This is a genomic window from Idiomarina sp. X4 (assembly GCF_002808045.1).
In the GTDB taxonomy this organism is placed as follows: Bacteria; Pseudomonadota; Gammaproteobacteria; order Enterobacterales; family Alteromonadaceae; genus Idiomarina.
Window position 1 is genome coordinate 400,872 of sequence record NZ_CP025000.1, and the last position, 230,686, is coordinate 631,557.

192 protein-coding genes, 4 tRNA genes and 3 rRNA genes (2 of these 199 only partly in view) are annotated in these 230,686 nt (G+C 47.2%); 45 read left to right on the forward strand and 154 right to left on the reverse strand.

Annotated features, from left to right (window positions below; genetic code table 11):
* From flgA to CWC33_RS02065, 6 genes are all read left to right on the forward strand, one after another.
* On the forward strand, positions 1-594 hold the 3' portion of the coding sequence (gene flgA, locus CWC33_RS02040) for a flagellar basal body P-ring formation chaperone FlgA (protein ID WP_100690586.1). 132 nt of this gene lie to the left of the window's left edge; the window shows 594 of its 726 coding nt (coding positions 133-726); its start codon lies beyond the left edge, outside the window; the stop codon is at positions 592-594.
* Positions 595-684: 90 nt separating this feature from the next.
* Positions 685-1,008, forward strand: coding sequence for a flagellar biosynthesis anti-sigma factor FlgM (gene flgM, locus CWC33_RS02045; RefSeq protein WP_100690587.1), 324 nt, complete (start codon positions 685-687; stop codon positions 1,006-1,008).
* Complete coding sequence (locus CWC33_RS02050; RefSeq protein ID WP_100690588.1) at positions 1,008-1,409, forward strand: flagellar protein FlgN; 402 nt, start codon at positions 1,008-1,010, stop codon at positions 1,407-1,409. The genes flgM and CWC33_RS02050 overlap by 1 nt, the downstream gene beginning before the upstream one ends.
* A 58-nt stretch (positions 1,410-1,467) precedes the next feature.
* On the forward strand, positions 1,468-1,947 hold the full coding sequence (locus CWC33_RS02055) for an LPP20 family lipoprotein (RefSeq protein WP_058579535.1): 480 nt from the start codon (positions 1,468-1,470) through the stop codon (positions 1,945-1,947).
* Positions 1,948-2,060: 113 nt separating this feature from the next.
* Positions 2,061-3,224, forward strand: a complete 1,164-nt coding sequence (locus CWC33_RS02060; RefSeq protein ID WP_100690589.1) for a flagellar assembly protein FlgT — start codon at positions 2,061-2,063, stop codon at positions 3,222-3,224.
* Between the two features lie 41 nt (positions 3,225-3,265).
* Positions 3,266-3,339 (forward strand) — tRNA-Arg (locus CWC33_RS02065).
* A 10-nt stretch (positions 3,340-3,349) separates the two neighbouring features.
* On the opposite strand, the gene CWC33_RS02070 is transcribed toward CWC33_RS02065, so the two are convergent.
* From CWC33_RS02070 to CWC33_RS02100, 7 genes are all read right to left on the reverse strand, one after another.
* Positions 3,350-4,150 carry a sterol desaturase family protein gene (locus CWC33_RS02070; protein WP_442906205.1) on the reverse strand — a complete coding sequence of 267 codons (801 nt, stop codon included), beginning with the start codon at positions 4,148-4,150 and terminating at the stop codon, positions 3,350-3,352.
* On the reverse strand, positions 4,140-4,766 hold the full coding sequence (locus CWC33_RS02075) for a CDP-alcohol phosphatidyltransferase family protein (protein ID WP_100690591.1): 627 nt from the start codon (positions 4,764-4,766) through the stop codon (positions 4,140-4,142). The genes CWC33_RS02070 and CWC33_RS02075 overlap by 11 nt, the downstream gene beginning before the upstream one ends.
* Positions 4,759-5,421: an ATP-binding cassette domain-containing protein gene (locus tag CWC33_RS02080; RefSeq protein ID WP_100690592.1), complete on the reverse strand. Its 663-nt coding sequence runs from the start codon at positions 5,419-5,421 to the stop codon at positions 4,759-4,761. The genes CWC33_RS02075 and CWC33_RS02080 overlap by 8 nt, the downstream gene beginning before the upstream one ends.
* Entirely contained in the window at positions 5,405-7,075 is a 1,671-nt protein-coding gene (locus CWC33_RS02085) for an ABC transporter permease subunit (protein WP_100690593.1), read from the reverse strand. The genes CWC33_RS02080 and CWC33_RS02085 overlap by 17 nt, the downstream gene beginning before the upstream one ends.
* Entirely contained in the window at positions 7,054-8,073 is a 1,020-nt protein-coding gene (locus tag CWC33_RS02090) for an ABC transporter substrate-binding protein (RefSeq protein ID WP_232709818.1), read from the reverse strand. Before CWC33_RS02090 ends, CWC33_RS02085 begins: the two co-directional genes overlap by 22 nt.
* Positions 8,074-8,146: 73 nt before the next feature.
* On the reverse strand, positions 8,147-10,288 hold the full coding sequence (locus CWC33_RS02095) for an FAD-dependent oxidoreductase (RefSeq protein WP_100690595.1): 2,142 nt from the start codon (positions 10,286-10,288) through the stop codon (positions 8,147-8,149).
* A gap of 9 nt (positions 10,289-10,297) precedes the next feature.
* Positions 10,298-12,613: a TonB-dependent receptor gene (locus CWC33_RS02100; protein ID WP_100690596.1), complete on the reverse strand. Its 2,316-nt coding sequence runs from the start codon at positions 12,611-12,613 to the stop codon at positions 10,298-10,300.
* Between the two features lie 152 nt (positions 12,614-12,765).
* Here CWC33_RS02100 and CWC33_RS02105 point away from each other — a divergent pair, with 152 nt between their 5' ends.
* Positions 12,766-13,488, forward strand: a complete 723-nt coding sequence (locus tag CWC33_RS02105; RefSeq protein WP_100690597.1) for a DUF1499 domain-containing protein — start codon at positions 12,766-12,768, stop codon at positions 13,486-13,488.
* A gap of 11 nt (positions 13,489-13,499) precedes the next feature.
* Here the strand turns inward: CWC33_RS02105 and CWC33_RS02110 are convergent, their stop codons facing one another.
* From CWC33_RS02110 to rluD, 19 genes are all read right to left on the reverse strand, one after another.
* On the reverse strand, positions 13,500-14,084 hold the full coding sequence (locus CWC33_RS02110) for a FlgO family outer membrane protein (protein ID WP_100690598.1): 585 nt from the start codon (positions 14,082-14,084) through the stop codon (positions 13,500-13,502).
* Between the two features lie 23 nt (positions 14,085-14,107).
* Positions 14,108-14,668 carry a FlgO family outer membrane protein gene (locus tag CWC33_RS02115; RefSeq protein ID WP_100690599.1) on the reverse strand — a complete coding sequence of 187 codons (561 nt, stop codon included), beginning with the start codon at positions 14,666-14,668 and terminating at the stop codon, positions 14,108-14,110.
* A 161-nt stretch (positions 14,669-14,829) separates the two neighbouring features.
* Complete coding sequence (locus CWC33_RS02120) at positions 14,830-17,439, reverse strand: TonB-dependent receptor (protein WP_100690600.1); 2,610 nt, start codon at positions 17,437-17,439, stop codon at positions 14,830-14,832.
* Between the two features lie 170 nt (positions 17,440-17,609).
* Complete coding sequence (locus CWC33_RS02125) at positions 17,610-18,431, reverse strand: SAM-dependent methyltransferase (protein ID WP_232709819.1); 822 nt, start codon at positions 18,429-18,431, stop codon at positions 17,610-17,612.
* 197 nt (positions 18,432-18,628) lie between these two features.
* Positions 18,629-21,253 carry a TonB-dependent receptor gene (locus tag CWC33_RS02130; RefSeq protein ID WP_100690602.1) on the reverse strand — a complete coding sequence of 875 codons (2,625 nt, stop codon included), beginning with the start codon at positions 21,251-21,253 and terminating at the stop codon, positions 18,629-18,631.
* A 279-nt stretch (positions 21,254-21,532) separates the two neighbouring features.
* A complete protein-coding gene (locus CWC33_RS02135; protein WP_100690603.1) occupies positions 21,533-24,436 on the reverse strand; it encodes a TonB-dependent receptor domain-containing protein in 2,904 nt (967 codons plus the stop codon).
* A 148-nt stretch (positions 24,437-24,584) separates the two neighbouring features.
* Positions 24,585-25,226, reverse strand: a complete 642-nt coding sequence (locus tag CWC33_RS02140; protein WP_100690604.1) for a 3'-5' exonuclease — start codon at positions 25,224-25,226, stop codon at positions 24,585-24,587.
* Positions 25,226-27,058 carry a DUF294 nucleotidyltransferase-like domain-containing protein gene (locus CWC33_RS02145; RefSeq protein ID WP_100690605.1) on the reverse strand — a complete coding sequence of 611 codons (1,833 nt, stop codon included), beginning with the start codon at positions 27,056-27,058 and terminating at the stop codon, positions 25,226-25,228. The genes CWC33_RS02140 and CWC33_RS02145 overlap by 1 nt, the downstream gene beginning before the upstream one ends.
* Positions 27,059-27,126: 68 nt before the next feature.
* A complete protein-coding gene (locus CWC33_RS02150; protein ID WP_100690606.1) occupies positions 27,127-28,842 on the reverse strand; it encodes a sodium:solute symporter family protein in 1,716 nt (571 codons plus the stop codon).
* A 6-nt stretch (positions 28,843-28,848) separates the two neighbouring features.
* Positions 28,849-29,115, reverse strand: a complete 267-nt coding sequence (locus tag CWC33_RS02155; RefSeq protein ID WP_088768705.1) for a DUF4212 domain-containing protein — start codon at positions 29,113-29,115, stop codon at positions 28,849-28,851.
* Between the two features lie 153 nt (positions 29,116-29,268).
* A 5S ribosomal RNA gene (gene rrf, locus CWC33_RS02160) occupies positions 29,269-29,384 on the reverse strand.
* 148 nt (positions 29,385-29,532) lie between these two features.
* A 23S ribosomal RNA gene (locus CWC33_RS02165) occupies positions 29,533-32,416 on the reverse strand.
* 221 nt (positions 32,417-32,637) lie between these two features.
* Positions 32,638-32,713 (reverse strand) — tRNA-Ala (locus CWC33_RS02170).
* A gap of 116 nt (positions 32,714-32,829) precedes the next feature.
* Positions 32,830-32,906, reverse strand: a tRNA-Ile gene (locus CWC33_RS02175).
* A gap of 65 nt (positions 32,907-32,971) precedes the next feature.
* A 16S ribosomal RNA gene (locus CWC33_RS02180) occupies positions 32,972-34,513 on the reverse strand.
* Together the 16S, 23S and 5S rRNA genes with 2 tRNA genes alongside form the textbook arrangement of a ribosomal RNA operon.
* Before the next feature lie 370 nt (positions 34,514-34,883).
* Positions 34,884-35,714: a CDP-diacylglycerol--serine O-phosphatidyltransferase gene (gene pssA, locus CWC33_RS02185; RefSeq protein WP_100690607.1), complete on the reverse strand. Its 831-nt coding sequence runs from the start codon at positions 35,712-35,714 to the stop codon at positions 34,884-34,886.
* 88 nt (positions 35,715-35,802) lie between these two features.
* Positions 35,803-38,376, reverse strand: coding sequence for an ATP-dependent chaperone ClpB (gene clpB / locus CWC33_RS02190; RefSeq protein ID WP_088768707.1), 2,574 nt, complete (start codon positions 38,374-38,376; stop codon positions 35,803-35,805).
* Between the two features lie 72 nt (positions 38,377-38,448).
* Positions 38,449-39,147 carry a peptidoglycan editing factor PgeF gene (gene pgeF, locus CWC33_RS02195; protein ID WP_232709820.1) on the reverse strand — a complete coding sequence of 233 codons (699 nt, stop codon included), beginning with the start codon at positions 39,145-39,147 and terminating at the stop codon, positions 38,449-38,451.
* Complete coding sequence (gene rluD / locus CWC33_RS02200; protein ID WP_100690609.1) at positions 39,122-40,087, reverse strand: 23S rRNA pseudouridine(1911/1915/1917) synthase RluD; 966 nt, start codon at positions 40,085-40,087, stop codon at positions 39,122-39,124. Before rluD ends, pgeF begins: the two co-directional genes overlap by 26 nt.
* Before the next feature lie 111 nt (positions 40,088-40,198).
* Here rluD and CWC33_RS02205 point away from each other — a divergent pair, with 111 nt between their 5' ends.
* The gene (locus CWC33_RS02205) at positions 40,199-40,969 is read left to right on the forward strand and encodes an outer membrane protein assembly factor BamD (RefSeq protein WP_088768709.1); all 771 of its coding nucleotides are present in this window, start codon (positions 40,199-40,201) and stop codon (positions 40,967-40,969) included.
* Between the two features lie 19 nt (positions 40,970-40,988).
* Here CWC33_RS02205 and glnB read toward each other — a convergent pair whose 3' ends face one another.
* The 22 genes from glnB to CWC33_RS02315 form a co-directional block, all read right to left on the reverse strand.
* The gene (gene glnB / locus CWC33_RS02210) at positions 40,989-41,327 is read right to left on the reverse strand and encodes a nitrogen regulatory protein P-II (protein WP_053954019.1); all 339 of its coding nucleotides are present in this window, start codon (positions 41,325-41,327) and stop codon (positions 40,989-40,991) included.
* A gap of 9 nt (positions 41,328-41,336) precedes the next feature.
* Positions 41,337-42,968, reverse strand: a complete 1,632-nt coding sequence (locus tag CWC33_RS02215; RefSeq protein WP_100692252.1) for an NAD+ synthase — start codon at positions 42,966-42,968, stop codon at positions 41,337-41,339.
* Positions 42,969-43,033: 65 nt separating this feature from the next.
* Positions 43,034-44,161: a flagellar biosynthesis protein FlhB gene (flhB, locus tag CWC33_RS02220; RefSeq protein ID WP_100690610.1), complete on the reverse strand. Its 1,128-nt coding sequence runs from the start codon at positions 44,159-44,161 to the stop codon at positions 43,034-43,036.
* Between the two features lie 24 nt (positions 44,162-44,185).
* Entirely contained in the window at positions 44,186-44,971 is a 786-nt protein-coding gene (gene fliR, locus CWC33_RS02225) for a flagellar biosynthetic protein FliR (protein ID WP_100690611.1), read from the reverse strand.
* The gene (fliQ, locus tag CWC33_RS02230; protein ID WP_088768712.1) at positions 44,971-45,240 is read right to left on the reverse strand and encodes a flagellar biosynthesis protein FliQ; all 270 of its coding nucleotides are present in this window, start codon (positions 45,238-45,240) and stop codon (positions 44,971-44,973) included. The genes fliR and fliQ overlap by 1 nt, the downstream gene beginning before the upstream one ends.
* 8 nt (positions 45,241-45,248) lie before the next feature.
* Entirely contained in the window at positions 45,249-45,995 is a 747-nt protein-coding gene (fliP, locus tag CWC33_RS02235; protein ID WP_088768713.1) for a flagellar type III secretion system pore protein FliP, read from the reverse strand.
* Positions 45,992-46,360 (reverse strand): flagellar biosynthetic protein FliO, encoded by a 369-nt coding sequence (gene fliO, locus CWC33_RS02240; RefSeq protein WP_232709821.1) that lies wholly within the window; start codon positions 46,358-46,360, stop codon positions 45,992-45,994. The genes fliP and fliO overlap by 4 nt, the downstream gene beginning before the upstream one ends.
* Complete coding sequence (gene fliN, locus CWC33_RS02245; RefSeq protein WP_088768715.1) at positions 46,320-46,778, reverse strand: flagellar motor switch protein FliN; 459 nt, start codon at positions 46,776-46,778, stop codon at positions 46,320-46,322. The genes fliO and fliN overlap by 41 nt, the downstream gene beginning before the upstream one ends.
* Positions 46,779-46,808: 30 nt before the next feature.
* Positions 46,809-47,873: a flagellar motor switch protein FliM gene (gene fliM, locus CWC33_RS02250; RefSeq protein ID WP_088769398.1), complete on the reverse strand. Its 1,065-nt coding sequence runs from the start codon at positions 47,871-47,873 to the stop codon at positions 46,809-46,811.
* A 16-nt stretch (positions 47,874-47,889) separates the two neighbouring features.
* Positions 47,890-48,441: a flagellar basal body-associated protein FliL gene (gene fliL / locus CWC33_RS02255; protein ID WP_100690613.1), complete on the reverse strand. Its 552-nt coding sequence runs from the start codon at positions 48,439-48,441 to the stop codon at positions 47,890-47,892.
* 75 nt (positions 48,442-48,516) lie between these two features.
* On the reverse strand, positions 48,517-50,313 hold the full coding sequence (locus CWC33_RS02260) for a flagellar hook-length control protein FliK (RefSeq protein ID WP_100690614.1): 1,797 nt from the start codon (positions 50,311-50,313) through the stop codon (positions 48,517-48,519).
* A gap of 63 nt (positions 50,314-50,376) precedes the next feature.
* Positions 50,377-50,823 (reverse strand): flagellar export protein FliJ, encoded by a 447-nt coding sequence (gene fliJ / locus CWC33_RS02265; protein WP_088768718.1) that lies wholly within the window; start codon positions 50,821-50,823, stop codon positions 50,377-50,379.
* Positions 50,824-50,827: 4 nt separating this feature from the next.
* Positions 50,828-52,177, reverse strand: a complete 1,350-nt coding sequence (fliI, locus tag CWC33_RS02270) for a flagellar protein export ATPase FliI (RefSeq protein ID WP_088768719.1) — start codon at positions 52,175-52,177, stop codon at positions 50,828-50,830.
* Positions 52,178-52,180: 3 nt separating this feature from the next.
* Positions 52,181-52,939, reverse strand: a complete 759-nt coding sequence (fliH, locus tag CWC33_RS02275; protein ID WP_088768720.1) for a flagellar assembly protein FliH — start codon at positions 52,937-52,939, stop codon at positions 52,181-52,183.
* 13 nt (positions 52,940-52,952) lie between these two features.
* A complete protein-coding gene (fliG, locus tag CWC33_RS02280) occupies positions 52,953-53,999 on the reverse strand; it encodes a flagellar motor switch protein FliG (protein ID WP_088768721.1) in 1,047 nt (348 codons plus the stop codon).
* Positions 53,992-55,689 carry a flagellar basal-body MS-ring/collar protein FliF gene (gene fliF / locus CWC33_RS02285; protein WP_198511839.1) on the reverse strand — a complete coding sequence of 566 codons (1,698 nt, stop codon included), beginning with the start codon at positions 55,687-55,689 and terminating at the stop codon, positions 53,992-53,994. Before fliF ends, fliG begins: the two co-directional genes overlap by 8 nt.
* Before the next feature lie 48 nt (positions 55,690-55,737).
* On the reverse strand, positions 55,738-56,070 hold the full coding sequence (fliE, locus tag CWC33_RS02290) for a flagellar hook-basal body complex protein FliE (protein WP_053954033.1): 333 nt from the start codon (positions 56,068-56,070) through the stop codon (positions 55,738-55,740).
* A 67-nt stretch (positions 56,071-56,137) separates the two neighbouring features.
* Positions 56,138-57,538, reverse strand: a complete 1,401-nt coding sequence (locus CWC33_RS02295; protein ID WP_100692253.1) for a sigma-54-dependent transcriptional regulator — start codon at positions 57,536-57,538, stop codon at positions 56,138-56,140.
* A gap of 10 nt (positions 57,539-57,548) precedes the next feature.
* A complete protein-coding gene (locus CWC33_RS02300) occupies positions 57,549-58,556 on the reverse strand; it encodes a sensor histidine kinase (protein ID WP_100690616.1) in 1,008 nt (335 codons plus the stop codon).
* A 116-nt stretch (positions 58,557-58,672) separates the two neighbouring features.
* Entirely contained in the window at positions 58,673-60,118 is a 1,446-nt protein-coding gene (locus CWC33_RS02305; RefSeq protein WP_100690617.1) for a sigma-54 dependent transcriptional regulator, read from the reverse strand.
* A gap of 20 nt (positions 60,119-60,138) precedes the next feature.
* A complete protein-coding gene (locus CWC33_RS02310; protein ID WP_100690618.1) occupies positions 60,139-60,666 on the reverse strand; it encodes a DUF1285 domain-containing protein in 528 nt (175 codons plus the stop codon).
* 9 nt (positions 60,667-60,675) lie between these two features.
* Positions 60,676-61,299 carry a LuxR C-terminal-related transcriptional regulator gene (locus CWC33_RS02315; RefSeq protein WP_088768726.1) on the reverse strand — a complete coding sequence of 208 codons (624 nt, stop codon included), beginning with the start codon at positions 61,297-61,299 and terminating at the stop codon, positions 60,676-60,678.
* 204 nt (positions 61,300-61,503) lie between these two features.
* Here CWC33_RS02315 and CWC33_RS02320 point away from each other — a divergent pair, with 204 nt between their 5' ends.
* From CWC33_RS02320 to pdxH, 3 genes are read left to right on the forward strand one after another with little or no spacing between them, the layout of a single operon-like run.
* Entirely contained in the window at positions 61,504-63,204 is a 1,701-nt protein-coding gene (locus tag CWC33_RS02320; RefSeq protein WP_100690619.1) for an amidohydrolase, read from the forward strand.
* Entirely contained in the window at positions 63,201-64,748 is a 1,548-nt protein-coding gene (locus CWC33_RS02325; RefSeq protein WP_100690620.1) for a response regulator, read from the forward strand. The genes CWC33_RS02320 and CWC33_RS02325 overlap by 4 nt, the downstream gene beginning before the upstream one ends.
* Before the next feature lie 31 nt (positions 64,749-64,779).
* Positions 64,780-65,418: a pyridoxamine 5'-phosphate oxidase gene (gene pdxH, locus CWC33_RS02330; protein WP_088768729.1), complete on the forward strand. Its 639-nt coding sequence runs from the start codon at positions 64,780-64,782 to the stop codon at positions 65,416-65,418.
* Here pdxH and CWC33_RS02335 read toward each other — a convergent pair.
* A complete protein-coding gene (locus CWC33_RS02335; protein ID WP_100690621.1) occupies positions 65,399-66,469 on the reverse strand; it encodes an Ldh family oxidoreductase in 1,071 nt (356 codons plus the stop codon). The genes pdxH and CWC33_RS02335 overlap by 20 nt on opposite strands.
* A 71-nt stretch (positions 66,470-66,540) precedes the next feature.
* Here CWC33_RS02335 and CWC33_RS02340 point away from each other — a divergent pair, with 71 nt between their 5' ends.
* From CWC33_RS02340 to CWC33_RS02355, 4 genes are all read left to right on the forward strand, one after another.
* Positions 66,541-67,584, forward strand: coding sequence for an ATP-dependent 6-phosphofructokinase (locus tag CWC33_RS02340; RefSeq protein ID WP_100690622.1), 1,044 nt, complete (start codon positions 66,541-66,543; stop codon positions 67,582-67,584).
* Positions 67,585-67,614: 30 nt separating this feature from the next.
* Positions 67,615-68,520, forward strand: a complete 906-nt coding sequence (speB, locus tag CWC33_RS02345; RefSeq protein WP_232709822.1) for an agmatinase — start codon at positions 67,615-67,617, stop codon at positions 68,518-68,520.
* 3 nt (positions 68,521-68,523) lie between these two features.
* A complete protein-coding gene (speA, locus tag CWC33_RS02350) occupies positions 68,524-70,434 on the forward strand; it encodes a biosynthetic arginine decarboxylase (protein ID WP_100690624.1) in 1,911 nt (636 codons plus the stop codon).
* A gap of 103 nt (positions 70,435-70,537) precedes the next feature.
* Positions 70,538-70,613: transfer RNA gene (locus CWC33_RS02355), tRNA-Phe, on the forward strand.
* Between the two features lie 191 nt (positions 70,614-70,804).
* On the opposite strand, the gene CWC33_RS02360 is transcribed toward CWC33_RS02355, so the two are convergent.
* The 6 genes from CWC33_RS02360 to CWC33_RS02385 all read right to left on the reverse strand — a co-directional run bounded on the left by CWC33_RS02360 (position 70,805) and on the right by CWC33_RS02385 (position 77,912).
* On the reverse strand, positions 70,805-73,924 hold the full coding sequence (locus tag CWC33_RS02360; protein ID WP_100690625.1) for an efflux RND transporter permease subunit: 3,120 nt from the start codon (positions 73,922-73,924) through the stop codon (positions 70,805-70,807).
* 12 nt (positions 73,925-73,936) lie between these two features.
* Positions 73,937-74,839: an efflux RND transporter periplasmic adaptor subunit gene (locus CWC33_RS02365; RefSeq protein ID WP_100690626.1), complete on the reverse strand. Its 903-nt coding sequence runs from the start codon at positions 74,837-74,839 to the stop codon at positions 73,937-73,939.
* Entirely contained in the window at positions 74,836-76,083 is a 1,248-nt protein-coding gene (locus tag CWC33_RS02370) for a TolC family protein (RefSeq protein ID WP_011234871.1), read from the reverse strand. Before CWC33_RS02370 ends, CWC33_RS02365 begins: the two co-directional genes overlap by 4 nt.
* A 47-nt stretch (positions 76,084-76,130) precedes the next feature.
* Positions 76,131-76,454, reverse strand: coding sequence for a hypothetical protein (locus CWC33_RS02375; RefSeq protein WP_034818148.1), 324 nt, complete (start codon positions 76,452-76,454; stop codon positions 76,131-76,133).
* Positions 76,455-76,529: 75 nt separating this feature from the next.
* A complete protein-coding gene (gene lspA / locus CWC33_RS02380; RefSeq protein WP_034818150.1) occupies positions 76,530-77,033 on the reverse strand; it encodes a signal peptidase II in 504 nt (167 codons plus the stop codon).
* Positions 77,034-77,912 carry a cation transporter gene (locus CWC33_RS02385; protein ID WP_034818152.1) on the reverse strand — a complete coding sequence of 293 codons (879 nt, stop codon included), beginning with the start codon at positions 77,910-77,912 and terminating at the stop codon, positions 77,034-77,036.
* Positions 77,913-78,006: 94 nt separating this feature from the next.
* On the opposite strand from CWC33_RS02385, the gene cadR reads away from it, so the two are divergent.
* Positions 78,007-78,426 carry a Cd(II)/Pb(II)-responsive transcriptional regulator gene (gene cadR / locus CWC33_RS02390; protein ID WP_074668950.1) on the forward strand — a complete coding sequence of 140 codons (420 nt, stop codon included), beginning with the start codon at positions 78,007-78,009 and terminating at the stop codon, positions 78,424-78,426.
* A gap of 186 nt (positions 78,427-78,612) precedes the next feature.
* Here cadR and CWC33_RS02395 read toward each other — a convergent pair whose 3' ends face one another.
* Positions 78,613-78,798 carry a hypothetical protein gene (locus CWC33_RS02395; RefSeq protein WP_006956204.1) on the reverse strand — a complete coding sequence of 62 codons (186 nt, stop codon included), beginning with the start codon at positions 78,796-78,798 and terminating at the stop codon, positions 78,613-78,615.
* Positions 78,799-79,009: 211 nt separating this feature from the next.
* On the opposite strand from CWC33_RS02395, the gene CWC33_RS02400 reads away from it, so the two are divergent.
* The 5 genes from CWC33_RS02400 to CWC33_RS02420 all read left to right on the forward strand — a co-directional run bounded on the left by CWC33_RS02400 (position 79,010) and on the right by CWC33_RS02420 (position 85,873).
* Positions 79,010-80,260 (forward strand): TolC family protein, encoded by a 1,251-nt coding sequence (locus CWC33_RS02400; protein WP_006956205.1) that lies wholly within the window; start codon positions 79,010-79,012, stop codon positions 80,258-80,260.
* A 3-nt stretch (positions 80,261-80,263) separates the two neighbouring features.
* Complete coding sequence (locus tag CWC33_RS02405; protein ID WP_100690627.1) at positions 80,264-81,376, forward strand: efflux RND transporter periplasmic adaptor subunit; 1,113 nt, start codon at positions 80,264-80,266, stop codon at positions 81,374-81,376.
* 11 nt (positions 81,377-81,387) lie between these two features.
* The gene (locus CWC33_RS02410; RefSeq protein ID WP_100690628.1) at positions 81,388-84,585 is read left to right on the forward strand and encodes an efflux RND transporter permease subunit; all 3,198 of its coding nucleotides are present in this window, start codon (positions 81,388-81,390) and stop codon (positions 84,583-84,585) included.
* A gap of 62 nt (positions 84,586-84,647) precedes the next feature.
* A complete protein-coding gene (locus CWC33_RS02415; protein ID WP_100690629.1) occupies positions 84,648-85,535 on the forward strand; it encodes a cation diffusion facilitator family transporter in 888 nt (295 codons plus the stop codon).
* Positions 85,536-85,537: 2 nt separating this feature from the next.
* Entirely contained in the window at positions 85,538-85,873 is a 336-nt protein-coding gene (locus CWC33_RS02420) for a YnfA family protein (RefSeq protein ID WP_100690630.1), read from the forward strand.
* A gap of 51 nt (positions 85,874-85,924) precedes the next feature.
* On the opposite strand, the gene merR is transcribed toward CWC33_RS02420, so the two are convergent.
* Positions 85,925-86,368, reverse strand: a complete 444-nt coding sequence (gene merR / locus CWC33_RS02425) for an Hg(II)-responsive transcriptional regulator (RefSeq protein WP_100690631.1) — start codon at positions 86,366-86,368, stop codon at positions 85,925-85,927.
* A gap of 74 nt (positions 86,369-86,442) precedes the next feature.
* Here merR and merT point away from each other — a divergent pair, with 74 nt between their 5' ends.
* The 3 genes from merT to merA are packed head-to-tail and all read left to right on the forward strand — an operon-like array spanning position 86,443 to position 88,565.
* Positions 86,443-86,793 carry a mercuric ion transporter MerT gene (gene merT / locus CWC33_RS02430; RefSeq protein ID WP_100690632.1) on the forward strand — a complete coding sequence of 117 codons (351 nt, stop codon included), beginning with the start codon at positions 86,443-86,445 and terminating at the stop codon, positions 86,791-86,793.
* A gap of 13 nt (positions 86,794-86,806) precedes the next feature.
* The gene (gene merP, locus CWC33_RS02435; RefSeq protein ID WP_034818174.1) at positions 86,807-87,106 is read left to right on the forward strand and encodes a mercury resistance system periplasmic binding protein MerP; all 300 of its coding nucleotides are present in this window, start codon (positions 86,807-86,809) and stop codon (positions 87,104-87,106) included.
* Between the two features lie 55 nt (positions 87,107-87,161).
* Positions 87,162-88,565: a mercury(II) reductase gene (gene merA / locus CWC33_RS02440; RefSeq protein WP_100690633.1), complete on the forward strand. Its 1,404-nt coding sequence runs from the start codon at positions 87,162-87,164 to the stop codon at positions 88,563-88,565.
* A gap of 142 nt (positions 88,566-88,707) precedes the next feature.
* On the opposite strand, the gene CWC33_RS12790 is transcribed toward merA, so the two are convergent.
* The 15 genes from CWC33_RS12790 to CWC33_RS02520 form a co-directional block, all read right to left on the reverse strand.
* Positions 88,708-88,848, reverse strand: coding sequence for a cupredoxin domain-containing protein (locus CWC33_RS12790; RefSeq protein WP_153849795.1), 141 nt, complete (start codon positions 88,846-88,848; stop codon positions 88,708-88,710).
* Between the two features lie 45 nt (positions 88,849-88,893).
* Positions 88,894-89,160, reverse strand: coding sequence for a DUF5676 family membrane protein (locus CWC33_RS02450; protein ID WP_034818180.1), 267 nt, complete (start codon positions 89,158-89,160; stop codon positions 88,894-88,896).
* A 103-nt stretch (positions 89,161-89,263) separates the two neighbouring features.
* Positions 89,264-89,704, reverse strand: a complete 441-nt coding sequence (locus CWC33_RS02455) for a hypothetical protein (protein ID WP_232709823.1) — start codon at positions 89,702-89,704, stop codon at positions 89,264-89,266.
* A 214-nt stretch (positions 89,705-89,918) separates the two neighbouring features.
* Entirely contained in the window at positions 89,919-90,272 is a 354-nt protein-coding gene (locus CWC33_RS02460; RefSeq protein ID WP_100690635.1) for a cupredoxin domain-containing protein, read from the reverse strand.
* Positions 90,273-90,309: 37 nt separating this feature from the next.
* Positions 90,310-92,571, reverse strand: coding sequence for a heavy metal translocating P-type ATPase (locus CWC33_RS02465; protein ID WP_100690636.1), 2,262 nt, complete (start codon positions 92,569-92,571; stop codon positions 90,310-90,312).
* 79 nt (positions 92,572-92,650) lie between these two features.
* On the reverse strand, positions 92,651-93,109 hold the full coding sequence (locus tag CWC33_RS02470) for an ATPase (RefSeq protein ID WP_100690637.1): 459 nt from the start codon (positions 93,107-93,109) through the stop codon (positions 92,651-92,653).
* Between the two features lie 27 nt (positions 93,110-93,136).
* Positions 93,137-93,508: a hypothetical protein gene (locus CWC33_RS02475; RefSeq protein ID WP_034818188.1), complete on the reverse strand. Its 372-nt coding sequence runs from the start codon at positions 93,506-93,508 to the stop codon at positions 93,137-93,139.
* Positions 93,509-93,565: 57 nt separating this feature from the next.
* On the reverse strand, positions 93,566-93,904 hold the full coding sequence (locus tag CWC33_RS02480) for a P-II family nitrogen regulator (RefSeq protein ID WP_034818190.1): 339 nt from the start codon (positions 93,902-93,904) through the stop codon (positions 93,566-93,568).
* 93 nt (positions 93,905-93,997) lie between these two features.
* Positions 93,998-94,375, reverse strand: a complete 378-nt coding sequence (locus tag CWC33_RS02485) for a hypothetical protein (RefSeq protein ID WP_129496592.1) — start codon at positions 94,373-94,375, stop codon at positions 93,998-94,000.
* A gap of 99 nt (positions 94,376-94,474) precedes the next feature.
* A complete protein-coding gene (locus tag CWC33_RS02490) occupies positions 94,475-97,600 on the reverse strand; it encodes an efflux RND transporter permease subunit (protein ID WP_100690639.1) in 3,126 nt (1,041 codons plus the stop codon).
* Complete coding sequence (locus tag CWC33_RS02495) at positions 97,593-99,119, reverse strand: efflux RND transporter periplasmic adaptor subunit (RefSeq protein WP_100690640.1); 1,527 nt, start codon at positions 99,117-99,119, stop codon at positions 97,593-97,595. The genes CWC33_RS02490 and CWC33_RS02495 overlap by 8 nt, the downstream gene beginning before the upstream one ends.
* Position 99,120: 1 nt before the next feature.
* Entirely contained in the window at positions 99,121-100,410 is a 1,290-nt protein-coding gene (locus CWC33_RS02500; protein WP_232709824.1) for a TolC family protein, read from the reverse strand.
* Between the two features lie 659 nt (positions 100,411-101,069).
* Complete coding sequence (locus CWC33_RS02510; protein ID WP_100690642.1) at positions 101,070-102,716, reverse strand: PepSY domain-containing protein; 1,647 nt, start codon at positions 102,714-102,716, stop codon at positions 101,070-101,072.
* Positions 102,713-103,444: a membrane protein gene (locus tag CWC33_RS02515; RefSeq protein ID WP_006956236.1), complete on the reverse strand. Its 732-nt coding sequence runs from the start codon at positions 103,442-103,444 to the stop codon at positions 102,713-102,715. The genes CWC33_RS02510 and CWC33_RS02515 overlap by 4 nt, the downstream gene beginning before the upstream one ends.
* Positions 103,445-103,510: 66 nt before the next feature.
* Positions 103,511-106,216 carry a TonB-dependent receptor gene (locus CWC33_RS02520; RefSeq protein ID WP_100690643.1) on the reverse strand — a complete coding sequence of 902 codons (2,706 nt, stop codon included), beginning with the start codon at positions 106,214-106,216 and terminating at the stop codon, positions 103,511-103,513.
* Positions 106,217-106,603: 387 nt separating this feature from the next.
* On the opposite strand from CWC33_RS02520, the gene CWC33_RS02525 reads away from it, so the two are divergent.
* Complete coding sequence (locus tag CWC33_RS02525) at positions 106,604-107,350, forward strand: MauE/DoxX family redox-associated membrane protein (protein WP_100690644.1); 747 nt, start codon at positions 106,604-106,606, stop codon at positions 107,348-107,350.
* Between the two features lie 26 nt (positions 107,351-107,376).
* Here the strand turns inward: CWC33_RS02525 and CWC33_RS02530 are convergent, their stop codons facing one another.
* The 9 genes from CWC33_RS02530 to CWC33_RS02570 form a co-directional block, all read right to left on the reverse strand.
* The gene (locus CWC33_RS02530; RefSeq protein WP_100690645.1) at positions 107,377-108,687 is read right to left on the reverse strand and encodes an APC family permease; all 1,311 of its coding nucleotides are present in this window, start codon (positions 108,685-108,687) and stop codon (positions 107,377-107,379) included.
* A gap of 21 nt (positions 108,688-108,708) precedes the next feature.
* Entirely contained in the window at positions 108,709-109,143 is a 435-nt protein-coding gene (locus CWC33_RS02535; RefSeq protein ID WP_008489764.1) for a YybH family protein, read from the reverse strand.
* 17 nt (positions 109,144-109,160) lie between these two features.
* Positions 109,161-110,009: a copper resistance D family protein gene (locus tag CWC33_RS02540; RefSeq protein ID WP_232709825.1), complete on the reverse strand. Its 849-nt coding sequence runs from the start codon at positions 110,007-110,009 to the stop codon at positions 109,161-109,163.
* Positions 110,006-110,356: a copper resistance CopC family protein gene (locus CWC33_RS02545; RefSeq protein WP_006956248.1), complete on the reverse strand. Its 351-nt coding sequence runs from the start codon at positions 110,354-110,356 to the stop codon at positions 110,006-110,008. Before CWC33_RS02545 ends, CWC33_RS02540 begins: the two co-directional genes overlap by 4 nt.
* Positions 110,357-110,383: 27 nt before the next feature.
* On the reverse strand, positions 110,384-111,127 hold the full coding sequence (locus CWC33_RS02550; RefSeq protein WP_053954067.1) for a copper resistance protein B: 744 nt from the start codon (positions 111,125-111,127) through the stop codon (positions 110,384-110,386).
* Between the two features lie 11 nt (positions 111,128-111,138).
* Positions 111,139-112,902: a copper resistance system multicopper oxidase gene (locus CWC33_RS02555; RefSeq protein WP_100690647.1), complete on the reverse strand. Its 1,764-nt coding sequence runs from the start codon at positions 112,900-112,902 to the stop codon at positions 111,139-111,141.
* Positions 112,892-113,110 carry a twin-arginine translocase TatA/TatE family subunit gene (gene tatA, locus CWC33_RS02560; RefSeq protein ID WP_053954069.1) on the reverse strand — a complete coding sequence of 73 codons (219 nt, stop codon included), beginning with the start codon at positions 113,108-113,110 and terminating at the stop codon, positions 112,892-112,894. Before tatA ends, CWC33_RS02555 begins: the two co-directional genes overlap by 11 nt.
* A gap of 2 nt (positions 113,111-113,112) precedes the next feature.
* Complete coding sequence (locus CWC33_RS02565) at positions 113,113-113,604, reverse strand: DUF411 domain-containing protein (RefSeq protein ID WP_100690648.1); 492 nt, start codon at positions 113,602-113,604, stop codon at positions 113,113-113,115.
* A 66-nt stretch (positions 113,605-113,670) separates the two neighbouring features.
* Complete coding sequence (locus CWC33_RS02570; protein WP_011234488.1) at positions 113,671-114,015, reverse strand: hypothetical protein; 345 nt, start codon at positions 114,013-114,015, stop codon at positions 113,671-113,673.
* Between the two features lie 75 nt (positions 114,016-114,090).
* On the opposite strand from CWC33_RS02570, the gene CWC33_RS02575 reads away from it, so the two are divergent.
* Positions 114,091-114,291 (forward strand): hypothetical protein, encoded by a 201-nt coding sequence (locus CWC33_RS02575; protein ID WP_006956255.1) that lies wholly within the window; start codon positions 114,091-114,093, stop codon positions 114,289-114,291.
* Between the two features lie 499 nt (positions 114,292-114,790).
* On the opposite strand, the gene CWC33_RS02580 is transcribed toward CWC33_RS02575, so the two are convergent.
* Together CWC33_RS02580 and CWC33_RS02585 are read right to left on the reverse strand one after the other, a co-directional pair.
* A complete protein-coding gene (locus CWC33_RS02580) occupies positions 114,791-115,165 on the reverse strand; it encodes a GreA/GreB family elongation factor (RefSeq protein ID WP_100690649.1) in 375 nt (124 codons plus the stop codon).
* A gap of 227 nt (positions 115,166-115,392) precedes the next feature.
* The gene (locus CWC33_RS02585; protein ID WP_232709826.1) at positions 115,393-115,716 is read right to left on the reverse strand and encodes a GreA/GreB family elongation factor; all 324 of its coding nucleotides are present in this window, start codon (positions 115,714-115,716) and stop codon (positions 115,393-115,395) included.
* A 387-nt stretch (positions 115,717-116,103) separates the two neighbouring features.
* Between CWC33_RS02585 and CWC33_RS02590 the strand changes: the two genes are divergently transcribed.
* Positions 116,104-116,982 (forward strand): ATP-grasp domain-containing protein, encoded by an 879-nt coding sequence (locus CWC33_RS02590; protein ID WP_100690651.1) that lies wholly within the window; start codon positions 116,104-116,106, stop codon positions 116,980-116,982.
* Between the two features lie 144 nt (positions 116,983-117,126).
* On the opposite strand, the gene CWC33_RS02595 is transcribed toward CWC33_RS02590, so the two are convergent.
* Positions 117,127-118,338 (reverse strand): M24 family metallopeptidase, encoded by a 1,212-nt coding sequence (locus tag CWC33_RS02595; protein ID WP_100690652.1) that lies wholly within the window; start codon positions 118,336-118,338, stop codon positions 117,127-117,129.
* Between the two features lie 194 nt (positions 118,339-118,532).
* Between CWC33_RS02595 and CWC33_RS02600 the strand changes: the two genes are divergently transcribed.
* On the forward strand, positions 118,533-119,192 hold the full coding sequence (locus CWC33_RS02600; RefSeq protein WP_100690653.1) for a DUF1707 SHOCT-like domain-containing protein: 660 nt from the start codon (positions 118,533-118,535) through the stop codon (positions 119,190-119,192).
* Here CWC33_RS02600 and CWC33_RS02605 read toward each other — a convergent pair.
* Entirely contained in the window at positions 119,189-120,781 is a 1,593-nt protein-coding gene (locus tag CWC33_RS02605; protein WP_100690654.1) for an ABC-F family ATPase, read from the reverse strand. The genes CWC33_RS02600 and CWC33_RS02605 overlap by 4 nt on opposite strands.
* 103 nt (positions 120,782-120,884) lie before the next feature.
* Between CWC33_RS02605 and CWC33_RS02610 the strand changes: the two genes are divergently transcribed.
* Positions 120,885-121,778: a mechanosensitive ion channel family protein gene (locus CWC33_RS02610; RefSeq protein WP_232709827.1), complete on the forward strand. Its 894-nt coding sequence runs from the start codon at positions 120,885-120,887 to the stop codon at positions 121,776-121,778.
* Positions 121,779-121,895: 117 nt separating this feature from the next.
* Here CWC33_RS02610 and CWC33_RS02615 read toward each other — a convergent pair whose 3' ends face one another.
* Both CWC33_RS02615 and CWC33_RS02620 read right to left on the reverse strand, forming a co-directional pair.
* Complete coding sequence (locus CWC33_RS02615) at positions 121,896-124,601, reverse strand: TonB-dependent receptor domain-containing protein (protein ID WP_100690656.1); 2,706 nt, start codon at positions 124,599-124,601, stop codon at positions 121,896-121,898.
* 72 nt (positions 124,602-124,673) lie between these two features.
* Complete coding sequence (locus CWC33_RS02620; RefSeq protein WP_100690657.1) at positions 124,674-126,254, reverse strand: hypothetical protein; 1,581 nt, start codon at positions 126,252-126,254, stop codon at positions 124,674-124,676.
* 196 nt (positions 126,255-126,450) lie between these two features.
* On the opposite strand from CWC33_RS02620, the gene CWC33_RS02625 reads away from it, so the two are divergent.
* Complete coding sequence (locus CWC33_RS02625; protein WP_100690658.1) at positions 126,451-127,293, forward strand: MBL fold metallo-hydrolase; 843 nt, start codon at positions 126,451-126,453, stop codon at positions 127,291-127,293.
* A 22-nt stretch (positions 127,294-127,315) separates the two neighbouring features.
* Here CWC33_RS02625 and argH read toward each other — a convergent pair whose 3' ends face one another.
* From argH to argC, 5 genes are read right to left on the reverse strand one after another with little or no spacing between them, the layout of a single operon-like run.
* Entirely contained in the window at positions 127,316-129,178 is a 1,863-nt protein-coding gene (gene argH, locus CWC33_RS02630) for an argininosuccinate lyase (RefSeq protein WP_100690659.1), read from the reverse strand.
* A 3-nt stretch (positions 129,179-129,181) separates the two neighbouring features.
* A complete protein-coding gene (locus CWC33_RS02635) occupies positions 129,182-130,393 on the reverse strand; it encodes an argininosuccinate synthase (protein ID WP_100690660.1) in 1,212 nt (403 codons plus the stop codon).
* Entirely contained in the window at positions 130,390-131,340 is a 951-nt protein-coding gene (locus tag CWC33_RS02640) for an ornithine carbamoyltransferase (RefSeq protein ID WP_100690661.1), read from the reverse strand. The genes CWC33_RS02635 and CWC33_RS02640 overlap by 4 nt, the downstream gene beginning before the upstream one ends.
* Positions 131,341-131,342: 2 nt before the next feature.
* Positions 131,343-132,086: an acetylglutamate kinase gene (argB, locus tag CWC33_RS02645; protein WP_100690662.1), complete on the reverse strand. Its 744-nt coding sequence runs from the start codon at positions 132,084-132,086 to the stop codon at positions 131,343-131,345.
* Positions 132,083-133,108: an N-acetyl-gamma-glutamyl-phosphate reductase gene (gene argC, locus CWC33_RS02650; protein WP_100690663.1), complete on the reverse strand. Its 1,026-nt coding sequence runs from the start codon at positions 133,106-133,108 to the stop codon at positions 132,083-132,085. Before argC ends, argB begins: the two co-directional genes overlap by 4 nt.
* Before the next feature lie 95 nt (positions 133,109-133,203).
* Between argC and argE the strand changes: the two genes are divergently transcribed.
* Positions 133,204-134,364 carry an acetylornithine deacetylase gene (argE, locus tag CWC33_RS02655; RefSeq protein ID WP_100690664.1) on the forward strand — a complete coding sequence of 387 codons (1,161 nt, stop codon included), beginning with the start codon at positions 133,204-133,206 and terminating at the stop codon, positions 134,362-134,364.
* Positions 134,365-134,440: 76 nt separating this feature from the next.
* Positions 134,441-136,066 (forward strand): methyl-accepting chemotaxis protein, encoded by a 1,626-nt coding sequence (locus CWC33_RS02660; RefSeq protein WP_100690665.1) that lies wholly within the window; start codon positions 134,441-134,443, stop codon positions 136,064-136,066.
* 38 nt (positions 136,067-136,104) lie between these two features.
* On the opposite strand, the gene CWC33_RS02665 is transcribed toward CWC33_RS02660, so the two are convergent.
* The gene (locus tag CWC33_RS02665; protein WP_100690666.1) at positions 136,105-137,499 is read right to left on the reverse strand and encodes a HipA domain-containing protein; all 1,395 of its coding nucleotides are present in this window, start codon (positions 137,497-137,499) and stop codon (positions 136,105-136,107) included.
* A complete protein-coding gene (locus CWC33_RS02670) occupies positions 137,486-137,758 on the reverse strand; it encodes a helix-turn-helix domain-containing protein (protein WP_100692254.1) in 273 nt (90 codons plus the stop codon). Before CWC33_RS02670 ends, CWC33_RS02665 begins: the two co-directional genes overlap by 14 nt.
* Before the next feature lie 324 nt (positions 137,759-138,082).
* On the opposite strand from CWC33_RS02670, the gene aceB reads away from it, so the two are divergent.
* Complete coding sequence (gene aceB / locus CWC33_RS02675; protein WP_100690667.1) at positions 138,083-139,666, forward strand: malate synthase A; 1,584 nt, start codon at positions 138,083-138,085, stop codon at positions 139,664-139,666.
* A gap of 43 nt (positions 139,667-139,709) precedes the next feature.
* Positions 139,710-141,047, forward strand: coding sequence for an isocitrate lyase (gene aceA / locus CWC33_RS02680; RefSeq protein ID WP_100690668.1), 1,338 nt, complete (start codon positions 139,710-139,712; stop codon positions 141,045-141,047).
* On the opposite strand, the gene aceK is transcribed toward aceA, so the two are convergent.
* Positions 141,031-142,725, reverse strand: coding sequence for a bifunctional isocitrate dehydrogenase kinase/phosphatase (gene aceK / locus CWC33_RS02685; protein WP_100690669.1), 1,695 nt, complete (start codon positions 142,723-142,725; stop codon positions 141,031-141,033). The two genes, aceA and aceK, sit on opposite strands and share 17 nt — an antisense overlap.
* A gap of 116 nt (positions 142,726-142,841) precedes the next feature.
* Here aceK and CWC33_RS02690 point away from each other — a divergent pair, with 116 nt between their 5' ends.
* Positions 142,842-143,777: a LysR family transcriptional regulator gene (locus CWC33_RS02690; protein WP_100690670.1), complete on the forward strand. Its 936-nt coding sequence runs from the start codon at positions 142,842-142,844 to the stop codon at positions 143,775-143,777.
* Positions 143,778-143,790: 13 nt separating this feature from the next.
* On the opposite strand, the gene CWC33_RS02695 is transcribed toward CWC33_RS02690, so the two are convergent.
* Positions 143,791-146,967, reverse strand: coding sequence for an amidohydrolase family protein (locus tag CWC33_RS02695; protein ID WP_100690671.1), 3,177 nt, complete (start codon positions 146,965-146,967; stop codon positions 143,791-143,793).
* A gap of 149 nt (positions 146,968-147,116) precedes the next feature.
* On the opposite strand from CWC33_RS02695, the gene CWC33_RS02700 reads away from it, so the two are divergent.
* The 3 genes from CWC33_RS02700 to CWC33_RS02710 are packed head-to-tail and all read left to right on the forward strand — an operon-like array spanning position 147,117 to position 149,677.
* Entirely contained in the window at positions 147,117-148,484 is a 1,368-nt protein-coding gene (locus CWC33_RS02700) for a sensor histidine kinase (RefSeq protein WP_100690672.1), read from the forward strand.
* Between the two features lie 8 nt (positions 148,485-148,492).
* The gene (locus tag CWC33_RS02705) at positions 148,493-148,948 is read left to right on the forward strand and encodes a tellurite resistance TerB family protein (protein ID WP_100690673.1); all 456 of its coding nucleotides are present in this window, start codon (positions 148,493-148,495) and stop codon (positions 148,946-148,948) included.
* Entirely contained in the window at positions 148,949-149,677 is a 729-nt protein-coding gene (locus CWC33_RS02710; RefSeq protein WP_100690674.1) for a transporter substrate-binding domain-containing protein, read from the forward strand. It begins immediately after the preceding gene.
* A 107-nt stretch (positions 149,678-149,784) separates the two neighbouring features.
* Here the strand turns inward: CWC33_RS02710 and CWC33_RS02715 are convergent, their stop codons facing one another.
* The 3 genes from CWC33_RS02715 to azu all read right to left on the reverse strand — a co-directional run bounded on the left by CWC33_RS02715 (position 149,785) and on the right by azu (position 154,469).
* Positions 149,785-152,880: an efflux RND transporter permease subunit gene (locus CWC33_RS02715; protein ID WP_100690675.1), complete on the reverse strand. Its 3,096-nt coding sequence runs from the start codon at positions 152,878-152,880 to the stop codon at positions 149,785-149,787.
* Positions 152,880-153,938, reverse strand: coding sequence for an efflux RND transporter periplasmic adaptor subunit (locus CWC33_RS02720; RefSeq protein ID WP_100690676.1), 1,059 nt, complete (start codon positions 153,936-153,938; stop codon positions 152,880-152,882). The genes CWC33_RS02715 and CWC33_RS02720 overlap by 1 nt, the downstream gene beginning before the upstream one ends.
* A gap of 84 nt (positions 153,939-154,022) precedes the next feature.
* Positions 154,023-154,469 carry an azurin gene (gene azu, locus CWC33_RS02725; protein WP_100690677.1) on the reverse strand — a complete coding sequence of 149 codons (447 nt, stop codon included), beginning with the start codon at positions 154,467-154,469 and terminating at the stop codon, positions 154,023-154,025.
* 123 nt (positions 154,470-154,592) lie between these two features.
* Between azu and CWC33_RS02730 the strand changes: the two genes are divergently transcribed.
* Positions 154,593-155,744, forward strand: coding sequence for a trans-sulfuration enzyme family protein (locus CWC33_RS02730; protein WP_100690678.1), 1,152 nt, complete (start codon positions 154,593-154,595; stop codon positions 155,742-155,744).
* On the opposite strand, the gene CWC33_RS02735 is transcribed toward CWC33_RS02730, so the two are convergent.
* From CWC33_RS02735 to CWC33_RS02750, 4 genes are all read right to left on the reverse strand, one after another.
* On the reverse strand, positions 155,741-157,429 hold the full coding sequence (locus tag CWC33_RS02735) for an NAD-dependent malic enzyme (RefSeq protein ID WP_100690679.1): 1,689 nt from the start codon (positions 157,427-157,429) through the stop codon (positions 155,741-155,743). The genes CWC33_RS02730 and CWC33_RS02735 overlap by 4 nt on opposite strands.
* A gap of 412 nt (positions 157,430-157,841) precedes the next feature.
* On the reverse strand, positions 157,842-158,588 hold the full coding sequence (gene murI / locus CWC33_RS02740; protein WP_100690680.1) for a glutamate racemase: 747 nt from the start codon (positions 158,586-158,588) through the stop codon (positions 157,842-157,844).
* Between the two features lie 5 nt (positions 158,589-158,593).
* Positions 158,594-160,843, reverse strand: a complete 2,250-nt coding sequence (locus CWC33_RS02745) for a heavy metal translocating P-type ATPase (protein ID WP_100690681.1) — start codon at positions 160,841-160,843, stop codon at positions 158,594-158,596.
* Positions 160,836-161,495, reverse strand: coding sequence for a DUF998 domain-containing protein (locus CWC33_RS02750; protein ID WP_100690682.1), 660 nt, complete (start codon positions 161,493-161,495; stop codon positions 160,836-160,838). Before CWC33_RS02750 ends, CWC33_RS02745 begins: the two co-directional genes overlap by 8 nt.
* Before the next feature lie 69 nt (positions 161,496-161,564).
* Here CWC33_RS02750 and CWC33_RS02755 point away from each other — a divergent pair, with 69 nt between their 5' ends.
* On the forward strand, positions 161,565-162,314 hold the full coding sequence (locus CWC33_RS02755; protein ID WP_100690683.1) for a 3',5'-cyclic-nucleotide phosphodiesterase: 750 nt from the start codon (positions 161,565-161,567) through the stop codon (positions 162,312-162,314).
* Between the two features lie 155 nt (positions 162,315-162,469).
* Here the strand turns inward: CWC33_RS02755 and CWC33_RS02760 are convergent, their stop codons facing one another.
* From CWC33_RS02760 to CWC33_RS02790, 7 genes are all read right to left on the reverse strand, one after another.
* Positions 162,470-162,994 carry a hypothetical protein gene (locus CWC33_RS02760; protein WP_100690684.1) on the reverse strand — a complete coding sequence of 175 codons (525 nt, stop codon included), beginning with the start codon at positions 162,992-162,994 and terminating at the stop codon, positions 162,470-162,472.
* Positions 162,995-163,161: 167 nt separating this feature from the next.
* Positions 163,162-164,739 carry a glutamine-hydrolyzing GMP synthase gene (guaA, locus tag CWC33_RS02765; protein ID WP_100690685.1) on the reverse strand — a complete coding sequence of 526 codons (1,578 nt, stop codon included), beginning with the start codon at positions 164,737-164,739 and terminating at the stop codon, positions 163,162-163,164.
* A gap of 11 nt (positions 164,740-164,750) precedes the next feature.
* Positions 164,751-166,220: an IMP dehydrogenase gene (gene guaB / locus CWC33_RS02770; RefSeq protein WP_100690686.1), complete on the reverse strand. Its 1,470-nt coding sequence runs from the start codon at positions 166,218-166,220 to the stop codon at positions 164,751-164,753.
* A 230-nt stretch (positions 166,221-166,450) separates the two neighbouring features.
* Positions 166,451-166,816 (reverse strand): hypothetical protein, encoded by a 366-nt coding sequence (locus CWC33_RS02775; RefSeq protein WP_100690687.1) that lies wholly within the window; start codon positions 166,814-166,816, stop codon positions 166,451-166,453.
* Positions 166,817-166,836: 20 nt separating this feature from the next.
* The gene (gene brnA / locus CWC33_RS02780) at positions 166,837-167,085 is read right to left on the reverse strand and encodes a type II toxin-antitoxin system BrnA family antitoxin (protein ID WP_100690688.1); all 249 of its coding nucleotides are present in this window, start codon (positions 167,083-167,085) and stop codon (positions 166,837-166,839) included.
* Positions 167,072-167,338 (reverse strand): BrnT family toxin, encoded by a 267-nt coding sequence (locus tag CWC33_RS02785; RefSeq protein ID WP_100690689.1) that lies wholly within the window; start codon positions 167,336-167,338, stop codon positions 167,072-167,074. Before CWC33_RS02785 ends, brnA begins: the two co-directional genes overlap by 14 nt.
* Before the next feature lie 148 nt (positions 167,339-167,486).
* Positions 167,487-168,704, reverse strand: coding sequence for a hypothetical protein (locus CWC33_RS02790; protein WP_100690690.1), 1,218 nt, complete (start codon positions 168,702-168,704; stop codon positions 167,487-167,489).
* A gap of 189 nt (positions 168,705-168,893) precedes the next feature.
* On the opposite strand from CWC33_RS02790, the gene CWC33_RS02795 reads away from it, so the two are divergent.
* The gene (locus CWC33_RS02795; protein ID WP_100690691.1) at positions 168,894-170,648 is read left to right on the forward strand and encodes a DUF5666 domain-containing protein; all 1,755 of its coding nucleotides are present in this window, start codon (positions 168,894-168,896) and stop codon (positions 170,646-170,648) included.
* 139 nt (positions 170,649-170,787) lie between these two features.
* Here the strand turns inward: CWC33_RS02795 and CWC33_RS02800 are convergent, their stop codons facing one another.
* The 38 genes from CWC33_RS02800 to CWC33_RS02985 form a co-directional block, all read right to left on the reverse strand.
* Positions 170,788-171,969: a BCCT family transporter gene (locus CWC33_RS02800; RefSeq protein WP_100690692.1), complete on the reverse strand. Its 1,182-nt coding sequence runs from the start codon at positions 171,967-171,969 to the stop codon at positions 170,788-170,790.
* Positions 171,970-173,661: a choline dehydrogenase gene (betA, locus tag CWC33_RS02805; protein WP_100690693.1), complete on the reverse strand. Its 1,692-nt coding sequence runs from the start codon at positions 173,659-173,661 to the stop codon at positions 171,970-171,972.
* Positions 173,661-175,097 carry a betaine-aldehyde dehydrogenase gene (betB, locus tag CWC33_RS02810; RefSeq protein ID WP_442906206.1) on the reverse strand — a complete coding sequence of 479 codons (1,437 nt, stop codon included), beginning with the start codon at positions 175,095-175,097 and terminating at the stop codon, positions 173,661-173,663. Before betB ends, betA begins: the two co-directional genes overlap by 1 nt.
* 47 nt (positions 175,098-175,144) lie before the next feature.
* Positions 175,145-175,747, reverse strand: a complete 603-nt coding sequence (betI, locus tag CWC33_RS02815) for a transcriptional regulator BetI (protein ID WP_088768781.1) — start codon at positions 175,745-175,747, stop codon at positions 175,145-175,147.
* A 7-nt stretch (positions 175,748-175,754) separates the two neighbouring features.
* On the reverse strand, positions 175,755-176,816 hold the full coding sequence (locus tag CWC33_RS02820; protein ID WP_100690695.1) for an alkaline phosphatase D family protein: 1,062 nt from the start codon (positions 176,814-176,816) through the stop codon (positions 175,755-175,757).
* Between the two features lie 58 nt (positions 176,817-176,874).
* Complete coding sequence (locus CWC33_RS02825; RefSeq protein WP_100690696.1) at positions 176,875-179,235, reverse strand: TonB-dependent receptor domain-containing protein; 2,361 nt, start codon at positions 179,233-179,235, stop codon at positions 176,875-176,877.
* 268 nt (positions 179,236-179,503) lie between these two features.
* Positions 179,504-181,912, reverse strand: a complete 2,409-nt coding sequence (locus tag CWC33_RS02830; RefSeq protein ID WP_100690697.1) for an Ig-like domain-containing protein — start codon at positions 181,910-181,912, stop codon at positions 179,504-179,506.
* Positions 181,913-182,112: 200 nt separating this feature from the next.
* Positions 182,113-182,862 (reverse strand): 3'(2'),5'-bisphosphate nucleotidase CysQ, encoded by a 750-nt coding sequence (cysQ, locus tag CWC33_RS02835; RefSeq protein ID WP_100690698.1) that lies wholly within the window; start codon positions 182,860-182,862, stop codon positions 182,113-182,115.
* Positions 182,863-182,918: 56 nt separating this feature from the next.
* Positions 182,919-183,356, reverse strand: coding sequence for a hypothetical protein (locus CWC33_RS02840; protein WP_100690699.1), 438 nt, complete (start codon positions 183,354-183,356; stop codon positions 182,919-182,921).
* A 12-nt stretch (positions 183,357-183,368) separates the two neighbouring features.
* Entirely contained in the window at positions 183,369-183,965 is a 597-nt protein-coding gene (locus CWC33_RS02845) for a rhomboid family intramembrane serine protease (RefSeq protein WP_100690700.1), read from the reverse strand.
* A gap of 65 nt (positions 183,966-184,030) precedes the next feature.
* A complete protein-coding gene (locus CWC33_RS02850; protein WP_157803470.1) occupies positions 184,031-188,041 on the reverse strand; it encodes a S8 family serine peptidase in 4,011 nt (1,336 codons plus the stop codon).
* Between the two features lie 243 nt (positions 188,042-188,284).
* On the reverse strand, positions 188,285-189,757 hold the full coding sequence (gene pgi, locus CWC33_RS02855) for a glucose-6-phosphate isomerase (RefSeq protein ID WP_100690702.1): 1,473 nt from the start codon (positions 189,755-189,757) through the stop codon (positions 188,285-188,287).
* A gap of 19 nt (positions 189,758-189,776) precedes the next feature.
* Positions 189,777-191,687 carry a nucleoside-diphosphate sugar epimerase/dehydratase gene (locus CWC33_RS02860; protein ID WP_100690703.1) on the reverse strand — a complete coding sequence of 637 codons (1,911 nt, stop codon included), beginning with the start codon at positions 191,685-191,687 and terminating at the stop codon, positions 189,777-189,779.
* 49 nt (positions 191,688-191,736) lie between these two features.
* Positions 191,737-194,604, reverse strand: coding sequence for a YjbH domain-containing protein (locus tag CWC33_RS02865; RefSeq protein WP_232709828.1), 2,868 nt, complete (start codon positions 194,602-194,604; stop codon positions 191,737-191,739).
* A gap of 8 nt (positions 194,605-194,612) precedes the next feature.
* Complete coding sequence (locus CWC33_RS02870; protein WP_100690704.1) at positions 194,613-195,296, reverse strand: YjbF family lipoprotein; 684 nt, start codon at positions 195,294-195,296, stop codon at positions 194,613-194,615.
* A gap of 118 nt (positions 195,297-195,414) precedes the next feature.
* A complete protein-coding gene (locus CWC33_RS02875; protein ID WP_100690705.1) occupies positions 195,415-195,705 on the reverse strand; it encodes a hypothetical protein in 291 nt (96 codons plus the stop codon).
* Between the two features lie 135 nt (positions 195,706-195,840).
* Positions 195,841-198,579: an SLBB domain-containing protein gene (locus tag CWC33_RS02880; RefSeq protein WP_232709829.1), complete on the reverse strand. Its 2,739-nt coding sequence runs from the start codon at positions 198,577-198,579 to the stop codon at positions 195,841-195,843.
* Between the two features lie 93 nt (positions 198,580-198,672).
* On the reverse strand, positions 198,673-200,064 hold the full coding sequence (locus CWC33_RS02885) for a hypothetical protein (protein WP_100690706.1): 1,392 nt from the start codon (positions 200,062-200,064) through the stop codon (positions 198,673-198,675).
* A gap of 51 nt (positions 200,065-200,115) precedes the next feature.
* Positions 200,116-201,282: a nucleotide sugar dehydrogenase gene (locus CWC33_RS02890; RefSeq protein WP_100690707.1), complete on the reverse strand. Its 1,167-nt coding sequence runs from the start codon at positions 201,280-201,282 to the stop codon at positions 200,116-200,118.
* Positions 201,283-201,409: 127 nt separating this feature from the next.
* Complete coding sequence (locus CWC33_RS02895) at positions 201,410-201,958, reverse strand: sugar transferase (RefSeq protein WP_058576259.1); 549 nt, start codon at positions 201,956-201,958, stop codon at positions 201,410-201,412.
* The gene (locus tag CWC33_RS02900) at positions 201,955-202,911 is read right to left on the reverse strand and encodes an NAD-dependent epimerase/dehydratase family protein (RefSeq protein WP_100690708.1); all 957 of its coding nucleotides are present in this window, start codon (positions 202,909-202,911) and stop codon (positions 201,955-201,957) included. The genes CWC33_RS02895 and CWC33_RS02900 overlap by 4 nt, the downstream gene beginning before the upstream one ends.
* Positions 202,911-203,657, reverse strand: a complete 747-nt coding sequence (locus CWC33_RS02905) for a glycosyltransferase family 2 protein (protein WP_100690709.1) — start codon at positions 203,655-203,657, stop codon at positions 202,911-202,913. The genes CWC33_RS02900 and CWC33_RS02905 overlap by 1 nt, the downstream gene beginning before the upstream one ends.
* A gap of 78 nt (positions 203,658-203,735) precedes the next feature.
* A complete protein-coding gene (locus tag CWC33_RS02910) occupies positions 203,736-204,830 on the reverse strand; it encodes a glycosyltransferase (protein ID WP_100690710.1) in 1,095 nt (364 codons plus the stop codon).
* Positions 204,827-205,888 (reverse strand): EpsG family protein, encoded by a 1,062-nt coding sequence (locus tag CWC33_RS02915; protein WP_100690711.1) that lies wholly within the window; start codon positions 205,886-205,888, stop codon positions 204,827-204,829. The genes CWC33_RS02910 and CWC33_RS02915 overlap by 4 nt, the downstream gene beginning before the upstream one ends.
* A gap of 48 nt (positions 205,889-205,936) precedes the next feature.
* Complete coding sequence (gene wecB / locus CWC33_RS02920) at positions 205,937-207,061, reverse strand: non-hydrolyzing UDP-N-acetylglucosamine 2-epimerase (RefSeq protein ID WP_100690712.1); 1,125 nt, start codon at positions 207,059-207,061, stop codon at positions 205,937-205,939.
* Positions 207,062-207,074: 13 nt separating this feature from the next.
* On the reverse strand, positions 207,075-208,187 hold the full coding sequence (locus CWC33_RS02925) for a glycosyltransferase family 4 protein (protein ID WP_100690713.1): 1,113 nt from the start codon (positions 208,185-208,187) through the stop codon (positions 207,075-207,077).
* Between the two features lie 46 nt (positions 208,188-208,233).
* Positions 208,234-208,830, reverse strand: a complete 597-nt coding sequence (locus CWC33_RS12750; RefSeq protein ID WP_269799260.1) for an acyltransferase — start codon at positions 208,828-208,830, stop codon at positions 208,234-208,236.
* An 11-nt stretch (positions 208,831-208,841) separates the two neighbouring features.
* Positions 208,842-209,927, reverse strand: coding sequence for a DegT/DnrJ/EryC1/StrS family aminotransferase (locus CWC33_RS02935; protein WP_100690715.1), 1,086 nt, complete (start codon positions 209,925-209,927; stop codon positions 208,842-208,844).
* A gap of 5 nt (positions 209,928-209,932) precedes the next feature.
* Positions 209,933-210,511, reverse strand: coding sequence for a UDP-2-acetamido-3-amino-2,3-dideoxy-D-glucuronate N-acetyltransferase (gene wbpD / locus CWC33_RS02940; RefSeq protein WP_058576250.1), 579 nt, complete (start codon positions 210,509-210,511; stop codon positions 209,933-209,935).
* A gap of 32 nt (positions 210,512-210,543) precedes the next feature.
* The gene (locus tag CWC33_RS02945; RefSeq protein WP_100690716.1) at positions 210,544-211,515 is read right to left on the reverse strand and encodes a Gfo/Idh/MocA family oxidoreductase; all 972 of its coding nucleotides are present in this window, start codon (positions 211,513-211,515) and stop codon (positions 210,544-210,546) included.
* On the reverse strand, positions 211,515-212,819 hold the full coding sequence (locus CWC33_RS02950; RefSeq protein WP_100692257.1) for a nucleotide sugar dehydrogenase: 1,305 nt from the start codon (positions 212,817-212,819) through the stop codon (positions 211,515-211,517). Before CWC33_RS02950 ends, CWC33_RS02945 begins: the two co-directional genes overlap by 1 nt.
* A 94-nt stretch (positions 212,820-212,913) precedes the next feature.
* Complete coding sequence (locus CWC33_RS02955; protein WP_100690717.1) at positions 212,914-214,335, reverse strand: lipopolysaccharide biosynthesis protein; 1,422 nt, start codon at positions 214,333-214,335, stop codon at positions 212,914-212,916.
* Complete coding sequence (gene rffA / locus CWC33_RS02960) at positions 214,332-215,465, reverse strand: dTDP-4-amino-4,6-dideoxygalactose transaminase (protein ID WP_100690718.1); 1,134 nt, start codon at positions 215,463-215,465, stop codon at positions 214,332-214,334. Before rffA ends, CWC33_RS02955 begins: the two co-directional genes overlap by 4 nt.
* Positions 215,466-215,467: 2 nt before the next feature.
* Positions 215,468-216,352 carry a methionyl-tRNA formyltransferase gene (locus CWC33_RS02965; protein ID WP_100690719.1) on the reverse strand — a complete coding sequence of 295 codons (885 nt, stop codon included), beginning with the start codon at positions 216,350-216,352 and terminating at the stop codon, positions 215,468-215,470.
* Positions 216,349-217,407, reverse strand: coding sequence for a TDP-N-acetylfucosamine:lipid II N-acetylfucosaminyltransferase (locus CWC33_RS02970; RefSeq protein ID WP_100690720.1), 1,059 nt, complete (start codon positions 217,405-217,407; stop codon positions 216,349-216,351). The genes CWC33_RS02965 and CWC33_RS02970 overlap by 4 nt, the downstream gene beginning before the upstream one ends.
* 14 nt (positions 217,408-217,421) lie before the next feature.
* Complete coding sequence (gene rfbA, locus CWC33_RS02975; RefSeq protein WP_100690721.1) at positions 217,422-218,303, reverse strand: glucose-1-phosphate thymidylyltransferase RfbA; 882 nt, start codon at positions 218,301-218,303, stop codon at positions 217,422-217,424.
* Complete coding sequence (rfbB, locus tag CWC33_RS02980) at positions 218,300-219,385, reverse strand: dTDP-glucose 4,6-dehydratase (RefSeq protein ID WP_442906207.1); 1,086 nt, start codon at positions 219,383-219,385, stop codon at positions 218,300-218,302. Before rfbB ends, rfbA begins: the two co-directional genes overlap by 4 nt.
* A 75-nt stretch (positions 219,386-219,460) precedes the next feature.
* Positions 219,461-220,420, reverse strand: a complete 960-nt coding sequence (locus tag CWC33_RS02985) for a Wzz/FepE/Etk N-terminal domain-containing protein (RefSeq protein ID WP_100692259.1) — start codon at positions 220,418-220,420, stop codon at positions 219,461-219,463.
* A 319-nt stretch (positions 220,421-220,739) separates the two neighbouring features.
* Here CWC33_RS02985 and CWC33_RS02990 point away from each other — a divergent pair, with 319 nt between their 5' ends.
* A complete protein-coding gene (locus CWC33_RS02990; RefSeq protein ID WP_100690722.1) occupies positions 220,740-222,131 on the forward strand; it encodes an MBL fold metallo-hydrolase RNA specificity domain-containing protein in 1,392 nt (463 codons plus the stop codon).
* Between the two features lie 117 nt (positions 222,132-222,248).
* Here the strand turns inward: CWC33_RS02990 and CWC33_RS02995 are convergent, their stop codons facing one another.
* The 5 genes from CWC33_RS02995 to CWC33_RS03015 all read right to left on the reverse strand — a co-directional run bounded on the left by CWC33_RS02995 (position 222,249) and on the right by CWC33_RS03015 (position 227,856).
* A complete protein-coding gene (locus tag CWC33_RS02995; protein WP_100690723.1) occupies positions 222,249-223,529 on the reverse strand; it encodes a HipA domain-containing protein in 1,281 nt (426 codons plus the stop codon).
* Positions 223,522-223,791 (reverse strand): Cro/Cl family transcriptional regulator, encoded by a 270-nt coding sequence (locus tag CWC33_RS03000; RefSeq protein ID WP_100690724.1) that lies wholly within the window; start codon positions 223,789-223,791, stop codon positions 223,522-223,524. Before CWC33_RS03000 ends, CWC33_RS02995 begins: the two co-directional genes overlap by 8 nt.
* Positions 223,792-224,066: 275 nt before the next feature.
* Positions 224,067-224,288 (reverse strand): hypothetical protein, encoded by a 222-nt coding sequence (locus tag CWC33_RS03005; RefSeq protein WP_100690725.1) that lies wholly within the window; start codon positions 224,286-224,288, stop codon positions 224,067-224,069.
* The gene (locus CWC33_RS03010) at positions 224,270-226,525 is read right to left on the reverse strand and encodes a putative inorganic carbon transporter subunit DabA (protein WP_100690726.1); all 2,256 of its coding nucleotides are present in this window, start codon (positions 226,523-226,525) and stop codon (positions 224,270-224,272) included. Before CWC33_RS03010 ends, CWC33_RS03005 begins: the two co-directional genes overlap by 19 nt.
* A complete protein-coding gene (locus tag CWC33_RS03015) occupies positions 226,522-227,856 on the reverse strand; it encodes an NADH-quinone oxidoreductase subunit L (RefSeq protein WP_100692260.1) in 1,335 nt (444 codons plus the stop codon). Before CWC33_RS03015 ends, CWC33_RS03010 begins: the two co-directional genes overlap by 4 nt.
* A 267-nt stretch (positions 227,857-228,123) precedes the next feature.
* On the opposite strand from CWC33_RS03015, the gene CWC33_RS03020 reads away from it, so the two are divergent.
* The 3 genes from CWC33_RS03020 (at position 228,124) to CWC33_RS03030 (ending at position 229,757) form a co-directional block, all read left to right on the forward strand.
* The gene (locus tag CWC33_RS03020) at positions 228,124-228,990 is read left to right on the forward strand and encodes a LysR family transcriptional regulator (RefSeq protein ID WP_100690727.1); all 867 of its coding nucleotides are present in this window, start codon (positions 228,124-228,126) and stop codon (positions 228,988-228,990) included.
* A 184-nt stretch (positions 228,991-229,174) separates the two neighbouring features.
* Positions 229,175-229,501 (forward strand): type II toxin-antitoxin system RelE/ParE family toxin, encoded by a 327-nt coding sequence (locus CWC33_RS03025; protein ID WP_100690728.1) that lies wholly within the window; start codon positions 229,175-229,177, stop codon positions 229,499-229,501.
* On the forward strand, positions 229,476-229,757 hold the full coding sequence (locus tag CWC33_RS03030; RefSeq protein ID WP_100690729.1) for an addiction module antidote protein: 282 nt from the start codon (positions 229,476-229,478) through the stop codon (positions 229,755-229,757). The genes CWC33_RS03025 and CWC33_RS03030 overlap by 26 nt, the downstream gene beginning before the upstream one ends.
* A 138-nt stretch (positions 229,758-229,895) precedes the next feature.
* Here the strand turns inward: CWC33_RS03030 and purL are convergent, their stop codons facing one another.
* Positions 229,896-230,686: the end of a phosphoribosylformylglycinamidine synthase gene (gene purL, locus CWC33_RS03035; RefSeq protein ID WP_100690730.1), read on the reverse strand. 3,097 nt of this gene lie beyond the right edge of the window; the window shows 791 of its 3,888 coding nt (coding positions 3,098-3,888); the start codon falls outside the window, past its right edge; it ends in the stop codon at positions 229,896-229,898.

Sequence of the window (230,686 nt, forward strand, 5' to 3'; positions counted from 1 at the left end):
GCGCATGATTTTGTTCGCTCTCGGGTCAGTGCACCGGAAAGTGGGCGCATTGACGTTGTTGCGAATAACCTGGATCCCCGAATGACAGCAAAGCGATGTTCAGCGGCACCAGAGGTTGGCTTAGCGAGCAACGCAAGATTAGATGGCTACACAACCGTAGAAATTAAGTGTGCTTCCGCAAACGGTTGGCGAACCTATGTGCCGGTCAGAATTTACCGCTATAAAAATGTGGTCACCGCATCAGGTCCTATGTCTCCGGGCCAAATGATTAGCGAAAGTGATTTGACCTTTGCCGAAGTCGACCTAAACCAAATACGTTCAAACGTTTATACAACGAAGGAACTATTGGTTGGCGCTCGCGTCAAAAAGCGCATTGGCGCCGGTCAGGCAATTCGACCAAGCGATACCTGCCTTGTTTGTGAGGACCAAACGGTTACAATAGTGGCTAAGAATAAGGCATTAAGAATTACCGCTGACGGAAAAGCGTTAGCTGACGGCTTAAAAGGCGAATCGGTTGTTGTGAAAAACGCCCGCTCAGGCAAGTCGATAGAAGCGGTTGTAACAGGGCTGAACGAAGTCACCGTCAACCTTTAAAATACTTTACAAAAAAGTGGATTTTTTAGTTAAGTTTTTTCGGATATGGTCGATAAATAACCGAGACTTACTATCTAGCGAGGCAACACAATGGCTATTAACATTAATAATGCTGGACTGAAAAACACCAGTATCGATAACAAATCAAGTAATCGCCAGGTTCAAAACGGCCAGGCGGGTAATTCTGCATCAGTTTCTCAGAAAGGCGGTGACGCGGTTTCCTTGACCAACGAAGCGCAACAACTGGGCGGATTGCAGGAAAAGGCCATGAATAGCAGTGGTATCGACCAAGCTAAAGTGGACAGAATTAAAGCAGAAATTGAAAGCGGCTCATACAAAATTAATGTTGAGCAGTTAGCGTCAAAACTTGCGCAGTTTGAATCTGACCTTTTCGCTGGCGGTAACGACGAATAATGACGGAAGTCGCGTCGGTTAACCAATTGCTGGATGACATGGCGGAGTCGCTAGATAGGCTGGCTTTGCTGCAACAGCGTGAGCTAAATGCCATTGTCGATCGCGAGCATGTTAACGTTCCTGCTATTACTTCCGAAAAAGAAAAAGCTCTGGCCGAAGTGACACGCCTCGACACTTTGTTGTCAGAGCACCCCGATAAAGACACGCTGAAAGAAGACCCTCAGTTAGCCACTGCGGTTGAGTCTATTAAGCAAACCCTTGCCAATATCCAACACCAAAACCAAGTCAATGAGCGTGTTGTTCAATCCACTCTGAACAGCATTGATCAGCTCAAGCAAAGTATTTTACAGTCAGCCCGCAAAGACTCTCTTACCTACAACAGTAAAGGCAAAATTCGTTAAAGAATTCTGCGTTTCAGCCGTTATAACGATTAGTACGTTTTAGTCCGTAGGGGTCGTTATGACAAAGCAAATTTTGACATTGGGTATTGTCCTTTCATCAATGGTTTTAAGTGGCTGTGCGGCTTATAACAACCTTGTGTACGATCAAAAGCACGTCGAATGGGAAACTCAAACGCCTGACACCTTTCCGGTATTAAACGCGGTTGGCTATGCGCCTATTGAAAAGCAATCAGGTGACTCGGCTCAAGTGAAAGACCTAAACGCGATGCGTGCCTCTAAGCTGGCTGCGTATCGCGAACTTGCGGAACAAGTTTATGGACAACGCATTGCCGGCAGCAGCTCAGTGGAAGACTGGGCGTTGAATAACGATAGCTTCCAAGCATCGGTTGACGGCGTTATTCGTGGCGCCGAAGTCGTAAAGACATATACTGTTGGCGAGTATTACGCAACAGAACTGCGCTTAGACTTCGAAAAAGTTCACCGCTTGTATCAAAGTACTAACCGACAGCAAAAAGTAAAACGCGTTGTATATTATTAAGAACGCATTTAGCCTATAGTTTGGCAAGGTTCTTGCAGTTAATTTCAGAGAAAGCCACATAAGACAAAGACCGACAATAAATCGACACTTTGGATGAATCTGGGATACGACACATGAACTGGAAGACCTTGCTTTTACTCGCGTCACTTATTTTCCTTGCGTTTCCAAGCAGCGCCCGCTGGATTGAAGCACAAGGTACCGCACGCATTGTTAATGGCGACGTCGAGAAAGCGCGCCAGCAAGCCATTGAAAACGCTCTTCAACAAGCTTTGCTCTCTTCTGGTGGCAGTATCAGCAGCATTCAGCAGGTTGTTGATGGAGTTCTGAGTAACACAGAAACCCAGTGGACCAGTCGTGGCAATGTCGATCAAGTTTCTATCGTTCGAGAGGAAGTTCGAGACGATCGTGTCGTGGTTTTACTACGCGCAGACATTTGGAACCGCGAGGGCGAATGCGCCCGCAGTAGCTATAAAAACTCAGTCACTATTGTGCCGTTTGAGCTGCGTGATCGAGCCCATGGCACCTGGGGCCAAATCTGGGATATCGGCGAAGTGTCTGCTGAGCGCTTTTCGCGCACATTAGGTGGCGTCGGCAGTCAAATTCATATTGCCCACACCTTACAACGTCACGCGGGTCTAAACGATGCATTAAGTGGCTTGAACCTGGAAGAACTGGGCCGTATGGCTCGTAGCCTCGGACTGGCTAATGACAGCCAGTTTGTGGTGTTTGGCTTGTTTGACGACTTAGCAATGATGAATACCGACTCCGGCTGGTTATGGTCTTCAACGCCCGATCGCCACTATGCATTGACCCTATATTTAATGGATGCCAGTACTGGGCAACTTGTAACTCGCGCTCGAGTCGAAGACACTCAACCCTGGACATTTGATCGTTCCGCCACCGTCGACGTGGCAACCGCAAACTTCTGGGATGAACCTTTTGGCGCTGCTCTTGCCAGTAGCCTAGAGGATTTAGCCGGTGGCGTCAAAGAAAAGCTGCTCTGTAAACCGGTGCGAGGCCGGGTCATTGCGGTCGATGACAAAACCGTCCAGTTTAATTTGGGCGAACAACATGGTGTAAACGTCGGCGATAAGTTAAAAGTTCTCCACCCAAGCCACTTTACCGACGACCAGGGCCGCTTCCGCCAAAAATGGGAAGTCAGCCAGTTTGAGGTGGAAGTTCAGCAAGTTCAACAAAGCACAGCTGTGGCTCGGCTGACTGGCGGCAATATGTTGCATAACGTGCAGGTGAGAGACTGGGTTGTCCCCATTGACTAGGGGATGAAACCGTCTGCCGGTTCTGGCATAATTCGCGGCACGTCCCCGTAGCTCAGCTGGATAGAGCAATTGCCTCCTAAGCAATAGGTCGCAGGTTCGACTCCTGCCGGGGACGCAAAACTGAATCATTTGCGCGTGAAAGGTATTTTCAGCACGCCAAGAATTTTTGTTGTTGCGGTCTGGTCACGATATTCCTTAAGACCAATGTCAATATTGTCGGACCCTGCTTTCGGCTCAGCGGTGAAGCTGTTGAACAGGTGATCCCACCAGCTGACACTGAACCCGTAATTACTGTTCGTTTCTTCTTTTTCGACGCTATGGTGAATACGGTGCAGTTCTTGTGTGATTAAAATTTTTCGTACCACTTTTTCAAGGGGCTTTGGCAGCGCCACGTTACCGTGATTAAACAACGAGCAGGCGTTCAGAACAATTTCGAAAATAATAACGGCTAGTGCAGGCGCACCCAAGGCAATTACCGTGGCTGCTTTAATAAAGAAGCTCACAACAATTTCTGCGGGGTGAAAGCGCAGGCCAGTGGTTACATCAAAGTCCGGGTCAGCATGATGCACTCGGTGCAAACGCCATAGCAATGGCACCCGATGAAATAGGCGATGCTGCCAGTAAATCGCGATATCAAGTGCGGTAATACTCATAAGCACAGTTACCCAAAACGGCAGGCTATTAGCCATGGTGCTGTTAAACAGTCCCCAGCCGTTGTTCGCCGCCCACAGCCCAATGCCGGTTAAGCCGACCGGTGCAATAATTCTCAGCACTACGGTATCGATAACCACAATACCTAAGTTTGCAGGCCAACGCTGCTTGCGGCTGTATCGCGACTGGCGCTTAGGTGAGGCATATTCCCACAACACCATGAGAACAAGCACGCCTAAAAATACGCTGAGTCGCCAGGCAGTTTCAGACACTATTCGCCGCTCCCTTTTTCAAGGTTCGGTAACCAGCAACAATGCGAGTTATCGCGGTAATCCAGCAGAGTGTAGCAAACACATAAGCCAGAAAGGCAAATTGCTGTGGCCATAAACAGAAAGCAACAAAGGCCAATATGGTTTCAAAACCTTCCGTCAGCCCACCCATGTAATGTAGCGACTTATTCGGGTAAGACGGGTTTTCAATCCCCTGCTTGCCCGCAACACTGGCAAACGCCAGAAAGGTAGCGCCCGTCCCCATAAAAGTGACTAATAACACACCGGCCGCCACCGCGTTTTTCTCTGGCGACGCCAGTAAAAAGCCAAAAACCACGGCGCTATAAAAAATAAAGTCGAGCACAATATCGATGTAACCGCCGGCATCCGTCAGCTGAGTCCGCCTGGCTACGGCTCCGTCCAGACCGTCAGCCAGCCTATTTAGGAGTATTAGGATAAGCGCAAATGTGTAATATTCAAACGCCAGCAACGGCACCGCCAGTAACCCAACAACAAAGCCTGTAACCGTTACCTGGTCCGCAGTAACACCCAGCTTGATCAGCAGCCGCGCCGGAATGTCCAGCAACGCTCGGGTTATCGGTAATAGTTTGGGATCAAGCATCGACTATCTCTTTGTTCTCGTTGACCATTATTATACGCCCGCTGGCATCGGCTCGATCATGTGTCACCATCAGTGCAGGAATAGTGGCTGCTGCCAGCTGTTTGAGAGTCCAGTCACGAACTTCTTCCCTTAATCTCGTATCAAGCGCTGAAAAAGGCTCATCCAACAACATCGCTTTAGGCTCCGCCAGCAACGCACAAAGCAACGCAATGCGCGAATACTGACCACCACTAAGGCTATGTGGGTAGTCATCCCATTTTTCGTTGAGTGCCAAGTCATTCAACATTGCACGCGCTTTTTCTGCTTGCTCGTTACGTTTGAGCATTGAGCGCGGCTTTTGCGCGAATAAGCAATTCTCGGCGACCGTCATATGTGGAAATAAGCCGCCTTTTTGAAACATCATACCTATTTGCCGCTGCGCTATCGGCTGCTCACTAATGTCTCTGTCATCCAGCATCAGTTCACCCTGGGTTGTGAAGTCAGGCAGTAATTCACCGAGCACCCAACGCAATAACGTCGACTTCCCGACACCGCTGGGGCCCATTAGCGTCACTACCTCACCCGGTTGGATGCTGAGGTTATTCAGTCGAAGCAGCAGCGTGTTTTGACCGTTTTCTATTTGAGAAGATATAACCAGATTACGAATGTTCAGCATAACGTTTCGCTTTTGAGTGTGTACGTCTTAATCCTGTGTTCAATAAAGTTACGCCAATAAACACAATAAGTGGCAGCAGCGTTTGCAGCAACGCATAAAGGCTGCCTATACGCCAATCACCGCCACTGGCGACGCTTACCGCTTCAGTGGTCAGTGTCGGTGTTAGCCCTTGCCCAAGCCATTGGGTTGGTAAATACTGTGCAATGCTGACCGCAAAAGCGATGGCGAAAGCCGTTGTTAGCGGCGCTTTCAACATAGGCAACATGACTTTCCACCAGGCTTGTCGTGCAGAGTAGCCCAAACTTTGGGCTTTTATCAGCCACTTGTCGTCAAATTGAGTATAGGCACCATGTAAGACTAAGTACGCATAGGGCACAGTGTAAACAGTGTGTGACCATAATACCCACGAGCCGCTTTTGTCTTCGTCCAAATACTCCCCCAGTACCAACTGCCAGCCGAGAACTAACGGCACTTGAGGAACCAGTAAGGCAATCAAAAGCCAGCCGTTTAACGATTTTTTATGATGTTGCCGCTGAGCCTCAAGCAGTACCACAGCACATATCACTCCCAGTATGCTGCTAGCTAACGCTAACCAAAAACTGTTAAGTGAAGGCGCGGTTAAATAAGCCAATTCTGCCAGCCAACGGTTTACACTAATTGACTCAGGCATAACGGCCGGGTAAAACCAGCTTGAAGCTAAACTTTGTAGTATTAGTACAGCGATAATCGCAAATGACAAAAGACCCAGTAATAACCATGCACCCCTCGCCAATCTGTCGGAAGAAGAGGCATTAGTCAGCCTTCGTTTCGTCAGCAATCGTTTTCGCAACGGCTTAATAAGCATCCACTGACGGTACAGCCAGGCATGTTGACTGTTAATAAGGAGTAGCAAGGCGCCCGCCGCCATTAGAATCCAGGCGCCAGCGAGCGCCTTGCTTTGGCTCTCGTTTGAAAACTGAAAAGTCCATTTGTAAACGCGTTGCGCCAGTAGCGCCTCTGTATTACTCCCAACTAATAAAGGAATATCAACCACCGATAGAGAGTAAATAATCACGGCAGCCATTGGTAACGTTAAACGTTTTACGAGTTTCGGTGTTACCACTCGCCACCAGGCCTGTTTTTCGCTGTACCCATAGCTTTGTGCCTGAGTCAGCCATGAATTGACCGACAATTGTTTTAGCTGTGCCGATATCATTAATAGTAAAAATGGCAGCTCTTTCACTATTAAAACCACGATTACGGTAATAACGGACTTTTCCGATAACGGCCAGCCTTGAGGAGGGTACGGTAAAAGCCCTGTAATACTTTCCACCAATCGAACTAGCCAGCCCGAGGGACTAAAAAGCAGCATCAGCCCCGCCGCAAATGCGACGTGTGGCACTGACAGCAATGGTGATAGCAGCTGTTGTAATGCGGGACGCTTGAGTAGCGCTGGAGCCAGCCATAAGGCTAAATAGCAGGCGACCAAGGGCGCCAAAACAGCAGCCAGCAGCGTCGACAGCAAAGTAGCGTGCTCACGTAAAATGAAATGAGCGGCATTGCTGGTTATCCCTGACTCGGCGCTAAAAGAAGACAGCAACAATAGCAATAATCCACTGCCAACCGGTAACACGATCAGAGCTAACATAACGATTATTGATAGCGCGCGGACCATTCCTGCTCCAAATACGATTGCCAGCTAACATGAAAGTCATCGGTTGCTGGTAACAGTTCTGTCTGCCGACTGCTTTCTTTGGTATGAAGTAGCTCGGGCTTTAAAACAGACGGATCACCCCAGCGATTCGTGTCTGCCTTGCGCAACTGGGCTTCAGAAGACAGCATGAACTCAATAATTTGCTTCGCTTTTTCCACGCTTTTTGCGGTTTTAGGAATCGCCAAATAATGTGTATTGGTAATAGCGTGGTCAGATAATGTGTGTCTTTTAACCCCAGCCGGCAACCGCCCCTGATTCACTAAGGTTTGGTCGTCATTAGGATTGAAGCTTACCGCTATCATCAACTGTCCATTGGCTAAATAAGACACTTGTTCGCCAGCGGATGACGGAAAATTGTCACCCTGTTGCCATAATAGCGGATGCAGTTTGTCGAGGTAGTCCCAGAGCGGTTGAGTGACTTCTTGCGCGTTAATTGACTGAACCGGTTGCTGGAAAACCGAACGACGCTCCGGATACAACGACAACAGTAATGACTTTAAAAACGTCGTACCGTGAAACTCCGGCGGCTTTGGGTAACTTATTCGGCCTCTATACTCTTGAGCAGCGCGCATGAGTTCTTCAGCACTCACCGCTTCCGTTCCAAACACACCAGGACGAGCGATGAGGTTAAACTGACCAACGCCCCAAGGGACTTCCAAACCGTTCACCGGTTCACCAAAATCGGTTTGCCAGTTGAGCTCTGGGTTAATGTGTTGCGTGGCGTTAATGTCATCAACAATGGGTAGCAGTGCATTCGCGTCTTTTAAAGCGTGAAAGTTTTCACCGTTTATCCAGATAATATCCGCGTTGGAATGTCCACTGATAAGTTGTTTCACTACCTCGGACACATCGGCCACTTTATTGTGTCGAAACTCAATGCCTTCAGCTTCTAATTCTTGTTGCGCCCAACGTAAGTAACTGTTTACTTGCGGTGAGCCACCCCACGCATAAAAGTTCACAACCTCGCCTCTTACCGGAGTTGTCCCCAACAAAGTCAGAAGAAAAAGAGTAGTGAAAGCGAGTATCCGCATATTATCTCCGGCGCCAGCGATGGAACTTCTCTACCCATGCTAGCAGCTTCTCAGGCGCATTGGCGCGTTTCCATTCACCCGCCACATACTTATTAGCTTCCGCCAGTGTCGGGTAACTGTGAATGGTACCGAGTATTTTATTCAGCCCAATGCCATGTTTCATAGCCAGTACGTACTCCGCTAAAAGCTCACCTGCCTGAGGGCCAATAATGTTTACACCTAATATTTCATCTTTGCCCGGTTTGGTTAACACTTTCACGCGACCATAAGCATTGTCATCGGCAATGGCGCGATCGAGCTCACCAATATCGTATTGGGTCACTTCATACTCTTTATTCGTTTTTTGAGCCTGCTGCTCGGTTAACCCAACGTTAGCAATTTGCGGCGACGTATAAGTTACCCAGGGAATGACGGAGTAGTCAGCGCGAAACGTTTTGAACGGATCAAATAACGCGTTTACAGAAGCATACCAAGCTTGATGCGACGCAACATGAGTAAACTGGTACGGCCCGGCGACATCGCCACAAGCGTAGATATTCGGGAAGTTCGTTTGCAATAGCTGATTGGTACTGACCGTTTTATTGGTTCGCACACCCAGTTCTTCAAGCCCAAAGCCGGAAATGTTGGGTTGGCGGCCTAATGCTATTAGCACCTTATCGAACGGCAACACCACTTCTTCATCATTGTGTTGGGCAATGAGAACTGAGTCGTCACCTTGTGTCTCAAAACGTACGGCCTTATGGTTTAACTTGATATCAATGCCTTCATGAACCATACGCTTCGTTAATAACTCAGCCGTGTCCTGGTCTTCCTGACCCATTAAGCGCTCAGCCATTTCCACCTGCGTTACCTGACTACCTAACCGCTGAAACGCTTGTGAAAGCTCACAACCAATAGGGCCACCGCCTAATACCAGCAATCGCTTGGGCAGTTCTTCTAAGTCCCACAAGGTATCAGAGGTTAAATAACTGACTTTATCCAAGCCTTCAAAGTCAGGTACTAACGGCTTTGCCCCAGTGGCAATGATAATGCTGCGGCTGGTTACGCGCTTGGTTTCACCGTCAGCCTCTATTTCAACTTCCCATGGCGAAAGAATTTTTGCACTGCCTTGCTCGACATTCACCCCTAGCTTGGTATAGCGCTCGACTGAATCATGAGGCTCTATGTCTTTAATGACTGACTGAACCTGATGCATCACCTGCTTAAAGTCGACGCTCACCTCACCCACACTGACACCGCTTTTGCCTGCATTTCGGGCGTTATGGGCCAGCTCTGCAACGTGCAAGAACGCTTTAGATGGCACACACCCTGTATTTAAGCAATCGCCGCCCATTTTATGCTTTTCAATTAGGGTTACTTTGGCTTTTACCGCGGCCGCTATGTAAGCACTGACTAACCCAGCCGAGCCCGCACCAATAACCACAAGGTTATTGTCGAATGACTTCGGCTTTTTGTAGCCTTTAAATGCTTTACGACGCTTCAGCAAACTAAGAATAAGCTTAGCAATAATAGGCATTATGCCGAGAAGTACAAAGGCACCAATTAAATCAGCCGACACCACGTCGCCCAAACTATTAATTTGCGCTAGCTGTGTGCCGGCATTAATGTATACAGCCGCCCCCAAAAGCATGCCGACCTGACTGACCCAATAATAGGTCCAGGCTTTTATTGGGGTAAGCCCCATAACCAGGTTAATGACAAAAAACGGGAAAATAGGCACTAACCGCAGGCTCAAGAGATAAAATGCCCCGTCTCTTTCAATACCCCGATTTATGGCGTCAAGACGCTCCCCAAACTTGTCCTGCACCCAGTCCCGGAGGATAAAGCGAGCGCTCAAGAACGACAAAAACGCACCAAGCGAAGCCGCAAAGCTTGCCAGCAGCAAGCCCCAGCCAAAACCGAAAATAGCCCCGGCGCCGAGTGTTAATACGGTCGCTCCCGGCAGAGAAAGCGCCGTAGAAATAACGTAAATGGCAAAGTAAATAGCAAAAGTTTGCAGCGGATAGTCCATGAAAAGCTGGTTAAGCTGCTGCTGCTTTTCTTTTAACACATCCAATGACAGGTATTGAGTCAGGTCGAACGCAAACGCACTTACAAACAAAGCAGCGATAACCAACAGCAACAACAGCTTTTTCAATGACATTTGTCTTCCTTAAAACTCGTAATTAATACTCAGACGGGCATGTACCGGCTGTGATGGAAAGGCCAAGGTTGCACCAAAATAGCCACCTTCGAATACCGGTGACCAATTATCCTGATCGGTGGCATTGAACACATCCAGACGCACGTTCAGTTGTTCGCTAAAACGATAACGTGAATTCAGGTTAAGCGTATGTTGATCACGTATAAATACGGTCTGAAGATAATCCAATGGATAATGTTTGGTATAGCTTACGTCGCCGCCAACCGACCACTTTTCCGTGATATTCCAACCCGCAACAACGGACGCTTGTACTTCCGGTATTCCCTGCAGTTGCTGATTCGACGCCGGAAATAATGTGAAGTTTGGCGAGCCTAAGCCTGTGCCTTCAATAATATCGGGACGTGAGTTATCAAACGCATCCGCCACCTGGCGGGTTCCTTGCGACGCTGCGGAATCATCCCAACGAGCATCGATATAACTTGCCGCTAAAGTTACCCAATAGCCAATCTCACTCGCGTAATGCCACTGAGTTTCCAGCCCCTCAGTACGAATACCACTGTTCGACCCATCGCGGTTTCGCAAGCTGCGTTTTTGGTCGAATAATACCGCATCTGCATACCAGCGGGCGCCTGATGGTGCGTACTTTATTCCTAACTCGTATAATGTATTTTCAGTCGCAAAGTTTTGTTCATCAATGACTCCCGAACCATTTAACACTGTGCCACCCGCCATGGAATTCGATGTTGAATCACTCTCATAAGCCGTAGCATATAGCGTCAGGTTCGGTGTCCAATCGTATTGCGTCGACAAACTTATCGCGCTTAGCCAGTCACTGTAGGTATCACTCTTAACTTCTGTCCCTTGCGGCGCAATAGGATCCTTAGCCTTCACATCATAATAGTCAGCTCTTACACCGCCGGTGACGCGCCATTTGTCAGTGAGCTCGAGTTCATGTTGTGCGAAAATGCCCCACTGATAGCTGGTCGAGTCGGTGGTATCAGATAGGTTGAAATCCCCCGCCCCGTCACCGTCTAAATCATACTGTGCACCAGGCGATACAAACAAACCGGGACGCAACTCTATCAGTCGCGCTTGCTGACTTGGGGTTAATGGAATTCGGCGATTATCCAGTGGGCCGGTTAAATCAATCGGGTTATCGGCTTCGGTGGTGAACTGGCTGTATCCCAACACGTCATTTATACGCAGATTAACACCAACCACTGTCTTCTTATTAATATGAAGCTCAGTGCGATTTTCAAAGGTGTGCGCATCATCAATAATTTCCACAAAGCTGTTTTGGTTAACACCTTCACGGGTTAAGTACTGATAGTATGTGCGGTTCACCAGTACCATATCATCACTCAACCAATGCTGAAATTTAGCATGCAGTAACGCCGTCTCCGCAGTGTTTGTATCTAGCGGATCGGTTAAGGTCGTACTGCGATCAATACGCACTTCACCGGTTGGACTAATAACCGCACCAGCCCCAGCAACGCGTGAACCATTCGGCTGTACGCCCTGTCCGGTAATGTATAAGTTATTATCTATCAGATTTTGAGTCGGACGGTTGATACCGGCGTTATCCGTCCACTCTACCTCATAATACTCAAGCGAGACATCCAGCTGTGTATCATCGTTCGGGGCAAACTTGTACGCTAACAGGACATCATCACTACGGTGATGGTGATAATCGTAAAAGCTGTCTTCGTCGACGTACTCCGCACTTATTCTCAGCCCCTGTTCGTCTTCTTTTAGAATCCAGTTGTGATCAACTTGAAAACGATACTGACTCCACTGACCTAGCTGCGCTTTTACCCGAGTATCTATGTCGTTCAGGCGAGCGGTTTTCGGCTGCAAGTTGACGAAGCCCCCCACACGCTGTGACGTACCCAACATAACCGGCGGCGCACCTTTAACAACCGCCATGCCCTCTATGGCATTAAACGACATAGGAATACCCAAACCGTTATTGCCCGCCTGACGACGCATACCGGCCTCATACAGCTCGCCCAGCTGACCGCGCAAAGTTGGTAGCGACGGGTTTCCAAAACCGGCCGCTGCAAAACTATTTGGGGCGAATCGCGCAATGTCGTGTAAGTCATTAATAGCCGCTTCCTCTATTAACGACTCATTAATAATCGTCGCGGCACGGGGAATATCCTGCAGACTTTCAGACAAGCCAAACAGCCCATCGGTGCCCTCCTCAGATGGCAGCACTACCGATGAGGTATCGCGCCCTATCACCTCTATAATTTCTATCGGCTTTTCTTGTGCTACAGCATGGAAAGCAACTAGGGGTAATGCGGCGAGGAACCACGTTTTCATCGGCTTTGTCCTTGTTTTTAATTATTAGCCAGATATTGCTTATTCACTACTACGAAGTTTACTACTTTTTCGTTTAACCAATATTAGTATTTATTGACCCAAACTGCAGTTAGTGACGTAATAGCAGGCAACATTATTAAGAGGGTCTCGTTATGAAAGCGTTACATGGTTTGTTTATTTTTCTCGGCTTTTTGTCGGTGATACTGTTGGCAGTATCTGGGCCCTTGTATAAAAGTGGCACTGCCGACTTAGGCACCGCATTCTTAATTCTGCGTTGGGCACTTTATATCGGTGCCGCTGCATTCATTCTGAATATTATTTGGTATTTCATTCGCCGCCCCCAAGGTCTGGTGGCGGGATTGAGCGGGTTAGCCATTATTGCCGGCGCTGTTTCCGTTTACATGCCGTTTAGCCAATACTTGAAGGCTCAAAACGTGCCAGCGATTCACGACATTACTACTGACACACAGAACCCGCCGGAGTTTGTTGCTATTGCTCCATTACGTGAGGATGCGCCTAACCCGGTAGAGTACGCTGGCGAAGAGACGGCAAAACAGCAACTGAAAGCTTATCCTGAACTAACGACTTATGAAGCCTTGGTGTCACCTGCAGAGTTGTTCGAAGCCGCCGTACAAGCTTCTAAAAACATGGGTTGGGAGATAGTTGAAAGCTCAGAGGCTGCCGGTCGAATAGAAGCTACCGCTACAACCACTTGGTTTGGCTTTAAAGACGATGTAGTGATACGCATACGCTCCACTGCAGACGGCAGTGAACTGGATATTCGCAGTAAGTCTCGCGTTGGTCGTAGTGACGTCGGTAAAAACGCCGAACGTATCCGGGAGTTTATGGGTGAGTTAGAAGCTCAATTGAAATAGCGCCTTAAGCGTTAAGGCGCCTTTCTAATCACCGGCTTGCCATGGTCTTCACTTAATTGCTGAACCACGTGAGCCGGTATAAATACCTGAGCCACGCTAGCGACATCTTTGGTGTTGATATCGACCAGACGAGCGTTTGCCATGATACCATCACGATAATGCGAAAGAGTTCCTACCATAACGTGGGTTATTGGCATTATTTCATCAAGCTCCATGTAGTCGCGCGTTAACGCAAAATCACCGTTTGGTGTGACACGAATAAAGTCCGTTGTTTTAAAGTCTAATACACTCAGCTCTCGGCGGTGTAACTCCTGCACTAACTGCTCAGACAGCACCTGGCTGAGAGCAGAGCTCTCATTGTACTGACCCGTTACACCGACAAGATTGGTAATACCCACTTTAACACCACTCAGGCGAACACTCGCATTATCAACCAACTGTTCTGCCAGCTGAGCGCTGTATTTTGCACTGTAAGGCTGTGAATAGACTTCCAGCGGTTGCTCTTTTGCTACCTGCTGCTTTGCAGGTAATACGGTACAGGCTGACATTAGACTTAACACAGCAGCCGATACAACTATTCTAGTTAGTGCATTCATAATAACTCCCCTACCCCTGCGTTTTAATGGCGCTGTAGTCGACCATCAACCATTTCTGTTTGCTTATTCGGCCAATACAAGTGTTTCGGCACGTATCGATTGGCCGCGGCCAGTACTTCCTGACTACGACGATCAATAATACGCAAATTCACAACCGCACCATCATCCTTCCGTGACAGAGTGCCAACTAATACCCAGTCAAGCTTTGGCTGAGCCTCCAGCTCGTCGACATTGCGCGTCATGTTAGTTGAACCCTCAGCTGTCAGTGTCACATAGTCCTGTGCTCTAAACTCGACCACGTCTAGGTTACGTTCTTTGAGATGTGCATAGAGGCTTTCACTGAGTTGATGACTAAGCTTATGCATGGAGTCGCCTTGTGATGGAAGCTCTAATGTTTCAGCCAGTACCCAACGCGTCACCCCTATATTTGAATAACCGTAATGCTGATTAGCCTGTTGTAACTGATTGGCGAGCTGAGCAGCCAAGTCATCGCTAATTTTCTCGTGAGGATTACTAACGTGTGCTATTACTGAGCTACTGAAAAGCACGGTCATTACTGCCAAAAGAATAGAGCGAAGAAACATAAACGCACCTGGATTTAAAACGTCGATGCTTTTGTATCGGCAGGTATGAGCGGAGGTTTAGGGGAAATAGCGAGCTATTATAGTGTCTCTGTCTATAAGGGCTCCCAAAAAGAAAAGGCTGACTCAAAAAGAGTCAGCCTTTGATTCCTAAAAATTAGGATTTAGAAAGATTGTTCAATCTTGAAGAAGATAGAACGACCTAATACATCATAAAGAGTCCAAGTTACGTCACGATAGTCACGGAAACCGTCGTACCAGCCAGTTGGCTCTTTATCAAATACGTTGTTCACACCTAGAGTGATGCGACCGTTGTACGCATGGTTGTACGAGAACTGTACATTATGCTTAACGTAGCTAGGAATAGCTTGTAAGTAAGTCACACCGTACTCTTCGTTACCAGAGTCTTGAGGACCGATGTAGTATGTGGTCCAAGCAGCTCCCCATTCGTTGTGCTTCCAGTCAACAGACATGTTCGCACGCAGTTCTGGGTAATCCTGGATACCAGCATAGTCAAATGGTGCCGCATCTGGTGCAGTTTGTTCTACGTATTCACGAACATAACTTGCTTCAGCTTTAACACCGATATCACCGAAGTCAGTACTAACGTTGTAGTTAGTTTTGAAATCGAAACCAGAAGTTTCCAAGCTTGCCATGTTTTGGTCAAAGCTATACATAGTGTCGATTTGACCAGTGTTCGGGTCACGCACTACTGCAGGGTTAGAGCCCATGCCATTCTCACGTTCTTCCGCTAACAAGCGAGCTACACTGATAGCTGCGATTTTGTTATCCAGAGTAACGTCGTAGTATGAAAGCTCTGCAGACCAGTCGTCAGTAATGTTATACACAAGACCAGCTGTTAAAGATTCGCCTTCTTCTGGCTGTAGATCTGGGTTTCCACCGAACCAAGTTTTATGCTGAGTACCTGACTGATCACAGTATACTGGATCCGAGTTGCCAGGTTGATCACACCATAAAGTATCTACTGCTGTTTCAAAGCTTAGCGCTTGAGAAGAGAACATTTCGCCCATGTTTGGTGCACGGAAAGACTCACCCCAGCTTGCACGTAATAGCAAAGAATCAGTTGCACGCCATGCGATACCTAGCTGTGGAGCCACGTTATCAAATTTACCACCAACAACTTGAGCACCAACATCACCTTCTTGGTCGTATTCGTCATAACGAACCGCTGCACTAACATCTAAGTCGCCCGGCAGTGTAGTTTGTAGTTCCGCGTATACTGACGTACGGTCGCGATCTGCGAATACGTCATCACCACCTGAACCACCTGATACATTACCTGATGCTGATTGAGGGTCGCTTTGTTGTGTAAATTCGATTCTCTCGAACTCAGCACCGATCAAGCCAGACATTGAAACTGTACCGTTATCAAACAACAGTGTTGATGCAAAACCATCAATCTGCGTGCTATCAAACTCAGCACGGTAAAGGCCTGTGTGAGCAGCTTGAGAATACAAATCAGTCATTTGAGCATTCCAGTCTTCAAAGCTCATTCCTGAAGTATTCAATAAATCGTATTCACCACTATCAATCAAACGCTGGATAGTTACGTCGTTAACCAAGTTTGAGTTGAACGAGCGAGTGCTTGATTTGCTGTATTGGCCGTTGATTTCCCAATCTACGCCATTACCGATATCCGCAAAACCAACCAAACCACCTAAGAAATCGATAGTGTTGATTTCAGTACGTGTATCACGCTCACCAATTTGAGCAGAACGCATAGATAACGTTAGGTCTTCACCTGTCGTGTTATATGGGTTATCTGCAGACATTGTTGGTGCAGTTGTTGATACTGGCGTACCTGCATAACGAGTATCAGTTTCTGATAATGAAGCGCTTGCGCGACCACGGAAACGAATATCGTTAGTTAAGTTGTAATTGAAGTTTGATAAAATTGAGTTTTGCTCAACATCACCAAAGAACTTAGTTACTTGGCCAAATTCATATAGGCAACGACCATCGCCACTTGGGTGGACGTTTTCAGCAACATCACAGAAGTCAGCAGAATACCAGTCTCCGCTATCAGCGCCTTTCGCGTTAGGAACTGCACTGTATGAAGAGCCGCCTAATTCTGACCATAGTTCACGGTCAAATACTGCATCGGTACGATAGTTTTCAAAGGTAAAAGTAATATTACCTTTATTCGTTGCAAAACCAGTAGATGCAGTGAAGCGATCGCTGTCACCGCCGTCGGCTTTAGGGCGCTCAGCGTCATAAGTAAAGTTAAGACCAGTAAAGTCTTTCTTCGTGATGATGTTAATTACACCCGCAACAGCGTCTGAACCGTATACAGCAGATGCACCTTCACGAAGTATTTCGATGCGTTCAACGATAGCCATTGGGATACGCGAAGTATCAGCTGCAGAGCCTGAGCTCGAGCTTGTACCTGGCATACGGCGACCATCTAAAAGCACCAATGTATAGTTTGGCCCTAAGCCTCGCATGTTCACGTTACTAGTAGCGCTGCCGCCTGAACCGTAACCTGAAACACCACGCCATGAACCAAAGCTGTTAACAGACGCATTGTTCAATACGTCAGCAACTGTTGGCTCACCTGAAATTTGAATATCTTCTGCAGTTATTACAGTAACTGGAGACGCAGTTTCCATATCCACTTGTTTAATACGTGAACCTGTAACTTCAATACGCTCAACTTTTTCTTCTGTGTCTTGCGCAACTGCTAAAGCAGGAAAGCCTAAAGAAGCAGCTACTGCTGCTGCCGTTAAGCTTTTACGAAATGTCATATTTTTCATGAGTAAAAAACTCCCTGGAACGTTTTTATTATTTCGCTTCTTTTAAAGAAGCTGTCTAGAATCTAACAGGAAGTTAAGGAGTTGTAAACTTTTCGTGTGAATTTCGTTGATACTTTCTTAAAGTCTTAAACAGGCCGCTCAAAGCGGCCTAAGCCCCCCAAAAAATATAATTATTTTGACGCGCGAATACAGTTACCAAAAACCCCACTTTCAGGAAACTCAACCTCCTGAATATCAATATTTTTAAAGCCTACGGCCTCTAGCCGCATTTGAGTTTCGCGTGTATTTCCCAGCTGTTCGGTAGCTTTTAGTAAAGTCTGAGCCCTAGCCTTGTGAGAAGTTATAGAATTCATATATGCAACATAGACTTGACGTGACTCAACTTCATTACCTTTTGCGGCAGCCTGCAATAGATGTTTTGTCGCTGGTACAAAATTCATTGCGTGAAAAGCCGGGCTACGTTCATACTTTCGCGCAAACTGGTTAAGCATTTGTTGCGCCTGTAGCGCTGAACGCGGCAAATTGCTCGGGCCATGTTTCAATAGCGCCTCTTGTAACGGTGCCACAGCTTTCTTAAGGTGCTTTACCACTGATGGAGTTAAATCATAAATAGCCTGGCTCTTTTTATAAATTAGCGACGACTCAGAATGTACCAAGGCGATGAAAGAGCCCCCTCTTTTCAATTGGGCATGCAAATTTTTCAACCCCTCTTTCATATCACCGTATTCAACACCATAGTGAGATACGAACATACCTACTTTTTTATTAGAGGGTAGCTTGAACGTTTCATAAGGCGTATTTCCTGAAAGTTTTAGCTCTTTATTCGGCGGGTTTATCTCAGCAGAATCTATCCCTTGAACATCTAACTTCTTACCTTTCTCTTCTGAATATTCAGTCAACCACTGAACCACAGCACCATTACCTGTACCAATGTCGACTATCGGCTGCTTTATATCGGCTTCATCGAAGCGCTCAAACCAAAATTTACGCATTTGGTAAGCTTGTAAGCGTGACTTTTCATCCAGAAAACTTGCTTTCGCAGCGCGTTGCCAATACTCAGTCCATGGGTTCTTTGTTGTTTTCATTATTGTTAGCTCCAGTACTACTACGACAGTCTTTTCATGCTACCACAAAAAAGCCCGGCTCAAAGAGCCGGGCTTGCTTTATTCTGCGGTTAAAGCAGAGTGTTTTAGAACGACTGTTCGTACTTGAAAAATACCGTACGACCTAATACGTCATACAAGCTCCAAGTAACATCGCGGTAGTCACGGAAACCGTCATACCAGCCAGTTGGTTCTTTATCAAACACGTTGTTAACGCCAACAGTGAAGCGACCATCCATTGAGTTTGTGTAAGACACTTGAGCGTTATGTTTTACATAGCTAGGAATAGCTTGCAAGTAATCTACACCGTACTCTTCATTACCAGAATCTTGTGGACCAATGTAGTATGTAGTCCACGCAGCGCCCCAGCTATCTTTTGTCCAGTTAACTGCAACGTTTGCACGAAGCTCTGGGTAGTCCTGAATACCTGCATAATCAAACGGTGCCGCACCTTCGCGTGTAACTTCTACATAATCACGAACATAGCTTGCTTCACCTTTAACACCGATATTACCGTACTGAGTACTGAGGTTATAGTTAGTCTTAAAGTCGAAACCAGAAGTTTCTAAACTCGCCATGTTCTCATTATAGCTGTACATTGCGGTGATTTTACCATCGCCGCCTTCTCGCACGACTAATGGGTTTGATCCAATACCGCCTTCCCGCTCTTCCTGCAGCAAGCGATCTACGCTGATAGCTTCAATCTTATTATCGAGTTTGACATCGTAGTATGAAAGTTCTGCCGACCAGTTGTTGGTGATGTTGTAAACAGCGCCAACTGTCAAAGACTCACCTTCTTCCGGCTGTAGGTCAGGTGTACCACCGAACCAAGTTTTGTGCTGAGTACCACGCTCATCACAATATACTGGGTCAGAGTTATTCGGGTTATCACACCACATAGTGTCGACTGCAGTTTCGAAACTTAATGCTTCTGACGCAAACATCTCACCCATGTTTGGTGCACGGAACGACTCACCCCAGCTTGCACGTAACAGTAATGAATCTGTTGCACGCCATGCAATGCCTAATTGTGGAGCAACGTTATCAAATGTTCCGCCAACAACTTCACCACCGACATCACCTTGCTGGTCGTATTCGTCGTAGCGTACGGCTGCATTAACATCTATGTTATATGGCAGAGATGTTTGAAGTTCTGCATAGACTGATGTGCGATCACGGTCAGCAAATACATCATCACCACCTGAACCGCCCGAAATGTTGCCAGAAGCTGATTGTGGGTCGCTTTGCTGAGTGAAGTCAATGCGTTCGAATTCAGCACCAACCAAACCAGACATTGATACAGTACCGTTATCGAACAACAGAGTAGATAAGAAGCCGTCTATTTGCGTGCTATCAAACTCAGCGCGATATAAACCTGTGTGAGCAGCACCTGAGTACAGCTCAGTCATTTGAGAGTTCCACTCGTCAAATGTCATGCCCGTCGTGTTGAAAATGTCGTATTCACCGCTGTTAATCATACGTTGAATATCACGGTCATTCACAAGGTTTGAGTTGAATGCGCGAGTAGTTGATTTGCTGTATTGACCGTTTACTTCCCAGTCAACCCCATTACCAATATCCCAGTAACCGACTAATCCACCTAAAAAGTCAATGTTATTGATTTCCGTACGAGTATCGCGCTCACCGATTTGTGCAGAGCGCATGCTTAACAACAGCTCTTCACCCATTGGGTTCATCGGGTTATCTGCGCTCATAGTCGGCTGGTTGGTTGATACTGGCGTGCCGGCGTAGCGAGTATCGGTTTCTGACATAGATGCACTTGCACGACCACGGAACTGGATATCACGAGTCAGATTGTAGTTGAAGTTCGACAGGATTGAATTCTGCTCTACGTCACCAAAGAATTTAGTTACGTTACCAAACTGATACAAGCAACGGCCATCATCACTGGCAACCGTATTAGGCGCTGAATCACAGACGTCGGCTGAAACATACTCGCCAGCACCAGTGCCATCAGCATTTAATACTTCGCCATTTGGTACTGAGCTGTATGAAGAAGCACCCAGGTAATCCCAAAGTTCACGGTCGAATACAGAGTCTGTGCGATAGTTTTCAAAAGTAAAAGTAATATTACCCTTATTCGTCGCAAAGCCAGTTGACGCTGTAAAGCGATCGCTATCACCGCCGTCAACACTTGGACGCTCACCATCATAAGAAAGCTGTAAACCAGTGAAGTCTTTTTTAGTGATGATATTAATTACACCGGCAACAGCGTCTGAACCGTATACAGCAGATGCACCTTCACGCAAAATCTCAATACGTTCAACAATTGCCATTGGTATTTTTGAAGTATCAGCGGCAGTACCGGAGCTTGAGCTAGTACCGGGCATACGACGACCATCAAGCAATACCAACGTGTAGTTTGGCCCCAAACCGCGCATGTTGACGTTGCTAGTTGCAGAGCCGCCTGAACCGTAGCCTGAAACACCACGCCATGAGCCGAAACTGTTAACAGAGGCATTATTCAATACATCAGCGACTGTTGGCTCACCTGAGATTTGGATATCTTCTGCAGTGATAGTCGTGACCGGAGATGCTGTCTCCATGTCTACTTGCTTAATACGTGAACCCGTAACTTCAATACGCTCAACTTTTTCATCTGCATCTTGCGCAACGGCTACAGCCGGAAAGCTTAAACAGGCAGTTACAGCTGCCGCCGTTAAGCTTTTACGAAATGTCATTTTCTTCATTTATAAAAACTCCCTGGAACATTTATTTTTAACGTTGCTTGATTGGCGAAAAGCAACCTTTCCCCAAAAGGGGGTTAAACTTTTAACCCCAAGACATAAGAAATTCAAGCACTCATCGACCTCTTTATCTCGAAGCAAAATCAATCGAACAAAAAACCACCAGAAAGCGCAACAACCAATCAGAAAAGTTAATTAAAGCAACTTTTGTTTCTTATAAAAAAACAAAAAAGCCAACCGCTAGACGGTTGGCTTTTTATTCATAAGTTTCTCTTTAGTGCATTACATGAATTCGTAAGAAATACTCGCGAACACATAACGACCTAACGCATCAAAGTAGCCTGGGTAAGTATTACCATTACTACCGTTTGCACCAGTTAAGTATGGTGGATCGTTAGCGAGGATGTTGTTAACACCAACGCTGAACGTCATACCTTCTGAGAACTGATAGCGACCACTTAAGTCTAAGTAACTCTCTGTGCTAATACCTCTGGAGCTACCGGTTAAGTGATCAACCGCACCAAGAGCACGCCAGTTTGCGGAAACGGTGAAACCACTGTTACCCATCCAGGTTGCACGTATGTTGTGCTGCCACTCTGGGTTTGGTGAGCCACAAGTACCGCCCCATTTACCAGCACATTCGGTTGTTGCCAACCCGACAACTGGCTGAGTGTCAAATTTAGTAAAATAAGTACCTACTAAATTAAACTTCAAACGTCCCCAGTCATTACTTAATTGGTGAGTAAACGTAGAGTTAATGTCGAAACCACTGCGTTGCTCGAAACCAATGTTTACGTTTGTTTCAACAATACTATCCTGACCTAACCACAATGAACCACTACTTTCACCACGGTTAATAAGGTCACAGAATGTAGCGTCTCCCGTTTCTAAACAAAGATCCAAGGTCGTTTCTGACGGCACAGTGCCAATTGCATCTTCTACTTTGATATCAAAGTAATCGACCGAGATATCAAAATTGCCATCCAGAGAACGGTAGACAAAACCTGCAGAAACGGTATCTGATGTTTCAGGTTCTAAGTTAGGGTTACCACCAAAAATAGCATTGTATTGGTTAGCCGGACTTTGAGGAATGCTACCGTACTGTGCAGCTGTAACGCCTGAGTTTTGGCACGCTTCCAGGCTTGCTTCCGGAGACGTACCCGCACATGGGTCACTATCCATGTCGTACAAGCCTAAGCTTTGAGGATCATACAGCTCACGAATGTTTGCATGCCGTGCAGCTCGTTGATAGCTGCCACGTAGTTTTATTTCTTGGTTAACATCCCAACCAACAGCAACTTTATAAGTATCCGTTGTCTTATCGGTTGTATAGTCTGAGTAACGATAGCCTAAGTCAACAACGAAGCTATCAGCCCAATCAGCTCCATCTACAACATAAATTTTTGCTTCGGTGAAAAATTCCTCAACACCTAGAGAACCTTCAGTTCCAATAGTGGGACCACCTTGGCCAGCACCATCACCTGACTCGAAGTTGCTATCGGGACGATAAACTAACTTTTCATCACGGCTTGTTAAACCGGCCAATAACTCGACACCGCCATATGACCAAGGCGTTTTAACACCATAATCCCCTAGGTTACCAATGACATAGCCAGTGACATCGCGTAGGTTAGTTTCACCAGTAGCGTACAGTGGAAGCGTTAAGTAATCCAAAGCTTCTTGCGTAATATTTGGTCCAAATATATCCCAAGGAACACAGTTTGGATCGGTTCCGTTTACGGCAGCAGTACAAGCAGCTTCTCCGGTGTCCGGATCTGTTGTTACATCAAGAGCGCGCCCGATATTAGTAATACTGAAGTCATTCTCATAAACAGAAGTCAGTGTCACATTACCGAAGTTGGCAGATAAATCGTAACTCCAAGTATCGTTAATGAACCCACGAATACCGAAAACGCCACGATAGGACAAATGTTGTAAGTCTTGTTGGCGAGGTCCACCTTCTACGTTTCGCTTACCAATATAAACGCCTTCCCAAACATTTGGATCTCCGCCTGCTTGAGCTGGGCCTCCTGCTCCACAGATAGTATCGCGCTGTTGATCAGATAACAGCGGATTACTACAACTTAAATCTACTTGAGGGAAGAATGCACCAGATTCAGCTATTTGAGAAACACTGCGATCTTTTACGTAACCCAACTCCGTGAAAAATTCAACATGGTCATTCAGTTCATACTTACCAAATGCGCCAAGCGTTATCCGCTCGTCCGGACGCTGGAAATAGTTTCTCGGACCATAGTTGTAGAGGCGTCCATCATATTCTTGAAGAGTACCTTCATCAATAAAGTAGTCATACCCACCCGGAGCAAAATCTGTAAGACGTCCATCAGGAATGGTACCGGAACCACCACAGTAATAATCTCCGTTATCATCCCGAGCATAAGCACAGATACTGTAATCTCGGTTATCCTGAGTAATCGCTTCGATATTTCTTACCGTTGCGTACGCAGTAATGTTTCCTCGTCCATTGTCAGAGTTTGCGCCAATAATGACTGAGAAGTCATTCATATGACCATCACGCCCTGAACTTGGTGCTAACGGGAACCCTTGCTCTTCCGACGCTTGTGCTACACCATTATTATTGTCGTTGTCATATTGATAAAAGCTGTGCTGATAGTCCAGCTTAACACCTTCAAAATCATCCTTCATGATGAAGTTAACAACGCCTGCTACCGCATCTGAACCATAAGTCGCGGACGCACCACCTGTTAACAATTCAACATTCTCGACTAATGCACTAGGAATTTGGTTTAAATCAGGTGAAATACCACCGACTAAAGGAGAGCCCATAACCAGACGCCGACCATTCATCAGAACTAACGTTCGTTGAGGTCCTAAGCCACGAAGAGATACTGTGGCTGTACCGGTTGCGCCATTTGAATCAGTCGAAGTTTGCCCCGGAAAGACTTGAGGTAAATCATTAACCAAATCTTCAGCCCGTACGTTGCCGCTAAACTCAAACTCTTCTGACGTAACTTGTGATATCGGGCTTGAACTAACAACATTCGCCGATTGTGGAATTCGAGAACCCGTTACCTGAATTCTCTCCACTGACTCTTTTACTTCTGTTTCTTCATTAGAGTCCTGATCTTGTGCTAGAGCAGGAAAACCAATAACGCCAGCTATGGCTGCCGCTATAAGACTTTTGCTAAATTTCTTGTTATACATGAGTGAAAACTCCCTGGAAGCTTCTATTATCGGTCAGAAATAAGACTCTGACAGATCAAAATTTAGCAATTAGTTGACTTTATGTAAATAAATTGTTTGTTTTGTGTTTATTTAATCTGAGGCGGTTGCTGTAATAACGTGAATAACGTTATAAAGAGGCTTTAAAGTCATTCATACTATTTAAAGACGTATTAGTTGAATATCCCTGCGCCAAAAACAACTCACCACATGCAATTGCATCGGTAAGTGCATGATGTGAGTGATAGTCAGGTAGTCCGTATCGCTTACGGCATGCTGACAACGTAAGAGAGTCTTTTCGGACAGCCCCTTCCGCCTTCTCAAGCCGCTTTTTCTCAAAAGCTAACGTGTCAAATACAGCAAGCGGTTTCATAGGAATGCCATACGCTTTTTCGACTTGCTTCAAAAAACCCCAGTCCATTCCCTTGTGATGACAAACCATTACCGCATCATTGAGCGCACGACTCAGCATTGAAAAAGTTTGCTTTGGGTCTGAGCTATGTACGAAATCGTCTTTGGTTAATCCATGAATGGTTGGGCTCTGCCCTAAATCTATTTCCTGCCCATGCGAAAAAACGTGGTACTGTGCATTACCGAGTTGTATCGCCGGTGGTTGTATACTGACCCAGGCAATTGACAATATGTCATGCTTAGTTGGGCTTAAGCCCGTACTTTCAATGTCCAAAGCAACATACCGAAGCTGCTGCCAGGGCTGTTTCAATTGCTGCCGACGGTCATACCAGTTTGCAAGTTGTTGTAACCAATTGGCCATTAATAACCCTGCCTACTGAACTTCAATCCAACGCCTTGCTGTGCTTCTTTTATAATACGAAAAGCGCTTTTCAATTGTCGTCTTGAAAGCGTGCTCAGTTCATCAGGATCAATCGCATTTTTAGGCTTATCCGTGCCCCACACTTTTAACTGGTGATTGAGTCTGAGCTGGGTCAGAAACTCCCACGCTTCCAACAATGACTGATTGTCTTTTGAGTTTAGCAGCCGACTTTTTTGCAAGGCTTTTAAACGAGCTACGGTACCTGGAACTATCAACCCTTCTTTTAGTGAATAAATTCTCGCAATATCGTTAATTAACGCAATGCCATAGCGCTTTATATCAATGGTGTCTTCACCGTCCGCATCTGAGGTCCGTAGTCGATTAAACAGACCTAAGGGTACCTGTATCTTATTCACTAAAATAGCGAGGTTTCCTAAGAACATATCGTTATTCGCTAACTTCGCTATTTCTTCTCTGTAAGTTTGATAAAAACGACCTTCCCCCATAACCGGTCGGCTATCGAAGAATATCTGGCAGTACATGAGCGCTTTGGGAGTGGGGCTCGTTATCCAACCATTAAACTTTTCCTTCCACTCATCGATAGTACCTCGGCACTCAGGGTTAGATGCCATAATATTGCCTGGGCATAAAGGAATACCGCACTCACCCAAGCCTTCACACACATATTCTCCTAAGCCAGCAAACCACTCTTTTTGTGATTTTGAGAGACGATTACTCAGCAGTAGCCCGTTGTCCTGATCGGAACTTAACGTTTGATCTTCCCTTCCCTGAGATCCGAATGCCAGCCAGCTGTATGCCGCTGGTGCGGCGCCGTGCTCCTGCTCGTACAATTTGATCAATTGACGCGTCATACCATCTGTCACTGAAGCCATCAACCGACCTAATACCGAGGTTTGTTTTACTCGGTTTGCAAAGGTTTGCAGGTAGTCAGGTAACTTCGCAGCTTCTTCTATTAACTGCTTTTTGCTCGCCGCTTTTCGAATCGCACTAATAAGAAAAACAGGATCACTACGCTGCTGACGTATTAGATCTGTGGCTGTTATCATTCCAACTGGCTGATTATTATCATTTATAACAGGAAGATGATGAATATTGCTCGAGGTCATTACCGTCAAAGCATCCATTAACGAGCGATTTTCGTTTACTGACTCGGGCAATTGAGTCATAACCGCTGAAACTCTTATGTCTAAAGGCAATCCCTCTGCAATAACACGGTTCCTTAAATCCCTATCCGTTAAAATCCCGACTAACTGGTTGTCATCGACGACTAAAACTGACGAAATCCCGTTATTTGACATAAGTCTAGCAGCGTCTTGGACTGATGTTTCACTATCCAAACTAATTGGGTCTTTAGCAACGATGGAGCGAACAGTTTGTTGGCTCCAATCGGAATCAGAGGTCGCATTTGCTTTTCGTTCGGTTAGTAACCGCTGCCCATGGGCTTTAATAAAGTATTGTTCAAATTGCTTTGACACTTTTCGAAGACGATCGAACGCATGCTCAGGTAGTACGTACACAATGCCATCTTTTAACGTCTTTAGTTTGTTGGTGATCTCCCTCCCCGTAAGTAATGACGGGTAACCAAACAAGTCCCCACTTTCTAGCCTCTCAATCAGCTCACCCTCTGAGGACCGTAAATCGAAAATGCCTGAGCGTACGATAAACAACGCTGGCCTCATTGAGTTCATGACATCATTGCAATTCTCTTCGTTTAAATACACCGACTGCAACTGAGAAATCACCCAACTCAAATGTTCCTTGTGCAGTTCATCGAAGGGCGGACACTGTTTCAAAAAGTCAGATGCTTCCATAATATGAAACCTCTGTTTGCATTAAAAAAAGCCCAGCTCGAAGGCTGGGCTTGTTTAGTCAAAAGCAATTAATGCGACTGAGCTTCACCGGATCCTTTCGGATACCGTATTGACTCCACCATCTCCTGAATGTCTTCAGGCGCGTCACCTGTTGCTTTGTGTACGATTGTTGCAACTATAAAGTTGATAATCATACCCAGAGTACCTATGCCTTCTGGCGAGATACCGAACAGCCAGTATTCAGGCGTATTCAGTTCTGGCGATACAAACTTAAAGAATACAATGTAGCAGAAGGTAAATAGAATACCTACAACCATACCCGCAACGGCACCTTGACGGTTCATACGTTTATGGAAGATACCCAGAATAATCGCAGGGAAGAAGCTTGCTGCGGCTAAGCCAAATGCAAAGGCGACCACCTGCGCCACAAAGCCGGGCGGGTAAATACCAAAGTAAACCGAGATAATAATCGCTGTTGCAGCCGCAACCCTCGCATAGAGGAGCTCTTTCTTATCAGTGATATTTGGCATTAAGTTTCGTTTCAGTAAATCATGAGAAACCGATGTCGATATCACCAATAGCAAGCCCGCGGAAGTTGATAGTGCGGCGGCTACACCACCAGCAGCGACAAGAGCAACAACCCAAGCTGGCAAGTCAGCAATTTCCGGATTTGCCAAGACCATGATGTCACGGTCAATGGTCATCTCGTTGCGTTCATCACCCGAGTAAAACATTTTTCCATCTTCGTTCTTATCTTCCCAGGTAATTAGGCCTGTTTTCTCCCAGTTCTTAACCCAACTTGGTGCGTTTTCATATTCAACACCTTGTAATTCGGGCCCGTTAACCGTATTAATCAAGTTCACTTTAGCGAAAGAAGCTATAGCTGGTGCTGTTAAATACACGACAGAAATAAACGTCAGCGCCCAGAATGCTGAGCGACGTGCATCACGTACTTTTGGTACAGTGAAAAAACGCACAATAACGTGTGGTAGACCAGCTGTACCAACCATTAGCGCTGCCGTAATAAAGAACACGTCTATTTTACTACGCACACCTTCGGTATATGCAGCAAAGCCGAGCTCCTGTGAAAGCCCATCAAGCCTTTCTAACAAGTAACTCCCCTCACCAGGAACCCCCTGTGCAATTGTTGCCCCAAAGCCAGTCTGTGGTAAGAAATGATCGGTCATTAATAGTGAAATGAATACTGCAGGTACGACGTAAGCGAACATCAATACAACGTATTGCGCAACCTGCGTATAGGTAATACCTTTCATTCCGCCCAGAACCGTATAGAAAAATACGATGACTGCGCCAATAATAACACCGGTTGCAATGTCGACTTCTAAGAAGCGTGAAAATACGACACCAACGCCACGCATCTGACCTGCAATGTACGTAAAGCAGATAAGAATGGCGCACAGCACTGCTATAGTGCGTGCCGTTTGTGAATAATAACGGTCACCGATAAAGTCCGGTACAGTAAACTTACCAAACTTTCGTAGGTACGGTGCAAGACACATCGCCAGCAATACATAACCACCAGTCCAACCCATTAGGTAAACTGAACCATCATAACCAGCGAAAGCTACAATACCCGCCATTGAGATGAACGACGCTGCTGACATCCAGTCAGCCGCTGTTGCCATACCATTAGCAACGGGATGTACACCGCCACTTGCAACATAGAAATCGTTTGTTGATCCGGCACGAGACCAAATTGCGATACCGATATATAACGCGAAGGTCAGGCCGACTATAATAAATGTTAGCGTTTGAATATCCATAGCGCATTAGTCCTCATGAACGGCGTATTTGTTATCGAGTTTTGCCATGCCTTTCATATAAATAAAGATAAGCACGATGAAGGTAAGAATGGAGCCCTGCTGAGCAAACCAAAATCCAAGCTTAAAGCCGAAAAAGGTTATCTCGTTGAGTACATCCACCAATATGATTCCAAAGCCATAAGAAACGATAAACCAGACCACTAACAGCTTTAACATTAGGCCTAAGTTTTCTTTCCAGTACGCTTTGGCATGATCTTCACTTTCAAATGCCATAAACGTCCCCTCCAGTTGTTCAAATTAATATTGTTATTGGGTCGCTAACAAATGTAGGAGGGTTTGTTAATATAGGGAATTGGACTTTGGTCGTAGCCTGAAATTTAGGCATAAAAAAACCCCAGCCGGTTTGGCTGGGGTTATTTATTTGAAGTCTGGCGGTGACCTACTCTCACATGGGGAGACCCCACACTACCATCGGCGCTGGTGTGTTTCACTTCTGAGTTCGGGATGGATTCAGGTGGTGCCACACCGCTATGGCCGCCAGACATAAACTGTCACAACATAAAAAACTGATTGGCTTTAAGTAACGCCACTCTCTTTGAATTTAATATCTCACCTGACGTCATAACGTCAGGCTACCGCTTAGCAGAGTCGCTCGCTTGTGCGTAACGTCTCAAACATCTTCGGTGTTGTATGGTTAAGTCTCACGGGCAATTAGTACGGGTTAGCTCAACGCATTACTACGCTTCCACACCCCGCCTATCAACGTCGTAGTCTTCAACGACCCTTCAGAGCACTCTAAGTGCTAGTGAGAGCTTATCTCGAGGCTCGCTTCCCGCTTAGATGCTTTCAGCGGTTATCGATTCCGAACATAGCTACCGGGCAGTGCCACTGGCGTGACAACCCGAACACCAGAGGTTCGTCCACTCCGGTCCTCTCGTACTAGGAGCAGCTCCTCTCAACTCTCAAACGCCCACGGCAGATAGGGACCGAACTGTCTCACGACGTTCTAAACCCAGCTCGCGTACCACTTTAAATGGCGAACAGCCATACCCTTGGGACCGACTTCAGCCCCAGGATGTGATGAGCCGACATCGAGGTGCCAAACACCGCCGTCGATATGAACTCTTGGGCGGTATCAGCCTGTTATCCCCGGAGTACCTTTTATCCGTTGAGCGATGGCCCTTCCATTCAGAACCACCGGATCACTATGACCTACTTTCGTATCTGCTCGACGTGTCTGTCTCGCAGTTAAGCTGGCTTCTGCCATTGCACTAACCGTACGATGTCCGACCGTACTTAGCCAACCTTCGTGCTCCTCCGTTACTCTTTGGGAGGAGACCGCCCCAGTCAAACTACCCACCAGGCACTGTCCACAACCCCGATTAGGGGCCTATGTTAGAACATCAAACATACAAGGGTGGTATTTCAAGGATGGCTCCACACCAACTAGCGCCAGTGCTTCTAAGCCTCCCACCTATCCTACACATGTAGGTTCAATGTTCAGTGCCAAGCTGTAGTAAAGGTTCACGGGGTCTTTCCGTCTAGCCGCGGGTACACAGCATCTTCACTGCGATTTCAATTTCACTGAGTCTCGGGTGGAGACAGCGTGGCCATGGTTACACCATTCGTGCAGGTCGGAACTTACCCGACAAGGAATTTCGCTACCTTAGGACCGTTATAGTTACGGCCGCCGTTTACCGGGGCTTCGATCAAGAGCTTCGCCTAAGCTAACCCCATCAATTAACCTTCCGGCACCGGGCAGGTGTCACACCCTATACGTCCTCTTTCGAGTTAGCAGAGTGCTGTGTTTTTAATAAACAGTCCCAGCCACCTGGTCACTGCGACCGCCAGTAGCTTATGACGCGAAGTCAATCACCACCAGCGGCGTACCTTCTCCCGAAGTTACGGTACTATTTTGCCTAGTTCCTTCACCCGAGTTCTCTCAAGCGCCTTAGTATTCTCTACCTGACCACCTGTGTCGGTTTCGGGTACGGTCGATGTTCATCTGAAGCTTAGAGGCTTTTCCCGGAAGCAGGGCACCAGCAACTTCACACCCGTAGGTGCTCGTCTCGTGTCTCAGCCTTAGCGACCCGGATTTGCCTAAGTCACCAGCCTACGCACTTTCACGCGGACAACCAACGCCGCGCTTGCCTAGCCTTCTCCGTCCCCCCATCGCAATGAACATCGGTACAGGAATATTAACCTGTTTCCCATCGACTACGCGTTTCCGCCTCGCCTTAGGGGCCGACTTACCCTACCCTGATTAGCATGGGATAGGAAACCTTGGTCTTCCGGCGTGCGGGTTTTTCACCCGCATTATCGTTACTCATGTCAGCATTCGCACTTCTGATACGTCCAGCAAACCTCTCGATTCACCTTCATCCGCTTACAGAACGCTCCCCTACCCAGTAGTAAACTACTGCCGCAGCTTCGGTGTATGGCTTAGCCCCGTTACATCTTCCGCGCAGGCCGACTCGACTAGTGAGCTATTACGCTTTCTTTAAAGGGTGGCTGCTTCTAAGCCAACCTCCTAGCTGTCTGTGCCTTCCCACATCGTTTCCCACTGAGCCATAACTTTGGGACCTTAGCTGGCGGTCTGGGTTGTTTCCCTCTCCACGACGGACGTTAGCACCCGCCGTGTGTCTCCCGGATAGTACTCATTGGTATTCGGAGTTTGCATGGGGTTGGTAAGTCGGGATGACCCCCTAGCCCAAACAGTGCTCTACCCCCAATGGTATTCGTCCGAGGCTCTACCTAAATAGATTTCGGGGAGAACCAGCTATCTCCGGGCTTGATTAGCCTTTCACTCCTAGCCACAAGTCATCCCCTAATTTTTCAACATTAGTGGGTTCGGTCCTCCAATTGATGTTACTCAATCTTCAACCTGCTCATGGTTAGATCGCCCGGTTTCGGGTCTATACCTTGCAACTCAACGCCCAGTTAAGACTCGGTTTCCCTACGGCTACCCTATGCGGTTAACCTTGCTACAAAATATAAGTCGCTGACCCATTATACAAAAGGTACGCAGTCACGGAACAAGTCCGCTCCTACTGCTTGTACGTACACGGTTTCAGGTTCTATTTCACTCCCCTCGCCGGGGTTCTTTTCGCCTTTCCCTCACGGTACTGGTTCACTATCGGTCAGTTGGGAGTATTTAGCCTTGGAGGATGGTCCCCCCATATTCAGTCAAGATAACACGTGTCCCGACCTACTCGTTTTCACTTTTCATGCACCTTCACATACCGGGCTATCACCGTCTATGGCTCTGCTTCCCAACAGATTCTGTTAGCACATGTAAAGCTTAAGGGCTGCTTCCCGTTCGCTCGCCGCTACTAGGGAAATCTCGGTTGATTTCTTTTCCTCCGGGTACTTAGATGTTTCAGTTCTCCGGGTTCGCCTCCTGGCACCTATTTTATTCAGTGCCGGATACTGAGCAAGCTCAGTGGGTTGCCCCATTCGGAAATCCATGACTCAAGTGGCTCTTACTGCCTCGTCATGGCTTATCGCAAGTTAGTACGTCCTTCATCGCCTCCAACTGCCTAGGCATCCACCGTGTACGCTTAGTCACTTAACCATACAACCCGAAGGTGTCTGGAATACAATGACCAAGATTGTTTGTTCTCGCTGTACACAAGTTCGATACGCCTCTACCTTACGGTTTGTTCAAGTAGAGTGGCATTTCTTACTTTATTTACAATCAGCTTTCCATGTTGTTAAAGAGCGTGTAACACTAAGTTACCGGTAAATACTCTTAATCAAGAGCACTTAACGCTAACGGTTACTTTAGAGAAGAAGTGGTGGAGCCAAGCGGGATCGAACCGCTGACCTCCTGCGTGCAAGGCAGGCGCTCTCCCAGCTGAGCTATGGCCCCAATCATGGGCGTTTCGACCACCCCCGATAAGGGGATTTCAAGCGAGGGCAAGGCGGAAGCCGGGGAAGTGTACACCAGTACACGACTCGGATTCCAACGCAACCATCGCGCAGAAATGGTGGGTCTGGGCAGACTTGAACTGCCGACCTCACCCTTATCAGGGGTGCGCTCTAACCAGCTGAGCTACAGACCCAGTTTCTTCTCTTTTAATATCAAGCCTGCAAACTGTGTGAGCACTCACGTCCGTTCGCAATAATGTAAGGAGGTGATCCAGCCGCAGGTTCCCCTACGGCTACCTTGTTACGACTTCACCCCAGTCATGAACCACACCGTGGTGATCGTTCTCCCGAAGGTTAAACTAACCACTTCTGGTGCAGCCCACTCCCATGGTGTGACGGGCGGTGTGTACAAGGCCCGGGAACGTATTCACCGTGGCATTCTGATCCACGATTACTAGCGATTCCGACTTCATGGAGTCGAGTTGCAGACTCCAATCCGGACTACGACGCGCTTTATGAGATTCGCTTACCCTCGCAGGTTCGCTGCCCTTTGTACGCGCCATTGTAGCACGTGTGTAGCCCATCCCGTAAGGGCCATGATGACTTGACGTCGTCCCCACCTTCCTCCGGTTTATCACCGGCAGTCTCCCCAGAGTTCCCGGCCGAACCGCTGGCAACTAAGGATAAGGGTTGCGCTCGTTGCGGGACTTAACCCAACATCTCACAACACGAGCTGACGACAGCCATGCAGCACCTGTCTCAGTGTTCCCGAAGGCACTAATCCATCTCTGGAAAATTCACTGGATGTCAAGGGATGGTAAGGTTCTTCGCGTTGCATCGAATTAAACCACATGCTCCACCGCTTGTGCGGGCCCCCGTCAATTCATTTGAGTTTTAACCTTGCGGCCGTACTCCCCAGGCGGTCAACTTAGTGCGTTAGCTGCGTTACTCACGTCTTAATGACACGAACAACTAGTTGACATCGTTTACGGCGTGGACTACCAGGGTATCTAATCCTGTTTGCTCCCCACGCTTTCGTACCTCAGCGTCAGTCTCTGACCAGGTGGCCGCCTTCGCCACCGGTATTCCTTCCAATATCTACGCATTTCACCGCTACACTGGAAATTCTACCACCCTCTTCAGGACTCTAGCGTGCCAGTTCTAAATGCTATTCCCAGGTTGAGCCCGGGGCTTTCACATCTAGCTTAACACACCGCCTACGTACGCTTTACGCCCAGTAATTCCGATTAACGCTTGCACCCTCCGTATTACCGCGGCTGCTGGCACGGAGTTAGCCGGTGCTTCTTCTGTGGCTAACGTCAACTGTAATCGCTATTAACGATTACCCTTTCCTCACCACTGAAAGTGCTTTACAACCCGAAGGCCTTCTTCACACACGCGGCATGGCTGCATCAGGGTAGCCCCCATTGTGCAATATTCCCCACTGCTGCCTCCCGTAGGAGTCTGGGCCGTGTCTCAGTCCCAGTGTGGCTGATCATCCTCTCAGAACAGCTAGGGATCGTCGCCTTGGTGAGCCTTTACCTCACCAACTAGCTAATCCCGCTTGGGCTCATCTTTAGGTGTGAGGCCCGAAGGTCCCCCACTTTGGTCCGTAGACATTATGCGGTATTAGCCACCGTTTCCAGTGGTTGTCCCCCGCCTAAAGGCAAATTCCCAAGTATTACTCACCCGTCCGCCGCTCGTCAGCAGAGAAGCAAGCTTCTCTCTGTTACCGCTCGACTTGCATGTGTTAGGCCTGCCGCCAGCGTTCAATCTGAGCCATGATCAAACTCTTCAATTAAAAGTAGTTCAATCAACTCAATGAATTACGCGTTTTGCTACTTAATGTAGCTGAACACTCATTCAAAAGTTGCAATACATATTTCTGTTTTGCGTAACTTCTGCAAGTGCCCACACAGTTTGCTTGGCTTGATATAATTTTTAAAGAGCGTTGCTTCTTACGAAGCAGGGAGGCGTATTCTACACTTCCCGATGATTTCGTCAACCTCTTTTTCAGGACTTTTTGCCCGGCTGACTCAACCGCCGTTGTTCGACTCAACTCAGCGAGTATCTCGTGACAACGGCGGCGAATTATAGAGATCTTTTGAGGCCTTTCAAGATCTTTTTTGGAAAAAATGATCGTTCGGTCAGATCGTAATCAATTTGATGATTTAATCGTCCTTTTTCTCTTCTTTTGAGGCTTTCTTATCTTTATCCCCGTCCTGGTTAAAGTCGGCGTCATCATCGTCGTCATCACCGACAACGTGCTCTAACTTCAGTTTTTTCACGTTTTTAATCGTGAATATCGGCCCTGACAAAGCGTAAAGGAAGAAGATAGAGAAGAGCACTAATGAAGGTTGTGTTGCAACCACGACAAAAGCCAACACAATGACAAGTATCACTAAGAAAGACACCTTACCTTTCCAGTCTACGTCTTTGAACGAATGGTAGCGGAAGTTGGTTACCATTAATAAACCAGCACAAATAGTAATAACCGCGGCAACTCCACCAATATCAGCGCCTTCAATACCGTACTCTGAGCCTACCCAAACCAAACCGGATACAATTGCCGCAGCGCTTGGAATTGCGAGCCCCTGAAAGTAACGTTTATCCGAGCTTCCTAAATTAGTATTAAAGCGTGCTAAGCGTAACGCGCCACCAGCAACAAAGATAAATGCGGCCAACCAACCCAGCTTACCTAAGTCCGCAAGTGCGTAGTTATACATAACCAATGCCGGAGCCATACCAAAAGAAACGATATCCGCCATGCTGTCAAATTCAGCGCCAAAGTCACTTTCGGTGTTGGTCATTCTGGCGACACGCCCATCGAGTCCATCAAAAATCATGGCGATAAAAATCGCAACAGCCGCTTCAATGAAGCGCTCATTCATTGAGGCAACAATGGCATAAAACCCAGAAAACAGACCTGCCGTTGTGAATAGGTTTGGCAGTAAGTAAATACCCCGGCTTTTGCCGTTAGTATTTGAACTATCGTTACTCATGCAGAAACACTCTTAGTTATTAATAGAAAGTGATCAGGTTATCACAACAAGGCTTCGGGTAGGAAATCCCAAAGCCTTGTTAGCGACTTTACTGACTAATTACTAAAGCTTCATTTTCAACACTGACTTTTATTGGTTTAGCAGGCTGAATCTCTCCCGACAAGATTTTCTGCGCCAAAGGATTCTCAAGTTCGTGCTGAATCGCTCGTTTCAGAGGGCGTGCCCCAAAAACAGGATCGAAGCCTGTACGAGCCAGGTGCGCTAAAGCGTCATCATCCACCTCTATTTCAAAGTCTTTCTCTTCCAGACGTTTAAACAACAGCTGTAACTGGAATTGAGCAATTGAACGAATTTCATGTTCACCTAATGGGTGGAACACCACGGTGTCATCGACTCGGTTAATAAACTCAGGTCTGAAGTGACGACCCAAGACTTCCATGACTTCCGCTTTCATTTGTTCGTACGTATGCTCTTTTGCATGCTCTTGTATGAGATCAGACCCCAAGTTTGACGTCATAATAATCACGGTATTTTTGAAATCGACTGTGCGACCTTGTCCGTCTGTTAAACGGCCATCGTCCAATACCTGAAGTAGTATATTAAATACATCAGGGTGTGCTTTCTCCACCTCATCGAGCAAAATTACCGAATATGGCTTGCGGCGAACCGCTTCAGTCAAATAGCCACCTTCCTCATAACCAACATAACCCGGAGGTGCACCAACCAAGCGAGCTACAGAGTGCTTTTCCATAAACTCAGACATGTCGATGCGAACCATCGCGTCGTCCGTATCGAACATAAAGTTCGCCAATGCTTTCGAAAGCTCGGTTTTACCGACGCCTGTTGGACCCAGGAATAAAAATGAGCCAATAGGCCTGTTTGGATCGCCCAAACCAGCACGAGACCGACGAATAGCGTTTGCTACCGCTTCAACGGCCTCGTTCTGTCCAACCACTCTATTGTGCAAGTTTTCTTCCATGTGAATGAGTTTTTCACGCTCACCCTCCAGCATTCTTGCAACCGGTATGCCCGTCCAGCGGGAGAGCACATCAGCAATTTCTTCGTCCGTTACACGGTTTTTAAGCAAACTCATGTCCTGCATTTCAGCTTGCAAGGCTAAGTCGAGCTGGCGTTCTAATTCCGGAATTCGGCCATACTGAAGTTCAGACATACGATTCAAGTCCCCGGCGCGGCGGGCAATATCCATGTCGGTGCGCGCCTGCTCAAGTTGCGCTTTAATATGCTGGGTGCCCTGCACGGCCGCTTTTTCAGTATTCCAGACTTCCTCTAACTCTTTGTATTTACGCTCTTGGTCGTCTAACTCTTCGTGTAACGTTTCCAAACGCTTTTTACTGGCATCGTCTTTTTCTTTCTGCAGCGCCTGACGCTCCAGCTTCAGCTGAATAATTCGTCGCTCTAATCGATCTAAATCTTCCGGTTTAGAGTCGATCTGCATACGAATACTCGATGCTGCTTCGTCAATTAAATCAATGGCTTTATCCGGCAGCTTGCGATCACTGATATAACGATGCGATAAAGACGCCGCTGCAACTATTGCAGGGTCAGTGATCTCTACCGAATGATGCAGCTCATAACGCTCTTTCAAGCCTCGCAAAATCGCAATGGTGTCTTCGACGGTTGGCTCATCGACCAAAACTTTCTGGAATCGACGTTCTAAAGCGGCGTCTTTCTCAATATATTGGCGGTATTCATCTAATGTTGTTGCACCGACGCAATGAAGTTCGCCACGCGCAAGCGCTGGCTTCAGCATGTTACCTGCGTCCATAGCACCTTCAGCTTTACCGGCACCGACCATAGTATGCAGCTCATCGATAAAGAGGATGATTCGGCCTTCCTCTTTAGACAGTTCGTTCAATACTGCTTTTAGTCGTTCTTCAAATTCACCGCGGAACTTAGCACCCGCTAAAAGAGAGCCTAAATCCAGCGATAAGACACGTTTGTGTTTCAAGCCTTCGGGCACTTCTCCGTTAACAATTCGTTGCGCTAAGCCTTCAACAATCGCAGTTTTACCCACCCCCGGTTCGCCAATAAGAACCGGATTGTTTTTAGTACGGCGCTGCAACACTTGAATAGTACGACGGATTTCTTCGTCCCGGCCAATGACGGGATCAAGTTTGCCCTGCTCAGCACGTTCCGTTAAATCAATCGTATATTTATCGAGGGCTTGGCGTTGCTCTTCAGCGTTCGGATCATCGACCTTTTGACCATCGCGAATATCATTAATGGCTTTTTCCAACGCATCTCGCTTTATGCCCTGTGCTTTGAATATCTCACCTAATTTGCCCTTGTCTTCTGTTGCTGCGAGTAAAAAGAGCTCGGAGGAAATGTAAGAATCATTGCGCTTTTGAGCATATTTATCACACAAGTTTAGAAGCTGCGCAGTCGCCTGCGAAAGCTGAACGTCACCGCCCGTACCTTCTACTTGCGGTAATGCATCAAGCGCTTTTGACAGACTTGCTCTAAATTGTGGGATATCGACACTTAGCATCGTGAACAGCGGGCGAACTGAACCACCATTTTGATCGAGTAACGCCTGCATTAAATGCACAGGTTCAATAAATTGATGGTCACGACCCAGTGCCAGGGACTGCGCATCGGCAATCGCCATTTGGAATTTGCTGGTGAATTTATCGTGTCTCATGGTACTACCTCACTTAAATCTTTCGTTGATTTAAATGTGGGTACTTTTTGGGCGTTTTCAAGTTTTTAGCGATTATTTTCGCCAAATAATTGACGCAAATCGAGCGGCGGCTTTCTCGTTACGCCAGGAGTACCACAAGTCTGGGTGTCTGACAGTACATTCATCACTCTGAGTGATTTCGTTAATACCAAACTGACGACAAATCATTTCAGCAATACCCGATAAGTTCGCTAACCACTTATCGCCACTCGGTTCAAAGAAATGATAAGCCTTGGACTGATTTGAAACAAACGCATCGAAAACATCCTGACCAACTTCAAATGCGCCAGGACCAATCGCAGGGCCTATCCAAACGCTTAAACTAGACGATTCCGCAGAAAACTTTTCTAGCGCATTTTGCAATACACCGTCTGCCAGACCTCGCCAGCCCGCGTGCACCGCAGCTATTTCCTTTCCGTCCAATGAACAAATGAGAATAGGCAGACAATCCGCCGTTAATACCGCGCACACACTGCCGGGTTGAGAGCTATACGCGGCATCAGCAATATTTGTTTTAAAAGGCCATGACAATACGTTACTGGTATGTCGTTGCTGCAACCACACTACGGAATGAGGTAGCGACAATTCCCGTTCCAGCCGCCGCCGTCTCAACAGCACAGCGGCAGGATCATCACCGACATGAACCGCCAAATTACCAAACGCCCGCGTCGTAATAGCAACGCCGACGTTATCTGGTACTGACCAATTAGGATGAAAAACGTTTCGCGTCACGCTTAAGCTCTTCAATCAGGTACTCAAAGTCGGTCGGGCGATCGACGTGGAATTCTAACCATTCACCGGTAATTGGATGGTGTAAGCCTAAAGAGGCGGCATGCAATGCCTGGCGATTAAAGTTTCTCAGTGTCTGTAAAAACTGATCGTCAGCTTGTTTCGGTGGTCGCGGTCGGCCACCGTAAGTTAAATCGCCGACTAAAGGATGCCGGATATGCGCCATATGCACACGAATTTGATGCGTTCGACCTGATTCCAGACGTAAACGCAACAACGTATGAGCCCGGTAGCGGTCTAACACACGGTAATGAGTGACTGCCGGTTTTCCAGACTGCACAACCGCCATGTGCGTCCGCTTTGTCGGGTGCCGACCAATGGGTTCATCAACCATCCCCCCCGCTGTCATGACGCCATTACACACCGCTTCATACTCACGAGTAATTTCACGCGCCTGCATCATCGACACTAATTGCGTTTGCGCAGGTACTGTGCGCGCAACCACCATTAATCCCGTCGTATCTTTGTCCAGACGGTGGATAATGCCAGCACGCGGCACTAAGTCCAATTGCGGATCGTAATGCAGCAAGCCATTCAGTAACGTTCTGTCCGGTGCGCCGGCTCCGGGGTGCACGACTAACCCAGCCGGCTTGTTGATCACCAGAATGTCGTCATCCTGATACACAATATCCAACTCAACAGGCTGCGGTACGTGACGTTCTTCGCTTTCAATTTCTGCGTCTACAGCCACAAGCATGCCGGTTTCGACTTTTTCACGCGGCTTTTTAACGACCTCGGCATCGACCGAAACCTTTTCCTCAGTTATCCAGCTCTTTAAGCGCGAGCGTGAATAGTCCGGGAACAACTCAGCAAGTGCCTGGTCTAATCGTTTTCCTGCTAATGACTCAGGAACAATAGCTTCTAATTCAATACGTTTATTCATATATTCGGTTTCGACTGTCAAAGCCTCAAAGGCTGCGTTAGAATGCAAGAATATGCTAGTGTAACGGTTTGCCCGTGCAGCGCCAAAAAAATATAGGGAATACTGCTAAATATGTTAAGTAAACAATTCGGCCGACACATTTTGTTATCAACAGCGCTTTGCTTTATGGCTGTTGGTTGCTCGAGCCAACCAGAAGAAGAACAACAAGTTGCGAAAACCCAAATTGAATCACTTTATGAGCAGGCTCGTGAGAGCATGGCTGCAGGTAATTTCAACTTAGCTCAAGAGCAGTTGTCGAACCTGAACCGCCGTTTCCCGTTTGGTCCTTATGCGCACCAAGTGCAACTCGACCTTATTTACCTGCACTACAAGTTAGATAACACAGAAGAAGCGCTAGCGGCGATTGACCGTTTTATTAGTCTTAATCCGAATCATAAAGATATTGATTACGCCATGTATATGCGAGGCTTAGTCAATCAGCGTGCTGAGTACAATGGTATTCATGCTGTGTTCGGCGTTGATCGTTCTGACCGTGACTCATCAATGGCAGAAGAAGCATTCAAAGACTTTGCTGAACTGGTCCGTAAATATCCGGACAGCGAATACGCGGCAGATGCAAAAAAACGTTTATTAGCGATAAAAAGTCGTCTGGCGAAAAAAGAATTAGCGGTTGCTCAGTATTATATGGACCGCCAAGCCTATTTAGCTGCGGCCAACCGAGGACGTTACATCTTAGAGCATTTCTCCGACACACCGGAAGTAGAAAATGCGCTGGCTGTCATGGTCGAAAGTTACGATCAATTAGAGTTGCCAGAGTTGCGTGAAGACGCATTGAAGGTTCTACGAGCTAACTTCCCGGAGAATCAGTTAGTCAGCAATTAATAAAGCAAGGCGCGGTTATTTAAACCGCGTCTTCGTTTTCCTCACCAGTACGAATTCGGATGACTCGTTCGATATCGGTAATGAAAATTTTCCCATCACCTATTTTGCCTGTTTGAGCAGTTTCCATAATGGCCTCAATACAACGCTCAACGTCATCATCGCCAACCACCACTTCTAATTTAACCTTAGGCAGAAAATCCACCATATACTCTGCGCCGCGGTACAGTTCTGTATGACCTTTCTGGCGTCCGAAGCCTTTAACCTCTGATACAGTCATGCCGGCAATGCCTACTTCCGATAGCGCTTCGCGCACGTCATCGAGTTTGAAAGGTTTTATAATGGCTTCTACTTTTTTCATAACGCTTCCCTATTGCCCTTGTCGTTGCAATTCATAGCGATAATGACTGGTAATAGGATAACGACGATCTTTACCGAAGTTTCTCGGCGTCACCTTTGGACCAACCGCCGATTGGCGACGCTTATATTCGTTCAAGTCGACCAAGCGAACCACCCGGCGGACGTCATCTTCGTTAAACCCGGCAGCAACAATGTCGGTTACTGACCAGTCCCTTTCTACATACAATGCCAGAATTCGGTCTAAATCGCCATAGTCGGGCAATGAGTCAGAGTCGACCTGATCCGGTGCTAATTCCGCTGAAGGTGGGCGATCGATCACTCGCTGAGGAATGCACTCACCTAAAGTGTTTCGATACTCGGCTAATTGATACACCAGCAACTTAGGCACATCTTTTATCGGTGCAAAACCACCGCACATATCACCATACAGTGTTGCATAACCAACAGCCATTTCGCTCTTATTGCCTGTTGTCAGTACCAGTGAACCCGTTTTATTCGACAACGCCATAAGTAATACGCCTCGACAACGCGACTGCAAGTTTTCTTCCGTTGTATCGGTTTCAGCGCCGTTAAAAAGTGGTGTTAATTGCTGCATAAACTGATCAAACATCGGTTCAATAGGCACTGAGTTATATTGAACGCCTAGAGTATTCGCTTGCTTTTCAGCATCTTCAAGACTCATGTCAGAGGTATAGCGAAAAGGCATCATTACCGCTTGCACCTTATCAGCCCCTAAAGCGTCAACAGCTATAGCCAATGTTAGCGCTGAATCAATGCCTCCTGACAAACCCAGCACCACGCCCGGGAAACCATTTTTCGTGACATAATCTCTTACGGCCAAGACCAACGCGTCGTAAACATTCGCTAAGTCATTTTGTGACTCACGAGGCGGGTAGGTCTCGCTGTGCAATTTTCCACTTTTATAACTCAAAGTTGTCAGGGTTGTCTGACAATGAGGCAATTCAGCCACTAGTTGACCATCGCCATCCAGCACTAACGAATGACCATCGAATACCAGTTCGTCCTGCCCACCACAGTTATTCAAATAAACAATAGGCTTTGATGACTCAGCGACACGTTGTCTCAGCACACCAAGACGCTGTTCGTGCTTGTTCAACTCGTAGGGTGACGCGTTTATTGATAAAACAAAGTCAATGTCGTCGTCGGCCAAGCGTTGCAGTGGTTCGGGGTGCCACAAGTCTTCGCATATCTGCAGACCTATACGAACGCCATGCCATTCGAACACCTGACTTTCATGACCCGGAATAAAGTGGCGCTGCTCATCAAATACGCCATGGTTAGGCAAACGTTGCTTAAAGTAACGTAACAAACACTCACCACGGTGCAGTACCGACATGGCATTAAAAAGCCCGCCGCCCACATGTTGCGGATGACCCACAATCACCACGCAGTCAGATGCAGCGGCACTGATTTGCTCAACAGCATTGTCAACAGCCTGACTTAAATCGTTTCTGAACAGTAAGTCTTCCGGTGGGTAGCCGGTAATCGCCAACTCCGGGAACACAATAATGTCGTGTTGTTGACCTTGTTCCCGAATCGTCTTCAAAATTAATGCGGTGTTGTTGTGAATTGCGCCAACGGTAAAGTCCAGTTGCGCCAGGCACAAATTAAGTTCAGCCATAACTGCTTCCAATTTAACCACTGCCGACATCGGCACGAATGGTGGCGAATGATATAGCAGCGCTGTTAGTAGCGCAAATCTTCAGGAATTGGTGACTCGCTGTCAGGCTTCTTAGGACGTTTTGCCTGACCTTGCTTAAACAAACGCAACTGGTACACATAGGCAAGAATTTGAGCCACGGCAACGAACAGTCCTTGCGGAATTTCCTTCTCCAATTCAGTGGTGTGGTAAACCGAACGCGCCAGCGCTGGTGACTGGACTAATGGAATATCGTATTCCAACGCAATTTCCCTAATTTTTGCCGCTGTCTCGTCGGTACCTTTCGCTAACAGTACAGGCGCTTGCGAGCCGCCGTCTTCATACTTTAACGCCACCGCATAATGCGTCGGGTTGGTAACTACCACATCGGCTTTAGGCACTTCCTGCATCATGCGGCGATTCGCCATTTCCATCTGCAAGCGACGAATACGACCTTTGACTTCCGGACTCCCCTCTGTGTCTTTATGCTCGTCTTTAACTTCCTGCTTGGTCATGCGCAAGTCTTTATTGTGTTTCCACAACTGAAACGGCGCATCAATAACCACAATCAAAAAGATTGAGCAACACAGTAATAAGAACATCCACAGCAAGATATCCAAAGCGTGGGCCATCATGTTCGGCATTTGTCCCATCGACATTTGCAGAATGTCGACAAACTGCCACTTCAGTAAGAAAAATGCCGAAACGGCGACAACTGAGAACTTGGCAATGGCTTTAACCAGCTCAACCAACGCCTGAATACCGAACATGCGTTTAAAGCCGTTAAGCGGGTTCATTCGACTGAATTTAGGCGCCATCGCCTTAGTTGAAAACGAGATGCCCCCTAACCAACTGTTACCGAAAAAGGTCGCAACTAAAACGAACGCAAAGATAATCAGAACCGGCCAGATGATGAAGCCAAAAGCGATACCAAAGGCTTCATAAATTTTAGTGGTATCAAAAGCTTGCTGGCGGTCAATCGTAAACATGGTTTGAAAAACGTTACGGGCTCCTTCGTAGAGCCAGTCTCCAAACCACATAAAAGCAATTGCAGCGCTCACTAATACGAACGCCGTCCCCATTTCTTTGGAGCGTGCAACCTGGCCCTTCTCGCGGGCCTGCTGTTTTCGTCGCTCCGTGGGGTCTTCTGTGCGTTCCTGATCAGTCTCTGCCATTACTCTCTACCTGTATCCGGGAGTCTAGCTACACTGAGAACCAATAACTGTACACATCACGTCAATTGCACGCTGCCATTGGTTTTCGAAATGGAAAATAAAGCCACCCATGGTTAACCATAAAACAACCAAGCCGCTCACCATAGTAATTGGGAAGCCGATAGCAAAAATATTCAATTGTGGTGCCGCTCGCGTCATCACACCAAAACTTAAGTTAATGAGCAAAATCGCGATGACACCTGAAAGCATGGCCGCTAATGCCGCCGAAAACATCACAGAGCCGTATTCCGCTATTGCCATGAACGCGTCAGCATCCAGGCCGGTCATACCTACCGGAATAGCGTCGAAGCTAGCCATGATCATGTGAATCATCAGTAAATGACCGTCAAAGGCTAAGAACACCAGACTGGCAAGCATTAAGAAAAATTGCGCAATAACCGGCACTTGCTGACCGTTGGTTGGATCCACCATTGATGCGAAACCCAGGCCAATCTGCATTGCAATAACCTGACCGCCCAGCACAAATATTTGCAGAAACAATAATGACACTAAGCCCAGAGCGACACCAATCACCACTTGTTGAGCCGTCACCAGAAAGCCGCCCACTGACGTCATTTCAACACCAGTCGATACTTCAGGTAATGCCGGAGAAACCGCTAATATAATGGCTAGCGACAAGAAGATTTTAATCCGCGCGTTTACCAACGTCCCGGAAAATAACGCCATACTGCCTATCATCGCGGACACCCGTGTCAGCGGCCAGAGATGCTGCTCCAGCCATTCCAATACGACAGAGGTGACCAGATCCATTAGCCAACCACTTCTGGAATCCGATTAAACATTTCGATGGTAAAGTCCATCACCGTTTCAGTCAGGAAATGGCCGCCAAGCCCAACAACCGCTAACGTAACCAAAAGACGAGGTAAGAAGCTTAAGGTTTGTTCGTTAATCGATGTTGCCGCCTGGAAAACTGCGACCACCAAACCGACTAAAAGCCCTGGCAAAATAATAAATGCCACCATAATAACGATGGTTTTCAGCGCTTCCTGAAAAATATCCAAAAACATTTCTGGTGACATACGCCCTCCTAAACCCCAAAGCTACCGGCAAGTGTACTCATCGTTAAGCTCCAACCATCGACCAACACAAACAACATCAGCTTAAAGGGCAAAGAAACTATCATTGGCGATAACATCATCATACCCATCGCCATTAAGACACTGGCAACGACTAAGTCAATAATAAGAAACGGGATAAACAACATAAAACCAATCTGGAACGCGGTTTTCAGTTCAGAGGTAATGAACGACGGAATCAGAATAGACATTGGTACATCTTCAGGCGCTTCAATGCCTTCTTCGCCTGAGATATCAATAAAGGTTTCCAGGTCAGTTAAGCGAGTTTGTGCCAACATGAATGCCTTAAGAGGAGCCTTAGCACGATCAACGGCCTCCAGTGACTGAATTTCTTCATTCATATAGGGCTGCAATGCTTTGTCATTAATTTCATTGAGCACCGGCGACATAATGAAAAAGCTCAAAAATAGCGCTATACCTAATAACACTTGGTTCGATGGAGACTGCTGCAAGCCTATCGCCTGACGAAGTATCGCCAGGACAATAATAATTCGAGTAAAAGACGTCATCATAATGACCATCGCTGGAATAAACGTCAGCGCCGTCATTATCGCGAGAATTTGTAGCGTTACTGAGTATTCCTGCGTGCCATCCGGATTGGTTTTGACGGTGACGGCAGAGAGATCCTGCCAAGCAAATGCCTGATCAGGTATCAGCAAAAACGCTGAAAATAATATGAGATACCACCAGCGGTTCATTGTTCTTGTTTTCCTTCCAGCTTGATATCGGACGGTAGTTCTTTTAAACAGTCAATACGCTGTTGGGTTACGCCTAGCAACAGTTTCTCGCCCCCAACATCGACAATGACCAAACGCTCTTTAGGTCCTAACGAGACACTGCTCAGTACTTTCATTCCTGAAGCGCCCTGAAACTTTAAGTTAAATCGTTTTAGTAATGACGCCAACACAACAATGACCGCTAAAACGGCAAAAAGCGCCAATACCATGGCGCCTATATCATTACCGGACACTATTGCTTTTTGCTCGGTTTGACCGAAAGCCATTACCGGCAACGCGAGCAAACTAACGAAGCTTGCGAATACGCTCAATTTGACTAATAACATCGGTTAATCGTATCCCGAATTTATCATTAACAACAACCACTTCGCCGTGAGCAATTAAGGTGCCATTCACCAAAACATCCAGCGGTTCGCCAGCGACACGCTCTAGTTCAACGACCGAGCCCTGGTTCAACTGAAGCAAGTTCCGAATGCTGATTTGACTGCGGCCCACTTCCATTGAAATAGTGACCGGAATATCAAGTATGGCATCCAGTTTACGTTTTTCTTCTTCACCAACCGGCGCATCCTCGTTGAGCTCTTCCAGCTCAGCGGTTTGCACGTTATCCATACCGGAATGACTGGAACTACTTGATTGCTCAGCTCCAGAGCCTTCTGCCTCACCAGACTCTTCGTCTTCGGCAGCTGCCTGTTCAGCCATTGCTGCTTCCCAGTCGTCCATATCTTTATCGTCGTTACTCATTTTGCAACCTCACTTTCTAAGCAGCAATTATTATAAATCGATGTCTTCTTCTAATTGTTGAAGCTCGGCGTCACCACCAATTCGGCGGCCGCCACGCGTCAACATGTGAATATCAGATTTGACGGTTTCCGGGCGTTTGATTTTGTCCGAAATTTTCAACGCCACATTGTCTCTTGAACGTCCCATTTTCGCATGGAACGTCGGTAAATCTTCAATCAGAACGGTTAAGTCATCCGGTACTTCCAGCGGAATAATATCGCCTTCTTGCAAGTCCATGACTTCCCGTAGAGACATTTCGGTTTCCGCCAGCTTGGCGATCATTTCCACCGGAACGTCCATTATTTCGTCTCGCAGCGCTTTACTCCAGCGCATGTCAGTGTCTTCTTTGTCGGACTGAACACCGGCGTCCAATAGCTCCCGAATGGGTTCAAGCATGGAATACGGCAAAGCAATATGGAAGTCTCCGCCGCCGCCGTCGAGCTCAATATGAAATGAACTAATGACGATAACCTCGGTTGGACTGACAATGTTCGCCATCGCAGGGTTAACCTCTGAGTCCAGGTACTCAAAACCGACATCCATTACTGGCGCCCAGGCTTCTTTGTAATCTTCGAAGACCAGTTTCAACAGCATTTGAATAATGCGACGCTCCGTTGGAGTAAACTCGCGACCTTCAATTTTTGCGTGATAACGGCCATCACCGCCGAAAAAGTTGTCCACCAGAATAAAGACCAGTCGGGCCTCCATCGTAATTAACGCGGTACCTTTCAAAGGACGAAAACGCACCATATTCAAACTGGTTGGGACGAATAACGTATGTACGTACTCGCCGAATTTAATCATTTGCACACCGTTAATTGACACTTCGGCGGTACGTCGCATCATATTAAATAAGCTGACGCGCATATGACGAGCGAATCGTTCATTAACGATCTCGAGAGTCGGCATACGCCCACGGACAATTCGGTCTTGCGACGAAAAGTCATAGTCGAGCGCGTCCGCCGAGGCTTGCTGCCCTTCGGAATCCTCTTCTTCTACGTCATCAACGCCGTGTAAAAGTGCGTCAATTTCGTCTTGTGATAGTAAGTCGCTCACAGCCATATTTGCTCACTTATTGCATTACCAAACTGGTAAATAACACTTGTTCAACGACCGGCTTACCGGCAACTTCCTGCAGCGCATTTCTGACTTCAGTTAACGCCAGTTCTCGCAGTTGCCCTTTGCCTTCTGCCGTTTTTAATTTGTCTGCCGTTGACGATGAAAACACCTCATGTAATGTCCCTTCAATTAACGGAATGTGCTTTTTCGCCAACTCTTCATTTTCTTCGCCGCGCACCATTAGCTGCGCCTTAATTTGCACGGTTCTCTCACGTGAGTCACCGGGTACAATAAATACAAAAGGACGAGGCATACCGACATACAAAGCATTACCAATTTCTGGTGCCGAGGCATTGCTAAAATCCTTGCTGGCCTGCTCTGGTGCTTTCGTCGCGGCTTGCTCATTCGACGACGAGCCGCCAAAAAGCCACAGCACCAAGACCACGGTCACGACAAGCACCAGACCAATAACACCGAACAGAATCAGCTTTTTCTTTTTACCGCCTTTAGCTTCCTGTTCGTCGTTTTGCTCTTCGTTATTGCCTGTGTTCTGCTCTTCAGCCATCTTGCTTTCCTTTGGTCAACGCCCTATCGGTGTTTATGTTGCTACTATAGCCTGAATAGGCTATCAGCGTCACCGTTATACGTAAAAATCCACGCGCCCGTCGGTCATAACTTGACCATCTTGTAAGGCTATTTCTGACTCCTGCGTCCATTCTTCCGCCTCTGAGCCAGATGTTCCTCCGCCCTCAGCGTTGCCCTGGCCATCGTTACTCTGTTCACCTACGTGAGTATCCGCTAAGTTCAGGCCTTGCTGCTCCATCATTTCTCGTAAGCGCGGCATGGCCGACTCAATGGCTTCCCGAGCCTGAGCATTTTGTACCTGAAACTGCACCGTGGTTTGCTCGCCACTTACGTTCACTCGTATTTGTACGTTGCCAAGCTCAGGCGGGTCAAGCCGAATATCAGCACGCTGAATATTCTTACTCATCATAATGTTAATGCGCTCTTGCAGCTTTTGTGACGCTTCCGTCTGCTGCAAATCTAAAGGTCGTTGCAACGCTTGCAACGTATTTGCCTGGCTGCTTTCTGACGCGGCTACCGTACCCTGAGCAGTCGAGACCATTTGCCCTTGTATGGCCTTTGCCGCACCTGCGTCAGACAATGCATCAACGGTATTTCTGAATGCCTGGTTGACCTGAGCGTTTTCAGCGTTTCTTCCCGCTAATTCGCCGTCAGCCTTAGTGACTTTTTCACCTGTTAACTGAGTATCAGCTGACAGCCCTGCCGCAGCACTTTTATCCGACTTCACGGATTGCTCAGCCTTCGACTCGCTTTGACCTTTAGTCGAATCCGTCGCACTAATCGCAAACTCGGCTTTACCCGATTTTGCGTCCGGTGCAACTACTGCAGGCGTTTTATCACTGTTTTGTTTGAGCACCTGACGTAAATCAGCAATCAGTTGCTCAGCTCTAGCTGCCTGCTCTTTTGTCAGCGCTTCTTTGTTATTCGACTTGCTGTCAGACGCTCCTGCCATTAATTGGCGAAGCTCAGCCATTAATTGCTCTAACTTACCGCGCTCTTTACCTGTTAGTGTTTTAGTATCACTATTGCTGTTCTCTTTTAATGCGGAGAGTTGAGCTTCCAGCTGTTTCATTAACTGCGCAGGATCAGACGCTTTTTGTGACTCGGGTTTTGATTCCGGGGCCACCTCGCGCAACGCGGCCATCAACGCCTGTGATAGTTGTTTACCGTCTACCTGTTTATTGGATTCTTGACCTACTAATACTTTATCGGCGTCTGATTTCGGCATCATCGGTTCAAGCAGTTGCACAATAAACTTTTGGTCGGCGGCATCAACGCCACCTTTAGATATCGCGTTTAATTGATCGATAAGCTGCTGTTTCTGCTCATCACTCATTTTTGCCAGCATGCTTTCGGCAAGGTTTTGCCGCTCTTCAGCTGACAGCTCTTGTTTACCACCTTGCTGGTTATTCAGCTTATCAATAAAAGCAACCAACAACTCTTTCAGGTCGGCTTCACTTAACTCGCTACTCGCCGCCTTTTCCAACTGGGTTTCATCGATACTAACAACCGCTGCCACTTGATCGTCAGACCGTTCAGCTTCACCGTCTTCACTCGACACTTCCGCCATTTGTTGCTGCATTTCTTGCAGCAACTCGAACAAATTACTTTCAACAGGAGCGCCAACATTCCGGCGCCCTTCACCGTCAATGTCTTTTTTAATCGTGGCTTGCTCTGGCATCAGCTTAACCTGCTGAAACTCTTCGCCTTTTTCTGTTTGTTGCATCATCAGGCGAGAAAACTCACCATCGGAGCTTTCACCAGCGCCGAGGGACCATTCTTTTCCCTGAGCTTTGCCGCCGGTGCGGACAAAGTTTTCCGTTGATTCCGTTAAATTCAGCAGTTGTTGCATAGTTTCATGTCCTGAATAACTGACTTGCTCAGAATAAAGCAAGAAGCGTTCCAACTATTTCCGTCAGAACTTTTTGTCTCGAATAAAACGTTGACTGGAGAAGTCATCCAAGTTCTTTTGCTCTTTACGCGCCTGAGCTTTTTGCTCTCGCTTTTCTTTCTCTTTAATCAAGTGCTCTATTGACTCTCGCTTACGTCTTTGCGCCAGCCAACGCTCCTTGCGCTGCGCCAGTACCTGCTGCAACTTGACCACTTCGTGATGCAGCTGTTCAACCCCTTCATCCAGCTTGCCAACAAAGGCATGATATTGACTGACCTGCATCGACTGAATACCGCCCTGGCCGCGTTGCTGCAACTGATTTAAATAGTCGAGTCGATATTTTGACATGCCATCCAGGCGCATTTGATTGTCCTGAACCTGTCGTTGCACTTCAGCAAAATCCTTTGCGGTTTTATCTTCGCGTTGCTGCTCTAAGTCCAGCAGCATTTTTAGCTGGCTTAACTCTGCCATTTACTTAACCACTTGCTGATTGCTGCTGGTTTGGATTGATTAACTGGTTCAGCTGAAGCAAGCTCTCATCGTAGCTCACCACTTGTTTCATTGGTTGCTGTAGAAACTGCGCCACTTTGGGCTGCATTGCAATGGCTTGATCAATGGCGGGATCGCTTCCTCGGGTATAAGCACCAATAGAAATAAGATCTCGGTTACGGCGATAATTCGAATACCACTGACGCACCTGAATGGCTTGCTTCATGTGCTCTTCAGAAACCACTTGAGGCATGACACGGCTAATAGAGGCTTCAACATCGATGGCGGGGTAGTGCCCGGAGTCGGCCAGCTCACGGTTTAAGACAATGTGCCCGTCAAGAATGGCTCGTGCCGAATCGGCAATCGGATCCTGTAAGTCATCGCCTTCGGTTAGAACGGTATAGAACGCGGTGACAGAGCCCTGTCCGTCGCCACCATTACCGGCACGTTCAACCAGTGCGGGTAATTTGGCAAATACGGAAGGCGGATAGCCTTTGGTTGCGGGCGGTTCGCCAACTGCCAACGCAATTTCACGCTGTGCCATGGCGTAACGCGTCAGTGAGTCCATCAACAACAAAACATTCAGGCCTTGATCACGAAAGTACTCAGCCACTTGCGCCGCTGTTTCACAACCACGCAAACGAATGAGAGGAGACTGGTCAGCGGGTGCGGCAATAACTACGGCTTTTTCGAGACCTTCTTCACCCAGTATTTCTTCAATAAACTCTTTCACTTCCCGGCCACGCTCGCCAATGAGTCCTACGACAATAACGTCCGCATTCGTGCCCCGGGTCATCATGCCCAGCAGTACACTTTTACCGACACCACTACCGGCGAATAGCCCCATACGCTGTCCCTGACCTACGGTTAAGCACGCATTAATTGCTGTCACACCCACGTCCAACGGCTGTTTTACCTGGCGACGATTGAGCGGGTTCATCGGTTTGCTGCGGTAGGTTTTTCCATCAGAAAAAACAGGGCCTTTGCCATCGAGAGGTTCACCGCGGGCGTCAATAACACGTCCGAGTAATTCCATACCTAAGGGGAGTTGATTCTTGCGGCTTAAAGGACGAACACGGGCGCCCGGCACGACACCTAAAGCGTCCTCCGTGGGCATTAAATAACTAATGTTACCTTCAAAGCCCACCACTTCGGCCTCAATGTCGCCACCGGCGGCTTCCACCGCAACGCTGGAGCCCACAGGCGCACGGCAACCAACAGCTTCAAACATTAGCCCCACAACGCGAGTTAAATAGCCCGATACAGCCACCGACGGCTTTTCAATGCGTTGACGCTTTTTTCGAAGTTCTTGAATCAGTGTCTCTGATGCGCCCATCGGTTACCCCTTAACGCGGCTGAAAACATCTTCCATACGCGTCTCTAAACTGTAATCTATGGTCGAGCTCTCAGTCGTCACACGACAACCACCGCGTTCAAGTAACTCGTCTTTGTTCAGCAACCAGCCTTTTTCTTTCAGCTCAGACTCACTGTAAACCGACTCAATCAGTTCGATATCATCGGGGTTTAAGTGTATAACCACCCGCTGATCGGTGACCGGCAATACCGATACCGCTTCGCGCACTGCGTTCACAATCATGTCTTTTGAGTGTTCGGCTGCATCCAGGCAAATGACACGGGTTAACTCGCTGACCATATCTATCAGCTCTTCCTGAACCGCTTCAGTAATACGTTCATTAGGGGTCGATAAACTCTGCAATAAGGTATCCAATTTACCGCGCTGTTCTTCAATCACGGCATTACCCGCAGCAATACCTTCTTCTTTGCCTGCCGCAATACCTTCTTCTTTGCCTGCTTCAAACCCTTCGTCATAGCCTTTTTTGAGACCATCGGTACGACCATTTTCAAAGCCTTCCTGGTACCCCTCATCGCGCGCTGCCTGACGAATCTCTTCGAGCTGTTCAGCGGTTAAGGGTTGCAATTCTTCTTCGTCATTGTCATCCGCTTCCGGCGGTTCATACTGCCAGCGTCTGGGCTTATTGAGCGCATTGACCTGGGTGCCCTCACGTAATTCCTGCGATGTCATATCGGGCAGGTCCCAGTGACTGAAGTGCTCGTTGTCGTCGCGGTTGTCGCTCATACAGCCTTAATCCTTATAAGAATTCTTCACCGCCGCCACCGCCAAGCATGATTTCGCCTGCGTCAGCTAATCGACGTGCCGCCGCCAGAATGTCTTTCTGCGCTGCTTCCACATCACTAATACGTATCGGTCCCATGGCTTCAAGGTCGTCACGCAGCATATCGCCAGCACGTTTTGACATGTTCTTGAAAATCTTCTCCTGAACCGCCTCGTCGGCGCCTTTCATGGCTTTTTGCAAGGTCTCGCCTTCGACTTCGCGCAGCAAGGTCTGAATACCACGGTCGTCGACATCCACCAGGTTCTCGAACACAAACATCAAGTCCTGAATGTTCTGACTCATTTCTTCGTCCTGCTCGCGGATAGAGTCCATCAACTGACCTTCGATGTTGGTATCCAGGTAGTTCATGATATTCGCCGCTGCTTTCAAGCCGCCCATCTTCGCTGCCTGAGCACCGGCCTGACCTGCAAACTGCTTCTCCATAATCTCGTTCAACTCTTGCAGTGCTGCTGGCTGAACTTCTTCTAAGTTGGCGATACGCATCATTAGGTCCAGGCGCACTTTTTCCGGGAACTGCGCCATAATCTCGGCACTCTGCTCCGGGTCCAAATAAGACAGAACAATGGTCTGAATTTGTGGGTGCTCGTTGCGAATAATGGTCGCTACTTGTTTTGAGTCCATCCACTTCAGCGAGTCCAGACCTTTCGAACCACCGCCCATGACGATTTGTTCAATCAGGTTACCGGCTTTGTCTTCACCCAACGCTGACGTTAACGCTTTACGCACAAACTCTTCACTCTTGAAGCCGATATTAGTGAACTTCTGAATTTCTTCCAGGAACAAATGGTGAACGGCGTTGACTTTGTCCTGGTTAAAATCTTCCAGACTTGCCATGGCCATACCCACCTTCTGTACCTGCTTAGGCTCAAGGTGTTTCAGAATTTGTGCCGCGTCTTCCTCAGACAGACTCAGCAATAATATTGCCGCTTTTTCAACGCCCTCAAGGGAGTTCACATCGAACTCAACCTTGCCGCGTTTGGTTCTCATATCTTGATCAGGCATCTTCGTTCAACCATGCTTTGACAACTTGCGAAGACAGTTCTGGTTCATTAGCAACTAACGCACGAACCGCTTTCAACAAGTCTTCATCTTTATGCAAGTCCGGCAACTGCAGACTGCCGTCTGCACCAAACCCAACTGCACTCTCATCAAACTGTGAGGATAACAGATCAATGGTTTCATCGCCCATTGCTTCATCGCCTTCAAATAGCGCTTCTGCATCGTCCTCAACACCGGCTTCCGGATTCATCAGTTTCTTAAGCATCGGACGAACGACCGCTAATATCAAGACCATGATGACTAACGCGCCCATGACCAAGCGGAAAGCACGCCAGAACCACGGTTCTTCCCACAACGGCGTTTCGCCATCACCCAGTTGCGGCAATTGAGCAAAAGGTACGGACACTACTTCCAGTGCGTCACCACGGTTGATGTCAAAGCCTAAACCACCTTGCAACAAGCGACGAATATTGGCGAGTTCTTCTGCGCTTCGCGGCTGCTGCTGAGCTTCGCCATTTTCGCCGGTAGTTTGTGCATGATTCACCGCAACCGAAACACTCAACCGCTCAATAGTGCCAGTCTGATTTCTGGTGTGAGTAATCGAGTTGTCCAATTCATAGTTGCGCGTGGCCTCGCGATGAGTACTGCCATTAACCGTACCGCCAGCGCTACCAGGGCCTGCTTCTTCAGGAATATCAGATTCCAATGGCGGCTGGTTCGTTAACGCACCAGGAATACCGCCAATCGGGCTACCCGTCGAACGGTTTTCGACCGTCATTTCGCTACGAATAGCCGGCATATCAGGATTGAATTGACGCTGAGTTGATTCGCGCTGAGTGAAGTCCATCGTGACATCAACTTGCGCCGTGTAATTGTCATAACCCAGTATCGGAATCAAAATGCTGTCAATTTTTTCTAAATACTCGGCCTCGCGCTTTTGTTCAATTTGATACTCACGCGAACTTTTTGCCGCTAACGCACTTTGAGAGCCGGAGTTTAACAGGCGACCCGCTTGGTCTGTGACGGTTACCTGCTCTGTACTTAGCCCAGTGACAGAGGACGCCACCATATCGACAATCGAGGCAACTTCTTCTTCACTTAATGCGGTACCGCCCCGAACGTTCAGCATCACCGATGCCTTGGGCTGCTTTTCACGACGGGCAAACACATTCTGTTTCGGTACGGCCAAAAGCACACGCGCTGCCGACACCTTTTTCATTTCCTCAATAGCGCGTGCCAGTTGCACTTCGCGTGAATGAATCAGTCGTTCTCTTTCCAGGCGCTGACTGACACCAAAGCCCGGCTCGCTCATTAAAATCTCTGAGCCATCAGACTCAGCGTTACCGTAGTTAACCCCGGCACGCGTCAGTTCCAGTTTAATCGCATCGTATTTCTCTTCAGGCACTGAAATAGTGTTGCCATTCACTTTATACTCAATGCCGTTGGCATCCATATAGTCGAGCGTGCTCACCAGTTCTTCAGTTTCTAACTTACCCAAAGGACGGTAGGTCGGCTCTTGCGCCCACAACATAATAAAGACGGCAATAGCAACGCAGATAGCCAAAGCCAGTACCACAATAACCTGACGCAGCATGTCAAAGTTACCCAGCATATCCATAATGCCGGATTTTTCATTGCCCTCGCCAGAAGCGCCTGTATCCGGAGAGTCCGGAAGTGCATTGTCCTGCACCATTAAATCGGTTGATTCAGCCACAATTCAAATCTCCAGTGCTACTGCGGTTTATACCGGCATTGACATGATTTCTTTGTACGCATCGACTATTTTGTTGCGCACCTGAACGGTTGCCTCAAAGGCAATGCTTGATTTTTGACTGGCTATCATGGTTTGTTCCAACGTGACATTGGGGTCACCAAGCTCCATACGAGTCTTTAAGTCGCCCGAGGTTTGCTGCAGTTCATTGACATTATCAATAGCGCTTTTCAGCATATTCGAAAAGTCGGCATTCGCAGTGTTTCCCGGAAGGGCATTAACATTGGTTGCCTTGTCGCTTTGAGACGCCTGAGCAGACATTGCCTGCATCTGCTGGTAGAGTGCGTTGGCTTCCACTTTCATAATTCACCCCGTCAAAAAATCATCGTTTACAATTCTTAACAGGTATTATGCAAGTGGAATGCCAACTTTAATTTATGGAGAGACCCTGTTCGCGGATCTTCGCTAATTTATAGCGTAATGTGCGTGGACTAATGCCTAGCTCATCAGCGACGGGCTTGCGTTTGCCCTGATGACGCTGAAGCGCGTCTTTGATAATTCGGTACTCTTGATGGAACAATGAATCATCCAGCTTATCCGCTGTGTCGGTAGCACGCACAGTCTGCTCTTCATTACTTTTTTCAGCGTCACTGACTTGTTCAGGAAAGACAGTCTCATTACTCACTGGTGCGGTCGACTGTTGGTTTAACTGCAACATCAAATCGTCGGGTTCAATCACTTCGTTTCGGTGCAAGACCAAAGCCCGCTGTACAACGTTTTCCAATTCCCGAACGTTACCTGGCCAGTGATATTCAGTTAAGCGGAGTTTTGCTTGCTCACTAAAGGACACCGGCGTTTTTATACCCGAACGCTGTTTGTGTCGCTGCAACAGGTTTTCTGCCAGCGGCAGAATATCGGCAGGTCGCTCGGCCAAAGGTAACCAGTGCAGCGGGAAGACGTTCAGACGATACATTAAATCTTCACGGAACGCTCCTTGTGCCACAGCCTGTTGTAAATCTCGGTTTGACGTTGCAAGAATTCGGACATCTAACTGAATGGTTTTCCGAGAGCCTAAACGCTCTACCTGCTTTTCCTGCAAAACCCGCAACAGCTTTGCCTGCAAATGCAGCGGCATTTCGGTGATTTCATCCAATAAAATTGTGCCACCCTGAGCCAGTTCAAACTTGCCCGGCTGAGACTGCGTGGCGCCGGTAAATGCACCTTTTTCGAAACCGAATAACATTGATTCCAGCATGTTTTCAGGTATTGCTGCGCAGTTAATGGCGACAAAAGGTGCCTGTGTGCGATTTGAATGCTTGTGGATATAACGCGCCAGCACTTCTTTACCGGTGCCGCTCGGTCCGGTAATCATCACACTGGCATCACTGTCTGCAACACGTTTCGCCATGGCAAAAACTTGTTGGCTGGACGCTTCTTCTGCGACCGGACTCACATCATCAATAGCACCATCCGGCAAATAGCGTTGCACAAGGGTCTGTAATTTCTCAGTTGAAAACGGCTTCGTCAAATAATCGACAGCACCTTCACGCATCGCCACAACAGCATCATCCACTTTGGCGAACGCTGTCATCATTATGACCGGAATATCAAACTGTTGACGGTTCATGCTGCGCAGTAGCTGCAAGCCATCGACACCCGGCATTTGTACATCGCTGATCACTAACGATACTTTATTGTCTTTCAGCGCAATGAGCGCTTCTTCGCCGTTGGCCGCTTCAATACACTGACAGTCAGCCAGCTCTAGTGTGTCGACAATGGCTTCGCGAAGCGAAACATCGTCTTCAACGACCAGAACATTTCGCGCATTCATTGTTTCACCGTTAGCCATAACGCACCTCACTTAACGGTTGTTCTTCAAACCGATAAACCGGAATTGAGAGGGTAAAACGGCTGCCTTTGCCCAGCTCGCTTTCCCAGTCAATGCTGCCATGATGAGCTCGTAAAACCGTTTGTACGACAGCTAAACCAAGCCCGGTGCCATTCGATTTTCCGGTAAAAAAGGGCGTGAATATCTGCGCTTGCTTTTCTTTATCAATGCCAGCGCCTGCATCTATGACAGAAATACACCAGTTATTACCTTCGACATGTGTTTTGACCAGTACCTCCTGGCCCGCCTGGCTGGCATCTATGGCGTTATTAATTAAATTCTGTAATGCACCAGTTAGTGCGGTTTTATTCCCTTTCAACACAGTATTGTGCCCGCATTCAGGCATGACAATATTGACGTGATGCTGAGTCGCATAAGATTCAACATTAGACGCTACCGTGGTCAACAAACTTTGGGTCGTCAGTTCTTCCAAAACCGGTTTCTCACCGCTTTTTGCAAACAACAACATATCGTTGACCTGCTGTTCTAAATTATGAAGCCTGGACAACAACTTATGGGAAAAACGCTGCTGTTTTACTGGTGATATCATGCCTTGTGACAAATTTTGTGCGTAGAGAATGGCTGCGGACAACGGCGTGCGTATTTGATGCGCTAAGGAGGCCACCATTTTCCCCATTGATGATAACCGTTGTAAGTGAGAAATACGTTGTTGCAGCTGACGGGTTTCGGTCAAGTCCGTCAAAACAATCAGCTGCCCCGGCTTTTCATTCACCTCAGAGGTATCAATACGAACGCGCCGTCCACTTTTTAAGGACACTTCGTGCCAGTCATCGGCTTTGGGAGCGAACAGTGTCGCGACGAGATCACGCCAGACTTCACCTTTTAAGGAATGTTCGAGTAATGATTGCGCGTTGTCATTGCAGTAATCCACAACACCGTGACTGTCCAGCAAAATCACGGCATTGGGCATTGCATCAATAATTTGATGGTAGGTCGCCATACTGACATCTCCCACGTCATACTACGTTTTAATTAAGCGTAGTAATGCAAAATAGATGCCAGTAAATTATCTTTTATTTTCAATAAGTTACATTGTCAAAAAGTCGACGGAAGCGGTTAGTCGTCTTTTTGAATGCCGTATTTTTTCATCTTTTCAACCAGCGTCGTACGGCGCATACTCAGCAGATCGGCCGCCTTAGCAACCACCCAGTCAGACTTTTCGAGCGCCTGGGCTATCATTCCCGTTTCAATTTCGCTGAGCATATCTTTTAAGTTCACACCGTCATCAGGTAATTCTGAGTCAACGGAAGAAGCTCCCGATTCCTCAAGCGCTTCATCGTCTTCCGAATCAGAGAAAATGGCATTCAGCGCTTCGCGTTCCAGCATTTCTTCGGGATAGTCCGGCGTGGGGCTACTGTGATCAATATGTTGATACTTAGGGGGCAAGTCTGACACATCAACCAGACTGTCAGGATGCATAATGGTTAACCGTTCAATTAAGTTGGTCAGTTCCCGAACATTTCCCGGCCAGCGGTGGTAAGACAATGACTCAAGCGCTCGCTCAGTAAAACGCACGCCAACGCCCCGCTCCTTTTTAAAGCGCTGCGTCAGCTCCTGCATCAACAGTGGCACGTCTTCCTGACGCTCGCGCAGGGCGGGCATTTCAATCGGGAATACATTCAAGCGGTAATACAAGTCTTCCCTGAATTTGCCGTCGATAATCATTTGTTCGAGCTCACGGTGGGTGGCGGCTACCACACGAACGTCGGCAGCGATACTTTTACTGCCACCCACTCGTTCAAATGTCCGCTCTTGCAATACCCGCAGTAATTTTACCTGCATTTGCATTGGCATATCGCCAATTTCATCCAGAAACAGAGTGCCGCCTTGCGCCAACTCAAAACGTCCCTTTCGAGCACCTATCGCTCCGGTAAAGGCACCTTTCTCATGACCAAATAATTCACTTTCTAACAGATCCCCGGGAATTGCACCGCAATTTACGGGGACGAACGGACCTTTATGCCGCTCTGACAAGTCATGAACACCTCTGGCCACGACTTCTTTACCCGTCCCCGACTCACCCAGAATCAGGACGTTGGCGTCGGTTCCTGCGACTTGCTCGATAAGTTGCCGTACGTGCTTCATAGCACGTCCCTGACCAATGAGAGTTTGCTCTAAATGAGAGCGTTTCGGGTGTTGTTTGTTAGCTTTACGGCCAGGCATTTGCTGATGATAAGCCTGACAGTAATGCAACAGGTTAGATAGGCTGGAATAGTCAAACGAGTCGTCTAAAGGCCCCAGAACATTGGCTTTTTCCAGAGCACTTTCATGTTCACTAGCGGCACAGATAAAAGGTAAGTGCGGCGCATTACTTGCCAAATCACGCAGATTATCAACGCCTGTACCGGCTATCACGCATAAGGCCTCGGCTGGACTTAAACTCAGTAACTGCTCTGGCTCAACAACTTTTACAGACTCGCCAATAAAGGTCAGAACTGTCTCAAAGTGCTGCCTGCGAGCGGGATGTTGCTCAACCAGATAAACTGTTCTTGTTTTTACCATAGACGAATTACCGCAACGTCCTAGTTCACATAGCCCAATACAAAGGTCTCGCCCGCACTGGAAAGAAACCACTGCTCTTTTCCATCAACTTCTCGAGTCTGTGCAATCGATACCCACTGATAAAATACATTTCGATGCACTTTGGCTTCGAGCTCTCTTGGCATCATAACGTAAGGAACACCATCTTTAATTTGTAACGGATGTTCAGAACTCAAAACAAGAGTATCACCGATATTGGTTGTTAACAGCAAGAGGCTTTCGCCATCTTCTGTACGTTGTTCCCAGTCGACCACCATAAAAGGGACATCATCGACGGTAATTTTCACTTTTTCAGCCGGTGTGACCAGAAAATAATCATCACCTTCTCTTACGAGTACAGAGGCAAAAAGTTTTACCAGTGCCTGCCGTTGAATTTCACTGTCTTGATAATACCAGCGCCCTTCACCATCAATTCGTATTGGGATTTCTCCACAATACGGTGGATTCCACTGTTCAGTAGGGGCGTGTTGATGCTTTTCCAGCTCTGCAATGAGGCGGTTTAAGGACATACGACGTTATCAGTCAACCAGCTTCTTTTGACGTAATAAGTACCAAAGTGTCGCTTCCGTACGATTAGACACCTTTATGGCTTTAAATATTGCCGACAAGTGCACGCGGATGGTGCCCTCAGTAATACCCAGAATATTGGCTATTTCTTTGTTCGACAAACCTTGTGCTAACAGCTGCATAATTTCCAGCTGACGTGGCGACAAAAAGCCCTCGGCACCACTGGATTTATCGCGAGGTTCGTTAAGGTAAGGGTCATCCGGGATGTAACGGTCACCATTGAGTAACGCACGAACCGCTAATTTCGCTTGTTCGGCCGTACTGTCTTTTGGTAAGTAACTGCGTACCCCGGCAGCAAGCACCTGGCGAACCTCTGAAATAGAACGCGGGCGCGTAAAGACAACCAAGTGTGCCATCGGCGCTTCTTTTTTGATTTTCTGCAGCGCCGGACGGATTTCCGCGTCTGGTAAGTCCATATCTAAGAAAATGAGGTCGTACTTATCGGCAGATAGGTAGCTTTCCGCCACTTCAAACGAGTCGGCTTCATAAATCGAAGGCTGATTCGCATAATTCGTTAAAAGCTGTATGAGCCCTGCACGCATAAAAAACTCAGGGTCTATAATGAGAATCTTCATTCCGACGTCCAAATTACCCGTTCTAAAATTAACTTTTAGCATACCTAAAATATAACAGACAGCAAGTATTTTGGTTGGTGATGTTGTCTATCCAAGATGAGTTGTTAATTTCGTTAACAAAAAGTTTATTCCGCTGTCTGGTTTATTCGCGCTAAAAAACGCTATAGTGTGACTTTACTTAAAAAATAAAAGAGTGTTGTGAGTATGTCTTTATCACGTCGTTTTTCATTAACATCCATTGCCACCGCTTCCATTACCAGTATACTTTTAAGCACAACAGCGGTTGCCGATACGTTATACACCAACGCCAATGGGTATACGCTAACCAGCCCTGCCGGCGAAAATGCGGTATTACAGCAATTTTCGTCCATGTTGATAGATAACGGTAAGATTAAGGCCATCGGCGGTGACGAACTCAACGAACGCTATTCAAACACCGACGATATTATCAACTTGCAAGGCAAAACCGTTCTCCCCGGCCTGATTGATGCACACGGACACGTTCTGGGTTTAGGGAACAGCTTATTACAGGTGGACTTACGCGACAGCACATCAGTAAAAGACGCGGCTCAACGTGTTAAACGCTATGCAGACACACAGCAGTCTCTCCCCTGGATAACCGGCCGCAGTTGGAATCAAGAAAACTGGGAAGAAAAACGTTTTCCGCGCGCCAGCGACCTTGACGAGTTAGTTAACGAACGCCCCGTTTGGCTCACCCGCGTTGACGGTCACGCCGGTTGGGCTAATTCAGAAGCACTGCGTTTAGCCGGTATTGATAAAGACACCGTGTCTCCTGATGGTGGCGAAATCGTCAAAGATGAAAACGGTCAGCCAACCGGTGTTTTAATCGATAACGCCATGCAGCTCGTTGAAAAGGTCATACCGGAAGCCAGCTTTGAACAGCAACGCAAAGCTTTCCAGCTCGCCTTCGAGCATTTGGTTGAGCGCGGTATCACGTCGGTTCATGACGCAGGCATCAGTGCCGACGAAGTGTCGGTGTATAAAGGTCTGCATAATCAGGAACTCATGCCACTGCGTATTTACGGTATGCTAGCGGCAACAGAGCCCAAATTGCCGCAGCTGCTGGCAGAAGGCCCCTACCAGACAGACGACGATAAGCTGACTATCCGCAGCGTTAAAATATACGCCGATGGCGCGCTTGGCAGCCGTGGTGCCGCACTAATAGAAGATTACAGTGACGACCACGGCAATCATGGCCTGATGGTCACGTCACAAGAGCAGATGATGTCGCTGTACCGTTTGATTATTCCTCACGGATTCCAGGTTAATACGCATGCTATTGGTGACCGGGCTAACCGCGTTGTGTTGAATAATATAGAACAAGCTTACGAGACAATCGGTGGTCGTAATTTAAGAAACCGCATTGAACATTCTCAAATCGTGCACCCTGACGACCTGCACCGCTTTAAAGAACTGAACTTAGTTGCCTCTATGCAACCGACTCACGCTACCAGTGATAAAAACATGGCAGAAGACCGCTTAGGTAAAGAGCGCATGGAGGGCGCTTATGCCTGGCAGACGTTTTTACAACAAGGCACTATCGTGGCCTCGGGCTCTGACTTTCCGGTTGAACTGGCAAACCCATTTTATGGCTTACATGCAGCAGTGACCCGCCAAGATCGTGAAAACATGCCGGAAGGCGGCTGGTACGCCGATGAGAGCATGAGCCGGGCACAGGCATTGCGTTCATTCACCATCGATGCGGCCTACGCAGCGTGGCAAGAACAAGAGCTGGGCTCTCTGGAGCCGGGCAAATGGGCTGACTTTATTATTGTTGACCAGGATCCTTTTGCCGTGGATGCAACAGACATTTGGCGAACCGATGTGGAAGCGACTTTCGTGGCCGGTGAGCGCGTTTATTCCAAAGGAGACAATAACGAATGAGTGATGACTTTTTATTCGCAGAAGACGAAGTCGAATCAGTCAGCGAAGAAACCGTCGAGCCCTATCATATTCTCATTGTTGATGACGATGAGGAGATTCACACCATTACCAAAATGGCATTAAGTGAATTCCGCCTGGACGGTCGCCCGCTGCAGTTTCACTCGGTCTATTCCGGCAAAGACGCTATCGCCTTTTTAAATAAAAATCGCGACATTGCCATGATGCTCCTGGACGTCGTTATGGAGACGGATCACGCGGGACTCGACGTCGCCAAATGGGTACGCGAGGAGTTGAAAAACCGTTTAATACGCATAGTGCTTCGCACCGGTCAGCCGGGTCAGGCGCCAGAAGAAGATGTCATTGCCCGTTTTGATATTGACGACTACAAAGAGAAAACCGAGCTGACCTACCGTAAGCTCGTCACGTTAATGTACTCATGCTTACGCGCCTACCGCGACTTAAATGCCATCGAACGCAACAAGCGCGGATTAGAAAAAGTCATTAATGCGTCGGCAGAGGTGTTCTCAGCCCGCTCAATGCAGGGGTTATGTCAGGGAATTTTGGAGCAGCTGGTCGCATTAATTACGCATAGCGACGACGCTATGTATTGCCGCATTGATGCACTCACCGCCAGTTCAGACACCAACGAGCCGTTCGAAATCATTGGCGGCACGGGTGACTTTGAACAGGCCGTGGGCGACCCTGTTAACAGCGAAATTGACTGGGATATTGTGCGCCCTATGCAGCAAAGTGCTAAAAACGTTGAGTTCCGTATTGTCGACGGTAACTATTATGGGCTTTATAAAACCAGTAGCTCGCGTCAGTATTTACTGTTTATTCGCGGTGTCCGTGACTTGTCTGAGCTGGATCAAAACCTGCTGGGGCTATTTGTGAATAATAGCTCCATTGCCATTGATAACCTGCAAGCCACAGAGAGCGAACGGGAGGCTCAACGTGAATTGCTTTACAGCGTAGGCGAAGCCATTGAGAAGCGCTCTATTGATGAAGTCAGTCACCACGTCAAACGTTCAGCTGAAATGGCCGGGCAGCTGGCGATTGCGGCCGGTCGCGATGATGAACAGGCGCAGGCATTAAAGCAAGCCGCGTCGGTCTATGATATTGGTAAGGTGTCGGTGCAGCTGGAATTGGCTCAGCGTGCCGACGCACTGAGTATTCATGATTACGAAGAAATCATGCAAAAAGTCATACAAGGGCACGACTACTTGCAGCAAACAGATACCGCTGTTGCGAAAATAGCGGCTGGTATTGCACAGGATATTCATGAACGCTGGGACGGCTCAGGTTTCCCAAGCCAAAAGCAAGGCGCTGATATTAATGTTAACGCCCGTATTTTGGCTATTACCAGCCACTATGATGCGCTTCGCACGCAGCGCAGTTATCGAGAAGCCCAGGAAGCGGAAGCGGCAGCTGACTATTTACTCAAACACAGCGGCGTGTTTTTTGATCCAGAATTAGTCGGACTTATGCTCGACAATTTGGATGCAATGGAAAAAATTCGTAAGCGTTATCAGGACAACCAGTAAGCATTAACAAGGTGTTAGTAGAGGAACCACTATGGATTTACAGGCCATGCGCCGTGAATACGGTTTAGGCAGTTTGCACCGCGAGCAATTATTTGCCAGCCCGGTAGAGCAATTTGAACACTGGATGAAGCACGCCATTGATAGCGGCGTATTGACTGACCCAACGGCAATGACTGTGGCAACGGTCAATGCCGATGGCGTACCGAGCCAACGCATTGTTCTATTAAAAGGCTATAACGAGCAAGGTTTTTGCTTTTACACCAATAAGAATAGCCATAAAGGCGACGATATTCGCAATAACAATCAGGTTTCGTTGCATTTCGCCTGGCTTGCACTTGAGCGACAAATCAGCATTATCGGACAGACTGTTGAATTAAGTGACGAAGAAAACGATGCGTACTTTCATTCGCGTCCGAAAGAAAGTCAGGTAGCCGCCCTTGCCTCTCAACAAAGTCGCCCGGTTGATAGCCGCGATGTATTAGAAAGCCATTATCAGGCGTTACTGAAAGAATACGCTGATACCGACGTGCCGCGCCCACGTCATTGGGGAGGCTATCGGGTTATTCCCGACACTTTCGAGTTTTGGCAAGGCGGCAAACACCGCCTTCACGATCGCTATCAGTACACCCGCGACGGTGACCATTGGCGAATTACCCGCTTGCAGCCGTAGGCAATTCGACCTCGCAAAATTCGGCGCAACGCTTTAATACTTTCAGTGTCGAAGGGGCGTAAACCACTCCCTTTTTGAGCTGCTCGCGCTTACGGGCAAGAGCAGCCTCGCCCGGCACGCGAACCGGTAACTCAGGGTCAGCCGGAGCACTGTTTCGCGCATCATCCAATAAACGGTCAACCTGCTTCAGAAACTCAGCTTTATCCCCAAAGGCTTCCGGGTCGATTACCTGAACCCATACGGTATTCGCGTCACCGTCCTCAGCACCTTGCACACGACCGTACTGCGCCAGCGCCATGGACCAAATTTCACTGAACAAGGTAAGGCCATAACCTTTGTAACCGAGTTGCTCCCCTCCCAGAGGAGCAATGGCGCTGCCGGGAGATTCAAAGAAACTAAGCGGGTCATCTGTCCATTCGCCGTTCGGTTTTATTAACGCTTTGTAAGGTAAGTTCTCCCCATTCGCTTTTGCCTGGCGTACTTTACCCGCCGCCGTCATTGAAAAGCTGATATCAAACAGCATCGGCTCTTTTGAGCTGGGTACCCCCACCGCAAAAGGGTTCGGCGAAAACACCGCCTCTTTCCCGCCGAACGGCGCAACCGCCTTCTGCCCCGGAGTCGAGCACATTAAATTCACCGCCATGCCTTTGTCAGTGGCAATGGTTAAATAGGCAGCCAGAGACGCCACATGTTGGCTACGTCGTAACACCACCGTTCCCGTGCCTGCCTGTTTGGCCATTTCGCACGCCGCATTAACCGCCTGCGGTACCACGTAAGGTCCCGGCAAAAACTGTGCATCCCAATTTGCGACGGCTGCACGTTCACTTAATACCACCGGTTGCCCTTTTGGCAAGCTTTTACCGTCTTTTAGCCATTGGCAGTTATTCAGCAAACGAATTAAACCGTGTGTACTAAACCCCAGTAAGTCTCCCTCCAGAAGATAGTACGCCACATGGCGAGCTACCTCGCCCGATGCCCCACAATTGGTTAAGCACGACTGCGCCCATTGCGCTAATTCAGAATAATCAAAACGTGACACGTCGGTGTTCATGAAATTTCCTCTTGGTGACGGCTAGCAGGTCGTTTAAGCTACGCATAAGACATTATCAAGGAGTACAGATTGTGTCATCTGATAACACAATAAACAGAATTGCATTAATTACCAGCGGCGGTGATGCGCCAGGGATGAACGCCGCCATTCGTGCGGTCGTATTGGCTGCGGAAAATTACGGCATTGAGGTAATAGGCTTTCGACATGGTTACGAAGGCGTACTCAACAATGACTTTGTGCGCTTAGACAGAGAAGACGTCGAACATATTATGCAGTACTCGGGCACCATTATTAAAAGTGCCCGTAGTGAGCGCTTTAAATCCGATGAGGGCGGGCGTGAAGCAGCGACCAACTTAGACGCGCACCAAATTGACGCCTTTATTGTCATTGGCGGTGACGGCTCGTTCCGTGGCGCTGACCATTTAGCGAAATTTTGGAACGGTCCGATTATCGGTGTGCCCGGCACCATCGATAATGATCTCTATGGCACCGATCACACTATTGGATATGACACGGCGGTTGAAACCGCTATGGACGCATTGGATAAAATTCGTGATACCGCAGAAGCCATGGATCGCGTATTCATTGTTGAAGTCATGGGGCGTAACGCCGGCTATATTGGTATCAGCAGTGCCATGGCGTGTGGCGCAGAGCGTATGATTCTGCCGGAGCTGCAAAAAGACAAACCATTAACGGTCGAGGCGCTGGTAAAGCACATTGAGTCGGTGCAACGCGTCCGCGGTGATTCCAGTTACGTGATGGTGCTGTGTGAAAACCAATGGCCTGGTGGTGCAGTTCGACTTGCAGAGCAACTGGAAGATCGTCTTAACTTACCGTGTCGGCCGTGTTTATTAGGACACGTACAACGAGGCGGCCGCCCAACGGCTATGGACAGAATTTTAGCAACACGTTTGGGCGTTCATGCGGTAGAATTAGTCCGCCAAAATCAGACCGGTGTTATGGCGGGTGTTAATGCCAATGAACTAAGCGCTACGCCACTGTCTGAAACCTGGACAAAACGTAAAAAACTGAGCGAAGAGCTCATTAATATTCAGCAAAGTTTGTTTAACCCGATTAAAAAAAATCGGCAGAAATCGACACAAACTGACGACTAGAAAGAGAGGTCACTAAAGCGCATGCCCGCAATGTCATTACCCGTATCGTTGAACGATCCTATCCGTCCATTTTTTGGTGCTGAGCACAGTACCGAATTGCATTCGGATCACACACATATTTTAGGATTTGGCTTTGACGGCACCGCCTGTTTTCGCAAAGGCACCAAAGAGGGGCCAGATGGCCTGCGCTCGGTTTCTGAAGACATCGAGTCTTACTCACCATATTTAGATGCTGACCTTGAAGACCATACCTTTTATGATTTAGGTAATTTGCGACTGGGCTTTGACGATGACGAAGAAAAACAGTGGCATCATGCTCTGAGTGACTTTAACCAAATTTTTGACGACGTCGATTTAGCCAAAGAAAACATTAAGCTACTGACGTTAGGTGGTGAGCATTCAATTTCTTACGCGCCTATTGTGAAATATTTGAAGCAATACCCAGATTTAGTGCTTTTACATTTAGACGCTCACGCTGACTTGCGCGATGGCTTCCTCGGTTACCACTACTCGCACGCGTCGATCATTCGCCGCTCGGTTGATCACTTCAGCCCTGGTCATGAGCTTATCCAGTACGGTATTCGCTCTGGTACACGGGACGAGTATCAGTGGATGAAAGAGCACAAAACCATTCGTAAATCGCGTCAGGAATTCTTAGAAAGTGTTAATGCTATTGCGGCAGACAGACCGGTCTATTTGACATTAGATCTGGACTATTTTGACCCATCGTTTTTCCCTGGAACCGGTACACCAGAGCCCGGCGGCGAAGACTTTCACTCGTTTGTCAGCTTAATGAAAATTTTGCGCCAGAAAAATTTCGTCGGCGCCGACGCTGTTGAGCTTTCACCGCCGATAGACCCTACCGGCAACTCCAATGTATTCGCGGCCAAAGTGGTGCGCGAGCTGTTACTTGCTTTAGAGCGCGCAGGAGCCTAATTGATGTCAGACTGGAATATTGATCAAGCAGAAGAATTGTATGGCGTTAACCGTTGGGGCGCAGGTTATTTTTCGATTGGCGACAACGGCAACATTCAAATTCGTCCGAATCATCGTCTGCCTGACCTGGCCATTGATATGCAGGAAGTGGTTGAAGAAATAAAAGCTGAAGGCATTGAGCTACCGGCGGTTATTCGTTTTCACGATATTCTTCGCTCGCAAGTCGAAATTATTAACGAGACCTTTGCGCAGCAAATTCAGGACGCCGATTATAACGGCAAGTATTGCGGTGTATTCCCGATTAAAGTCAACCAAATGCGCGAAGTGGTTGAAGAAATCATGGACGCTGGCGAACCGTACAACTACGGACTGGAAGCAGGCTCAAAGCCCGAGCTTATGGCGGTTATGGCGTACAATGAAAACCCCGACGCGCTGACCATACTGAATGGCTACAAAGACAAAGACTACCTGACGCTGGCACTGCTTGGCCGTCAGTTACGCCGCAAGATGATTATTGTCATTGAAAAGTACAGCGAGCTGGAAATGCTGATTCCGCTGGCCAAAGATTTAGGCGTTGAGCCTATGATTGGTCTGCGCTCAAAAATGATGGTGAAAAGCGCCGGCAAATGGGCTGGTTCCAGTGGCGATCGAGCTAAATTTGGTTTAAGCATTGCCGAAATACTGAATGTGGTTGAACGCTTACGTCAGGAAGACATGCTGCACTGCGCCAAGCTTCTACACTTTCACATTGGCAGCCAGCTGTCTGATATTCGTAAGATAAAAGAAGCCGTCAGTGAAGGTGCTCGTTTGTACGCTAAGCTTATTCAGGAAGGCGTACCGCTCGAGTACTTAGATATTGGCGGTGGTTTGGGCATTGACTACGACGGTACCAGTACCACCAGCGACTCTTCTCGCAACTACTCGACCGAAGAATACGTTGCCGACGTGGTTTGGGGCGTCAAACAGGTGTGCGACTTAGAAAAAGTACCCCACCCTAACCTGGTTAGCGAGAGTGGCCGTGCAATGACCGCGCACCACAGCTGTGTCGTCACCAACATTGTCGGTGAAATAAAGCCAGCCAGCACCAATTTCGATGTCAGCCCCAGCGAGGACGAGCATATTTTAGTGAAGAACATGCGTGAACTGCACCAGTCGGGCGACCAGTTCCATCCGCAAGAGCGCTATAACGATGCCGCTGGCTACAAGCAGAATGCATATGAAGCCTTTAAACTGGGCATTTTGTCGTTACAGGAAATGGCGAAGCTGGACACCATGTACTGGCAAATACTGGCAGACATTCATCAGTCGCTGGACAAAGACGCTTATGTTATTCAAGAGCTGGAAGAGCTTGAAGATATGCTCGCCAGCCAGTACTTATGTAACTTTTCTATTTTTCAGTCAGCCGCAGACACCTGGGCCATTGGTCAGGTACTGCCAATAGTGCCTATTTCGCGTTTAAACGAGAAGCCGGAAGTGCGCTGCTCCATTGCCGACATTACGTGTGACAGTGACGGTAAGCTGGGCAAATACATAGAAGGCACCGAAATTAGCGATAACATTCCAATGCACTCGTTGCGTAAGGGCGAAGATTATCATGTCGGGCTATTCTTAACCGGCGCGTATCAGGATGTTATGGGTGACATGCATAACCTCTTTGGCCGACTGACAGAAGTGCACGTATATTGTCACGATGACGAGCGCGGCGACTTCTACATTGAAGAAGTGGTGCCAGGCACTTCCGCTGAAAAAGTGCTGCAAACCATGCAATACAATACGGAGTACATGGCCAAAGCGGTTAAGAAACAAATTGACCGTCAGGTTCGAAATGGTGGCCTCGCACCAAGAGCCGGTGTTCGCTGGACAAACTTTTACGAGAAGTGTTTGGCCGGCAGCACCTACTTAAGCGTTGAATAATTCACCAAAACAACCGCTTAATGTGCAATTACTGAGCAAACAGTAAAAAAGGCACGAAAAGCGGTTGACTCGAAACCGAAAAAAACGTTTAATACACGCCGTTGCCCGGATAGCTCAGTCGGTAGAGCAGAGGATTGAAAATCCTCGTGTCGGTGGTTCGATTCCGCCTCCGGGCACCAACTTCTTTCTAAAGCCCTGCACTTAGTGCGGGGCTTTTTCGTTTCTGAGCAACGGATGTAACACGCTTAGTAACACAGGCCTACAACCTGACGTTACCGTCATCCAAAACCAGGGCGACTTTCGCATGGATTGAGGCAGTTAAAGCTCGCTCATAAAAGCGGGCTCTAACTGCGCTCAATGACCTAACTCTCTATTCTTTAAAACGCTGCACTAAATAATAAAGCGCTGGAAGCACCACCAACGTCAGCAATGTTGACGATACAATACCGCCAATAACCACTGTCGCTAACGGCCGCTGCACTTCGGCACCCACACCGGTATTAAATGCCATAGGGACAAAGCCCAGGCTAGCTACGAGAGCAGTCATCAGTACAGGTCTTAACCGCTGTTGCGCGCCTTCAAACACCGCATCTTTCAATGGCAGTCCGTCGCGCAGCAGTTGCCGTATGAATGTCAGCATGACCACGCCGTTCAAAACCGCCACGCCCGACAGTGCAATGAAGCCGACTGCAGCGGAAATTGATAGCGGCATATCACGCAGCGCTAATGCGAATATCCCGCCGGTCAGCGCTAAGGGAACGCCTGTGAATATGACGAGTGCACTGCTCAGCGAATTAAACGCACTGTATAGCAGGCCAATAATTAATAGCAGCGCTAATGGCACAACCAAACTCAACCGTTGGGAAGCTGATTGCAGCTGTTCAAAGGTACCGTCGTAGTTAACCCAATAACCTGCTGGCAAATCAACGTCAGTCGTTAGCGCATCCTGAACATCTGCCACAAAAGAGCCCAAATCACGATCTTCAACATTCGCACTCACAATAACATTGCGTTTGCTGCTTTCTCGGTTAATTTGGTTCGGTCCACTTTCCAAACTCAATTCGGCGACCTCTCCCAACGGCACATAGCGCAGCTCAGGGTTGCCGGCAGGCAGATCAATAGGCAGTGATTTAAGCTGTTCAATGCTCTTACGCCATTCTTTGTCGAGACGTACCATTAGCTTGAAGCGTTTATCCCCCTCGTAAATAATCCCTGACTGAACTCCACCAACCGCAGCTTGAACTGCTCGCTGTACATCAGCGACTGTTAGGCCTAATAACGCTAAATGATCACGCTTAGGTATAACTGAGAGTGTCGATAAACCGGTCATTTGTTCAACCCGAACATCAGCAGCGCCATCAACGGTGCGAATGACTGCGGCGGCTGAGTCGCCTAACCGTTTAAGCGTTTGCAAGTCATCGCCATAAATACGAACCCCCAAGTCAGCTCGAACGCCTGCAATAAGTTCGTTAAACCGCATTTCAATCGGTTGAGTGAACTCGTACTTATTACCGGGAAGCTCTTGCACAGCAGTTCGTATTTCAGCAACCAATTGCTCTTTGGGTTTCTCTGGGTTTGGCCAGTCCTTGCGCTCCTTCAAAATAATAAAAGTATCCGCGACGCTCGGTGGCATCGGGTCAGTCGCAACATCCGGGGTACCAATTTTCGAGAACACCAATTTTACTTCATCAAACTCCGAGACCACAGACTCTACGTCTTTTTGCATGTCGATGGATTGTTGCAGTCCTGTCCCCGGAATACGCAGCGCTTGAATTACAATATCGCCTTCATCCAGTTGAGGTAAGAACTCAGTTCCCATGCGACTGGCCTGAAACATGGACACCGCAAATAGGCCAAAGCCAATCAAAATAATGACAACCGGAAGCTTCAGTGTCTGCCGTAAAACCGGCTGATACACTTTGCGCGCCGCCCGCATGATGCGGTTTTCACCGTGCTGAATGTTGCCACGCACAAATATTGCAATAGCAGCGGGTACAAAGGTAACGCTGAAAATCAGAGCCCCTAAAAGCGCCGCTACGACCGTAAACGCCATGGGATGGAACATCTTGCCTTCCACGCCACTTAACGCAAATATTGGCAGGTAGACCAGCATGATAATCAGTACACCAAAAACCGTTGGGTTGAAGACCTCACGTGTACTATGGGTTACTTCAATTAAGCGCTCTTTAGTGGTAAGTACCCGGCCTAAGCGTTGCTGTGCAATTCCAAGCCGTCGCAAAGCGTTTTCAACCACAATGACCGCACCATCGACGATAATACCAAAATCAATTGCGCCCAGGCTCATTAAATTACCAGACACCTTGTTGGCGACCATGCCGCTTACCGCAAACAGCATACTTAACGGAATGACACAGGCGGTAATCAGTGCTGCACGGGCATTTCCGAGTAGAATGAAAAGCACGACAATAACCAGCACGGCACCTTCAAACAGATTTTTCTCTACCGTTGCAATGGTTTTATCCACTAAGGATGTGCGGTTATAAACCGTTTCGATGACGACACCGTCTGGCAAGCTTCGTTGCACTTCGTCAATTTTATCGGCAACATTCTGGGCAACAATACGACTGTTCTCACCAATCAACATCATGGCGGTGCCTAATACCACTTCGCTCTCGCCCGAGGTTGCCGCACCAGTGCGTAATTGCTCTCCCAGTTTGACCTCAGCAACATCGCTGACGCGCACTGGCGCATCATCGCGCTTGGTTATGACCACATTTCGAATCTCATCAAGCGTTTTGAGCTGACCGGGCGAGCGCACCAACCATTGCTCACCATTTTTCTCGATATAACCGGCACCAGCGTTTCTATTGTTAAGATCCAATGCTGCCAAAAGGTCCTGCATGGTCACTTTATAGGCCAGCATACGACCGGGGATGGGAGCCACCTGGTATTGCTTTTCATAACCCCCCACACTATTAATCTCGGTAACACCGGGCACCTTGACCAGTTGCGGCTTAATGATCCAATCCTGGATGGTACGCAACTGCTCGGGCGTATACGCCTCGCCATCGGCATTGGTAGCCCCCTCTTTCGCGCGTACTACATAATTAACAATTTCACCAAGGCCGGAGGCTATTGGCCCCATCGTCGGCTCGATACCGTCGGGTACTTCTCCCCTTACCTTTTGCAATCGCTCACTGATTTGCTGTCTAGCCCAGTAAATATCGGTGCCCTCTTCAAACACCACGGTAACTTGCGACAACCCATAGCGTGAGATCGAGCGGGTGTAGTCCAGCTTTGGTAAACCTGCCATCGCGGTTTCCACCGGATAAGAAATACGTTGTTCGGTTTCTAATGGCGAATAGCCTGGCGCTTCTGAATTTATCTGTACCTGAACATTGGTAATATCCGGCACAGCATCGATGGGTAGCTTTAATGTGCTATAAACGCCCGCAGCTGCTACTAACAAGGTTGCGGCAAGCACCAGCCATCGACGATCAACCGCAAAGCGAATGAGTGCATCTATCATTGTTTACTCTCCCTAATGGCTGTGGCCTGCGCCTTGTTTTAGAATGTCAGCCTTTATCAAGTAGCTGTTTTCAACGACATAACTTTCGCCATTCTCAATACCCGATAACACCTCGGTGTATTCACCGTCAGTTCGGCCTAACTCAACTTCCCTGGCTTCGAAACGATTACCCTCTTTAATAAAAACAACGGGGTTATCTTCTAAACGTTGAACAGCATCATTGTTTATCGCCAAGCTCGCGTTAAAGCTGTCTGTAACGACATCCGCTTTTACGTGCATTCCCGGTCGCCAATGCCCCGACTGATTGGGCAACTCGATAAGTGCGCGTGCAATATGTCCGCCAGTCATTTGTGGCGAGATATAAGACACAGTTCCTTCGACGGTTTTATGATGATGCAAGTCGTACACATAGGTCGTTTGCTCTTCTTCTAACGACTCAATGTTCTCCGGGAACGCTGAAAGCTCTACCCAGACCGATGATGGATCCAGGACTTCAAATAATGGCTTTTGCTCAACCACTTCACCAACATTGGTAAAACGTGCAGTTACCTCTCCGCTAATTGGGCTGATGACTTCAAATGCCGTGCCTGTCGTAACATTCTCAACAACAGCCAGAGTTTGCCCGGCTTTTATGTCATCGCCGATATTGGCCTTTAGTGACGTAACAATACCTTTGTACTTCGCTCCGATATGCACAATATTGTTATTATTGGGGGCTATTACACCGAAAATTGTTTGCTTTACTCGAATGCTTTGAGCGCTCGCTGTTGCCAACGTTAATTTCGCGTTTTCTATTGCTGCATCACTTAAATTGGTATGGGGTGCTTCATGCTCTTCGTGTTTTTTCTCATAAGCCAATACGGGCAGTGAAAAACTGGCAATGCAGATAATTGTAATCAATGTGTTGAGTTTCATTGTTGTACTCCTAAAAACGGCTGTCCGGTCATGCGCTCTAATTCGATGATGTCGCTGTAAATCGCATGTTGACGGGAGATTTTTTCATACTCGAGTTTTGCTAACTCTGTTTGCGCGTCTAACACTTGCAACAAAGAGTGCGTTCCGCGTGCGTAACCCTGTTGAGTTTGTGCGAGTAACTGTTCAGATAGCGGCATCAGTCGCTGGTTTATCTTTTGCAGATAACTTTGGTGAGTTTGCAAACTGTGCACTAGCGATAAAGCCAGTGATTTTAGTTGCTGCCGAACCTGTTTTTGCTGCGCCAGGATAGACTGATGCAGTAATCGGCTTTGTTTTATGCGACCGACGTTAGGGTCAGTGAACTGCAATGGCATCGATGCCTGGACGATTAAACCTACATCATCGAACTCATTATTGTAGCGAGCCCCGACACCAACGGTAATATCCGACTTTGAGTCCGCTGCTAACGCTCTGGCTTGCGCTTGTAGAAGTTGCTCAGAGTCCAGTAAACGCAAATACTCCGGCGCCCGATTAACAGCCGATAACACGTTGGCTTTTTCCGGGAGGCTTAGCGGAAAAGTAAAGTCTCCAGAGACGCGCGTAAAATTGAGCTCGCCTGCCCACATTGAAGCCAGTTCAGCTTGTTGCTTTTTCAGTTTACCGTTCAACTCGTCAGAGAAAGCGTATTGGCGCTCTAACTGTAATTTAATGCGAATAACCTCGGATTTAGGCACCGCGCCAGCTTCTACACGCTCCTGTGCCACTTTTATCAGTCGCTCAGTTCGCTGAATTTGACGCTCGCTGGTATGCGCGACTTGCTGAAGTTTTAAAATGTCATAGAAACGCTGTGTGGTTTCTGCCAAAACCTCAATTTGACGATACTCAAACTCTGCTCGCTGAGCTTTCTCTTTTTCGGTTGCAGCTTTAACTCGTAACTGCCGTTTGTCCCCTAACTCTATGAGCTGAGAAAAGGATACGGTCAATTGTGAGTTACTGATACCTTCTAGCCGTCCTGAGCCGGCAAAGTTTTCTATTTCCGCAGATACCCTTGGGTTCGCTGAAAACTCAGCCTGCTCTATCAGTGCTCCTGCAGCTCGTATTTTATAATCATACTCCAGTAACTCAGGGTTATTCTTGATCGTTTTTTGTAACGCTTCTTTCAGCTTTAAATCTGTCGTCGCAGCCGTCGCCACAGGCACTAGCGCACCTAAGCAAAAGGCTGCCACGAAGTATAAATACTTCATGTTGCTTCTCCATTAACTTATAGGTTTTAAAAAGTCTAAGTTAACGGTTACGCGTTTGGTGGAGGTACAGGGGGTTGGTGAGTCAGGCTTTGGTCAAAACCTATCGAGTTTGAGTTGGGTGCCAAAATAACAGGCACGGCTGAAATTAAGAGGTTATAACCAGTAATGCAACTAATATGAGGTTGTGTTTGTTGTTTACTATCATATATTGATTTATTTAAGTCTTGATTTTCACGCTCAATTTCTAAGACTAAGTCATACGCAACTCCTGCACTCTTTATTGAAGACTGACTGAAAGTACCAGCCACAGGAGCACAGGCAAAAGAGCTATGAATGAGCACAGTCAGTATTAAAAACCAAGATATTTTCATTCAATTACCCTACTCAATATAAATTCCTAATCCATCCAAAATAAGCTCGGCCATATTAATTATTATACTTACTATTTACTTAGAACCCGGTAGATTCGGTATCATTGAGACCTGCAAGTTGCTTAACAGTAATAGGATAACTCCTAGGGTAATTGCAATATCGGCAATATTAAAAACTGGCAATTGCCACGTTTGCCAACCTAGATGAAGGGAGTCGACAACATAGCCACGAAACAGTCGGTCAATGAGGTTCCCAACCGCCCCCCCAAGAATCAGCCCGTAGCTAATGCCATCCCGTTTACTTACTTTATTAAAGATCAACCTCGTTAAAGCCACAGACATTAGCAGAGCAACCCCAATAAAAAAATAGCGCTGCCAACCTCCACCATTTGAAAGCAGGCCAAATGCCGCACCAGTGTTCCAAGTGTGTACCCAATTGAAAAAAGGGGTCAATGAAATCGAATCACCGTAAGCTATTGATTGCTGCGTCTGCCACTTGATCACTTGGTCAAGGACTACAGTTAAACCAGAAATTAACAGAGAAATATAGGGCGAAAATCCTTTATCAACGCAGGACATTCAGTTCCCCTTCAGTGCAAAAATGCGTCTTGACCCGTTAAGCACGATTAAACCTGCTATGCTACCTATAATAAGATCTGGGTAATTCGACCCGGTCAACGCAACGAGGATGCCAGCGATGATTACGCCAAGGTTAATCACTACATCATTAGCTGAAAAAATCCAACTTGCTTTCATATGCGCACCACCTCCTCTATGTTTGGAGATAAGTAGAAGACAGATGGTATTGCCAATCAACGCGACAAATGCAATCCCCATCATCGCAAGTGACTCAGGTTCACTCCCGAATACGAAGCGTCTCACAACTTCTGCAAGTACACCCAGAGCCAAAACCAGTTGTAGTACGCCAGCTAGGTGCGCAGCACGTATTTGCATATTAACACTACGCGCTACGGCATAAAGAGAAAGCCCGTAAACTGCCGCATCGGCAAAATTATCTAAAGATTCCCCAATCAAACCAGCAGACTGCCAAAGCAGTCCGGCAGTCATTTCCACCAAGAACAGAAGAGTATTGATGGTGAGCAACCAACACAAGGTGCGGGACTCCTGCTTATCCGAACTTGCCGAAAACTCCTCAGCTTTGATTGCCTCGGAGTCCGCAGCAGTGTCTCTTTCAAGCGAGGCCCCCAAACCTAGAGTCTCTAATTTAGAAGTAATAAAGGCTGTCTCACCATCATGTAATACCTTCAGCCGACGGTTTGACAAGTCGAAGGATAATGAATGAATTTCCTCAAACCCATTCAGTGCCAAGCGAATCATTCGTTCTTCTGATGGGCAATCCATTTTTGCTACAGAGTAAACGATGAGCCGTTTACCTGACTCTTCGTAGGCATTTTTTGAGTCGCCATTTGTTCGAACCGTATCAAAGGAACTAGCCATCGTATTACTTACCTTAAATATATAGTTTCACAATTAAAAACTATAAAGTTACTATAAGGTCAAGAAATTACTTAACTAGATAGGAAATTTTCTTATGCGTATTGGTCAACTAGCAGACTTATTAGGAATTCAAACCCAGACAATAAGGTTCTATGAAAAAAAGGGTTTGTTACCTTTACCAGCTCGTAGTTATAACGGATATCGAGTATACACTGAAAAACATTACAAAAGACTTAAGTTTGTATGTAGCTGCAGAGCTATAGGCCTTTCATTATCTGAAACCCGCAGATTACAAGATTATCAAGACAATCCACATCAACCTTGCTCAGCCGTTAATACCCTGATTGATGAACACATAATGCACATACGCTCTCAAATTACTTCTTTGCAAGATCTTGAGAAGCAACTCACTTCAATTAGAACAAGTTGTACTGGCCAAAGCAAAGTTATTGCGTGTACAATTCTTAATAAAATTGATGAAATAGAATCTGTTAGTTGTAACCGAGACGTCTAAATTTCCGGAGGTTACACAACGTACTTACACAATTTTTTAAGGTTGTCCAGCGGAGCTTCGTTAGGCTACTGAGTGTCTAGTGAACTAGTGGCGATTCAGAATGCACTAGTTGAGAACTATTTTTAATTAATGTACCATTAAGCTGCTTATTTAGAACTGTAGGTAATGATGCTTAGACTCGGATTTTTAATACTGGTGCTTGTTGCTGTTCTGACTCAAATCAGTCAGGCGGTTGCTGATGTGCATCAATCTCACCAATCCTCTTCTGAGCAACACCTCAATTTTGAGCATGACGAATCCCACATCGATAAGCGCAATCTCCCTAAAAGTGGCGAAATCAGCTTTGACTACCATCATTGCTGTCACTGCCATGGTTCATTTCATTTATATGCCATGAAGGCTGAAAAAACTCTCGCGTTACCACGAATGGGCACAATACGTCTTGGGTATACTGAGTTTTACACTAACCCACTATCATCGCCGCTGTTCCGGCCTCCCATCTCCTCATAGCTGCCTAATACGCTGCTTTAGCAGCGCAACTAAATCATTATTTTACGCAGTAATATGACTGAGGAGTCTATCTATGGGTCCGTTTTCGACACATAGCAAACGCTTGTTTGTTGCCGTAAGTCTGGCAATAAGTTCAAGCTACGCCAATGCACAACAGTTGCCCGAGCAATGGCAAAAAACTGTGCAGCAACACCCCAGTGTTGAAGCCGCTCAACAGCAGGCTGAAGCGCTGATCCAACAGGGCAAACAATTAAATCAGCCTTTGTACAACCCTAGCTTATCGTCACGCTTAGAGCGCGAGGGTGACATCAATAATTACGCTGTTGGTCTAAGCCAGACGCTGGACTGGAGCACTCGCAATGAAGCAAGGGCCAGTCAGAGTGACGCCATGACGGCTATGGCAGTGAGTATTTATCGCCAGTCGGCGACATCGCATGCTAAAACTTTGTTGAATGCCTATGTGCAATGGCTGGACGCAAAACAGCGTTACGCACTGGCTGAGCAGCAAGAGAAAATCGTTAAACAGGCGATAAGCCTGGTTGCCGAACGACGTAAAGCCGGTGACTTAGGTGCCGTCGACGAACAACTGACGGTACTCGCGCTAAGTCGGCAACTGCAACAAACGGCAGCGGCTTATCAACAACTGCAATCCGCTGAAGCAGAGTTAAACGCTCTGCTAACAACGTCTGATGTCGGTCAACTCTCCATTAATGAGGAGCTATTTAACGTTGAACCTGCGTTAACGGCTCGTTGGCAACAACATCCAGCGTTAAAAGCCGCTTACCTGCAATGGCAATTAAAGCGCGCCGATGTCGACTGGAAACGCTCGTTAACCACCGCCAACCCAACCGTAGGCGTCGAAGCGGGCGAGAGCGATAACGAAACAGTAATTGGCTTATCATTCAGCATTCCACTACAGGTTCGCAATAACTACAGCGATGCGGTGCGCGCAGCCAATAGCGAAGCTGTTGCTGAAGAAAAACGTTTGATTGCACTAAGGCAACAATGGCAAGCAGCACTGAAATCGTCTCTTAACAATTATCGTTTTGTGAAAAAACAGTGGCAAAGCTGGCAAAGAGACTTTCAATCTCGGCAGGATGAGTCGATGCAGGTGATTGAGCAGTCCTGGCTCGCCGGTGACCTATCCACCACAGACTACCTCACCGCTGTGCAACAGCAGCTCGATAGCCAATTTGCAGGGATAGCGCTGCAAACACAATATCGGTTGGCCGCCATTGAATGGTTGTACCGTTCGGGCGAACTCAGTAAAGCACTGACGTTATCGCCGTTAAGCCAGCCAACAAACGCAGAGATTGGAGAGTAAACGATGTCAGTAAAACCTTTATACGCAGCAATAGCACTTGCGCTGGGCTTTTCGGTTATGGCGCAGGATGAACACGGACACGACGAAAAAGAAGCTACCCACAAGGAAAGTGCAGGCGTGGAGCTATCCAGCAAGCAGCTGTCCATGGCAGATATCACCACGCGAACCTTGCAAACTCAAGTCATTGAATACCCGGTTTATGCCCCGGGCGAGGTGGTTGCTAACGACTTTAACAGCTATATCGTGAGTCCGCGCATCGACTCGACCGTGCTCAAACGTTTTGTCAGTATTGGCGACCACGTCGAAAAAGGTGAACCTCTAGCCACCCTCTTCAGCGCCACCATGGCGGAGGCGCAAAGTCAGTATTTGGTCACACTTAACGAGTGGCAACGCGTGCAGTCACTCGGCGAGTCAACGGTTGGTGAAAAACGCTTTGTCGAAGCGAAAAACGCCTTTACCTCAGCGCAAGCGCAGCTCAAAGCATTTGGTATGTCAGCCAGTGATATTAAGCGTTTAAGTAAAGCTGACTACCCTATCGGCGAATACCAACTGACCTCAGAAATTGGCGGAATTGTGGTTAGCGATAATTTCAAGCAGGGTCAGCAAGTTAATGCCGGTAATCACTTGGTTGAAGTGCTGCAAGAAGAAACCTTGTGGGTTAATGCTCGTCTACCAGGCTCAGCTGACCTTAATGTGCAGTTTGGTGATCCTGTTACAGTGAGTGTCGACAATCAGCGCTTTGCGGCAAAAGTCATTCAGGAAGGCCACACAATAGACCATAAAACCCGCACCCGAACGGTACGACTTGCCGTAAATAACGAAAAGGACCAATTACACCCTGGTTTATTTGCGGATGTTTATTTCTCAGTCAAGTCGGATAGACCGGTGCTTGCAGTTAAGGACTCAGCCTTAATGCGGGCATCTGATGGTGACTGGCAGATATTCATTGAGCACGAACCCGGAAAGTTTGAGCCGAAGAAAGTCGAATTGGTTGATGAAAAGGGTCCGTGGAAAGTTATTCGAGGCGTTAACGAAGGCACAAAATACGTAGACAACGGCGCGTTTTTCGTTCGCTCACAAATCGCTAAAGGCGGTTTTGACCCACATAACCACTAACAGGAGGTTGTATGTTTCAGCGCATTATTCAGTTTGCTGTCGCCAATCGCCTGTTATTGGTATTGGCTTTATTCAGCATCAGCATTGCGTCATTTTTTATTATTCCCAAACTTAATCTGGATGCCTTTCCCGATGTTACCAACGTTCAGGTAACGGTAAATACGGAAGCACCAGGATTAGCAGCGACCGAAGTCGAGCAGCTTATTACCTATCCGATAGAGTCGGTGATGTATGCCCTGCCCGACGTCAAAGAAGTTCGGTCAATCTCAAAAACAGGTTTATCGGGCATTACCGTGGTATTTGACGAGAGTGTCGATATCTACTTTGCCCGGCAACTGGTATTCGAGCGGCTGCAAGCGGCAAAGGAGTTGATTCCAGAGGGAGTCGGCACGCCCGAAATGGGCCCTAACTCTTCCGGTCTCGGCCAGGTTTATCAGTATCTGCTACTTGCCGAGCCGGGCTCTGGTGTCAGTAGCATGGAGCTACGCAGTCTTAACGACTATGTGGTTAAACTGCTACTGATGCCCGTTGAGGGAATTACCGAAGTCTTGTCCTTTGGCGGTGAAGTTAAGCAATATCAGGTTAACCTCAATCCCGCCAAGCTGCTGTCTTACGACCTTACCCAGCAAGACGTCATGGGCGCGGTCAACAAGAATAACGGTAACGTTGGTGGTTGGTATATGCCCCGCGGTCAGGAGCAGTTGGTTATTCGCGGCACCGGCTGGTTGGATAGCGGTAAAAAAGGCCTGCAACAAATACGACAAATACCGCTCAAAACCGTTGACGGCGTTTCCGTAACACTGGGACAGGTTGCCGACGTCGAAATCGGCAGTGAAATTCGCCAGGGGGCGGTCTCAATGTCGCGTAAAGTCGACGGCGAGGTCAACCAGTTGGGCGAAGTGGTGTCGGGTATTGTGCTCAAACGCATGGGCTCGAATACCAAAGCCACCATCGACGGTATTAAAAAGCGCATTCCGCTTATTCAGCAAGCATTACCCGAGGGTGTTACCTTTGAGCCGTATTATGATCAGGCCGATTTAATACAAAAAGCCGTATCTACGGTCGCGTATTCACTGCTCATTGCCTTTGTGTTTATTATCGCAGTATTAGCACTGTTTTTGCTCAACATACGCGCTACTTTTTTAGTGTTACTGTCCATTCCCGTTTCTATCGCCATTGCCCTGATGGTAATGTCCGCGATGGGCATGTCGGCTAACCTGATGTCGCTGGGCGGGATTGCTGTTGCCATTGGTATGCTGGTCGACGGCTCCGTGGTGATGGTTGAAAATATCTTTAAGCACTTAAGTCGTCCGGATAGTGAACACCAAGACGACGCCGAGCAACGCACAGAGCACCGCGACCCGGATCCTCAGGCAGCCAAACTCGATAGTCATGGTATCAAGCTGCGAGTTAAGGAAGCGGCTAACGAAGTGGCACGACCGGTATTCTTTGCCGCCATGATTATCTTGGTGGTCTTTATGCCACTGTTTAGTTTTCAGGGTGTTGAAGCTAAATTATTTGAGCCCATGGCTATCAGTATTATGCTGGCCATTATCTCCGCGGTTTTTGTGGCCATCATGGTTGTACCGGCATTAGCCAGTTACTTTTTCAGTCGGGGTATTAAGCCTCGTGAAAATAAGCTGCTTAAACCACTAGATAATGGTTATAAAAGACTATTATCGGTGGCGTTACGCAGTAAAAAGGCTGTTATTGCCCTGGCCGGTGTGCTGTTTGTCGGCGCTTTGGTGTTAGTGCCTCGTCTCGGCACAGAGTTTGCGCCCGAACTGGAAGAAGGCACGATTAATATTCGCGTGACATTAGCCCCCTCCTCTAACCTTGAAACGGCCTTAGAGGTGGCTCCGAAGCTTGAAAAAATCCTGATATCGTTCCCGGAAACCACCTACGCACTCAGCCGCATTGGACGAGCCGAAGTGGGCGGCGATCCAGAGCCTATCAGCAACATCGAGATATATGTGGGTCTTAAGCCGCAGTCTGAATGGACAACAGCATCGGATCGCTACGCCTTACAAGAAAAAATGGAGGCAAAACTAGATGATCACCCAGGCTTGTTGTTTAATTTTTCACAACCTATTGCAACACGGGTTGATGAACTGCTCTCAGGTGTAAAATCGCAGCTAGCCATCAAACTATTTGGACCCGAGCTTGACGTGTTGGCCCGTAAAGGCCAGGAAATAGAAAGTGCCGTCAAGCAGGTTGACGGGGCCGTTGCAGTAGCGATGGAGCAAATAAAAGGTGAAGCACAACTGGTGGTTTCGCCGAAACGCCAACAACTCTCACGCTACGGCTTAAATGTCTCCGATGTACTTAGCGTTGTCGACAATGGCTTGGGTGGCGCTTCGGCAGGCCAGATCATTCGCGGTAATGAGCGCTATGATATTTACGTGCGGTTGGCCAAGCAATTCCGCGATACGCCGGAGTCTATTCGCTCGTTACGCTTGTTAACTCCCTCGGGGGCCTGGGTAACCTTAGGCGAAGTCGCCAACGTTGCAATTGAATCAGGACCACCGCAAATCCGTCGTGATGATGTACAGCGTCGCGTTGTAATTCAATCGAACGTTCAGGGTCGTGACATGGGCAGCGTGGTTGCCGATATTAGGAAGGCGATTGACGAGAAGGTGGATTTACCAACCGGTTACTCAGTCGACATTGGTGGCCAGTTCGAAAGTCAACAACGAGCACAGGAGCGCTTGTCCATTGTCGTTCCCATATCGCTGGCACTCATCGCCCTGCTGCTTTATTTTGCTTTCGGCACCATGGGTCAAGCCATGTTGATTTTGGTGAATGTACCGTTGGCAGTCATCGGTGGTATTGTGGCACTCTATGTGTCAGGACAGTACTTATCGGTGCCCAGCGCCGTGGGTTTCATCACACTGTTTGGTGTGGCGGTACTAAACGGTGTGGTTCTGGTCGAAAGTATAAACCAGAGAATAACCGATGGGCATGCAGTTAATGATGCCGTGTTTGATGGCGCATGGTCGCGACTACGCCCGGTATTAATGACGGCAATAACCTCAGCGTTAGGACTCATTCCCATGCTGTTTGCAACCGGCGCAGGCGCTGAAATTCAGCGTCCATTGGCCACCGTCATTGTTGGCGGTTTGGTGTCTGCGACATTGCTAACACTGGTTATCTTACCCGTGCTCTATCCTTGGTTTTCGAAACAAAAAATTAAGGATCTGAGCCGTTAGGGTTCAATAGCATTTAAGGGGGCGGTTATTGCCGCCCCTTCTACTACAAAGAGGAACGTATTATGGGGCATCACCATAACCATGATCACTCAAAGGACATGCCGTCCAACCGCCTGGGGTGGGCATTTGTTCTTAACTTTGTTTTCACCATTATCGAGTTTATTGGTGGCTTTCTTACCAACAGTACCGCCATTTTAGCTGATGCCGTTCATGATCTTGGCGATAGCCTGTCGTTAGGTCTCGCGTGGATACTAAATAAACTTGGCAAAAAACAGGCTAACCAACACTTTACCTACGGTTATAAAAGACTGAATCTTGCCGGTGCATTTATTAATGCCGTTGTGTTAATCGCAGGCTCTGCCTGGGTACTTGTGGAAGCAATTCCCAGACTCTGGAACCCTCAGATGCCCGTCGCTGATGGCATGATTGCTTTAGCCGTCGTTGGCATTACAGTTAATGGATTTGCTGCTTACAAATTGTCAGAGGGCAAAACGTTAAACGAACGCGTTATTAACTGGCACTTGCTGGAGGATGTTTTCGGCTGGGTTGCTGTACTTATCGTTGGTATTGTTTTGCTGTTCGTAGACTGGCCGATTCTCGACCCTATATTGTCGATTGGCTTTACTCTATTTATTTTAGTGAATGTACTACGCAACCTGGGGGCAACACTGAAACTCTTCATACAGGCCACGCCAGACAAAAAAACCTACAAACAAGTCGCGGACGCTTTACTGGAGCTACCTCATGTCGCTGACCTACACCATCTGCATTTTTGGTCACTAGATGGCGAGGAGCATGTATTAACCGTTCATTTGGTGTTATCTAAAAACCTTGATATCGAGGCCCGTAGCGATTTAAAACAGCGCATCGATGACGTCCTTGCGCCCTATGCTTTAAGCCATACAACGGTAGAACTAGAAGATCCTGATGAAGCCTGTAGAGACAACTGATAATGAGTGCATTATTTTTAATGAAAACACTGGGCTTATTTATCGCCACCGCAATTGCTGAAATTGTCGGTTGCTATTTACCCTACCTATGGCTCAAAGAGGGTCATTCCGTTTGGTTGCTCATTCCGGCAGCAATAAGTTTAGCCTTATTTGCTTACTTATTAACACTTCATCCGGCGGAAAGCGGACGCGTTTACGCAGCCTACGGCGGTATTTACGTGTTAACCGCCATAGTGTGGCTGCGAATTATCGATAAATCGCCTTTATCCAGCTTCGACTTGATTGGGACGGCGTTTGTGCTAACCGGTATGGGGATTCTTGTGTATGGCTGGCGTTAGCTATAAAGCAATTCAGTTAAAGAACTCCGCTCAAAAGTTTTACTACACAGACTAACGCACCTTATGTTTGTCCGTGGTAGCGTCCTCAACCCCGTCATTAAGCGAGGCCATCAGTGGACAATAGACATCTCCGTGTCTGGAGCTGCATTTTTGCACCAGCTCATTCAACGCTCGTTCAATTTGCTGTAAGCGCGATATCTTTCGACGAACACTGGTGAGCTTTTGCTCTCCAAGCTCCCGTGCTTCATCGCAATGAGCGCCATCTTGCAGAGTTAATAGCTCACCAATTTCATCCAGACTAAATCCGAGCCATTGAGACGCGCGAATAAAATGAAGCCGAGCAAGCGCTTGTTCGTCGTAATGTCGGATTCCCCCATACGGCTTCTCCGGCTCGCTCATTAGCCCTCGGCGCTGATAATAGCGCACCGTTTCCACGCCCACGCCGGCTGTTTTGGCCAGCGTGCCAATTGTCATTACGTTGCGTTTTTTTAACATAGCTATTGCTTCCGTAGTGAGGTACGGGTCTAAGATTAACACATTAAAGCAAAATGCCCGAAGGAGTTACTCTTATGTCAAATTCAAAATCTGGTCGGGGCTCTCTTCTCGCGGGAGGGATCGCAGCGACTCTGGCATCTGCGTGTTGTCTGGGTCCCCTCATATTACTTGCACTCGGTGTATCCGGGGCCTGGATTGGGAGCCTCACAGCACTTGAGCCTTATCGACCCATTTTTATTGCCATTGCATTGATTGCCATATTCTTTGCCTGGCGTCGAATATACCGGCGTGCTGATGACTGCACCCCTGATAACACCTGCGCAACGCCAAATGCTCGTAAGAGCTACAAAGTGATGTTTTGGCTCGTTGCGGTGCTTACTTTAACAGCATTGGCTTACCCCTATGTTGTTCCTTTCTTTTACTAGGAGGCAATACACGATGAAAAAAACAATGATAACAACCATTTTATTTTTACTGTTTAGCATGCCCGCATTGGCGGTTGAGAAAACGGTTACGCTATCAGTACCCGGTATGACATGCGTCACCTGCCCAATTACTGTCAAAGCTGCACTTGGCCAAGTTGCAGGTGTGAGCGCCGTCGATGTCCGTTTTGAAGAGCGGGATGCAACCGTGACATTCGACGACGAAAAAACGTCAGTTAAGCAGCTCACTGAAGCAACGACAAATGCAGGATACCCATCAACACTGAAAGCAACGGCACCAAAAAATCAGTCATGAAACATCACAATGCCTTATAGCTGCTGTAAAACTGAAAGACCAAGGAGTAACCGTTATGAGTAGTAACAATTTACACATTGCTGTCATTGGTAGCGGCGGCAGTGCGATGGCTGCGGCACTCAAAGCGACCGAGGGAGGTGCCCGAGTGACGCTCATTGAGAGAGGTACTATTGGCGGAACTTGTGTCAATATTGGCTGTGTCCCGTCTAAAATCATGATCCGAGCGGCTCATATCGCCCAACTGCGGCGAGAAAGCTCTTTTGATAAAGGCTTAAGTACTCATACTCTTAAGGTAAATCGATCAGCTCTCCTCGAGCAACAACAGGCTCGGGTAGAAGAACTCCGTGAATCCAAATACCAGAGTATTCTTAGAGAGAATTCCGCCATTACCGTTATTAACGGCGAAGCCCGCTTTATAAACGATGAAACTCTTTCCGTATCACTTCGCGATGGCGGTGAGCAAACGGTTTACTTTGACCGTGCTTTTATCGGCACCGGGGCCCGACCCGCACACCCCCCCATCCCCGGCTTAGCTGAAACCCCTTACCTTACTTCGACAAGCGCATTAGAGCTAAATGACATTCCTAAGCGCCTCCTTATTATTGGAGCCTCGGTCGTTGCTCTTGAGTTAGCACAAGCCTTCGCGCGTCTCGGTAGTGAAGTTACTGTTTTGGCCCGCAATCGGGTGTTATCCCAAGACGAGCCTGCCATTGGTGAAGCAATAGCGACTGTTTTTGATCGCGAAGGCATCAATGTGCTTGAGCATACAGAAGCCAGCGAAGTGCGTTACGACGGACAACACTTCATTCTCAAAACCAATGCCGGAACATTAAAAGCAGAACAACTGCTCGTGGCCACAGGCCGTACGCCCAATACGGAAAACCTCGATTTAAAAACCATCGGTGTACAAACTGAACGCGGTACAATAACGATTAACGAGCGCATGCAAACCTCTAACTCAAGAGTATATGCGGCAGGCGACTGTACGAATCAGCCGCAGTTTGTCTATGTCGCCGCCGCAGGCGGCAGCCGAGCCGCTATTAACATGACGGGCGGTGATGCGCATCTTGATCTCAGTGCAATGCCCAAGGTTATCTTTACTGATCCACAAGTCGCCACGGTGGGTTTATCAGAAGCTGATGCTAAAACTGGTGGTTACGTCACCGAAAGCCGCACGTTGGGCCTTGAAAATGTCCCACGGGCATTGGTTAACTTCAATACCCAAGGGTTTATAAAAATTGTCGCAGAGAGTGGCAGCGGCCGACTGCTCGGTGTTCAAGTCGTCGCAGGAGAAGCCGGTGAGTTGATTCAGGCTGCTGTAATGGCGATAAGAGCAGGAATGACAGTCAATGAGTTGGCTGATGAGCTCTTCCCATACCTTACGATGGTAGAAGGCTTAAAATTATGCGCTCAAACGTTTACTAAAGATGTTAGCCAATTATCTTGCTGCGCTGGGTGAGATAACCTAGCTTAACTTCACTGGACAGTTACCAATATTTCGGATTTAGCTGCTGGTTGGTGATAGGTTAAGCTAGTTCAGGAGTGATAATAGTTGTTATAAGCACTTTTTTCTCATTCATATTAGCTCTTATTTGTCTCACTTATTTGACAATAAGTTTTCCTAGATACCTTTGCATCTGACAATGAAAATCGTATTCTCCGGTCTTTAATACTGGCAATTCGATCAACTTTAACTTATTGGTCGGTAAAGTATCGCTGATCCCCAGATCAGGAATAAGCAAAGTTTCAGAGCAACAGATTTAAAGGCTTCCAGTTTGACAACAATCTCATTTAGCCGTTTTCATTTGTTTATTATATAACGTTACAATTAGCCAGCCAGTAATCATAGCTCCCAAGGACCACCCGAATAATCCCGTAACAAATCCACTAAAACTCAAATGCCACTCGAAACCAGAGAGTTTTCCGTGAACCATGCCTTCTGTTAAAGCCATCATGCTAGAGGGCATAATAAGCACTAGCAAGCTACAAACTCCCCATAAAACTGCGAAAGCACCGCCAGCTGCTAAGCCAAATTTCTTTGCATTAAGTTTCATAACTTCCTCCTTAAAAATACCGTTGTAAATTAGATATATTGAAAAAGTACCGCTACTTGCACACTGCAAGTAGCGGCATTTCCAACGGAGAGCTTAATCTCTACTACATTTCCTTTTTTTCTTCACTCTGATGTTCCATCATCTGCTCCATCATCATTTGCATCATATCCATTCGATGTTCCATCATTTTCATTTTATTCATCATATGCTCTTTGCCCATTGACTCTGCTTGCTCTCCCTTTGTATGTTCTCCCTTGTTCATACCCTTATCCATCCCATGGTTCATCATTTGCATGCCCTTCTGCATTGACTTCATATGTTTTTGCATGAGTTCTTTACGCTTCTTGGGGTCAGATTCGCTTTTTATTTCTTTCATAGCATCGCGCATTTCCTGCATGTGCTCATGCATTGATGTCATTTTTTCATGGTGCATCATTCCACTCATTGAACCTTTTTTATCATCGGCATGTTTATGCTGAGCATCAGCAAAGACAGGAGAGGCCATTAAAGCTGTGATAGTTAAAGCTGAAAGTACTTTTTTCATTCTATTACCCTCTTGATTATGACCAAATTGTATTGGTTTCATTAATTTGACGTTATTTCACTATAGTTAAATCTTGGAACCCACGCTGACGTAGATCCCATATAACGGCAGTATTCATCGCCGAATTCTTCAATGCCTTCGATGAAATTGAATTTCATTGAATCTAGCGGAAAACTTTTAAAATTCTCATTGTGACCTGCCCGTTTTGAGCAATTTAACCAGCAACAATTTTTCCCCGATACATTTGCATCTGGCAGTGAAAGTCGTACTCTCCGGGTTCTAGTGCTGGTATTTGAATTAGCTTTAATTTGTTAGAAGGTAGCGTTTCACTGATTTCCAGCTTCGGAATGAGCAAAGTTTCAGAACAAGGCGATTGATCCTTCCGCAGGAACTTAAGTTCAACCGGTTTACCTTCAGGTATTTTTATTCTCGAAGGTGAGTAGGTACCGTTTTCGACGACAATCACCAAATCTCCTTCTCCCAGCTTCATCTGCTGGGGCGTGTAAAGCCAAAACCACCAGATGATCAGTGCTATCAAAGCAATACCAGCAATATTAATAAATAACATGTTTATTCTCCTGAAAGCGCCAGTGTTAGAAGGTGCATTAATGTTTCTTGGCTTTGAAAAAGCGCAACCGATTCGCGTTGCTCACTACCGTAAGCGAAGAAAAAGCCATGGCGGCGCCCGCAATAACCGGGCTCAACAGCATTCCAAAAAACGGATACAGAACGCCTGCGGCAAAAGGAATACCTGCTACGTTGTAAATAAAAGCACCAAATAAGTTTTGCTTAATATTGCGCAGTGTCGCCTTGCTCACCGCAACCGCATCGGCAAGCCCGTGCAACGACCCACGCATCAATGTAATATCGGCACTTTCAATAGCAACGTCCGTCCCAGTGCCAATAGCGAAACCTACATTGGCAATAGCTAGTGCTGGCGCATCATTAATACCATCTCCCGTCATGCCAACGATTTCGCCTTCCATCTGCAGCTCCTGAACCTTTTTTGATTTTTCTTCCGGCAGAACTTCAGCGAAAAATTCTTTAATTCCTACTTTTTCAGCAACTGCTTCTGCTGTCGCGCGATTATCACCAGTAAGCATCACTACTCGCACACCGTTATCTTGCAAACGTTTAATGGCGGCTACGGAGTCGTCTTTTATCGGGTCGGCAACTGCAATAATTGCAGCTAACTCATTATCAACGGCAAAGTACATAGGCGTCTTAGCTTCAGCAGCTAAGCCTTGGGCTTTTTCAACAAAGTTACCGAGCTCAACTTGACGTTCACGCAACAGCTTTTCATTACCGAAAAGGAGGGACTTCCCGTCAACTTCTGCCTCCACGCCATGACCAGCGATGGCGTTGAAGTTCGAGACCTTACTTGTCTTAATCCCTCTTTCCCTGGCTGACTCAACTATCGCCTGTGCTAGCGGATGTTCAGAGCCAGACTCAAGTGTCGCTGCAAGTTGCAGTACGGTTTGCTCATCGTACTCACTCGCTACTAATACGTCGGTGACTTTAGGAGAACCAAGTGTAATGGTGCCCGTTTTATCCAGGATCATAGCCGATACTTTCGACGCTGTTTGCAATGCTTCGCCATTGCGAATCAGCACACCTGCCTCTGCGGCTTTTCCTACACCCACCATTACCGACATAGGCGTCGCCAGGCCTAATGCGCAAGGGCAAGCAATAATCAAGACAGTGGTCGCTGATACCACAGCAAAGGCCAGTGCCGGCTCAGGCCCAAAGTTAAGCCAAGCTAGAGCACTGATAACAGCGATAATCATAACGACTGGCACAAAGTAAGCTGAAATAATATCGGCAAGACGACCGATTGGGGGCTTAGAGTTTTGCGCCCGTTTCACCATGTTAATAATTTGAGCAAGTGCTGTATCTTTTCCGACTCTTGTCGCTTGAAACAAAAAGGAACCACTTTTATTTATCGTGCCCGCCACAACGTCATCACCAACTGATTTTTCCACGGGCATGGGTTCACCCGTTAGCATAGATTCATCAACGGTGGTACTTCCCTCTATAACTTTTCCATCAACAGGGATTTTTTCTCCGGGACGAACACGTACTACGTCCTCCTCGAGTACGTCTTCGATAGCGATATCCAATTGTTTATCGGCACGAATCACCCTTGCGGTTTTCGCCTGCAAACCAATGAGACGTTTTATGGCTTCGGACGTGCGCCCACGAGCTTTCAGTTCAAGTGCCAGCCCCAAATTGATCAAACCGATAATCATTGCGGTCGCTTCAAAGTATACGTGACGCGCCATTTCCGGAACCAGGTGCGGAACCAATACAACCACCATGGAATACAACCAGGCGGTACCAGTACCAAGTGCGATCAGCGTATCCATATTAGCGGAATGATTTTTCAAAGATTGCCAGGCACCGACGAAGAAGTGTTTGCCCGAAAAGTAAAGTACACCTAACGTTAGAATACCTACGACTAACCATGTCACACGCTCTGTGGCAGTGGTCACCGTCATTTCACCAACAAAAAGGCTATAAATCATTAGGGGGACACCTAACGACAGCGCAACGGTCATCTCCCGCATCAGCCGCTTGTAATAAGCCCAGTCGGCTTGCTCTTTTTCTGCCAACGCATCACCGTCACTTTCGGACGTGGCTACTTTAGCGCTATACCCCGCCCTCTCTACTGCTTTCACTAAAGCGCTCGGATTTGCTGTTCCAGTCACACTGACCGTTCGCTGGGCAAAGTTCATCTCTGCATTTTCCACGCCGGATACAGACTTTAATGCATTTTCGATTTTGCCAACACAACTCGCGCAACCGGCTCCCTCGATAATGAGTTCCTCAATGGAACGACTACGAACGTCCTCAGTTTTTACACCCATACCAGTGCTCCTTATTGACGGGAAACGAGCCAAGCAACAGCTATTTCCCGTAAAGTACCAACGATAAAACCGTCACTCACTACATATCCGAAAATCGGTTCGCAGTTTGCACCATTCGTTTAATTTCATTTTCTTCAACGCTCTTTACCGTTTCTAACAGCTCTTTTGCGCTGTCTATATCAACACGGGAATATAGGTGTTCATACAGTTCTATGACTTGCTCATGATGGTTTACAACCTTCTCCATAATGTGATCGGTATCTAACTCTTTAAAAGGCGAATCGCAGTGCCCATGCTCAACGATGGGATGTTTCCCAATATAGTCATAACACCAAGTGTCTAATGCATTTAGGTTGGCTGTATTCAAAAAACCTTCAACCATTCGCTCTAAGCTAGCTTCATGACCCGACACGTAGCTTAGAATCATCCGAGCTCGTTCATCTTGGTTTTGTTTAGAGCAGTGAGTCACACACTCCTTCAGGTTTTTGTGGAAATCAACGGTCCAACTCAGTACATCTTTGATTGTTTCTATTTGCATTTTTTACTCCTTACCTATAATCAATTGTTACTTTCGTTTGCTTTTGGTACGTGGCGGGCTTCTGTGGCAACTCCACGGTGTATGCTCTGCATTATCTTTAATATTTTGATCAATAAATTTGTAGTATTCCTCTTTCAAGTGAGTCCACCAGCCACTATTTATTTCAACACCAAATATTCCGAGCTTTTCCTCTATCATAGTCAGATCGACTTTAGAGGCATCATAAGCGACCGATAACAAGTTCTGGTCAGAGTCGTAGGCAACGCTATCAAGACCAACCAAGCGATCGATTTCGTTAATCGCTTCGCGAACTTTTTTCACACTCTCAGTGTTTAGCTTTAACGTGCGATTGACTAAGTTAATTTCCCGCACTCCGGCTCTATGATCGTTAGTTGACATCAGTACTGTCCTATTTATTAAAACTACCAATATGCTTCAGTCGACGTTGCCGCGATATTAACGTTGTAACGAGAGTTCTTTATCAGTCGCTGCTCGTTTGTCGTGAACCCAAAGCAATTCATCTATTGGCGAGATACAGACTAAGCCCTCGTTAGATACCCCAGTATGGGCCGCTTCAACTACCAAAAACGCAACGTCACGCGCGTCATCACTGTTCACATAAACTTCGAGCTGTACGTGCTCAACTAAGTGATCATCGTTATAACTATCGAAGTAATAGCCTCGACCTCGAACAGGAAACAATGTAAAGCCGCTAACGCCACACCCAACCAGAGTCTCCTCCACTGCGTCTTGCCGAAGTTGATCAAAAATAGCGGTGATTTTAGATAGGTTCATATATTCTCCTACAAGCCTTAAGTCACTTAACTTAAGAGCTCTATCTAGCATGATTAAATTTCGAAAAAAGTTTTAATTGAAATTCAGCAGGAGCTATTTCGGAGGATAAAAAATATCAAAAGACATTTGCTTAACATTCCCTTCATATGAAAGAGGATGCTGCAAGTAACCAATTGACTTTATTGGTAAATTGAACGGAATTAATACTAAAGGTGAGCTTGCAGAGTTGCACTCCGCATCCATTAAACATGTATCAGCAGAGTCAGTTAAACAATAACAGCACGTTTTACTGGCAGGTTGTTCGTCGTCATCACAATGAATGTTGCTTTTTCTCTCGTTTGCAACATCTGCCTGATTAACGTTGATTACGTGCTCTGCGCTGGAGGCAGTATTATGGACAGGAGCAGCTGGGAAGGATAGTTGAATCACTATTCCTAGCATAAGCACAACTAAAAATTTTGTTTGAGCCATATGTGTGTCCCCAATCCCGAATTTTAACCTAGCATACTTGTTAGCGCACATCATTGATCAAGATCAATGATGTGCGTCTCTTAACTAAAATAATTGGTCTTATACACGCTTAACCTTTTGCCCACGCCACAAGTAGTAAACAGCAGGTAATACGAGCAAGGTTAAGATAACAGCGCTGATCATTCCTCCAACCATTGGCGCCGCTATTCTACTAACCACCTCAGCCCCAGTCCCTGTACTAAACATTATAGGCAATAAACCAGCAATTGTAGAAACGGCCGTCATCATGACGGGGCGAACACGAAGTCCAGCCCCTTCCATTACGGCAAGAGAGAGACCGTCTTTCGTTAATGCTTTACCATGCTCTAACTGACTTTTTTCATATTCATTATAGGACTGGTTTAGGTAAGTCAGCATTAGTATTCCTATTTCTACAGTGACACCTGCTAGAGCTATAAAACCAACCGCTACAGCAACTGAGAAATTATAATCTAAAAGATACATTAGCCAGATTGACCCCACCAATGCGAGAGGCAAAGTTCCCAATATAATGGCTATTTCTGTAGCGTTTCGAAAGTTCATATATAAAAGAACGATAATAATCGCGAGCGTTAACGGAATCACGTAAGTCAGTTTTTCCTTTGCCCTTTCCATATATTCGTACTGCCCGGACCAGGTAACTGAATACCCTGCTGGCAACTCGAGTTCTTGTTCTACAACCTTCATTGCTTTTTCAACATAAGTGCCGACATCAACTCCCTCAATGTCGACAAAAGTCCAGCCATTAAGTCTTGCGTTTTCGCTTTTAATTGCCGGCGGTCCAAGTTCAACGTAGACATCAGCCACATCCGCCAAACTAATACGCTGCCCGTTTGGCGTAACTAAAGGTAGCTTCTTTAATTCTTCCGGCGAATCACGGTAATCTTGAGGGTAGCGCAAGTTTATTGGGTAACGTTCAAGCCCTTCAATGGTCTCTGAAACATTCATTCCACCAATAGCCGTGGCAACGACCTGCTGCACATCCTCAATGTTCAAGCCGTAACGTGCAGCCTGCTCTCTTTCTATGTCAACTTTGACATAGCGTCCACCTGCCACTCGCTCTGAATAAACAGAAGCCGTACCATCGACATCATCAAGTATTGCTTCAAGCTGCTGCCCTATCGTCTGAATTTCATTAAGATCGGCTCCGGCAACTTTTATACCTACCGGCGTTTTGATACCTGTCGATAGCATATCAATGCGAGTTTTAATGGGGTAAACCCACGCATTGGTCAGCCCCGGAAACTTTACAAGCGCATCCAGTTCTTTTTTCAACTTCTCAGTGGTCATACCGTCTCTCCACTGATCTTTCGGTTTCAGTTGAATAAAGGTTTCAATCATCGTTAGGGGTGCCGGATCAGTGGCGGTATCCGCTCGACCAATTTTGCCAAAAACCGTCTTCACTTCTGGTACTGTTTTTATAAGCTTGTCGGTTTGCTGCAACAGCTCCCTTGCTTTACCAATTGATAATCCGGGATAGGTAGTGGGCATATACATCAAATCGCCCTCATCCAAATCTGGAATAAATTCACTACCAATTTTGTCAATCGGCCAGACACCAACGGCCAGGATAACAAGCGCTCCGACAACTGCTGTCTTGGGGTATTTCAAAATGCCTTTTAAAAGCGGTTTATACCCGGCGATCAATAACCGGTTAAGCGGGTTTTTCCCCTCAGGTGTTACCTTTCCTCTGATAAAATATCCCATCAACACAGGGATAACGGTAACCGCTAAGGCTGCACTGGCTGCCATTGCGTAAGTTTTCGTGAAAGCAAGCGGAGAAAACATCCGCCCTTCCTGGGCTTCTAAGGTAAATACCGGCATAAAGCTGACGGTAATAATGAGCAAGCTAAAGAAAAGAGCAGGGCCCACCTCTGAAGCAGAGGCGGCAACCACCCGCCAGCGGTTCTCTGCTGTCAGTGGCGTTTTTTCCATATGCTTATGCATATTTTCAATCATGACGATGGCACCATCGAGCATAGCGCCAATAGCTATTGCGATCCCTCCAAGTGACATAATATTCGCGTTAATTCCTTGCCAATACATGACAATAAACGCGGTTAAAATACCCAAAGGCAAGCTGATAACGGCAACCAGCGAGGAGCGCACATGGAAGAGAAAGATGACACAGATAAACGCGACAATCGCGAGTTCTTCTATTAAACTTTTCCAGAGACTTTCCACAGCATCCGAGATAAGCCCCGAACGATCATAGACAGTGACTATATCGACACCTTCTGGTAGCCCAGACTTTAATTCTTCCAACTTTTGTTTAACGCCATCAATCGTTTTTTGGGCATTTTCTCCGAAACGCATTACCACAATACCACCCACGGCTTCTCCCTCACCGTTGAGTTCGGCGATACCGCGTCTCATTTGGGGGCCCACACCCACATCAGCAACGTCTTTAAGCAATAATGGCGTGCCATTTTCATCAACGCCAAGCGGGATACTCTCTAAGTCTGACACACTATCAATATAGCCTGAGGCCCGGACCATATACTCAGCTTCCGCCATTTCAACCACCGACGCCCCCACTTCCTGATTGCCTCGCTGGATAGCATTTTGTATGTGAGCAAGAGGAATATCGAATGCGCGCAGCTTCTCCGGATCCACTTTCACCTGGTACTGCTTTACCATCCCGCCCAGGGCGGCAACTTCTGAAACCCCCTCGACCGTTTGCAGTTCATACTTTAAAAACCAATCCTGCATACTGCGTAACTCACTCAAATTGTGGTTACCCGTGCGATCAACCAAGGCATACAAATACACCCAACCAACCCCTGTTGCATCAGGGCCTAATTGCGGTCTTGCATTAGAAGGCAGTGTCGGAGCAACCTGAGACAAATATTCCAGTACTCGCGAACGCGCCCAGTAAGCGTCTGTATCTTCGTCAAAAATGACATACACATAGGAGTCGCCGAAAAACGAATATCCACGAACGGTTTTAGCGCCGGGGACAGACAGCATAGCGGTTGTTAATGGATAGGTTACTTGATCTTCTACCACCTGCGGCGCTTGACCCGGATAGCTGGTTTTAATGATCACCTGGACATCCGACAAGTCCGGCAGTGCGTCTACGGGCGTATTCTTGACCGCAAAAGCACCAACACCCACGAGGATTAATGTCGCCAAAAGAACGAAAAAACGGTTACTCACTGACCATCGAATGATTGACTTAATCATGGTTATGCTCCTGCTCTGTCACTTGTTTTTGCTCAGGAATATGAATCGATGTGAGCTGGTACTGTTGCTTCCCGACTTGCGTTATTTCCGCATGCAAGGATAACCCCGTGCTAAGTTGAGAAAGTTCAACATCCGAAGCAACATCGAAATCCATCGTCATTGCAGGCCAGTCCCATTCAGAAATCTCACCGTGCTCCAGCGTAACCATCGAGTGCTGAGGCATAACATTTTTAACGGTTGCTTCAACCCAGACAGCTTGAGCTGCTGCGTCACTTGACATACTGCCATGGCTCTCGTTATCAACATGCGTGTCATGTTGCATGCGCTTAAAGTCAGAGGATTTACTGGACTCAGAATCAATCAAAAACTGAGCTGAAGTAACGATGTCATCACCTGCCATAAGACCCGATAAAATTTCAACTCGCGAGCTCCCTAACCGCCCAACGTCAACATTAACTGATTTAAATTTCCCATCACCCAGTGCCAGTACAACTCGGTTCGAATCACCCATTCGGATAAGCGCTTCTTTAGGGATGATTAAGTTTTTGTCGCCTAAACCAGCCTTAATGTTAAGATTCGCAAACATGCCCGGTTTTAAAAAACCATCCGGGTTGTCGAAGTGAATTCGAACTTGTCCCGTCCGAGTTTTAGGGTTAAGTGACGGATAGACATAATCAACCTTTCCTTGCCACTCTTTACCTGGAGCATACTCAAGGTTCATTTGAACGTCATTGCCTACCTCAACCTGGTTCAATTGCCGCTCAAAGACTTCTGCAATAACCCAAATTTTATCCAGTTGAGCAATGGTCATTAAATTCATACTCGGCGTTACAAACGCACCTTCACGCACAGTCAGTCTATCCAATACCCCGGACTGCTTTGCTTTTACCGTGATTGTTTTCTGAATTTTACGAGTTTCTTTTAACTTCTTAATCTCAGATTCAGAGACTTGCAGAGCTCTTAAGCGTTCTTCAGCGGCATCAATTAGCACCTGATTACCTCTTTGCGAGGCCAATACAAGCTCCTCTTGCGCATTAACCATTTCAGGAGAGTAAATACTGTATAAAGGCTCGCCGGCTTTAACCGAGTTACCAACCGCTTTTACGAAAAGCTTCTCAATCCAGCCTTCAACACGGGGACTTACTGTCAGCACTCGGTTCTCATCAAACTGAACATAACCGACCGTTTCGATATCCAGGTTGAGTCTCGAAACGGTGACCGTTGCAGTTGTAACCCCAAGGTTATTAATAACGTCGGGATCAATTCTCACCGTACCAGGTGAACTCTCTTCTGCATCATCACCATAGTAAGGAATAAGGTCCATCCCCATTGGAGACTTTCCTGGTTTGTCTCGACGATAATTGGGATCCATCGGAGCCACCCAATATAACGGCTCTTTTTCTGCATTGCCCGATGAACGCTCAGACACTTCAGTCGATTGCATTACATAGCCAATAGCGCCAGCGCCAACTGCAAAGCCTACAGCTAAACTTATAAGAGATTTGGTGACTGTTTTCATTTTACACTCCTGAAAGTAATAAGTAGTTTGCTTCGGCAATCAATTTTTGGCGGTTGATGGCGATTGCTAATGCATCAATTTTTGCGTTGACTTCCGCAATCTGTGACCGTACCGCCTCGGCAAAGTCGCCATCATCATTGTTGTAGGCAGTCAATGCGGCTTCAGACTGGGCGGACATTTGTGGAAGTAGCTCTTCGTGATATAGGGCAGCACGTTCATTCAAACGGTTCAGTTGTAAAAACGTACTGCGTAAATTGGCTATTAACTGCCTGGCAACCAATAACTTCTCAGTTTTTTTTGCTTCCGTTTTAAACTTTGCTGAGCGTACCTGCTTATCCTGTTTGTTATCAGTAAATAAAGGGACATCGAACGTAACCCCGGCTGACAGCAAGTTGGCACGGTCATTGCCGCTTGGATCGTCGTTTCTATGGCCATATTTCAGATTGGCTGACCATTGCGGTTTATAACCTTGCTGAGCGAGCTCGACAGACGTCTCCGACGCCAAAATGTCTTGATCGGTCGCTTGCAAAACCGGGTGTTCTTTTATCAATTCGTACAAGGCTTGTTTCGGTATTGTCGAAGGTGATAGCAATGTCTTCTTCAGCGTAAGACTCGGAAGGTCATCCGGTAACCTTGATTTCGCTATAACACCTATCCATTCCGACAATTCGCTTTGAAGTCGCTCCTCTTTTTGTCGCAGTGACGTCAACCTATCATCCAGGCGTGTAAGCTCAAGTTGGGCTCTAATAACATCTTGCTGCCGTGCTTTTCCCTCGGTACTGGTATAACTCGCCTTAGCCGTCGACACTAACTGTTCAAAAAGCGCTCTATCCGATTCAATCAAGCGAATACTTTGCTGAGAGAAAAAAACATCTAACCACAACTTCGTGACCGTTGTTTTGACCTTTGCAATACGATCCGCTCTCAAAAACGGTTGTTTTTGAGCTAATTGGTTTTTCTGCTTACGAGACAACGATAAAGTGTCTCCTCTGGGAAATGCTTGTGAAACACCGACGACTAACTGGGTCATCCCTTCCTGTCTTGAACTAAAACTGTCAACAGGGAAACTGGCAGCCGTGAATGATATTTTAGGGTCAGGCAAACTGGAAGAGGCTATCGCTTCACTCGCGAATGCCTCTTGGGTTTGCTTACTTGCCGTTAACCAAGGATCTTCTTGTACAGCGATACTCACTGCTTCTTGCAAATTCAAAAGTGGCTCTTGTGCACTAACAACATTTGGCACTACTGCAGTCAGAACACCTAAATAAGCCATTCTTCTTAAAAGTTTCATATTGTTACTCTCAAAAACTGTGAATTTTTAGATTCAACACAGACCAAGCTATGAATCAGAGCGTAACGAGGACGACGATCGGCGTCGTAACAACAATGAGCGAACCAAAGCTTATAGCTGTGCTTTTACCTGAGCGATAGACGCGCCAGGATCGAGAAATCCCGTATTTTTAAGAGTGGATTGGGGGGCGGAAAAGCGAGAGTGAGTGTTTTTCTTTAATATTCGTATCTAAGAATGAGGTTGCGTTAAAAAGCAGCTTATCAACAGGCGGAACCGTCGATTGCTCAGAATAAACGACAGTAATTGACGGACTGTAACAATGTCGCATCATTGAATCAGAGCAACAATTATCGGTAAGAGAGTGCGACACTTCGCAATCAGCAAGATCACAAACCTGCTCAGTAGAATCGTGCATACAGGCCTCTTCCGTACTGATAGTTTGTGAAAATGACATTGTTGTTACTGCCAATAGCAATAGAGCAATGATTAAACGATACATGCGAAGTTCTGCTGTAAAAACATGCTTGAAGTATATATCTTTTTGCTGATAAGGATCAATCAATTAAAAGAGGTACTCATTGCGAGGTAGTCAATCCAGGTGGCGATACGACTACTATATCACCACCCAGATTTACGACTAACTTAGGCGATTTTAAAGTCTAAATACCAAAGTCATCGAACTTTATGCGTTCTCGCGGAATACCAAAGTCAGCAAGAGACTTTAACGTTGCTTCTAGCATCGGCGGAGGACCACACACGTAAATATCTAATGTTTCTTTGTTTTTGCCGGCCAACCACTTCATTGCGGTTTCGTGCACAAAGCCAGTTGGTCCAGTCCAGTCATCCGACTTGGCGCTCTCAGAAAGAACAGGTATATAAGTTAACCGCTCTTCTCTTTCAAACTCGTTTCTATAACAGAGTTCCTTTTCATATCGAGCACCGTAAAAGAATATGCAACGACGAGGAGAATCTGCTGCTAATTCACTTTGTATTAACGATCTTAACGGTGCAACACCTGCGCCGCCTCCAATAAAGACTTGCGTGTGACTATTTTGTTTCGTCAGCTGAAAGTCACCAAATGGTCCTACAGCATCGACACGCGCACCAGCCTCCAGATTACATAGGTAGTTTGAGCCGATACCCGGGGGAATCCCTTCACTTGGCGATGGCAGCTGCCTTATGTTAAATACAAACTGAGTCGGGTGAGGCCGCGTAGCAACCGAGTAATGCCGTGACAATATTTCGTTTATATGTGGAATACGGAACTGCATAAATTGCCCGGCTTCATAACTAACGGGATCTGAACTTACAAAAGTAAGCTCCATAATGGATGGAGTGAGTTGCCGCTTTGAATCAAGTGTTAAAGCAATATCATCGACTCCGGCATTATGCAGCTTAACGTCATAATTGGATGACGTTCTGTGTTGACAAGATAGGCGCGTTCCTGCTTCTAATTCGTTGGCGCTCAATAACGCTTTATCAGCTGCTTTCGGGCTGGGTATATTGCTGCCTTGCAGTGTCACTTTACATAACCCACAGGTACCGCCTCCGCCACAATTACTCGCAATTGGTTGCCCTTTCTGCTGAAAATATTCTAACCACGTTTTCTTACGTTTTGGATTAAAGTCACCGTTAGTAATATTTCGGCCTAAGAGAATTAAACCGGATAATGAAAACCAAAGAGCGAATAATCCAGCACTCCATATCAATAGATGATTAAAACTTCGACCGCCCGTGTAATCCATAAAGTGCAGACGAAACGCCCAGTCAGCGATTGTCCATGGCGTATTACGATGTTCCACAACCCGGGATGACGCTTCATCGATATATATTCGGGTATTAAGATCATCCTCGATATCAATGCGGAATCCTGAGGCATTCCAGCCATTCACTTCATCGCTTCCCTTGACTCTTTCAACCCTTTCAACCTGGCCCGGTCCATTGTAGCTATTCAGCGCTAGCTGAGTCGCCAAAGCTTGGTCCGTAGACCACCGTTCACCGGTATCTGCGTTGAAGTAAAGCAAACGTCCATCTGGCAGAGACACCTGATACTGACCTACCCCGGCAACACTGACCAGTTCAATGGAGTGAGCTAAGGGGAATCGTTGATGCATTTCAGTAACATCGATTTGAGGCGCTATTTTTTTAAGTGGGGGTTCAGAGTTTTTTGAGACCATATATTGGTGGCCTGACATTCCGTGATGTCCGGTTAAGCTAAAAAATAACCCACTCACTAGCCACAAAGCGACTTGAATCACTAAAACCAAACTCACCCAACGATGAAGCCATTGCATAAACCTTATCATTGAGCACCCCCAGTCGATTTTCTCTTAAACGTAATCGTATAAAAAAGCAGGACAGTGCCCGTTATCATTAAAATAAACGTACCGATAATAAAGCCCTTTAACCACCAGGTCTCGATATCCACACGCTCGTCGTAGTCCATTATGTGTAACATCCAGGCGATATCAAACCCCCGCCAAAACGTATGTCGCTTTACCAAAAGCTCCCCGGTCGTTTCAGATAAATACAGACTGGTATTACCGAAATCGTCATAATTTACCTGCCAAATCGGTAACAAAGCACCACTCACTTCTGTTGGTGGGTTATCAGTCATGTAAACGACCGATTCAATAGCGTCGGGATCCTTCGTGTAATATTGATTCGCTAACTCTTTAATGTGTTGTTCGGTTATATCAATACGCTGCAGCGACTCCGCATTAACTAAAAACGCTCCCTCGTTACTCTCTATTTTATACACCGGCTGTAACTTCTGATTCAGCCATACGCTTTTTAACGACGTTTTTCGTGTTTCTGGATAGCGGCTCAACAGGTCATTTAAGCTTGATATTTCAACACCTTTCGGTATTGGCTGGCTTATATCCTGAACTAAGTGATCACCATGAATATAATCCAAATCGAAGAACACCATGTAAGCGCCACTGATTGTCCAAATAACCATTTGCAGGCCAAAAATCAAAGATAGCCAACGATGCCAAACTCGCCAGCTACTGGAGCGTTTCTTTTGAGTCATACCCTACCTCAAATTTAATAAAAAAAAGCTGCCGCTCCCAGGGAAAAGCGACAGCCAGTCTAGTCTTTAAAAGCTGTAACGTACCTTCAGATATAACTGACGGCCTAACAAGTCATATGTCATAGTGTCAGTATTGGCGTCCGTCCAACTTTGAATATAAGGCGGTTCTTTGTCAAAAAGGTTATTAACACCGCCAGTCACGCTCAGTTTTGAATTTACGAAATAAGTTCCCTGCACGTTATGATAGAAAACACTGGGTGCTCGGGCTCCAATATCTCCCGGAGCAGCATTAATGTCATCGGCAGGTCCAATGTACTGGACGGAGTAATGTACACGCCAGTCCTGCTTCATAAAGGTTCCCGAAGCATTTGAACGCCAGTGCGTATAGCTTCCTCTGCCACCAGTAATGTACCCGGCATATTCAATTTCATTCGCACCAACAAAAGGCGCAAATGTATACTCATTTAAGTAACTGACATTCCAACTGAAGTCACTTTTCCAACCCAGCAGCTCGGTGTTATAAAACAAAGCCGTATCAATACCCGACACATTTTCAGTTGCTGCATTGGTGGGTTGAGCAGACAAAAAGTCAATATCGCCAGTTAAAGAATCTCTGGTGAAATGCTCCGGACTGCAAAATGGGTGCGATAGATTTTCTGAGTTATAGCAGACAGACAGCTTCGTTGAACCGGGAATTCTTTGGATAGCATTCTCAATATCAATATCGTAGTAATCAACCGTCAATTGTAAATTGTCCGCCGAGCCGATATCCCATACGAAACCAGCAGTGAAAGTATCTGCGTCTTCCGGTTTTAAATCTGGGTTCCCACCAACAGTGGTAAGCACTGTTGCACCAAATTGTTCATACCCTGCAGGAACGCCGTCTGCTTGACAGTTTGCCGCCACAGTTGGGTTAGCGCCGGCTTGATCCCATCCGTCACACGGGTCCGTTGTTGTCAGATTTCCTTCAGCAACACCACCGAAGAGTTCAGGTATGTTTGGAATACGAAAAGCAGTTGACTGAGTCGCCCGCACTTTCAAAGCATCCGATACACGCCAGTGAACGCTCGCTTTATAATTTCCATCACTACCAAAGGTGTCATAATCACTGTAACGATACGCTAAATCTAAATTCAACGACTGAATCAGTGGTAAGTCCGCCAGCAAAGGTAACGAAGTTTCAGCGTAAACTTCATCAACTGTATAGCTCCCTTCTATCGGGTCCGCCTGATTGGTATTCATAATGCCAGCAACAATTGATGAATCCGGGTTTCGCCAACCTTTCTCTTTACGATGTTCAACACCAAAAGCGACTGGCACCCATCCAGCAGGCATTTCAAATAAGTCGCCTGAAATGTTTGCGGTCAATGAACGTTGTTCATTCCCCCCATTATCAGTCGTGCGAAACATGATGTAATCCAATGCCTCTTGAGACAGATCCCCATAACCCAACAAGTCGATACAGGGAATGCCATTGGAGCCGCATGTATTAGGGTCTAGGCCCGCAGATAGACGCTGCATATTGACGATATTGGTCATACCGTCAATGGCTGTATTACGGCCATAGTTATAAGCAACTTCCCAGTTCCAACCTGAGCCAATAACACCATTCATGCCGACGACCGTTCTGAACGTATTAACATCTTGAAAGAACGTTCTTGGTCCACCTTCTAATAAGCGACGACCTTCAAGTCGAATTGTTTCGCCCGTTGGGTTTGTTGGGTGGCTGGCATCAAACTCAATACCTCTTAATGTTCCCGGCGTTGCTAATTGATCGGAGGTTCGGTTGTTGTATAAAACTTCAGCAAAAACCGCCGCATCCGAAGACAGTTGATAATCCCCGAAAGCAGAGAAATTCCAGTTTGTAATTGGGTTAACCGAATTTAAATAAGGAAAAAATGCAAAGTTATGTTCCTCAGCGCTGTAGGGCTCATAAAAATCACCGTTACCATCAGCATCTTGACTGAAATTAATACGATCACCAGCATTTGGACCCGTCAATATGGTTGCCCTACCCCCAATGGTACTTGAGCTTCCAAAGCAATCCAGTTGGCCTGGCGTTAATTCACCCAAAGCACAACCCGCTTGATCAGCCATATTAACTTCGTCTGAAGAACGATAGCCTAATGTCGCCATTACGCGACCTTTATCATTGCTGGCGCCAAATATCATATTAACTTTGCGATCTTGACCCTCACCATCATCTGTCGAGCCTAAGCGCCCTTCGATAGTAAAGCCATCGTAACTTTTACGGGTGATAATATTCACCACGCCCGCAACGGCATCCGCACCGTATATCGCTGAAGCGCCATCTTTAAGAACCTCGATACGCTGGATCATTTCAACCGGTATCATATTTAAGTCAACAGAGCTGTTTGCGCCGGTACCGCCGTTAACAACACGACGGCCATTCAGCAGTACAAGTGTTCGGTTAATCCCCAGCCCACGCAAATTAACTTGAGCGGTGCCATAGCCGTTACCTGTCCAGTAGGCATTACTCTGGCTGCCAGCAAAACCAGCAGAGGCTGACATTCTCTGTAAAATCATTTCTACCGAGGTCATTCCCGATACTTCTATATCTTCCGCCGTGAAAACCTGAACAGGAGCAGCACTTTCTGCTTCTATTCGCTGAATTCGCGAACCAGTCACCGTGATTTTCTCAACGTCTTCGGCTTGAGTATTATCAGATCCTGACTGTGCCCAGACTGTTGTTGTATTAAAAAGTGCCGCAGATACGCCTATAGCGACAGCAGACTTAAGTAACTTTTGCATTTTGTCACCTCGATTAGATTATAATTATTTTACTTTCCGATTAGACTTCGTACTGCCATCTAAGTTGTTTATACAACTCTCAGAATAGAAACCTCAGAATTTTAGTCAAGCTAAAAACGATTAAAGTTGTATAAAAAACCCTTTAATAGCAAAGCCTATAGCAGTTGTATATTCAACTTAGAGTTATCCTCATGTATCAATAATCTTTTAAAGTAAGCTCTTCAAGATGACTAGGAAAGCTATAAAAAAAGTTGTCCACTTTTTTCAAAATGAAAATAATTTTTCATTTTTAATGAATTTTTACCCTTTCTGATTATTGATGCTTTTAATCTTTTGCCGACTATAATGCGTACACGAATACATAACTTTTACGTAAGGAACTTGGCTATGAGTCAATCAACTAAAAAAGCCACGCTTTACAGAATGTCGACACCTGACCACCAATGCCCTTTCGGTTTAAAAACCCGGCACTTACTTAAAGCCAACGGTTACGATGTGGACGACAACCTACTGGAAAGCCGCGAGGAAACCGACATATTCAAGGAAAAACACAACGTCGATACCACTCCACAAGTGTTTATTGGTGATGAACGCATCGGTGGGTACGAAGAGGTTCGAGCCTTTCTTGGAAAACCTCTTCCTGACCCTGACGCAACCAGTTACCGACCCGTTATTGCATTATTTATTATGACAGCGCTCCTCTCCGTAGCCACGTCGTGGTTGTCTTTTGGTCGCGCATTTACCGGACAAACCATCGAGTGGTTCATCAGTTTCTCGATGGTGGTTCTGGCCTTGCTCAAACTCCAGGACGTAGAGAAATTCTCTACCATGTTTCTCAACTACGATCTTCTCGCCAAAAAATGGGTGCCTTATGGCCGTGTTTACCCCTACGCCGAAGGCTTGGCGGGTCTGTTAATGGCAGCGGAATTTGCTCATGTCATTTCCATCCCTATTGCGTTATTCATAGGCATCGTGGGTTCTGTCTCCGTTTTTAAAGCCGTTTATGTCGACAAACGTGAGCTAAAATGTGCCTGTGTCGGTGGCTCAAGTAATGTGCCGTTAGGCTTCATTTCGCTCACTGAAAACCTCATGATGGTCGCTATGGCTATCTGGATGTTTTTTACAATGAACTAGAAAAGGAGCGCTATGCGCTCTTTTTCTTAACGCTTTTTACGTAAAAACAAAATCTCACCAGCGGCAATCAATGCCATACCGATAAGAGACGCCCAAATAACCAGCGGATCGCTTGTCCATTTCACCCATATAAAAGCGGCTAAAACGATGACATCTAGCGTGATTGCGCTGACAAGTATGTAAATATTGGCATTCACTTTTTGTCTAAGATGTCTCAATACCCCCCAGTGGATCGCAATGTCCATAACGATATAAAAAATAGCACCAAGCGAAGCGATTCGGTTCAAATCGAAAAAAGCAGCTAAGACCATAGCCATCACGATAGTGTAAACCAGTGTGTGCTTCTGAATGGAACCTGGCATCCCAAAATGACTGTGTGGCACAAGTTTCATATTGGTCAACATAGCCAACATTCTCGAGACGGCAAACGCGCTCGCGATCACACCGGATACCGTTGCGACAATTGCAAAAGCGACCGTCACCCAAAGTCCAGTCTCGCCATAGACGGGTCTGGCAGCTTCAGCAAGCGCATAATCTTTCGCTTTCACAATCTCATCTATGGACAGGCTCGAGCCAACCGCCAGAGTGACCAGAACATATATTAACGCGCAGATAATCAACGAAATAATAATGGCACGCCCGACATTTTTCTTGGGCTCAACAATTTCACCGCCACTATTGGTTATTGTTGTAAACCCTTTGTACGCAAGTATGCTTAAAGCAATCCCCGCTAAAATACCGCCGCCGGTAGCTTCTTCTGGAATAGCCGATATCGATTCAAACTGAATGCCTGAGGCCCACAAACCACCAGCCGCTAAAATCACCAATCCTAAAGCCTTAACAAAGGCCATAAAAAACGAGAACGTTTGAATAAACTGATTACTCAAAATATTGATAAAAAACGCAAAGACCAGCAATCCAACCGCCAACAACGGGACAAGCCACTGCGCTTCAAAAGAAATTAATTGGCTGGTATAGGACGCAAATGTCCGAGCGACTAAACTTTCATTAATCACCATAGAAAAGTACATCAAGAGTGCGAATATTGCCGTCACACTTCCTTTCCCATAGGCTTTACTGAGGAACATCGCAATGCCCCCCGCTGACGGGTATGCTTTGGCCAGTTTCACATACGAATAGGCGCTGAAACCGGCAATGATACCGCCGCACACAAACGCCAGTACAAACCACTCTCTTGCTAGCTGAGCAACTTGTCCTGTCAGTGCAAAAATACCAGCGCCAATCATGACACCAGTCCCCAGCGACACCGCCCCCCAAAGACTAAGGCTTCCTTTCTGATAACCCTGATGTCCGTGTTCGTGATCGTGTTCCGCCATAATCAGCTCCTGTGGTTGACGTTAGTTGGACCAGTGAATCCGGATAATTTTCCAGCCAGACTCCGGGGTATGTGAAACGGTTACAGTTTCATTCATCGTTAAATCAATCTCACGCCCGTTGTACGCCCCGGAAATACTATATCGAGAAGTGATCACAGCAAGGCTAGCCACTTCATATCGTGTTCTTTCAATCAGCTTGGAAGGAACCGCCTGGCTAAATTTGATATCTGACTTAAGATGATGAGCACTGTATTCAGCCAGGGACCGTTCAACGCCACCACCTTCAAAGATAAGCACATCATCGGAAAGCACGTCTTTAACGACCTCCGTGTCACCTTCAGTTAAAGCAGTTCGAAATGCATCAAGCACAGCGGTCGGCTCAGATAGTTTTTCGGCGCTACTGGGCGCTGAAATAAACATTACCGAAACCATAAAAACACTCACAAGTAATTTCATTCTTCTTATTCCTTACATTAACCGGGGGAAAACGCGCTGCTTAGCGCAAAGGCCAGGGTAAAAATAGTGACAGCCAATACCATTTCCGCCGTTATGGAGTTTTTGAGTCGCTTGGCGGCCGCGTTATCATTTAATTGCGGTACGAACTTTAATTTATGCAATGCGGCAACAAGGAGAATCAGCGCCACAAACACAAGTTTCGCTAGTAGTACCGTGTCATACGACGTAAGCGGCAGCTCTGGCATCCATCGCCCTGTTGCACTACGATACATAACCAAGCCCGCAATAAGGAGTATTGGAACCGCTGCAGACATATGCACACCAAAACGCTCCATAATGGCTTTCGCTTTAGCAAGCGGTACCGACGTTGCCAGCTTTCGCAATGAGTTAAGACTGCCGAACCAAACCCAAGCGACTAACAAGTGTGTTAAAAGCGCTAGCTTTCCCCACCAGACGGCGTCACTGCCGTGACCAATACTTAAAAAGCTCCATCCCATGAGTCCAATGGCGGCAACATATAGCACCCACTTTATACGTTTTAGCTTAACAACGGAGTAAACAATCCAAGCAATAGCAACCGCTATCTGAAGTTGGATGAACAACCCAACAGGGCCGGTCCATATAAACTGCATGTAGGTCGTGTCAATCATTCCGGCAAAGCCTTCAGCAGCAAAACTACCGACTTTCAGAAAAAAATACAGAAGGCTTGCCAGTAATAGAAGCAACGCAACAAGGCTATTCTTTCGTTCAGACTGCTTTTTTAAACCGGACAAATAAACGATATAAGGCGAGGCGGTCATCACCGCGTTAAGCCAGAATATAAAGGCCAACGTTAAAACGCTGGCCACACTCCAAAGGGTCATCATTTCACCTCAAAGCTAAAATCACCCGATATTTTATGACTGTCCCCACCCATTGCCGTCCAATAAACCGTATAACCACCTGACGCCAAATTGTTTTTAACAGCAATTTCGTACGCTGCTTTGGGAGTCATGCTCATCGAAAAGTCCAGCGGATGCATTTTACCGTCATCTGAGTGCAGCATAATTTTAGCCAGACGAACATCACCGGAAAAATTCATCGTAATTTCCGTAGGTGACTCGGACAAAGTAGCACCGTCCTCCGGGCTACTGGATGTTAGCCCGACGTGAGCGCTGGCCCATGCACTAAAAAATAACGCGGTACCGAAGGCTAATTTAAGTACGTTTTTCATGTTGTTTCCTCTTTGTTTTATTATCAATTAAAACCAAACTCTGGCCCCAAGGACCACGCCTGTTTCTGTGGTGTCTTCACCCATTCGTTTCATTTCATCTGCCGTGTTGCCTAACGCGCCGTTCCAATAAACACCAATGTAGGGTGCAAACTCACGACTGATTTCGTGACGATAACGCAACCCCACACGCAAGTTGCTCAAGCCACTTTGCCGTTCATATTTGTCTGAATCTGTCAGGTTGGCTGTAAACTCAATGCGAGGCTGTAAGTACGATGTTTGTGTGAGCTGCCACTCGTACTCAGTTTCGCTAACAAATTGGACGTCGCCTTCTTCATTCACCATCAGCGAGTTATCCATTTCGAACCAATAGGGCGCCAACCCCATAAAACTCACGACAGCATAATTTTCCATAGACGCGTCCGACGATAAGGTACCTCGCGTACCAATACCGGCCTGAAACGACCAAAACGGAGACACCAAGTATCCATACAGCAGTTCGGCACTTTCCAAGTCAGTGGGCTCACCGTCGTCTTGAACATTCTCCCCTTCACTCTTGAAAACAGCTCGGTGATAGTCACCGCCATACCAAGCCATCATGTCCCAGACGGCTAGGTTCTCTTCCTCGTTGGTTCGCGTTAACTCCAACCGATCGAACAGTACTTGCCCGGTGTAATATTCTTTGACGGGTTCAGGCCAGTCCTCTTTCGCATGTCCGGCGACTGCTAAACCTGGCAACAACGCCGCACCCACTAATAATGATTTACCGTACATAATTGTCCTCCTTATGCGACATTGACCACACGGAACATACCCGCTTTCATGTGATACAACAGGTGACAGTGGAACGCCCAACTACCCGGCGCGTCTGCCGTTATCAATAACGACACTTTTTCGCTCGGCTTCAGGCTAATCGTATGTTTGCGTGGGCGTGGATACTGTCCGTTTTCAAGTTCCATCCACATACCGTGTAGGTGTATGGGGTGGTCCATCATCGTATCGTTTACCATCACCAACCTCAGTCGTTCTCCATGATGAAACTGAACCGGGCCATCCACTTCGGTAAACTTCTTCCCGTCGAAAGACCACATGTAACGCTCCATATTACCCGTTAAGTGCAGCTCTATCTGTCGTTCGGGCTCCCGCGTATCCGGCCATTCATGCGCGCCGACCAAGTCGGTATACACTAAGACTTTATGATCAACGTCTTCCAATCCAATCCCGGGTTCATGCAAACGGCTTACCGGGTTTGTAGCAATCATAGCCGCCCCGGCACCATGTCCGGACTCACGGTGTTTGATTTTAATGTTTTCGACCGGGAGCTCTTTTTTATGTGTCATTTTATGCGTCATATGGCTGTTATTGCCGCCCATATGCTTCATATTCATGCTATTGCCTTTCATATCACCGGACATCGCCATCGCTCCCATGCCCATAGCGGCCATGCCTCGCTCAGGAACTTGCCGTAGTTCAGGCACTTCAGCCTCAAGACCAAGTTCCGGCGTTAATGTACCTCTGACATAACCACTTCGATCAAAGCTCTCAGCATAAATAGTGTAAGGCTTGTTTTGCTTAGGCTGGACAATTACATCGTAAGTTTCCGCCACACCAATGCGGAACTCGTCAACTGACACTGGTTTCACCGGTTGCCCGTCAGCGGCCACTACCGTCATTTCCAACCCAGGGATCCTCACATCGAAAAAACTCATTGCTGAACCGTTAATGATACGAAGGCGTACTTTTTCACCAGGCTTAAACAATGCTGACCAGTTCATCTGTGAATCGCGGCCATTCATCAGGTAGGTATAAGTACTGCCCGTCACATCCGCAATATCACGGGGGCTCATTCGCATTTGCCCCCACATTTCTCGTTGCTTCCAGGTTTTCTCTAACCCTTGCTGTCGCACGTCCTCGAAGGTCTCAAATATCGTACGTTTTTGATAGTTATAGTACCCCTCCGCAACTTTCAAGTTACGAAACACGGTATCCGGATCTTCGAATGTCCAGTCGCTGAGAATAATGGTATGTTCTCGATCAGCACCAATGTCTCCGTCTTTCGGTTCAATCACTAACGGCCCCAGGTGTCCCAATTGCTCCTGCAAACCGGAATGGCTGTGATACCAATAAGTTCCGTTTTGCTCGACATCGTAGCGGTATTTGAACGTTCGTCCTGGCTTTATCCCTTCGAAAGATACGCCAGGCACGCCATCCATATTCTCCGGCAATATAATTCCGTGCCAGTGAATTGACGTGTCTTCCGACAACCGGTTAGTCACATTTAGCTTTGCTCGCTGCCCTTCTTTTAAACGAATCAAAGGGCCCGGCATTTGGCCATTGATGGTTATTGGTGTTCCTACTTTATTTCCCACGAGCAGTGGGGACTTTGCAATGGTGAGATCAATCTCATCGTTTGTCAGGATCTGATCTTTAAAACTGCGTCCCTGAGGAGCAGCCCAAGTTGGGGCTACTTTGACGATTGCTAAAGCAGACGCCACAGTGAATGCAGATTTAATAAACTTTCGACGCCCTTTGTTAAACTCATTGCTCATTATGACGCTCCTCTTTTGAGGTTAAATTTTGATAACGTTGAACGTCCTGTTCCTTATCAGACGGCTCATCAGAAACCGATGATTTAAACCCTTTAATCGCACTACCAAGATCGGAGCCCAGGGTTCGTAGCTTTTTACTACCAAAAAGAAGAATGACAATAACCAGTAAAACTCCTAACTGAACCATACTCATGCCGCCAAATCCCATAGCTAAAGCCCTCCATTTGAGAGTGCTTGCTGCTGCTCTAAACTTGCTATCTGCTTATAAGGTGTAATTGAACCGTCCTCTTTGATTTCATAGACCGTATACGGTTGAAACCGAGTACCCATTTCCATACCAACAGACCCTACCGGCATGCCAGGAACAGTTAATCCAATGCCATTGGCTGACTTTTTCCCAGCTAAATAATGAGAAACCAATGTAGGAGGAACGTGCCCCTCAAAGACATAGCCATTACTAGAAATAGCGGTATGACAGGATTGGACCTCGGCACTAATACCGGAGTCACGTTTTCGTTGGGTCAGGTTGTTCGGATGTTGTACGGACACACTAAAGCTATCGGGTAAAGCTTGTAACCACTTTTCACAGCAACCGCAGTTGGGATCTTTTAGAACGGTTAGTTGCTGCTCTTCTACATCGGTTGCAGATACAGATACGGAAAACAGCATCGCCAAAACAGCGATATTGCGTTTGATAGACATAATTATTCACCGATTAATAAGTTTTAAGGAAACACGCCGAGCGTGTGTTAAATTTCTAGTAACTTATTAAGCGGTAATTATTGGGGGACGGAATAAATTAGACGCGTGTTTAGCACGAATGGAGGTGTCAACGGGCGCATCGACTTTGGCAGAGAGGTTAACTGCAGCGGCATTAACCGAAGAAGACTGTCCGACAAATAAAACCGAGCCGCCGGAGCAATGCCGAATGGTCATGTCAGCACAGCACGAGTTGTGCTTTTGCGTCTCATGCTCGCAATCGTTTGTGTCGGCTTCGTACATCATGCTGTGCTGCATTTGGCTGTTATCATGACACGCGTGAGCTTCTGCCGTTTGCGAAAACGACATCGACACCAATAGCACTGTCATTAATAACAGAATTCGAATTAGCACGAGCACCCTGCTTTTTGCAATTTAATAAACTTCAGTCTAACGTCATTTTAACGCATGTCAAATAAGGAGCAGATAATGATGAATCACGAAATGTTCGCAGGTATGGGCTTTCTATGGATGCTGATTGTGGGAGCTATTTTTATTGTTCCCGCATGGCGTATCTGCCAACGAGTTGGCTACCCTGGTCCATTGGGTCTTCTGATTGTTATCCCTATCGCAAATATCATTCTTCTTTACTTTATAGCGTTCGGCCCATGGAAAAATGTTGATAAATAGCTAATCACTTTAACCAAAGTGACAAGCATAGCTTTTCATCTCTGATTAGGCGCACGAATGTATATGCCACTATACGTTCACAAGCTGCAGACACTTCAGCTATGTTCAACGTGTTAGCGAATATTGGGCATAGCCAAAAAGTTAAAAGGTTCATTTGTGAAAAATTTTCAATCAAAAAAACTAAAGCTGAAGATTTAGTAACAAGGTAAGCAACACGATTGAAGATTAACACTTTTTATTCCCTATAAAACAACAAGTTACAAGGCCACTCCGATTCCGCCTCCGGCACCAACTTCTTCCTAAAGCCCTGCACTTAGTGCGGGGCTTTTTCGTTTCTGAGCAACGGATGTAACACAGTTCAGTAGCCTGACGTTATTACGTCAGGTCCTGACTACTCGTTTCAAATAACGCTTAAATAATTCTTTTATACTGCTTCGTGTGAAATACCTTCACGAATTTTTAAGCATCGCACCTGATGCAATAGCATCAGGCTACGACACTAAGTCACATGAATAATCTCAACCGACTGCAACCCTCGGTTAGTCTTCCATTGAATTGTCTGGCCAACAGACAAACCAATGAGCGCAGCACCTAATGGGGCAAACACTGAGAGGCTGTCCTCATATTTGTCGACCTGATCGGGGGCTGTCAGCGTTTTAGTGAATACCTTACCCGTTTCTAACACCTTAAAAGTGACTTGCTTATTCAAACTCGCCACATTCTCTGGCATAGCGGCAGGTTCCAGCACTTCTGCACGCGCCAATTCGGCCTCAAGTTCATCTAAAAACTCCGGCGGCAAGCGGGTTTCTTCCAGGCTATGTTCAATCACTGCCAAATCAAAAGTCGATATCGTTATTTTTGGTTTTGTTTCCATGTTTCTTCTCCATTAAAAAGGGGCTCCGAAGAGCCCCTGCTAGTTACTCATCAGAAAGCTTCTTTTTCTTCTTTTGTTTACGTTTCTCTTTTAACGTCATCTGAGGTTTCTTCTTTTCTTTCTCTTTACTCATTGGATTCACCTTATCTGTTCAATATCTAAAAAGTACTTAAACTATTGCACAACTAAGTTACTCCAAGGCTCTACCCTCCTTAAGGCATGAGTGTTTAAAGGTCTGTAATCACTTTTCTTTGGTTTACAGAAATAACGTCCCACTTGTCGGTTCTTCTGCCAAATTCAGTCACCGCAACATCCCCTAATTTGAGCCCCAACAACGCAGAACCTAATGGCGATATAAATGAAATCATCTTCTCTTCGGGATCTGCTAACTCTGGTGGTACCAAAGTGACCGTCACCTTTTCCCGAGTCGCTCTGTTTTTAATGGTCACAGAAGAGCCAACTGTTACCCGCCCCAATAGCCGTGAGCTACTCTTTTGGCTAAATTCAAGCCGTTCCAACAATATACTCAGCTCAATAGGGTCCATTAACATTCTTTGTCCCGCATTTTGAAATATGGGACTACCTAAACATACCGAGCCCTTACAGGGCCTAAACATGCGCATAAGCACGGCTTTATCTCCAACCGAACTAATGAATAAATAACTGTGGAATTACAACAATAGGGAAACAGCCGAACGCATGAGCTGCGTTCGGCTTAATTTGGAAAGGTGAGAGCAGTACTCTGTATTGAATAGTTATACTTAAACATAATGTCCTCAAAACAACTTGAGAACATCATAGCCCGTTAAAAATTTAAAGCAAGCCCTTGCTATATTCGTCTAAAAACACCGAATTTATTGACTTCCGGTAGCATCAGTCAATCAGACAAGATACAGTCTCTTGCTCGAGATGAGCACCCGCTGATGAGGAGGATAGCAATGAAAAACAAAGTCTGTATTTTGAGTATGGATAATTTAGACGGCTTTTTTAGCTATGATGATTTATTAAAAGAGCCCTTTAAGCAGCATGGAATAGACGTAGAGACAGTCTCATGGCGCAATTCTCAGTGCGACTGGAATCAATATGATGCCGTCATTGTCCGCTCAACCTGGGACTATCAGGACGACTGCGAAGAATTTTTAAACGTATTAGAAAAGATAGAATCCTCTTCTGCAACATTGATGAATTCATTGCAGGTCATAAAATGGAATATTAGTAAGACCTACCTTAAAGAACTTGAAGATAAACAGGTACCGACGGTCCCTACTTTATGGGGGAGATTATTTGACATCAACACGTTAAAGTCAGCTCAATTAGAATGGCCCAATCAGCAGTTGATCATCAAGCCCGCAGTTTCTGCCAACGCAGACGATACATTCCGACTGTCACAGGACAGCTCTACCGATGCTTTAATACAGTCGCTTACCGAACATTTCCCACCCGGTCGCGAGTTCATGCTGCAGCCGTTTTTAAATTCCATTGTGGAGCACGGTGAATATTCATTATTCTATTTTGGCGGAAGCTTCAGTCATGCCATTAAAAAGTGTCCCGCTAACGGCGACTTTAGAGTACAAGAAGAGCACGGTGGCGAGTTCTTTCAGGTGAATCCTGATAATGCCGTTAAAGACGTGGCCGAGCGGGCATTAGGATGCGTCGACGAGACACTGCTCTATGCCAGAATTGATGTTGCTCTATTAAACGATAATACGCCTGCCATTATTGAAATGGAGCTCATTGAACCGAGTTTATACTTTGGGGTTGATAAAGCTAGCGCAGAGCGCTTCGTAAAAGCTTATCTCAGTATGATAAAGCGTTAATTAGTAATACCGATGATTGGCTCTATCCATGCCATACGAGACGATAAGTCGCTATGGGTGACATAATATAAGGTGCGGTGATGCGCACCTTATGTCGACAGTAAGGCCACTGGTTTCATCTATGGCTCCGGCTATCCATTTAATTCACGCTAAATTAAACGGGTCATCCATTGCACGCGACGGCTCGGTAAACCACACTGGGCCGTCGTCCGTCATATAGAAGTGGTCTTCTAAACGGACGCCAAAAGCGTCTGGTTTAATGACCATCGGCTCATTGCTAAAGCACATTCCCGATGCCAATACAGTTTTATCACCGCCCACCAGATAAGGCCATTCATGTAAGTCCATGCCTATACCGTGACCCGTTCGATGAGGTACACCCGGCAACTGATAGTCCGCTTTTAAGCCAAGCTTCGCGAGTTCCTCTCGAACGGCATCATCCACCGACTCGCAGGTACTTCCATTGTGCGCGGCATCAAATGCCGCTTGCTGAAGCTGTCGCTCATATTGCCAGAATGTCTTTTGTTCAGCGTTAGCCTCACCGAATGGGTACGTGCGGGTAATGTCAGAATGGTAGCCATGTAACTTACAACCGGTATCAATTAATACCCAGTCATTTTTTTCCAATTTTTGCTCATGACTGACGCCATGCGGATAACTGGTGCCCTGACCAAACAACACAATACAGAAGAAAGAGCCACTTGCGCCCACTTTGCGATGAGCCTCGTCAATAAACGCCCGCACCTCTGAGGCCGTTACCCCTTCCTGTAGCATTGCCCCGGTCGCACGATGCACCGCCATGGTCATATCCATCGCGGTTTGTATGAGTGCAAGTTCAGCTTTTGACTTATGCATGCGACACTCAGCGGTAATCACTTTTGCGTCGCACATTTGCGCTGCCGGATAGCGCTCCTCAAGGTTTGAAACAATGCTATAAGACGATGACTCGTCCAGCGCGAGTTTACCTCTGGTCAATTCGTTCTCTTTCAGAAAATCAATAAAATAATCGTAGGGTGATTCGTGTTCGTCCCACAGCAAGGTCTTCATTGGCAGTTTCATCGCTTGCGTTAGTGACCCAATTTCAAACGCAGGAGCAATTAAAGTAACCGGCCCTTCGACAGGAACAATTGCGCCTACCAGACGTTCACTTGGGTACCATTTCAAACCGGTAAAATACTCTAAATTAGTACCCGCGTTTAAATACATCGCATCGATGCCTTTGGCTCGCATCAATGTCTGGGCTTTGTCGACTCTCGCCTGATACTCTTCTAATGTAATGGGCTGAACATTCAGTGTCATATCTTCTAATGCGTCGAGGGCGGTCTTTGCATCGGTAATGCCTACACCGTGGGTCATTCTGCCTCCTAAAATGTCATTTCGTCCTAACAAAAAGATTCAAATAGATGGCCGATTCTGCTAAATAATGGCGAAATATAATAGTCAACTTTAGGCTTTGATTTTTAAAACACTGATTTATATGGGTTTTGTTTTTTGGCTTGACTCTTGCATTATGACTCATAATAAAAAGACAAGAACAATAAGGACGCATTATGAGTATAAAATTCGAAGATCGGCCTTTAGACAAGGTTCGTGAGGAAACTATTGACCAACTGGTCATGAACTACGGTCACGGGGAGCTTTCCTCAGAAGCGTTTGAGCGCCGTCTCGATGCGGCTATGGATGCAACAGAACATAGTCAACTTGCTGCACTAGTAGATGACCTTGAGCTGAAGCCTGACACGTCGTACGACAGCATGAAAGAACAAAAATTCTCGCCACACTATGGTGAAGGACGCGCCCAACCAACGGAAAATGTCGTCTCTATTTTGTCATCCAATGAGCGAACAGGTGTGTGGACCGTTCCGCGTGAAATAACGGTGTATGATTTTCTGGGCTCTGTCGAACTCGACTTTACGGATGCCGTATTCCAACACCCCGATGTCACGATCAAAGTGGTCGGGATGCTTTCAAGTCTCGAAATTTACGTACCTGAAGAAATCATGATAAGCACCAACGTATTTAATATTCTTGGTTCCACTGAAAACAAAGCCCCATCCATGGGAAACCTGAAGCAAGTTCCCCATATTCGAATTGAAGGCTTTCACGTGCTCGGTTCGGTTGAGGTAAAAGTCAAACGCACCATTAAAGAGAAGTTCGTGGCTTTTGCAAACAGCCTGAAAGAAACCTTTAACTCAAAGAACTTTTACTAAGCAGCAGCCAGCTGTGCCAAATACTCGTCGTAACTACCGGCAAAGTCACGTAAGCCTTTGTCGGTAATTTCAATAATACGGGTCGCCAATGACGACACAAATTCGCGGTCATGACTGACAAATAGCAAAGTGCCCTCGAACTGCTCCAGCGCCAGGTTCAGAGACTCAATAGATTCCATATCCAAATGGTTCGTTGGTTCGTCCATCACCAGAATATTAGGCTTTTGCAAAATGAGTTTGCCAAATATCATGCGGCCTTTCTCACCACCGGACAAAATAGATACTGGCTTTTGAATATCATCCGCAGAAAATAGCATACGTCCCAACACGCCGCGTATCGACTGCTCGTCATCACTCGGTTGCTTCCACTGATACATCCACTCGTACACCGTCATTTCCTGTTTGAACAGGTGAGCGTGATCCTGAGCGTAATAACCAATGTTGGCATTTTCTGACCATTTGATACTGCCGGATTCCGGCGTGTAGTCGCCCATCAGACACTTCAGTAAAGTCGTTTTACCAATACCATTGGCACCAATAATGGCGACTTTTTCGCCCACTTCTACCGAGGTACTCAAGCCTTTCAATACCGCCTGCTCGTCAAACCTTTTACGCACATTCTCGGTTTCAAGCGCCAGCCGGTACAGCTTCTTCTCTTGGGTAAAGCGAATATACGGATTCACTCGGCTGGATGCTTTCACTTCTTCCAGCTGAATCTTTTCCATTTGGCGCTGACGCGAGGTCGCCTGCTTGGCCTTCGAGGCATTCGCCGAGAAGCGGCTCACAAAGCTCTGCAGCTCCGCAATCTTCTCTTTCTTCTTGGCGTTGTCGTTCATCAGCTGTTCACGCGCCTGAGTGGCGGCAAACATGTATTCATCATAGTTGCCCGGATACACACGTAGCTCGCCGTAATCAATATCGGCCATGTGCGTACAAATCGTGTTCAGAAAGTGACGGTCGTGCGAGATAATGATCATGGTGCTTTGCTTTTCCGCCAGCACCTCTTCTAACCAACGAATGGTGTTAATGTCCAGGTTGTTGGTCGGCTCATCCAGCAGCATAATATCCGGCTCAGAAAACAGCACCTGCGCCAGTAACACCCGAATTTTAACACCCGGCGCCAGTGCCGACATCAAGCCAAAGTGCTGCTCGACCGGTATACCTAAGCCTAACAGCAGTTCTCCGGCGCGAGACTCGGCTGTGTAACCGTCCATTTCAGCAAATTCAGTTTCTAAGTCGGCAACTCGCATGCCGTCTTCTTCACTCATCTCACCGCTGCTGTAAATACGGTCACGCTCTTCTTTCACCGCCCACAGTTCTTCATGCCCCATAATAACGGCATCAACCACGCTGTAGTCTTCATAGGCAAACTGGTCCTGACGCAGCTTACCAATGCGGGTGTTGGGCTCTAACGACACGTTGCCGGCGGATGGCTCTTGTTCGCCGCTTAAAATACGCATAAAGGTCGACTTACCACAGCCGTTAGCGCCAATAAGGCCATAACGGTTGCCATTGCCGAATTTAACAGAGATATTTTCAAAAAGAGGCTTCGCACCAAATTGCATGGTGATATTTGCAGCAGAAATCACGTAATCTATATCCAGGATGAGGGAGTAAAAATGAGCGCGCAATGTACGTGTTTTTCCCGTAAATTACAAAGAAAGATTCACAAATAGGTAATTGATGATGCAAATGTCCTGGACAGACCTTTCTAACAATATTGGTAAAATTTGGAATACCGAGCTTTGGAAGTCTGGAGAAGCTCAAATTCACCTCAGTCAGGTAGTCATTGCGCTAACGCTTATCATTGTTGGTGTTATTGTTATTCGCTGGGTTGGTTCCCGACTCGTCAAGCGAGCACTTAGCTCCGGCAATGCATCGCAGAATACCGTTTTTGCGTTTCGCAAATTATTTTCCGTTCTTGCCTATGTCCTTATCGTTCTTATTGCCCTTCCCGTTGCAGGCATTCCAATTACCATATTTGCCGTGCTTGGCGGTGCATTAGCCATTGGTGTGGGTTTCGGCGCACAAAACCTGCTCAACAACCTCATTTCGGGCATGATTTTAATCGCTGAGCGCCCTATTCGCATTGGTGACATTGTCGAGTTGGAAAAAGAGCGCGGTCGGGTAGAAGAAATAGGTAATCGGTGCGTGCGTATTCGTCGTTACGACGGTGTCCACGTGTTGGTTCCTAATAGTTACTTTTTGGAGCAACGCGTTGTTAACTGGACACTGGTTTCCGCAGATATTCGTTCTGTTGTGACAGTCGGTGTCGCTTATGGGTCGCCCGTTGAAAAAGTGCGTGAACTATTGCTGCAAGCGGCAAGCGAGCACGAGCAAGTATCCAAAGACTACCCTGTTGAGGTCATTTTTGAAGACTTTGGAGAGAGCTCCCTGGTCTTTAACGTCTATTTTTGGACCAGCGTCCACCAGCCTATGGATATTCGTCGTATTCAGTCTGATGTGCGATTTAAGATTAATGGTTTGTTAAATACAAACGACATTGTTATTGCCTTCCCACAACGCGACGTGCATTTGGATACGTTAAAGCCGTTGGAAATCAAAATGACCCAATCGGACGCATAAAAAAAACGCCACTTCAAATGAAGTGGCGTGCAATTACAACAATAACAACCAGGGATTACTTCTATCATCTAACCTGACGTAAATAACGTCAGGCTACAGCTTGGCTCGTCAGACTACTTAAAATTCGTAGCTGTAACTCAAGCTAATGACAGTTCCTACTTCTTTACTACGGACTAAAATGCCCGATTGGTTCACTTCCTGATCTTCACCCAGCAAGTTTTTCACTTTTAAGCCAATCTTTGAGTTGAAGTTCGGATAGTAGTTGTAAACCAGATCCAGGGAGTGGAACGGTTGTTCATAAGCGTCATCACGACCACCGACACCAGCAGCCAGAATGCGCTCACCAAAGACGTTATACACCAACGAGGTTGAGTGCTCGCCGTTTGCTGAGTCATAGTTCAACTGGAAGTTCGCGACGTATTCTGAATGACCGGTCATGCGCTTTGTTGGGTTCGTTAAGTTACCTGCCAACGCCGGGTCAATCGACGCCTCGGAATCACTCCAGGTTAAGTTACCGGAGGTGAAGAAGCCGTTCGCCAAATACCCTAAGTCGTGCAACCACTCAAACTCAACGCCGTACACTTCCGCCGACTCACCGTTCACATACGTTAAGGTGTAGTCTTCATCGCCGACACGAAGTACCGACTCAATCGGGTTCGAAATGTCCTTATAAAACGCTGCCACCGTATAGTTGTCGCCGTTATCTGCATAGTATTCAAAGCGTGCATCGTAGTTTTTTAAGTCACTGCTTTGCAGACCAGCCGTACCAAAGGTACGAATGTCAGTCACCGGGTCGTAGTAAGCCACCGGCACGGTTTCACGCAGATCCGGGCGGACAACCGTTTCACCATAACCAAAGCGAAGCTGATAATTGTCGTTCGCCATGTAGGTTAATGACAAGGCGGTATAAACATCGTCTTCCGAAATCGAACTATCGACAACGCGCTGAGGATTGAAGTAGTTATTCAAGTCCTGCTCATCAAAAATCAAGCTCGAGGTCGCCAAAGACACCTGTTTAAAGTCTTCGTAGCGAAGACCGCCGCTGACGCGCCAGGTATTGTCGAATATCACATCAAATTCACCGTAGTACGCGTCAATCTTCTGCGCCGCTAAATAGTCATCAGCGTTAGGTGCCCCCGGCTCACGGAAGGTAATACGAAAATCGTTTTCGTCGATGACCTCATCCGTCAAATAACCAGTCACCCCCAACACATTATCTAAGTCGTCCAGTACCGACAGGCGTGAACCCGAAGCGTTATCCAGACTAAAGCGACTAGTACTGTAATAGCGAGCCTTGTCCATAAAGTCGTAACCGGCTTTCAATTCCAGCTCAATACCGGACAACATAATTGGCAGAGAGAAATTACCGCCGTAAGACTTCACGTTGTCTTCCATGTCAACGAACTGGAAAATCGCCCGGTTGTCATCACCGGTGACCCGAGTCTCAGAGAAGGTACCGTCGGTATTATAAATATCATCAAAGCGATACGACACCTCGGTTGGAATATCCGTTTCCGCTTTTGACTCTGTGTACTGCCAGTCAAAGCCAACACCCCAGTAGTCCATGAAGGTGTGTTGCCCACGGAATTGGTCTACATCCAGAACACGTTCTTCATACTTGAATTCATGCTCTCGGTTAGCAATGCCGGTTCCGGCGATGGTCTTTAAGTTACTGCCGTTGGGGCTTTGCTTAATACCGAACTCGGACTCATCCTCTGAGTCTTCCAGATAAATTTTGGTGTAGCTGACGTTGTGGGTATCGAGCTGATAACCCGCTGTGAAGAAGCCGTTCAAGCGTTCCGTTTCTGTGGTTACAGTGGTTTCCGACAAGGTGTTGTAACAAGAATTCGACACATCTTCGGCGGTTTCAAGCGAGGTTGAACAGCCTGCTTCCGCGTTATTACTAATGACGGCATTACGACGCGCTGACGCATCCCAGTCATTGTCGTACGACGCTGCAGCTAACACACCGAAAGTACCGCCGAACCAGGACTCATCAAAGCTGTTACCCAAGGTCGCTTTTAAATCAAAGTTAGGGTCTAACGACTCTTTTTTAAGTACCATGTCACGCGGCAACTGCTTCGCTAACGACGCATTAATGGCACGCGCCTGATCACCGGCACTGGTGCCGTTACCGGTTAATCCGTCGGTATTAATAATATTACGCAAGCTAAAATCGCCTTCGTAAAGACCAATCGCGCTTTGAATACCTTCGGGAATACCCGAGTCGTTACGGTTATAGGTGTAACCTTCGTCGGCATTGCTGTTGAAACCCACACCCGCTTCTACGCTAAAAACAAAATCATTTGGCAGAGAGCGTGTGCGAATGTCGATGTTACCGCCACCAAAAGCAGCCGGCATTGACGGTGAAAACACCTTTTGTACCGCCATGCTTTCGATAATGGTCGACGGAATAATGTCCAGTGGCACCACATTGCGGGTTAAGTCCGGGCTGGGAATACTGGCACCGTTAATACGGGCACTAGAATAGCGTTCACCTAAGCCGCGAACATAGATGAATTTGCCGTCAACCAACGTCAAACCGGTGACGCGACGCAAAGCGGAAGCCGCGTCGCTGTCACCTGAGCGGGACAATTGCTCCGCACCTAAAATATCCGCTACGAAAGCCTGATTCTTACGTTCTTCAACAACCGCAGCGGCACTTCCCTGCAAGCGACTGCCGGTAGTCACCACTTCTTCAATGGTCGATTCACGCTCGATGTCAGCGTCTTCAGCTTGCTGAGCCAAGGTTACCGGACTGGTAGCGACCAGACCTAATCCAACCGCCAATGCAACAGGCTTGAGTTTGTAGTGATTTTTCATAACCAACTCCTACACTAAAATCGGAAAATAGGCGCAACCTGTGTGCGCCTATTCATTGACCTGCAACTCAACTTAGTCCTGCTCAGAGGCGGTTACGGCATTGTCTACCCACTGATACCATTCAGAGCTGGTGTCGTCGTTCGACAATGCACCGATGAAGTCAACCGCGGTAAAGAAGTCGTCATTCAGTCCGGTTAAGTCATTTGCCGTAATCGTGATAGATGACGACATGTCAGTTGAAATACTGTCATCGTTCAGTACCGTTGCTGAACCGTCCAGAATTTCATTCTCGCTACCGTTTTGATACCACTGAGTATAAGTTTCACCGTCAGCGAAGGTGTTATCGCCGGTGTTCACGAAGTTGTTGGTACAGGCCAGTACTGAGCTGTAGAAGTCCAAACCATCGTTATCAACACCCGCTTCACCGTCTGACGTAAAGAAGACACAACCGTCATCTGCCGTACCGTTTTCTTTGATTTTCAGCACGTTGTACATTTGACCCTGGAAGTTGTCGTCAAATTTAGTCGCAATTGACGGGTCGTTGTCGCGCACAGACGTGCCGTCAGTGGTAATAATGGTCACGTTAGCAATGGTTGGGGCAGAGGCCGGTGCTTGCGAGTAGTCCGGTCCATTGTTTTTCTCACCGTCAGCTTCAAAGCCACCGTTGCCCATGTAGTTAGTCTGGCCGTCTATCGTCACAGTGCCATGTTTAATGAAAACAAACTGTGCACGTCCCTGCCAGCCGGCGTCCATGTCTAAAGAGTCGTCCTGAGTATCCGTTACGACAATGTTTCTTAAGTCAGCAGCGCCACCGAAGAACTCAATACCGTCATCGAAACCCTGGTGGATGTGAATGAATTCGTAAGAAGAGCCAGAACCTACTGCGTTCAGCGTTAGTGAGTTCAAGTCGTCGCCATCACCGCCATCACGAGGACCTGAGCCTGCGTACCAAATTTGTGCGTACTTCATTGAGCCGCTGTCGTCAGTGTTGTCGTTACCGCCGTAGAAGCTGACAATCCCTTCCGACTCACGGTTACAGGTACCACCATCACGCTCTGCATCCGTACACTCGTTGGTAATACCGTTACCGTTAACGATGATGCCACCCCAGTCTGCGTAGCGCGGAGCGTCGCCTGATACGTTTAAACGGTCAAATTCATTGGCCGAGGTAAATTTAATCGGCTTATCAAACGTACCAATAGCATTCAGTTGCGCACCGCGGGCAATCTGAATAATGGCTTCGCCGGAAGTGAATGCTAAAATCGCTCCCGGCTCAACCGTCATCACCGGACCGTTTTGATTAATCTCACAACCCGTCGTGGTGTCACAGTCTTCACCAATCTGTAAAGCGCCTTCAAACACGTGTACACCGCCGTCAGGCAACTCATCAAACGTAATATCTTCCGTAATTTCTATCGTTGCACTGGCAAAGTCAGTATCGTAGGAGCAGTCCTGACCATCGTATTCACCCTGAACGTCTGCATAGGTTGCACATGGATTAGATGAACCGCTGTCACCGCCCCCGGTATCACCGCCGGCATTCGAGCCACCACCATTATTCACGGTTGGCGTCACGTTAATATCGCCACCGCAACCGGCTAATAGAAGTGCTGTGGTCACTGCAGATATCTTAAATAAGGTATTGAATTTCATTGGGTTCTCCCGACTTCTTCGTGTCATGTTGTGATTTAAGTCGGGAGCAGATTAGGACGCTTGCATGACAGGATTGTGACAACACAAAAGTGTCACAAAATGTTCACGATTTGGTAACCAAAACGCGTGGTGATGATCTTTGCACTTGTTGAATAAGTAACCTATATCAGTAATGACACATCAACGAGGAAAAGTTATGCGTAAGCTTTTAGTAAGCGGTTTACTGGCGGTGTTTGCGCTGCCAGCCACAGCCGATCGTTTCGAAGACGTCACCATTGAACATAATGAAGTGGCGGACAATATCTATATGCTGACCGGTGCCGGCGGCAATATTCTGATGTCTTCCGGCAGTGACGGCGTGTTTATGATCGACGACCAATATACGCAAATGTCAGAGCGCATCGCCGATAAGGTCAAAGAACTCAGCGGCGAAGACGTGAAATACATTCTGAACACTCACTTCCACGGCGACCATGTCGGCTCGAACATGTGGTTTGCCAGTAATCACGGCTCAACAATATTCGCTCACGACCACGTGCGCGACCGCTTAAGCAATGACGACAGTTTCGAAGCAATGGGTCTGCCGGCGATCACTTTTGACTCGGGCATTACGTTTCACTTTAACGACGACACCATTTACGTGTTTCACTTGCCGGCCGGACATACCGACGGTGACAGTGCCGTCTGGTTTGAAGACGCGAATGTTTTGCATCCGGGCGACTTATTCTTCAATAAACGCTTCCCGTTTATTGATCTGAAAAGCGGTGGCGACGTGGACGGTTACATCGCCAATGTCGAGCAGTTACTCAACCGTATTACTGACGACACGGTGATTATTCCCGGCCACGGTCCACTGGCCAATAAAGCCGATTACGAAAGCTTTTTAAACATGATGAAAGAAACAAAAGCTGAAGTTGACGCCATGAAGCAGAATGGCATGAGCCTTGAAGAAGTCCAGGCGAAAGGCCTTAGTGACAAGTGGGCTGACTGGAGTTGGTCATTTATTAACGAAGAGCGCTGGATAGCAACGCTCTACTGAGTTTTAAGTAACCGTAACCTGACTAACAAACCGAACGGAAAATTAACTGTTCGTTCGGCTGCTCAAGGTGATACTCCATGGCCAGCTCGTCGCAGTTGGCCAGCCTTGGGCAAATCTCACAGTCCTTCATGACTTTTTCCGGCAAGGTGTCTTTCGAGCAATAGCGAAAACCTTGCTGTTCAAAAAAGTCCGGCACCCGGGTCAGCACTATCACTCGGTTTAGCTGCAACAGGCGGGCTTTTTTCAATAAGTAAGCCACCAGCATACGCCCCTGACCACGCACCTCGGTTTTAGGGTTGACTCCTAACGAGCGAACTTCCGCTAAACCTGTGGTGTAGATATACAATGACGCACAGCCCATTACCTTACCGTTCACTTCAGTCACCGCAAATTCGTTAATAGAATGCACGATATCGTCTTTCGCCCGTGGCAGGTTCTCACCGGCTCCAGCCCAGTGCTGAACTAAGTCTAAAATCGCGCCAATATCACTTAAGTTCGCGTCACGCACCTGAATTTTCTGTTGCTGCTGCGCCGCCTTTAACGCTTCATTCACCCGCTGCGGCGAGGTTCCACCCAGGGCGCAGCGTTTATCCAGTAACGCGTCCAGCGTCAGCCAGTCATAAACGTCCTGCTCAATCACCGGCGCCACTGCCTGAAAGGCTTCCAGTGACATATCTTCCAATGGCTTTTTCGCCTGAATGGCTTGTTGCACCAGTTCACCAACGTTGTGATGCGCCTGCCGAAAAGGAATGCCTTTGGATACCATATAGTCCGCGAGCTCAGTCGCATTGGCATAACCGCCTTGCGCAGACTTACGACAAGCCTCCTGATTAACCGTCAGACCATTCAGGGTCGAGGTCACCATCGCCAGTGATGCCTGCCAGGTGGTAAAGGCATCAAACAGCCCCTCTTTGTCTTCCTGCATGTCTTTGTTGTAAGCCAGCGGCAGTGCTTTTAAGGTCATCATTAAGCCGGTTAATGAACCCACCACCCGGCCGCTTTTACCGCGCACCAACTCCAGCGCGTCCGGGTTTTTCTTCTGCGGCATCAGTGACGATCCCGACGTCACGTTATCGGCCAGCTCAATAAAACCAGCTTCCCCGGAGTTATAGAAAATTAGGTCTTCCGCTAAGCGCGACAAATGCAGCATCGACAACGACGCGGTGCTTAACAGCTCCACCACAAAGTCACGGTCAGATACTGAATCCAGACTGTTGCGCGTTGCTTCACTAAAACCCAACTCGCTGGCGATGGCTTCACGGTCGACCGCATAGGCTGTGCCTGCCAGCGCACCGCAACCTAAAGGGCTTTTATTGAGCCGATCAGTGGCGTCTTGTAAGCGGTCACTATCGCGCTGCAGCATTTCTACATAAGCTAAGCACCAGTGTGCCAGCAATACCGGTTGCGCCCGTTGGAGGTGCGTATAGCCCGGTATCACGGTGTCTTTTTCACGTTGCGCCAGGTTCAGTAATGCCTGCTGAGTCTGCTTCAGTGACTGCTGCAGAACACCAGCCTGCTCCCGGCACCACAAGCGTAAATCGGTGGCAACCTGATCATTACGGCTGCGCCCGGTGTGCAGTTTCTTGGCTAAGTCACCCACCTTAGCTATCAGCGCTGCTTCCACAAAAGAATGAATGTCTTCGTCGCCACCAACAGCCACTGCCGCAGGGTCTTCTCGCACTTCACTGAGCAATTCATTCAATGCCTGCTGTAACTGCAGACATTCATCATGGTTTAACACGCCAACCTTGTGCAGCGCATTCGCCCACGCTTTCGAGCCGGTAATGTCCTGCTCAGCCAGCACATAGTCAAACGGCAGCGAATCATTAAACTGCTGAAATGCGGCATCGGGTTCCGCCGCAAAACGTCCACCCCATAGCGCCATAACCTACCCCTTTTGCTGCTTCTGTAGCGCCGCTATCCGGCTGGGAAGAGAGAACAACCGAATAAAGCCTTCGGCGTGCGCCTGGTTATAGACTTCGTCCGCACCAAAAGTCGCAAAGTCTTCGCTGTATAAGCTATTCGGAGAACGCTTCTGCACCGCAGTGACTGAGCCTTTATAGAGCTTCAGTACTACCTCACCGCTGGCGGTCGAACACAGCGACTGCGCCGCGCTCATGACCGACTGCTGCAATGGGGTAAACCAGCGGCCGTCGTACAACAGCTGTGCAAACTGCTCGCTCAGTTGCGCTTTCCAGCTGCGGCTGGTTTTATCCAGTACCAGCTCATCAATCGCCTGTAACGCAGCCATCATCACCGTACCACCGGGAGTTTCGTAACAACCACGGCTTTTCATGCCCACTAAACGGTTTTCGACAATATCCACCCGCCCGACACCATGCTTAGCGGCAATGTCATTCAACACATTCAGGCATTCAAAAGGCGACAGTGCCTTGTCATTCACCGCCGTGATGTCGCCATTTTCGACCGTAACGGAAACATATTCCGGTTTATCCGGCGCTTGCTCTGGCGATGTCGTCATGGTCCAGACTTTATCCGTAGGCTCACACCAGGGGTCTTCCAATTCCCCGCCTTCGTGCGAAATGTGCCATGCGTTAGCGTCCCGGCTGTAGATTTTGGTCGCCGACGCCGAGCACGGGATATTCCGCTCGGCCAAATAATCGAGCAGAGACTCTCTGCTGCTCAGCTCCCACTCCCGCCACGGCGCAATCACTTGTAAATCAGGCGCTAATGCGGCGTAGCAGGACTCAAAACGCACCTGATCATTGCCTTTACCGGTACAACCGTGCGCTAGCGCATCGGCACCCACTTTGCGAGCCACTTCAACCTGAGCTTTAGCGATAATCGGACGCGCCATGGCCGTGCCCAATAAGTAAGTGCCCTCGTAAATGGCCCCGGTCTTGAGTGTTGGGTACACGTAGCTCTTCACAAACTCATCTTTTAGATCAACCACGTGGCATTCGGATGCACCGGACGCTTTGGATTTCTCTTCCACGCCTTCCAGCTCCTCTGCTCCCTGTCCCACATCAGCCACAAACGCCACAACTTCGCAGCCATAATTTTCTTTTAACCAGGGCACAATGGCCGATGTGTCCAGACCGCCAGAATAGGCCAAAACGACTTTTTTAACGTGACTCATGAGGCTTTCTCCATAGATTCTGGCAGTACTGCTGCCATTGGGTTTAATAACAGGGTTAATAACGCATTTTGTGCGTAAAGCCGGTTCTCAGCTTGCTGGAAACAGCGAGACAGTGGACCGTCCATAACATCGGACGTGATTTCATAGCCGCGATGCGCGGGCTGGCAGTGCAACACCGAAGTGGCGCCACTTTGCTCAACCAGCGGCGCGTTAATTTGATAGGGGTGGAAAATCTCATGGACCGCATCCAGAGGTTTGTCATCTCCCATGGACACCCAAGTGTCGGTGTAGAGCGCATCGGCATCTGCCACCGCAGTAATGTCGTGCGTCACCACAATATTGGCGTCGCTCTTCTTCGCCAAAGCCTTGGCTTTTTTCACAAGGTCCGCATTGGGCTCATAGCCTTTCGGACAAATAACGGTGCAGTCGGCACCTACTGTGGCAGCGGTTAGCATCAGTGAATGCGAGACATTATTACCGTCACCTAAATACACCAGTTTTAGCCCTTTAACCTTGCCGTACTGCTCCTGCAGCGTCAAAAAGTCCGCCAACGCCTGACAAGGATGAAACTTGTCGCACAGACTGTTCACCACAGGAACGGAAGCGTGCTGCGCTAATTCTTCTAAGGTACGATGGGACATCACCCGGGCGACAATGGCATCGGCCCAGCAAGAGAGGTTGCGCGCGTAATCCGCCACCGTTTCACGCACGCCCATGCCCTGCCCCTGCTCATTTAGGTAGACGGCATGACCGCCCAGCTTTTGCAAACCAATATCAAAGGACAAGCGAGTGCGAAGGCTAGGCTTTTCAAATAAGGTGACCACGCTTTTACCGGCCAGTGCGTGTTGGTATTTTTCGGGGTGGTCTTTTTGCGCTTGCGCTAAAGCCAATAATTGCAATGTGTCAGCCGGAGAAAGCTCCAGCCCGGATAAACAATGTTTCATCATACTTACTCACTAATCTGTGTGCCTGAAAAGGGGTTATTCATTACATTCCAACTGCCAATTCGCACACATCGTCGTAAGCGTTTTGCGGCGCTCAGCGCCCCGCGCACTTTTACCTCCATGCCGTCTTTAATCACTCCCGCCTGGGTCAGTTGCTGAATAGACTCTGAATTGAGATGGCTTAAAGGGCTTCCGCTGCCGTCCAGAACTGCTTCAACGTCGGTTATTAACAGCAAATCGGCATTGTAGGTGGCAGCGACGGCCACAGCGGCATCATCCGCATTGACATTGAGCCACTCGCCGTTTTCGCCAAAGCCGATAGAGCTGATAATAGGTAGGTAACCATGCATCAGTAAGTCGGCCAACAACGCAGGCACCGGCTCCGTACTTGAAACCTGGCAAAGACCAACCTGACCTAAGTTTTCAGACTGTCGAACACAGTTAACCCCCGCTTCATAAAGCGTCAGTCCAATCGGTTTTAAGCCTGAGGCAATCGCCTGTTTCATTAAGATTTTGTTGGCCGCGCCTGCCAGGCCACCCACTATATAGGGCATGTGCGGCTCCGGACTGACCCGTAAGCCGCTTTGTTTTTCACTGTGCAAACCAGCGGTGCTCAGCCACTGTTGGACCAGCGAGCCGCCACCGTGAACCAACACGATTTCATCCTCGCTTTGTTTCAGCGACTGAAACAGCGCATTTAGATCTTCTGGTTGTTCCAGCAGGCTGCCACCGAGTTTAATCACCTTCATAGCAAGCCCTCCTCAACCGACACTCCCAGTTGCAGGTTGATGCACTGAATGGCCTGGCTCGCCGCGCCCTTCAATAAGTTATCAATCGCCGACAGCACAATCAGTTGATTCCCCTGTCGATGCCAACCAATATCGACAAACGGTTGATGCTCAACGTTTTTTATTGCTGGCCGACTTTGCGCTTTTACCCGCACCAGCGGTTGCCCGGCATAGCACTGATACGCGCCTTCTATTTCGGTGTCGGTGACTTGCTCGTGAAGATTCGCATAGACGGTCGCCAGTATGCCTCTGGGGAAGTTCGCCAGGTGCGGTGTAAAAAGCACATTTTGTTGTAACTGCTGAGCTATTTCTGGCGTGTGCCGATGATTGAATAGCCCGTAAGCCTGCAATGACAGCTCTGCACCATGAGTATTGAGTGATGCTTTACGGCCCGCACCGGTTACACCCGAAACGGCATTTACAATCACTTTTTCGTCGGTCAGCAAGGCTTTTTGTTTTAGCGGAAGCAACGCCATTAATGCAGCGGTTGGATAACAGCCCGGCACCGCAACCAGCTGTGCGGTCGCAATATCCGCAGCGTGCCATTCGGCCAGACCATACACCGCTCTGCCTAGCCAGTCCGTGTGTTTATGATCAAAGCCGTAGAAGTCGGAATACTGGTTTACGTCGTGCAGCCGAAAGCCACCAGACAAATCAATAACCTTGAGGCCGGCCTGCAAAAACTCTGGGGCTAACGCGACACTCACAGCGTGATCCGTGCATAAAAATACCGTGTCCGCTTGTTCAATAATCGCCGCTTTAGCAGCGCCCGATAAAGGCTGCAACGGCATACTCAAACAATGCGCATACTGCGGATGCAAATCACCGAGCAACTTGCCGGCATCGCTGCTATGCTCAGACACATAACAGCCGATAAGCACTAACGCAGAGTGCTGATTGACCAGCCGAGTGAGTTCGGCGCCAACATATCCACTGGCCCCGATAATGGCGACTGATTGTGAATGAGATGTTTGATACTGCATTAAAAAACCATTGCTGTTTTTGATTAAAAATGCACAATAACCGAATAAATATATTTATGCAATAATACTGAATAATTATATTGAGGATCCTGTTTATGACTGCTCAGGCTTTACCGTCTTTTTTTTCCATGTATCAGCAGCTTATTGCGCTGCCATCCATTAGCGCGACCGATCCTAAATGGGATACCAGCAACAAGAAGGTCATTGACTTATTGGCAGAATGGCTGGAATTACTGGGCTTTGAGTGTGAAATTAGCGAACTGAAAAGCCAGCAGGGAAAGTACAATTTACTGGCGCGGCGCGGCGCCGGTAGTGGCGGATTATTGTTGTCAGGGCACACCGACACAGTGCCTTACGACGCCAGCCGTTGGAACTTTGATCCCTTTACGTTAACCGAAAAAGATAACCGCTGGTATGGCCTTGGCAGCATCGATATGAAAGGCTTCTTCGCTTTTGTCTTACAGGTGTTGAGTGACCTGGATGCTAGCAAACAAAGCCGACCCATTATGGTTCTGGCTACCGCTGACGAGGAAACCACCATGAACGGCGCCCGTGAGGTCAGCCGTTTCTCTAACCTAAAACCCGATTACTGTATCATTGGCGAGCCCACCGATATGCACCCCGTGTACGCACACAAAGGGCACATGAGTGAGGTCATTCGTATTACCGGGCGCTCCGGTCATAGCTCTGATCCGTCATTAGGTATTAACGCGATAGAGCTGATGCACGAAGTCATTTCTTCACTCATGAAATTAAAACAAGAATTTAAGCATAAATATTCAAACCCAAGCTTCACTGTACCACAACCAACGATGAACTTCGGGCACATTCACGGGGGCGACAACGCCAATCGTATTTGCGGCTGCTGTGAGCTGCACTTAGACGTGCGCCCACTACCCGGACTGTCAGTCGATGAGCTCTACGCGCATTTGCACAAGGCCACGGAAAGTATTCAAACCCGCTACCCTGGCTCAATCGAATTGATATCTCTGCACCACCCGATCCCGGCATTTGAGCAAGCGCCCGACTCAGCACTCGTGCAACTCGCTGAAAAAGTCTCACAGTCACAAGCACGAGCCGTAAACTACTGCACCGAAGCGCCTTTTCTGCAAGAGTTAGGTTGCGAAACGTTGGTCATGGGTCCCGGTTCAATTAGGCAGGCTCACCAACCCGATGAGTACTTATTAACCGAAACCATTGAACCCACTCAGGAAAAGCTAAAAAAGTTATTAAAAAGCTATTGTTTTTCCAACTAGCTGCCGATACAAACAAGCAGCATCATTGATTTAGATTAATGCCAGGTCGTTTAAACGTTAGTAAAAGGATCATCACATGTTACGACAGTTTTCTATAGGTACCAGAGCCATTGGGGCATTCGGTCTAATCGGCGTATTCGTTATCATTCTTGGGCTGTTTGCTCTCAATAGAATGGGCGCCATTGCCGATCGCATGCATGTTATTACCGACAAGCAAGTGCCTGCAGTGGAGAAAGTCAATGCACTAAATAACGAGTTTCTTTACGTCAACATATACTCAGCTAACGTTTACACCTATTTAAACGACCCTGACCGTCTGCAACGCTACTTAGATAGATTAGATTCAGCTTCGGCCAGTTTAAAAGAAGCCCAGGAAGAATACAGTTCTCTTATTGAAGACCCTGAAGCACGAAAACTGTTTAACGAGTACAAAGCGCTTGATAAAAAATATTGGCAGCTCAACAAGCAGTTTTTGGAGTTAGTTAATGCAAAACTTCCTGATGTTATTGCATCCCTACGTGAAAACTCATTAATTCCGTTAAGCACAGAAATATCAGCGAAATTAAACCAACTTCAGCAGCGCGAAATGGCGTTAATTAGTGATGCCGGCGATAATGCAACCAGTGTGTATGAAAGTGCCAACATCGCTGTCATCATTGCGATTATTGCGGTCGTCTCGTTACTCATTTTCTTTGCTATTATGATGACCAAAAGTGTCGTCAGCCCAATATCCGCCGCTGTGGATTTTGCAAAAGTCATCGCTTCTCGCGACTTAACTCAAACCATAGACGTTGTCGGCAACGATGAACCGGCTCAGTTACTGAGACAATTGATTAAAACTCGTGATGAATTGCGCGAATCCATCAGTACTATTTCTGAGTCTTCCGAACAGCTGGCGTCAACCTCTGAAGAATTAAGCTCGGTGACACAAGACTCAACTCGCACCATTCAGCAGCAAACAGAAGAACTCGAACAGGCAGCGACTGCCGTTAACGAGTTGACTACCGCTGTCGAAACCGTTGCTCAGGATGCACAAAATGCGTCGGAAGCGTCTGAAGAAGCCAACCGTCAGGCACAACAAGGTGACGATAGAGTTCGCCAAACCGTCAGAGCCATCGAAGAGTTGTCACAAGAGATTGGTGACTCGTCGAGTAACGTTACTGAACTTGCAGAGAAAGTCACCAGCATTACCAAGGTACTGGAAGTTATTCGTGGTATTGCCGAACAAACCAACTTACTGGCACTTAACGCAGCCATTGAAGCCGCTCGCGCTGGTGAATCGGGTCGAGGCTTTGCGGTGGTTGCCGACGAAGTGCGTTCATTGGCTCACAAGACTCAGCAGTCAACCGTTGAAATTGAGGACATGGTTAAGGCCATTAACGAATCCAGCGACCGCTCTGTATCAACCATGGAGAAAAGCATGGAACGAGCGACTCGCACACTCGATGTGGCTCGTGAAGCGGGCGAAGCATTGCAACTTATTGCAACCGCTGTCAGCGAAATCAACAACCATAACACCTCCATTGCCAGCGCCGCTGAAGAGCAGGCCAATGTGGCTCGTGACGTTGATAAGAACCTGGTCAGTATTCGCGACCTGTCTAACTCAACCGCATCGGGCGCCGAGCAGACCAATGCCTCAAGTGATGAGCTCTCGCGCCTGGCAGTTGATTTGAGCGAATTGGTTAAACGTTTCCGAGTTTAGCAACCACCGATAATGTAAGAGAGGGCTAACGCCCTTTCTTACACATACTTCTCCATCTCAGGTAACCCTGACAAACTTTCCTGAAGCCATTTCGATTCGTTTGCGATTACGTACATACAGCGCTCGATATGCGCTTTCTCAACATCGTTAATGGCGCATTGAAACACCTGCTCTTTTGCATTATCTATAGAGCCCAACACAGATTGTAATGTCTGCTGCATTAGCAGCTGTAAGCGCGTCACAGGCAAGCCTACGGTTTTTGCAAGGTCTGCCAACATATAGCTGGTTGTCGGCTTGCTAAAGTTGCCTGCGTTACCGGCATCGTATTCACCTATAGACATGGCGAAGACCTGAGGAATTTCAGGCGAAATACTTTCTGCCTGCCCCACCTTTCTTCTGGCCTGAAGCTCTTGAATACTGGCTTCGACATTCACTAAATCGTAAAAAGGCGCAAGCTCCAATCCGTTTTTACCAACGAAGTAACTGATATTTTTACCGTGAGCATCGTAATTAGCCGTCAATAAATTAAAGGTCATCCACTTGACCAACGCCGTCTGGTAAGCAAGCACGTTATTGGTGCGTACTGAAAACAATTTAGGAAAAGACACACCGTCACGAATGTAAATGCCGTCGCCCGTATCGCCAAATTGCCGTTCGTACTTATAGGACGGCGGTAGGTTAAGGGCCTGGCAACCATCAATAACATGCCGCCGGCGAACACGCCTACGCTCAGCATCAAAATGTCGGTCAAACCTGTTAACAACCAGAGTCGGCGTCTCACCATAGCGCCGGAAATCAACTTCTGGCACGTTGAGCCCAGATAATTTCGCCAATATCATCGTGAAAAACTCATTCACGGCAATACAGGGCACCCGACCCGTTTCGAATTTAAAAATACGATTAGAGGCCAACTCGCCTTCAGCAAAGCCGAGTTCGTGATCGCTTTCAAATAAGTTCAGTTTGTCCTGTACTCCAGCTACGGATAAACGAGTCTTGCCGTCCCAATAGGTAATAGGCTCAGCCGCTGACTTTGCTCTTTCGAGCTTTTGAGCAAGTTCGTTATTAGAAATAGGCCGTAGTAGCGTCTCACCCACTGTTTGTCCTGGCGGACGGAACGACAAAGCGCCTGAGGTTTCCTGACCAATCGCTCGTATAAGCCCAAATGTATTATTCCGGGATACCGTTGTGTTTAATACGAGCTCATCTAACCCCTTACCTTCAGGCAACAGGTTTTGAAGGTAGCTGTGAACATCACGCTGCCCGAAGTCGCCGCTCAAAGGCAAATGTGGCGATATCGCAAAACCATTAGCTTGCCATTCGCTATTGTAGGTAAAAGCAAGCTCGCGCTCCGTGCCGGAAACTAAGCTAAGCTCCGCAATTTTTTGCTGTGTGCCAATATAAACATCGAGCGTGTGTTTATCAGAACCAGTCATTGCCTGGCTCCCTAAGCTCATTACCTTGATGTTGTTGAGTGTCAGTCACTATTCGAAATGAAAGCCCAAGATAGTTCATGACCCTTAGTACATTAATAAAATTAACCCGAGGATCGCCCTTTTCGATTTTTACCAGAGTTTGCCTGGACATCGACAAAGTTTCAGCGACATCTACCAAGCGCAAACGCATTGCCGTACGTTTAGCGGTAATAGCCTCAGCCAGCAGTGCTGCTGAAAAAGGTAGTGTTAAGTCAGGCATAGGAGTTGGCCTGACACTTTTACCATTGGTCACTCTAAAGTTCCTTTAAAATAGAATTTAAGGTTAATATTAGACAATAATCCTCAAAAGTCAATTTAAATAGAACTTTATAGACTTGCGATTAAAAAAATCCATTTAATTCTATTATGACAGTACTTTAAAATACTGCTCAGACTCACCCCCGCTTGAATTTTAGACATAGCCTATCCCAACCTTACAATAACTTTTGTGAATAGCGTTAATTTACTGCATAAATTAGACTAATGGTGCGACCAAAGCCTATTCTGAATCCGTGTTAACAAATCAGTAACAACGGATTCAAAAATGAACAATCTATTTCAATTTAGTCAGCCGCTTGATAACAATGCGAAAACGTTATTCAGCGATGAGCATCAAGAATTTCTTGCCGAGTTGGTGGATACTTTTCAGCCTCGTTTAAACGAGCTGCTGGAAAAGCGCCAGCAACGTCAGGCTTATTACGACAGCGGCGCCCTGCCCGATTTTGACTCAAACACCCAGGACATTCGCGAAGGCCATTGGAAAATTGCCGAACTGCCGAAAGATTTAAAGAAACGTCGCTTGGAAATCACCGGACCCGTCGACCGCAAAATGGTCATTAATGCACTAAACGCAAACGTCGACTGCTACATGGCCGACTTTGAAGACTCACAGTCGCCCACCTGGGACGGCATGGTGAACGGCCAAATTAACTTGCGCGACGCTAACACTGGCGGCATGACTTACACCGACCCCAGCAGCGGCAAAGATTACAAAGTCGGCGAGAACCCGGCGCTGCTTATTGCCCGGGTTCGTGGGTTGCACCTACCGGAGAAACACGTACAGCGAAATGGGCAGGCTATTCCAGGGGCGCTCATGGACTTTGCTCTGTACTTTTTACTGAACTATCAGCAACGTCTGCAGCAAGGCTCTGGTGCGTATTACTATCTGCCGAAACTCGAGCACAGCGACGAAGCCAAGTGGTGGGCCGACGTTTTCCACTTTACAGAAGAAAAATTCAACTTAAAGACCAGCACCATTCGAGCCACAGTGCTTATTGAAACGCTGCCGGCCGTATTTCAGATGCACGAGATTTTGTACGCCTTAAAAGATCACATTGCCGCACTGAACTGTGGTCGCTGGGACTACATTTTCAGCTACATCAAAACCCTGAAAGCGCACGCCGATCGTGTATTACCTGACCGTCAGGTCGTCAGCATGGACAAACCGTTCTTAAACGCTTATTCGCGCTTATTGGTCAAAACCTGCCATCAACGGGGCGCATTGGCGATGGGCGGCATGGCGGCTTTTATTCCCAGCAAAGATCCAGCTGAGAACGAAAAAATCCTCGCTAAAGTCCACGCCGATAAGACGCTGGAGCGAGACAACGGGCACGACGGCACCTGGATAGCCCATCCCGGTCTTGCCGATACCGTTCGCGAGATCTTTGTTGATGGTATTAAAGGTGACAATCAGCTGCATGTACTGCGCGAAGACGACAATGATATTGACCAAGCGTTATTACTTCAGCCATGTGACGGTGAGCGCACTGAAACAGGCATGCGCACCAACATTCGCGTGTCTCTGCAATACATTGCAGCCTGGTTAAACGGCAAAGGCTGCGTACCAATTTATGGTCTGATGGAAGACGCTGCCACCGCAGAAATTTCCCGCACCTCTATCTGGCAATGGATCCGTCATGGCAAAAAGCTCTCGGACGGCACGCCGGTCACCAAAGCCTTATTCACGCAACTTCTGCAGGAAGAAGCCGACGTCGTAAAAAAAGAAGTGGGTAGCGAGCGCTGGAGTAACGAGCCGTTTGAACAGGCGTTGACACTGCTTGAAAACATCACCACCGCCGACGAGCTGGTCGACTTTTTGACCCTGCCCGGCTACGAACAACTCAACTAATTTCAATTCACAACATTATTAAAGAACAACAAGGAATACGATCATGACAACCACAAACTTATCATTCGCTCAGCAAGTTAAAGAGTTACAAGAGCAGTGGGACACCGACCCACGCTGGAAAGGCGTTGAACGTCCGTACAGCGCCGAAGAAGTCGTTCGCTTACGCGGCACCGTGCAACCTGAACACACCTATGCCAAAAATGGTGCAAACAAACTCTGGCAACTGATTCACGGTAAAGCTCAGGAGAAATTCGGCAAAGACTATGTGAATGCATTGGGCGCATTAACCGGCGGTCAGGCGGTGCAACAAGTGAAAGCCGGCTTACAAGCAATCTACTTGTCAGGCTGGCAGGTTGCTGCCGACAACAACTCGGCGTGCAGCATGTACCCGGACCAGTCCCTGTACCCGGTCGACTCAGTGCCTACCGTGGTTGAGCGCATTAATAACTCGTTCGCCCGCGCTGACCAAATTCAGTGGTCAAAAGGCGTAACACCGGAAGACGACAACTATGTCGACTACTTTGCGCCAATTGTGGCTGATGCCGAAGCCGGTTTTGGCGGTGTACTTAACGCCTACGAACTGATGAAAAACATGATCAAAGCTGGTGCCGCCGGGGTTCACTTTGAAGACCAGTTAGCGTCCGTTAAAAAATGTGGCCACATGGGTGGTAAGGTACTGGTGCCAACACAAGAAGCTGTACAGAAACTTTCCGCCGCGCGTTTAGCCGCTGATGTCGCCGGTACACCAACGCTCATTGTCGCACGTACTGATGCTAACGCCGCCGACTTGCTGACTTCCGACTTTGACCCGAACGACAAGCCATTCATTACCGGTGATCGTACCGCAGAAGGCTTCTATCGCGTTAAACCGGGCATTGAACAAGCCATTTCACGCGGCTTAGCCTATGCGCCATATGCTGATTTAATCTGGTGTGAAACGGCCAAACCGGACTTAGATGAAGCCCGTCAGTTTGCCGAAGCCATTCACGCAAAATACCCAGGTAAGCTGTTAGCCTATAACTGCTCGCCGTCGTTTAACTGGAAACGAAACCTGGACGACGCCACCATTGCCAAGTTCCAGCGCGAATTGGCTGCTATGGGTTACAAATTCCAGTTCATTACCTTAGCGGGCGTGCACAACATGTGGTACCACATGTTCGAACTGGCGCACGACTATGCGCGCAACGACATGTCAGCGTACGTGAAACTGCAGCAACAGGAGTTTGAAGCCGCAGATAAAGGCTACACCTTTGTGGCCCACCAGCAGGAAGTGGGCACTGGATACTTTGACGAGCTTACCAATGTGATTCAGGGCGGCGTGTCATCAGTCACCGCACTGACCGGCTCAACTGAAGAAGAGCAGTTTAAAACCTCCGCGTAAATCGCAGCTCAGCTTCATAAGGAAACACATCCGTCAGGACCCCCTCGCGGATGTGTTTTTGTATGCGCCGCCAGTAAGCCGGATCAATCAGCTCCGGGTGTCGTTTTAGTAGCGGATCCCGGTACTTAGCTTGAGGTACGGCGAACTGCGCGAGCTGCTCAGGAAATACGTCGTCCGGCGCCATCGACACTTCCCAGTCGTTTTGTGGCAACTTGCGAAAACTCATATCGGTCAGATAGCGAACTTCATCGTAGTCGTAAAACACTACCCGTTTGTGGCGGGTCACACCGAAGTTTTTCAGCAGCATGTCGCCGGGAAAGATATTGGCCGCCATCATGTCCTTTAACGCCCAACCGTATTCATCCATCGCCGCATCAATTTCGGCGTCATTGGCGTACTCTAAATACAAATTTAGCGGCGTCATGCGGCGTTCGACGAACAACTGATGAATGACTAACGTATCGCCTTCAATAGAAATAGAATTGGCAATGCGCTGTTTAAACTCCTCCAGTAAATCTGACGAAATACGCTCCAGCGGTAAGGCCACGTCGACAAACTCCAGTGTATCCGCCATACGCCCGACCCGATCGTGCCGCTTAACCATGCGATACCGATCAATGACCGTCTGTCGGCCAAATTCCTTGGTGTTGCCTAAGCGATCATTAATAACCTTAAACACATAAGGAAAAGACGGCAACGTAAACACCGTCATAACCATACCTTTCACACCAGGGGCTGCCACTAATTGGTCGTCGGTACGGCGTAAATGATGCAGGAATTCTCTATAAAATTCCGTTTTGCCTTGTTTATGAAAGCCCACCGAGGAATAAAGCTCTGCCAGCGTTTTATGCGGCATTAAGTCCTTTAAAAAACGAACCAACGCCGACGGAGACTCAGTTTCCACCATAAAATACGAGCGGGCAAAGCCAAAAATCGTCGCCATTCTGTCAGAGCGCGTAATAAACGCATCCACATAGAGCTTTCCCTGGGAGTTAATCAACACCGGCACAATAAACGGGTAATGGTTATTTTCCGTCACCACCCGACCGACAATGTAAGCCGCTTTATTGCGATAAAACGGTGCTTTTAAGACATCAATGCGTAAATTGTGGGCTTCGATATCGGTTTCAGTGGCACGTTCAAAGAACTTATCGCGCAATTGTTCAATATCGTTTTCAAAATTCTCAAACTCACCGCCTAAGCCGATATCGTCAAACACGCGGGTCAGTGTTTTTTCTAAGCCATCGACTACGGGAAAATAGGAGTGACACTCGTTTTCTACCGGTACCGGAATATGGTTCGCCAGCACGGTCTCGACAAAAATATAGTCATTATGAAAATAAGCACGATCGAACACTCGGCAAAACACCGAGTTATAAAAGGTTTCGGCAAGCTCCGCCTGCGGATGAAATTGCAATAACTGCTGATACCGTTGCCGCGTTGCCTGCCACAAAGTTTCGTCGAGCTCTTTGTCGACACGGCGCTCCACCTTTTTGGCCGTAAGCCCCACCTGATGGTCGTAGTAATGAATACGCTCGGCCGCCGCCGACACCACCGCCGTCCAGTCCCGCTTCAAAAAACGCTCACGCGCGCCCTGCGTCAATGCCTGAAAGCGCCGGTAATGCGTATGAAAGCCATCGAGAATACTACGTGCCAGTGTTTCTGAGGTTATATTCATTTATCTTCTACCAATAAATATGTGAGGTCATAATGACAGAAACAACGCTAGCGTTATACATTCACCCTATTTATAATCCTGATAGATTTTTTATATTCCACTGATTCTGGACCGTTATGAATACGATTAAAGATATTGATTTGAACCTGCTGGTTTATCTGGATGTTTTGCTGCGGGAAAAAAACGTGACCCGAGCCGCAGCGCAGTTAAACATTACCCAGCCAGCCATGAGTAATGGTTTGAAACGCCTGCGTAACTTACTAAATGATCCTATTTTAGTGCGTACCAGCGACGGCATGCAGCCAACTCAGCGCGCCTTGGATATGCAAGAGTCGCTGCGTACCGTACTCTATTCAGTGGAAGAAATGATACAACCCGTGCGTGAGTTCGACGCACCTACCAGTGACCGCGTTTTCCGTATTATGGCGTCCGATTATGCGGCTTCAACACTCATGCCACGCCTACTCGAAAAGCTCGATGAGCAGGCGCCAAACGTATCGCTGGATATTATGACCCCCAGTGATATCAGCTTTCACGACGTTGAAAACGGCAAAGTCGACTTAGCCATTAACCGCTTCGAGCAACTACCGCAGTCGTTTCACCAGAAAATCTTATGGACCGATGAGTTTTCTTGCTTAATACACAAAGATCATCCATTGCTTGATAATTATACGCTCGATAATTACCTGAAAGCACAGCATGTCTGGGTCAGTAAAACCGGTTTTGGGGTGGGCGTCGGAATGGATCCACACGACGTTCAGAAGTTAGGTTGGGTTGACGATGCGCTCGATCAAATTGGTAAGCGCCGCCACATCAAAGTATTTACACGTAATTATCACGTGGCTATGTACCTGGCTCGCCAGGGGCTGGTTGCCACACTGCCAACTCAGGCCGCCGAGCTATATAAAGACGACGACCAGTTGGTCATGAAAGCGCCGCCTTTTGATATTCCAGGGCTCACGCTGACGATGATTTGGTCGCCGTTATTACAACACGACGCAGGGCACCGCTGGTTCCGTCAGGTGGTTTCTGAAACCGCGGCGGCGTCCTAAGTCGTTTTACAGTTTACTCCTCCCAGAAGAAAGCGTCTCGCTCACGAGGCGCCGGTAATATCCGGTCCATGGTTTTAGCGTCATAAAGCACACCGTTGACCATGGTATGAGTCACTTTGTCAGTGTCCCGGATATTCTCTAGCGGGTTACCATCAATAACGATAATATCCGCTAATTTACCCTCTTCCAGAGAACCCAGTGCGTGATCCATACCAAACACAGTTGCCGGATCGATGGTTGAAGTGCGCAACGCTTCCAGCGGCGTCATGCCGCCCTGTGCCATCATCCAAATTTCCCAGTGTTGCGCTAAACCTTCACGCTGGCCGTGGGCACCAGAAAGGACTTTAACCCCCAAGTCCTGAAGCTCAGTTGCCACTTCGGCGTTGTTGAAATGGTTGTAGTGGTTATGCGGTGCTTTTTCACGACGCATCGCTTTACCCACCAAAAACTCCTGCGGCACGTATTTGCTCAGTTTCGGGTGCTTCCATACATCGGTTTCAGCATACCAGTAGTTCTCGCCCCAAATACCGCCATAAGCCACACCCAATGTTGGCGTGTAGGCCACATCACTCTCATCCCACAACTGACGAATATCCTCATAGATATTTGCCACGGGTAGTGAGTGTTCTACCGTTGTGTGGCCGTCCATGATCATGGTCAGGTTATGCTGCAATAACGAACCACCTTCCGGCACAACCAACATATCTAACTGGCGACCCGCTTCCACAACCTGTTGACGCTGGTTCCGGCGAGGCTGGTTATAACTTTTCACTGAAAACGCACCGACTTTCTTCAGGCGCTCTAAATGAAACTTCGCGTCTTCCAGGCTGTCCACGTGCGAGGTATAGCCCGGCCCGTTCGCACCGTACAAAATGGTTCCGGTTGAGAACAGGCGCGGTGCGGCGATTTTACCGGCTTTTTGTAGCTCTGAAGCCGCAAAGAACTCCGTCGTGTCATTCGACGGATCATGAATAGAGGTCACGCCAAACGCCAGGTTCGCATACTGCCCCCAGTTTTGCTCCGGAATAATTTCAGATTGCCCCTGGCCACCATGGGCGTGTGCATCGAACAAGCCCGGCATGACCGTTTTGCCACTCGTATCAATGACTTCAGCGCCACTTGGCACATTAACGTCCGCTTCCGCGCCTACCGCAACAATTTTGTTGTTACGCACAACCACGGTACCTTGTTCGTACACCGTGTCGCCGTTCATGGTAATAACCTGACCGCCGACAAAAGCAACGGTTGTATCCGGCACCATCGCTTTTTGCTCAAAACCAATATTCTGGCCGTTTTCCACTTTCAGCGAATCGGCTTCGGTAAAGTCCGCAAACGCATTCGCCACCGACGTGTGGTAAAGCTCTGGCCCTAAGGTCCAGTAAAGCTGGCGACCGTCAGCCGTCCAGGAAATATTCTCGCCCGCGCGGACTGACAACTGATGCACCGGCATTTGTTTGTCTCCCGGGCCAACGTTGATGACGCTGCCGCGCTCAACTAACGGCGTGACGAACACTTTGAAGCGCTCAGCAAAAGCCAGTTGTTTGCCGTCTGGAGAGACGCGGAACTCAGTCGCCAATTCGGACTGATACAACTCACGTTGCTCAAGCGTATCCAGGTTCACCACACTCAAGGTCGGTTTTGCCGCTGGGGTCATTAAATAAACACGGTCATTACGCGCACCAAATTGCGGCTGACGACCACGCTCGGCAATTTGCTGAGGCTGGCTTTCACCGTTCACTGCAACACGGTACACACCCGTTTCTAAACCGTATTTGTCCGAAATTAAGTAACCGCCACGAATTTTCCGGTAAACCACGTGCTTGCCGTCTGGCGAGAAGGTCGGCTCCACGAAGTTACCCCTGCCCGTGTTTAAAACCCGCTCCTTACCTGAGCTTAAGTCACGCACAATCACTTGCGCTTGCTCCTGGTCGTCCCAGCGCACAAACACCAGTTTTTCACCGTCACGGGAATATTCCGGGAATAGCTCAAAGTCGTCGCTGTTGGTTAAGCGCTGAGGTTTGCCGTCCGGCAATGCCCGGCGATACAGGTTACCCAGCGCTTCGTACACCACCTCATCTCCAGCGGGTGAAACTTGCGCCATGCGCAGCATTTTTACATCGAAGGTATCGGCTTCGACGTTTTGTTTCGCTCTCAAGGCGTGCTGAATCTTTTTCTCTGTCTCAACTTTAAACGGAATAATGCGCGCGTTGCCGTCATCAATATTCAGCTTTTGAATATGCCCACCGGCCCAGAACACCAGCTGTTTGCTGTCCGGGGTCCAGTCCATGGTTGGGTACACACCATGAATCGCCCAGGTTTCCTGCATGTCACGTTCCATTTGACCGTACACGCGTTTATGTTCGCCGGTCTTGAGGTCAAGCGCGTACAACACACTCCTGAAATCTTCTCGCTTAATGTAAGCCAGGTAACGGCCATCCGGTGATGGCGTGGGGCGTATCGCACCGCCGGCACCGGCAATCAGCGTTTCAATTTCCCCGGTCTCACGTTCAAAGCGTTTAATTTCATAAATGCCTTCCAATGAATCTTTACTGTAATGGAACGTCTTGCCTGGTGTGTCGTCCTGGGAGAAATAAATGTATTTGCCGTCAGGTGAAAAGGCTGGCTCACCCAGATCTTTTTGATCATTTGGACGCTCGGTTAACTGCACGCCAGAGCCACCCGTCCGGTGATACATCCAGACCTCACCAGCTCCTAAAGAGCGACTCGCAGTAAAGTGCTTGCGCGCCACCAGAAACTCGCCATCCGGGCTCCAGGCAGGGCTATTCAACAAACGAAAGGTTTCTTCGGTAACCGGGCGCACATTGCTGCCATCGGCATCCATTAGCCAAATATTGTCACCACCGCCCTGATCAGAAGTAAAGGCAATGTAGCGACCATCGGGTGAATACACCGGCTGCATGTGCCAGGCAATACCACCAATCAGTTTTTCTGCTTCGCCGCCGTCAAACGGCATACGGTAAATGTCACCCAACAAGTCAAACACAATGTACTCGCCATTCGGGCTGACATCGACATTCATCCAGGTTCCGGAATTGACCGAAATATCAATGGTTTTAAACTCGCCCGGTGGGTTGGATACGTCCCAACCGTTGTTTTGCTCTTCCGCCATGCTCAGCGGTGCTATGCTCAATAGCGATGCAACCGCCAAGGTTAGTGTTGTCTTTTTCATGGTATTGCCTCTTTTAAAACGTGCTCCCTTTGTATGAATCTTTGTAAAAAAAGTCCAGTCGGGCTCGTCCAAATGCCCATTCTTTCCGTTCAATAGACAAAGTGCTTGATTGCGTTATAGTTAACGGGTGTTCAACAATTGGCTAAACAATGAAAGAGTCACTGGAAAATATCTTGCTGGAGGTATCACGTTCGCCGGAAATAGACGGCGGCAATCTGGCCCGTGCCTCCCAGTTTATTCTCGATTCTGCCTTAAAGGGTCTGAATATTACCCGGGTCAGTATTTGGGAGTTACAGCCTGACAAGCAAAGCATGGTTGCGACCGCTTTGATTGATACGTTACGTAAAGACACTGAAACGCCGGTACTGAGAAAGTCTGAATTACCGTCTTACTTTGAAGTACTTGAAACAGAGCGTACCATTATCGCCAACGATGCGCGCAATAACCCTATTACCGCCGAACTCGCACCTGAATACTTGCCCGAGTATGGTATTTACGGGTTACTAGATGTACCACTGCGCCACAAAGGTGAAATGATTGGGGTCATGTGCTGCGAAACCCGCAAACAGAACCGTACCTGGACACCGGATGAGGTCGCCTTTGTCGGTATTTTGGCTGATATCTACGGGCGCGCCGTGAGCGCTGCTGAGCGGGAAAAGTTTGAACAATTGTTGATTCGCCAGAACGAACAGCTTGAAAGTATGGTGGAAGAGCGCACCGAGTCGTTAACCAAAGCGCTCGATAATTTCAAACAGGCACAAGAACGACTCATTGAAACAGAAAAAATGGCCGCGTTAGGTAAGCTTGTGGCCGGCGTTGCACACGAAGTTAATACGCCTTTGGGTATTTCGGTAACGGCTGTGACGCATTGTGAGCATCGGCTGAAAAAGCTTAAACAGGCTTTTACTGAAGGCTCAATTTCGAAAAAACAGTTGAATCAGTTTATTGACGATACGTTTGAAGCCTACACATTGCTCAATAATAACCTGGAACGCGCCGCCACACTCATCCAAAACTTTAAGAAAACAGCGGTGGATCAGTCCAGCTTTGAACTGGTTGAGTGTGAACTGAAGAACTATTTGCACGCGCTCACCTTAAGCTTGAAGCCGATGGTGAAAAAGAAAAAAGTCAGTATTGATATTCGTTGTGATGAAGCCACCACTTTACGAACTTACCAAGGCGCTTTAGCGCAAATCGTAACCAATTTAATCAGCAATACTAACGAGCACGCTTTTGTTGAGCCAAACGACAAACATCGTATTCTGATTTCAGCAGAGCCTGAGAAAGACGGTGTACAGTTTGTCTTCTCCGATAATGGAAAAGGTATTGATGGCGATACGTTGAAAGATATTTTTGAACCGTTTTTCACAACCTCGCGGCACAATGGCGGATCGGGACTTGGTTTATCCATTGTATACAACTTGGTGACTCAGAAACTTAAAGGCGAAATAAGCGTCCAATCGACACCAGGGGAAGGCACCGAGTTTTCCTTTTATTTACCCAATTTACAGAAGTAGGATGTTGTATGCTTAAAGCGTTACAGAGTTTTTTTAATGTTGCACCGGCAGCAGAGCAAACAAAGCAATTTCATGCGGAAGGACTGAGTGATAACACTTTCTTGTCACTGATTTTAATGACTGAAATTAGTCTGGCAGACGGTACGTTGTCACCTGAAGAGCGCAACTATTTATTAGCCGATTTGAAAAACGAGTATCAATTGGACGATGAAACTGCTGAGAATGCCATTGAAAAGGCAATTAACGCTGTTAAAGAAGCCGCTTCACTACATGACTTCACCGCTCCTTTGAAAGCGTTGGAATATTCCGAAAAAGTCCAATTATTGGAAACTTTGTGGGCCGTTGCCTACACTGATAATGAGCTTGACCCGCACGAGGAAGCGATGCTTCGCAAGCTTGCCGACCTGTTGTATATCAATCATGCGGATTACATAAAGGCGAAACTTTCCGTAACAGGACACTGAATGAAAAAACTTTCCACACTCACCTTAACGGCCGTTGTAAGCCTGTGTTTTTCAGCGTTTAGTCACGCTGAAGATGTTGGTTTAGCGACGGGTTACCCACCGTATCAATTTTCTGAGAACGGCGATATTGTTGGGTTTGATGTGGATGTCACCAAAGCGGTATTCAACTATTTGAATAAAGAGTATTCTTTGCATCAATACGACTGGGATAATGTTGTTAGTTTGCTGCGTTTTGGCGAACTTGATATGGCAATGGGCATGGAGCAAACCACCATTCGCCGGCAATATTTTGATTTCTCCTCCCCCTATTATAACCGCGTAACCACACTGTTTGTGTTAGACAATGAAAGCAGCCCGGAGTCGGTTCGCGGCTTGGTTGGTAAACGCATTAGTGGCGACAGGCACTCGGTGTTGGAGTCGCATTTGCAGGACATTGGCCTACATACAGCGATTCGCATTAACCAGGCTTCCTCAAAAGCTGAAGCGATGAGTCAGTTAGCCGTTGGCGAAGTGGAAGCCGTTATTATGCCTGAAGCCGTAGGACGGTATCTCGCAAAGCAACTCGACATTGATGTACGTATTTTATGGCAGCCGGAAATTAAGGTGCCTGTCGGATTTGCGGTAAAAGCGGGCAATGACGACTTACTTGGGCAACTAAACGTAGCTCTGGAAGCGTTAGAAAACAACGGCGAACTCGATCGAATTCGCCGCCGTTGGGGCATACAGTAGCCTGATGCAACCTAACCGTAGCCTGACGTTATTTACGTCAGGTTCGATATCTCACTGATGCAATAGCATCAGGCTACGGTTAGGTTGCGTCAGGTTGAGATGCCAGGCTACCTTGCTTCCTGCATTTCTTTTTCCAGGCGTGAGGCTTCGTCAGCGCGTGGTTTAGTGAAGCGGGCAAGCCACAAGTAAAGTACCGGTGTCAGGTAAAGAGTAAATAGCGTTGCCAAACCTAAACCGCCAAATACTACCCAACCAATGGAATTACGAGCCTCGGCACCAGCGCCAGCTGACAGTATCAGCGGCAAGCCACCTAAAATGGTCGACACCAGAGTCATCATAATAGGTCGCAGGCGTATCAGCGCAGCTTCCTCTATGGCTTTGCGAACGCTAAGCCCACGGTCTCTCAATTGGTCAGCAAACTCCACCAGCAATACCGAGTTTTTAGCAAGCAGCCCTATCAACATGACCAGACCAATTTGTGAGTAGATGTTCATAGATGTGCCCGTTAAAAACAGCGCATAAATAGCGGCAGAGATACCAAAAGGCACCGTCAGCATCACGACCACAGCGCTGTTCACCGACTCAAACTGAGCCGCCAATACCAGCAGAACTATCAAGAACGCAAGAATGTACGTCATCGCCACTTCCTGAGAAGTATCCTCAAAGGTTGACGCTTCACCAAGAAACACGAGCCCCATACCATCTGGCAAAACGTCCTGAGCGACAGCACGCAGCTTCTCTACCGCTTCTGACATGGGCAGCTCTTCAGGCAAATCACCGTCTATCTCTATGGCACGTCGTTGTGCCTGTCGTTCGAGCTCTGCAGACACTCCCTCTTCAACAATCTCAGAAACACTGGAAATGGGCACTAAGCCACCATCACTCGAGGACACATAAAGGTTCTGCATGTCCTGCGGCGACTGGATGATGTTGTTGCGGGTGCGCAGCATCACCGGAATCTGCTGATCCCCCACATTTAAGTCTGCTACGTCATCGCCATCTATCGCGGCTCGCAGGGTTGAGGAAATGTCGCTCAAGGACACACCCAGTTCCGCAGCACGGCGACGGTCAATCTTCACCCGTAACTGTGGTTGAGTTGGCTGATAAGAGACATTTAGGTTGCCCATTTCCGGCAGTTGCCGCTCAACTTCTGCGGTAAATTCACGCGCAACTTTAAAAATCTCATCGTAGTTTTCACCGGTAATAGCCATCTCAATGCCACCACCTTGCCCACGCAAGTTTAAGCTATTGTCACCAAAGGCTCGACCCGGCGCACCAGGCACCTGCCCCAGCGGCTCGCGCAAGTTTTCAATAATCTCCTGCTGACTAATGTCACGCTCTTCCCATGGCTTGAGGTTGGCACTGATGAAAACAATGTTCGGATCCCATTGCCCAACGACGGTGTATATCGACTCTATGTCGCCGGTCTCTTTATACTGCAGTAAAATCTCTTCTAATTGACGCGCTTGCCGATCCATAAATTTGACGCCAACGCCGTCTGGTCCCCTAGCGAAGACTCGTACAGCTCCACGGTCTTCATCAGGCATAAGCTCGCTGTCAATTTGGTCGAATAACACCACACCACCGCCAGCGGCCAGTAATGACACGACACCTATCACCCAGCTCGCATTCAATGCTTTATGCAGCGTACGTCGGTAAAAGCCTTTAAATTTGTGACCGATGCCGGCAAAAACGTTACTTTTTCCTGCTGATTTTGGCAGACGCGCGGTAAAGGCCGGTACTAACGACAAAGCGACGAATGAAGAAATCACCACTGCGGCAGCAAGCACGCCACCAAACTCGCGGAAAAGTCGCCCAGCGGTTGACGGCAAGAACGCAATGGGCACAAACACCGCAACCAGAACCGCGGTTGTTGCAACCACTGCGAAAAATACTTCGCGCGTTGCAATGACTGCGGCGGCCCGGCTGCCAAGCCCCATATTACGTCGACGTTGAATGTTTTCAGTGACAACAATGGCATCATCGACAATTAAGCCGGTTGCCAACACCAAGGCGAGCAATGTCAGTATATTCACGGAAAAGCCCATCAACCAAATAGCGGCGACGGCACCAAATAATGCTACGGGTATTGATAAGGCAGGAATAATGGTGGCCCGGAACGAGCCAATGAACACCCACAAGGTACCAACCACCAACGCAATGGTTATTGCCAGAGTCGTGACGACTTCTGCCACCGACTTACGGATGAACTGCGCATCGTCATTGGTGATGGTCATTTCCATGTCCGGGAAGCGATCCCGTAGGCGTTCCAATACCTGAATGGCTTTGTCAGATATTTCAATCGTATTGGAGCCCGCCTGGCGGATAACTCCCAACCCAACCACAGGCTTACCATCTAACCGAACAAAGCTGCTGGCATCAGAAGGAGCAAAATAAGCTTGTGCAACATCGCCAACACGAATGTCATTCTGAATAATGATGTTTTCAATCTGCTCTTCGTTAATAGCGGTGGCATCAGCACGAATAATCAGTCGTTGGTCAGTCGATTTCAAACTTCCCGCTGGCACATCAAAAGGCGCTTGTCGCAATGCATCGGCAACATCGGTCACCGAAATACCAAAGCTGACCAGTTTTAACGGATCCAAATCGACACGCATAACACGCTCGCGGTTACCATTTAACCGAACATCGGCGACACCGTTTATCGCCAGGAATTCTGGTGACAGGTCGGTTTCCAAACGTCGGGTTAATTCAGCAAAACTCAGCGTGTCACTGCTCACCGCAATATCTAATACAGAGCGCGCATCGTTATCGGCCTTACGCACGTTAATTTGTTCAACATCATCGGGAAGCTCCCGACGCACCTGATTAACCGCTTCACGCACCTCCGCAGCCACCACGTCCAGATCAACACCGGGACTGAACTCTACCGATATACGAGCGCTATTTTCTTCACTCTGAGAGTTAATGTTTTCCACGCCCGACACGCGCGCTGCAGCGCCTTCCAGAATACTGGTCACTTCGGCATCGACGGTTTCCGGGGCCCCCCCGGGCAAAGTCGCGCTAATACCAACCACTGGTCGATCGACATCAGGCAGCTCACGAACCTCCACTCCCATCAGCGCCGCTACACCTGCAATAGCAATGAGAATATTGAGAACAACAATCAGTACCGGCCGGCGAATAGACACCGACGGTAAATCGTTCGTATCGGTATGCGTGTCGAGTTGCTTGTCAGACATTATTCGCTTAACTCCCCAGCGCCATCGAGAGTCGTGCGATCAAACTTAATGGGTTGTCCGTCGCGCAGGCTCTGCACTCCCTCGACAATCAACAAGTCGTCTCGCTGAATATTGCCGGAAACCAGTACTCTGCCCGCTAAGCGCTGTTCAATTTGCACTTCCACACGTTTTGCATTTTTACCGTCAACGACCCACACGAACGGACTGTTAACGCCCCACGACAATGCCGCCTCGGGAATAGACGCAAACTCCTGTCCTGCCAGCGAAATAGAAGTGCGGAAGCTGGTGCCTGGTAAAAAGTCATCGTTTTCATTATTGATTCGTGCGCGCGCACGGTACATGCGAGTCTGCGGATCAATTCGCGAATCCAATTCGACGATTTCTGCAGTCACAGGCTGCCCTGAGTAACGCCAGGGTTGTACCTTTAGCTCTGCGCCTTCACCTAATAGCGATACCGCCGCTTCCGGGATCTTAAAATCAATTAATAGCGAAGAACGATCATCCAACGTTGCAATAGCGGTTTGCTCATCGATGCGGTCGCCAACCTCAACATCGGTAATACCAATAACGCCTTCAAAGGGGGCGCGAATGAAGCGATCTTCTAACTCTATTTTGGCATTTTCCAGCTCTACACGCGCCAAATCTCTGAGTAAAATTGCGTTATCGAGTTCAGACTCTGGCACTGCCCCGCGCTCAAAGCTTGAGCGTAAACGCTCAACGGTGCGCTGCGCATCCCGCAGGTTAATCTGTGCTTGCTCAAGTGCCACTTTTTGTCGTCTTGCATCCAACTCAACTAAAAGCTCACCTTCTTCCACTACTTCCCCTGGCTCAAAATGCACCGCGACCACCCGGTCACCCACTGCCGGATAAATAGTGATAGAACGTGCCGCCTCAGCCGTTCCTACCGCTTCCACTCGGTTTTTTTCCTGTTCGAATTGAACGGGTTCGACAATCACCAAAGTTTCACGAGGACCAAATTGTTGGGCTTGCGTTGGCGCTGCACTTACATAAGCGCCCAAACACAAACTGAATACAGCTATCGACAAAAAATGCTTCATAAACTTCGGTTAACTCCAAAAAAACTGCAGCCCAGTGGCTGCAGCTGTATCATCTCATTGTGTTGGTCTTTCTGCTATTAACAGTTACTTAATAGAGAATGTACCTTGCATAATCGCTGAGTGACCCGGGAAGGTACAATAGAACTTGTACTCGCCGTCTGCGCTCATTCCGTCTGTCGAGAAAGTAACAGATGTTTGTTCACCACCACCAATGACATCTGTTGCTGCAATCACCGCATCAGAGTCTGGTACGTAGTTATTTTCTAAACCTGCAGACATCCCCTGCTGAACAATCGACTGCATGTCACCCGCTTCACTTAGCACCCAGTTGTGACCCATGACTTTCTTACCTAGCTTACCCGAGTGGGTCAATGTGACAGTCACTTCGCTACAACTTGCCGGGACAGACATTTCCTTTTTATCAAATCTCATGTTGTCGTTACCATCTATGCTCAGCTCACATTCGTTAGCCTGTGCTGCGTTTGCGACAAACAACAATGAACCTGCTAATAGAGACAAAATATAACGCATTACAATACTCCTTCATGTAGGATGAAACGAACTACTTCCTTATACGCAACATCTCGCATTAAGATTACTTTAAACGAGATAGTTACCGTATTCTTTGTTATGAGAACCTGTAACGAGAAGTCTATGACAAAAACACTTTTTTCATCACAGTCTGTGCTCGCACAAGGTGGAACCAATAAACACATTCAAGATGTATCTATTATTCCACCAGTATACACATCAACCACCTATCTTCGCGACAGTGATAATCAGTACCGCTCCGGTTTGGTGTATTCCAGAGCTGACAACCCGACGTATCGTCCTGCTGAATTATTGTTGGCAGAGCTAGAAAACGCAGCAGATGCTCGCTTGTTCGCCTCTGGTATGGCGGCCGCAACCGCGGTATTTCAAGCCCTTAAACCTGGTGACTCCATTATAGCACCTCAGGTGATGTACTGGGCACTGCGCCAGTGGTTGAAAACCTTTGGCCAGGACGCCGGGTTGCATATACACTTTGTAGACACGAGTAACCTTGCAGAGTTGCAAAAAGCGGTTGATGAAAAGACGCCAACCTTAATATGGCTGGAAACGCCCGGGAACCCACTTTGGACAGTGACCGATATCGAAGCCGTGTCAGCTATTGCAAAAAGTTGCGGGGCGCTATTAGCGGTAGACTCAACCGTTGCCACCCCGTTACTGACCAAACCACTGGATTTGGGCGCTGATATTGTCATGCATTCGGCCACCAAGTATTTAAATGGCCATTCAGATGTTATTTCCGGCGCATTAGCGGCTCGGGAAAACAGTGCGTTTTGGCAGCGTTTGGTGGCGATTCGGGCGCAAAATGGTGCGGTTCCCAGTCCTCACGATGCGTCGCAACTGCTGCGCGGCATGCGGACCTTATTTTTACGAGTTCGCGAGAGTTGTCAGAATGCGCTGTACATTGCTGAACAGTTAGAGCGACATCCTCAAGTCACCGAGGTGCTCTATCCCGGGCTGAAAAGCTTTGCTGGTTATGACGTGGCTGTTAGACAAATGCACGGCGGTTTTGGGGGGATGCTTTCGATTCGCCTGGCGGGTGGCGAACAAGCAGCCATTGCCGTTGCCGCAAAAACTCAATTATGGCACCGAGCCACATCGTTAGGTGGTGTCGAGAGCTTAATTGAGCACCGCGCCAGCATTGAAGGACCGGATACACCGGTGCCTTCTGATCTATTACGTTTATCCGTGGGAATTGAAAGTGTCGATGACCTGTTAGTCGATTTACAACAGGCCATCGACAGTGCGCACGCCTAAATGCTGACGCGCTTGTAGAAGCGGTATTCAGGTTTCCAGAAGTTGTTGTCGATGCGCTCACGCAGCGTGTCGTCATCAATTTCAAGTGCCAGACCTTCCTGCTGAGCCACTTTCCCCACCGCAAAAGCAATGTCTTTACTGAGTTGGGTTAAGTCGTTGAACGCCGGTAACAAGGCTTCACCTTTGCCGTTGGCGCTTGGTGAGGCAGCAGCCAATGTCTTGCTGGCAACACGCAGCATTTCATCACTAACACGGTTAGCTTTGACCGATAAGACACCCAGCCCAATGCCGGGGAATATATAACTGTTATTGCACTGCGCTATCGGGTAGATCTTACCGTCGTACTCAACCTGACCAAACGGGCTACCGGTCGCCACAATCGCTTTGCCTTTCGTCCATTTCAGAACATCCGCCGGATGCGCTTCCACATGCTTCGACGGATTACTTAATGGAAAAATAATCGGCCGCTCGACATTTTTCGCCATGGCCTCAATAACTTGTTCCGTGAATAAGCCCGCCTGCCCCGACACGCCAATCAAGATATCAGGTTCAGCACAATGCATCACATCCAGCAACGACGGATAATCACCACTGTACTCCCAGTCTTTCAGGTCGGCAGTTTTTTGCGCTAATGCCTGCTGGAAGTCCCGCAGACCGTCCATAGTGTCCATTACCAGACCGTAACGATCCACCATGAAAATTTGTTTTTTCGCCTGCTCTTCGGTTAAACCCTCTGCCGTCATCTGAATCATAACCTGCTCAGCAATACCACAACCTGCTGAACCGGCACCGACGAACACGACTTTCTGCTCGCTCAGCTTTTTACCCTTTTGACGGCAAGCTGCTAATAGTGTGCCGACGGTAACTGACGCCGTACCCTGAATGTCGTCGTTAAAGCAGCAAACTTCATCGCGATAACGGCGCAGCAGTGGCATTGCGTTCGGCTGCGCAAAGTCCTCAAACTGGAGCATAACGCCAGGCCAGCGCTTAGTGACCGCTTTGATGAACTTGTCGAGGAACTCGTCGTACTCTTCCTGACCAATACGCTTGTGCCGCGCCCCCATGTACATGGGGTCCTCTAATAACTTTTCATTGTTGGTGCCGACATCCAACATAACTGGCAGCGTATAAGCCGGGCTGATGCCACCACAGGCGGTATACAACGACAGCTTACCAATCGGGATACCCATACCACCAATGCCCTGGTCACCTAAGCCCAGAATACGTTCACCGTCGGTAACAACAATGACCTTCACCTTCTGCTTAGTCGCATTGCGCAGAATATCATCCAACTGGTCACGCTCTGAATACGAAATGAACAAGCCCCGCGAACTGCGGTAAATATCCGAAAATTTCTCACAGGCATCACCCACGGTTGGGGTGTAGATGATTGGCATCATCTCTTCCAGATGATCGGTCAATAAACGGTAGAACAGGGTTTCGTTGTTGTCCTGAATAGCACGCAGATAAATGTGCTTATTAATAGGCGTTTCAAAACTTTTGTACTGCATGTACGCACGCTCAGCTTGCTCTTCAATACTCTCGTAGCGAGGCGGCAATAGACCGGTCAGGTTAAACGCCGCGCGCTCTTCCTTACTGAACGCACTGCCTTTGTTCAACAGCGGGGTTTCCAACAAATTCGGACCAGAATAGGGAATATAAAGCGGACGCTGCGTCTGCGGCATAAGTACAAACTCCTGAAAGCCAAAGTAGTGCTTAGTTTAACGTAGCCTGACATTCATGTCAGGTAAGATATAGAGGAAACGGCTGTTAAGTCGCATGTTTCGCTGGAGCGTTAAGGGCCTTTATGCCAGAGACGCTGCAAGTTCATCCATGAACGCTTGTCGAAGGCCATCCATGGCCTTCGACACTCTGGCATAAAACCCTTCAACACTCGTAACGCTTACATGCGACTTAACAACCGCTCATCGATCTCGGAACCTAAGAGCTGACTTAGCTCGCCGGATGAGTGCACCCGACAGTTGCAAAGGCTCTTGAAGAGGTGTGCAGCGCCGTGGATGGCGCTGCTCAAGCCCTACAGGGACGTACTCGCGGGCGTCCTCCGCAAGAGCCTTTGTAACTTCAGCACTCACTCAGCTACAGTTTCAGGCCCCAACGGGTGGCGGTGCGCTTAACGGCGTCGACGTTTTCGGTGGCTATGATGTGCAGTGGCGTGGTATCAAACTGGGCGCTTAAGTCCAGGTGTTGCTTTAGCCAGGCTAACATGGCTTCGCCGGAATGGATGGTTTTGGCGCCGTTGAAGTAGTCAGAAATACTCTCGGCAATCAGCGGGAAATGCGTACAACCCAACAGCACCACGTCCGGCTTGTCCAGTTTGCCGAAATAATGCTTAAAGGTTTCCTGCAGTATAGGTCCATCGTAAAGCTCTTCTTCAACAATAGGCACAAACAACGGCGTCGGCATAGCGTCTACCTGGCTATAACCCAATGCCTGTATCTGCTGTTGATAGGCACCGGAGTTAATCGTTGAGCGCGTCGCAATAACCAGCACCCGGGCACTGGTATCAATGCCCTGCAACTGTTGCAGAGCCATCACACCAGGTTCCAGCACGCCGTACACCGGCTTATTAGAGAACTTTTGCATTTGCTCTAATGCAGTCACACTCACGGTGTTACACGCCACCACCAGGCAGTCCACATCGGCGCCGTTAAAAAACTCGACGGCTTCCAGAGCGTAGCGAGTTACGGTGTTGCTGTCCTTGCTTCCATAGGGCACCCGGGCGGTGTCTCCGTAATACAGCAACTCGCTGAAACAACCGCTTTGCTGCAGTGAGCGCGCTACGGTTAAACCACCCACACCACTATCAAAAACTCCAACTTTCATGTTTACTACTTCTCCAGGCTTACCGTTTTAAGACGCAGCGCGTTGGTTATAACAAAGACGCTAGACAGCGCCATCGCGCCCGCCGCCAGCATGGGGGACAGCAAAATGCCGAAAAACGGGTACAATACGCCCGCCGCAACAGGAATCAGTGCGGTATTATAAGCAAACGCCCAGAATAAATTCTGGTGAATATTACGCATGGTTGCTTCTGACAAAGCAAACGACTGCTGCACCACGGTCAAATTATCTGACATCAGTACCACATCGGCCGACTCAATGGCCACGTCGGTACCGGTTCCAATAGCAAAACCCACATCAGCAGAAGCCAATGCCGGCGCATCGTTAATACCGTCTCCGACAAATATCACCTGCCCCCACTCTTTTTTGAGGCGTTTTACAGCATCGACTTTGCCATCGGGTTTAACGTTAGCCACCACTTCATCAATGCCCAGCTCTTTGGCAATGCGTTTTGCGGTGGACTCGGCGTCTCCTGTGACCATTGCCGTTTTCAGTCCGTCATCATGCAGGCGCTTAATCAGCTCTTTGGCGCTGGATTTAATCGGATCATCCTGAGTAAATACCGCGGCCAGCTTGCCATCCACCGCCACATATATTGGTGTGCGGCCATTTTCAGACCAGTTTTTCGCGTCATCGGGTTCGTTATCTAGCGAAATATTGTTGTCCTGCATCAGTTCGCTGGTACCAATATAAAGTGTTTTTCCATCGACTTTGCCGGTCGCCCCCAAACCTGAAATGGCTTCAAAACTGTCAGGTTCGCTGACTTTAACACCTTGCTCTTTGGCATAGCTGACCAGAGCTTCTGCAGTGGGGTGCTCTGACTTAGCTTCTACCGTAGCAGCCAACGTCAGGACGTCTTTTTCATCAAAGTCGCCAACTTTTATCCAGTCGGTAATGGTCGGTTTGCCTTCTGTCAGCGTACCGGTTTTATCAAAAATAACGCCTTTGGACTGCTGTAACGCCTGCAACGCACTGCCCTGACGGAACAGCACGCCCATTTCCGCACCACGGCCGGTCCCCACCATAATCGACGTAGGCGTTGCCAGCCCCATGGCACACGGGCAGGCAATAATGAGTACGGCCACCGCGTTTACCAAGGCGAATGTGAGTGCTGACTCACTGGCCGCAAAGTACCACACAACAAAGGTAATTAGCGCCACTAACATGACCGCTGGCACAAACCATAACGTTATACGGTTGACGGTATCCTGAATGGGTAACTTACTGCCCTGGGCTTGCTCGACCATACGGATGATCTGTGCCAGTACAGTTCCTTCACCGGTGGCTGTCACCTTAAAGCGCAGCGTGCCTTTTTCATTAAGCGTACCGCCAACCACCTTATCGCCTTTTTCTTTGTGTACCGGCTCAGGCTCACCGGTTATCATGGCTTCGTTCACGTAGCTGTCACCGGAAGACACTTCACCGTCTAAGGCAATACGCTCGCCCGGGCGCACTTCAATTTCATCACCTTTGCTCAGCTCGTCAATATCGACTTCGGTCACCTCACCGTCACGCACTACCCGTGCAGTTTTGCTTTGCAGACTCATCAGTCGTTGAATGGCATCTGAGGTATGGCTTTTAGCTCGCGCTTCCATAAAGCGTCCCGCCAAAATCAAAGTGACAATAACCGCCGAAGCTTCGAAGTAAACGTTCACTGACTCGCTGGGCAGCCAGGAGGGGACCACCGTTGCCACGACCGAATAGCCCCAGGCTGCCGTAGCACCCAGAGCCACCAGCGAGTTCATATCCGGCGTTCCACGGAATAATGCTGGTACACCCAGTTTGTAAAAACGTATGCCCGGACCTGCCATAACCACAGTAGTGAGTACTAACTGTATCCACCAGCTGGTTTGTAAGCCGAGGGTGTTATGCACCCAATCGGAAAAAGCCGGCACCGTATGGTTGCCCATAGCTAATATAAATACCGGCAACGTCAGTAATGCCGCAAGCCAGAGTTGCTGCTTAAGCGACCGCATTTCGTTCGCTTGTTGCTCGCGTTGCTCACGCATTTGCTTGTCGCGGTCAACGACCTCATGAGCATCATAACCCGCGCCCTTCACAGCCTTAATCAAATCGTCAATAGCGACTGAGTCAGAATAGGTCACTTCCGCACTGTCCGACGCTAAGTTAACCGAGGCATCTTCAACACCTTCCAGACCATTCAAGGCTTTGTCGACACGCCCCGCGCAAGAAGCGCAACTCATCCCCTCTATACTTAAACGAATTGATTTACTCATGCTGCCCTCCTGCTATTTTGCCCCCGTTCGCCTCGCTATCTTTCAACCAAAGCAGTAACCAAAACACAAGCAAATGGCCTATCTCGATATATCGCTGCACTGCACCACGAATTTCAGCCAACTCTGGCGACGTCATAAGCAAAAACCCTAAAGCGATAATGAACGCCAATAGAACAAAAGCCGCACGCACTGGCCAAGTCGTTTTGGGTGTGAAGCTTAATAATAACGTGCCTAACGCAAAGCCAAAGTAACTGATAACCGCAATGCCATTGTGTATCGCCTGCGAGCTCGAGCCATCTACCGGGCAACCGGTGTCACATGGCGCCAGCGCACTGCCAATATACGCCAGCGGATAGAAAAACAGTAACAACCAGCCGAACTGACTGACGCCTTTGACTCTTAGGTACGGTCGCGCCGTCAATAACAGACCTGCTGCTATCATGCCCAACGGAATAAAACCAACCCAGCCTAATGCTCCTGCCGCCTGCGTGCCGGTGGCATTAATTTCACTAATATACTGACTGACATGTGAAAAGTCCGGCTTAACCCAGCTGGCGACCAGTTGCAACCCCACCCAAAACAAGGTCAAAATAATAAGTTGCGGTAAAATTGGCGAACTGTGCTGTGCAGGTGTGTTATCGGCTGTCGGCATGACGCCTCCTCGGCTGTTTTTAAGTATGATACTCTTTCATCCCAGTGTACTCCAAGATGGGTGTCATTTGTGAATATTCAAGTGTTAGGTTGCAGTGGTGGATTGAGCGGCGACAACAAAAACGGCTCTACCTGCATTCAGTTGCGCTCCGATACAGTTATTGATGCCGGAACCGGTTTAAATCGATTAAGCCTTGCACAAATGCGGCAAATTCGTCATGTCTTTTTGACCCATTCCCACATGGATCACATTGCTGCATTACCAACGTTTCTTAGTAATCAGTACGATAGTAAGCACTTACCCGTTACGGTTCATGCCCTACCACACACCCTGACCAAACTGCGTGACAACATTTTTAACGGCGACATTTGGCCAGAGCTCAGCAGCATGACGGAAGGACCCAACGCTATTTTGCAGTTTGAAGAAATTCAACCGGGGCATTATGTCGAAATAGATAGCATGAGCATCCGCGCATTCGAGGTGGAGCACAGTGTGCCAACGGTCGGTTACAGCGTAAAAAGTGACGGGCAACATTTTGTCTTCTGCGCCGATACCATCGCCGGCGACGTGTTAACTCAACAATTAAACGAGCTAGGTGACATTGATACCTTGATGTTGGAATGCGCCTTTCCAGACGAGCTCATGGACGTCGCGCAGAAAACCAAACACATGACACCCAATTTATTGCAAGAAGCTTTAGCCAGTTTAAAGCAGCAGCCCGAAGAACTCTGGGTTACTCACCTAAAACCCAGCTACGAAACACAACTGCGAGATCTGCTAACAAAAACACCACCGCATAAAAATACGGTGGTGCTTTAATCTAATAACATCTGTGTAGCCTGACGTTATTACGTCAGGTGCTATGTCTAAAAAACATTAATACTGCTCAATTATTTCAGCGTTATTCAATGCGGAGAGATCGCACCTGATGCAATAGCATCAGGCTACAGCCCTCTCAATGCCTACATCAACGCTTAGAAGCTGTATGTAACGCCCAAGTGAACTTCGTTGTCGATGCTGTTGAAGTTACCGCGGAAACCAGCGTCAGCTGAGAAACGGTCGGTAAATGCATAACGTAAGCGCGCGCTAACCGATGCAAAGCCGTCTAACCCCCAGTCGTAACCCGCATCAACAATTGCAGTAGTCTGCTGACTTAGCTTAGTCATAGCGCCGATACCCGCATAAGCACTGGTGTCGTCGTAGTTGCCAAAGTCGTAATGGCTGACACCACCTTTTAAGAACGTATCGAACTGGCGATCAGCCCCCATATCCAGGAAATACTTAGCACCAGCGCGAAGTGAGTAGTCACCCATGTCAGTGAATTGCACTTCGCCCACCCAGTTTGGCGCGATAGTTTTTGAACCTTCTACATAAAAGTCTGAGTTGTAAAAGTCGTTAAAACCACCGCTAATATAGTCGACGCTGTCAGCATTACTCGCTGCAGAGAAGAAAAGCGAACCACTTGCAATTAGCGCTGTTGATAATACGAACTTTTTCATGACTTACCTCCTTGGTTACAATAATTCTATTATCGCACCTAAAAGGCTTTTCAACAGGCTTCTCACTGTAAAAGTTCGGTAAAATCGGGAGGTTCGCACCTGATGCAATAGCATCAGGCTACAACATAGTGCAGTAGCCTGACGTTATTACGTCAGGTGAGATCGTGCTATTCCCACTCTATCGTTGCCGGAGGCTTACCAGAGATGTCGTAAGTCACACGGGAGATGCCGTTAACTTCATTAATAATTCGGTTAGAGACTTTCTCCAATAGCTCGTAAGGCAGGTGTGCCCAACGTGCCGTCATGAAATCGATGGTCTCAACGGCACGAATAGCAATAACCCAGTCATACTTGCGCTGGTCCCCCATAACGCCGACTGAGCGCACCGGCAGGAACACGGCAAACGCCTGGCTGACTTTGTGATACCAGTCTGCATTGTGCAGCTCTTCAATGAAGATAGCATCAGCACGGCGCAACAGGTCGCAGTATTCTTTCTTAATTTCACCCAGTACGCGCACACCTAAACCTGGCCCTGGGAACGGATGGCGATACAGCATGTTGTATGGCAGACCAAGCTCCAGACCAATCTTGCGCACTTCGTCTTTAAACAATTCACGCAATGGCTCAACCAACTTCAAGCGCATGTCTTCAGGCAAGCCACCCACGTTGTGGTGTGACTTAATGACGTGTGCCTTACCGGTTTTTGAGCCCGCAGATTCAATCACGTCAGGGTAAATAGTCCCCTGCGCCAGCCAGTCGACTTCGGTCAGCTTACCCGCTTCTTCATCAAAAATTTCAATGAAGGTATTACCAATAATTTTGCGTTTTTTCTCTGGGTCATTTTCGCCTTTAAGCGCATCTAAAAAGCGATCTTCAGCGGCAATAGGAAGAATATTCAGGCCATAATGGTCACCAAACATTTCCATGACTTGCTCCGCTTCATTCAAACGCAGCAAACCATTGTCTACAAAAATACAGGTCAGCTGGTCGCCAATAGCACGGTGCAACAGCATTGCAGTTACCGACGAGTCAACACCGCCTGACAAGCCAAGAATCACCTTGTCGGTACCCACTTGTTCACGAATACGCTCTATCGCATCGTCAATAATTTTCGCTGGCGTCCATTGCTTTTCACAGCCGCAAATACCACTGACAAAGTGCTCCAGCATACGCATGCCCTGACGTGTATGCGTCACTTCCGGGTGAAACTGAACCCCGTAGAATTGACGCTCTTCATCCGCCATTGCCGCATAAGGGCAGTAAGAGGTTTTCGCCACTGTATGGAAGCCTTCAGGAATGGCTTCAACTTTATCACCATGACTCATCCAAACGTCCAATAAAGGAGCGCCGAACTCAGACACTGCGTCTTCAATAGCTTCGAACAACGGGCTCTTATCCACCAACTCAATTTGCGCGTAACCAAACTCACGCTCTAACGAGCATTGAACTGAACCGCCCAACTGGTGCGCCATGGTTTGCATGCCATAGCAGATACCAAATACGGGTACGCCCGCTTCAAATACATAGTCTGGCGCACGCGGAGAGCCTTCTTCGGCGACGCTTTCCGGACCACCGGAAAGAATAATGCCCTTCGGATTAAAATCCCGAATATCGGCTTCGTCTACGTCCCACGCCCACAGCTCACAATAGACGCCAATTTCGCGAATACGGCGGGCTATCAGCTGTGTGTACTGCGAGCCAAAATCTAAAATCAATATTCGGTGATCATGGATATCTCTAGTCATTCGTCATCCTGTTAAGAGCTGCGGTAGTTCGGTGCTTCTTTGGTAATATGCACGTCGTGTACGTGTGATTCGCCCATGCCTGCTGCCGTGACTTTCACGAACTGAGGCTTAGTGCGCATGTCTTCAATAGTCGGGCAACCGGTTAAGCCCATTGCCGAGCGCAGGCCGCCCATTTGCTGATGAATAATGGCTGAAATTGGGCCTTTGTAAGCTATGCGGCCTTCAATACCTTCCGGTACCAACTTGTCTGCTTCATTACTTTTCTGGAAGTAACGATCAGATGAGCCGTTGCTCTGGTTCATTGCGCCTAAGCTACCCATGCCACGGTAAGATTTATAGTAGCGGCCCTGGTAAAGCTCGACTTCACCCGGTGACTCTTCAGTACCCGCCAGCATGCTGCCAACCATAACGCAGTGCGCCCCAGCCGCCAGTGCTTTCGCAATATCGCCAGAGAAGCGAATGCCACCATCGGCTATAATAGGAACGCCAGAGCCCTTTAATGCATCGACAGCATCGCTGATGGCACTGATTTGCGGCACACCACAACCCGTAACAATACGCGTTGTACAAATAGAGCCTGGACCAATGCCTACTTTCACGGCATCGACGCCGGCTTCAACTAGGGCTTTTGCTCCTGCTGCTGTCGCAACGTTGCCGGCAATAATTTGTAAGTCAGGGTAGTCTTTACGTGTTTGCTTAACTCGGTCTAACACCCCTTGTGAGTGACCATGCGAGGTATCAATCAGCAGGACATCTACACCCGCTTCCACCAGCAGTTTAATGCGTTCTTCGGTACCAGCACCGACACCAACCGCAGCACCCACGCGCAAAGAACCCTTTTCGTCTTTACAGGCGTTCGGTTTGTTTTCAGCTTTTTCAAAGTCTTTCAGAGTTATCATACCCTTCAGCTTGAAAGCGTCATCCACAACCAGAATCTTTTCAATGCGATGTTTGTGCATAAGCTGAAGAATTTCTTCACTTTGTGCTGTTTCATGCACAGTCACCAGACGATCTTTACCGGTCATGACATGGCGAATCTCTTTCGCATCATCGTCTTCAAAGCGCGTATCTCGGCCAGTCACAATACCGACCAAGTCACCATTTTTCTCAACCACAGGAAAACCCTGAAAGCCATGTTCAGCAGTCAGTTCGTTAATTTCACCAATGGTTGTTGTCGGTTGAACAGTAACAGGGTCTGTGACCATGCCACTTTCGTATTTTTTAACCTTACGGACGTGTGCTGCCTGCTGTTCCGGCGTCATGTTTTTGTGGATAAAACCAATACCACCTTCTTGCGCCAGCGCAATTGCCAATGCCGATTCGGTAACGGTATCCATGGCGGCTGAAACCATTGGGATATTCATAGAAATTCCACGCGTTAATTGCGTGCGTAAATCAGCGGTATGGGGGAGAACTTCGGAATGACCGGGAACGAGCAGAACGTCGTCAAAGGTCAAGGCTTCTTGGGCAATTCGCAGCATGTGCAACACTCCGTGACTGGATTCATGTTGCGGGTGGATTTTACCCGTTTTGCGCAATTGACGCAAGTAGAAATTAGCAGTTGTCGTAGCCTGATGCTATTGCATCAGGTGCGATCTCGCCGTGTATCAACCAACGTATGAACCATTACACCATGGCGGTGTTAATAAATACCTCACCTGACGTAATAACGTCAGGCTACATCTTTATCGCATTCATTAATTTTCCTGCGTTACGGTATCCAACAAACGCCGCCTTTTAGTTGAGGTTTAGGCTCTGGAATAAACTGGCAGTTAGAAATGCCGGTTTTTGCGTCCTCTTTAGCCTTTTCATTGTACTTATAAATAGCGTCTAGTAGCGCTTGTTCATTAGTAATGGTTTCGCTGCTATACACCACATAGCCCTCCGGGCCGCCGCAGGCTTTCTTACCAACGGGCAATACTTTACAGCTTTCTACCGTTTGAGCCTTTGGCGTGCCAATCATCGCTTTTATGTCAGCCATAGTGACCGGCTCATCAACCTCAGTGCCGTTTGCCGACTGTGCGCTATTGCAGCCTGTCAAAACTAGTGCTGTCAATACAGCCAAAAGTCGCTTCATAAGTTCACCTATAATTTCGCTTACACTTGTTTCCCAATATTATGCTTTTCGATTTGCTCTAATCGCTCTGCCAGCCAAACTTTAATAATTGACTGGCGAGTCACCCCAATACGCGCTGCTTCCTCATCCAAAGACTCAAGCATCCATTCAGGAAAATCAACATTCACGCGCTTTTGTTTACGCATAGGTCTTTTAGCCTTTTCAAACTCAAGTTCATCTATAACGTCTTCGTCAGAGTCAAACTTTTCGTCAAATTCACTCGCTTTCATAAAGCTTCACCTCACTAATCCTTGAGCGCCGCACAGATATTATTCTAATAACCTCACGCCGATAAGTGACTACTGCTGACCAGTGCTTTCCCTTGTACTTGGCTATTATTAAATAACGCTTCTCATCTTTTGTTTTAGCTGGAATTTCAAGCAGCTCAGAGTCATTCCATAGATGTTGAGCTGAATAAAAATCAATCCCATGCTTTTGGAGGTTTGATAAACTCTTGCCGCTATCAAATTCAAACTTCAACATTAAACATATACCATATAAGTATAAAAATTAAATAAATATGGTATTTATTTTATTGCTGAAGGTATTTAGGAAAGTGACTACCCGACTGGCATTATAACTATGACAACGAAACCTGAGGCATATAGCCCCAGGTCACAAGAGAAGAATGTTACAGGCGATTAAAGGCGACACCGCCCTCGCCGGTAATGGTTATCGTCATCGTATCACCGTCAATTGCAACACTATCAATGGGTAATGTCGATGCGAGAGTGTCACCACTGGTGTCGACCGTAATATCAAACGTTAATGTACCATTGTCTGCAGAGTACTCGTAAGTGCCATATTCAAGTCCGACTCCGCCATCTTCGGCGGTAGCTTGGACCGCTGAGAAAACACCATCCTCACGGAAAATAAACAACACTTCTTCACCAGAGCCATCATTCAGTTGCCAGCCACCCACAATACTCGAGGCGCTATCAATTCGAGTAAAGGTTGACTCCAGTCCATCCGTTGAAGGCACTATGACCATGGTAGACTCACCCACATTAACGGTTACCTCACCGGCATCACTCAGGCCCGCATCACCGTTAGTGTCAGCAATGAGCTCTCCTGTAAGCTTTCTCAACTCATAAGTATAAGAGCCGTATTCATAACCACTGCCGGTCTCTACATTCTCTACTTCAATTTCGTAATAGTAGCCGTCATCTCTGAAGGCTAAGAATACATCGGTAACATCCTCATATTCTTCATCTCGTTCTGTCTCGTACCAGGCTCCAACAATAGAAGGCGGTGTCGCACCAGCTTCTTCCAGCGTTTCGGACAAGTGAGCCACCGCTTCTTCGGCCGTAACCAGCCCATCCACCGCAGTATCTTGACCGCCATTTGTCACAAAGCTTTGTACTGACGCATTATTTGCGAATTCTTCCACGGTCACATAAAAATCAATGTCATTGGTTGCGACGTCCGCCGCAGTTTCAGAAATACCAATACCATTGGATGGATCTTGATCCACGTCCAGCGACAATAACAGCCGCACCATGTTAACAACGGCGTCGTCATCAATAGAGCTCGCCCCCAATACCTCTACTGGCGTCACCGTTGCCTGCGCATCGGTCGCCGGGAACACTAACTCACCTATAGAAAAGGTGACTTGTTCACCCTCCTGGTACTCAAACTCGCCGGCATCATTGGTCACGCCACTTTGAGTTTCAGTTTCAAAGCTGACGTTGCCCACTTCGGCATCAAGAAACACACCCGTCTGAGTCTGGACTGTGCCGCCCGTATTATCATCTCCACCGCTGTCCGACGTATTATCGCTCGAGTCTGAGCCACAGCCAGCTAACGCAAAAGCCGCCGCCAACGAAAGTAAAGCCAGTTTATTCTTCATTATTTTTCTCCATGTATGTGCTGTTCACTTTTTGAACATAGGCTCTAATTCAGAAAAGCGCAAAGTTTGCTGAAATATTTTGTAACATTTGCATAACGTAGTAGTTACTCAAATTTGTCAATGACATAGCTGCAGTACTTCATCTACATTGGGTATTACTTAACCAAACGTAATAATGAGGTAATACGCATGCGTTTTAAGCACTCTCTTTTAGTTTTAGCCATTGCAGGTGCTCTGTCTGCTTGTGGCGGATCAAGCGACTCATCCACTCCAGACAGCAACACTGGCGGTGACGATACCGGTGGTGACAATACCGGCAGTACGACCACAGTTGTAACCGAAGGTGTCATTACCGGTTTTGGTAGTGTTTATGTAAACGGCCAGCGTTATGGCTCTGACAATGCAGCTATTGCCGTTGGTAACTCACCGGCTGCAGACGAAGCACAACTGAGAGTAGGTATGGTAGTGACTGTTGCGGCTTCGGCCTCTGACAATGGAGAAGACCCGGAAGCGGAACAAATTATCTATGAAGAGAGTTTGCAGGGTCCTGTTGCGTTTATTGACCGAGAAGCTGAACAAATTGAAGTCCTTGGTCAAACCGTTATTTATGATGACTTAACCGAATTTGAAGCAACCGACCTAAATACCTTAACCGTTGGCGACTTTGTTGAAATAAGCGGATACGTTAATGAAAACGGCAATTTCTACGCCACATTAGTTGAGTTGGAAGACGACGAAACGGAAGTAAAACTGAAAGGTAACATTGCTAATTTAGACACCGACGCTCAAACGTTCACATTAGGCGAGTTGACCATCAATTATTCAACCGCTGAATTTGATGACATGACGATGGACGATCTCGCTGACGGGTTATTTGTGAAAGTAGAAGGCGAGACTTTTGACAGCGAGACCATGACCCTTACCGCGGACGAAGTCGAAAGCAAAGAGCAAAGTGACATTGACGAAGACACTGACGAAGTCACTATTGCCGGTATCGTTAAAAACTATGATGAAGAAGCCGGTACTTTCTCCGTGAACCAATATGACTTTGTAGTCAGCGACAGCACAGAATTTGAAGACGGCACCGCCGACACGCTAGCTAACGGTATTATTGTTAAAGTGGAAGCCGTATTAGACGGAGAGCAACTGGTTGCCGAGGAAGTCGAATTCAAAGCACGAGATGCACGCAGCAAAGTCGAAGGTCAAGTGACCGACATTGACACAGAAGCCATGACATTTGTGCTCAATAACACTACCTTCACCGTCACATCAGAAACGCAATATGAAGACGAGTCAGACTTAGACGAACGCCGTTTCACGTTCGACAATATTGAGGTTAACGACTGGTTGAAAGTCATTTCCCGCCAAGACGAAGAAGGCAACGCAATTGCTTTGAAAGTTAAGCGCATCAATGAAGAGGCACGTGAAGGCGAAGTGAAAGGTCGCGCAGCTGACGTAACCGAGGACGGTATGACCGTTGCCAACGTTGCGGTCACCTTTGATGACAATACTGAGTTTGAGAACGACGACGGCAGCCTTTCTTTAGAGCGATTCGTCGCGCTAGCCGAAACTCAAAATGCTGTTATCGTTGAAGTGGAAGGCGAATACGTTGACGGTTCACTCGTTGCCGCTGAAGTGGACGTTGAAAACGTGAGCGGAGGTGATGACGATGATGACGACCGCCCTGACAATACCGGCAAAGCCGAGTTCAAAGGTGCGATTGAGTCCATCGAAGGCGATTTAATTTTCGTGAACGGAAAAGAGCTTCGCTTCACTGATGACACAGAGTTTGAGCTCAACGACGAAAACGTCGACCTTCAAACGTTTTATAACGCCCTCGAAGTTGGCACTGTCATTGAAATAGAAGGTGTCTGGGTAGATGAAACTTACATTGAGGTAAAAGAAGCCGAAGTCGAAAACGAAGAGGACGACAGCGAAGAGTAGCCGTAAAGCATATGTAGCCTGACGTTATTACGTCAGGTGGGATGCCAAAACAGCCACCATAATGAATCACTTAATGTGGTGCGGCTGCACCGGAAAAATCTCACCTGATGCAATAGCATCAGGCTACGACAACATCAGTTTAAAATAACCTATTCGCTGCGGGCAATTTCGAGCGCTTATCTTTAAAAGCCAGAGCGTAAATTACGCAGCATACACCAATGCCAATGACCAGCGCGCCCACCCATTGAATGCGAATAAATTCAAGGCTAAACAGAACGGTTAAGCTAACTATGAGAAAAGCATGCAGCGCGAAATAGCGCGGCTTACCAAGGCGGCTGACGGTTAGGTTCAAATTATCGGAATACAGGCGAATCAGTGAATCCAGGGAGTTCAATACAAACACCACGCCAACACCAACCATTATGCGGTTTATCCAGCCGGAGGTATCAATGCCTTTGGTATGAAACAAGTACAACACGCTGAACCACAAGCCCAGCGACAGCGACGGCCAGACCAGCATATTCACCAACAACGTAACCGTCTTCATATTGCCCACGAAGCGCGCGGTAAACTGACCAATCATGATGCTCCAGGCAAACCACCAGAACAGGTAAAACGCATGGTAGTCGTTAATGGGCAAAACAAACCGCTGTAAATGCGTAAAGTAATCACTCAGTAACGGCAACGTTTGCAGATAGTCAGCAGCTTCCACATTCGGCTGCGCCACCACGTAACTGCCAAGCCCTGCAATCAGCGCTAAAAACAGCGCACCGGACGACACACTCAGCACCTTCACAAAGCGCAGTTCGGTGCTTGAGTAAACCGCCGCACAAATGGTGAGCGTCACTAGCCCGGCAAACAGCCATGGAAAGCCAGAATCTGGAGCAAAGGCAGGCAAGTACCAACTTAAATTGGCAAACAGCAAGTGCGCCGTAAACGCGCAGGTGCCAATAATGACAATGTTGTTCACCCACTTCACCCAAGTTATTTCAAAGAAGCGGAGTTTGGGCTCCAATGCGCAGAAATAGAAGCAGGTAACAAAGTAAATCGCCCAGACCATAAAGCCCCAAAAACCAAACTCTATGGCTAACGGATTGGCAAAGGCGTATTCACTGTTCTCTTTGAGGTTCTCATACACCGGAAACTCGGTGAGCGGGAACATGATGAGTCCCACATCCAGCCCCGAGGTAAATAAAATAGCGACAAACACTAACGTTGATACCGGAATTTTTCCCTGCAGCGGCATTGCGCCCCAGCGCCACAAAATGAGCAGTACTAAAGCCATGAACAGGATCATTCCGGCGCCCACTAAGGTTAGCATTTAACGCACCTCTCGTTGTTGCTTACCCTGACGCTGACGTTGCTGCCATTGTTCGTCCATCACCACTTTCACATTTGCTGCATCGGCGGCTTCGCCAAAGCGAATTAAATCGGCGGCTCGTTCAGCCAACATAATGGTTGGTGCGTTCAGGTTGCCATTTGGAATGGTCGGGAATAAAGACGAGTCGACAACACGGAGTCCTTGCAGTCCCCGTACTCGGGTCGTCGGATCCACGACCGCTTGCTCGTCATCTTCGGCGCCCATACGACAGGTACCGCACGGGTGATAAGCGCTTTCCACCGCGCCACGAATAAAGGCATCAATCTCTTCATCCGTTTGAACCGAAGCGCCCGGTTGAATCTCTTCCCCGCGATACTTGTCCATCGCCGGCTGAGCAATAATCTCCCGAGACAGCCGCACACAAGCGCGAAACGCCTCAATATCTTCCGGCTCTTGCAAGTAGTTAAACTGAATTTTTGGGGCTTCTGTCGGGTCTGCCGACACCGCGCGTATCCAGCCACGGCTCTTCGGTTTATTGTGACCAATATGAAGCTGAAAGCCGTCACCGTCGAAGGCACTGCGCCCATCGTAGCGCATGGCTGCGGGCAAGAAGTGATATTGCAGGTCAGGCCATTCGATGCCCTTCTTCGAGCGAATGAACCCGCAAGATTCAAAATGGTTGGTCGCGCCCAAGCCAGTTTTAAACAGGATCCAACGCACACCAATGGCTAATTTACTCAATGGACCCAGCTTACGGTTCAAGCTAACCGGCTGCTTACACTGATACTGAAAGTAAAACTCCAGATGATCCTGCAGGTTTTCACCCACGCCCGGCAACTCATGTTGCAGCTCAATGCCCGCGTCTTTCAGTACGTTTGCCGGGCCAATACCGGACAACTGCAGTAAGTGCGGCGAGCCAACAGAGCCCGCGCTCAGGACGACTTCATCGCGACAGTCAAAGCGCTTAACCTTGCCTTTTTGCAGTAACTCGACACCAACCGAACGTTTACCTTCCAGCAATACACGTTTAACCAACACACCGGTTTTCACCGTCAAATTGGAACGCTCCATGGCTGGCCGTAAATACGCGTTAGCCGTCGACCAGCGACGGCCATTTTTAACCGTCATGTGCATTGCGCCAAAACCTTCCTGCTGCGCACCGTTATAGTCATCGGTATGCCAATAGCCGGCCTGCTCACCCGCTTCAACAAACGCACTATAAAGTGGATTTTGCATGTTATTGCCGTTATTAACCGACAACGGTCCGCCAACACTGCGATATTTGTCTTCCCCAAAGGCCCAGTCATCGGCCTTTTTAAAGTATGGCAGGCAGTGCTGATAGTCCCAGCCCTCGGCGCCATGCTCAGCCCACTCGTCAAAGTCACGCGCGTGGCCGCGCACATACACCATTCCGTTAATCGATGACGAGCCACCCAGCACCTTGCCGCGCGGACAGTGCATGCGGCGGTTATCTAAATATGGCTCTGGTTCGGTATGAAACTGCCAGGCGTATTTTTTTGTGTTCATCGGTATCGACAACGCCGTCGGCATTTGAATAAAAATGCTTTTATCCGAGCCGCCGGTTTCCAGCAACAGTACGCTTTTGTCTGCGTCCTCTGTCAGCCGGTTCGCCAATACACAGCCGGCCGAGCCGGCCCCGACAATAATGTAATCGTACTGCTCAACCGACATTAAAATGGCCCCTGCAACGTCTCCATGCCCACATACACCGACTTGGTCTGTGTGTAAGACTTCAGCGTTTCAACGCCGTTTTCGCGGCCAATGCCGGACAGTTTATAGCCACCCACCGGCATTTCCGCCGGCGAATTGCCCCAGGCGTTGATCCAGCAAATGCCCGCCTGCATTTGTGCAATCACACGGTGCGCGCGGCGAATGTCTTTGGTAAACACGCCGGCCGCTAAGCCGTATTCGGTATCGTTCGCCTGGCGTACAACCTCGTCTTCGTCGGTAAAGGTCATGACCGACATCACCGGGCCAAAAATTTCTTCACGACAAATGGTCATGTCGTTATGGCAGTCAGCAAAAATGGTGGGCTCAACAAAGTAGCCATTTTCACAGCCCTCAGGCGTCACCGCGTTACCGCCGTAAACCAATTTAGCGCCTTCCTGCTTGCCTTTCTCGATGTACTCTAAAACCAGTTGCTGATGCTTTTCCGATATCAGCGCACCCAAATTGGTTTTCGCATCCATCGGTTCGCCAATCACAATATTCTTGCGTGTACGTTCCACCAAGCGCTCCATAAACCGGTCATACACCGACTCATGCACAAAAACGCGCGTACCGTTGGTGCACACCTCACCCTGCGTGTAAAAGTTGGCCATCATGGCGCCAGTGACCGCTTCTTCAACATCCGCATCGTCAAACACAATTAAGGGTGACTTGCCGCCAAGCTCCATAGTGACTTGCTTAAGCGTACCGGCAGCCGCCGCCATGACTTTTTTACCGGTACCCACTTCACCGGTTAACGACACCTTGGCAATGTCCGGATGCGCCGTTAGAAAGCGACCTACCTCGGCATCCCCCTGCACCACATTAAACACACCGTCCGGTACACCCGCTTCGGTGAATATCTCTGCTAACTTAGCCGCGCCGCGAGGGGTTTCCTCTGACGGTTTAAAAATCATGGCGTTACCGGCCGCCAGTGCAGCAGCTGACTTCCAGCAGGCTATTTGAATTGGGTAGTTCCAGGCACCAATACCAAAACACACACCCAGCGGCTCATGACGGGTATAGAAAAAGTCGTCACCCACCGGTTGTTGCGCGCCCATCATCGACGGCGCTAAATTCGCAAAGTACTCAATCGAGTCGGCACCGGTCTGAACATCTACCTCAACCGCTTCCTGCCACGGTTTCCCGGTATCCTGAACTTCGTACTTCGCCAACTCGTCATTACGCTCACGCAATAAACGCGCGGCTTTTTGCAGAATGCGTGCCCGCTCTACCGCCGGCGTCTTTGACCACTTTTCGAAACCTTGCTTAGCACTCTTTATTGCCTGTAGCATCATCGCTTCACCGGCCTGTTCAACCCGGTAAATGACCTCACCGGTTGCCGGGTATCGCACATCAAAACTGCGGCTTTCGTCGCCGTTAACGTAGTGCCCATCAATAAAGTTTTTAAGCGAAAAGTTGGTCAAGGTACACTCCTTAAAACAAGTTACGGGTTACTGCCCCCGGAGTCGGCATCCACTCCATGCAGGCGTAACGTATCCAAAATAAAGTTTTTACAGTAATCTTTCGCGACATCAAAGCCGCGGTCAGCGCGCAAACTCAGCGCGCTTCGCAGCCAAAACCCATCAATCAGCGCCGCGGTCATCTGGGCGGCGTCGTGCGCTGCTTCACGCGGCAATAATTGACGATAGCTGTAACGTAGGTTGGTCAATAAGCGTCGCTTATTCACCTCCTGCAAGCGCGACAAATCGGCGTCGTGCATTGACTCGCCCCAAAAGCTCAGCCAGGTTTTGGTGCTGGGCAACGACTGCTGAATGTCGGCAAAGTTTAAATCGACAATTTTCATCAGCCGCTCAATAGGGTCAGCCGGCGACTGCTCTAACTTCAGCCGCGACAACAAATAACGGACCGTGGCTTCAATCAGCGCCTGTTTCCCACCAAAGTAATGACTGATAATGCCGGACGACAACCCGGCTTTTTTCGCAATCAAACTGATGGTCGCTGACTTTAACCCCACTTCGGCAACCACCTCGATGGTTGCGTCTATCAACTGTTGCCGGCGCACCGGCTGCATGCCAATTTTGGGCATCGCGCTATTACTCCTTGTATGGCTCCAACGTCGACAAGCGGAAGCGGTGCTCATTCACCACTTCGCCGTCAACATTCTTCAGACTGAGCGATACTAAGGGATCTTCTAAACTCCAATCAATGTTTATACTGCCGTAATTAACATTTGCCGTGTATTGTCCAATACGATGCTTGTTCGGACTGACCTGTTTCCACTCCTGTGTCAGACCTGAGCTGGTCACTTCCCACAGTGGATAATCCAGGTTTTCATCGTAATAGCTGACTTCGCCCCAGTGAGTGTCACCACTGACTAAAATCACACCATTCACTTGGTGTTTTTTAATTAAGTCGAACAACCGCTGGCGGTCGCCCGGAAAGTTCGCCCAGGCTTCCCAACCGGTAAAGTCGGCTAATAACTGCAAGCTGGAGGCAATAATTTTGACGCGAGCCGTTTTTTTTAACTCTTCTTCCAGCCACTGCCATTGTTTCTCGCCCAGCATCGACTTCGACATATCGTCGTGAGCAATGTACGGACCGAGGTTGTTTGGCGCACGCTCATTGGCGTACTCTTCGCGCGACACGTGTTTCATGTCATCACGGTTCCAGCGCAAATCGGGCATTATGACGTGAATACGCTGCTCGCCTTCGCCATACATTTTTGAGGTGTAAATACCGTCAGGGCGTGTGCGACGAGGTGAGTCTTCCTCCGCCCCCCAGAAGTCCAGCATAATCTGGCGTGAGGCTTCTTTTTTCGGGTAGTCTTTACCCGCATCGTTCGCGCCAAAGTCGTGGTCATCCCAAATCGCCATCACGTTCGTGTTATTCACTAACGTCTGAAAACGTTCTTTCGAACCCAGCTTTTCATATTTATTGCGCAGCACCGTCATATCTTCAGTGTCGCCATAAATATTGTCGCCCAGGAACAAAAAAGCATCCGGTTTATCGGCAATAACGCTGTCCAGAATCGGCATGTCATGATCCTGGTGCGAGCAGGAGCCAAAGGCAATATGCGACACACTTTGCTGTGCATTCGCTGCCGTAGAAACGACAGCGCCCGATAACAGTCCCAGAAAAATCAGTGTTTTCTTCATTGGTTCACCTATGAAGTGATCAGGGGCTGACAACCAGCCCCTGCGCTTAACGCGTTTTTTAGAATGTGAACTTAGCGTTCAAGGCAGCCACACGCGGTGCGCCAATCCAGGCCGCTCCCGGTGCAATCGTACCTAAGTAACGCTCGTCAAACACATTGTTGATGGTAAAGCGTAACTCCATCGAGTCGATAGCGTTACCAACATTATAAACCGCGGTTCCCAGATAGAAGTCGCTCGTTGTATAAGAGTCAACCACCTGAGTGTTGGCCTGGTCCATGTAACGCTCACCCACATATTTGGTGCTGAAGCCAGCGAAATAGCCGTCGCTCTTGTAGTCAAAGCTAATGGCAGCCATGTCTTCGGCACTACCAATAACGGTGTTACCCGCCGCGGCTTTGTCGACGTAAGTCGAGTCGTTCTTGGTGTACGACACGTAAACGCCCCAGTTGTCGTTTAGCTGATAATCAAGCGACGCTTCAATACCGTTCGACTCAACACCACCGTCGTTCACATAACCACCGGCAGCCGCTTCTAAGAAGTCGATGCCATCAACATCTTCGTTGCTGATAAAGGTAATGCGGTTATCAAAGGTAATGTCGTAATACGTTAAGCTGGCGTTCAGACCCGGCGACGAATAACGCAGACCTAAGTCAATGTTATCCGCACGCTCTGGCTCAACCACGCTCAAGTCAGTGTCGTCACGCTCAAGTACTGCATCTTTTATTGCCGCAAAGTTTTCTGCGTAGCCACCGAACACTTCCAGACCACGAACGCCCGGCACCGGTGCGACAAAACCGGCTGAGAACAGTACGTCAGAGCTTGAGTCGACGTCTAAGTTGTTGTCGCTGTTAAACAAGTCATTTTTCGCAACGTCGACATCGAACTTCTTGGCGCCCACACGGAATTTCGCGAAGCCAGCGTCCAGTTCGTTCTCAACGTACGCCATTAACGTATCTACCGGGAATTCGCGGTTGTACTGAATCCAGTAAGGATTGTTTTCCCAACGAGCACTGGTTGCTGAATCGATCAGTTTGTGCCAGCTACGGTATTCTTCACGCTCGTAATCTTCATACCAGAAGCCACCGCGTAAGGTGTTTGGCATGTCGGCAATGGTGGTGTCCCAAATGAAGTCACCATTCACGCCGTAACGATCTTTGTTGTAGTTGGTGTGACGATGCGACGATACTGGAATAGCGCCTGAGCCATAGCAGTCCGGGTCTAATGCAGCGCCTGCGCCGCCATAAGGGTAAGTAATTGAGCTTTCACAACCGGCTTGCGGCTGCAAAGACTGGCCGTCACGGTTCACAAAGTAAATTTGGCCCAGTGAAGAACCGCCCTCTGCCGTGGTGCTTGGGTCTAACTCTGAGTGCGGGTTGCCAGCACCATCGTCAGTCACGTCAACAACATAGTAAGGGATCCAGTCGCCGCGACCTTCGTTGTGGTGGTAATACACATTACCCTTTAACGTTACGTTGCTGATCATGGTTTGTGCTTTTAGGTAACCAAATAAGTTTTCACGGTGCGTTACCCAGCCTTTACGCCATGCCTGATCCTGGTATGGAACGCCGGTCCAGTTTGGTACCAAACCGTCCCACTGTTTGTTTTGTTCAAACTGGCTCACGCCGTACACACGCTGATACGTGTATTCGCGGGCATCGTCATAAGTCACGTAACCTTCCAGATCAACGTCGCCCAGACGGCTGATGAGTTTACCGGCAAAGTGGTCACGCGTGTTGGTTGCGACTTCGTCCATCCAGTCGGTGTTTTCTTGCGTTGAGAAGCTTACCCAACCGTACGTGTCGCGCGCCAGCTCACCCGTTTCATAGCGAGCGTAAATTTTCTGTGCGTTGTTTTCGCCTAATGTCGCGCTGACGACCGCTTTTTCTTCAAAGCCCGGGTCAATGGTACGGAAGTCCAAGGTGCCGCCTAGCGCTTCGTGTGAGCGCGAGCTAATGTCTGAGGTGCCCTGAGAGACGTCGACGCCCTGCAGGTTTTCAGTGTCGATAAAACGGTTTGCTTTGGTACCACCACCGTAGTTTGAGTTACCGTTAGAAATGCCATCAACGGTCATGCCAATTTGTTGTTGGCTCAGGTCAATTGAGAAGCCACGCATTGAGATGCTGGTTGACCATTCATCAGAGCCGAACGGGTCACCTTCGTTGATTAATACGCCCGGTAGGTTATCAACAACCGCCAATGCGCTGGTCATTGAGGTTTGCTGCAACTTCATTTCTTCCGCAGTGGCATTATTCGCGTAAGAAACGCTGCGCCCAGTCACCTGGATTTGCTCTATGTCTTGTGCTTTTTTCTTATCGTCATTTGCAGTTTGTTCTTCCTGCTGAGCAAGCGTAGGAGCGCTTAACACAGAAAAAACGGAGAGTGCCAGTAAACTGGGCTTCATTGGTACAGATAACTTCATTTCATTAAGTCCTATTGTAGTTTTAGAGACGTATCTAAGACTAGTGAGTGAATGTTACAGTCGCGTTTATTTTAATTGACCGTTCAATTAAAATCAAATGACAGAAAAAAGACAGAAGGAAATACGACGCAGCCTGACGTTATTTACGTCAGGTGGATTGACGGGAATTACCACCGTAAATGAGTGATATCGGTGTGGTTTGCTATATCGGAGAGATCGCACCTGATGCGATAGCATCAGGCACGATTTCCTCTCTATACACTACTAACTACTGGACGGGTAAAAAACGTTTATCATGACGTGGTAGGAAACCAACACGCTCAATTGGAAGCCTGGGGCTTATCGATGCTGGCTTGGCTGTAGACGACTGCCCCATATCAGGGTTACTTAATTCACTAGGCAGGCTACGCAACTCCATCATGTTTATTCGTGGCTGAATCCAAGTGCTGGAGACATTAACCTCGCCGTTACCACGTTGAAAATCTTCAAACGCAAACTCCATCACATAAACCCAACCATCATCGGTTTCATGAAGAATATGCCAGCGGCGAACTCGACAGTCATCAGTTAAACCCCAACTTTGGCAAATAGCCGCGCGCTCAATATCAATCACTTGACCATTTTCAGACAGATACCAGTTAATACTGTTGGCATTAAGCGTCAATGTTGACTCTCCATGAACACATAGACCATCTTCATTGGGCTGTTCACATCCCACACTGACATTGTAGCCAGTTGTACCTGGTTCAAACTGCCACCCGAAATAGTAAGAGACTAATGGAATACCCAGCTCTTCACTCCAGGCATCTTTAACCCATGAGTTAATATGGCCAAACCAAAGCTGATCCGCTGCGGTCACCACATCATCCTCAATAGCCGCTATTTCAGGATCTTGCTTAACAACCCGATTATAACTTGCAACAATATTACCATCCGGGGTTTCCGCAGCCATTAATGCCGCATAGAGCTCACCAATTTGGTTAAATATCTCAATGGTCTGCTCCACATCACCGTAGAACATTTCAACCGTACCTTCAGAGAGCTCCCATGTACCTTCAATGCCAGTATACATTGCGCTAAAACTGCCGTCGGCATTGAAAGAGACCATATCAGTAGAGAACTGGTCATAGCCGTCTTCCGGTGCAAACTGACCCAAAATATTTACGGCCCAAGTGCCAATAACATCTTCTTCTGTTGCCGGAATAAGCTCTAAATTATCGCCGTTTAAGTACACAGTATTAGATGAATATTCATTCTCTACCGGTGGAATTTGGTAGGTTTCTCCCCCCCACTCTAACGGCGCATAGGTCACTGTTTGAGTATATTCCTCGCGAATAGTGTCCTGTTTGTTACCTTTGGTAATAACTTTAAAACGTTTGCCATTTTGAGTATAGGTTGTTTCCACCTGGCTAGCGCCAGCCGCTTGATAAGCCGCTAAAATATCAGGGTCATCGGTCACCGAGCTCACTTGTGGATACCCCTGAAACTGAACCGGTTCTTCGTAAGTCAGAACAAAGTAGTTATTTTCACCAACCTCCCACGTAAATCCTGAACTGCTATTACCATTTGAATAAAATGGAGACACAATCATACCGCTACCATCGGCTTCGAATACAAGCGCCTCATATGAGCGGCTAACAAAACCCGGACGGGTTGCTGACGTTGGCAAATAGAATGAAGGCGGGGTTGGGCTCTCCTCTTGCTCAACTAGCTCAGGATCATTAATAATTTCCTCTACAACCGCATCTAAAGCATCAGGATCGGTCGCTTCCACTTCTGCAACGTAAGCGTTATACGATTCGGTATTCTGTACCAAGTCTAATACGCTCTCAACTCCCTGCGGCAGACTGAAGTTTTCATTATCAATAATCAGTTTAATCACCGCTGACACTTCAAGTAGCTCGTTAGGATCAACCGCTTCCTGAGCGACGCTTAACGCTTCTTCGTCAGTTGGCGCTTCACCTCCGTTGGCTTCAACCATCAGCGTATGGCTTGCTGTAGTGACATTGGTCACATTCGTACCTGCTGCTTCGGAGCGATCTAACACACCATCTTCGCCAGCTGCGGCCGCTAAAGAAGCCAATGATGACAATGCGCTGACTAACTCGACATATTCCTGATTATTCTCAGCAGAGCCCTGTGCATTAATAGTCAATAGCTCAGTGCCGTCAACAAAGGTTACATCTAATGTGTAAGCCCCTTCAGCATCAGCCGTCGCTGTATAAGTCTCACCGCCAATGGTAACGGTTACTGTCGCATTGGCTATTGGTGAGTCGACAATTTTTCCTGACACGCTAACGGTTTGCTGAACCGTAACATTGACCTCCGCTGTCGCTTCTTCCTCACCGTCAGACACCGTATATGTGAATGAATCAGAGCCGGTATAACTCCCGGAAGATGTATACAAAATAGCGCTACTATCGATAGTCACCGTGCCATTTTCCGGAGCAGATACATCAGTAATTTCCAGAGTGTCACCATCCGCGTCTGAGTCATTAGCCAGTACGTCAATACTAACTTCTGTCGCTGTTTGCGCTGTGACTTCGTCGTTCACCGCTTCTGGTGCAGCGTTACTAGTACCTCCACCGCCAGTACCTGTATCATCGTTGCTGTCGCTTCCACCACACGCTGCCAACGTCAGGGCAGCGCCTAATAATAAAAGATATGAGTATTTCATGGCATATTCCTAGCTGTTGTTTTTGTTCTGAGCCAAAACAGCTACAAATGGCGCAGTAACATTAATAACTAGGAGAGGGTTTGATAAAAGTCAAAAGCTTATTTACAAAATCTTTACAAAATAAAAATTGACGTCAATTGACATAACCTCCAGCCTGAGGCAATAGTCTCAGGCTAGTGTGTCTATGTAGCTTGACGTTATTACGTCATGGACAACGGTCGGGCAATAAAATGTGGGTTCAGATAATCCTCTTTTTGGTTGTAAAGCAGTGGATCGCCAGTAATTGTCATTATCTCGCCACCAGCAGCACTTAATACAGCATGAGCAGCGGCGGTATCCCACTCACAGGTAGGCCCTAAACGCGGATACACGTCGGCTTCGCCTTCGGCCACCAGACATATTTTTAGCGAGCTGCCCATAGGCACCATTTCGTAAGGTTTGCCTAAGGCATCTAGCCAATCAGTAGTATCCTGCGACGGATGTGAGCGTGAGCCAACAACGCGCAACGTTGTTGGGGTATTTACCGTTACTTTTATCGGCTTGTCGTTCAAGAACGCTCCCCTATCGCGCTCGGCGGCATACATAGCATCAAGCACCGGCGCATAGACCACGCCCATTACCGGCACACCTTTTTCTATTAACGCAATGTTCACCGTAAACTCACCATTGCGCTTAATAAACTCTTTCGTACCATCAAGCGGATCTACCAGCCAATAGCGACACCAGTGTTTGCGCTGCTTCCAGCTAATATCTGATGATTCTTCCGAAATAATGGGATATTGCGTTCCAAGCGCACGCAACCCGTCACAAATGACCTTGTGAGCCGCCAAATCCGCTTTCGTCAGCGGACTGTTGTCTGTTTTTTGTTGTGCACCAAAGTCATTGCTCTCATAAACTTTCAAAATCTCAGTGCCAGCATCACTCGCAATTGCTTTTACTTGTTCAAGCATGATTAGCCACTTCTCCTTCAGGTTCTAAACTGCGAACTGTAGAACTCCTCGCAAAATTACATCGTATTCTGTTCAGCCGGAATACAGAATCCTTTTTGGAGCACTGCGGTCGGTTTAGGTAACACTTTACAATCAGAAACCATCTCGGACTTTTCCGAAAAGCGGCGACTCAACTCGTTATACTGTTTTAATTTCTCTAAAAAAACCTCACGCTCATCAACACTCATTGTTTTCTCAGAATACAGAAGGTACCGCTCAGGTCCGCCACATGGCTTGTGTCCCATCTCAACTATTTTGCACTGCTCAGGGTTATCAGCCGCGGGTGTTTTAACCATTCTTCTGACTTCAAGTTCAAGTTCTTTTAAATCACTTGCTTTCGTTAATTCCGTAACTGCTTGTTTTTGCTGCCTCTCTGCAGTCGTACTCTCCTTCTGTCCACAACCAACAAGTAAGCTAGCGGCTATTAAGAAAAGTCCGAATCTAACTACCGTCATATTTTTCTCCTTTTAAGCTTTATCCATTAACCGTAAAACACCAAAATGATAAATTAACGCACAGAAAATGCCAGCAATAGCTCCACCTAGGTGACCCATCACAGCAACCCGTTCAACCTCACTAAAAGTCAATAAAGGCTCGCCTAAAAAAGCTTCCAAAATCACCTTTCCCACAACCAATAGCCAGAGTAAAGCTCCAAATGGCCGACGTTTAATAATATCCAAAGTTGCCCCCCACGCAAAGAATCCATACAACGCCCCTGAGAACCCTTTATTTTCAGTAACAATCGTAGAAACGTAGGGAGGAATTGCCAACCAATGCTCAAATAAAACAGATAACGACGCGGCAAAAATGAGCATCATCCAAACAGGTATCGGTTTGATATGTTCAGAAAATAAAAGCCACATCACCGCCAAGCCAATAATACTGGAAACACCATGGCTAAACTCGAAATGAATCCATCCTGCACTAAGAAACTCCCACCAATGGCCATTACCTCGTTGGTAAGCCAATATGGTCAGCCAAGGTTTCGGCAAAAGCATCAACAAGGTAAGTAAAATAGCCACCGGGCCCAATGCCACAAGGCTGTCTTTATAGTCAGGCTTCACAGTTTTCCTCTTAACAATAAAAAAGGGGCCGAAGCCCCCTTAGTACAAGGTTAATAAGACCGCTATTAACGCACTACACGCATACGGCGACGTAAAATCGCAAACGGTAATGCCAACAAGCCAATCAATAAGCCGAAGCTACTTGATGAAGAACCTGAATCTTCCTCTACTACCGGAGCTGGCTCTGAAACGGCTACGTTAAACGTCTTGTTGACAGTGTGACGACCGTCATCAACGCTCACTTCAAAAACCACCTCACCAGAGGCAGACGGTGCTGTAAAGGTAATCTCGTTAGTTCCCTGCCCTTCAAATTCAACCGCCGGACCAGAAACCTGAGTCCAAACATAGGTCAAGTCATCACCATCAGGATCCTCTGCATTAACAGACAATGTAACGTTTCCGCCAGTTTCAGCATCAACAACAATTTCACCGTCTGCATTTTCGCTACCGGCAGGTGAGCTAAGTTCCGGCGGATCATTAGGCTCAAGAACCTCAATCATAACCGTCTGCTCAGATGTCGCAACATTCGCTTCATCGACAACAACGAACGAGAAGCTGTCATTGCCAAGGTACGAATCCTCTGGGGTATAGGTATATACGCCAGGAACCGCCTGCTCGACTTCGTTACCGTCTTCATCTGTAACAGTTTCAGTTACTTGCTCTAAAGTCCCGTTCTGAGGTTGAACAGTAATCTCGAAAGACAAGTCACCTTCAGCTCCGACAGAGAAAGCGCGCTTCGCATCAAATACATTTTCGCCATTTAGGAACGACACATGAGAGTTCGAACGCAATGACGTTGGTGCATAGTTAGAAGCCAAGTCGATGGTTTGAGTATCATCCCAGCCAATAACAAAAGACAAATCTTCTGACTTCTCTGCAACTTCAGGTAATGTCACGCTATAACGAACTTCAACTCGGCCAACATCAGTACGTAAGTTAGGAGATAACGTATCGCCAGAAGCAACTGCAGAGCCTTGGCCATCGTAATAATATGACGCACCTAATGTACCCGTCATATCTTCCATACCAATGGTTAAACTGTTTGGCAGCTCACCCAAATCAGCGTAGTTGTAGATGATTTCACTTGTATTCTGGTTGATCCAGATAGAGAACGTATAAGTCATACCTGAAGTATCGCCCCAGACAGACGCATTATACCATTCTAATACAAGCCATGGTGTACCGTTACCATCAGTAATTGATGCGTAGTAGAAATCCGAATTGTTTTCAGGTAATAGCTCTAGATCCGTCCAGAACGGCGCAAGGATATTATTTGGCTCTGCCGAATTTGGCATATCCAGATTCATCCACGTACCCGCTATCGGCTGATCGCCAAATGCTAAAACACCATTCGTATTAAAGGTAACGGAGTTCCATTCGTTCATGCCATACTGCAAAGGTATACCAAAGTTTAAGTTCAGAGTCTCTTCGTCACAGCCACCTATACCTGCACAGCCAATAGCGGTTCCGAAGCCTTGGTTAACAATTGACATTCCAGCATAAGGGAAGCTTACCGTATTAACCGAAGAGCTTGGTGCGCTTAACGAGCCAGCCCAGGTAACGACAGAGCCTGAAGGAGAAATGCTAAGACCATTGCGAGTAGCCATACCTGTTTCTGTTGCTACGACCGAGCCTTCAACTAAAGCAGTTCCCTCTGGAATACGGGTAACCAAGCTCGATGCTGATGGATCACCTGTTGCACCAGCAACACTTAGCATGTCGACTGTAGTGCCTGCGGTAAACTCGCCGCTTTCAACGACTGTGTTGATGATAGTTTCAGAGTCTGAAGCGCTAGAGTAGATAGCAACTGGGATATTTGCATCAGGGAAAGTGCCTGATGGATCCGTTAGCGTTACAGTACCAAATTTCCAACCTTCACTTGAATACTCAGTATTCACTGACAATTGCAGTTCCGCCGAGCCCTCAGCTTCAATCGCTAACGTCTCTGGGATAGAAGCGTCAACATTAAGGCTGTCCATTTCAACGCTCACATTCCACTCGACATCAGTATCCGCCAAGTTTGTTACGACACGAGTAAATTCGCAATTAACAACACAGCCGTTAGATACAAATGAAGGAGTATCAAACGTTACACCAGCTTGAGTTGAATTGAAAATATCCAGTCGACCTGCACCACGATCAAATGGTGTTGCCGGAACAATTTCTCCGTCTTCCATATCAGTGACGTTTAGATTAGCAGAAGTCATTAACATCGACTTAATCTGCTTAGCCGACAGATCCGGATACATCTGACGCATTAACGCAGCTGCCCCAGCAACGTGTGGGCTCGCCATACTGGTACCGCTAATAGCGTTGTAGTTATCGGTCAGTTCAGGAGTCGCAGCATAAGCAGACAAGATACTTGTACCTGGCGCTGCAATATCAGGTTTTAGGAATGAACTATCACCATTAGGCCCGCGTGAACTGCTAGCCGCCATCATGTCAACAGATTCCTCATCAACAACCGCTTCAGTTGCATTAATTGATGCTGTTGCGCCTTCTGTGTAAGCAGCCAGAATTTCCTGTCCAGCAGCCTGCGTGATAGAGACACTTGGCAGTGTTGCGCCCGGCATGCTCATAATAATAATGCCATCAGTATTATTATATAGAACCATACCAACAGCACCGGCGTCCTGAACGTTATTCGCTTTTTGCGTGAACGAACATGAGCCACGCGATACAAAAGCAATGTGCCCTTCTAGAACTCCATCGGCGAAAGCATCACAAGCTTCCACATCACCTTCGTCGATCAATTCGACCGGCATCATTGGTGCTGTAATCGTCTCATTCAGTTCGAAGTCACCATTGCCAGCATTTGCTGTGACGTCCTGAATTCCAGCAGCATCGACTAAGTTGACGAATGAGCGACCATGTTGAACGTTGGCAACAGTTAAACCCGCTTCAGCACAGCCTGGGCAGCCAATTGAACGATCAACTGGACCATCATTGCCGGCAGCAGTTGCAATTAAAACGCCGGCCTCTTCAGCTGCTTCAAAAATTGGTGTATACGGGCTAGTTTGAGGTAAACCACCTGGTCCGCCCCCCCAAGAGTTATTGATAACGTCTGCACCGTCATCTACCGCATCTTCCAGTGCTTGCACGAGCATTACGTTAGAGCCAGAGCCTGTTCCCGCTGGAGTTTGGAATAGCGCTTTATAAACCATCAACGTAGCGCCAGGAGCAACCCCTGACAAACTAACATCGACCCCTTTATAGGTCGTGCTAACAGGGTTACCTACCGCAGTACCCGCCACGTGCGTACCATGACCTCCGAAGTCTTCAGGACTAATTTGCTCATCAGGGTGAACCTGGAAGGTTGGCGTGTAATAACGTGCTAAAGCAAGCTTGTCATTACAGAAAGTAGGATCAATTAATGCACAATAGTCATCACCGGGAAGCTCTGAAGGTCGCACATGACCTTGCGCTTCAAACATTGGGTGATTAGAGTTAATACCGCCGTCGATGATCGCGACTTTAACGCCTTTACCAGCCTCAGTTTGGCCTCCTAAAGCTTCCCAAGTTTGAGGCGCATTCACCAACTCAAGCGACTGATCCGTTTTCGCGTAAAATAATTCGTGTTCATAAACTTTTTTAACGCCATCGACAGATGCTAACGCTTCTTTTACATCTCTATTACCTGACACTTCGACAATCACCGCATTCATCACAGTATCAAGTCGAGAGCTAACTTGCAGGCTGCCTACACGGCTTTTCAACGCGCTGATAACGGTATCTTGCTTAGACTTTAGATAACCGGCATAGCTTTGAGCCGCTGATGACTTTAAATCAATTTTATCTTTACCTAATGCACTTGGGCTAGTTGCAGCAAAGCTAGGCAACTCACCTTTGTAGCTCGCCAACGGTTTATCAACCAACTCAACGATGTAGTAGCTTTTCGAAAGCGTATTACTATTAGGTAGTGTTTTATCTATTCCCGTAACAGGTTTTAGGTCAATGACTTTAGGATGTAAGTCATTTGAGTTTAGGTCTTGTGCTCCCGCTCCAAAAGCAATTGCCGACGTTATAATCGTCGCCAAAATGCTTTTGTGGGGAAGTTTTTTTGAATCAAAATTCATTCTGGATTCCTTTTTCTTTTGATTATAAGCACGAACTACTATTAACATAGCGAATACATAGTAACCGCACATCTCTTATACTAGCGAAACCAATGAAACATTTAAATAACACTTTTTGAGAAAGTGTTACAAAAAGTTAATAATTTTGATTCAGCAAGACTACTGAAGCATAGACACATTAGTTACAAAAAAACCGGCTAAAAAGCCGGCTTTTGAGGTCATATCTGCTCTGGCAGTATCAGGCTAAGTTTTCATCCGCTTTATCACTGCATCAGTACTTTTATCAAAAGACTCATCGCTCTCTCCGTCAACTACCCGCAGCACATCTTTTGCTATCTTCTTGCCTTTCTCAACACCCGGCTGGTCAAAGCTGTTCAAGCCCCAAATAATGCCTTGAGTAAAGACTTTGTGCTCGTACGCCGTAATTAACGCACCAAAGCTTTCCGGGGTTAGTTCATCCATTATCAGTAGGTTCGATGGGTGTCCGCCGGGGTAGTTATCACGCGGTGACTCGACGTTCTTGCTGCCTTCCCGCATCAGGCGTCGGTGCGCTAAACAATTAGCAACGGCCAAACGCTGCTGCGACGCCAGCCCTTCCTGAACTGCGGGCTCGAACCCTGGAGCTGCGCGTTTTAAGACCGCTACAAAGTCAGCGGCAAACTCGTCATAGCCCTGGTGCAAATGCTGGAAAAACGCATGTTGCCCGTTAGGCCCAAAACCGCCCCAAATGATAGGGCCGGTTGGATAGTCGATAGCTTTATTATCTGCGGTTGCCTGCTTACCGTTACTTTCCATGTCCAGCTGCTGCAAATAGTTCGGTAACATACGCAAGCGACCGTCATACGGTAGAATAGCCAGGTTATTAATGCCTAGCTCTTCACGGTTATACGCTCCGTAAAGCGCTAATAATATGGGCAAGTTGTCTTCGGCCGGCGCCGTAAAGAAATGCTCATCCATGGCTTTGGCGCCTTCCAGCATACGCTCAAATGGTCGCACTCCGGTTGTCAGCGCTATGCTCAAGCCTATAGCTGACCATAACGAAAAACGTCCACCCACCCCTTCGCCAAAGGTAAATTGCTGCGCCGGTGGAATGCCATAGTCGGTCATTGCCTTAGCGTTCGCCGACACACCAATGACGTGTTTGTCCAGCCACTGCTCCTGAGTTAATGCAGGCTCTATCCAACGGCGCACCGTATCCACGTTTGCTAAGGTATCAATAGTGCCAAACGACTTAGACGAAATAATAAATAAGGTAGTTTCGGGGTCAACAATAGGTAACACCGCATAAAGCTGCCCGCCATCCATCGACGAAACAAAATGCACTTGCAAGTCATGCAAAACCGCATCATCAGCAAACTCTTTTAACGCAAACGAGCCCATTTGCGGACCTAAGTCAGAGCCTCCCACACCAATATTGACCACATCGGTAATAGGCTTGCCGGTAGCACCTAACCAACGGCCAGAGCGCAAAGTTTGCACCACTTCAACGAAGCGAGTTTTGCGGTTCGTCTGTTTAGCTACCGCGTGAATAGAACGGCTTAACGTGTGCGTCACCGGGCGGTTTTCACTGACATTCAGGTATTCACCACGGCTAAGTTGCTGGCGAGCATCATTAAATGATTCAGGTAAGCGTTTTCCCGTTTGTTCAATCAGTTCATTCACTGCCAGCTTTTGGTAACTGGTATCCAGTGCCAGGTAAGGTCCGTTTTTTATCATTTAACTGTCCCTAAATACGTCATGCAACGTCTGTGTCGTCGCTTTTATCTTCACAGGTTTTATGTTTGTTCCAAATTACATCACAAATACGGTCGTCTGTCGGCTTGTAACCTGTTGGGGCATTTAGCAACACGTCACGTAGCTCATCAATCGCAAAGCGCTGGCACGTATCATCAAGTTTTTCGAGCAACTGATTCATGTCATCCCACGCCAGAGACTGCTCATTCGCGCGCAAAATACGAGCGTGGTCACTGGCTTCCACATTGTCGCCAATGAGTAACTCTTCGTACAATTTCTCACCAGGGCGCAAGCCGGTAAATTCAATAGCTATATCACCATGCGGATTCTTCTCAGTTTTTTCCTCAAGGCCAGACAAGCGAATCATCTTACGGGCTAAGTCGACAATTTTTACGGACTCACCCATGTCTAGTACAAACACCGACCCCGTATGCCCCATAGTACCAGCTTGAATCACCAGCTGAGCCGCCTCCGGTATGGTCATAAAGAACCGCGTAATATCCGGGTGCGTCACCGTTACCGGCCCGCCACGTTCAATTTGTTCTTTAAACAGCGGTACAACCGAGCCCGAAGACCCCAAAACATTACCAAAGCGCACCATGCAAAAACGGGTCTCTGACTGACGCAGCGCTAATGCTTGCAACACCAGCTCCGACAGACGCTTCGTGGTGCCCATCACATTGGTTGGGCGCACCGCCTTGTCGGTAGAAATCAGTACAAACTGTTTAACGCCTGCTGCAATAGCCGCTTCCGCGGTATGCCAGGTACCGAAGACGTTATTACGCACACCTTCGACCATGTTGTATTCAACCAAAGGCACATGCTTATAAGCAGCGGCATGGTACACCGTATCGACGTTAAAGCTTTTCAGTACGGTCTCAATGCGGTTACGCCGTTGCACGGTACCAATAACCGGTATCACTTCGGCACCAATACCCTGCTGCTCACATATATCAATCAGTTCTCTTTCAATGCTATATAAAGCAAATTCTGAAAGCTCATACAGCACTAAGACTTTCGGTCGCTGCAGCAATATCTGACGACACAGCTCAGAGCCAATAGACCCTCCGGCTCCGGTCACTAAAACCGTTAAACCGGTAATGTGCTTTTCCATTAGGCGGGCGTCAGGGGTTACCGGATCACGCCCTAAAAGGTCTTCAACACGAATGTCCTGTAACTGGTCAATGGACATTTCATTGTTCACCATGTCCGCCATGCCCGGTACTGTTTGCACCTTAACCGGCAGACACTCTAAAGCTTCCAGAATTTCGCGACGGCGTGAACGAGGAGTACTCGGTAGGGCTAAAAGTACACGTTGAATATCAGCGTCGTGCACAGCTTTTTCAATGTGCTTCGGGTTAATGACGCTCATACCCAACACTGAGGTATCTTGCAGACCCGGATCATCGTCCGCAAACATCACCGGATGAAACTCGCCACCATTATTCAGGGCTTGCGCAAGCTGGCGACCGGCAGACCCGGCGCCGTATATCAGCACCCGGTCTTTCTTGCGGCTCATCGCACGCTGGTAACCTTCACGAACAATCAAACGGCTGCCACCGGTTAACAGGAATGCCAGCAACACATAATTCACCACCGCTGACACCGGCAGCGCAATACCCATAACCAGCGCGCCAATGACTAAAAACGCACCGCTGAAGACAACAGTCACAAACACCAGACTTAACACTTTAAAGCCGACATAACGAACCACTGCGCGATACAGACCAAAACGAATAAAAGCCAAAAGCGTTGCACAAAGCACAACACCACCAAGGATCATCCATTGAGACCACTTCAGTGGCACTATCGCTTCAAAGCTTAATAGATAAGCAATAAGCATGGCCGCAGTTATCGAAACAATGTCGACAAAAAGACCGATACCACGTTTCAAATTTCGTGGTAGCTGCATTAATAGTTTCAATGGATTCAAAGCAATAGTCCTTTATTTATTGTTAGTATCAACGGTTATAAAACGGCGCTCTGTTATCCGTATAGTCATACAAACGGGCGCGACGTTGCAACTGTTGTCCACCATTTCGTGACAATGGTACCCAGGTAAAGCCAACGCGCTCACGTGTCGGACGCACACTCATTAAATCGAACGGTATGCTAATAAAGAAGCCTTTGGTAAAGCTACCCTCACCATACTCTTCCGATGACACATCCGTAAAGGCCGCGTACGCGCCGGCAACCACACCGCTGTCAAAGCGCTTCTGCATGGTCACTTGTACGCCTTTGTCTTTCGCCAGAAACTGGCCAAAGTCTAACTGCAATAAGGAGTCAGACAACCATGGCATTTGATAATACACACTGGCAAAGCCTGTCGTCACCTCGTAGTCTAAGAAGCCGGCACCACCCTCAAAGTCGCGCTTGCGAACCCGGTTCACATTCAGACCAAACGCCCAATGACTATCGACCTGTTTATACAACACTTCCGCACCTAAACCACCGTACATACGCTCTAAGTAGCCGGCGTAAGCCATAGCAAACCAGTCCTGACCTAAGCGCTTATGGTAAGTCACTTGTGCTGAGTCTAACCAAATATCGTTTTGTACATATTTACGAATGTCAGTACGCACCGGCGGTAAAGCATCCTGCCCGCCACCTAAGAATAAAAAGTCGTCATAGTTAGTGGCAATGTTAAAGCCCACCTCACCAAACAACTCAATATTGTCATTCAGCCAACGACGGCCAAAGGCGTACACACCCAACTGGTAGGTATAGAAGGTTTCCGGGTTACCAAAGCTCTGGTCCAGGAAGGGCTTTAAGCCATAACGGTTGGTGAACTTGTTCTCAGGGTTCAGCATCCAGCTGTCATCACCGCGCTCAGGCATATCCGGCGACTCCAGTCGAACAAATAAGTCGTCCACATCGTCAACGTCTTTGCCCGGCTCCCGGTTAAGTACCCTATCTTTAAACTGTTCGGCATCAATTTTGGTGTTCACGTTGGGGTCGAACAGAGCCATATCCACCATATTGTAGGTTTTTACACTGTCCGGTAATTCCGCCGCCATAACACGAGCCGCCCGATCATAAGCTTCTTCACTATCACGGTAACGGAAGTGATACCCGTACATCGTCACTTCATCGTCTTCCGCCGCAAAGCGCGCTCCGCTAAACGCCATTTGTTCACGCATAGTGCGGTTCATTCCAGCCCAGTCTACGTCGGCCAACGACTCTTTACGCTTTTCTTCAGTGGGTACGACCTTGTCCGGCGTCACCTTTATCTGGTTCAGCGTATTGAAGTTGGTGCGCAGGCTGAAGTTGAACATGAGCGTATTACCGCGCTCGTAACTCAGTTGCACATCGAAGTAATCAGAAACCTGATAATTAGCGCCAAAGTTCCAGCGGCTGTCTTGTTTTATCGGTACGCCGGCACGCTCGGTCGAGTAGTCATTACCGTCGTACTCAACTTTCAGACTAAGCGGCTCCCACGGAGTTTGGTATTCCAAACCACCGAACACGGCCATAGGTCCGGTGAACCAACGGTCATACTCAACCTTACCACCGTTGCCACCAAAACTAGTTTCGCGTTGGCAATACTCGTCGGACAATTCACAAAATGGGTTGGTGAAATCGTCATGGGTCCCCATGCGCCCAAATCCTAAACCTAAGCTGACATCCACCGGACCGAAGAGTTTATTTGCGACGACGTATTCGGCATCAAACAAGCCGGTACCGGCAAAGTCACGAAAACCCACACTGACTTCCGGCAGCCAGTAACTTTCTTCCCATAACCGGGCTTTTATATCGAAGCCTTTGTCAGCAAGAATATTGTCACCGCTAAACTCTGGGAATTGACTATACAGTTTATTCGGAAATTCCGTATAAAACGCCGTGGTTTCTAACCAAGGCAACAACTGCAGACTCACTGTGTAGCGGCGATACTCATCCATATCGGTATAACTCAGCGCAAAAGCGCCTTCATCCATCATGCGGGCCGTCGGGTTCTGTAATAACCCTACCGAGCCATAATCGTTATAACTGGGCGACAAATCACGGCGCGACCAATGCCATTCAGAGGTAGGCGATGCACTCGCCTGGTACACAGGCGCGTTAGTTGCTGAGCGAACCGACGTGTCTGCCACAAAATACTTCAACAAACCACGAATGTCGTCATTTAACGATTTGTATTTTGGCGGCAACTGATTCGGCTCAAAGCCTAACCAAAGGATATTGCCCGGCATAAGCTCAGTGTCACTTTGTTTGTAGTACGCCCAGTTGGCTTGTTGTTCGTCATCAACAGACACTACCGTCGCAACACTTTTGTTGTAGCCGCTAAGCAAATCAGACTGCTCTTCAATACTATTCAACCAGTTTGCGACTGTTTTGCCTGTATGAAATGCGTACTTACCCGGTTTGCTGACTAAGCCATACACATAAATATGCTCTGGTCGCTCAGGCAACACTAACGAGTAACTTCCTTCCGGCAACAGTGGATTGTCCGCTAAGTTTTGGCGCGCTTGTTCAATGTTTATGTGGCCCCAGTACTGTTGCCCCAGCCGCCAGCCTTTAATTTGTCCTTGCAGCATAAGCGCGGCATCGGCTTTGTCGGTTTCACGGCGACCGCGCCAATAGGCTTCCAGTTCAGCCAGCTGCAAAAGGACCTTCTGCTTTTTTTGCTCTAACTCAGCAGCCTCATCGGTTTTAACCAAGCGCACAGCCGGCCAATATACGTCCGCCAGAAGGCCTTGCTCTTCAATGGCGTTCAATGCCTGCTTTAGTCTAACCGGCCCCTCAAATTGCACCTGTTTGGTTTCTGCGTTTGCAACGCCTGACTCAGCCAAAACGGCCATAGCGAATAAAGCAATAAAAATACGTTTCATAACATCACTCATTGGGCTAACTCTGAGTTATTGGTGCGACCAATCCAGGTGACCTGGGTAAGGTTTAATAGCGGTTTATTGGGAATAATGCGTTGCTCGCTTTTTATGACATGACCGTCCTGTTCCACCCAGAATCGATTCACAAAGCGCTCGTCGGTCAGAAGAAATTTACCCGCTTCTTCCACTAGTGTCGCCGTTGCCTGACCATAAGGCATAGCCAGTTGCTCAGGCTGCTTTACAGTGAAAGTCGACTGCACATCGCGACTAACGCGGGTGCCGTCGTCTAATTGATAGTCATAAGCACGCTGCCAGGTGTTATTGCAGGACTGAGGGGTTGTTACAATGCAGCGCAGCGGGTCGTTTTTTAAATTCGACACGCTTAACAGGTTATCATCGAGACTTTGAGTGCGTGTAACCCGCCCATTCTCAAGAACGAAGGTCTCTTTCTCGGCAGTAATAAAATGGTACTTATTCGGTTTATTTACAAAGCCTAAAACAATCAGGCTTCGAGCTTTTCCCTGCCACTGGGCATACAAAGAGGTGTAGGGAAAGTTATCTATTTCCTCAGCGCTGAGCTCTGCATCCTCAATGTCTTTAAACGCATATTCAACTGTTTCACGAACTTCGTCCGTAACAGCTGTACAGCCAACCAAAATTAGTAGAAAACCGGCAAAGAGTCCGTTCCGAATCATAAGAAATCTCACAAGTTAAACCGCAGCGCATAAAAAAATACCGCCAACCGGCGGTATTTTATCACAGCTCTTTTAAGGTGTTCACTGCGAAGCGCTTCGCAATTAACACAATAAGCTATTACTGAGCTGGAATAGTAATAGTGTAGGTGTTAGTACCTGTACCAGTAACCGTTACGATTGGGTCTGGATCTGTTGGATCTTCAGGGTCGTCAACTACTGGGTTTGATGAGCTGTCAGAAACAACTGCTACAGTTGCTGCTGCTGCAACACCCGCAAATACCATTGCTTGGGTTGACATGCCACCGATGCCAGCGCCTGATGCGCTCTCACCAGCAGTTCCTTCTTGAGCCATTGCTGGTGCGGTCGCTAAACCTAACGCAGCAATAACTGATAATGCTAAAGTTTTCATAAAAATAACCTCACTCCCGAGATATTGATACATGTATCGCTGTAGACTGAAAACTCTCCAGTTAACAGCAACTTTCATAGTATGTTTATACGCAACTAAATGCAAACTGGTTTTATAAATTTTCAGTAAAATTTGTTAAATACTGTTAATAGCAGCAACCGCTACCGCCGTGTTATACAAAATACTGGTAACCTGAGACCACAACTCCAGGTTTTCAGTATAGGTTGTGTCCATAGGCACAATAATGGCGTCCCCCGGACCTAGCTGCGAACTTTCACTAAAGCTAAACCAACTGCTGCCGCCTTCGTACCGTTCAATAGCCCCATTGGCTTTAACAATATAAATGCGGTCTTCATCCGCTTTTTCTTTAGTGCCGCCACTGCGGTCAATGTACTCTTCCACCGACACTTCAGGGTCAAAGCGGTAAGAGGTGGCCATTTGCACTTCGCCCATAATACTAATGGAGTCGTTACGGGACGGAACATGCAGGGTATCGCCGTCTTTTAACTGAACGTCGTTGGCACCGTTAGCGCTTAACAGTTTCGGTAAGTCCATAATTAAGCGCCCCACCGGCTCTGCCGAAAGCAAATCCGCCAGCAAGGTTCGCATTTCGTTATAAGAGACACGGCTTTCGCCCGTGCCCGTCAACATATTTCCTGCCACTTCACGCTGAAGCTCTTGTGCCAGAATTTTTTTACGCTCTCGCTCCTGCTCTCGGAGCTCTTCACGGGTAAATACCGCGCCTTCCACAAACGCATGCTCGGTAAAACCACCGGCCCGCTCAATAAGCTGTGTAAGAGTCTCACCACGCTTAATAGCATAAGTCCCCGGGAAGCGAACCTCACCTCGAAGGGTTACTTCATAGGTGTTTTGCCACTCAGGAATACTCAATACATTTAAGCGATCACGCCCTTTCAGGGGAACATCCATAGCGCCTTGCAGCACATCATTTAACGCAACAGTAACGTAGTCTGTCTGCGTAGTGTCTTTATTAAACTCAAAGCGAGTAATTTCAGCGCGTTTTAAGTAGGCCGAGTCTTTAACACCGCCGGCTGCTTCCACCAAACGACTAACACTGGCATTTTCTACTAACGGATACACGCCAGGGTGATTCACCTCGCCAGACACATAGACTAACGGAGTATTACCGTTACCAGTACGCTGACGCTGTATACGCTGCATTATTGGTTCTAATAGCTTGTCGCGCGAGTACAGCGCTAAGTCTTCTTCAGCAACTTCAACGTCGTCTTCATCGGGCGAGTCAAATAAATCTGAAAGAGGTGCTAAGTTTCTCTGCTGAGCTAAGCGCTGACTTGCCTCTTTATTACCTGTCTTTTCTTGAACCAAGTCTTCTAAGAACGCCTGACGGTAGTCACTTAGTAACTCCTGACGCTCTTCAGCCTGGCGCTCTTGCTTGGTTAACGTAAAGCGAGAGAGTTTCTGTTTTTCTTCTTCTTTCGTCTGGTAGCGGCTGAAAATAACAATCTGGTCGCGCTCTTGCAGTTGTAAGTTCTCACCTTCAACGCCGGAAATAGCCTCCGCCACATTAAATTGATACAAGCTCAAATCGCGCTTCGGCCCTGTTTCACGAACGACAAGACCATAGCCTAGGTCAGCCTGCTCTAATAAGTCCTGACGGCTGTCGAGCAAAATATCGTTGATGCGAATACCCGGCTTCCACTCGTAATGCCCCGGACGAGTCACCGCACCGACCAACAACAAGCTATTGTTAAGCGACTCTGACACCTGGCGAAGCGTTAATACATCACCGCCTTTCAGCGCTTTGCCCAACTCAGCATTTGAGGTTAAGTCAACCGTACTAATAACCCGCTGGCCTCGAACAATACGCTCGAGCTGTGCCGATGCTAAGTAAGCGTCGTCTTCACTACCACCGGCAAAACGTAATGCGTCCTCTAAAGTTTCATCGCCTTTTAGCTCATATAAAGCCGGGCGTTTGACCTGACCTTTAACGGTAACCATGTCTCCACGCGCAGGAATGAAAACAACGTCACCACTTTGCAGAATACGGTCGTCGGACGCGTCACCTTTTAATAACAAGTCGTACAAGTCAAAGTCTGCAATGACCTCGCCAGCGCGCATTAAACGAATAGAACGCAACGAAGCGATGTCCGACACACCACCGGCAACATACAGCGCCTGGCTAATGGTCGACAGCGAGCTTACCGTGTAAGAGCCCGGCTTATAGGCTTCTCCGGCAATAAACACCTGAATGGAGCGCAGCTCACCCATAGAAACCGCAGCATTAAAGCCAATAAGGCGCTGTTTTACCTGATTCTGAATAAGTTCCTGCATTAGAGTGTAGCTTAAACCGGCAACCGTCAGCTCACCCAGATCAGGAATAACCACTTTACCTTCCCGGTCAATGGTTAAGTCGTAGGTGCGGTTTTCTTTACCAAAAAGCTGAATTTTAATGGTGTCACCAACGCCCATAATGTAACTGGAAGGCACGGGTGCATAAGAGGTGGGTGCAAACGTTTTTGGCTCGCCGGAAAATAAGTCATAGCCGAATGCTTTTAACTCATCGTCGTCACGAGTGAACTGTGCTTCTAAGTCTTCCGGAATTATTGGGTCGCCATTTTTATCAAAACGAGTACCTCGAGGGAAAACGACATCTTCTTGTTGCTGGCTCTTACTGCTTGAGCTTGAAGAAGAACCGTTTAACTGATCCAACATGCTGGGGTCAATACCAAACTGTCTGGCAAGAGCTTCCTGCTGGGCGCGGGGCAGCTTTTTCAACTGCTCAATTTGAGCCTGGCTCGGCATAGACTGCGCATGTACTGTTACTGAATTACCTAAAGCCACAACAGCAACGAGCAGTACCATACTCGACAAGATAGACTTCCAAGAAATCAAAGCGCTTCCCCTTTATGTTTATTACTTAATTTGCACCCAGATAATCGCAGCATTTTATAAGCTAACTTCCAAAAAAGCTACGATAGCGTGTGGTTAAACTGAGCTCACCACCGGCACACCAAAAATATCTTCAATACGGCCTTGCAAAGACATGCCACCTGAGCGTTGCGTAGCGGCCTTATCCAGCAGTTTATTCCAGCGCATATAGTTATCGCGGTAAAGCTTTATGCTCTTATTATCACTCGCGCTATTACCACTAAACCGATTCGCATTTTCGAGCGCAACACCGGCAGATGCCATACTCACAGCAACAGTGCCTTCAACAGCGCTTTCCGGTATCACGATACCTAAACCCGCGGAGCCTACAGACAGCAATGCAGGCAGACATGAGCGACCAATGTTTAATAAGTTTTCGTGCCAAGCGGTTTTGTGATTATTGATTGCGGCAAAGGTATCGCCGAAAAGGCCAGCGTGCATGTCCTGAAACTCTTCTAAGCTCCACTCATGCACAAACCGTTTTCCGCTCTGCTCTTCTTTAGCTTGCTGAGCAATAACAGCGTCATCACGGACTTTGAAGAGTAAGTCGAGGAGTTTGGTAGGGCTGGTGACTTTCTTCTGCATCAGCAATGCGTAGGCATACGGAAAGCTTTGAAGCGCTTCAGACTCAGTTTGGGACAGGCTTTGTAACTCATTCAGGCTCGACTGCTGTTGCAGTTGGTTACCTAAGTAGCGCCAAAGCAGTGCACTTTGCTGCGCTTTTAAGCCTTCGATGGCAGGTGCTGCAACATAAACTGCATTATGCTGTGCAGCCAATTCATTCACAAAGTTTACGCGGAAGCGGTCTATAAGGCCCGAGACTAACTGTCCGGTTTTATGAGAAGTGTCATCATCACTTTGCGCTGCCTGGTTAAACGCAAGCGTAAAATCAGAAATGGTAGGTTGGTCAAAAGGGGCTTGCTCAGCAACAGTCACCAATAAACCGGCAACACATTTCGCTCCGCGAAAGTTATTATCCGTTAATGTGCTTTTAGCCAGCTTGCGTCTGTCGGTAAACTTTTGGGTAAAGCCTTCAAGTAATGCTTGTTTAAATTTTTCAGCATCGTTTTGCGCAACGGGCGATTGCTTGGACCAGCGCTCAGGGCTTTCCAGCCATTCTTTAATAAGTAATGCGGACTGAGCAGTGGCCAGCTGGCAGCAGCCTAACCATTGGTCGGTTGCAACCAAACTGGTTTCTTTAAGAAGGTCGCGATAGAGATGGTTATGGTCTTTAAGTTGCTGTTTATCATCTTGCTGTATGGAGCCATCAAACAACACCTTCGATGACATAGCCAGTGATTCCAGCACATTCAGCAATTGCATGAGCTGCTGCTTAGTCAGTTGCTTAGGGCGCGTTTGCTCCCCAAGCATTAAGCTCATAGACAGGTTTAACTGTCTTGCGTTAAGCAATGATGCACCAGTATAGTTTTGTAGTGTCATGGTTTGCATTGCTTATACCCTGTTCTTTTTAAAAGTCACCTGCGCATTAGACGCTAGCGACTAGTCATTCCCAAACAAATCTCGCGTATACACTTTGTCAGCCACGTCCTGGAGCTCTGGCGCCATACGGTTTGAAACAATTACGTTCGCTTCGGCTTTGAAACCCTCAAAATCATTCACAACACGCGAGTTATAGAACTTGTCTTTTTTTAACACCGGCTCGTAAACAATCACTTCAATACCTTTCGCCTTAATACGTTTCATCACGCCTTGTATGGCAGACGCGCGAAAATTATCCGACCCTTGCTTCATCACTAGACGATAAATGCCAACGACCTTGGGTTTGCGTGCAAGAATACTGTCGGCGATAAAGTCTTTACGAGTGCGGTTGGCATCAACCACCGCTCGCATAATGTTTTGCGGAACATCTTGGTAATTAGCTAACAGCTGCTTCGTGTCTTTAGGTAAGCAATAACCACCATAACCAAAGCTTGGGTTGTTATAGTGATCGCCAATACGCGGATCTAAACCAACACCTTCAATAATTTGCCGAGTGCTTAAACCGTGAACTTCAGCGTAGGTATCCAGTTCATTAAAGTAGGCAACGCGCATAGCTAGATAGGTATTCGCGAAAAGTTTAATAGCTTCCGCTTCTGTGCTATCAGTAAAAAGTGTTGGTACATCACTTTTAATAGCCCCCTGCTTTAAAAGGTCAGCGAATATTTCAGCACGTTCAGAGCGTTCGCCAACAATAATACGAGAAGGGTACAAATTGTCATAAAGCGCTTTGCCTTCACGTAAAAACTCTGGTGAAAAAATGATGTTTTCGGTACTCATTTTTTCTTTCAGCATTTCGGTGTAGCCCACCGGTATGGTCGACTTGATAATCATTACTGCATTAGGGTTAACTTGATTAACCTGCGCAATGATCGCCTCCACGCTACTCGTATTAAAGTAGTTGGTTTCGGGGTCATAGTCTGTAGGGGTGGCAATGACAACGTACTCAGCGTTAACATAAGCTTCTTCAGCATTTAAGGTAGCCTTAAGATTTAATTCTTTGTCGCTGAGAAATTCAAATATTTCCTTATCTTCGATAGGTGATCTTTTATTGTTAATTAGGCTAACTTTACTTTCAACAATATCAACCGCAATAACTTCATTGTGCTGCGCTAGAAGCACCGCGTTTGATAAACCAACGTACCCTGTCCCTGCTACAGCTATCTTCATTTATATATACCTATCCCACGCTACAACATACTTTGAATAACCACCAATCAATGGCAGAGCTTACTCTTCAACTTAAAATTACTCCTCTTTTTTCACTTTAATTTTAAGCATTAGGAGTGCTAACTTCTTACTTAACTCTATCGCCAGATCCTTTTCCGGTAACCGTCATAAAAATGTACTTAAAATAGTTTTTCACATTCAGCGAGCTAATCATTTTAGCGTCGGTTTCGGCTAATAACTCAGGAGTAGACATATCTACTTCATTTACTTGCGCCAAACCAGTTATGCCAGGCCTAACAGCAAAAACGCCTTTTGCCTCACGGGCGCGGGTAAGTTCTTCTTGATTAAACAACCCTGGGCGAGGTCCTACCAAACTCATCTCACCTTTAAGCACATTCCAAAGCTGGGGCAACTCATCTAACTTGGTACGGCGCAAAAAGTGGCCAAATTTCGTAATGGAGGATGCACTTGCTAGGTGGCTAGCCACCGATGCTGTATCTTTTCGCATAGTACGAAACTTAATTAACACAAAGGGCTTTTTATTACGCCCCACTCGCTCTTGCCGAAACAGCGGCGAGCCAGTGTCAAATAAACCCACTATATAAAGCATTAATAAAATGGGAAAACCAAGAACTAAGCCGAGTAGTGCAAACATGAAATCTAACATCTTGATCATTGACTAGATCTTTCCTCATTAACGAATAATTTAGCAGTTATACGCAGTGTACTACGTGAGTCTACGGTCGGCTGCCAGCCATAAGATTTGGACTTAGAATTATCGACAACTAAGTCCCCACATAATTGCTCATAAAAGTGTGGCTTTCTCACAACAAACGATAACGCTTTTATCAAAATCTTAGGGACTGGAAGCATGAAAGAGCCTCTACCAAGAGAACTTTTAATTTCTTTAGCCATATCTTTGGTAGAAAGAATCTCATCATCTGCCAAAGTAAAAAAACCGGATACACCGGTTTTTTCCTTCGCAAAACAAATAAAGTCGACGAGATTCTCAAGCGAGAGTACCGTTCGCTTGTTGTTGATGAGTCCAAACGGCAAAGGAATAGCCGAAGAGCATAGCTTAATTAATTTACCGAAATTACCTGGAGCGCCTTCACCAATGATAAGAGGGGGACGGATAATAACTAACTCTGAACCTCGCTCCTCACCCTCGAAGAGATCGACTAAACGTTGCTCTGCATTCAATTTTGAGCGCGAGTAATCATCATATGGAGCTAGCAGCGAGGATTCTGATATAGGTTGATTTGAAACCCTACCATGTACTCCTATGGTACTAAGAAAGATAAATTTAGTCGCGCCAATCGTGAGAGCCAATTTCGCTAACTCTTCAGTAAGAGACACATTAACCCTCTCATAGTCCTGGTAACTCGCATTAGGTAACTTTCCATGAGCCAAGCCCGCGCAATGTATAACCGTATCTATCGGTTTGTTAAATTCGGCCGCCAAACTTAATAACGATTTGCACGAGGGGTCGTTCGGCATTTCCATCTCAAAAGATTCTAAATTTTCAGAACCATTTCGCACTAAACTAACGAACTGTGCTTTTGAAACTCGAAGGCTTTCAATCAACTTCTTCCCGACGAACCCCCTGCCTCCAGTAATTACAATCACTAAGAACGCCCTCGCTTAATACGCATAAAGGTGTTTGCAAGCAAGTAATATAAAGACACAGGCCAACTAAATTTTTCACAGTCTCGAAAAACTGAGTAATTATACTTTAATAAAGAGATTTTATTGCTTGAGATAGAATTAGTACGAACTGTGTATGATGCAAGCACTTCTTCAAGCGCATATACAGAGCCAACTTCGCGAAGTATTTTTAACCACATAGCATAATCTTGTCGTTTACGAATACTTGGCATTTCTATACGGCCAACCTGCTGAGTATCAAACATAGCGGTTAGACAACCCACTTGATTTGAGTAAAGCATGTCTTTATACGTTAAACGTGCAGGAGGTATGTATTCCGACAATTTTTTACCCGTGGTTGAGTCAACACGCCTAAACCCTGTATGCGAAAACGCGAGCTCGCGTTCCTTCATAAATTTTATTTGCTTGGTTAACTTTTCACTATCCCATCTGTCATCGCTATCCAAAAAAGCAATGAAACGACCAGAAGAGGCTTTAATACCCTCATTTCTAGCAACGGCTGCACCGCCATTCGAATTTAGCGATATAACTTTTATACGATGATCACCAGACGCCAATCGGCATGCCACTTCAACCGAGTCGTCCTGAGAGCAGTCATCCACAATGAGCAGCTCCCAGTTATCATACGTCTGGTCACACACGGAACTGATTGTGCTTTCAATAAATTGGCCGCTATTAAACATGGGCATGATTATAGAAACAGACATTTTACTCTCTCATAAAACCTTTTCTACCTAGGTAAAGGCAGATGACTAAATTATTTAAATCGCTATAAATACGAATGTTCAAAGCTTTCTTATTTCATTCATTAAATCTTTGGATCGAGCTTCCCAAAATTGAATTTCTTGATATTGTTTAAAGGTGACTCCTCCGGATGCCGCCGAAACCAGTTTCTGCTGTATGTCATCAGTATCGAACTCGTCAACTAATATAACATTGCTAGAGTATTGACCTTTTAAATCGTCGGCCATTCGAGTTCGTGATGATATAATTGGAATTCTTTCGAACATTGAGCATTCGAAAAACTTATTGGATATGGCGTAGACAGCATTCAAATTATCGGTTGGATAAGCAGCCCATATAAAATCTGAAATACTGTAAATATAGGGTAGTTCATCCTGACCGTATCTTCCCCAAAAGTAAACTTTATCACTAATGCCTTTTTGACTAACTAATTTTTTAGCGAAGTCTAAGCTGGGACCATCACCGAATATAAACAATTGCATGTCTAGCTCTTGAAATGAATCAACGAGTCGTTTTAAGACGGATGGATAACGCACGACACCTACCCACGAAACAACTGTTTTTTCTGGGCTTTTTAGGTTCTCCGCCGCTGAATACCATTCAGGCTTATCCGCACCATTTTCAATTAAAGATTTCGAAGGATAATTTTCGAAAACGATATTGCAACTTTTCTTGTTGTATAGTTCAGGAAAGTACCTAGACGCAAAAATAGTTAAATCAACAAAGTTCAAGCAAAATGATTCTAAAAGTTTAAGAATAGACAAGGTGTACTTATTACCAGCCGCCGGCATATCGAGACAGTCATAAATCAATTTTACCTTAGGCCTAAAGATTTTCATTAAACAGCCTAAAAAAAGAGAGTCCCAATGACTCAAAAATAAAATATCCGGCTTAAATTTTAAGAATGTCTTTATTCCGAATAGAATAAACAAAGGGAAAAGGACCAGCTTTTTCAACCGATTCCCTACTGCTGAGCGCATTTTAAATAGGATGTAACCTTTTGGATCAGAGGATTGAGCCCCCGCCCGATCCCAAGCTAGAACCTTAACACTGTACTCGTGAGACAAAGACGAACGAAATTTATTGGTTCTACTATTAATTGGATATGCTGTATCGACAATAAGTACTTTTCTCATATACCACCAAAATAAAGGATGTATGGCTGGGCTACGACAGCGATTATCAAACCCAAAGCCAAATACATCGCTGGGAATGCTATGTATGCAACCTTTTGGGCTCGGGGCAAGAAGGTTATGAAATACCTTGAAATAATCGGTACAACAAGAACACCAATAATCAAAAATATATAACTTAACCTCCAGGCTAATATGGTAACGTCCATAAATACCACTAGTATCATTGAACCAATAACAAATAGCTTAAAGAGGTAAAGATGAAGTGGATCAGCAACTCTATTCTTTATTAGCGCAATGCTCGCTACCATAAAAAGAGAAATAAGTATCCTAGGATCATACACTGGCATAGGATATCCATAGTCCTCTGAGTTAACGTAACTTATAAATTTAGCAGAAAAGACATCCAACCCAACTAGACTAAGCACGCCAGAAAAGATTGTGATAAAACCTACAACAAACGATAGAAATAGAAGTATGAAGTATGCTGAATTAAGAACCGAAAGCTTTAAGCGAGTCAGAAAAGTACACAGAAGTAAAATAGAAGAAATGTGAAACGAAAATGCGAGTAAAAAACATATTAACGATCGAACTCTATATTTTTTATAAAAACAAATAAAAAATAGAACACCAAAACCAACTGCAACTGAAATTCTAGAAGACTGCATATTCATTGACATGATATATGGGAACCAAACTAGAATTGATAGCATTTTGTAAGGCGAGTATTTTTTGATTAGGAAAGCAACGGGAAGAAACGACAGAACCGCCATCACGACAATTATGTATTGTCCTCCTAAGTTCAGGGTGTTCCCAATATAGGACACAATTCTAAATCCAATCTCTACGTGAGTGGTTGGATTGAGAACATCAGACCAGTCAACTATGCTAGAATATATTCTTATGTAAGCATCATAATCGGCAAGCCCGGTACCATTCCCCCTTACTGAGATAACAAGCAAAATAAAGCTCGAAAACAGATAAAATATAGAGGTAGAAACTCGGGTTCTATCACTAAAATGAAGGAAGAATGCTGTAGCAATTAAAAGCACATAGAACATTAGTTAAAGCTCATCTGCGCTTTAAGTAAACTGAACCAAGTTACTTCTTTACTTATCATTTTCGTTTAAAATACTAATAATGCGGCTTACAGCCTTTCCATCACCGTAGGGATTATGTGCCCGAGTCATTTTTTCATATTCAAATGCGTCATTGAGCAACCTGCTCACCTGTTCGACAATTCTATTAGAATCAGTGCCAACTAACTCCACCGTACCAGCCGCGACAGCCTCCGGACGTTCAGTTGTATCTCTCATAACAAGTACGGGCTTGCCTAGCGATGGCGCTTCCTCTTGAACGCCACCTGAATCTGTTAAAATCAAATAGCTGCTATTCATCAAGTAGACAAACGGCAAGTAGTCTTGTGGTGGAATCAAAAATACATTATCTAAGCCACCTAATAAGCGGTTAACCGGCTTTTCGACATTAGGATTGAGATGAACAGGATAGACAATTTGTACGTCTGAATGCTCTTCTGCTATCTCTTTTAGAGCAGCACAAATTCGTTCGAAACCGTCTCCGAAACTTTCTCGTCTATGTCCAGTTACCAAAATCAACTTCTTTGAGTTATCGATAAAATCAAAGCTTTGGTCCAGTGAAGCTTTTGAATCACCGTTTTCCAAGACTTTATTTTTTATTGAAAAAAGGGCGTCAATAACCGTGTTGCCGGTTACAAATATTTTTGACTCATCAACCCCTTCAGATACTAAATTATCTTTTGCGCGCTGTGTCGGAGCAAAATGGATATCTGTCAGTACACTTGTTAATTTCCTATTTGCTTCCTCTGGCCACGGCGAATAAAGATTACCTGTTCTCAATCCCGCTTCAACGTGCCCAATTTTTACCTGTTCATAAAATGCTGCCAAACTAGCAGTAAAGCAAGTCGTCGTATCTCCATGAACCAAAACCAAATCAGGTTCGAAATCCCGCAACACGGTGCGCAGGCCAAGTAAAATTTTTGTCGTTACGTCATATAAATCTTGACCGCTTCGCATAATATCTAAGTCATAATCAGGAGCTATACCAAATAGCTTTAAAACCTGATCGAGCATTTCTCTATGCTGCGCTGTTACTGCAATTTTTACTTCAAAATTAGAGTCTTTTGCCATAGCCGAAACTAAAGGCCCCATTTTTATGGCTTCTGGGCGAGTCCCGAAAACAAATAAAATTTTCATAAAACAACCTAAATTAACGTAAATTCGAATTTAGTTTTTTTAACCAAACCTGCATGGAAAAGTTTTGGCTTATGGTTTCATATGCCAATTTAGACATATTGACATACTCTTCATCAGACAAAGATAACGCTCGCTTAAACGCTTTAGCTAAGTCGTTGTCAAAAGCCACAAATCCGTTAACACCATCATTTACTAACTTATCATAGCCGTTACCGGGATATACTATTGGCACTAAACCATACGACATAGCTTCCAGGAGTGCGTAATTAGCAAGTATGACGTCAGAAGGAAAGACGAAAAACCGATATTGCTTCATAACCTGATTTATATCTTTTACAAAGCCCTGAACTTCCACATTTTTAGCTAAGTTGAGAGATTTATAATGTTTCAGTGCGACTTCCGAATATAAAAATCCTCGTGGAGCGTAAACTTCGTTAGAAATAGAGCTGAATCCATATATAGCCGCTCGGAATTGTATTTTTTCTCTTTGCAATTCATGAAAGGAGTTAATTAAAGATATAACGTTTCGACTTTCGATCACCGCATTAGCATATAGGAAGTCTAGTGTTAAGTTACGCCTAGTATCTGGCTCGAAATCCGGAACGGGCACACAGTTATGTATTTGAACAATTTTTTTTACCGCTAGCGGCAGCTTATTTTTAATAGCATCTACATGATGTAGCTCTTTTGCAAATATCGCATTAGTAAATTTCAAACAAAACCATGTCAGCTTTTTCTTAACGTTGGCATATACCTTCATCAAAAAAGAGTTTGAATTCGAGTTCTGCCTATCCCCTACTAGCTCACCGCCAATTATCCAAAACCGAACATTAACACCAAATGCTCGCGACAAGAGAACATACATCAGTGATAGTATAGAGTAGTTGTAACAGTCAATATTATCAGGGCGGAATCTGATTAGAACCTTTATAAAAATAATCATTCTAATTAAATTATTTTTTCCGGCATATTCAATCAAACCTTGAGATTTAGGAGCTTCTAATTTTCCTTCGTCGCCTGTATTCAGAAGAACTTTGACTTCACAACCCAACTCACGATATGCATCGACAGCATATTGATATTTCTTTGGAAAAAACGGCAAACCAACAATTAGAATTTTTGACATGATGTTCTTAAGTTACAATAAAGCTATTTGAGTTAAACTTCTGCATTTACTTGGTAGAAGAGCCTTTGTGTTTGATGATACGTGCAGGAACTCCACCAACAATCGCATAGCTCGGAACATCGCTTGTGACAACCGCTCCAGCCGCCACCACAGCACCTCGACCGATTTTTACACCAGGAAGTATTATAGCTCTGGCACCTATCCATGAATCATCACCGATATCGACTCTTGATGTTTCGATTCCCTGCTTGTAAAAAGTTTTAATTTCATCATTCCACACATGAGTCGCGGTAAATATCATTACCTCAGGCCCCATTAAAACGCGTTCGCCAATCACCACTTTTCCTTGGCAATTTATAGTATTTCTAGCTCCTAATCCCGAACAATCTCCAACCAGAAGGTTTCTAGGATTAGATATCTCAACATTCTTTAAAACAGAACAATGAATTCCAATTTCGGCACCCATCCTTCTCAGTAGAAAGATACGAAATTTACTAAAAAGGCTATTAGAATTCGAACCTGGAAAGGAGAAGATGAGCATATATATAGCTCGTAATATCGTGTTTTTCAGTCCCAAACTACAATTCCCTAAATCTAAATAGTGACCTTCTTTCGCTAATGATTCGTTGACATTTTTAATCAATTCAAGAGATATCAACCTACCGTATTTCTAATTATATTAGAAACTAATTCAAGTTGCTCTTTTCCCATATATGGGTGCATAGGTATGCTTAGAACGTTTTTTGCTACACTATCACCAACCTTCAAAACTTGGCCTTCTTCAGCAACCGCAGGTTGTTTATTCAAAGGTATGGGGTAATGTATAGCTGTTGGAATATTTTCGTTTAGCAGCTTTTCCTGTAACTCTTCTCTATTCTTAACTTGAATAGTATATTGAGCCCATGCAGACTGATTATGTTCTTCAACAAAAGGCGTTATTATTTCCGTATCGCAAAAGGCACTACTATACACCTCAGATACTTGGTTTCTTGATAAGATTTCATCGTTGAGTATTTCTAGCTTAGGCAGCAAGATCGCCGCTTGCAAGGTATCAAGACGACTATTCACTCCCACCCTGACATGATGATAGCGTCGATCTTGCCCATGACGTGCAATCTGGCGCATAATCGTTGCTAAGTCGTCATCATTAGTAAAAATAGCTCCACCATCACCATAGCAACCTAAAGGTTTACTCGGGAAAAAGCTAGTACAAGCAATCGTGCTTAAATTACAAGACCTTTTACCTTTATAAGTTGCCCCAAAACTCTGTGCGCCATCTTCAATAACCGGAATGCTGTGTTTTCTTGCAATTTCGTTAATGCGGTCAAAGTCGGCAGGCTGTCCATAAAGAGAAACAGGAATAATTGCTTTAGTCTTATCAGTAATAGCAGCCTCAATGAGGTTTGGGTCGATATTATAGGTTTTGGGGTCAATATCAACATAAACCGGCTTTGCGCCTAATAAGGCCACGGTTTCTGCCGTTGCAATATAAGTAAAACCTGGCGTAATAACTTCGTCGCCGGGTCCTATGCCCAAAGCCATTTGCGCAATTTGAAGAGCATCGGTACCGTTTGCAACGGTAATACAATATTTTGCACCGGTATAATCCGCTAACTTTTCTTCGAGCTCTTGTACTTCAGGGCCCAAAATGTACTTACCATGTTCTAAGACACGTGCAATACCTGCATCAATTTTGTCTTTAATTCTTGCCTGTTGAGCGGCTAAATCAATAAACTGCATTCTCGTTAACCTTCTTTACTGACGGTTTGCCCATTTAATATATAGGTAGCGCCGGTATGAGAACAGAGAGCTTTCGCCTCGCCGGTCAATGGCAAACTTAATTGTTCCCCATGTTCACTCATCCAGCCTATTTGTTTGGCTGGTACCCCAACCATAAGTGCGTAAGCAGGTACATCTTTGTTCACAACGGCTCCAGCGCCAATAAAAGCGTACTCACCGATAGTAATACCGCAGACAATAGTGCAGTTAGCCCCTAAAGAAGCTCCTTTTTTAACTAGAGTGTCCTTATATTCGTCTTTGCGCTCTATCAGCGAACGAGGGTTATACACATTGGTGAAAACCATACTGGGCCCACAAAATACGCCTTCTTCTAGATACACATTGTCGTAGACCGAAACATTGTTTTGTATTTTACAGTTATCTCCAATTTTCACTCGGTTACCGACGAAAACGTTTTGTCCTAATGAAACGCCTTTGCCGATTTGGGCTTCACCGCAAACATGCACGAAGTGCCAAATACGGCTACCTTCGCCAATTTGAGCTCCCTCATCTACAATTGCTGATTCATGTTGGTAATAACTCATAGTATGCACCTGATCGCTTTGAATACAGCGTATTACTTTTTAAGAAGTGATGACAGAAAAGGATGTGCTTCATTAGCTTTTGCAGATTGCAATTGCTGAGTACGAATTTGCTCTACGGTTTCCACACAATGCCGAGCATCTTTAATACCATAGCCTCGACCTGCTAATATCTCTTGATAACTAACTGTGTGAAGGTCGGTAAAACCACCTGAAAATTCTAACTCGTCACCATCACAATTAATGGTTCTGTAAGTTGTTTTTTCACCTTTAATTTCGTCCGGTAAATCATTGGCATCGATAGAAAGCAACCATTTGACTCGTGCTTTTTCATATTCTAAGTAGCCAGATGCTTTCAGGTCATCAGTGTAGTGAAGCACATTTTTCTGTAACTTCCCAAAAATGAAGTGCAGCATATCGAAAAAATGCACTCCAATGTTGGTTGCTACACCAAACGATTTCCTTGGATCGCCTTTCCAACTCTCAAGATACCATTTACCACGAGATGTGATATAAGTCAGTTCAACTTCATGCTTTTTACTTTGGTTTGAATTAGCCACCTTATCCCGTAATTCAACAATTGCCGGGTGATGGCGTAGCTGAAGAATATTATAAACTTTCTTGCCCGTTTCTTCTTCAACTAGCTCTAATTCATCTAAATCGTCACTCGTTGGAACCAAAGGCTTTTCGCAAATAACATCACAACCTAAACGTAAACCGGCGGCTATATGCGAAGCATGCATGTGGTTTGGAGAGCATATCGATACATAATCCAGCTTTGTACTGCTGTTACGCTTTAACTGCCAAGCGTGCTCATAAAAACGTTCAAAGTCAGTAAAAAACTCGCTTTGTGGAGAAATACTGTCAATCACACCAACAGAGTCGTTAATGTCATAAGCGATACTCAAGATATTGTCGGTTTCTTTAATTGCTTTCATATGGCGAGGAGCGATATAACCTGCCGCACCAATTAGTGCAAAATTTTTGTTTGTTGTGCAATGAGTCATTATGCTTTTATTACCTTTCCATTTTTACCCCGGAATTTGCCACGTGAGTCAATGATAATGCGAGCGTGTTCGTAAATCGCATCGTAATCAAATTTATCGTGGTCTGTCGCCAAAATGACGGCATCAAAACTACATATGCTTTCAGGGGTTAAATCAGTACTGGTTAAATCAAAACTGTGTTCACGCATTTTAGGGAAAGTTGGTACGTGGGGGTCGCTGTAGGCAACTTCTGCGCCTTTATCTCGAATTAGTTCCATAATTTCGACCGACGGAGACTCACGCATGTCATCTACGTTCTTCTTGTAAGCAATGCCCAAAACCAGAACTCGGCTACCATTAAGAGATTTTTGATGTTTATTTAAACCATCCATAAGTTTACTTACAACATACTCTGGCATAGCTCGATTTACCTCACCGGAAAGCTCTATAAAACGAGTGTTTAAACCGTATTCGCGAGCTTTCCATGTTAAGTAGAACGGGTCTATTGGAATACAATGTCCGCCAAGACCAGGGCCAGGATAGTAGGGTGTAAATCCAAAAGGCTTAGTTGCTGCTGCATCAACAACTTCGAAAATATCAATGCCCATACTGTCAGCAACAATTTTCATCTCGTTCACTAAACCGATATTTACGGCTCTATGAATATTTTCCAAGAGCTTAGTCAGCTCTGCCGCTTTTGTAGAGCTAACGGGCACTATTCTATCTATAGCAAGTGAATACAAAGTAATACCAGCCTCTTTGCATTTCTCAGTATAACCACCGACTATTTTTGGAATCGTACGGGTTTCAAAATCAGGGTTACCAGGATCTTCACGTTCTGGTGAATAAACTAAAAAAATATTTTCGCCTACGACTAATCCAGATTCTTCTAATCGAGGTTTCAGCAATTCTTCGGTGGTTCCTGGATAAGTTGTACTTTCTAGAGAGACTAGCTGCCCCTCTCTCACGTAAGGCTTCAACATATCGGTTGTATTAATCACAAACGACATATCCGGTTCACGATATCGATTTAGCGGAGTAGGCACGCAAAGAATTAACGCATCACACTCTTTAATACGGCTGTAATCGGTAGTCGCTTCGAAACCGTTAGCAATTGCATTGGATATTTTCTGGTCAGAAATATGTTCGATTCGGCTGTAGCCATTGTTTAATTCATCGACTTTTATCTGGTCGATATCAAACCCTATTACTTTATAGCCAATATCACTATAACGAATAAATAACGGCTGACCTACATAACCCAAACCAATAACACCGACGACCGCATTCCTTTTTTTTAACTTATCTATTAATTGCTTATGCATCTCTGAACCTATAAATTTATTCTTCATGAAACTCCAAAAGAGGCTATAAAACGGCTAGTTTAACTCTGAAACCTTTTATACAACCGAAAGTATATCAAGTGCCCTTGAACAATCGCCGCTTAAAAATGAACGCCGACGCCGTAGATATTTCATTTTTAAAAGCGAGTAACCAACTTATTAAAAGTAAAATCCAAAAAGCCGACATCCACTTTCCGAGCTCTTCGCCCCACAGAGTAAAGGTTGATGCTCCGGCGACAGATAATGTTGTATATACATAAAGTAAAACTCTCGGCATCGGTTTCCATAAATAAATAGAAAACTCAGTTCTTAACAAGAAAAAAGCCCAAAACGACACACAAGTACTCACAGCTGCACCTGCAGCTCCGTATCGAGGTATAAGAAACCAATTCCCGATCAGATTAACCAGAAAAGCTGTCACGGCAGCTAACATTGAATAAGATGTGCGCTTTGAAATACCAATGCCTACAACCGTGCTCTCAGATAACGTATATAATAAGGGATACCCTATACAAGAGACGACAATCCACCGCACCTCAGTATAACTATCAGGTAGAAATAAAGTCACAACCCATGAAAAAAGCCCAGCTAAAGAAAAACCCAAAACAACTAATGCCAGTATATATCGACTGACACGGTGCACGTTTTCAAGCCCCTGACCTTTACTTGCCCATTTATAGACAGTAGGAGCCCAAACGGTTGAAAAAATGCTTTGCAAAATAACCGCAGCGGCAGCGAAGCTCACAGAGACTGAATAAATGCCTAATTCTTCAAAACTCGTCAAAGTCCTTAAAAATATTTTATCAACAGCGGTGAGTCCCCAAAAGGCCAGGCCTCCTAGAATAAGAGGCAAACCAAACCGAAGCATTTGTCTGAGTTGATTAAAATCTACTTGGCTTCTCAAGCTGGCCAGCCATTCCTTTCTGGTATTCCATGCATAAATAACAAGAACAAATGTAAGAGCCGATGTATTAGCCACTATAAGATTCGTCAAGTTTTTACTAGCACCAGTAAATACATATCCACCAATTATTAGTAAAAGCAGCAATTTGGGGAGCAACTGGCTCATTGAAAAGGCAAAGCCACGTTCGTTCATTCGAAGAACAAGCGACAGGAAGCGCGAAACAAAGCTGGCCAACAGCGCAATCGCAACTAGCACACTCAAATGCACCTTGGGCAGACCAAATAACCATTCAGCTAATATTCCACCAAATGATAGAAGTACGGCAAGTGCCAACATTAGTAAGACTAAACCAGGTAGCATTGCACGTTTCAATAACGCTGGTGAGTTATCGACTTCATGAAACTCTCTAACGTAAGACTGATCAAGTCCCAGACTAAAAAGTAAAGTGCTGAAAGAGAGTGTTACCTGCAACATAGACATGCGCCCGACATCTTCTTGGGAAAAAAACCAAGTAATTACAGGTAAAGATATAAGGCTTAATAAAGCCCCACCTATTGGTCCAATAGCAAAAGCGGCTATTTTCTTAGGCGTCACTTATAAAACTCAATAATTGCGTCAACAATTCTCTTTTGATCGCTTTGCTTGATGCCGTACCATAAAGGAAGTCTAACTAATTTCTCGCTCTCATTGGTCGTAAAGCGATCTTCCCCATGGAACCATCCCAATTTAAGCCCTGCTTTTGAGGTATGTAACGGTACGTAATGAAATGCTGCGAATATATCACGACTCTTTAAGTGTTCTAACAATCTTGTGCGTTCTTCCAATCCCGATGTCTTCATATAAAACATATGAGCATTGTGCACACATTCTTCAGGTATTTTTGTTAAACCTATAACCCCTGTTTGTGACAACGGTTTTAAACCCTTATTATAATAATCCCAGGCTGAGAGTCGTGTATTGTTAATTTCTTCTGCATTTTCTAACTGTGCCCATAAATAAGCGGATTGCAGTTCGCTTGGCAGATAACTACTGCCAACATCAACCCATTGATATTTATCAACCATACCTCTAAAAAACTGACTTCTGTTTGTACCTTTCTCACGAATAACTTCTGCGCGGTTAATAAATTGAGTGTCATTAATAATTAGAAGGCCACCTTCTCCACCACTTGTGTAGTTCTTCGTCTCGTGAAAACTAAATGCGCCTAAATGCCCAATAGTCCCTAACGCTCGGCCTTTATATTTGCTCATCACGCCTTGAGCGGCATCTTCAATTACGTATAGCCCGTGACGATTCGCGATATCCATTATGATATCCATCTCACAGCCTACCCCTGCGTAATGTACAGGTACTATTGCACGGGTCTTTTCTGTAATCGCCGCTTCAATTTTGTCTTCATCTATATTCATAGTGTCTTGTCTAATGTCGACAAAAACAATTTTAGCGCCTCTTAGCACAAAAGCATTCGCGGTACTGACAAAGGTATAGCTTGGCATTATCACTTCATCGCCAGGCTGTATATTAATGAGCAAAGCTGCAAGTTCTAACGCGGCTGTGCACGATGGCGTTAGCAATACTTTCTCTACCGCGAGCTTTTCTTCAAACCATTTTTGGCACCTTTTACTGAAGGGACCATCCCCACAAAGCTTCGATCCTTTAAGAACTTGTAACAAGTATTCCTGTTCATTACCTGTCATTGGTGGTTTATTAAAAGCTATCGACATAATTAAAGTCCAAACCTAGTGCGAAAAGGGATTTTTCCCAGCAGAGAATCCCCTTGATTATTAACAATACAGGTGAGCTGTAATAAGCCTTCACCGCATACTACAGTAGGTAAGCCTGAATTCATGAAAATGACTTTTCCAATATGTTCTGAACGATCTTCTATTTTAACGTCATCGACTACAAGGGATTCATAGATACGAACTGTACTTCCATTTATTGTTGTCTGAGCCCCTTTATATGGTTCCCCTACTGCATTGATAAATCTAGAGATATAACTCGCTTCACGAGACCAATTAATTTTATAATCAACCTCGTCTCGCCATAGACTGTAGCTCGCTTCCGACTCAACTTGTTTATAAAAATCTAATTCTTGTCCGCAAATGACTTTCTCACAAATTTCAAGTAGTAATTTCGCATACAACTCTGACACATCCTCGATTGCATCTATTATTTTTTTTGGATAGTCAATGACAATTTTTTCTTGCGCAATGATATCACCAGCATCATAATGCTCCGTCGCCTTTAAAGCAGTTACGCCAATTTCATTTGTGCCCTTGATTAACGCATTCACTAATGGTGCAAACCCTCGAAACTTTGGTAACAAAGAATCATGAAAAACGATGAGATTATTCACATCGGATATTAACCACCGCCAACCTATGGCAAATTCAATATCAGTGTTAATATCGCGAGGCTTAGCTCTTTCTTTAAAGACTATACGGCTATCAGAACAAAGTTTTTTTATCGACTCGAAATAATCATCTGTAATATTTCCATCACGAGCACCAACAACAAAGCCGATACAGTCAGCACCAAACGTTGAAATTAGAGCTTGTAAGCAACGATATCCTTTAAAACCTAAAACATACAATCCAAATTTTTTCATTGTTCAAATATCTTTGAGTATTGTGATACTAGTTTTTCAACATTAAACTCACGTTCGATTATTTTTTTATTTGATTCAATGTCGGCTTCTGATAAAACTGATAAATCGAAGTCCTCTATATTTTTGACTTTTACATCTAAATATTCAAACAGCTGCCATTGACTCGTGTCATTTCTTATATAGACTGTCTTTCCTAAGCCGAGTAATGTTATTGTGTTACCCATTGCTTGCTGTCTCTTGTGATTAAAAACTGCAATATCAATTCTATTTAGAAAATCTAGATATTCTTCAAAAGACATAAGAGACGTCATAGGAAAGATCTTATCTTCAAACCAGTTGGTTCCCTGTTGAATAACTTTATTGGCATAGGTTTTATCGCCATAAGATAAGGGAAGGTAAATCTCAATATTCTTATCTTTAAACGGAAGCAGCTTTTCCAATGTCTTTAAATGATTGTTACTTGGATCTGCAGAGTTACCTACCAAGATATGAGGTTTAGAGTTAGCAACTTTAGTTCTCGTATCTCGCCCCAAGATTTCGATATCTACAACATTGCTAAGATACATGAGACATTTATGATATTGTCCGGTAGCACCATACCATTGCCTCACGCGCTCAATATCGCCTGGTATATAACTGACAAGATGTCCAATACGTTTAATTACAAATTTTCTAAACTTTTCATTTAGCTTAGACTTCCAGCCAATGTTCGGTTCTTGGAACTGATATAAATCAGCTCCCCAAATTATCCAGTAGCACTTTTTCAACAACCATGGGCACAATGCTAAAATCAATAGGATACGAGCATTAAATAAGCCGTGAAGAATAATTTTTTTACTATTATGGAATAGTATCAGAAGACGTAAGTATGCGTATAACTGCCCGAAAATTGTGGACTTTACAATGAAAATATTTTTATTTTCTTCAATAGGGTATAGCTCTAACTTTTTCTCACCTAACAGCCAAAATTTATGTTCTCTACTACTAAATCTTTTATTGATTAAATTCACAAAAGAAGGAATAAAAGTTCCTATATTACTAACATGTAGGATCACTTATTAATTTCCCCTTAAACATCACCATTGACTATGGCCCGAAGATACTCTCCGTAGCCATTTTTACGGAGCTCTTCTGATTGCTTCAAAAGCAAGTCTTTACTTAACCAACCTTTGTTAAAAGCTATTTCTTCCAGGCACGCAATTTTGTACCCTTGACGCTTTTCTATAGTCTCTACAAATTGAGCAGCCTCTAATAAACTTTCATGAGTACCTGTATCTAGCCAAGCAAAACCGCGCCCCAAGACTTCAACATTTAAGTTTGCTCGCTCTAAATAATTCTGATTTATGCTTGTTATTTCTAACTCACCTCGGCTAGAAGGCTTAACCTGTTTCGCTATTTCTACGACATTATTGTCATAAAAATATAACCCCGTCACAGCAAAGTGCGATTTTGGTCTTTCTGGTTTCTCCTCAATGGATATAGCCTTCTGCTGGGCGTCGAATTCAACGACGCCAAACCGTTCAGGATCTTTAACCTGATAACCGAAAACAGTTGCTCCCCCTTCACACTCCGTTCGCTTTACCGCTTCCGACAATTTAGGCGTAAATCCTTGACCGTAATATATATTATCTCCAAGTACTAAGCAGACGCTATCTTTACCTATAAACTCTTCACCAATAATAAAGGCCTGGGCTAAGCCATCTGGGCTGGGCTGCTCAGCGTAACTTAGCTCGATTCCAAACTGAGAGCCATCGCCAAGCAGCTTTTCGAAACTCTGTAAGTCTTCTGGTGTAGAAATAATGAGTATTTCACGAATACCCGCCAACATTAATACCGACAGCGGGTAGTAGATCATCGGTTTATCGTAAATGGGTAAAAGCTGCTTCGACACGCCTTTTGTTATTGGGTATAGGCGTGTGCCTGAGCCGCCTGCTAATACTATTCCTTTCATGCTACGTCTCCTGACTGTGCACTTCCTAAACGCTCTCGTTGGTAGCTACCGTCCTGCACTCGCTGGCACCATTCCTCGTTGTTTAAATACCACTGCACTGTTTTACGTATACCAGACTCGAATGTTTCTTCAGGTATCCAGCCTAAGTCCTTCTTAATTTTGGTTGAGTCAATGGCGTAGCGCATGTCATGGCCAGGGCGGTCTTCAACATAGGTTATTAGCTCTTTATACGTGCTGTTATTCGGTACTAGCTCATCGAGTATGTCGCAAATAGTACCCACCACTTCAATGTTTTGCTTTTCGTTATGCCCACCAATGTTGTAGGTTTCGCCGACTTTACCTTCGAATGCCACTTTCACCAGTGCTCGAGCGTGATCTTCCACATACAGCCAATCTCGTATCTGGTTCCCTCTACCATAAACAGGTAATGGCTTACCGTCTAAAGCATTTAAAATCATGAGCGGAATCAGTTTTTCGGGAAAATGGTAAGGTCCATAATTGTTGGAACAGTTAGTAATCACAGTAGGTAAACCGTAGGTACGATGCCAGGCTCTGACTAAGTGATCGCTACTGGCTTTTGATGCACTGTATGGAGAGCTCGGCTTGTAAGCATTAGTTTCTGTGAATAGTGGTAGTTCACCTGCATGCGTATCCGGATGGGGTAAATCGCCGTAGACTTCATCTGTCGATATATGGTGAAACTTGAAGTTAGCCTTTTGATTCTCTGGCAAGTTTTGCCAGTAGGCTCTTGCCTGCTCTAGAAGCGTATAAGTACCAATAATGTTAGTGTGCATGAACTCACCGGGGCCGTCAATGGAGCGGTCCACGTGAGACTCTGCCGCTAAGTGCATGACGACATCTGGCTGATGCTGCTCGAATACTCGCTTTATTTCGTTAGCGTCGCATATATCGACTTGCTCAAATGCATAACGGTTATTGTTGTTGACTGATGCCAGGCTTTCTAAGTTGCCTGCGTAGGTGAGTTTGTCGACGTTGACTACGCTGTGGTTAGTGTCATTGATTAAGTGGCGGATAACGGCTGAGCCTATGAAGCCTGCACCGCCTGTGACTAATATTTTCATGGGGTTCATTTTATTCATTTTATTCATTTAGATATCTCACCTGACGCAATAGCGTCAGGCTACGTAGTTTTATAATTAGGCGTTTTCTTCTTTTCTAAATATATTTCTAACTAACACAAAGCCAACACTTAAAAAGCCACCTAAGAAGGTACCAATAATGCAGATTAACGCACGCGATGGTTTAGCTTTCTGTTCTGGTACTACGGCTGGGTCTAACGTTTGAAAAATGTACTCAGGCCGCACATTCGCCAGCATGATAGTTTGCGTTTGTTTTTCTATTAGCTCGTAGAATACCTGCTGCATATCACTTAACGATGTGCTCTGCAATTCTTTGTCTAAGTACTCCAAGCTTCTCTGCGCTTCCTGAATGTCTCTTTCACGCATATGGTTATTAATTTCTTCAATAAGCCACCCTACCCACTGCTCGGCTACTTCTGGAGACTGATGGTTTACTGCTATTGTTACAAGGCCTGTTGTCTCGTCTTTAGTCACATGCAGCACTTGGTCTCTGAATACTTTTACGTATTCCCAACTTGATGGTGTTGGCTGCTTAGGGGGTTCAACTTCTCTAACCCACTCTTTGGTGTCCGGGTTATAAAGTTCGTTGTCAAAGACAATGCCGGTGCCACGGTTCCACTCTTCCACAGCCATAAGCTCGGGCAGTATGTCATATTTTTCGACAAAGCTTTTTATAAAGGCCCGAGACTTTAAAATTTCCAGAGCGATGGTGGTTTTGTCGGCTCCCTGAGAACCAAGGTTAACTCCAGCTAGGCTTGCCAAACCACCTAATTGCCCGGCCATTTGTGAGAGTCCACCACCACTGGCTTCTTCTGTCGGTGCCAATGTCGCTTCTGATTTATAAATATTCGGCAGGCTTAATGAGTAAATAACCGAGCCCAAGGCGAATACGAAGGTAATGGCAATAATCCACCATTTGCCCTGCCAGATAATGCCAAACAGCTCGCGCAGATCAATTTCGTCGTTTTGGTAATCCGAATGCCGTTGAGGGTCGTAGTTATGAGTATCGTTTGTCATTGTTGAGCCTTCAGGCACGCTACCGCCCATGGGTTGCGGTTCCCATAGGCCGGTGGTGCGGGTAATTATGTGATTTATTCGTATTATTCTGAATTTTGATCAAGCAAGTATGATACCGCATGCAGCCCTTTTCCTACAAAGGCTTTATTGTTAGTAATTGATGATATTTTAAGCGGTTAGTTCCTTCCAATTGCCTAATATCACCCTTTTGTCCGATAGCGCTTTTTTATCAATTTATGTAGCCTGACGTTATTACGTCAGGATAGTTCTCACCTGATGCAATAGCATCAGGCTACAAAACAGCAAAAGGAACCTACACATGGATGTTATTCATCACGGCGCGTTTGAAGGCGTTACGGGCTCTTGCCACGAACTGTTGTTAGACAGTGACCACTCGCTTTTAATTGACTGCGGGTTGTTCCAGGGGGCGGAAACCTCGGGTTCCGGCGCGGACGCCAATACGCAGGAAATTGACTTCGATATTAGCAAGGTGCAGGCGTTGGTGGTGACCCACTGTCACATTGACCACGTAGGCCGCATTCCCTGGTTGCTTATTGCGGGATTTTCCGGCCCTATTTACTGCACGAAAGCTACCGCGCATTTGTTGCCGCTGGTTATTGAAGACGCGTTAAAAGTAGGCCTAACCCGCAACGCCGATATTATTGATGCCGTGATAACTCGCCTGCAGCGCCAGCTACAACCGGTGGAGTACGATAGCTGGCTGGAGCTGCCTGCTGACTTTGCGACTGAGCGCTTTAAGCTGCGCTTTCGTCAGGCAGGCCATATTCTGGGGTCGTCTTATGTAGAAATTGAGAATGTGAATACTCACTACCGTGTGGTGTTCTCGGGTGACTTAGGTTGTAAAAATACGCCGCTGTTGCCCGACCCTACCCCGCTGGAACGCGTTGATTTTCTGTTGCTGGAAAGCACCTACGGCGACAAGAACCACGAGTCACGCCTTGACCGCGAACAGCGCCTGAAGTCGGTGATTGAACGTTGTGTGGAGAACAAAGGTACTATTTTAATTCCTGCGTTTAGTATTGGCCGTACGCAAGAGCTTTTGTACGAATTAGAAGACATTATTCATAAAGCTCGGGCTAAGGAAGCGGAGACTGGCGTGGCGGACCCCGTATGGCACAAAATGACGGTGATTTTAGATTCCCCACTGGCCGCACAATTTACTAAACAGTACCGGACCATGAAGTCGTTTTGGGACGAAGAGGCATTGGCACGGGTAGAAGAAGACCGACACCCGCTGAATTTCGACCGCCTAATGACAGTAGACGACCACAGTGACCATGAGCGCGTGGTGAATTATTTAAAAAGCAGCGGTGACCCCTGCATTGTCATTGCTGCAAGCGGTATGTGTACCGGCGGACGTATGTTGAATTACTTAAAAGCCTTGCTTCCGGACTCACGCACCGATGTGTTGTTTGTAGGCTACCAGGCCGCCGGAACCCCGGGGCGCGATATACAAACCTACGGCCCACGCGGTGGCTATGTCGATTTAGACCACGAACGAGTCTGGATTAAAGCGGGCATTTATACTTTAGGTGGTTATTCCGCTCACGCCGACCAGCAAGAGCTTTTAGACTTTATTGACGCCACCGAAGAGCCGGTGAAGCGCATACGCTTAATTCATGGCGAGCCAGACGCCCGGTCGGCGTTGGCCGCGAAAATTCGTGAGCGATATGGGGTGGTTGTTGATTGATAGATGTACGTAAGGTGCATGTAGCGTGATGCTATTGCATCAGGTGAGGTCTGGCCCTGACGTAAATAACGTCAGGCTACGGGTGCATGTAGTCAGGTTACATCGGGACAAGTCAGGCTACATTAACTGATTGGCAAACTCCCCAATACAGCGGTATCGGATATTGCGCAACAGCTGCAATTCGCCTGCTTTTGACTCAAAATTGGGCTGTTGCTCAAGCTCGGTGATGAGTTTGTCGGCTTCTTGCTGAATGCTTTTGCACAGCCGCTCTATTTCTCGCTCTGCGACGGGCTTGTTAAGCCCTAAGCCTTCTGCGAAGGTCAAAACAGATTGTCGTGTCACCTGCCCAAAATGATTTGCGTCGCCAATAGGTTGCGACAACTCTTCGTTGACATGATCTCTTGCGTCAGCGTATACCGCTGTAGAGAGCAAATCATAATGAGGCATTAACTGACAGTCATTTACGCTGTAGCGAAACGTTAAATTTTTGAGATGCGCATCGCCATTGCCCACAAGAAAATTAAACAGCGCCCAACGAAACAGTCGAAAAGCCGTTTGTGCTGGTGCCCGAGTCATATCGACCAAGCGTTTTAACGCTGTTACGTTGCTTGCACGATATTTCGCAGATGCTGAAATATCCAGCATTTGGCAGCCATCAAGAACGTGTAAACGCTGGGTATTTGGGTAAGTGCCTGCGCGATCAAAACGCTCAACGATGTATATGGGTTCTGGCACGTAATCTATAGAAACTTTAGGCACAATTAACTGGCACCGATGCGCCAACGTCATCACGAAATATTCGTTACGAACGGTAAACCAGTAAAATTCGGGTTGGGTATGCTCTGGTTTTAAAATGTGGGTAGAAGGTGTTTCTCCGCTGGGCTCGAATCGGCCCTCTTCGTTAATAACCAACAACATTTTGTGCTGAGCACCGGCCAGCGACATCCGCTTGCGCTGTTTGCTATTCATTTGCCCTTTCGGAAGCTTATGAATGCGGCTGCTGATGTCACCATCGGTTATCGGGAACAGGTCACCCGATGGCAATGTCTCGCCGGGCTTCAATAATGTAATAGCTCCGGCAGACTCTGCACCTATCGCTTCTAACAGTGCAAAAGCATCTTCTTTATCTAAGTCGTAGTCTTTTGCCAGAACCTCCCGAGCTTTCTCTTCTGGCAGAAGGTTGTCAAAAAACCACTGTACGGGACGTTGCGTTCCGGTATCTATGTGCTCTTTTTGGTTTAGGCTTAGCGAAGGCGTTAAAGGAGAACTTTTGGGATCTTGCAGCCAACTTTGCGCGTATTCGAAAACCCAAAGCCCGTTGTGCTCTTTTAACTGACCAACAGGCTTGTCGTTAATGTAAACGTCGAGTTGTCGCTCTTCGACAAGTGAATTATTCATGACTGAGGCGTCCGGTTAATTCGGTGAGCTTGTCACTTGAAGCGCTGTCAGGAATGTCTAAGTAGACTTTTATGCCAAGCGCATTCAGTACATTTAGGGCTTTTTCCAGTTGCACTGTTGGCTTGCCATTTTCGAATTGACTCACAAAATTAATGCCACAGCCTGCAAAAGCGCCAGCTGTTGTCTGATCCAGCTCTTGTTGCTGCCGCACGATTTTTGCAATGCGCCCGATGGTTTTTGTGTCTTTTGCTTCCAGCAGCATGGCTGCTCCTTTTCTGGACCGCACCTGACGTAATAACGTCAGGCTACATGCACCGCGCAACCCGATACGACAACCTTGTAGCCTGATGCTATTGCATCAGGTGAGATATTGAATTCACTTGATTGAGTGAATATAGAAGAAAAAAATGATAATATCAATATATTTCACACGATAGAGTGAATATTATAGAAAAGCCAGTTTTTAAAAATTAATTTCACTTGAACGAATGAATATTTGAACCTGACGTAAGTAACGTCAGGCTACATATAGACACGTCAGGCTACCGAGATGTCCACTGGGTCTTTTAAAAACGGGTTGCCATGACTCCGAAGGCTGGCTCTTAAGTCTTCTTCGGAGTTGAGGCCGGTGTCGGTGCGCCCATCTTGGTAATGCACAGCAAAGGGCTGATTGAATGGCCTTGTACGCACAACGTCGTATAGCTCTTTCATTGTGCAGCAGGTAACCGCTTGGGCGGTATTCACTTGGTTACTGGACATAGCTCACCTCGTTCATCGAGTCGATACAGGTTTATCCAGTCGTGCTGGAACAGATGGTTGAAGTCTTCGGCGCTTGCCAACGCCTTTTGAATGATATCTTCGCTGGCTTCGACAATGACTTGCAGTCGCATAGGGCGATGCACAAAGTCTTTGCCGTCATGAACAGACTGCCAGGCAAGCCCTTGCCTTAAGTCACCACCATTGCCTTCAAACACGCCTATGTCATTGGCAACGCGGTTATGAAGCAGTTTGTTGCCGCTGCCTAATTGTTTAGGGTCGGTGACTGAGCAGTAGTATTGCCAGTTTATCCAGTTCGCGACCAAACCCGGCGCACTGAACAGCTGAGTTAACAACGCGCCGTTGGGATCGTTCTCGCTGTAATAGTCGTGCAGGAAGCGACTACCGATGGTATTGGCAGACGAAAGCCGTCCGGCACGCCCGAAAAACAAGGTATTGTTGTCGGCCAGGCCCCACTCCGGACGCAGTTCAGCCCAGTGGCTGGATCGTTTTTTACGCGCTTTCTCGGAGGCCTCAGCATTCGCTGCAAGCGATTCACTGGCGTGCGCAAATACTTGTTTCACCTCTCCGGGCACAGCCTCCGACAGCCAAACAATGTTGTCAGTAACGGTTTCGTGCAAAGCAGAATAAAAACGCGTTTTCGATGGAATATCGAAGCCTCGCTCGCTCAAGTGTTCACGGATGTCTGCGTTGTTGAGTAGCCGCGCCAACACCCTTGCACTTAGCGCGCCAGTCTGACCACCGCAGGCTCCACAGTTAAGCCCGGCGCGTTGCGCATTATTACTATGGTGCGAACCATGCCCAACCAGCAGGACATGCCGTCCAAAGCTCTGAAACTGCATACCGGCCAGCGCCTGTTCGCACACGGCCACCAATGCTTCTGTTGAGACTTCACCCTCTTCATTGCAGATGGTTGCATGGGTATGTTCAGCGGCTCGGTCAATTCTACCGGGTATGCCAGCCAGCAGAGATTTCAGCTTGCTTAACCCCAGTGCTTCCACACCACTGAACATGGAAACCGGCGTGTTGAACAAGTTGGTCAGCAGTGACATCGTCGTTTGTTTTTGCTCAGGGGCTTTAATGTAATACGACGGTTGCAACAAGCCGGGCACATGCGGCGTTTTACCTGTTCGCTGTTTGACCCCTAACGGCACCCCGAAAAAGCCGGCAAAGCCTTTGGTCTGAACTCGTTTGCCTATCGCTTGGCCCGCTTTTTCCAACGCTCTACGGTATCGCTCGGAGCGCACGTCAATACAAAACACCGCTTGTATGTCCGGACTTTTTGACGGTTGCTCGGCGGTTGAGTCAGTAAACTGAAGACGCGCCACTTGCGAACGTTCATAAGCGGTTTGCCATTTCCACAGCAACTCGTTGTACTGCTGCGCATAGCCAACCCAACCAAAGCAATGGTCGAGCTGTTCATTGAAGCTGGCTTTCAGTTGTTCGTGAACGGAGGTATTGGTTCGCTCGGCTAAGTGCCACAGCAGGTACTCCCATGCCAGACGAATGCACAAGAGTTCAAACACCCATTGGCTGTCCTGCCGCGCATCCTGATACGCGAGCGCCGCCGCCCAGCCCCATAAGTCACTGATCAGTGCCTGGCAATAGCACTGCAGCGCATCGTCTGAGGCGTCGGTCATAAAGCTGGCCTGACAAACTTTAATGAGTTCGTGCGGATCTTCAGGCAGCTCTGCGAAAAGCTCGTTTAGGTCGCCTTCATCCATTAATGTTTCGATACCGCGGTCGGCCCGTGAAATGGTTAGCCAATGGCTGTATAACGAACTGTCACTGCCCTCTTCCTGAAAGCGTTTAGGAAACTGCATAAACAGGCCGCAGGTTTGGCTAATTTGCAGCACGACTTCCTCGTTCCAGCGCATTTTGCGACTGCGTTGCTGATACTTGTCGACCAAGCGACTCAGGTTTTGCCACTGCGGTATTGGCGTAATAATACTGACACGCTGCTGCAACTGCTCGACCATTTTGTCGGTGACATGCTGCTTGTCGATGTCGTTTTGTTGCCACTTTTGCCAGTAGAAGTCCGGATTCATGAGCAGCTGACTGCCCGCGCTGTAGCGCCAATGCGCCGCAACGTCTTCCACCGGCTTATTGCGATATTGCCAGAATGGATTCACGGCTATCCACTGAGATAATGGCCACTGCGGGGCAACCGACTGGCTCACTTGCTCAGCGATAGACACAAAACGACTGACGGAAATCATGATAAGCCCTCTTTTTGACTGCGGCGCTGGTAATACTCAATGGGGTGGCTTGGCCATAACCAGAGCACAAAGCGGGTCAGCCATTCGTCCAGGTACAACCCTGCGTTTAAGGTGATAAACCAACGTTGGCTAAGGCTGTGCGACGGCGTGTGGTGCACTAACCAGTAGGTAAAGGCAAAGGCATTGAACAGCAGTGCGATGAGCGGCTCCAACCAGGGGTGCGTCAGCTGTTGTGGCTCTATAGCCTGTTGCGCCAGTGCTCCCAGTGCAAGGTAAACAGCGATAGTAAGCACTGACACACCGACTCGTAACAGCGGTTGGTAAAGGTTCATCCATATGGTGGTAAGCGCCATCGCCAGCAGCGCTGACGGTAACCATTTCGGGTCATTCAGCCACCACCAGCAGGCGGCAGCAACAATAGCCTGAAAGGCGATGAATATGACACCAACACGCCACAGTGAGCGGGCTTGCGGTTGCCTGATAATAGCGACCTCGCTAACCGACAGAAACGCGTGGGCTTTATAAACCGAGTGCGCGACTAAGTGCAGTAAGGCTAAGTCGTAATAGCCCAGACCTATTTCCAAGAGCATCAGCCCCATTTGTGCGCAGGTCGACCAGGCGAGGCGGACTTTTATGCTGATGCGGGTCGCCATAATGAGTGCCGCGAAACAGCAAGAGGCGGCGGACACTAAGCAGAGTAACCAGACAGCGACGGTGCTGTTGCCCCAGATAGGTGTGGTGGCGAGTAGCAGAAAGCCGCCTAAATTAATGATGCCCGCGTGCAGCAAGGCGGATACCGGTGTTGGCGCTTCGACGACCTGAATCAGCCAGCCGTGCAAAGGTAACTGAGCACACTTTATTAGAGCCGCCATGACCAGACAGAGCGCGGCGACGTGTTGAATCAGTGACGGCGTTGCATTGGTTGCGGTATTGGCTGCGGTGACGCTTTGTAAGATAGTGTCGAGCTGTAAGCTGCCGGTGTGCAGGTACATGAGCAAAAGTGCGGTACCGAGGAAAGTTTCCGAGCAGCGCGCCAGAATGAATTTTTTATGGGCAGCGAGCACGGCGCGATCACGCTCCGGGTAGAACATGAGCAGGCTGTGCAGTTGCAGGCTTATTGCCATCCAGGCGGCAAAAAAAACAATGATGTTGTTACTGACAATGAGTATGAGAACGGCGGTCAGGCAGCCAATCAGTTTGGTGATAAATGAGCGACGACGCGGATCCAGCCGGAAGTTGGTTCGGGCGTAGTTGGTGACCACGAAGGCCAAAACGACGACCAATGCCAGTAACACCGGGCGTATACCTGAAAATGTGAGCCATTCTGTCAATAACACGTCGTTGGTACCTCGTTTGGAGGGTTTTATGTTGACGCGAATTATGGATGTTTTGTTGATGTTAAGTAAAATAGATATATATTATGTTTTCGTTCTATTTTTATTAACAGTTATAACCTGATGCACCGCTTTTGTAGCCTGATGCTATTGCATCAGGTGCGATCTCTCCGGCGGCAAATTGTGCGAAAATAATTGCGCGATGGCCGCGGAGGCGGCATCTCACCTGACGTAATAACGTCAGGCTACGCGATAGAGGACAACATGAATTACAAACATCTGTTTTATTTTTGGCATGTGGCGGAAAATGGCCACTTAACGCAAACGGCGCAGAAGCTGCATGTGTCGCAATCGGCGTTGTCGGCGCAGATTAAACAACTGGAAGAATGGTTTGGTACCCCGTTGTTTGAGCGCCAGGGGCGTCAGCTTGTGCTGACCGAAGCCGGTTATATTGCACGCCAATACGCCAGCCGAATTTTTCACGAAGGTGAAAGCCTGGTGAATCAGTTGAAGCATGGTCAAACCGGTGACGACGTGGTGATTCGTATTGGTCATGCCTCAACTATGTCACGCAACTTTGTCGAGGCCTTTATTAATGACTTGGTGCACCAGCAGAAGGTGAATTATCGACTGCACTCAATGACGCCCGACCAGTTGTTTAATGAATTGGCGAATCATCAAATTGATATTGCGCTGGCAAATACCAACGTACGCGGCAGTGACAAGCAACTTTGGCAAAGCCGTTTGCTGGCTAGGCAGCCGGTGTCGGTGATTGGACCCGTTGGGCGTGATATTGAGCGGTTAACCTCTGAGGCATTGGTGGGGCAAAATTGGGTATTGCCCCCGGAAAATATGCCGCTTCGATCCGCCTTTGATATGCTCAGCGCCGAATACAACTGGCAGCCTAGGGTATTGGCCGAAGCCGACGACATGGCCATGCTGCGTCTGCTTGCCCGTGACACCGGCGCATTGGCCGTCATTCCCGACGTTGTTGTGCGTGACGAGCTGACCGGCGGCCAGCTCAAACGCTACCTGACATTACCTAACGTCTTCGAGCACTTCTACGCCATTACCCTAAAACGTCCCTTCGAACACCCCATGGTCGCCCAACTACTGCAACGATTCGGGTGATAATACCCGAATCGATGCAAGATGCTGTCGGCACCGCTCCTGACGTAAATAACGTCAGGCTACATGCGTGTAGGTCGTAGCCTGATAAAGCCCCCATGTAGCCTGATGCTATTGCATCAGGTGCGATCTGTCCGACGGTGAATTATGCCCGAATAAACTTGCTAAATGTAATTTATAAACTACAATGACTTTATCTGTATATGAGAGCTATAAGTTTGAGCGTTGGTTGTCAGGTATTAAAGACTCGAAGATAAAAGGCCGTATAATTTCTCGAATTAACAGGCTAATTCAAGGCATGCCTGGTGATGTGAAACCTATCGGGCATGGTCTCAGTGAGCTTCGCTTACATTTTGGTTCTGGATATCGAGTTTACTTATATGAGGATCAGGGCGTACTTATTCTTCTGTTGGCCGGAGGAGATAAGAACAGTCAAAAGCGAGACATTCAAGTGGCTCATCGCCTTTATGAAAAATGGAGTAAAGAGCATGGCAACAACTTTCAAAAAATTTGATGCGCACTCACATTTAAAAGACGCAGACTCTGTTGCCGCTTTTGTCGCTGATGCGCTGGAAACAGAAGATGCGGCTTATATTGCTAATGCGTTAGGTATTGCAGCCCGAGCGGAAGGTATGGCGGAACTGGCCAGAAAAACGGGCTTATCCCGAGAGCAGCTATACCGTTCGTTTAGTAAAAAAGGGAACCCGACACTTAAGAGTGTGTTAGCAGTTACTAAAGCGCTAGGCATTAAAATAACTGCTGTGACCTGATCGTGCTGAGTAGCCTGATGCTATTGCATCAGGTTCGCTCTTTCCTTCGATAAATTATGTGCAAATAGATATGCGGTAGTAAAACCGTCGACACCTCACCTGACGTAATAACGTCAGGCTACATTATGGTGTGTCAGGTTATCCGAGGTGTTTGCGGGCGTTGCGGAACATGCGCATCCATGGGCTGTCTTCGCCCCATTCGTCTGGGTGCCAGCTGTTGGCAACGGTGCGGAAAACGCGTTCCGGGTGCGGCATCATGGCGGTGACGCGGCCATCTTCGCTGGTCACAGCAGTGATACCTTGCGGCGAGCCGTTCGGGTTCGCCGGGTACTGCTCGGCCACTTCGCCCCAGTTGTCGATGTAACGCAGTGCGACCTGAGCGTTCTGCTCTAACTGGCTTTGTTGCTGTGCGTTAGCAAACTCCGCGCGGCCTTCGCCGTGTGATACGGCAATTGGCATACGCGAGCCTGCCATGTCTCCTAAGAAAACCGACGCAGACTTTTGCACTTCCACCAGGCTGAAGCGGGCTTCAAAGCGCTCGCTGCGGTTGGTGACAAAACGCGGCCAGTGGTCGGTACCCGGAATCAGCGATTTTAACGTCGACAACATTTGGCAACCGTTGCACACGCCCAGCGCCAACGTATCATCGCGATTAAAGAAGGCTTCAAATTGTTCGCGCGCGCGGTCATTAAACAGAATGGACTTAGCCCAGCCTTCGCCGGCGCCCAGCACGTCACCGTACGAGAATCCGCCACAGGCTGCCAGTGCCTGCATGTCTTCCAACGATACACGTCCGGCTAAAATGTCACTCATGTGTACGTCAACCGCTTCGAAGCCGGCACGGTCGAATGCCGCCGCCATTTCATAGTGCGAGTTCACGCCCTGCTCACGCAAGATCGCCACTTTCGGTGAAACACCTTTAGCAATAT

Coding starts and splice junctions, on each gene's coding strand:
- CWC33_RS02110 (WP_100690598.1), bottom strand. CDS start 14,084: ATGAATGCACTAACTAGAATAGTTGTATCGGCTGCTGTGTTAAGTCTA.
- CWC33_RS02640 (WP_100690661.1), bottom strand. CDS start 131,340: ATGATGAAACATTGTTTATCCGGGCTGGAGCTTTCTCCGGCTGACACA.
- CWC33_RS02085 (WP_100690593.1), bottom strand. CDS start 7,075: ATGGTCCGCGCGCTATCAATAATCGTTATGTTAGCTCTGATCGTGTTA.
- CWC33_RS02795 (WP_100690691.1), top strand. CDS start 168,894: ATGCGTTTTAAGCACTCTCTTTTAGTTTTAGCCATTGCAGGTGCTCTG.
- CWC33_RS02660 (WP_100690665.1), top strand. CDS start 134,441: ATGTTACGACAGTTTTCTATAGGTACCAGAGCCATTGGGGCATTCGGT.
- CWC33_RS02830 (WP_100690697.1), bottom strand. CDS start 181,912: ATGAAATACTCATATCTTTTATTATTAGGCGCTGCCCTGACGTTGGCA.
- CWC33_RS02375 (WP_034818148.1), bottom strand. CDS start 76,454: ATGAAAATATCTTGGTTTTTAATACTGACTGTGCTCATTCATAGCTCT.
- CWC33_RS02965 (WP_100690719.1), bottom strand. CDS start 216,352: ATGAAAAAATTTGGATTGTATGTTTTAGGTTTTAAAGGATATCGTTGC.
- CWC33_RS02745 (WP_100690681.1), bottom strand. CDS start 160,843: ATGAGTAAATCAATTCGTTTAAGTATAGAGGGGATGAGTTGCGCTTCT.
- CWC33_RS02910 (WP_100690710.1), bottom strand. CDS start 204,830: ATGAGAAAAGTACTTATTGTCGATACAGCATATCCAATTAATAGTAGA.
- pgi (WP_100690702.1), bottom strand. CDS start 189,757: ATGATAAAAAACGGACCTTACCTGGCACTGGATACCAGTTACCAAAAG.
- CWC33_RS02385 (WP_034818152.1), bottom strand. CDS start 77,912: ATGGCTAGTTCCTTTGATACGGTTCGAACAAATGGCGACTCAAAAAAT.
- clpB (WP_088768707.1), bottom strand. CDS start 38,376: ATGAGACACGATAAATTCACCAGCAAATTCCAAATGGCGATTGCCGAT.
- CWC33_RS02325 (WP_100690620.1), top strand. CDS start 63,201: ATGAGTGATGACTTTTTATTCGCAGAAGACGAAGTCGAATCAGTCAGC.
- CWC33_RS02565 (WP_100690648.1), bottom strand. CDS start 113,604: ATGTCTATCAAACGCAATATCGCTGTTTTGGCGATGCTGTTTTCCGTA.
- fliG (WP_088768721.1), bottom strand. CDS start 53,999: ATGCCTGATCAAGATATGAGAACCAAACGCGGCAAGGTTGAGTTCGAT.
- CWC33_RS02470 (WP_100690637.1), bottom strand. CDS start 93,109: ATGCAAATAGAAACAATCAAAGATGTACTGAGTTGGACCGTTGATTTC.
- brnA (WP_100690688.1), bottom strand. CDS start 167,085: ATGAAAGCGAGTGAATTTGACGAAAAGTTTGACTCTGACGAAGACGTT.
- fliH (WP_088768720.1), bottom strand. CDS start 52,939: ATGAGCGACAACCGCGACGACAACGAGCACTTCAGTCACTGGGACCTG.
- CWC33_RS02700 (WP_100690672.1), top strand. CDS start 147,117: ATGAAAGAGTCACTGGAAAATATCTTGCTGGAGGTATCACGTTCGCCG.
- CWC33_RS02800 (WP_100690692.1), bottom strand. CDS start 171,969: ATGCTAACCTTAGTGGGCGCCGGAATGATCCTGTTCATGGCTTTAGTA.
- CWC33_RS02260 (WP_100690614.1), bottom strand. CDS start 50,313: ATGCAACAACTGCTGAATTTAACGGAATCAACGGAAAACTTTGTCCGC.
- CWC33_RS02465 (WP_100690636.1), bottom strand. CDS start 92,571: ATGGGTGTAAAAACTGAGGACGTTCGTAGTCGTTCCATTGAGGAACTC.
- CWC33_RS02405 (WP_100690627.1), top strand. CDS start 80,264: ATGTCAGTAAAACCTTTATACGCAGCAATAGCACTTGCGCTGGGCTTT.
- CWC33_RS02485 (WP_129496592.1), bottom strand. CDS start 94,375: ATGGCTCAAACAAAATTTTTAGTTGTGCTTATGCTAGGAATAGTGATT.
- argE (WP_100690664.1), top strand. CDS start 133,204: ATGACTGCTCAGGCTTTACCGTCTTTTTTTTCCATGTATCAGCAGCTT.
- CWC33_RS02205 (WP_088768709.1), top strand. CDS start 40,199: ATGTTAAGTAAACAATTCGGCCGACACATTTTGTTATCAACAGCGCTT.
- CWC33_RS02150 (WP_100690606.1), bottom strand. CDS start 28,842: ATGGATATTCAAACGCTAACATTTATTATAGTCGGCCTGACCTTCGCG.
- CWC33_RS02705 (WP_100690673.1), top strand. CDS start 148,493: ATGCTTAAAGCGTTACAGAGTTTTTTTAATGTTGCACCGGCAGCAGAG.
- CWC33_RS02145 (WP_100690605.1), bottom strand. CDS start 27,058: ATGGAAGCATCTGACTTTTTGAAACAGTGTCCGCCCTTCGATGAACTG.
- murI (WP_100690680.1), bottom strand. CDS start 158,588: ATGAAAGTTGGAGTTTTTGATAGTGGTGTGGGTGGTTTAACCGTAGCG.
- CWC33_RS02455 (WP_232709823.1), bottom strand. CDS start 89,704: ATGAAAAAAGTACTTTCAGCTTTAACTATCACAGCTTTAATGGCCTCT.
- fliI (WP_088768719.1), bottom strand. CDS start 52,177: ATGGGCGCATCAGAGACACTGATTCAAGAACTTCGAAAAAAGCGTCAA.
- CWC33_RS02415 (WP_100690629.1), top strand. CDS start 84,648: ATGGGGCATCACCATAACCATGATCACTCAAAGGACATGCCGTCCAAC.
- merT (WP_100690632.1), top strand. CDS start 86,443: ATGTCAAATTCAAAATCTGGTCGGGGCTCTCTTCTCGCGGGAGGGATC.
- CWC33_RS02760 (WP_100690684.1), bottom strand. CDS start 162,994: ATGAAAAAGTTCGTATTATCAACAGCGCTAATTGCAAGTGGTTCGCTT.
- CWC33_RS02520 (WP_100690643.1), bottom strand. CDS start 106,216: ATGCAAAAGTTACTTAAGTCTGCTGTCGCTATAGGCGTATCTGCGGCA.
- CWC33_RS02360 (WP_100690625.1), bottom strand. CDS start 73,924: ATGATAGATGCACTCATTCGCTTTGCGGTTGATCGTCGATGGCTGGTG.
- CWC33_RS02915 (WP_100690711.1), bottom strand. CDS start 205,888: ATGTTCTATGTGCTTTTAATTGCTACAGCATTCTTCCTTCATTTTAGT.
- CWC33_RS02580 (WP_100690649.1), bottom strand. CDS start 115,165: ATGGAAACAAAACCAAAAATAACGATATCGACTTTTGATTTGGCAGTG.
- glnB (WP_053954019.1), bottom strand. CDS start 41,327: ATGAAAAAAGTAGAAGCCATTATAAAACCTTTCAAACTCGATGACGTG.
- CWC33_RS02620 (WP_100690657.1), bottom strand. CDS start 126,254: ATGAAATTCAATACCTTATTTAAGATATCTGCAGTGACCACAGCACTT.
- CWC33_RS02100 (WP_100690596.1), bottom strand. CDS start 12,613: ATGAAAACGTGGTTCCTCGCCGCATTACCCCTAGTTGCTTTCCATGCT.
- CWC33_RS02050 (WP_100690588.1), top strand. CDS start 1,008: ATGACGGAAGTCGCGTCGGTTAACCAATTGCTGGATGACATGGCGGAG.
- CWC33_RS02825 (WP_100690696.1), bottom strand. CDS start 179,235: ATGAAGTTATCTGTACCAATGAAGCCCAGTTTACTGGCACTCTCCGTT.
- pssA (WP_100690607.1), bottom strand. CDS start 35,714: ATGAGTAACGATAGTTCAAATACTAACGGCAAAAGCCGGGGTATTTAC.
- CWC33_RS02625 (WP_100690658.1), top strand. CDS start 126,451: ATGCGTAAGCTTTTAGTAAGCGGTTTACTGGCGGTGTTTGCGCTGCCA.
- lspA (WP_034818150.1), bottom strand. CDS start 77,033: ATGTCCTGCGTTGATAAAGGATTTTCGCCCTATATTTCTCTGTTAATT.
- CWC33_RS03000 (WP_100690724.1), bottom strand. CDS start 223,791: ATGCTGCTGGAAGCAAAAGACACAAAAACCATCGGGCGCATTGCAAAA.
- CWC33_RS02420 (WP_100690630.1), top strand. CDS start 85,538: ATGAGTGCATTATTTTTAATGAAAACACTGGGCTTATTTATCGCCACC.
- CWC33_RS03030 (WP_100690729.1), top strand. CDS start 229,476: ATGGCAACAACTTTCAAAAAATTTGATGCGCACTCACATTTAAAAGAC.
- CWC33_RS02125 (WP_232709819.1), bottom strand. CDS start 18,431: ATGCGTAAATTTTGGTTTGAGCGCTTCGATGAAGCCGATATAAAGCAG.
- CWC33_RS02510 (WP_100690642.1), bottom strand. CDS start 102,716: ATGATAAGGTTTATGCAATGGCTTCATCGTTGGGTGAGTTTGGTTTTA.
- CWC33_RS02105 (WP_100690597.1), top strand. CDS start 12,766: ATGAAAGCGTTACATGGTTTGTTTATTTTTCTCGGCTTTTTGTCGGTG.
- CWC33_RS02540 (WP_232709825.1), bottom strand. CDS start 110,009: ATGATGACCCTTTGGAGTGTGGCCAGCGTTTTAACGTTGGCCTTTATA.
- CWC33_RS02950 (WP_100692257.1), bottom strand. CDS start 212,819: ATGCATAAGCAATTAATAGATAAGTTAAAAAAAAGGAATGCGGTCGTC.
- CWC33_RS02400 (WP_006956205.1), top strand. CDS start 79,010: ATGGGTCCGTTTTCGACACATAGCAAACGCTTGTTTGTTGCCGTAAGT.
- aceA (WP_100690668.1), top strand. CDS start 139,710: ATGACAACCACAAACTTATCATTCGCTCAGCAAGTTAAAGAGTTACAA.
- CWC33_RS02295 (WP_100692253.1), bottom strand. CDS start 57,538: ATGAATGCGCGAAATGTTCTGGTCGTTGAAGACGATGTTTCGCTTCGC.
- CWC33_RS02890 (WP_100690707.1), bottom strand. CDS start 201,282: ATGAAGATAGCTGTAGCAGGGACAGGGTACGTTGGTTTATCAAACGCG.
- CWC33_RS02535 (WP_008489764.1), bottom strand. CDS start 109,143: ATGAAATTACTTGTGAGTGTTTTTATGGTTTCGGTAATGTTTATTTCA.
- CWC33_RS02500 (WP_232709824.1), bottom strand. CDS start 100,410: ATGAAACTTTTAAGAAGAATGGCTTATTTAGGTGTTCTGACTGCAGTA.
- CWC33_RS03025 (WP_100690728.1), top strand. CDS start 229,175: ATGACTTTATCTGTATATGAGAGCTATAAGTTTGAGCGTTGGTTGTCA.
- CWC33_RS02370 (WP_011234871.1), bottom strand. CDS start 76,083: ATGAAGTATTTATACTTCGTGGCAGCCTTTTGCTTAGGTGCGCTAGTG.
- CWC33_RS02600 (WP_100690653.1), top strand. CDS start 118,533: ATGAGTATAAAATTCGAAGATCGGCCTTTAGACAAGGTTCGTGAGGAA.
- CWC33_RS02300 (WP_100690616.1), bottom strand. CDS start 58,556: ATGGCGACCTACCATCAAATTATTGATGCAATGCCCAATGCCGTGATT.
- CWC33_RS02545 (WP_006956248.1), bottom strand. CDS start 110,356: ATGAAAAACGTACTTAAATTAGCCTTCGGTACCGCGTTATTTTTTAGT.
- CWC33_RS02990 (WP_100690722.1), top strand. CDS start 220,740: ATGGATGTTATTCATCACGGCGCGTTTGAAGGCGTTACGGGCTCTTGC.
- wbpD (WP_058576250.1), bottom strand. CDS start 210,511: ATGAGTTATTACCAACATGAATCAGCAATTGTAGATGAGGGAGCTCAA.
- CWC33_RS02585 (WP_232709826.1), bottom strand. CDS start 115,716: ATGTTAATGGACCCTATTGAGCTGAGTATATTGTTGGAACGGCTTGAA.
- CWC33_RS02080 (WP_100690592.1), bottom strand. CDS start 5,421: ATGCTGAACATTCGTAATCTGGTTATATCTTCTCAAATAGAAAACGGT.
- CWC33_RS03005 (WP_100690725.1), bottom strand. CDS start 224,288: ATGTCCAGTAACCAAGTGAATACCGCCCAAGCGGTTACCTGCTGCACA.
- pdxH (WP_088768729.1), top strand. CDS start 64,780: ATGGATTTACAGGCCATGCGCCGTGAATACGGTTTAGGCAGTTTGCAC.
- CWC33_RS02365 (WP_100690626.1), bottom strand. CDS start 74,839: ATGAAACTCAACACATTGATTACAATTATCTGCATTGCCAGTTTTTCA.
- CWC33_RS02155 (WP_088768705.1), bottom strand. CDS start 29,115: ATGGCATTTGAAAGTGAAGATCATGCCAAAGCGTACTGGAAAGAAAAC.
- fliP (WP_088768713.1), bottom strand. CDS start 45,995: ATGAACCGCTGGTGGTATCTCATATTATTTTCAGCGTTTTTGCTGATA.
- aceB (WP_100690667.1), top strand. CDS start 138,083: ATGAACAATCTATTTCAATTTAGTCAGCCGCTTGATAACAATGCGAAA.
- fliF (WP_198511839.1), bottom strand. CDS start 55,689: ATGGTGCAGGACAATGCACTTCCGGACTCTCCGGATACAGGCGCTTCT.
- CWC33_RS02945 (WP_100690716.1), bottom strand. CDS start 211,515: ATGACTCATTGCACAACAAACAAAAATTTTGCACTAATTGGTGCGGCA.
- guaB (WP_100690686.1), bottom strand. CDS start 166,220: ATGCTGCGAATTGCCCAAGAAGCCTTGACCTTTGACGACGTTCTGCTC.
- CWC33_RS02335 (WP_100690621.1), bottom strand. CDS start 66,469: ATGAACACCGACGTGTCACGTTTTGATTATTCTGAATTAGCGCAATGG.
- argC (WP_100690663.1), bottom strand. CDS start 133,108: ATGCAGTATCAAACATCTCATTCACAATCAGTCGCCATTATCGGGGCC.
- CWC33_RS02735 (WP_100690679.1), bottom strand. CDS start 157,429: ATGCCGCAGACGCAGCGTCCGCTTTATATTCCCTATTCTGGTCCGAAT.
- CWC33_RS02595 (WP_100690652.1), bottom strand. CDS start 118,338: ATGACCCACGGTGTAGGCATTACCGATGCAAAGACCGCCCTCGACGCA.
- CWC33_RS02840 (WP_100690699.1), bottom strand. CDS start 183,356: ATGACGGTAGTTAGATTCGGACTTTTCTTAATAGCCGCTAGCTTACTT.
- CWC33_RS02695 (WP_100690671.1), bottom strand. CDS start 146,967: ATGAAAAAGACAACACTAACCTTGGCGGTTGCATCGCTATTGAGCATA.
- cysQ (WP_100690698.1), bottom strand. CDS start 182,862: ATGCTTGAACAAGTAAAAGCAATTGCGAGTGATGCTGGCACTGAGATT.
- merP (WP_034818174.1), top strand. CDS start 86,807: ATGAAAAAAACAATGATAACAACCATTTTATTTTTACTGTTTAGCATG.
- fliO (WP_232709821.1), bottom strand. CDS start 46,360: ATGTTATTAGTCAAATTGAGCGTATTCGCAAGCTTCGTTAGTTTGCTC.
- CWC33_RS02590 (WP_100690651.1), top strand. CDS start 116,104: ATGAAAAACAAAGTCTGTATTTTGAGTATGGATAATTTAGACGGCTTT.
- rluD (WP_100690609.1), bottom strand. CDS start 40,087: ATGAATAAACGTATTGAATTAGAAGCTATTGTTCCTGAGTCATTAGCA.
- CWC33_RS02935 (WP_100690715.1), bottom strand. CDS start 209,927: ATGCAGTTTATTGATTTAGCCGCTCAACAGGCAAGAATTAAAGACAAA.
- CWC33_RS02480 (WP_034818190.1), bottom strand. CDS start 93,904: ATGAACCTATCTAAAATCACCGCTATTTTTGATCAACTTCGGCAAGAC.
- CWC33_RS02615 (WP_100690656.1), bottom strand. CDS start 124,601: ATGAAAAATCACTACAAACTCAAGCCTGTTGCATTGGCGGTTGGATTA.
- CWC33_RS02530 (WP_100690645.1), bottom strand. CDS start 108,687: ATGGCGGAACACGATCACGAACACGGACATCAGGGTTATCAGAAAGGA.
- fliQ (WP_088768712.1), bottom strand. CDS start 45,240: ATGTCACCAGAAATGTTTTTGGATATTTTTCAGGAAGCGCTGAAAACC.
- CWC33_RS03010 (WP_100690726.1), bottom strand. CDS start 226,525: ATGATTTCCGTCAGTCGTTTTGTGTCTATCGCTGAGCAAGTGAGCCAG.
- tatA (WP_053954069.1), bottom strand. CDS start 113,110: ATGGGATTTGGCGGCATGAGTATGGTTCAGTTAGGAGTTTTACTGGTT.
- CWC33_RS02525 (WP_100690644.1), top strand. CDS start 106,604: ATGAGTCAATCAACTAAAAAAGCCACGCTTTACAGAATGTCGACACCT.
- CWC33_RS02875 (WP_100690705.1), bottom strand. CDS start 195,705: ATGAAAACTTTAGCATTATCAGTTATTGCTGCGTTAGGTTTAGCGACC.
- argB (WP_100690662.1), bottom strand. CDS start 132,086: ATGAAGGTGATTAAACTCGGTGGCAGCCTGCTGGAACAACCAGAAGAT.
- CWC33_RS02550 (WP_053954067.1), bottom strand. CDS start 111,127: ATGTACGGTAAATCATTATTAGTGGGTGCGGCGTTGTTGCCAGGTTTA.
- CWC33_RS02865 (WP_232709828.1), bottom strand. CDS start 194,604: ATGAAACGTATTTTTATTGCTTTATTCGCTATGGCCGTTTTGGCTGAG.
- CWC33_RS02215 (WP_100692252.1), bottom strand. CDS start 42,968: ATGGCTGAACTTAATTTGTGCCTGGCGCAACTGGACTTTACCGTTGGC.
- CWC33_RS02135 (WP_100690603.1), bottom strand. CDS start 24,436: ATGTATAACAAGAAATTTAGCAAAAGTCTTATAGCGGCAGCCATAGCT.
- CWC33_RS02130 (WP_100690602.1), bottom strand. CDS start 21,253: ATGAAGAAAATGACATTTCGTAAAAGCTTAACGGCGGCAGCTGTAACT.
- CWC33_RS02490 (WP_100690639.1), bottom strand. CDS start 97,600: ATGATTAAGTCAATCATTCGATGGTCAGTGAGTAACCGTTTTTTCGTT.
- fliR (WP_100690611.1), bottom strand. CDS start 44,971: ATGGATCTGGTCACCTCTGTCGTATTGGAATGGCTGGAGCAGCATCTC.
- CWC33_RS02710 (WP_100690674.1), top strand. CDS start 148,949: ATGAAAAAACTTTCCACACTCACCTTAACGGCCGTTGTAAGCCTGTGT.
- CWC33_RS02410 (WP_100690628.1), top strand. CDS start 81,388: ATGTTTCAGCGCATTATTCAGTTTGCTGTCGCCAATCGCCTGTTATTG.
- CWC33_RS02720 (WP_100690676.1), bottom strand. CDS start 153,938: ATGAAGCATTTTTTGTCGATAGCTGTATTCAGTTTGTGTTTGGGCGCT.
- azu (WP_100690677.1), bottom strand. CDS start 154,469: ATGCGTTATATTTTGTCTCTATTAGCAGGTTCATTGTTGTTTGTCGCA.
- CWC33_RS03020 (WP_100690727.1), top strand. CDS start 228,124: ATGAATTACAAACATCTGTTTTATTTTTGGCATGTGGCGGAAAATGGC.
- CWC33_RS02515 (WP_006956236.1), bottom strand. CDS start 103,444: ATGACTCAAAAGAAACGCTCCAGTAGCTGGCGAGTTTGGCATCGTTGG.
- CWC33_RS02495 (WP_100690640.1), bottom strand. CDS start 99,119: ATGAAAACAGTCACCAAATCTCTTATAAGTTTAGCTGTAGGCTTTGCA.
- fliL (WP_100690613.1), bottom strand. CDS start 48,441: ATGGCTGAAGAGCAGAACACAGGCAATAACGAAGAGCAAAACGACGAA.
- CWC33_RS02775 (WP_100690687.1), bottom strand. CDS start 166,816: ATGAAGCGACTTTTGGCTGTATTGACAGCACTAGTTTTGACAGGCTGC.
- CWC33_RS02860 (WP_100690703.1), bottom strand. CDS start 191,687: ATGCAGCTACCACGAAATTTGAAACGTGGTATCGGTCTTTTTGTCGAC.
- merA (WP_100690633.1), top strand. CDS start 87,162: ATGAGTAGTAACAATTTACACATTGCTGTCATTGGTAGCGGCGGCAGT.
- CWC33_RS02610 (WP_232709827.1), top strand. CDS start 120,885: ATGTCCTGGACAGACCTTTCTAACAATATTGGTAAAATTTGGAATACC.
- CWC33_RS02870 (WP_100690704.1), bottom strand. CDS start 195,296: ATGATTCGGAACGGACTCTTTGCCGGTTTTCTACTAATTTTGGTTGGC.
- CWC33_RS02715 (WP_100690675.1), bottom strand. CDS start 152,880: ATGTCTGACAAGCAACTCGACACGCATACCGATACGAACGATTTACCG.
- CWC33_RS02305 (WP_100690617.1), bottom strand. CDS start 60,118: ATGGTAAAAACAAGAACAGTTTATCTGGTTGAGCAACATCCCGCTCGC.
- betI (WP_088768781.1), bottom strand. CDS start 175,747: ATGCCCAAAATTGGCATGCAGCCGGTGCGCCGGCAACAGTTGATAGAC.
- fliN (WP_088768715.1), bottom strand. CDS start 46,778: ATGAGTAACGACGATAAAGATATGGACGACTGGGAAGCAGCAATGGCT.
- CWC33_RS02670 (WP_100692254.1), bottom strand. CDS start 137,758: ATGCCTGACTTAACACTACCTTTTTCAGCAGCACTGCTGGCTGAGGCT.
- CWC33_RS02895 (WP_058576259.1), bottom strand. CDS start 201,958: ATGATCAAGATGTTAGATTTCATGTTTGCACTACTCGGCTTAGTTCTT.
- CWC33_RS02690 (WP_100690670.1), top strand. CDS start 142,842: ATGAATACGATTAAAGATATTGATTTGAACCTGCTGGTTTATCTGGAT.
- CWC33_RS02925 (WP_100690713.1), bottom strand. CDS start 208,187: ATGTCAAAAATTCTAATTGTTGGTTTGCCGTTTTTTCCAAAGAAATAT.
- CWC33_RS02055 (WP_058579535.1), top strand. CDS start 1,468: ATGACAAAGCAAATTTTGACATTGGGTATTGTCCTTTCATCAATGGTT.
- CWC33_RS02785 (WP_100690689.1), bottom strand. CDS start 167,338: ATGTTGAAGTTTGAATTTGATAGCGGCAAGAGTTTATCAAACCTCCAA.
- CWC33_RS02575 (WP_006956255.1), top strand. CDS start 114,091: ATGATGAATCACGAAATGTTCGCAGGTATGGGCTTTCTATGGATGCTG.
- CWC33_RS02985 (WP_100692259.1), bottom strand. CDS start 220,420: ATGACAAACGATACTCATAACTACGACCCTCAACGGCATTCGGATTAC.
- CWC33_RS02095 (WP_100690595.1), bottom strand. CDS start 10,288: ATGTCATTGAAAAAGCTGTTGTTGCTGTTGGTTATCGCTGCTTTGTTT.
- rfbB (WP_442906207.1), bottom strand. CDS start 219,385: ATGAAAATATTAGTCACAGGCGGTGCAGGCTTCATAGGCTCAGCCGTT.
- CWC33_RS02475 (WP_034818188.1), bottom strand. CDS start 93,508: ATGTCAACTAACGATCATAGAGCCGGAGTGCGGGAAATTAACTTAGTC.
- speA (WP_100690624.1), top strand. CDS start 68,524: ATGTCAGACTGGAATATTGATCAAGCAGAAGAATTGTATGGCGTTAAC.
- betA (WP_100690693.1), bottom strand. CDS start 173,661: ATGTCGGTTGAGCAGTACGATTACATTATTGTCGGGGCCGGCTCGGCC.
- flhB (WP_100690610.1), bottom strand. CDS start 44,161: ATGGCAGAGACTGATCAGGAACGCACAGAAGACCCCACGGAGCGACGA.
- CWC33_RS02635 (WP_100690660.1), bottom strand. CDS start 130,393: ATGAGTCACGTTAAAAAAGTCGTTTTGGCCTATTCTGGCGGTCTGGAC.
- CWC33_RS02460 (WP_100690635.1), bottom strand. CDS start 90,272: ATGTTATTTATTAATATTGCTGGTATTGCTTTGATAGCACTGATCATC.
- CWC33_RS02790 (WP_100690690.1), bottom strand. CDS start 168,704: ATGAAGAATAAACTGGCTTTACTTTCGTTGGCGGCGGCTTTTGCGTTA.
- CWC33_RS02730 (WP_100690678.1), top strand. CDS start 154,593: ATGACAAAAACACTTTTTTCATCACAGTCTGTGCTCGCACAAGGTGGA.
- CWC33_RS02820 (WP_100690695.1), bottom strand. CDS start 176,816: ATGAAGAAAACACTGATTTTTCTGGGACTGTTATCGGGCGCTGTCGTT.
- CWC33_RS02140 (WP_100690604.1), bottom strand. CDS start 25,226: ATGGCCAATTGGTTACAACAACTTGCAAACTGGTATGACCGTCGGCAG.
- CWC33_RS02555 (WP_100690647.1), bottom strand. CDS start 112,902: ATGAGCAATGAGTTTAACAAAGGGCGTCGAAAGTTTATTAAATCTGCA.
- CWC33_RS02120 (WP_100690600.1), bottom strand. CDS start 17,439: ATGAAAAATATGACATTTCGTAAAAGCTTAACGGCAGCAGCAGTAGCT.
- CWC33_RS02395 (WP_006956204.1), bottom strand. CDS start 78,798: ATGGCAGTGACAGCAATGATGGTAGTCAAAGCTGATTTCGCCACTTTT.
- CWC33_RS02450 (WP_034818180.1), bottom strand. CDS start 89,160: ATGAAACTTAATGCAAAGAAATTTGGCTTAGCAGCTGGCGGTGCTTTC.
- merR (WP_100690631.1), bottom strand. CDS start 86,368: ATGTTAAAAAAACGCAACGTAATGACAATTGGCACGCTGGCCAAAACA.
- rfbA (WP_100690721.1), bottom strand. CDS start 218,303: ATGAAAGGAATAGTATTAGCAGGCGGCTCAGGCACACGCCTATACCCA.
- wecB (WP_100690712.1), bottom strand. CDS start 207,061: ATGAAAATTTTATTTGTTTTCGGGACTCGCCCAGAAGCCATAAAAATG.
- CWC33_RS02320 (WP_100690619.1), top strand. CDS start 61,504: ATGTCTTTATCACGTCGTTTTTCATTAACATCCATTGCCACCGCTTCC.
- flgM (WP_100690587.1), top strand. CDS start 685: ATGGCTATTAACATTAATAATGCTGGACTGAAAAACACCAGTATCGAT.
- CWC33_RS02310 (WP_100690618.1), bottom strand. CDS start 60,666: ATGTCCTTAAACCGCCTCATTGCAGAGCTGGAAAAGCATCAACACGCC.
- CWC33_RS02075 (WP_100690591.1), bottom strand. CDS start 4,766: ATGCTTGATCCCAAACTATTACCGATAACCCGAGCGTTGCTGGACATT.
- CWC33_RS02115 (WP_100690599.1), bottom strand. CDS start 14,668: ATGTTTCTTCGCTCTATTCTTTTGGCAGTAATGACCGTGCTTTTCAGT.
- CWC33_RS02995 (WP_100690723.1), bottom strand. CDS start 223,529: ATGAATAATTCACTTGTCGAAGAGCGACAACTCGACGTTTACATTAAC.
- CWC33_RS02850 (WP_157803470.1), bottom strand. CDS start 188,041: ATGAATTTTGATTCAAAAAAACTTCCCCACAAAAGCATTTTGGCGACG.
- fliE (WP_053954033.1), bottom strand. CDS start 56,070: ATGAAAGTGGAAGCCAACGCACTCTACCAGCAGATGCAGGCAATGTCT.
- speB (WP_232709822.1), top strand. CDS start 67,615: ATGTCATTACCCGTATCGTTGAACGATCCTATCCGTCCATTTTTTGGT.
- argH (WP_100690659.1), bottom strand. CDS start 129,178: ATGGCGCTATGGGGTGGACGTTTTGCGGCGGAACCCGATGCCGCATTT.
- CWC33_RS02750 (WP_100690682.1), bottom strand. CDS start 161,495: ATGCCGACAGCCGATAACACACCTGCACAGCACAGTTCGCCAATTTTA.
- rffA (WP_100690718.1), bottom strand. CDS start 215,465: ATGTCGATAGCTTTTAATAAACCACCAATGACAGGTAATGAACAGGAA.
- CWC33_RS02060 (WP_100690589.1), top strand. CDS start 2,061: ATGAACTGGAAGACCTTGCTTTTACTCGCGTCACTTATTTTCCTTGCG.
- guaA (WP_100690685.1), bottom strand. CDS start 164,739: ATGACTAGAGATATCCATGATCACCGAATATTGATTTTAGATTTTGGC.
- CWC33_RS02885 (WP_100690706.1), bottom strand. CDS start 200,064: ATGCAAACCATGACACTACAAAACTATACTGGTGCATCATTGCTTAAC.
- cadR (WP_074668950.1), top strand. CDS start 78,007: ATGCGTATTGGTCAACTAGCAGACTTATTAGGAATTCAAACCCAGACA.
- CWC33_RS02665 (WP_100690666.1), bottom strand. CDS start 137,499: ATGACTGGTTCTGATAAACACACGCTCGATGTTTATATTGGCACACAG.
- fliJ (WP_088768718.1), bottom strand. CDS start 50,823: ATGGCAGAGTTAAGCCAGCTAAAAATGCTGCTGGACTTAGAGCAGCAA.
- aceK (WP_100690669.1), bottom strand. CDS start 142,725: ATGAATATAACCTCAGAAACACTGGCACGTAGTATTCTCGATGGCTTT.
- CWC33_RS02905 (WP_100690709.1), bottom strand. CDS start 203,657: ATGTCTGTTTCTATAATCATGCCCATGTTTAATAGCGGCCAATTTATT.
- CWC33_RS02315 (WP_088768726.1), bottom strand. CDS start 61,299: ATGAAGATTCTCATTATAGACCCTGAGTTTTTTATGCGTGCAGGGCTC.